We start from the raw sequence: 230,686 nt of genomic DNA, 5'->3' as shown, positions 1-230,686 counted from the left end.
AATAAAGTCGTACGTAATGCACGTACCAGCATCAATAACCAGCCTGTTTTGCTGCGGAAATTGCAATACTGCCCCTGCCGAAAGCACCATCCTATCTATACCCAACGTTTTTGGAGTTTTATAACAATTTGTAAACGGAAAATCTGAATTACGATTAATAATCGTTAAACTGCCTTGGGTTTGTAACCATAACAACAGTTGAGCATCCTCTTCCCCTACTGATGAGAGTACTATTTTAGAAATTTCGGCGTATTGCGTAAAAAGTTTTTGAATTTCGTGCTTTATATCGCCCTTGTTAAAACTTAGCTTATTAACTAAGGTATCTGCATCAAAAACAGCTACTTTAATTTTAGTATTGCCAATATCTATTGCTAAAAGCATCTTTTTTTTATTAGTTGAACAAAGATACAAATTGATTTTTTGCTAAGTCAATACCACTAAAAGGCGATAGCAGCTATGCTGTAGCATACAAAAACTATTTAAAGGGGACTTCTACAATTGATGATAGGCAGAATAAAATATTTTAAATAGGTTTAAACTAGCCAAAAAATTAGGGTATAACCGTTTGTACTTTTATGGTACGTTAACAAATGTTGTGTGGCAGTTACGCCAATTTTTTATTGATTCTCCTGATTATGAATACATAGAGCCAAACGATTATTTGATTAAGTAAAATTGCACTGCTGGACAAGGCTAAAATTAATATTTGAACTTGAAAAAATGAATTTATATTTTTTTAGTTTTTATTTTGGATAGTACAAAAATACCCCTATATTTGCACCCGCAATAACAGCAATAACGGTACCTTAGCTCAGTTGGTAGAGCAATGGACTGAAAATCCATGTGTCCCTGGTTCGATTCCTGGAGGTACCACAAAAAGCCCACTCAATGAGTGGGCTTTTTTAGTTATAATACATTTTTTATCTATATTCGGGGTTATCGAATCCCCAGCGTTTACCATTATCCCAATCTTTTCTGGAATTACCGTAAACAGGGTAGCCATCATTTGCTTTTAGCATTAGCATCTTCATCTAAAATAATTTGGTTCAGGTTCCACCTCTCCTATTCAACCAGAATCGACCTGCGGTGGTATGGTGTGGCAGTTAGGTATTCAGGATAATCATTAAGTAAAAAGGCAAGCCTATTGTAATATTTACGGGGAAGGTTACCGCAAGTGCCATGGGCAAAAATATACCTGGGTTGGCTTTAGGTACGGCTATTTTCATGGCAGCTGGTACGGCAATGTATGATGCGCTTGCTGCAAGTACAGCAAATATAAAGCGGTTACCAGGGTCTTGCGTAATAAGCGCACTGGCTATTGCAACTACACAACCATTTACTAGCGGCATGCATATTGCAAAAAAGGCACTAAACCAACCACTTTTAAAAAAGTCGTTCAATTTTCGTCCGCTTACAATACCCATATCAAGTAAAAAAATGGCAAGGAATCCTTTAAAAATATCAGTAGTAAAAGGTTTAATACCCAGTGCTTGCTCCTCGCTTGCTAAAAAACCAATTAATAAACTACCTAATATAAGTAGTACACTACCGTTGGTTAACGAGTGGTGTATAACCGTTTTCATGCTAGAGGGTTGTGCATTACCACTCTTTTTAGTGTATAATCGTATTAAAATCACACCTACAATAATTGCAGGAGCTTCCATAAGCGCCATTACAGCCACCATATGCCCACTAAAGGTATAGCCCTGAATTTCTAAAAAGGATACTGCGGTTACAAAGGTAACGGCACTCACCGAGCCGTATGCCGCTGCAATAGCACCAGCATTATCTATAGTATATCGTTTTTTAAGTAAGAAGAAGCTGTACAATGGAATGAAAACAGCTATAAAAATTCCGAAAACTACCGACCAAACTATCTCTAACGAAAAATTACTGTGTGCTAACTCCTGCCCTCCTTTAAAGCCAATGCTAAAAAGCAGGTATAACGAAATAAATTTTGATGAATTAGACGGAATTTCAAGATCACTTTTAAATCGTACGGCTATAATACCCAGTAAAAAAAATAAAAGTGCAGGGTTGGTAAGGTTATCCAGCAGTAAATTTAAATCCATGCAGTACTTTTCTTTTTATTAGTTTCTTCATCTGCTGCAATATTCCTGTTGGCGGTCATAACAGCATATCCACTAAATAAAAAACCACTACCTAATACGGCTTGGTACGGCAAACTTTCTGCCTCTACAAAGGTTAGTCCTAAACCTAGCATTAACCAAAGTAATGCTGCGATAAGTAATGAACGGTTTGATTTGATAGAATTTCTAGGCATAATTTGTTGATTGTTACAGGTGCAAATTTCAAAAAACAAATCCATTAATTTTTATTTATATAATTAATACAACCCATAAACAATAATTATAGGTTGTATTGTATAGTAAACACGTTGCTTTGCAAGCATATAGGTACTGAATGAGCATATAAACATTTTTTTCGAATTGGGTTTTAAGTAACTTTACCTTCCAAAATTTGATACTATGAATGAACTACATAAAGAAACGAGCCCTTACCTATTACAGCACGCCAACAACCCCATATACTGGAAGGCATGGAACCAAGAAGCATTGAAAAAAGCAAAAGAAGAGAATAAATTAATTGTAGTAAGCGTAGGCTACTCCGCATGCCATTGGTGCCATGTAATGGAGCACGAAAGTTTTGAAGATGAGGAGGTAGCCACGGTTATGAACAAACACTACATATCGATAAAAGTAGATAGAGAAGAACGCCCTGATGTAGATGCCGTATACATGAAAGCGGTACAATTAATGACACGGCAAGGCGGATGGCCTATGAATGTGGTTTTACTACCCGATGGCAAGCCTGTTTGGGGTGGCACTTATTTTAAAAAGGAAAATTGGATATCGGCATTGAAGCAACTACAAGACATGTATACCAATGAGCCTGAAAAAATGATAGACTACGCTGAAAAATTGTACAATGGCGTAGCAGGCATGAACTTGGCAGGTGGAGCAACTAACGAAGCACTGCCACCACCTGAAAACATAAAGCCTATTGTAGATAAATGGACTGACAGTTTTGATAACGAATATGGTGGTTACGCACGTGCTCCGAAATTTATGATGCCGAATAATTACTTGTTTTTACAACGATATGGCCATCAAACCAATAATACCGAATTACTACATTTTGTTGATTTAACACTAACCCGTATGGCATGGGGTGGGCTTTTTGACACTGTTGGTGGCGGATTTTCGCGCTATTCTGTAGATATGAAATGGCATGTGCCCCACTTTGAGAAAATGCTTTACGATAATGGGCAGCTTATGAGTTTGTATGCCGAAGCCTATAAACGCACCAAAAATAAATTGTATAAAGAGGTATTGGAAAAAACCCATCGGTTTATTAAAGAAGTACTCACAGCAGAAAATGGTGCTTTTTACAGTGCGCTTGACGCTGATAGCTTGGACGAAAAGGGACGTTTAGAAGAAGGTGCTTTTTATGTTTGGACAAAAAACGAACTACAAGATATACTAGGCAACGATTTTGATTTATTTGCAACAGTATTTAATAGTAACGATTTTGGTTACTGGGAAGAGGACAATTATGTACTAATACAAAACCAACCAATAGATGCATTGGCAGAAGCTGCTGGCATTGCTCCCGAAACCTTACATCAAAAAAAGAAACATTGGGAAGGTTTGCTTTACGCAGCAAGGGAAAAAAGAGCAAAACCACGATTGGACGACAAAATACTAACCTCTTGGAATGCCCTGATGCTTAAAGGCTATATTGATTGTTACCAAGCACTAGGCGATGAACATTATTTAGATATTGCCCTTAAAAATGCCGAATTTATAGCCAATACTATGTGGCACGAAAACGGGTATTTATGGCGCACCTATAAAAATGGAACAGCCAAAATACAAGGATTTCTTGAAGATTATGCCCATACATCCAATGCGTTTATAGCCCTACACCAAGCTACTATGGACGAAAAATGGTTGTTGTATGCCAAGCAATTAGCCGACTATTGTTTGGATAATTTTTATAATGAAAAACAGCAGTTTTTCAGCTTTAACGCTGCCAATAGCGAACAACTAATAGCACCTCATTTTGAAACTGAAGATAATGTAATACCCGCATCCAACTCTGTAATGGGTAACGTACTGTACACATTAAGCCTATTCTTTCATAATAACTATTATGAAAAAGTGGCTTTGCAAATGCTATACAACATTATACCAAGTTTAGATTATCCTTCGGCGTTTTCCAACTGGCTTAATTTATGGCTAACGTTAGGGCACGAAAATAAAGAACTCGCAATATGCGGTAAAAATGCTAACGAGGCAGCAAAAGCCATACACAGTGAGTACTTACCACACATAATAACAGTAGGTTGCACATCAAAATCTCAAGTACCTATACTAGCCAATCGTTTTGTTAAAGATAGTGTAATGTTTTATGTTTGTAAGAATAATACTTGTAATTTGCCAACAAATTCAATAATCGAAGTAACAAAACAATTAAAAATTTAAAAATGGATAATTTGGACAATGTCATTGAAAAGCTAAGTGAAAGTCTGCTAGATTTTTTACCGAACGCAATTAAAGCGGTAACCATTTTGGTTATCGGTATCATTGTTATTAGATTTTTACGGTGGTTTTTAAAGCGTATGATGAATCGTCATCCCGATTCAGACCCTACATTGATAAAATTTGCCATGAATATTTTAACGTGGGGACTACGTGTAGTACTTATTGTAATGGTGGTTGGTGCACTGGGTATCGAAACATCGGCATTTGTAGCCGTGTTGGGTGCTGCTGGTTTAGCAATAGGTTTATCATTACAAGGCTCACTATCTAACTTTGCAGGTGGTGTACTTATTATATTGTTTAAACCTTTTAGATTAGGTGATTTTATAGATGCGCAAGGCGAAGGCGGTACAGTAACCGAGATACAAATATTGTATACCAAATTACTAACCCCTACCAACCAAGTAATATACATTCCTAACGGAGCACTATCTAACGGAAATATAACCAACTTTTCTAAAGAGCCCATACGTAAGGCGGACCTTACTATAGGTGTAGGGTACGATAGCGATATAAAACAAACAAAAGAGGTTTTAAAACGTGTTATTGATATGGATAAAAACATACTAAAAGATCCAGAACCTGTTATACGTATTAGAGAGTTGGCTGATAGCTCTGTAAACTTCCAGATATTTGTGTGGGCTAAAAATGAAGATTACTGGCAAATGCTTTCTGACTTTAAAGAGAACAGTAAAATAGAGCTTGATAAAGAGGGTATTGAAATACCATTTCCGCAAACAGATCTTCATGTAAGAAATTTACCCCCTAAAAATTCATAATAGTTTTTACCGATTTAACTGGCATACTGTTTGTTAAATATTGATAGAAATAGTAGCACACAAAATATTATTTATATTTTTGAGCTTCTTAAAAAAACTATACCATGAAAATTAAAGGATTATTAGCTTTTACTGCACTATTAGCTACTGCAACATTTACGAATGCGCAACAAACGTATGTTGATCTTGACTCTGGAGGAGTTGATTTTATATATACGAAAAAAGCACCTAGCGAAGCAGCACAGGGTACTCAATATTACATAGAGAATTTTAACGCTGCAAAAATAAACGACTCTAAGGAGATTGTACTTGCCAGATACAATGCATACAGTGATGAGATGGAAGTAAAAGTACACGACGAAATTATGGTGCTTGACCCTAAAGAGGATATGGTTGTTGCATTAACCAACAAAAGTGCCACGTATGTATTTACACAGTATAAAAATGAAGATGGGGAAATGGGACAAAATTATCTTGTTCTTGTTAGTGATAACCCTAACCTAAAAATTTTCAGAAGCGAACGTATTTTCTTACAACCAGAAAAACACCCAGATACTGGTTACCAAAAATACAAAGCCCCAATGTATAAAAAGCGTGATGCTAAGTACTACATCCAGATGAATAATGGTGAAATTGTACACATGTCTGATAGAAGAAAAGACATAATGGCGTTAATTCCTGGTAAAGAAAAAGACATTAAAACGTTTATGAAGAAAAACAAGATTAAAGTAAGCGAGGATAACGATTTAAAATTACTGGGTAATTATTTAAATACTTTACTATAATCGTTACCGATTCATAACAAAATCTTTCAAATAAAAAGGTTCAAAATAAGCGACATCAACGGTGTCGCTTTTTTGATGCTTATTATACGATAATGCTGCCATTTCTGCAGATGAGGGATATACAACATCATTATGGTATATAAAATTATTACCTAATAGTATTTCTTTGCATTTTTGGGCACCATCGCCTATAAGATGACAGGGCTGGCTACGATACTCCAAAAAAGAATCTGCGGTAATAATTTCTGCCTGTATGGGTACTATTTTGTCGTATTCTTTATCAAAAATAGCACTATACACTTCCATTCGCCTTGCATCTATCATAGGTATTATAACGCCTTCGGATATTGTTATTTGGCGTGCCAATACTGCTAGCGTATCTATAGCCAAAAGTGGTATACCTAATGCGTAACATAACCCTTTTGCTGCCGAAACACCTATACGAAGCCCCGTGTAGGAGCCTGGACCCATACTAACAGCAACGGCATCAAGTGCCTCAAACGTAGTTTGTGCTTCTTTAAGTACTTCTTCTATAAAAATATGTAGTTTCTCTGCATGGCTGTAGCCTTCGCCTGCAAATTCTCGGAGCGCAACAACATTACCCTGTTGCGCTAACGCTACCGAACAATTTTTGGTAGCGGTTTCAATATTAAGTATAAAGCCCATAGGTTAGCGTTTACTTATCGTCGTTATCACTATCGTCTTTCTTTACCCGTATTTTATCGTTTGGCGATAGTTCTTTGGTAACAGTAGTGTAAGGTCCTGTAATAACTTCTTCGCCTTTTTTAAGCCCTGTTTTAACTTCTATATTGGTATCATCTTGTATTCCTGTAGTAATAGGGCGCAATACTGCTTTATCGCCTTTCTTTACAAAAACACACTCAAACTTTTCATCTTTACTTGTTTCTCCTTTATTCTTTCTCTCTTCTTCTTCAAGTTGTTTTATAATATCCTGTTTTACCGCTGTAGTATCCGATTTTACTACTACGGCACTAATAGGTACTGCAATAATATTGTCTTTACTTTCAGTAATAATATCTACAGTAGCAGTCATACCCGGTCTAAATGGTGAGTAGTTCGCTGGTTTACCTTCGGTCATATCTGCGTACGACTCTTTATTGATACGTACTTTAACTTTAAAGTTGGTAACTTGGTCGGCTGTTAAATCGCTACTTGCCGAATTAGATATGCTGGTAACTTCTCCTTTAAACTTCTTTTTTAGGTAGGCGTCTACTTCAATATCAGCTTTATCCCCTATTTGTATCTTAACAATATCATTCTCATTTACATCTACTTCTACCTCCATGTTGTTTAGGTTGGCTACACGTAGTATCTCGGTACCTGCCATTTGTTGTGTTCCCACAACGCGCTCGCCTAGCTCAGCATCAAGTTTGGATATTGTACCATCTACAGGCGAGTAAATTGTAGTTCGGTTCAGGTTATCCTTAGCTTCGGTAACGTTAGCACCTGCACTTTGCACACTAAAGTAGGCTGATTGTTTTGATGCTTGTGCTACTTCGTAGGCCGAGATAATACCATCCCACTCGGAGCGCGAAATTACGCCTTTGTCAAAAAGTGTTTTATTACGGTCGTAATTGGCTTTTGCCTCTTTAAGTTGTGCTTCTGCTTGGCTAAGTCCTGCTTTTGCTGTAGATAAGGACGCTGCTGTACGGCTAAGTCCAGACTCATATAAATCGGGATTGATGCGAATTAAAAGTTGTCCTTTTTTAATGGCTTGCCCTTCTTTTATGGGTAGCTCAATGATTTCTCCCGAAACTTCCGAAGATATTTTCACTTCTACTTCGGGCTGTATTTTACCTGTAGCCGATACTGTTTCTGTTAACGATGTAGCTTGTACTATAGCCGTTTCAACTTCTTTACTATTATCCTTATTTCCTAAAGCACCTGTTTTGCTTAATACTATGGCTATTACAATTATTACTACCGTAATTCCTAAAATATAGAATAGTGTTTTTTTTGACATGATTGTTGCTACTTATGGTTGTTGAATGATTGGTATCCCAAAATAAAACTCTAAAATTTTAACCCTAAAAATATAGTCGTACTTAGTACGCAATACTTCCGATTGTGCGTTAACTGCAAGTGTTTGTGCTTGGTTAAAATCGAGTACATTTATGAGTCCTACGTCGTATCGTTCTGTTGCGTATTCTAATGATTGTTGTCTGGCTTCAGATGCAGATAATGCTGCCTCGTAGGCTTTTAGTGCTCCTTTAGCATCTGTATAGGCTGTGTATACATTACGCTCAAGGTCTACTTTTTGTTGCTCTAATTGTAATTCAGCACGTTCACGTTCCACTTTTGAGCGTTGTACGTTATTGCGGACTGAAAAACCGTTGAGTATAGGTATGGTTAAGGCCAAACCAAACGAGTGTCCCTTGTTTCTGTCAAACTGATCCAGTATGGCATCAGGACCTCCTAATATACTTCTAAAATTAGGTTGGAGTACTGGCAAATCAGAATCGCCATTTAAAAACCCTACTACCGACGAAGGGTTGTTGGGATCGGGCTCAAATCCTATAATTTGGTCGGCGTAAGATGCACGGGTATCAAAACTGTAAAAACCTTGTAATGATGGTTGGTAAGCACCTCTTGCTATTTTAATGTCTTTTTCGGCTACAGCCAAATTGGCTTCGGCTATTTTTATTTCCGTGCGTTCGTTTATGGCTTTATTATATATGGCATCTGGCGATTGTAGCATTACACTACTTTCGGTAACTTCGTAATCCGATTCGGCAATATCAAAATCTTGAAAATCTTCTAACTGCAATAATTGTGCAAGGCTTAGCTTGGATATTAACAGTGTATTCTCGGCTGTAATAATATTTTGCTTATCAGCAGCTACTGTAGCCTCAATATCCAATAAATCGCCTCGTGGTACAACGCCACCTTCAACAAGGTCGGCAATTCGCTCTTTTTGCTTTTCGTCTAGCTTTAATTGCTCTTGTTGTACTTTTAAATTCTCTTTGTTAAAAAGCACTTGCAGGTATGCATTAGCAATATTTAATGCTACGTCCTCCTGCATTTTGGTTACTTGGTACTGGGCTGCTATTATAGCAAGGTTTGCCCTACGTACACGATTTTGGTTTTGTAAACCGTTGTAAATATCAATTCCTACATCTACACCAAACGATGTAAACTGTGTGGTTTGATTTTCAAGCAAACCTGTTGTTATGTTTTGGTTTAAACCGATAGTCCATGAGTGACTCCCTCGTGAAGTAGCTGTTGGTAAGAAAGCTGCAAGTGCATCAGACCGATTTATATCAGCTAATTTCTCGTCCAACTCACTTTGCTGTATTGATATGTTATGCTCCATCGCATAAGCTACGCACTCGTTAAGTGTCCATTTTTTTTCTTGTGCATTAGTTAGTATACTAAAAAACGTGAAAAATAGTAAGAGTATTACCGTTTTTTTGCTGCTCATAATTGTAAGCTGATGGTTTTTACAAAGGTATTTAAATTATCTAAAGTAAGTAATTTATTATATATTCATTAGACTTACTACGACAGCTTTTGTTACAAAGACTACCTTTAAATTTATAGTTGTTGTACGATTGCTAGTATCTGGTAAAAATTAAACACTGCCAGCAATGGTAGTAACGGTAAAAAAGGGAGTGTATTACAGTGCAAAACGCTAAAATTACTCTGTTAGCGCTGCCTTTGGCTTTTTAGTACGCAACTTATACACAGCATAGCCTATTAGGGCTACTATTAGGTAAGGAAATATCATTAGGTACACAATACCATCGTTAACCGCTTCGGGTTTTATACCACTATCGTTACTCTCTAATGCGGCACGGCACATAGCACATTGCGCATTACTGCTAATGGCGGTAAGTATAAAAGTTATTGTAAAAAGTATCTTTTTCATTCTTTCATCATTTATAGCATTACTAATGTACATAGTAAGGCGATATCATTAAATAGACTATAACTCCTGTAACAGCTACGTATAGCCATAGCGGATACGTAATACGGGCTATTTTTTTATGCCTTTCGAACGATTTTGTAATAGCTCTAACATAAGTAATTAACACAAAAGGAATAATTACTACCGAGAGGATTATATGGGTTATAAGTATAAAGTAGTACACATATTTTATAGCCCCCTCGCCACCAAATTTAGTAGAATCGGACGTCATGTGGTACGCTACATACATTGCCAAAAATGCTACTGATAGTGTTATGGCAAACTTCATGAGGTTTTCGTGCAGTTTTTGCTTGCCGTTTTTTATAGCCATAACTGCTACTACTAGTACTATTGCTGTTAACCCGTTTACGGTAGCATATATTGGTGGTAAAAATGATAATGGCTGAACATTGTAGCCTAACTTTTTTAAGTTTACACCAAACAGAGCGGCTACTACTAGCGGTATAGCCACGGATAGCACTACTATCCATTTGTTATATTTACTTTCGGCATTTTTGCCGTTTATTTGGTTTTCCATTACTCGTCCAATAGTTTTTTAATATCCTCTTTTATAGCTGTTATACCTTCTTCCTCCAACCCGTCGTAATACAATATTGGGTTACCGTGTTCATCTTTTCGGCATCTTATTTTACCTTCTTTATCTACTAGTGCAAATAAGCCCGAATGCTCAAAGCCTCCTGCTGCGGTTTTGTTTTCGCCTGCATACAGATTAAATCCTTTTTTAGCTAGGTTAAAAATATAATCTTGGTCGCCTGTTAAAAAGTGCCAATTGTAGTGTTTTACACCCAATTCCTCAGCATGGGCTTTTAATACTTTCGGTGTATCGTATTCTGGATTAATGGTTATTGATGCAATACCAAATTCAGGGTTACCGTAAAACTCTTTTTGCAGCTTTAGCATGTTTTGGTTCATGATAGGGCATATTGTAGGGCAGGTAGAGAAAAAGAATTCTACTACGCATACTTTACCCAAATAATCCTTATCTGTAATTGTTTTTTCGTTTTGGTCGGTAAGTTTAAACGATGGTACTGGTCCTATCTCTACTAAATCTGATTTTTGAAATTTGGCTACAATTTTTGGCACTGCCCATATCCCGAATATGAGTACAATAAAAGATATACCTATGTATGATTTATTTTTCATTGATGTTTAAATTTTTCTTTTGTTATTCTTTTTTAAAGCCAAACGGTATTCTGCAAGAATAATTTTTACATCATCAGCCATATCATTATGCAAATCGGCAGCAGATATTGTATTGTACCCTTCCTTATATTCATCCTCACCCTTTAGGTTTTGTCCTTTTCTACCTCTAAGGTTTAAATCTTTATCTATAATATACACGTTAGATGTACCGTACTTATCGTCTAGCTGTCCCATAAGCTCTAAACCATCGTAATATTTTTGTATTTCTTCTGGTTTGGCAAATACAAAGTGCCAACCTGCCATATCGGTAATCCTACCTAGTTCTGATAGTAGTTGCTTGGCTTTATCCTCTGTACCCAAAGGCGCAATCATTATCATCTGGAAATCTTTAAAATCTTTATTCTTGTTGTATATTTTTTGATTTAAATTAAAGGCATTACCCTTATTGTATAAAATAGCTTCGCCAGGGAACCCTAGTATGGTTATTTTATCTTTTAATTTTACTTCTTCGCCATTTAAGGATTTCCATGCTGGAATCTCCTTAATATCTGGTGTTACTGTAGGTAGTTTGGCAAATTTATTAACGCCCGAAGCAAAAAAAAGGTAGGCTAAAAGTGGTAGGGCAAACAAAACAAAAAGCACAAAAGTCTTTTTCATAATCATCGTCTTTACGTGTAGTACAAAAATAAAAAAAGGCGGTTTAATAAACCGCCTTTTTTATAATAATCTGTCTCTTAGAAAAGCCATTTGTAGTGGGATTCATGAAACACTTCGTAAACATAATTACCTTCAACAAGTAAGATGAACACTAAATAGATAATTAAGAATACTAAAGGTGCTACTATGGACCACCTTAAACTTCCTTTTTCTCCTTCAAGGTGCATAAACGCCCACATAATATAGTACGCTTTTACAATAGTAAGGATGATAAACAACCAGTTTAGCAGGTTAAGGCTAAAAAGCTCTGTTCTGTATAATGAGTCTGGCTTTATAATACCAAATATAACTTCTACTATAGTTACAACTGATAGTATCGCAAAAACTATCCAGATTCTTTTAGTATTTGATTCGTGCGAATGTGCCATTGTTTCTTTATTTTATATTTTATTAAACTAGGTAGAAGAATGTAAATACAAATACCCAAACTAAATCTACAAAGTGCCAGTATAAACCAACTTTTTCAACCATCTCGTAACTCTTTCTCTTCTCGTATGTACCTAATATTACATTAAAGAAAATAAGAATATTGATTAGTACTCCAGAGAATACGTGGAATCCGTGGAATCCTGTAATAAAGAAGAAGAAATCGGCAAACAATTTATGTCCATATTCGTTTCTAATAAGGTTTGCGCCTCGTACTACTATAGTAGCATCCTGCAATTTTGTTATTGATTCTTCTCTAGATAGTATTGTTTTTTGCTTATCAGCATTTATAACTTCTGTTCGTACTAATAAATCAGGATTTGCTTTAAAACCTGCTACTACTTCGGCTACTGTGTACTCGCCAAGTGTAGGACCATCTTCAAACCAGATACCATTACTTTTGGTAGATTGTTCTCTGTCTGTAGGTAGTGTTGCAGCAAAGTCATCAAGGCTTACGCGCTCGCCATCAGTATTAACAAATTGTAGTATAGAGCCTCCTGTAGTTTCTACAGCACCGTACTCTCCTTTAATAAAGTTTTTCCACTCCCAAGCCTGCGAACCTAGGAATATAAAACCACCTACAATGGTAAGTAGCATGTATACTGCAACCTTATTTTTTTTCATTTGGTGTCCTGCATCAACAGCAAGTACCATGGTTACAGACGAAAATATAAGGATAAATGTCATTAACGCAACATAGTACATGGGTGCATCCACACCATGTAAAAATGGAAAGTGGTTAAATACCTCATCGGCTATAGGCCATGTTTCGAGGAATTTAAATCGAGAAAAACCGTACGATGCAAGAAATCCAGAAAAAGTTAGGGCATCTGATACGATAAAAAACCACATCATCATTTTACCGTAACTTGCTCCCATAGGCTCGTTTCCTCCGCCCCATGTCTTACCTGTAGTAGTAGCTGTTGTTGTAACTGTCGCTGCCATATAGTGTTAAGTGTTAAAAAGTTTTCAAATTTACATTTTTTTTTATTAATAGAAATAGAAAAATAAAAACAAGTAAAGCCATAAAATATCCAGAAAATGCCAGAACATTGCACCTAACTCTATTCCAAGGGTTTGAGCAGCATTGTATTTTTGTTTAAAATGATTATAAATTACAACCAGCAATACTATAATTCCTGCAAAAAGGTGCGCTAGGTGCACCACCGTAACTATATATAAAAATGAGGTTGTAATTGTGCTTTCCGCACCTGTAAAATAATACCCTTCTGCTATAACTTGAGAAAACCCATAAAACTGTGCTACCACAAAGCTAATACCTAGTGCAAGCGTAGCTAATAATAGTGTAGTTGTTTTGCTTCTGTCGCCCTTTTGCATAGCTTTTTTTGCCATATGGAAAGTACCACTACTTAATAGTATAACAACTGTACTTATTATAAAAGCATTGGGCAATACAAAATCGTTTAACCAATCGGGGCGCGATGTACTTACTACATATGCACTTGTTAAGCCTGCAAACATCATAAACATACTTGCCATACCAAACCACAGCAGCATTTTGTATGATTTTGCTTTTCTATCATTATGTTCCTGTAACGACATTTTTATCTCCATAACTTATCGTATAAATTTATCTATAATATATATTACTTGTAATAACGATATGTAGGATACACTTACTATCATTAATTTACGGGCTGCTTTAGCATCCATATCTTTATACAGTTTTACTGCATACACTAACATCCATAATCCTAAAAGTAACACTACTCCTGCCGATACATAGCTTAGTTGCAATTGCCCCGTAAAACCTGTAACGGGTAGTAATGACGCTATTATGAGCCAAACGGTATACAGTATGGTTTGTAGGGCTGTTTTTTTATCTCTTTTGCCTGTAGGCAACATAAAAAAGCCTGCTTTTTTATAATCGTCATACAAAAACCAACCAATTGCCCAAAAATGGGGAAATTGCCAAAAGAATTGTATTAGGAATAACGTTCCTGCCTCTATACCAAAATTGTTTGTGGCAGCAACCCAGCCTAGCATAAAGGGTATTGCGCCTGGAAACGCCCCTACAAATACCGATAATGGTGTTATTTTTTTTAGTGGGGTGTATACACTAGTATATAAAAATATTGATATTGCCCCAAACATGGCTGTTTTAGGGTTAATTACATACAGTATGCCTAAACCTAAAATCGTTAATGCAACCCCTAATGCAAAGGCATTACGTACTGATATTTTGCCTGAGGGTAACGGACGCGATTTTGTCCTGTCCATTAAGGCATCAAGGTCTTTTTCTATAATCTGATTAAAAACGTTTGATGCACCTACCATACAGTAACCTCCAATGGTAAGTAGTATTAGTGTTACCCAACTGAATGGATAGGTTTCTGAAAACCCTATTAAATAACCTGCTACAGAAGAAAATACTACACTAATAGCCAGTCTGGCTTTTGTTATTGCAACAAAATCTGAATAAATAGACTTTAGGGAAGTTGTATTTTCTGTGGTACTCAATGTAACTTTCATGGGTATTAAAAACTCCGGCAAAGATACTTCAAAAAATGTATTTCATCAACAGGAATACTCTTAAAATGACCGCTACAGCATATATAGTAATAAAAAATACTTATTGGTACGCAACCTTTTTACAACTTATGCATCTTATAAATATAATAACCCTTTTGGGGTTGTTGTAAGAGAGAAAATTTGGGAATAATTGCTATGAGAGATGGAACCTTCTTGTTTTTTACAAGGAGGTTCTTTTGTATTTATACTTTAACTAATCTGTTTAATAATCGCTACTTGCCGTGCCATCGTTGGCTATGGCTAATGCCGAGGACGTGCCTATTCTTTTTACGCCAAGTGTAATTATTGTCATCGCTTCTTTATAGGTACGTACGCCACCTGCTGCTTTAACGGGTAACGGAAATGCATTTTCGAGCATTAGTGTAATGGTGGGTATGGTAGCTCCGTTGGGTTTACCATCGGTAGTGATATAAAATCCTGTAGACGATTTTACAAATACGTGCTGATACTGTTCTTCTTTAAAGTTAGATAGTACTACGTTTTTTATGAGTGCGGTTAGCCGCACTATTTCTTGGTTGGTTAGTGCTGCTACCTCAATAATCCATTTTACTACTTTCTCGTGTTGTAGCCCTAACTGGGTACATGCCAAAACTTCGTTTTTAACGGTTGTAGTTTCTCCGAGTTTAAATGCGGTATAGTTTACAACAAAATCGAGCTCATCTGCACTATTATTAATAGCAGTGGTTGCTTCCTCCAATTTTTCTTGGATGGTACCTTTACCTTCAGGAAAGTTAATAACTGTACCCACTAAAACATTACTACTAGCTGCTGTTACCATACTTTTTGCTGTGGTTACCATTTCGGGTCTAACCATAACCAGTTTAAAACCTTCGTGTATTGCTTCGCGCACTACTTTTTTAACAACTTCAAGATTTTCAGTTTCGCTAATTGCAGCTTGCTCGGCTGTTTTTAAATAGGTCGAATCGAGGTATTGGTGTAATTTCATAACTGTACTAAAATAAACATCCCCCCGTGGTAACGGAGGGATATACCATTATTTATTTTTCCTGATGAACAACAAAAAGCCTATTGCTAGTATGCTACCGAGTGTATTAAAAACAACGTCCATAACATCGGCTTGTCTGGCTTCTGTAAACAAGCCCTGTAGTATTTCTACAATCGTACCGTATGCAAAAGCAAATAGTAAGGCTAGTATTTGTGCTCGCTTAATTTTTATTTTTCGGCATCTAAAATAAACGTACCATAATATAGTGAATACGAAATAGAAGGTTAAATGTCCGAATTTATCTTTGTTAGGGAAGTTAAAACTATTTACTGCCCCTAAACTTTCCATACTAACTAAGCAAAGTACGGTTACAAATACCGTCCATGCTATAGCAGCCCAGAAATAAATATTACGCACCTATAAGCTCCTTATATTGTTCGTCGCTTAATAAATTGGCTACTTCATCGTTGCTTGATAATTTAATTTTTACCATCCAGCCTTTACCATAAGGGTCTGTATTTACATCCTCTGGCGCAGACTCTAGCTCTTCATTAAATTCAATGATTTCTCCGCTCAATGGCAAGAAAAGATCCGATACTGTTTTTACTGCTTCTACTGTTCCAAATACTTCATCTTTATCAAGTGTTTGGTCAAGCGTATCTACTTCTACGTATACAATATCACCGAGTTCGCTCTGCGCAAAGTCGGTAATACCAACTGTTGCAACATCGCCATCAATTTTAACCCACTCGTGGTCTTTTGTGTACTTTAATTCTGCAGGTATATTCATGTTGTTTTGTTTTTAGCAAATGTATGTTTTATAGCATAATTATAAAATAATATGCACCAAATTAATTTCCGAAATTATACCTCAGCGTAAAACCAGTTCGTATATTGGTTAATGGGAATGAGGTAGAGATTACTGGCTTGGAGAACGAATGGTCGTAATAAAATATTGCTGTTAGGTTTTTGCTGAAAGAATAATCTGCTGTAAACTTAACCGACCATATATTCTGACCGCCTCCAAGCTGGTTGTTATCATAATCTAAATAACGTACTATCGTTTCGTTTTTACGTAAAGAGAAATCAGCCCTTAGGTTAATATCACTTTTAATGGTATTGGTAGGATTATCTGCAAGACTGGAGTTTATAGTAACATCTTTTATACGATAGCCTAAACCTACTATATATTCGTTTCCTTTTACTTCGGTAAGCAGGTTATTATCAAAACTCATGTTTAATGTTCTGTCTTTTCGTACCTCTGCCAATACCTTAATTGAGTTTTTCATCTCAAAATCTATTCGTATAAGCGGGTTAAACTGCTCGGTAAGGTTAATGTTCGAAATAAAATATTCTGAATAGAAATTACCTACCCCATCGTTATCCTGCCCTGTTGGATTAGCATCGTATTCAAAGTTAGATTGGTAGGCATTAATGTTATACGAAGCCCTGTAACCGTGTTGTATAGAGAAACGTCTGAACTTATCTTTAAAGAACTTATAGCGCATAAGCCCCGTATATTTTATTAACCAGTTGGGTAGTGGTGTATCGCGGAATGGGCTTGTTGATACTTTGCCTGCATCTTGCCCTGAGTAGGCTGCCAAGAAAGCAGGTAATAATACTCTTTGGCTGTTTCTACCAAATCCAACAGGATACCCTGCGTTGGCATTGGCAAACTCGCCCGTAGGCTGACCAGGGTCGCCATAACGCGGAAAATCTGTAGTGCCGTAAAAACCTTGCGCAAGCCTATCGGCTATTATTAATCTGTTATCACGCATTTGGTCAAAAGCGTCCGAACCGTTTACATCGCTTCTGCTAAATGCCGTTTTAATAAGTATGGTTGATATTTGGAAGTTACCATAGTTGTATGGCGACCTCGGGTTGTATACACCATTGGTAACATCATACTGCTCAGAATAATTATCTGACGTTGATTTATCGGCAGTAAGATCTATTTTAAAATCAGGAAATAAATCTACTGATGCTGTTATGTTGAGTAACTCTGTTCTTACTTGCGTAAAGTTTTGGTTGTACTCTGGGAAATCTGTTAAGTAGCCGTTTCTGGCAGCTTCGTATCGTACATCGGCATCTTGGCTACCCAAAATAAAGCCTAACGACGGTTTTGTTGTACCCAAGAAACCAACACCTGGTAAAAATCCTGGTAGTACTGTTCCGTTCGTTTCGGTATAGTTAATCTGGATATCTTTTACACTCGTAACTACTCCTATTAAGCCGTTTAGTAAAACATTACCATCTGCTGATGAAGTTTGTTTGGTTGCTATTTTTTGTCCTGGTTTTGGTGGTCCTTTTGATGATTTATTTTGTGCCTTTTTCTTTTTAGCCACAAGTCCTATATATTTATAAAACACATCCATACTAAGCCTAGTATTTAGCTTGTGCGAGTTGGAGTTTTGTATGGTATTTCCTAAAAAGTAGGTAACATTATTTTCGTCGGTAACCTGTGCTAATGCATCAGAAGAACGTTGCCAGTTGTATGTACCTTGGTAGGTATACGTAGATTTTATAAATTTAAGTGGTGGCAGCTTATCAATCGGTAAATCGTAATTTAAAACATATTGCTGTGTATGTGTGTTTGCCTCCCCTGTGTTCCAGAAATCCTGCCATACATTATACTCATCTATCGGCACACCATCTTCGTCAAGGTAATTTCTAACAAGGTTGCTGGTAGCTACATTGTAGTTTAACTTAAGTGCTTTGGTAATATTGTAATTGAAACCGTACTGATAATTAAAGAAATAATTTCTGCGGTAAAGCGGATTAATGGGTATCCCCTCTACATCTACATTTCTGTACTGCTGTTTGCTATATTCCCTTACAATGTTAGAACTAAAGGATATGTTAGATGGTAGGTAATTAAAGTTAAAATCACGAAGCATTTTCCAGTAATCACTCTTCTTCATAAAGCCAACATCTTTTAGTGGCTCTACAGGTTTGTTTTTAAACGAGTACGTATAATCAGCACCTACACGAACGTCTTGCTCCAATAAGTTTTCAATCTCATAATCGTGGTGATCTACCTGATTGTACGAGTACGATAACGTAACGTTTTCTGGGTCGTAAACACGCTTCTTTTGGTCGGGAGCGCGCTCTTTTTTAACCCCTATAAAGTTAATACTCCTACGTTTGGTATAATCTATAGCTCTATTGCGGAGGTTTTCTTTTTCATCTTCATCTTCCGTTTCACTTATAAGCTGGTCCAATCGAATATCCTGATAGAAAGGGTCGTATTCTGGCGTAATTATTTCTTCACCTACACTATAATTAAACGGAATAGTGATACCCCATTTGTTTGGTAGTAGTTTACCAAGGTTAATATTGGTAACTACATCATACTGTCTGGAATCTTCTCTACTTCTTTCATTAGGTGCCTGGTCTACGCTACCAAAACCTATAGTACTTACGCCTGCTGTTGCAGATATTGTAGCAAAATCGGCAAAGTTAGCATCCAAGTTACCTATGGCTGCCATACCGCCTTCGTTATCCATATCCGAAAGACGGAGTTCGTTAAACCATACTTCTCCTCGTAATGGTCTTGCCCCTATCTCGGTAGGTTGGTAGCCGTTTTTAACTCCTAGCATTAGGGTACGTACAAAACCAATGTTTGGGTTACCTTTTATACCAATACGTATTCTGTTGTCAGGGTCAGCCCCCGGACTAATATCATTAAGGTTGGCATATACTATACCCAACTCGTCCGGCTCGGATGCTATGTTATTTAACACATCTATTTTAAGGCTTGTAAGTGCATCCAGCGGCAGTAATATTTCGTTATCCGTAGGCCATATTTGCTCGGCTGTTCTTTCGTTTTGCCCTGTTACTTTAAGGCGTACTTCTACTTGATAGAAGTTATCAATAAAGTCGTTACCAAATCGTAAAAAGGCTTTCATTTCGTCGTCCAAAAGTGGGCTTGTATCATCTGGTAATGCCTCGGCGTGCAAAAACATACGTAGTTTTTTAAACTGGCGCATGTCTACGTTTACGTTTTTAAATACCGCACGCGAATCGTCTGGCTCCAAACCGCCATCGGCAGCACCATCGGCAGAGTATACTCGTAATGATAACGATTGCTCATTTTGGTTAATAATAGCATTGTTATTAAACAACTGCTCTCGTTGTACGCCTGGTGGCGATACGTAAGGGATTGGCGAACGGTCGCCGTTTTCTTGTATGTTAAGCGATACAACATCAAAACCTGTATTGTCTAAGGCATCTTGCTCGTTATCCTCTAGTGGGTCTAAGGTATTTGTGTAACGTCGCCACTCGCCACGTACCAAATCTAACGCGCCAAAACGTAGTGTTATATCATTTCGGAATCCTGTAAGAAACATTCGCATAAAGCGGATGGAACGAATATTACTAATACCCCCTACTGCTTCGCGCTCTGGATTTTCGATAGGAATTTTATATTGTAACCATCTACCGCTAGCACTCTGACCGTTTGCTAGCTCAACATTGGTAAACGGACGTTCATCTACTACAAAGCCCTGACCAAGTACGGCATTAGGACCAATAGGAATTTGGTATCTGTAATATGCATCAATAGTGTTCATGGTATTATCCCTGTTTACATCCTCTGTATCGGGTAATGTTGTTGAACCTCTATCGTTATCACCAATATCTACTGGCGAGTTACCATCTACACCGTTATAATTTTTGTACCTGTCCAGTACATTACCATCGGTAGCCAAATAAAACTGATAATTATCTGCTGAGGGGTCTTCTGGATTAAATCCTGGGAATTTAGCCGCCTCATCAGCATCATTAAGCCCGTCAAAACCAACATCTTGTACTGCACGGTTACCAGTATCGGTATCAAAAGCATAAATTAACGATTGCGATACGGGTACATCTCCCCATACAGTACTAAACACGGGCTGTGTGCCGCCTACACCCGGTAAACCGTTTTCGTATTGCTTACGGTTATCGCGTAGTATATCTTCTGATATTTCTCCTAAGTTAATTTCGAGCACACCCGTATTATTAGGGTCGGTACTTCCTGGGTTACCATCGTATGGGTCTAACAACCAAAACTGTATGTACTCTACATTGGTTTGTTCAAAATTGGTAGAGTTTATGGCACGCATAATACCTGCCCAGTTGGTTTCGGCTTCAGCTTCGGTAAATGTATCGGTAGCTTGTGCTAATGGGTTGTAGTTATAGGGTCCGCGTTCTTGCGGGTAGTAGCTAAGGTCTAATGTGTTTACTACGGTAGTTTGCCCTATGGCTACATCGGTAACAGGGAAAAGTTCATCAAAATAAATACGTCGTGTTCTGTTAGACGATAAATCTTCTGGGCTAACACCGCCTGGACGTTGGCTGGTATAAAAAATAGGGTCTATACTATACCATGCTAATTTTGCTCTTTTATAACCGTACTCAAGTGTGTTGGCTGGCACTATATTATCCTCAAAAACTGTAACTGGAGCACTTGATAGTGTCCAGCCCTGTGCCGAACGCATATCGATATTGGTTTGCGAGCCCTCAAAATCGTCTACATACGTAGTTGCTTCGCCATTAAACTGGTCTGCTTTAGATGCTCCTGGTTTTAAATAGGCTATTTCACCTCTAAACGATAGGTTAGACGGAACATCGGTATCTAAATTCGGGAGTTTATTTACCAATCGGGTAAACAATGGTACTTCTGTAGAATAGGTTGTATTTAAACCAAAAATAGTATTGTTTACCGATTCTTGCCCATAGTTTGTTTTTTGGGTAAAAGGTCGTTCGGACATGTTAATTAACGTACCGCCTACTAAGAATTTATCTGAGAATTTGTGCTCTATGTTAAAACCTGCAAAACGTCTTGTTTGTTGCCCAAACGTTGCATTGTTTTCTACCGAAACTTCTATTGGGGTGTTCGAGGCTTGTAACGATGGGTCTAGTATTTGTACACGCCCCAATTGGTAATTCACGGTATAATCCACCCCTTCTATAAGGGTACGACCACCTGCGGTTACTACAACGGAGCCTTGCGGAACATTGAATGCTCCTAACGAGATACCACTACCTCCTGTAGATTTAAAGCGTCCTTTTAATTGGAATTTATTTTTTTGGCTATCCTGTAAAGCGTCTGCTTGCGTACTTTTATACAGACTACGGTATACGTAGCGTTTTTGGTTGGCGTTAAAGGTAGTTTCGTCCTCATCATCATCATAATTTTCCGTTGGATCGTCTGTAGATAATTTATCGAATAAGAATTCTCCAAAAGGTTCTGCCGTAGTAAATATTACGCGTCCCCCTTGGGTATCTACAGTAATACCAGGCACAAAGTCAAAAAATCCATCACCACCAACCTGTGGGTCGTTTGTATAATTTAATTTATCCAAATTAAACACGCGCATCAACGGTGTATCGGCAACATCCTCTGGTAATGGTATTGCTGGTTCTGTTGGTGTGGCGGGTGCTGGCGTTATGTAATTTAACGGAGAAGGGTCGGTATATAGGATATTGAACCTAAAATCTTCTTGCGATAATTGGTATGCCCCAGGTATCTGATAAATATTCTTCATCATAATATCCCAAACAGGCTCCTCAACATTTACCAAGTTACTTTTTAGCATTTTTAAGATAAGATTCTGCGTAGATATTGTTGCTTGCTCATCAGGGTTTGTAGTATCATCTACTACAGTAGCATCAACACCATCGGTACCAAACTCACCTACTTGGTACACCTCACCACCAATGGTATACTGGTAAGCTACTGCCAACACCTCGTCGTTATTTAAACGCTGATTAAGGGATAGGTATCCCAATTGTGGATGATAGGTATATTCGCTAGGCGATAGTTTTCGTGCATTTTCTAATTTCGAATAATCTCTACCTTCACTAGCATCAAGCCCGTTAGTAAAACTAGAGTTGGTTATGGTAACTATTTCGCGCACACTAGGGTCTAACCAACTACCTCCCGACGCTATGGTTAATGGGTTTAATTTATTGTTGGCATTATCTGGTGGGCTATTGGGCTGTACGTTAAAGAAACCTGAACCTGCAAAATCGGAAAAACCAACTGCCTCATCAGTAATATCGATATTGGTATTACCATTTATAGTAAATTTAGTGAGTTGCGATTCTCCTAAATCCTGAATGGCAATAATATTCCTAGCATTGTTTTGGGTAGCATTAATTCTGTTTTGCCTGTTGGTTACCCATACTTCCATACGGGTAATTTGCACCCTACTGCTTATAAACGGGTAAGTACGCATAGAGAAATCGTACAGATTTCGGAAGTATTGTGACAGGAAGAAGTGCCTGTCGGCATCATAATCCAGTGCAAAAAGTTCAAAATCCTGTACGGTACCCCCACCTTCGGCTGTTACCGTTTTGGTTTGTGAGTTTTGCTCGGAAAATATTCCTGTAAATGTTGTTTTACCAAACTGGAGTTGCATTTTAACACCAAAAAGGCTTTGCGCCCCTCGTACTAATGAGTTTGATAATGGAAAGTTAACGTTACCTACCTCTATCTTCTGGATAATATCATCCTCTGTAGGTGTATATTCTAATTTTATTAAGTTTTGAAAGGCAAAAGTCGACTCGGTATCGTAATTAGCTGTTACATTTAGTTTTGTACCTACCTTACCCTGAAGGCTCATACTGATACGTTGATCAAAATCAAACGTAAAGGTGCTTCGATTTCGGGGTGATAACGACGGATTGTCTTGTTTTGTATACCGAATACCTAAATCCATCTCTACCGAACCTTGCGGTTTTACGTCAATAGTATTACCGCCAAAAATAGTTTCGAAGAAACTAGAGTTTACATAATAACGAGGCAATAGATTTTTCTGTTCCTCCTCTGTACCCTTACCATCTATTGCTTTGGATTTTTCCTGATAATATTCGCGCATGGACTCTCGGAGTACCAACTCGTCATATTGCTCGGGGGTAAGTATAATGGGGTAGGTTATATTAAAACCGTCAAACGAACTGGTGTAAATATAACGATTCGTTACAGGATCGTAGGTATAAGCATCTACTATGCTCCTTGGGTTGGCAAGTTCTACTTTTCCTTTATCGTAACCTTTTATAGTATCTCTAGCCGCTTCTTCCTCTTCATCAGTAATTTGTGCCTGCGCTACCAAACTAAACAATATCAGTAATGTAGTAAGCGTATATTGTAAGCTATTATAAAAATTTTTGGAGTATGCTGTTTTCAACGATTATAAATTTTTTAATGCTTGTTTTATTATTGTCTCCACATTAGCTTCTGGCGTTTCCTTAACAATTTTATCTATAGCTTTTTCTGCTAATTTTTTGTTAAAACCTAACACCTCTAAGGCAGATAACGCTTCATCCTTATTTGTATTGTAACCTGCAACAGAAACTTCCTCTAAATCGTATAGTTTTAACACTTTATCTTTTAAATCGAGTATGATGCGCTGAGCGGTTTTGGTACCTATTCCTTTTATGGATTGTATTGTGGCAACATCGGCCGTGCCTATAGCGTTAATGATTTGCTTCGGGTCTAACGACGATAACATGGTGCGTGCTGTACTGGCACCTACCCCAGATACTGACAATAGTAGCTTGAAAAGCTCGCGCTCAGCTTTTTCTACAAAACCAAAAAGGGTATGAGAGTCTTCTTTTACCTGTAGGAATATAAAGAGTTTTATATGCTCGGAGTTTGGCAGTAGAGAAAAAGTATGTAGTGATATATTAACATGATACCCTACGCCATTACAATCTATTACTACTTCTGTAGGCAGTTTTTCTACCAGCCTTCCCTGAAGATGTGCTATCATAGTTACTTGTTAAACTTTTCCAAAAATACTAAAATTCTTTAATTCAGTAGTATTATCTCGATTTACTTAGCTTTAGTCGCCTTTCTTTTTCCTGAGCATCCACAACAGCAACGGCTGACATGTTTACCATTTCGTCTACGCTAGCTCCCAACTGGAATATGTGTACGGGCTTATCTAGCCCCAACATTATAGGACCTATAGACACTATTTGGTTCAATTCTTTTAAGAGTTTATACGTAATGTTTGCCGACTCCAGATTTGGAAATATTAATGTATTTACTTTTTTACCTGCCAGTTTAGAGAATGGAAATTTATCTTTAAACATATCCTGATTTAAGGCAAAATCGGCTTGTACTTCGCCATCAACAATAAGATCTGGATGGTTTTTGTGTAAAAAGGCTACCGCTTCTCTTACTTTATTGGCTCCTTTATCTGACGACGAACCAAAATTGGAGAATGATACCATAGCCAATACAGGCTCCATACCAAACATTTTTACGGTACGCGCCGTCATTAAAGCAATTTTTGCCAAATCTTCGGCAGTTGGGTCTGGGTTTATAGCTGTATCCGATAGAAATATCGGACCACGCTTGGTCATCATTAAATTGGTAGTAGCAATTTTAGATACGCCGTTTGCTTTACCAATAAGCTGCATAACGGGTTTTACTACCGATGGGTAACTTCGGGAATAGCCTGTAACCATGGCATCGGCTTCGCCTTCGTTTACCATCATGGCTGCAAAATAGTTGCGCTCGCGCATCCATTTTTGGGCATCTAATTTGGTTAATCCCCTGCGTTGTCTCGATACCCAATAGGCTTCGGCATAACGCTCGCGTCGTTCTTTTTCCTCTGGCATTTTAGGGTCAATAATAGTCACGCCATTATCACTAGCATCAAAATCAATTTCTGCCATTAATTCCTCAATAATTTCTTTATTTCCTAAAAGTATAGGGCTACCAATTTGCTCTTCGTGTACTATTTGTGCTGCTTTTAGTACATCCAAATGGTCTGCTTCGGCAAAAACAATACGCTTAGGGTCGGTTTTAGCCCTATTGGTTAGCAAACGTATCATTTTATTATCATTACCCAAGCGTTCTAAAAGCTCATCGGTATACTTCGTCCAATCAGTAATAGGATTTTTAGCCACGCCACTATCCATAGCTGCTTTGGCTACAGCGGGCGGCACTACGCCAATCAGTCGGGGGTCAAAAGGTTTGGGTATAATATAATCTCTACCAAAATTTAATTTGGTTTCGCCATAGGCAATATTTACCTGCTCGGGTACGGGCTCTTTGGCTAATTCGGCTAGGGCTACTACAGCAGCCATTTTCATTTCCTCGTTAATTTTAGAGGCTCTTACATCGAGCGCACCACGAAATATATAGGGGAATCCTAATACGTTATTTACCTGATTGGGATAGTCTGACCGCCCTGTTGCCATAATAATATCATCGCGTGTGGCTACAGCAAGGTTATATTCAATTTCGGGTACTGGGTTTGCCATAGCAAACACAATAGGGTCGCTATTCATACTCAGTAACATTTCGGGCGTAAGTATATTCCCTACCGATAATCCTAAAAACACATCTGAATTTTTTATTGCTTCTTGTAGCAATAGTGCCTCACCTTTTTTAGCATATCGTTGCTGCGTATCAGAAAGGTCGGTACGGCTTGTTACTAGCATGCCATCTTTATCAAACATTGTTATATTGCTTGCTTGCACACCAAGTAGTGTATACAAGTTTACACATGCCATTGCTGCCGAACCTGCACCAGACACTACTATTTTAACGTCTTCTATTTTTTTATTAGCGAGTTCCACAGCGTTAAGTAATGCTGCCGATGATATAATGGCGGTACCATGTTGGTCGTCGTGCATTACGGGGATGTTAAGCTCTTCAACCAACCTTCTTTCTATTTCAAAAGATTCGGGGGCTTTTATATCTTCTAAATTAATCCCTCCAAACGTAGGGGCTATATTTTTTACGGTTTCAATAAACGCATCAATATCTTTGGTACCTACCTCAATATCAAAAACATCAATATCAGCAAATATTTTAAAGAGTAGCCCCTTTCCCTCCATTACGGGTTTGGATGCTTCGGGACCAATATCGCCAAGACCCAGCACGGCTGTACCGTTGGATATTACTGCTACCAAGTTGCCTTTTGCGGTGTATTTATAAACATTATCAACCTCTTTGGCTATTTCCAAACAAGGCTCTGCAACGCCTGGAGAATAGGCTAACGACAAATCGCGCTGTGTAGCATATTTTTTTGTGGGTACTACCTGTATTTTACCAGGCTGGGGTTTTGCATGGTATAATAATGCTTCCCTACGCTTACTATATGGGTTCATGATTATTGTTTTTTACACGACTTACAAAGGTAACTTTATGGGCGAACTTTAGAAATTTTTAACACTATTCTTTCAGGAAGTTTATGTTACGTTGTAACCCTTGAAACTTGGTTCGTTTTACTGCCGATTTTTTAAAAACCGCTGCAAAAGTTTCGGCTGTAATTTCTTCCCAATCTTGCTTAGTCATGGTTAATAAATCAGGGTGTGGGTTAAACAATGGTTCGTTATGGTGTTCAGAAAATCGGTTCCACGGGCACACATCTTGGCAAACGTCACAGCCAAAAGCCCAATCGTCAAACTTACCTTTCATTTCGTTGGGTAGATTTTCTTTCAATTCAATGGTAAAATAGGATATACACTTACTACCATCTACTACATAAGGCGCAACAATTGCCGCTGTGGGGCAGGCATCTATGCAGGCGGTACAACTACCGCAATGGTCGGTAACGGGTGTATCGTATTCCAACTCAATATCTACAATAAGTTCTGCAATAAAAAAGAAAGAGCCTACTTGCTTACTAAGCAAATTACTATGCTTGCCTACCCAGCCCAAACCGCTTTTGGCTGCCCAAGCTTTATCGAGCACGGGTGCCGAATCTACAAAGGCTCTCCCTCCTACTTCACCAATGGTTTCCTGTATGCTGTAGAGTAGTTCTTTGAGTTTGTGTTTTATTACAAAATGATAGTCCTGCCCATAGGCATATTTTGATATTTTGTAGGTATCATCAACTTGGGTAGTTTCGGGGTAATAATTGAGTAGTAACGATATTACACTTTTGGCACCATCTACTAGCAATGTTGGGTTAAGCCGTTTATCGAGGTGGTTTTCCATATACTGCATTTGCCCGTGCTTGTTCTCGTTAAGCCATTGTTCCAATCGGGGTGCTTCTTCCTCCAAAAAACCTGCTTTGGCTATACCACAGGATAAAAAGCCGAGGCGTTTGGCTTCTGACTTTATGAACTCAGTATATTTTAGCTTGTGGTTTATCATATCAGTTGCGTCATTGCGAGGTACGAAGCAATCCTCTTTATAGTACTTTTATTAGGTTTTATGTTTAGATTGCTTCGTACCTCGCAATGATAGTTAGCCTCCTATCATAATTATATTAATCAAAAAGGCTTTGTCCGCCTAGTTTAATTTTACCCAAGTGCTTATACGCTTTCTCGGTTACTTCTCTACCACGGGGGGTACGCATAATAAAACCTTCTTGTATTAAAAAGGGTTCATACACTTCTTCTATAGTTTCGCCACTTTCGGATACTGCTGTTGCCAATGTAGATAGCCCTACAGGACCACCCTTAAATTTATCTATAATGGTGGTTAGTATTTTATTGTCCATCTCATCAAGTCCATGTGCATCTACATGCAGCGCCTTTAATGAATAACGTGCTATTTCAATATCAATTTTGCCATTGCCTTTTATTTGTGCAAAATCGCGTACCCTACGCAATAGTGCATTGGCAATACGGGGTGTACCACGGCTGCGCCCTGCAATTTCTATAGCTGCCTCCATAGTAATGGGCATATTAAGTATTGCCGAACTACGTTGCACAATGGTTGTAAGCAATTCTGTGGTGTAATATTGTAATCGGCTAGCAATGCCAAAACGGGCACGCATGGGGGCGGTAAGCAAGCCCGAGCGTGTGGTAGCACCTACTAGCGTAAAAGGGTTTAAGTTTATTTGTACGGAGCGGGCGTTAGGCCCCGATTCTATCATAATATCAATACGAAAATCCTCCATTGCTGAATATAGGTACTCTTCTACTATTGGGCTTAGGCGGTGTATTTCGTCTATAAATAATATATCTCTATCATCAAGATTGGTTAACAGTCCCGCTAAATCGCCTGGTTTATCCAACACAGGTCCTGAGGTTATTTTAATCCCTACACCCAGCTCATTCGCTAAAATATTGGCCAAGGTTGTTTTACCCAAACCTGGAGGACCATGAAAAAGGGTATGGTCTAATGCCTCCTCTCTTAAATTAGCTGCCTTTACAAATATTTGTAGGTTTTCGAGGACTTGATCCTGACCCGTAAAATCATTAAACGAGAGCGGGCGGAGCTTTTTTTCTAGGTCTAGCTCTTCCGCGTTGTAATTATTGGTTGTAGGGTCTAAATTTTCGTTCATACTGCAAATATACTTGAAAATGGGTAATTACATTTGGTATCCGTCGGGGAGTATGGCATACCATTCGGGATGTTTGTTAATATAATTAAAAACATAGGTACATAATGGTACTACAATTAGGTTATTATCCTTAGCATATTGTAATGATTGCTTTACTAACTGGCTAGCAACCCCTGTACCTTGCAACACTACTGGAGCTTCGGTATATGTAAGGAAAATTTTGTTTTCCTCTCTGTAATACTCTAAAAAAGCGGTAGCATCTTCCACAGTGAACTCAAACTGATTCTCAGATTCGTTTACGCTAAAAATACCTTTTACGTTATTGTACATAATTACTAATATTTAGCATTAAAGATACTGTTTTAACAGAAAACAAAAAGCCTCTCCAGTTGGAGAGGCTTAATTATATATAAAGGTTCATCTTAATGATGCAACTCTTTTTCGCCATCTTTCATAGGTATATTTTGTGGTACAAAATCCTCATCATGACCTGGCTTACTGTAATCGTATGGCCATCTGTATACTTCTGGTATTTCACCTGGCCAGTTACCATGCATATGCTCTACTGGAGCAGTCCACTCAAGTGTGTTCGATTTCCATGGGTTCATGCTAGCTTTTTTACCTCTAAAGATACTGTAGAAGAAGTTCCAAAGGAATACTAACTGGAACGCACCACCTACAAGTGCAAATATGGTAATAATCACGTTAACGTCTTGTAAGTCGTCAAACAATGGGAATGCTGTATTTGTATAGTAACGTCGTGGTAAACCTGCCATACCAATAAAGTGCATTGGGAAGAAAACACCGTAGGCACATATTGCTGTTACCCAGAAGTGAATGTAACCTAAATTCTTGTTCATCATTCTTCCGAACATTCTTGGAAACCAGTGGTACACCCCTGCGAATAAACCGTAAAGTGCCGAGATACCCATTACTAAGTGGAAGTGGGCTACTACAAAGTACGTATCGTGAACGTTAATATCTAGTGTACTATCTCCAAGTATAATACCTGTAAGACCACCTGTTATAAACGTTGATACAAGACCTATAGAGAATAGCATTGCAGGGTTAAACTGCAAGTTACCACGCCATAGCGTTGTTATGTAGTTAAATGCTTTTACAGCCGATGGGATAGCAATAAGTAATGTTGTAAAGGTAAATACGGAACCTAAGAAAGGATTCATACCTGAAATAAACATGTGGTGCCCCCAAACGATTGTTGATAGGAATGCAATTGCTAATATTGAGGCAATCATGGCACGGTAACCAAAAATAGGCTTACGTGCATTGGTTGCTATAATCTCTGAAGTAATACCCAATGCTGGTAGTAATACAATGTATACCTCTGGGTGACCTAGGAACCAGAATAAGTGTTCGAATAATACTGGCGAACCTCCTTGGTAGTGTAATACTTCTCCAGCAATAAATATATCGGAAAGGAAGAACGATGTACCGAAACTTCTATCGAATATAAGTAACAATGCTGCTGATAATAGTACAGGGAATGATAGGATACCTATTACTGCTGTAATAAAGAATGCCCATATTGTAAGGGGTAGTCTTGTCATAGACATACCTTTTGTTCTTAAATTGATAACGGTAACCACATAGTTAAGTGAACCCATTAACGACGATGCAATGAATATTGCCATAGATACTAACCAAAGCGTCATACCTGCACCAGAACCACCAATTGCCTGTGGTAGTGCACTTAATGGAGGATATATTGTCCAACCTGCAGATGCTGGACCAGCTTCTACAAACAATGATAATATCATAATTACTGACGATAAGAAAAACAACCAGTATGAAATCATATTCATAAAACCAGATGCCATATCGCGCGCACCAATTTGTAATGGTATAAGCAAGTTACTAAATGTACCACTTAAACCTGCCGTTAGTACAAAAAATACCATTATGGTACCGTGTATAGTAACCAGTGCCAAATAAATATCGTTACGCATTACACCATTGGGTGCAAAATCATCGCCTAAAAGTACTTTAAATATTGTGAATGACTCCTCAGGCCATGCAAGCTGCATACGGAATAGCAATGACATTGCAATACCGATAATACCCATAATAATACCAGTAATAAGGTACTGTTTGGCAATCATTTTATGATCAATACTAAAGATGTACTTTGTTATAAAGGTATCTTTATGGTGGTGGTGATCATGAGCATCATGATTGTCGTGTTCTCCTCGTATTTCGTGTCCTACTGCTGACATATTTTTTTAATTTGAAATATATTAAAAAAGTTTTTTCTTATTTGTTTTTTACTGCTGTTGAATCTGCTATGGTAGTCATAGTACTATCCAATTCTACAGTGTGAGCCAGATCATCCATTGGCACTTCCTCTTCTGCTGGCATTTCTTCTTGGGCACTTTCTTGCAATTCTTTAATTGCAGTACCCAATGCTTTTTGCTCGCTTAACCACTTATTAAAATCTTCTTCAGTATCTACAATTACTTTCATCTGCATGTTGTAGTGCGATGAACCACATATTTTGTTACATAATAATAGATAATCAAACGTGTAAGGATCTAGAGCCGCTTCGCCATTTGCTACAAGCTCTACGCTTTTCTTAGATCTTATTTTATTGATGTTAGCTACTTTTTGCTCAATTCCAGGATCCAGACGCATTTCGTCTGTAGTAAGCACTGGCGTAAAACCAAACTGAGTAACCATACCCGGAACAACATTCATCTGTGCTCTAAAGTGAGGGAAATATGCCGAGTGCAGTACATCCTGAGAACGGAATTTGAATATTACTTTTCTACCTTTTGGCAAGTGTAATACTGTAGATGGTATATCGTCTTGCGCATTAGGGTCAGACATATCTACACCCATGGTATTAATACCCTCTATGTATCTGATGTTTGATTTACCTAATACACCATCTTCTCCAGCATAGCGTGCCTCCCAACCAAACTGTTTGGCGTACACTTCTACGTACAATGCTTCTTCTTTCTCATCATCAATAAACATAATGTTAGTCCAAGCATATAGTCCGTAAAGGATAAGACCAGCTAATACAATAACGGGTATAATAGTCCATATAAACTCTAGCTTATCATTATCTGCATAGTAGTAAGCAACTCTAGTTTTTTTACCTCTGTATTTAAACGAGAAGTAATGTAGCAAAAACTGTGTTATGGTTTGTACGGTAAAAATAAGCCACATTGAAATAGCCATAAGGTTATCGTAATCAGAACCATGCTCTGAAGCTGGTGTACCTAATACTAGGTGACCCCACTTAACCAAAGAGTAAATTGTAAAGATGTAGATGAAGCCAACAAAGGCAAACATTAGGTAACCATTAACACTATTATCCTTATCGGTAGCAATTTCACTACTATCGCTGTTAGCTGCCGATCCTACTTGAGTAAGGTGGAATATTTTAGTTAATTGCCATATTGCAATGCCTAATAAAACTAAAACTGCAATTATCAATAAACTTGTCATTTGTTTATTTCTTTAAATATTATTAATAATGAAAATGCTTACTCTCTTCTATTAACGGATTACGTTTTGCTAAAAGAGGTGCTTTGGTTAATGCTGTAAATACTACTAGTATAAATAATCCTAGGAATAATAGTACAGACCCTATCTCTGCCATACCTATGTACCAACGGTCGCCCACTGTTGCTGGCATAATCATATTGAAGAAATCAATATAGTGACCACAAAGTATTACGATACCCGCCATAACTATTATCCAAGAAAGTCGTTTAAAGTCGGTATTTATAAGTATTAACACTGGGAATAGGAAGTTCATGGCTACCATACCAAAGAAAGGTAGGTTATAATCCTCTATACGTGTAATAAAATACGTTACCTCCTCAGGTATGTTGGCGTACCATATTAGCATGAACTGAGAGAACCAAAGGTACGTCCAGAAAATACTGATACCGAACATAAATTTAGCTAAATCGTGTATATGGCTTGTATTTACATACTCTAAGTATCCTTTTGATTTTAGGTAAAGTGTTATTAAAGCAATGACTGTAATACCACTTACAAAGAAACTTGCAAATACATACCACCCAAATAGTGTACTAAACCAGTGTGGATCTACAGACATTATCCAGTCCCAAGACATTATAGATTCTGTAACAATAAAGAATACTAAGAATGCCGCTGATGCTTTAAAGTTCTTTTTATAGTAAAGATTATCTGTAGCCTCGTCTTGCTTCAATGAATTTTTTCTGGCGTATTGGCGGTATAATATCCAACCCCCCATAAATATAGCAGCTCTTATTAAGAAGAAAGGACCATTAAGGTAACCTGCTTTTCCTTGTAATAAATGGTCGTTGGCTACAACACTTTCATCCATCCAGATAAATATATGATGCCAGTCCATTACGCCTGCTACTAATATTAAAAACACTATAATAGCACCAGGCAGCAAGTAACTTGATATACCCTCCATAACTCTGAATAGTACTGGAGACCATCCTGCTTGTGCTGCGTTTTGTATTGCGTAGAACGCTAAAGCACCAAGTGATATTAACATGAAAAATAATGCTCCTACATATAGTGCCGACCAAGGTTTGTTTTGTAATTGATGTAGCACGTGCTCTAAATGCTCGTGGTGCTCATCGTGTTCAGCATGAGCATCATGCCCTGCTGCTTGATGACCGTCGCCACGACCTGTATGAGAGGTTGAAACTTCTTTATGAATATCGTGCTTATCAGCGTGATGACCATGAGCATCTTCGCCGTGTGGATTGGCTGCCTCGTGATGTGCGTCGCCATGGTCGCCATGACCATGTGCTTCTTCAGCCGCCAAAATTTTCTCTACGTCTTCAATGGTTTTTGGTGCAGTAAAAAAACTATAGCCCACTCCAAGAACACCCAAGGCAATCAGGACAAAGGAAAAAGTTTTTAATTTACTTGAAAATGTGTACATATTATATGCTTTCAGTGTTCTACAATTATAATTCACTCTTTAACTTCAACACGTAGTGTGCAACTTGCCAACGCTCTTCTTGAGAGAGCTGATTAGCATGCGATCCCATTGAGTTTAACCCGTACGTTACTACATGAAAAACGCTTCCTTCTGTAATCTCTCTGTCTTTATAGCTAGGTACACCAAGGAATTTTTCTTTTTGCACTAAGCCTCCCTTACCGTCTCCTTTGTCTCCGTGGCAAATGGCACAGTAAATTGTATACAATTGGGTAGCTCTAGGAATATCTATCGCTGTTGAATCAAGAGCCGATTTTAGCTCTGCTTTTGCAAGCTCGTAGCCCTCGTTAGTATTTTCATACTCGTATGGAGTGAAACCTCTTGGTATAGAACCTTCTGCAGGAAGTTGTCCTTCTTTTCCGTTTTTGAATGCAGTAGACTCGCCATACGTTTCGTATGGTATTGGCTCATACATATTAGGGAAGTATTGGTAATTTGGTGCAGACTTGTCAAAGCATGCCGTGAATAACGATGCTACAACTACCAATAATGCTGTTTTATATAACGCTCTCATAATGTGTTAATGCTTTTCTTCAATTACTTTTACTTCTACAGCTCCCGTGTTTTGGAAAAATGAAACCATTTGGTCTACATCACCATGAGCAGCAACTTCCATCAAAAAGTGGTCGTCTGTTGTTCTTACATCAGGATTTTCTGCCTCTTTAAAAGGCCATAATTTACTTCTCATGTAAAAGGTGATTACCATTAAGTGAGCCGCAAAAAATACTGTCATCTCAAACATTACCGGTACAAAAGCCGGCATATTTTGTATATAACTAAAACTTGGTTTACCACCTATATCCTGAGGCCAATCTACAATCATCATGTAGTTCATCATCGTGATAGCAACGCTCAATCCTACCAACCCGTATAAAAATGAAGCAATGGCTATTCTGGTAGGTGCAAGCCCCATGGCTTTATCCAAACCGTGTACTGGAAATGGCGTATAAACCTCTTCGATATGATGATGTGCAGCACGCGTTTGCTTTACTGCATCCATCAGGATGTCATCATCATTGTATAAAACATGTATAACTTTATTACTCATGGCTGCTTAATGATTTTCTGGGTGTGAATGAGTATCGTGTGCGATTCCGTCTCTGATTCGTTTGTGCGTTTCGCTAGATGATTTCATTATCGATTTAACTTCTGCTTGTGCTATTACTGGGAAACTTCTTGAGTATAATAGGAATAGTACAAAGAAGAAACCAATAGTACCTATAAAGAATCCTGCATCTATAAACGTAGGCTGGAACATTGTCCATGATGATGGAAGGTAATCTCTGTGTAGCGATGTAACAATAATTACAAAACGCTCAAACCACATTCCGATGTTTACAACAAGTGATATTATAAATGAAGCTATAATACTTGTTCTAATTTTTTTGAACCACATTACCTGTGGAGAAACCACGTTACACGTCATCATTAGTAGGTACGACCACCAGTAAGGTCCTGTTGCTCTGTTAAGGAAAGCATACTGCTCATACTCTACGCCCGAATACCATGCAATAAATAACTCTGTAATATAAGCAATACCTACTATGGAACCCGTAATCATGATTACGATATTCATTAACTCGATATGTTGTATTGTAATGTATGCCTCTAGGTTAGATACTTTTCTCATGATGATAAGCAGGGTGTTTACCATTGCAAATCCTGAGAATATAGCTCCTGCAACAAAGTATGGCGGAAGTATAGTGGTGTGCCATCCTGGTATTACCGATGTAGCAAAGTCAAACGATACAATGGTGTGTACCGAAAGTACAAGCGGTGTTGCAAGTCCGGCAAGTACAAGAGAAACCTCTTCAAAACGTTGCCAGTCTTTTGCTCTACCACTCCAACCGAAACTTAGTGTAGAATAAACTCTTTTTGTAAAAGGTGTTATGGCTCTATCACGTAACATTGCAAAGTCAGGAAGTAAACCTGTCCACCAGAATACTAACGATACTGATAGGTAAGTAGAAATTGCAAATACGTCCCAAAGTAGTGGTGAGTTAAAGTTAACCCATAACGACCCAAATTGGTTGGGGATTGGCATAACCCAGTAGGCTAACCACGGACGCCCCATGTGGAATACTGGGAACATTGCTGCCTGTATTACCGAGAAAATTGTCATTGCCTCTGCAGAACGGTTAATTGCCATTCTCCATTTTTGGCGGAATAATAATAGTACTGCCGAAATTAGGGTTCCGGCGTGACCGATACCTACCCACCAAACGAAGTTGGTAATATCCCAAGCCCAGCCTATAGTTTTGTTTGATCCCCAAGTTCCGATACCTGTACCTACTGTATAAGCAACACAACCAATACCCCAAAGAAAAGCAGCAAGTGCAATAGAGAATGCTATCCACCATTGCTTGTTGGCTCTGCCTTCCACAGGACGTGCAACATCAACTGTTACATCATGATAATTTTTGTCACCTATAATTAAAGGTTTTCTAATGGGTGCTTCGTAATGAGACGACATATCCTTTATCTTGTTTCTTAATTAATATTAATTTTTAGGTATTCCTTACTTTTACCTGATAGAATACGTTAGGCTTAGTACCCACATGCTCTAATAGGTGATACATTCTGTCATCCTCTTTAAGTTCAACAATTGTATCTTCTTCATTGTTAATATCTCCGAATACCATAGCCCCAGATCCACATGCCTCAGTACAAGCGGTGTAGAATTCATCCTTATTAACCGGACGTCCTTCACGTTTTGCTTTAAGTATTGTAGCTTGTGTCATTTGGATACATAGTGAACATTTCTCCATAACACCTCTCGAACGTACATTAACATCAGGGTTAAGTACCATACGTCCAAGATCATCATTCATATGATAATCAAATTCATCGTTTTTGTTGTACAGGAACCAGTTGAATCGACGTACTTTGTATGGGCAGTTGTTAGCACAGTAACGTGTACCTACACAACGGTTATACGCCATATGGTTTTGTCCTTGGCGGCTGTGCGATGTTGCAGCAACTGGACAAACAGTTTCACATGGTGCGTGATTACAGTGCTGGCAAAATACAGGTTGGAATGCTACTTGCGGGTTATCTGCAGGATCTTCCATTTCGCCAAATGTTTCAATAGAATCCATTAAGCCTGATATTCCTGCTTTTGTTTCTACATCGCCTGCAAACGTATCTTCAGATGAGTAATATCTGTCAATACGCAACCAGTGCATATCGCGGCTTCGTCTAATTTCCGATTTACCAACTACTGGTACGTTGTTTTCTGCATGACATGCTATTACACATGCCCCACAACCTGTACAAGCATTAAGGTCGATAGAAAGGTTAAAATGATGCCCTGTTGTTCTGTCGAAAGATTCCCATAAATCTACTGAGCTAGCAGGAACTTCTTTATGGTCTAATGACACAACTGGAATTATATTCCACTCTGAAGCATCTTTTTGGTTAAACTCCTTAAGTGTGGTTTCTTTAATAATATCACCACGACCCATTAAGGTTTTCTGTAACTGTACACAAGCAAACTCATGGTCGCCTGCTGCTTTAGTAAGTTTTACAGGTTGTAATGCATTGAAGTTGTTGTAAACCGTATAAGCGTTTACACCCGTCATCATATCCTTTTTCATGGCAGCTTTACGACCGTAACCTAATGATAGACCTACAGTACCTTTTGCTTGCCCTGGCTGGATAATAACAGGAACATTTTCTATTTTTTTACCACTTACCTCTAGTGTAACAGTACTACCGTTTAAACCACCGTTGGCAACGTTATAATTTTCAAGTTCTAGCCTTTCAGCATCTGCTTTAGAAACCGTTACGTAGTTATCCCAAGAAACTCTTGTAATAGGGTCTGGGAATTCTTGTAACCATGGGTTATTGGCTTGCTGACCGTCTCCCATACCTGTTTTGGTGTAAAGCACTAACTCTAAACCTGCAATTGCTTTTGCTTTAGCTAATTTAGAAGCTGCATTACCAAAACCAGTACCGTCAGCCGTTAACGGCATTACTTCGGAAGCATGTACACCATCGTGTACTAACTGATTCCATGATTTACCCATACCTACAACATCAAAAGATGATTTTAGGTAATCGTAATATGTATCTGAACTACCCGACCATTTTAATAATGAATCTTGTAATTGTCTTGTTTTAAATAACGGGCGTATAGTAGGCTGTGTTATACTGTACGTACCTTTTGTAATACTTACATCGCCCCACGACTCTAAGTAGTGTGGTGCAGCAGCTGCTATGGTAGTTAAAGATGCCGTTTCGTCCTCTTTCATAGAAAAGGCAACCGACAATTTCACTTTCTTAAGCCCATCAATAAAGTCGTTACTATTAGGCAATGTATATACTGGGTTAACACCACTCATAATAAGTGTATCAACCGAGCCTGCTTTCATATCGCGCACCAATTGCGCTACTGCTTTTGCATTACCTTGGCGTATTAAACGTGCTCCGTTAGGATTAAATGCTTCAGACTGTAATGTGTTATTAATAGCTAACACTAACATTTGCGCATTTACATCGTCGATACCAGAAACTAAAACACCTTTGGAACCTGCAGCCCTTAACTCTTTTGCAACTTTAGCAATAGTTGCTTTACCAGCAAACGAAGGTACACTTGCCGAAGCTCCTGTAACCTCATTATACAATGCTACAAGTGCATATTTTTGTTCTGTAACCGTCATTGGGATACGCTTATCAGCGTTAGAGCCCGATAACGACATATTAGCTTCTATCTGTACATGCCTAGACATTTTACCATTTTTAGGTATACGTCCTTTTGCATATCCTGTATCGCATCCGCCACCTTGCCAGTCGCCCAAGAAATCGGCACCAACAGAAACAATAACGTCTGCTTTAGAAAAATCGTAATCTGCTAAGGCACGCTCACCGTATACAGCTTCAAAAGCATCCAATGCTTCCGATTGCGATACAGCATCGTATACAACATGTTTAAAGTTGCTGTAACGTGCACCAAACTCAGCTATCATTTTATCTGTAGAAGGGCTTGCCATAGTATTGGTTAACAATACTACTTGACCTCCTGATGATGATGCTTTAGCTAAACCTGCTTTTACTTTAGCATCAACCTCTTCCCAAGATGCAGGCTTACCTGACACCATTGGTTCTTTTAAGCGCATACTATCGTACAACGAAAGTACAGAAGCATACACTCTTGCATTGGCTTTAATTTTAGAACCTGGTAGATTGTTATTCTCTACTTTAATAGGTCGTCCCTCACGGGTTTTAACCAATATATTTGCAAAGTCGAAACCATCTGCAATAGTTGTTGCGTAGTAATCTGCAACACCTGGAATGATTTCTTCTGGTTGAACTACATAAGGAATAGACTTAATAACTGGACCCTCACAAGCTGCAAGTGATGCAGCAGCAGTACTGAATCCAACATATTTCAAAAAGTCACGACGGCTTGTTGATGAAGACGATAAAGCCTCTTTATCACCAAGAAATTCATCAGTCGGAATTTCTTCAACAAACTCATTGTTTCTTAGCGTCTCAACAATAGAGCTGTCTTCTTTCAGCTCCTCAACACTTTGCCAGTATTTTTTGTTTGATGCCATGTTATATATAGATATTAGCTTCTTTAAGAAAATTTATTAATAGTGACATTTACCACACTCTGTACCACCCATATTGGCAGCTGTAAGCTTAGCTACACCATATTTCTTGGCAAGCTCATCGTGGATTTTTTCGTAGTACTCATTACCTTCAACCTTAACGTTGGTTTCGCGGTGACAGTTAATACACCATCCCATGGTTAAAGGAGAGAACTGCTTCATTACTTCGTACGTTTCTACAGGACCGTGACATTTCTGACACTCAATTCCTGCAACCGAAACGTGCTGTGAGTGGTTAAAGTAAACAAAATCGGGAAGGTTATGGATTCGTACCCACTTTACTGGTTTTTGCTTACCTGTATAAGCTTGTGCCGATTTATCCCAACCTACAGCATCGTATAGTTTTTGTATCTCGGCAGTATAGAATTCTTTAGAGTAATCAACATAAACAGAGTCTTTAGCTCCTTCGAATTCTGAAATATTTTTATGACAGTTCATACATACATTAAGCGATGGTATACCTGAGTGCTTACTTACTCTTGCAGAAGAGTGGCAGTATTTACAATCTACACCATTTTCGCCAGCATGTATTTTATGAGAGAAGTGTATTGGCTGTATTGGCTCGTAACCCTGATCGACACCTATTTGCATTAAGTAGCCATACATGAAGTACGACGCTGATAGCAATAGTAATATTGCTGTCACCAAAACTAAGAATTGGTTTTGAGCGTATGCTTTCCAAACTGAAACTGATTTTTCTTGGCTCTCAACAACAACACCGTTTGCCTCTGCAACTTTACGCAATGTTTTATTTACAAGCACTAACATTACTATAAGCACTAGCAACACTAAAACAAGCGCACCCAACAGCAATGTACTATTTACACCATTATCAGAACCGCCCGAACCTCCTCCAACTGTAGCAGGAGTAGTAGTTATAACTGGCTTTGGTGCCGAAGTATAAGCAAGAATATCATCTATATCCTTATTAGATAATTGCGGGAATGCCGTCATTACAGACTTGTTGTTTTCCTCAAATACTTTTACAGCAAGAGCATCGCCCGATTTTATAAGATCACTACTGTTTTTAACCCATCTATGAAGCCAATCACGATCGTACTTATCAGCTACATTACGTAGCGCGGGACCGGTTGCTTTAGCATCTAACTTGTGACAAGCAGCACATAATGAGTTAAAAAGTTCTTTACCTTTTACCGGATCGCCAGCTGAGGCATCTGGAGCAGCCGCTTCCTCAGCGGGAGCTTCGGCAGCAGCATCAGCAGTTTCCTGCGCAAATGACGTTAAGGAAAAAGACAGCGAGAACGCTAGGCAGAACAATAAAATTCTTGAAAACGAAGTATGGTTACCCACTTTTTTCATATTAAAAATGATTATCGACTAGTTTTGGTACAGTTTTTAAAGTATCACTAACAAAAGGTTGTAATTTTCTTAAAAAACTCCCACAAAAATACGACTTATGTATTATTCTCAAACCTTAAATAAATCCTAACGTACAATTTATAACAATTCTAAATAAATTCGAAAGGTAAGTGTAAAATAATATATCGTATTTTTGCGGTAAACAATGTTCATAATGAGAATTTTAAAAACAAGACAGGCTTTATTTATACTATTTTTCGTTACGCTATTTTCGGGAAAATCATTTGCACAAAACGCAACAGTAACTATTGAACAGGATGAGAAATTTATGCAGCTTTTGAATGAAAAGCGCAGAATAAACTCATCCATAACCGTTAACGACCACTATAAGATACAAGTGTTTTACGGCGATAATAAGGAAGCCCGAAAAACGTTAGCAATATTTAAAAGAGAGTTTCCTGATATGGACACTACTATAGTATTTGAAAGCCCTACTTACAAGGTTTGGGCGGGCAGTTATGATAACCGTATTGCTGCCGAAAGAATGCTAGAAGCTATTAAACAGAAGTATCCTTACGCTTTACTTATAAAGCCAAATAAGTAGGCTTTAATCAAAATAAGCACAGCAACAACTGTTAAAGCACTCTTAAAAAATGATGCTTTTTTTATGTTAACGATTAGCAAAAACATTAGTATCCAAAAAAGCCTCATTGTTTTACAATGAGGCTTTTTTATTATGTAATCTTATTTATTATTTAAGCTTCTTTTTTACTTCTACCTCTTGGTAGGCTTCAATAACATCTAATTGTTGTAAGTCGTTATAGTTTTTAATTTGCATACCACAATCGTACCCTTTAGCTACTTCTTTAACGTCATCTTTAAATCGTTTAAGTGCAGCCAGTTCGCCTGTATAAATTACTACACCTTCACGGATAAGTCTGATTTTAGAGCTTCTGTATATCTTACCATCGGTAACCATACATCCTGCAATAGTACCCACTTTAGATATTTTGAACAATTCTCTAACCTCAGCTGTACCTGTAATCTCTTCTTTAAGCTCTGGAGATAACATACCTTCCATTGCATCTTTAAGATCATCAATAGCATCGTAAATGATAGAGTAGTTTCTGATATCGATTTCTTCCTTGTCTGCCAACTGTCTTGCCGATACGGACGGACGAACGTTAAACCCAATAATAATGGCATCGGACGCTGAAGCTAGTAGTACATCAGATTCGGTAATTGCACCTACTGCTTTGTGTATAATGTTGATTTGAATTTCTTCGGTAGATAGTTTTGAGAACGAATCTGATAGTGCTTCAACCGAACCATCCACATCACCTTTAAGGATAATGTTAAGTTCTTTAAACTGCCCTAATGCAATTCGTCTTCCTATCTCATCAAGTGTTATATGGCGTTGTGTTCTTACCGATTGTTCACGTATTAACTGTGTACGTTTTGCAGCAATTTGTTTTGCTTCTTTCTCGTCTTCAAACACGGTAAACTTATCCCCTGCGGTTGGTGCTCCATCAAGCCCTAATATAGATATTGGTGTAGATGGTCCTGCGGTTTTAATGTTTTTACCACGCTCATCGTGCATGGCTTTTACTTTACCGTGGTGTTTACCTGCCAGTACATAATCGCCAAGGCGTAATGTACCGCCTTGTACTAGTACAGTAGCTACGTAACCACGCCCTTTATCCAGAAATGCCTCTACGGTAGTACCTACAGCAGCTTTATTTGGGTTGGCTTTAAGATCCAGTATTTCTGCTTCAAGCAATACTTTCTCTAAAAGTTCTTTTACACCCAAACCTGTTTTTGCAGAAATATCGTGCGATTGTATTTTACCGCCCCAATCTTCTACTAGCAGGTTCATGGCAGCTAGTTTCTCTTTTATCTTATCTGGATTTGCCGTGGGCTTATCCACTTTATTTATAGCAAATATAATAGGTACACCTGCAGCTTGTGCGTGGTTTATTGCCTCTTTGGTTTGTGGCATTATATCGTCGTCCGCAGCAATTACAATAATCGCTATATCGGTTACCTGAGCACCACGTGCACGCATTGCGGTAAAGGCCTCGTGACCTGGTGTATCTAAAAATGCAATTTTTTGTCCGTTGTCCAATTGTACACCGTAGGCACCAATGTGCTGTGTTATACCTCCAGATTCTCCTGCAATTACGTTTTCTTTACGAACGTAATCCAGTAACGATGTTTTACCATGATCTACGTGTCCCATTACGGTAACAATAGGTGCTCTTGGCTCTAAATCTTCTTCTTTATCTTCTACAACTTCCATCGATTCCTCAATGTCTGTTGTTATAAATTCTACTTCGTAACCAAACTCATCGGCAACAATAGTAAGCGTTTCCGCATCTAGTCTTTGGTTCATGGTTACCATAATACCAAGCGACATACATACTGATATTACTTTGGTAATTGGCACATCCATCATGGTAGCAATTTCTCCTACAGTAACAAACTCTGTTACTTTAATAGTCTTGCTTCCTTCTGTAAGTTCGCGTTGTTCGTCGTCCGATTTCTGGCGGTGACTATCACGCTTATCACGTCTGTATTTTGCAGCTTTAGATTTGCTTCCTTTACCCTGAAGTTTTTCGAGCGTTTCTCTAATCTGGTTTTTAACTTCTTCTTCGGTAGGCTCTACCTTAGCTACAATAGCTGGGCGCTTACCAGGAGTTGTTCTGCCTCTACCACCACCTCCAGGTCGGTTATTACCACCTTGCCTGTTAGCTCCTTGCCCTTGAGGTTTAGGTGTAATTCTTTTTCTCTTGTTTTTATTTGCTGCTCCACCTTGGTTAGGTTTGCCAGCGTTACCTTTAGGTTCTTCTTTTTTCTTTTTCGGTTTATTAAACTGAGAAAGATCTATTGTTTTCCCTGTAAACTTAGTACCTGAAAGTTTTTGGTACTGTGTTTCTATTTTTTCGTCTTCTTGAGGTTGTTCTGGCTTTTCTTCCGTTTGTTTTGCTTCTGGCTTTGGTTCCTCAGGAGCGGATGCCCTTACAATTTTAGGTTGCTTTGGCTTTTGCTCTGCTTGTTTTGCGGCAGGCTTAGCTGTTTCGGCTTTAACCTCTTTTTTAGGAGTTTCTGCCGCTGGCACTTCAGTTTTTGATTCAGCTTCTTTTGGCTGTTCAGTTTTGGGCTCTTTAGCAACTGGTGCTTCTGCCTTTGGTGCTTTTTTAGGCTCAGGAGCGTCTGAAGATGTTTCTTCCTGAGTTTGTTTCGCATTAAGGTCTATTTTACCAACTGCAACTGGACCCGACAATGAGGCTTTGGCTTTTATAACCTCTTGTTTTTGTCTTTCCTCCTCCTGCTTTTTCTTTTCTTCTATTTCGCGCTCTCGCTCTATACGCAATGCTTCCTTCTCCTTTCTTTTTTCCTCGCTTACTTCAAGGGAAGCCTCTTTCTTGCCTTTATCAGCAGAAAATTGATTGTATAGGGCATTGCGTTCTTCACCAGATATCTTAGCATTCGGGCTTGCCTCTATGGCGTAACCCTTATCTTTAAGATACTCCACAGCACGATCTAGCGAAATATTTAATTCCCTTAATACTTTGTTTATTCTTATTGCTCTTTCTTCAGACATATAATCTTTTTAATATTATCTTCTTTGTTGCGATGTTTATACAGTAAACTACTCTTCAAATTCTTCTCTAAGTATTCTTACTACTTCAAGGACAGTTTCTTCTTCAAGATCTGTTCTTCGTACAAGATCTGCAACTTCTTGGTTTAATACGCTTTTAGCCGTATCCAATCCTATTTTAGAGAACTCATCGATAATCCAGCCATCAATTTCGTCAGAGAACTCCGTTAATTCAACATCTTCATCTTCTGCAGCCGTTCCTTCGCGTATTACATCAAGCTCATAACCTGTTAAAAAACCAGCTAATTTTATGTTGTGTCCGCCTCTACCTATCGCTTTAGATACTTCGTCTAACTTAAGGAATACGTCGGCTCTTTTATTTTCTTCATCTATTTTTATAGATGATATTTTTGCAGGGCTTAATGCTCTGGTTATGTAAAGCTGCGTATTGGCAGTGTAGTTAATAACATCTATATTCTCGTTACCTAACTCACGTACTATACCATGTATACGCGATCCTTTCATACCTACACATGCCCCTACAGGGTCTATCCTATCATCGTACGAATCTACTGCTACTTTTGCCTTTTCACCCGGTATTCTTACTACTTTTTTAACCGTAATAAGTCCGTCAAACACTTCTGGAATTTCCTGCTCAAATAATTTTTCGAGGAATTTCTCCGATGTTCTAGACATTATAATTTGTGGCTTGTTTCCTTTAAGCTCCACATTTTCTATAATACCGCGAACGTTGTCTCCTTTTCTGAAAAAATCAGATGGAATTTGTTTTTCTTTTGGCAACACAATTTCATTACCTTCATCATCGACCAAAATTACAGCTTTTGGTCGAACATGGTGCACTTCAGCCGTATAAATATCACCAATAATATCTTTAAACTGTTTGTATAGGTTTGTATTATCGTGTTCGTGTATTTTAGATATTAAGTTTTGACGTAATGCTAATATTGCTCTTCGTCCTAACTGTATTAATTTTACTTCTTCCGAAACTTCTTCTCCAACCTCAAAATCAGGTTCTATCTGTGTAGCTTCGCTAAGCGATATTTCTTGGTTAGGATCTTCAACTTCACCATCGGCAACTACTATCCTATTTCTCCATATCTCCATATCACCCTTATCAGGGTTGATAATTATATCAAAATTATCGTCAGAACCATATTTCTTCTTTAAGGCATTTCTAAAAACATCCTCTAGTATCGCCATTAGGGTAACACGATCTATCAGCTTATCATCCTTAAACTCCGAAAACGATTCAATTAATGCGATATTCTCCATACCAATTATCTATTTTTTAAAATTTTATTACAACAACTGCTTCTTTTATTTCTCCATAAGGTATTTCAGCCTTTTTTTGTACTGTTTCTTTACCTTTTCCTATTTTTTTGGGCTGGCGTGCTTTCCATTCCAAAACAATATGCTCGTCATTTGCTTCTGTAAGCGTTGCCTCAACCTCCTCTGTTTGGGTTACCACCTTTAGCGTTCTGCCAAGGTTTTTAGGGTACTGCCTTTTATTGGTTAAAGGGGTTGTTGCGCCAGCAGAAGTAACCTCCAAAGAAAAATCAATTTCTTCTCTATCCAAATTATGCTCTATGGCACGGCTTACATCAATACAATCCTGCAGGTTCACTCCATTATCACCATCAAGTGTTACCATGATTTTATTGGCATCTGTAATCTCTAGGTCAATAAGAAAGAGTGAAGGGCGCTCCCCTAGGGCAGCTTCAAGCAAATTGCTCACTTTCTCTTTAAATGTCATATTTTCTATAAAAAGAGGGGACTACGGTCCCCTCATTATTTAATTTTCCAGTAAATAACGGCGCAAATATACTAAATTATTTTTATATATTGAAAATCATTGGATAGTGTAAAATTAATTGCTACTTTTATATTATTAAAACAACACATAAATTTTTGTTAACGTAACATCTATACCTAACTTATGAAAAAAATCCTAGTCCCTACAGACTTTTCAGAACATGCAGAATATGCACTTAAAGTAGCAGCACAAATTGCTCGTAAAAACAACAGCGAAATTTACTTATTACACTTGCTTGAGTTACCCAACCAAATAGCCAACGATGGTATTGGAGAGAGTAATGCAGTGGGTCTTAATTCAGAAATCCCTGAGGTAATGTTCTTTATGAACAAGGTACGCGAGCGTTTTGCCGATGTTAGAGACGCATCGTTTCTTGAGGGTATAACTGTTGTTGAAGCAATACAGTTTGGGAAAGCTTTTGATGGTATTATGAAGCACACGGAGAAGCATAACATAGATATGGTTATAATGGGTTCTCATGGTGCTAGTGGCTTTAAAGAAATGTTTATTGGCTCCAACACCGAGAAAGTGGTACGAACATCAAACGTTCCTGTTTTGGTTATCAAGCAAGAGCAAGGCGACTTTAATCCGCAAAAATTTGTTTTTGCTTCTGATTTTTCTAAAGAAATAAAAGCACCTTTTGAGAAGGTGGTAAAGTTTGCCAATACTTTTGGGATGGAACTAGACCTAGTGTATATTAACACACCAAATCATTTCCGTTCTACACAATCTGCAGAGAAACTAATGCAGGAATTTACTGCAGGTTTTAATATCGATAATCTTAAAACACACATTTACAATGATGTGAATGTAGAGAAAGGAATACTACATTTTGCGAACAGTATAAATGCCGATATTATTGGTATGTGTACGCATGGCAGACAAGGTCTTGCACACTTCTTTAATGGCAGTATAAGCGAGGATCTTGTTAACCACTCTATGCGTCCTGTGGTAACGTTTAAAATATAATCTACAACCCGTTATAAAGCAAAAAAACCTCTCAAAATTGAGAGGTTTTTTGTTGGCCTACTAGGACTCGAACCTAGAACGACTGAACCAAAATCAGCTGTGTTACCGATTACACCATAGGCCAATCTTCTTCATTGCGGGTGCAAATGTAGCACATAATTTTTTTATTGCAAATTTTTGATAAAAAAAATATTAAATATTTGGTTTTTGCGTTGTGTAGTTTACACGCATAATTATTGAGGAAAATTACAAGTAACTATAAATCAGCCTATGGAGTATTTTAACTTTAAAAAGTGGAATTTAATTGTTGGATGGACATTATTTTTTATTGCCCTTGTTGTTTATACTATAACAGTAGCACCTACTGTTAGTTTTTGGGATAGCGGGGAATATATAGCTACCTCGGCAAAGTTACAGGTAGCGCATCCGCCAGGAGCACCACTATTTCAAATTGTAGGAGCTTTCTTTGCCATGTTTGCTACCAGTAAAACCAATGTTGCCTTTATGGTAAATATGGTTTCGGCTGTTTCTAGCGCATTTACTATACTATTTATGTTTTGGGCAACTACTATACTACTAAAAAATATGGTGATCGGTCTTGGTACTCTTACCAAGCAAAAAGCCATTATGGTTTTAGGTAGTGCTTTTGTTGGCAGCCTTGCTTTTACCTTTTCGGATAGTTTTTGGTTTAATGCAACCGAAACCGAAGTGTATGCTATGGCATCGTTATTTATTGCATTATTGCTTTGGGCAGGATTACGGTGGGGCGAAGCCATGCACCAACCTAACGGCAACCGTTGGTTACTACTTGTATCGTTACTAGTTGGGTTATCGTTTGGGGTACATTTTTTAGCACTATTAACCATTCCATCCATAGGGCTTATTTACTACTTTAAAAACTACAAAACCACAACTATAAAAAACTTTATTATAGCAAATATTGTTATTGTAGGCATATTACTTTTTATTTTTATGTTTTTAATGCCGTATACGTTAGCCCTATTTTCCAAAACAGAAATTACAATGGTTAATACTTTTGGGCTGCCCTTTAACTCTGGTACAATACTTATGTTTTTGCTAATCGGTGCATTGTTTTATTTTGGGTTGCAATACACCCGTAAAAAGCAACTACCATTGTACAATACAGCATTGCTATGTTTAATGTTTATGTTTACAGGTTTTTCAAGTTGGATGTTACTCCCTATCCGAGCAAACGCCAATGTAGTAATTAACGAAAACGCACCTACAGACACCAACAAACTACTTGCCTATTACAACAGAGAACAATACGGTGAGCAAAAGTTATTTTATGGCGCTATGTATACCGAAATGTATGCAGGGTTAGACCCTGATACACCATACAAAGATGCCAAGCCCAATTACGAGCGCAACTATACTACTGGCAAGTACGTAATTGTAAACAATTACAAAAACGCATTGCAAAATTTTGATAAGAATCAGAGCGGGTTCCTGCCCCGAATGGGCAATAGCGAAAAAGCTGCTAATTATATGGCGTATACCGAACCCCCAAAGTTTAGGATAGACCCTAATTATAATTTTGAAAAGGATTTGGCTTATTTTGGTGTAGATACCTCGCAACTTAGTGAGGAAGATACAGCACAAGCTGCATTACAATTGAAAGACCAGCTAATTAATGTAATTGCTGAGTTTAAATCGGCATACCGAAACGGCGAACTGGATAACGAGAGTTACGATGCTTTTTTAAAAAGCTATAAACAATACCTTATTATAGAAAAACCGAGCCTAGCACAAAACCTAAGCTTTATGCTAAACTACCAGTTTGGGTACATGTACTGGCGCTACTTTATGTGGAATTTTGCTGGACGCCAAAACGATGTACAAGGAAAAGATACTGTTTTAAATGGCAACTGGATTAGCGGTATAAAAGCGGTGGATGAAGTACGGCTAGGAGCGCAAGAACATCTTACAAGCGATATGTTGGGTAATAAAGGGCGCAACACCTACTATTTTATACCACTATTGCTAGGCATACTGGGGCTAATATACCACGCTAAAAAAGACGCAAAAAGTTTTTACATACTACTAACATTATTTTTATTTACCAGTTTTGCTATAAAAATATTTTTAAACGAAAGCCCTTTTGAGGTGCGCGAACGCGATTATGTACTAGTGGGTTCATTTTATGTATTTGCCATCTGGATTGGTTTTGGCGTATATGCTTTATACAGCATCATCCACAAATATATTCCGTCCAAAATAATAGCTCCAGCCGTACTTACTATAACGTTATTAACAGCCCCTGTTTTAATGGCTACTGAAAACTGGGACGATCACGACAGGTCTGGTCGTTATACTGCACTAGCCATGGCAAAGGCCTACCTGAGTTCTTGCGAGCCTAATGCAATATTATTTACCATAGGCGATAACGATACTTTTCCGCTATGGTATGCGCAAGAAATAGAGGGCTACCGTACCGATGTTCGGATTGCATGCAGTACTTACTTACCTACCGATTGGTATATTGACCAAATGAAACGACAAGCCTACGACTCGACACCTTTACCCATCTCGTTTACGCGAGAACAGTATCGTGACGGAACGCGCGACTATATGCTGTTTAATCCTAAAACAGAAAAACGAATGGATATAAAGGATTTTATTGCATTCCTATCACTTGATGACGAACGAGCGAAAGTTGAATTGAATAACGGACAACGAGTAAGCTACTACCCTACCAATAAAATCAGAATTCCTGTAGATAAGGAGCAAGTAATAAAAAACAACGTAGTAGCGCCCGAGTTTTACGATGCTATTGTACCTTACATTGATATTGATTTGCCCGATGTGTTGTACAAACACAATTTAATAATGCTAGACATAATTAGCAACACCAACTGGGAACGCCCCATTTATTTTTCTGGCGGAAGCCCTGATGACGAGGATTACGCATGGTTAAAAGATTATTTACAAATAGAGGGCATGACCTACCGATTTGTGCCCATAAAAACACCACAAACAGAGGAAAACCCTATAGATGTTGGTCGTGTTGATAGCCAACGCATGTACGATACGGTAATGAAATGGGATTGGGGTAACAGCAACAGCCCGCACATTTACCACGACCCGCAAACTTTACGAACGAGTATTCATTTTAAACAAAACTTAGCCCGACTTTCGGATACGCTAATTAAAGAAGGTAAAATTGAAAAAGCTGCGAATATAATTGACTTGGCTCTTGAGAAAATGCCTGTAGATTATTACAAGAATTATTTTTTAGATGAGCCTTTTGCTGATGGATACTATCGTATTGGTAAAAAAGAAAAGGCACGAAAATTATTATCGTACATCGCCACTAAATACAAAGAAAATCTTATTTATTATAGCTCATTAACTCCCTCAGTACAAAACAGCATTTACCTCCCTATAGTCAGGGATATAGAAAGCTACCGTGGCTTACTACTTGTAATGAAGGAAAATGATGACATGGTATTTTACGAGCAGTATAAAAAAGACTTTAATCGTTACAATGCTATGTTTGCCCGCTTTGGTAGAGAAAACGAATAGTGTAAAGCATTTTAAATGCGGTAATGTTTATATAACATTGCCGTTGCTTTTTTAATTGGTTAATGCAAAAAAAAGTTACGATATAATAACCTTAAATAAAAAAATAGTTTCTTTGCAATAACTAATAATTTGGACAACGTAATACTACATGATAACATTAAATTTTAAGAAGTGGAATACCCTGCTTGGCTGGGTTGTTTTTGCCATAGCAATGATTGTCTATTCGATGACGGTTGAGCGCACACTTAGCTTTTGGGATTGTGGCGAATACATAGCTACTGCTGCCAAACTCGAAGTAGGGCACCCACCTGGTGCACCACTCTACCAAATGATGGGAGCCTTTTTTGCTATGTTTGCAACAGGTCCCGATAAGGTGGCACTCATGGTAAATATGGTATCTGTAGTATCAAGTGCCTTTACAATATTATTTTTATTTTGGTCGGTTACCATCATTTTAAAAACCATAGTTTCCCGCCTTTCAGAGTTTAACAATTCCAATGCAATAGCCGTATTAGGTAGTGCATTTGTGGGTGCATTAGCCTTTACATTTTCAGATAGTTTTTGGTTTAACGCAACCGAGGCAGAGGTATATGCTATGGCATCGTTATTTATAGCTTTGCTACTTTGGCTGGGGCTACGTTGGGAGCAAGATATGCATACGCCACGTGGCAATAAGTGGTTACTCATTATATCGTTAGTTGTAGGGTTATCGTTTGGGGTACACTTTATGGCACTGCTTGCTATACCTGCTATTGGTTTTATTTACTTTTTTAAAAATTACGAAAAAGTAACGGTAAAAAACTTTATTATAGCCAATGTAATTATTGTAGCCATACTACTTTTCATCTTTAAATTGTTATTACCGTACACCATGGCACTCTTCGGGAAAACCGAAATATTTATGGTAAACAGCTTAGGCTTACCATTTAACTCGGGTACTATATTTATGGCGTTGGTAATTATAGCATTCTTTTACTTTGGGCTTAACTATACTCATAAAAAAGGGTTGCCATTATACAACACTATACTATTATCTACACTATTTATATTAATAGGTTTCTGTACATGGATGATGCTTCCTATTCGTGCCAACGCCAATGTGGTTATTAACGAAAATAAGCCTTCGGATGCTGCCGAAGTACTAGCTTATTACAACAGGGAACAGTACGGAGAGCAAAAGTTATTTTACGGTCCTATGTTCTCGGATGTTTATGCAGGCTTGGATAAAAATAATCCGTACGAAGATGAAAAACCCAATTACCAAAGGGATTACAAAACGGGCAAATACGTAATTGTAAACAATTATAAAAACGCAAAGCAAAATACCGACGATAACCACAAAGGCTTTATGCCCCGAATGTGGAGTACCGAGCACGCTGTAAATTACATGCGTTACACCAAACCATTGGATTTTAAACTAGACCCTGCTATAGACTACGAGCGTGAATTGCGCCAATATGGTGTAGACCCCGAGCAAATGACAGAGGAGGACTATGCCGACTATGTAAACCAAATACGAGGAGAGCTACAAAATACCGTAGGGCAGTTTAAGGCAGCATACCGATCGGGTGAATTGGATTTGGAAGATTACGACAACTTCTTGAGTTCGTACGGACAATACTTGGTAATCGAAAAACCATCCTTCTGGGATAACATGGACTACATGTTCAATTACCAGTTTAGTTATATGTACGGGAGGTATTTTATGTGGAATTTTGCGGGACGCCAAAACGACATACAAGGGCGCGGCGATAACCTAAACGGTAACTGGATAAGTGGTATTACACCGTTGGATGAAACTAGACTAGGACCACAAGATAATTTACCGTCCGACCAAAAAAATAATAAAGGACGTAACAAATACTACATGATTCCACTATTTTTAGGGCTTATCGGTGTAGTGTATCATGCCTTTAGAGATTTAAAAAGTTTTTATGTACTGTTGGTATTATTCCTCTTTACAGGGCTTGCACTAAAAGTATACCTTAACGAACGTCCGTTTGAGCCACGCGAAAGAGATTATGCCCTAGTAGGTTCTTTCTTTGTATTCGCTATATGGATAGGTCTTGGTGTATATGCCATATACGAAACGGTTAGGAGCTACATAAAACCCAAATTAGCTGCACCATTGGTTATAGCGGTAACATTACTCGCTGCGCCTGTACTAATGGGCTCGCAAAACTGGGACGACCACAACCGTGCAGGGCGTTACACGGCACTAGCAATGGCAAAAGCCTACCTATCGTCGTGCGAACCCAATGCAATATTATATACCATTGGCGATAACGATACTTTCCCGTTATGGTATGCACAAGAAGTAGAGGGCTATCGTACCGATGTGCGGATTGTAAATACAAGCTTGTTTATGACGGATTGGTATATTGATCAAATGAAGCGAAAAGCGTACGAAAGCGAGCCAATGCCAATAAGCCTTACGCACGATAAGTACGTACAAGGTACACGCGATTACATGCTACACATTCCTGAAACAAATGAACGTTGGAATATAAAACAATTCCTGAAATTTGTAACCTCAGAAGACCCGCGCACCAAAAAAGAGCTCAACAACGGGCACATGGTAAACTACTATCGTACCAACAAAATACGATTGCCTATAGACCGAGAGGCTATTATTAGAAACAAGGCAGTAAGCCCAGCACAGTACGACTCTATAGTACCGTATATTGATATTGACATTAAAGGCGACGCACTGTACAAAAACAGGCTGCTAATGCTAGATATACTAGCCAATAACAACTGGGAACGCCCGATATACTTTACAGGCGGTAGCTTTGGCGATGATGATTACCTTTGGATGAAAGATTACTTGCAGCTTGACGGTATGGTATTTAAGCTAGTACCATTCCAAACACCAATACCCGAAGATGGCAGCCCGCTGGATATGGGATACATTGACTCGGAAAAGATGTACGACATTGTAATGCGTTGGGATTGGGGTAATAGCGAAAGCCCAGACATATACCACGACCCCGAAACACGCAAAAATAGTATTACCTTCCGTACCAACCTAGCACGATTAATGGAAAAGTTAATTATGGAAGGTAAAGAAGATAAAGCCAAAAAAGTAATTGATTTGGCAATGGAAAAAATGCCCTTGGAATACTACGGTTATTACACGCTTTTAGAACCGTTTGCCACAGGATATTACAAAACGGGAAGCAAAGAGCAGGCAAGAAAATTACTTACCGACCTCATCCAGAAATATCAGGAAAACTTAACTTTTTATAAGGGGCTTAAAATAAGTCAGCAAGACATTCATCATGTAGATATTATTACAGATATAGAGCGTTACAGAAGCCTACTGTTAATAATGAAAGAAGAAGGCGATACGGAACTGTACGAGAAAGAGAAGCCCGCTTTTAACCGATTTAACCAAATGTTTAAACGCTACCAAAGAGATAACGAAGAGTAACTGACATATAAATTATGAAGGAAAGTGCATACAATAATAATTTAGTTGAGCAGATTTCTAAATTTCTACAAGATTACATGATAAAAAATAATGTTGAAAAGCTAAGTGCAGACCAATGTGCAGACTTACTTGCAGAAAGAAAAATCTTGGATAATAAAGTTGGTCCTAAGCCTGGTTACAACTTCAGGCAAGTATTAAGAGATGGAAGAGATGGTAAAATAAACATGGTAAAAGGTGTATTTCAAGAAAGACCAAAAACCAAATGGCATATCAATAGAGTTTAATATATATTCATAACTTTGAGAAGCAGTATTATTACAATACTGCTTCTGTTATTATAATGGGTTGGATATGAAAATGTATTGGGTAAAAACGGGATGGTTTATTAAAAAGCTGTTTTCGGGCTATGTATGGGATATGCCCAACAACCAAAAAACAGTGTACTTTACATTTGACGACGGACCTACACCCAAAATTACCGAATGGGTACTGGATATTTTACAGCAACACAATATAAAAGCTACCTTCTTTTGTATCGGGAATAATATAGTGCAGCATCCCGACATTTTTAAAAGAATTATAGCCGAAGGGCATGCCATAGGCAACCATACCTTTAACCACTACAACGGTTGGAGTACCAACAATAAAATCTATCTTGAAAATGTGGCTGCCGCCGAAAAAGTAATTTTAGAGCAAAACCCTAAATTTAAACAGGCAAAATTATTCCGCCCACCATATGGTAAAATGACACCATTACAGGCAAAACACGTACGTAATAAAGGATATAAAATAATTATGTGGGATGTGCTTAGTGCTGATTTTGATACAACTATAAGCCCCGAAAGATGCTTGAAAAATGTTATAGACAATACAATCGAAGGCAGTATTATTATTTTTCACGATAGTGTAAAAGCAGCTAAAAATATGCAATATGCATTACCACTGGCTATCGCCAATTTAAAAGAAAGAGGATTTACGTTTGATACGATGGCTTAAGCCTGCTCTTGCACTAAAGAGATTATAGTGTTGGCATCTAACTCGCCAGATTGTCTCCATACCATTTGCCCGTCTTTGTAAATCATAAGTGTAGGCAACCCTTTTATTCTAAGGGCATCCGCAAGCTCCTGATTTTTATCCACATCAATTTTTATCACTTTGGCCTTATCACCAAGTGCAGCAGCAACGTCACGCATAACAGGGTGCATAGCTACCGATGGTTCGTTCCATTCCGTATAAAAATCAATCAGTACTGGTACTTGGGAGTTAATAAGTTCTCCGAATTTTGACATAAATTAAAATTTAAACCGACCTAAAAGCTTTTTTATCCCGCTAAAATTTAGACAAATATAACAATTTTACTAACCTATGCTATTTTTTCGCCTCTTTTTAGTTCCAAAACCGTAATTTCTGGCCATATTCCTACCCTACCTGGGTAGGCGTGGAAACCAAAACCTCTGTTTACATAAATATAACGTCCTGCTTTTTCGTACAACCCTGCCCATTGCTTGTACACGTATTGTACGGGGCTCCACTTAATAAAACCAGGAATTTCAATACCAAACTGCAAACCATGTGTGTGCCCGCTAAGGGTAAGGTGGTAATTGTTCCTGTCGTTTTTAACCTCATATTCCCAGTGCGATGGGTCATGGCTCATTAATATTTTAAAATCTTCTGGCGTTAAGCCTTCCGATGCTTTGGGCAAGTCGCCTGCTTTTTTAAAATTGTGTCCCCAATTCTCTACCCCTACTAAAGCAATTTCTTGGTTGCCTTTTTTAATTTTCACATTCTCATTCAGCAACAGCTTAAAATCAATTTGTCGGTGTAAATCTTTTATCGCCTCAAAATTATCTTCTTTTTCTTTCTTCGTATCCCAAGCAATATATTCGCCATAATCATGATTTCCTAATACTGAATATTTACCCAACTCAGGGGTTTTAATGCGTTTAAACGTATCAATCCAAGGGTGCATTTCGGTAGCATGCGTATTTACAATATCACCTGTAAAAAGCAATATGTCCGACTCCTGCTCATTAATCAGGTCTATCGCATGGTTTATCTCATCGGCATCATCAAAACTACCGCTGTGTATATCGGATATTTGGGTAATGGTAAGTCCGTCAAAATTTTCAGGTAAGTCAGGGTAATAAATGGTTTTCTTTTTAACCCTAAAATTGTATTTCCCTTTGGTTACACCATACAATAACGATAAAAAAGGTATTGCGGCTGCACCTAATGCAATTTGGCTTACAAACTTTCGGCGCTCATTTAAAAACGATTCGTTATTGTTCCCTAAAAACTCTCTAATAATTCCTGATATTACCCTAAGTATATCTTCGCCAAACATAATAACACCCAGTACCATTTTGGGTATAAATGTAATAAGCAACAGCCCCATGGTAAATAAGGTCTGTTTGTTTTGCCCTACACTCCTATCAAACTGCGTAAACGAGTATGCAATGTAGGCTATAATTAAAAAGGAAATGGCTTGGTACGCCCACAACACCCAACGCACTTTGGTAAGTGTACGTACCGCCTGAAAAGCATAAATTTCTATTACGGCTACGAACACAAATAATAATATCCAACGAATCATCTATACAGCTAATTTAATATACAAAGTAACGAATTATGTGCGTAATTGTTACAGAATATATATGGTAGTGAATAAATTAAATTGCATACCCTGCGTAGTGCTTTATATTCTGCATCGGTTTGTTTATTTTTACAGACTAATACATTTTTCATGTCAGACCAAAAACGACTTTTCCTACTCGATGCTTACGCTTTAATATTTCGTGGTTATTATGCTTTTATAAAAAATCCCCGCATCAATTCCAAAGGGATGGATACATCCGCTATAATGGGTTTTATGAACTCGTTACTGGATGTAATAAAGCGGGAAAAGCCCGACCATCTTGCAGTAGCTTTTGATAAAGGAGGAAGCGTTATGCGCTCTGAAATGTTTGTAGAATACAAAGCCAACCGAGATGAAACACCCGAAGCAATAAAAATAGCCATACCCTACATACAGGACATTTTAAAGGCCATGCACATCCCTATTATTGAGATGGCAGGTTTTGAAGCCGATGACCTTATTGGCACTATAGCCAAACAAGCCGAAAAGGAAAACTATAAAGTATTTATGGTTACCCCCGATAAAGATTTTGCACAGCTAGTATCCGAAAATATATTTATGTACCGCCCTGCCCGTATGGGTAACGGTATAGAGATTTGGGGCGTACCCGAAGTGTTGGAACGTTTTGAAATTGAAAAACCTGAACAGGTAATTGACTATTTGGGGATGATGGGCGATGCTGTAGATAATATACCAGGCTTACCGGGTGTGGGCGATAAAACAGCCAAAAAATTCCTGAAACAATACGGCTCGTTAGAAAACCTTTTAGCCAACACGCACGAGCTAAAAGGGAAAATGAAGGAAAAGATAGAGGAGAATGCCGAGAAAGGAATTATGTCGAAAAAACTAGCTACTATTATTACCGATTGCGATGTAACTTTTGATGGTACCGATTACGAACTCTCTGAACCTGATGCAGAAAAAGTAGAAGCCCTTTTCCAAGAGTTGGAATTTAGGAGAATGACAGAGCAATTCCACAGATTATTTTTACAAAGAAATCAGGCAGATGGCGCAGCACCACAACCCATAGCGCCCTCTAAAAAAGTTACTAAACAAGATGATGATAATCAGCAATTTTCGCTATTTGGTGCACCTCAAACAACAGATGATGCCACAGCAACCGATGGTAACGATTTTTACAAAAAACTTAGCACTACCAACCACGTGTACCAAGCCATACAAGGCGATATAGGCATAAGGCTACTTCTGCGTGATTTAATGCAGCAAACTACCGTATGTTTTGATACCGAAACTACAGGCATTGATGCCCTTACGGCAGAGTTGGTAGGCATCTCATTTTCGTGGGAAGCAGGTAAAGGCTTTTACATACCGTTTCCTGAAGGTAGAACGGAAGCATTAGCGTTACTGGAAAAGTTTATACCATTTTTTGAAGATGAAACCATCGAAAAAGTAGGGCAAAACCTAAAGTACGATTTAAAAGTACTTGCTAACTATGGCATTACGGTAAAAGGTAAATTTTTTGACACCATGATTGCGCATTATCTTATTAACCCCGATATGCGGCATAATATGGACATCCTTGCCGAAACCTATTTGCAATATTCGCCCATGCCTATAGTAGAACTTATTGGTAAGAAAGGAAAAAACCAAAAAAGTATGCGCGATGTAGCCGTTGACCTTGTTACGGAATACGCTACTGAAGATGCGGATATTACACTACAGCTAAAAGCTATTTTTGAGCCACAACTAGAGGAAGCCGCTACCCGAAAACTGTTTGATGATATAGAGATACCGTTAGTACCTGTACTTGCAGCTATGGAGCGCGAAGGAATTAATTTGGATACCGATTACCTGAAAGAATTATCGGGAGTGCTGGGTAGTGACATTAAACGATTGGAGCAAGAGATATACGAAACCGCAGGCGAATCGTTTAACCTTGCCTCACCAAAACAATTGGGCGATATACTGTTTGATAAGCTAAAAATAGGCGGATCAAAGCCCAAAAAAACCAAAACGGGGCAGTATGCTACAGGCGAAGAAATACTATCGTACCTCGCAAAAGATAACCCAATAGTAGAAAATATACTCAACTGGAGGCAGTTGGTAAAACTGCAAAATACCTACGTAGATGCCTTACCCCAACAAGTTAACAAAGCCACTAAAAGAGTACATACCGATTATATGCAAACCGTTGCCGCTACAGGCAGGTTAAGCTCCAACAACCCTAACCTGCAAAACATACCCATACGTACCGAGCGCGGTAGGCAAGTGCGTGCTGCCTTTATAGCACGCGACGAAAACTACACGCTACTCTCTGCCGATTACTCGCAAATAGAACTTCGTATCATTGCAGCCCTTAGTGGCGACCCCGAAATGGTAAGTGCTTTCCAGCAAGGGCAAGATATTCATGCCGCTACAGCAGCAAAAGTATTTAATGTACCACTAAAAGATGTAACACGCGAACAACGTAGCCATGCCAAAACGGTAAACTTTGGTATTGTGTATGGTGTGTCGGCATTTGGGTTAAGCAATCAAACCTCGTTAAGTCGTTCGGAATCTAAAGAGCTTATTGATGCTTATTATAAAACCTACCCTACCTTAAAGCAATACATACAAAACCAAATAGAAATGGCGCGTGAGCAAGGGTATGTGCAAACGGTATTGGGCAGAAGGCGTTACCTAAAAGATATTGACTCGCAAAATGCCGTAGTACGTGGTGCAGCCGAGCGTAACGCCGTAAACGCCCCTATACAGGGTAGTGCTGCCGACATTATTAAAATTGCCATGATTAACATACACAACAAACTCGTAAACGAAAACTGGAAAAGTAAAATGCTGTTACAGGTGCATGATGAACTTGTTTTTGATGTACACAATAGCGAGCTGGAGCGTATTAAACCCATGATTAAACACGAAATGGAAAATGCCTTTAAGCTTGATGTACCGTTGGATGTAGATATGGGTACGGGTAACAACTGGCTAGAAGCGCATTAATTGTAACAAAAACAACCGTTAATAGTCTTAATAAGAAAACACCTTCATTATGAGAAAATATATTTTTATTCTGTTTACACTAAGTTTTACAGTAGCCACCTACGCACAAAGCGAAGCCCGATTCCAGAAAATTGACAGTTTGCTGAGCTACCTTACCGCCAACGATAAATTTATGGGATCGGTAAGTATACGTGTAAAAGATAAAGTTGTTTTTGATGGGGCTTATGGTTACGCCAATGTTGCTACAAATACAAAAGCAGATACCGAAACCAAATATAAAATAGGGTCTATTACCAAAATGTTTACCTCTGCTATTATATTTCAGTTAATTGAAGATAAAAAGCTGAAAATGGATACAAAACTTTCAGAGTTTTTTCCAGATATAAAAAATGCCGAAAACATTACTATTAAAAACCTACTCAACCACACTAGTGGTATCTTTAATTATACTAACGATGAATCGTTTTTAGCCTACATGGAGGCGGCACAAACACGTGAGGCAATGGCAAAACGTATTGCCGATTTTGGTTCGTCGTTCACTACCAACGAAAAAGCCGATTACAGTAACAGTAACTACATCCTTTTAGGCTATATTATAGAGGATGTTACTAAAAAAACATACAAAGATGTTGTGGCACAACGTATTGTTAAAAAGCTGAAACTTAAAAACACCTACTATTACGGGAAGATAAACCCAAATAAAAACGAAGCTTACTCGTATGATTTTAATGGTAATACGTGGGAGCAACGCGGCGAGTGGCACGAATCGGTTGCATTTGCGGCTGGGGCATTGCAAAGTACACCTAACGATTTAACCCAATTTATACGTGCCCTATTTGAAGGTGATATTATTAAAGAAAGTTCGCTTGAGGAGATGAAAAAAATGGATTTTGGATATGGTAAAGGTATCTTCATCTTTCCGTTTGGCGAGCGTCGTTTTTATGGGCACACGGGCGGTATAGAAGGTTTTTCGTCAACATTAGGATACTATCCAAAAGATGAGCTTAGTGTTGCCATGACTATTAATGGAGAGAATTACGACTCCAACCAAATTTTAATTGGCATTTTAAGTATTTACTACAAAATACCCTATGCTTTCCCGAATTTAAAAACAGCTACAGTTGACCCTGAAATCCTTAAAAGTTACGAGGGCACATACGCATCGCCAACCATTCCGTTAAAAATTACCATACAATACAATGGTAGCCAACTAACGGCACAGGCTACAGGGCAGGGAGCTTTTCCACTAAACCCATTAAGCAATACAGAGTTTAATTTTGACCCTGCGGGTATTGTAATTACATTTAGAGAAAATGGTTTTGTTATAAAACAAGGCGGTACCACTAACAATTTTACTAAAGAGTAACGCTACAATTTACGCGTAGATTCGCGCTGGCGTAACTCGGTTTTAATAACCTTAGTAGTATACGTTGGTGCTTCTTCCCCTTTAGCTTCAAGCCTATCAATAAGCATTTCGGCAGCAGATGCTCCAATTTCAGGACCATGCTGACTTATGGTTGATAGGCTTGGCGTTAATCGCCTGGACCATACGCCGTCGGCAAAGCCAATAATGTTAAGTTCGTCAGGTATTTTTATGCCGTGTTTAATAGCATGCTTCATTGCCATTACCGATGCGTGTTCATCGAGCGCAAAAATAGCATCTACGTTGTTGGCAAAAATTGAAGGCAATGTAGCGTCAAATGTTTCAATACTATCGGTACATAAAATTAAATCTTCGTTTATTGCTATACTATTATCGCTAAGTGCTTTTTTATACCCATCGGCACGTAGTTCTCCTACACTTAAGTTATCTATTGTAGAGAGCAACGCTATATTTTTACAATTTAGTTTTATAAGGTGATTAACAGCGTGTACTGCCGAGTCGAAATCGTCTACAATTACCTTATCGCAATTTACATCATCCGATATTCTATCGAACATTACTATGGGCAAATCGTCCGATATGGCTTCTTTAAAATGCTTAAATTCTTGCTGTATCTGCGTTTCTTCGGATACCGATAGTATAAACCCATCTATGGTACCATTACTTAACATATCCATAGCATGCATTTCTTTTTCTAACGACTCGTTAGAGATACAGGTAATAACATTATAGCCTCTGGCATTAGCCGTCATCTCTATACCGCTAAATACCTTAGCAAAAAATGGGTTTAAAATATTGGGTATAATAACCCCTATGGTTTTAGAGCGCTGGCTTTTTAAGTTTACCGCTACATTATTGGGTTTATAGTTTTTGAGTTTGGCAAATTCCTGCACTCTAATTTTGGTAGGTTCGCTAATTTCGGGGCTATTACTCAGTGCTTTTGATACCGTAGAAACTGATACATTCAATTCTTTTGCAATTTGCTTTAATGTAGCCTTTTGTTTCATGTAGTTGGGGATTTAATTAAATGTAAAAAAACAAAAAAAATATGAGACCTAGAAATGTTATATTTACTTAAAAAGCAGAAATCAACTCATCAATCAGCTTATATTAAAACATTGTAAATTAACACAACACATACCTAAAGTAACGTTAAATTTAACTAATGTAAATCTTGATTCCCCTACATTCGTTACCGTAACAATCAAGCTATTATGACTATACAAGATAAACTAAAAGAGTTAGACCTTACATTACCTGAAGTTTCTACTCCAGGCGGGAGCTACACCTCGGTAAACATTCGTGATAAAATCGTTTATGTAGCTATTCAGTTCCCTATAGATAGTGGTACTTATTTATATCAAGGTCGACTAGGTGGCACTCTAAATACTGAAAATGGTTATAAAGCCATGCAACTTTGCGCACTAAATGTTTTAGCACAAATAGAAAATAAAGTAGGATTTGACAATATCCTTGGGTTAAATCATTTTGATGCATACTACCAAGCCGCTAATGGTTGGGATGATGCACCAACATCAGTAAATGGTGCTTCTGATTTATTTGTGAAAGTATTAGGTAATAAAGGCACACATTCTAGAGCAATTTTTGGAGTAGATACATTACCTCGTGATTTTTCTGTAGGAATTACTTGTACATTTACTCTGGTATAATAAAAAAAACCTCTGATTTATCAGAGGCTTCTAATTATTACGTCTTCTTTTTTTCTTCCAAGGTGCATTTTTTTGTACATCTCCTGCCATAATGCAACCATACGGTATTACCTCATCAATTACTTCACCCAATCCAAACTCTTCCATTTGACTCCTAACAGTAGCTGCATTTTTATAAGCACTTGGCAATTCTGTAATATCTATTTCATTAGAAAAAAATCGAACATCTAACCCTTGTGTTTCTTCTTCAAAAATTTCTTGAAATGTTCCTATTTTATTTTTTCTGTGTTGTGTTCTGCTAATATTCCTTCCTGCTCCGTGTGGCGCAAAACCAAGATTACTGTCGGTAGTTTCTCCTTCAACAATTAATACCGGTTCAGACATGTTTAAAGGAATTAATCGTGGCCCTGTAATATCTGGCATAAACTTTTTATCAAGTGGTGTTGCTCCTTTAGCATGATAAAACAAATCACCATCTTTAAACACAAAATTATGTTCGTTCCAGAATCTATTTTCTTTAACTACACCCAATTTCTCTAATGTCGCATCGTGAATACATTCATGATTCTTTTTTGTCCACTTACGTACAATCTGTAACGCTTCCCAATACTGTTGTCCTTCTTCAGTATCAAAAGGTATCCAAGCATTTTGCTTTAATGTTTCTGGTGATAATTGTTTTCTAAATCGTTCAGCTACTCTCATCCCTTTGGTATATAAGTTTGCACCAAAACCTCTGCTACCATGGTGTGTAACCATCATAGTGTTTCCTGTATTTTTAGAAGTACCTATAAATAAAAAGTGATTTCCATCGCCCTGAGTTCCTAAATGAGACCTCGCTGCTGAAATACATTTCTGGTCGTTTAAAAAATAGTTACTTTCAATCTCAGCAAGTAAATCCATCGGAAACTTAAATTGATTTTCTCTGGATCGCCCTCCAGGTCCAAAATGAGTTATACCATACGCCGCTTCCAAAACATCTTTCGGGTTAGTGTTTCCAAAATCAGTTAACATTACTGAACAACAAATATCTGCGCTATGCATCCCTGGATGAATTGCATTTTTTGCTACAGCTACCCCACCAACGGGTATTGTTCCTTCGGATCCTGTAGGGCAAGCATCTGGCATAATAGCTCCTTTTACCAATGTTGGAGTTTTCATCAATACCTCCATGGTTCCAACTACTTTCGCTACATTTTCGGTTTCTAACTCATTTTCAGCCTTAATATTAACTGAAAAAGGAATTGCTTGCTCATGCAAATTCATTGTAGGGGGTAACTTAAATTGCTCCAAATAGTTTTGTAAAGCAACTCCCTCTAATTGATTATCATTAATATAAACTAAGGCTTCTTGCATCCATTTGCCTGATGTAAAACCCATATCAATAATTTCGTTTCCTGTTATTTTCATTTCATTTTTCATATTTTTCCTTTTAGGGGAGCTCCGCCAACTCCTCGTTTGGCAGAGCACTACTGTTTAATCTAATAATAGATTGTTTTGATTCCGATACAAATATTTCAACATAACTACGCAATAGTTTTGCGTAGATTGAAAAATTAATTATTTTGGTAAAAATAATATGTATGGCTCTTAACAAAAACGCACTAATCCGCTATAAAACTATAGATAAGTGTTTGCAAAATATTTACCGTGAATGGACATTGGATGATTTAATTGAAGCCTGCTCGGATGCGTTATATGAATACGAAGGGAGAGAAATTAATGTTAGTAAACGTACCATACAGCTCGATATACAAATGATGCGGAGCAACAAACTAGGCTATAATGCACCTATTGTTGTTTACGATAAAAAGTTTTACAGGTACGAAAACCCCGATTATTCCATAACAAATATTCCGTTGAATGAAAATGACATGAACGTACTCTCTGAAACTGTAGAGATGCTAAAGCAGTTTAAAGATTTCTCGCTTTTTTCAGAATTAGGCGGAATTATCCAACGGCTAGAGGATAAAGTATATACTGAAAAGACAAAGCAAGCCCCTATAATACATCTTGATAAAAATGAAAATTTAAAAGGACTAGAACATCTTGATACGCTTTACCAAGCAATACTCAAAAAAATAGTATTACGAATTACTTATAAATCCTTTAAAGCACGAGCTGCTTCAAAAGTGGTTTTTCATCCCCTTATATTAAAAGAATATAACAACAGGTGGTTTTTAGTTGGTAAAGTTTCTGAAAAAAAACCTATCGCTACCTTTGCTTTAGATAGAATAATAGCTGTTGATTACGACACAGCTATACCCTATTTAGATATCGATTTTAATGGTGAGCAATATTATAAAAACACAATTGGGGTTACTGTATTAAGAGAAGAGGACGTACAAGAAATTCATTTAAAAATAGATAAGAGCAACGCTCCGTATGTAATTACGAAGCCTATACACCACACACAAGAAATTATAGAGAAATTAAATGATGGAGGGGTTACTATAAAAATCAATGTACACCTAAATTACGAACTAGAAAGGATAATTTTAGGTTTTGGTGAAAGTATGGAGGTTATTAAACCTAGATTACTTAGACGAAATATTAGAAGAAAGCTAGAGAATGCAGTAACCCTATACAAATAAAAAAGCCTCTGATTTTGCTGATGAGTATTAGAGGCTGAAGAAAATTAACCGTTATTGTACAGATTCAGCTTAGATAAGCTATATTAAAAATATTACTCAGGTTGGCATCCTTTCCAAGAAATAGACGAGCGTTTTATAAAAAAATTCAAAGTTATTATCTTTAAAATCTCTGAAAAAGTGGAAAAATCCTTTTGCAATATCTTAATGACAAATTGAATGTAAATGATTTCGTTTTTCCCGAAATGAAAAAAACAAATTTATCCGATACAAAGGATATTTATGGTAAAAAGAAGGTGGCGAACAGTAAGTTTAACGACCATCTGAAAAAGATTGCTAAAAGAGTAAGGATTAAGAAAATTCACGATGTACATTACCCGTCATCTCAGTAATATTACCGCAGATAATATTCAACTTTTAATACCTCAAAAGTATATTACTATACGGATTTTAAAATAACTATTAATTACCAAATTAATTTTATTCATAAATATTTTGGATAGCGTGGTTAATTTTTTAATACACTCCTACTTTGCACAATCTATGCATTATAAATTTTATTATCTTTGTATTCCAAATGAAGCATCATTTTCACAAAATAGCAGCCTTTTTAATGGTATTTGTAGTATTATTTTCTACAATGTCATTCACTATTGATATGCATTATTGTGGAAATTCTTTGGTAGAAACTGCTATTTTCCAAAAAGCAAAGGGTTGTGGTATGGAAATGGAAAAACCTTTTACTAACAGTTGTTCAATTATCAAGAAAAATTGCTGTTCTGATGAACAGTTGATAGTTGACGGTCAAGATGAATTAAACATATCTTTTTACAAGCTGTCTTTTGACCAACAATTATTTGTTGCTTCATTTGTTTACAGTTATACCAACCTTTTTGAGAGTTTAGATAAAAAGGTTATTTCGCACAAAAAATATAGCCCCCCTCTCTTTGTCAGGCAAATCTACAAGCTTGATGAAACATATTTAATTTGATTTTTAAATAATAGACTTTTTTATCCAGTGGATACTTTCCATTAGGATAATTTCTTGTGCCTAGTGTTTTTTTAACACTATTGTCTAACTGTTTAATTATCAAAACCATGCTAAATAAAAGCATTAAATTTTTAATAGAAAATAAACTCGTAGCAGTTCTGTTACTTGCTCTTTTCGTAGGATGGGGAACAGTAAATGCACCTTTTAATTGGGATACGGGATTTTTACCAGCCAATCCTGTAGCTGTAGATGCCATTCCAGATATAGGTGAAAACCAACAAATTGTATTTACTAAATGGGATGGTCGTTCGCCACAAGATATAGAGGATCAAATTACCTATCCATTAACCACATCCTTGTTAGGCATTCCTGGAGTAAAAACCATTCGTAGTTCCTCTATGTTTGGCTTTTCAAGTATCTATATCATTTTTGAAGAGGATGTAGAGTTTTACTGGAGTAGAAGTCGTATTCTTGAGAAACTAAACTCATTACCAAGTGGTTTATTACCAGAGGGTGTTAATCCTGCTTTAGGACCAGATGCAACAGGATTAGGACAAATATTTTGGTACACTCTTGAAGGTCGTGATGAAAACGGAAATGTTACTGGTGGTTGGGATTTACAAGAATTACGCAGTATTCAGGATTATTATGTTAAGTATGCGCTATCCTCTGCAAATGGAGTTTCTGAAGTAGCATCTATTGGTGGTTATGTTCAAGAGTACCAAGTGGATGTTAATCCTGAATTGATGCGTCAATATAATATCGGATTGCATCACGTTGTAAAAGCGGTTAAGGAAAGTAATAAGGACATTGGAGCACAAACTATTGAAATTAACAATGCAGAATATTTAGTGCGTGGTTTGGGTTATGTAAAATCCATTGGAGATATAGAAAATGCAGTAGTTACTTCTGAAGATTATACAGCAATACGAATTAAAGATATTGGAAAAGTTTCTTTAGGTCCTGCAACAAGGCGTGGCTTATTAGATAAAGAAGGGGCAGAAGTTGTAGGTGCTGTTGTTGTGGCACGTTATGGTGCCAACCCAATGGAAGTTATTAATAACGTAAAAGATAAAATTAACGAATTAAGTGCAGGCTTACCTTCAAAAGTGCTGTCAGACGGCAGAACATCACAAGTAACTATTGTGCCATTTTATGATAGAACAGTATTAATTCAGGAAACATTAGGAACACTTAACGAAGCGTTGACTTTAGAGATTCTGATTACCATTTTGGTTATTATCGTTATGGTGTTTAATCTCCGAGCTTCCATATTAATTTCCGGATTATTACCTGTTGCCGTATTAATGGTTTTTATAGCCATGAAGTTTTTTGGTGTAGATGCAAACATTGTAGCTTTATCTGGTATTGCCATTGCTATAGGTACAATGGTCGATGTAGGTGTCATACTTTCAGAAAACATTATAAGGCACTTGGATGAAGATGATGGAACACAATCCATTAACACAATAGTTTATAACGCCACAGCAGAAGTTTCTGGGGCAATTGTAACCGCAGTAATGACAACAATAATTAGTTTTATTCCTGTATTTACTATGATCGGTGCAGAAGGAAAATTATTTAGACCGTTAGCCTTTACAAAAACCTTTGCTTTAACAGCCTCTATTATTGTTGCCTTATTCTTAATACCCCCTTTTGCAGCATTTTTATTTAGAAATAAAAGTATTAAAACCAGTTTTAAATATGTTTTAAATGGTGTTTTGATAGCATTAGGTATTGCAGCAATAATTTACGGATACTGGTTAGGGTTAATACTAATTGGTTTTGGAATAGTTGCACTTATAAAACAAAAAGAAATACTATCAGAGAAACAAGCCAACCTTATCAATGTAATTATTTCTGTATTAGCTATCATATTCTTGTTAGCCGAATATTGGAGACCATTGGGTGTTGGTAAAAGTATCTTCTGGAATCTTATTTTTGTAAGTGTTATATGCTTTGGCTTATTAGGTATTTTTTCATTGTTTATAAAATACTATACACGTATTTTAAGATGGTGTTTGGATAATAAGTTATTGTTTTTATCTGTACCAACAGCTATTGTAGTAGCAGGTTTTTTTATTATGAAAAACACAGATAAAGAGTTTATGCCATCTTTAAATGAAGGCTCATTTTTACTAATGCCAACCTCAATGCCCCATTCTGGTGTAGAAGAAAATAAAAGGGTTTTACAGCAATTGGATATGGCGGTAGCCAGTATTCCAGAGATTGAAACGATAGTTGGCAAAGCAGGTAGAACAGAATCTGCTTTAGACCCTGCACCACTATCAATGTACGAGAATATAATTCAGTATAAACCAGAATATATGCTGAACGATAACGGAGAACGCCAACGTTATAAAGTAAATGAGGATGGTTTATTTGAATTAAAAAACGGTCTTTTCATTTCTAACCCTAATAATTCCGAAAATGTTACCTACAGTGCAGTCAACAGATCCCAACTAATCAAAGATGAGGATGGTGAATACTATCGTAATTGGAGACCAAAAATTGAATCGCCAGACGATATTTGGAATGAAATTGTAAGAGTAACCAAATTACCAGGCGTAACCTCAGCACCAAAACTACAACCCATTGAAACAAGGTTGGTAATGCTTCAGACAGGAATGCGGGCACCTATGGGAATTAAAGTAAAAGGTCAGGACTTAAAACAAATTGAAGCGTTTGGGGTGCAACTGGAAAATATCATAAAAGAAGCCGAAGGTGTAAAGAAAGAAGCTGTTTTTGCAGACCGTATTGTTGGTAAACCCTATTTGTTAATTGACATTGATAGAGAGGAAATAGCACGTTATGGTATTTCTATACAAGATGTTCAGGATGTATTAAAAGTTGCAGTTGGTGGTATGGTATTAACACAAACAGTTGAAGGTCGTGAACGATATGGTGTTCGTGTCCGATACCCAAGAGAACTAAGGGCAAACCCAACCGACTTACAGCAGATTTATGTACCAGTTGAAAATGGAAGCCCTGTTCCATTAAGCGAATTAGCAACCATTCGTTACGAACAAGGACCACAGGTTATTAAAAGTGAAGACACCTTTTTAGTAGGGTATGTGCTGTTTGATAAATTAGATGGTTTTGCAGAAGTAAGCGTTGTTGAAAATGCACAAGCTCTCATTCAGGAAAAGATAGATTCTGGGGAGCTAATTGTACCAAAAGGTATCAACTATGCATTTACAGGAACGTATGAAAACCAGTTACGAGCAGAAAAAACGCTATCTGTTGTTGTGCCATTAGCATTGGCAATAATCTTTTTAATACTGTATTTCCAATTCCGTTCTGTGGCTACCTCATTAATGGTGTTTACAGGTATTGCAGTAGCCTTTGCAGGCGGATTTATAATGATATGGCTCTATGGTCAGGATTGGTTTTTAAACTTCAACCTTTTTGGAGAAAATGTACGGGACTTATTCCAGATACATACAATTAATTTAAGCGTAGCGGTTTGGGTTGGGTTTATTGCACTCTTTGGTATTGCAACTGATGATGGTGTAGTAATGGCAACTTATTTAACGCAAACTTTTAATAGAAACACACCAGAGAATAAAAAGGAAATTAGAGCATCCATAGTAGAAGCAGGCGAAAAGCGTATTCGTCCTTGCCTGATGACTACTGCAACTACAATTTTAGCATTGTTACCAGTATTGACATCTACAGGGCGTGGGAGTGATATTATGATACCAATGGCAATACCCAGTTTTGGCGGAATGCTTATAGCCTTAATAACCCTATTTGTGGTTCCAGTACTATACAGCTGGAAATCTGAACTTCAACTTAAAAGAGCAACAAAATGAACTACATAAAAATCAATAAAAAAACGGTCTTTATTCTTTTTGCTTCATTCTTTATGCTTTCAGCACACAGTCAAGAGTTACAAACGCTTATTGATGTAGCACTAAATAACAATCCAGAAATTCAAAAATTTGAGTTGCAATATAAAAGAGCTTCCGAAAAAGTAAACGAGGTTAATACCTTTCCCAATACGGAGTTTGGTATAGGCTACTTTGTAAGCGAACCAGAAACACGAACAGGAGCGCAACGCTTTAAAGTATCGGCTAAACAAATGTTACCATGGTTCGGAACCATTACAACGAGAGAAAATTATGTGAGTTTGTTAGCTGATGCAAAATATGAAGATATTGTTATTGCAAAGCGAAAACTGATGGCTTCTGTATCACAATCCTATTATAATTTGTACGCCAATAAAGCAAAACAAAAGGTGTTAACCAAAAACATTAAATTATTAGAAACTTATGAAACATTAGCCCTAACATCAGTAGAAGTTGGTAAAGCTTCGGCAGTAGATGTGTTACGATTACAAATGCGTCAAAATGAAATGCAACAACTAAAAGAGGTGTTGCAGCAACAATTTTTGGCAGAACAGGCCAATTTAAATAATCTTTTAAATAAGGAAAATGATGCTGCCGTTACTGTGGTAGATAGCTTAATAATACCTTCAGAAGATTTTGAAATGACGACTGGAAATTTAACATTACACCCCGAATTGTTGAAGTATGATAAACTATATCAATCCATAAAACAATCCGAATTACTAAATCAAAAAGAAAACAGTCCGATGATTGGTTTTGGATTAGACTATGTCAATGTTTCCGAAAGACCAAATATGGATTTTGGCGATAACGGAAAAGATATTATAATGCCTATGGTTTCGGTATCCATACCCATTTTTAATAAAAAATACAAATCGCAAACCAAGCAAAATGAGTTGGAACAGCAAGAAATTACCGCTTTAAAACAGGAACGGTTAAACGCTTTGGAAACGCTTTTAAGTAAAGCGATTAACGAACGCATTTCTGCAAGAATAAGTTATGCAACCCAAGCTAAAAATTTGAAACAAGCCAAAGATGCAGAAAACATTTTAATAAAAAACTACGAAACGGGCACGATAGATTTTAATGATGTTTTAGACATTCAGGAACTACAACTAAAATTTGAAATGAACCAAATAGAATCTATAAAGACCTACTATGTACAAAGCACCATAATTAATTATTTAATTCAGTAAACAATGAAACACACATATCACATGCACGGAATGACCTGCAACGGTTGTCGCAATCACGTAGAAGAAACACTTTCTAAAGTAGAAGGTGTTTCAAAAGCAATAGTCAATTTAGAAAAGGCAGAAGCCACAATCGAAATGGCATCGCATATTCCTATAGAAACCTTTCAAGAAGCCTTAAAAAATGATGGTGGAAGATACAGTATTCATAAACAAGGTGAACACCATCAATATATAGAAGATAAAAAGGAAAACCAACCAAAAACAAAAGGTACAGGTACATTTTATTGTCCTATGCATTGCGAAGGCGATAAAACCTACGATAAAGCAGGAGATTGTCCTGTTTGCGGAATGGATTTGGTTGAAGAGCAAAATCTATCATCAGCTACAACAGAACAGTGGACGTGTCCAATGCACCCAGAAGTTATAAAAGAAGAAGCAGGTTCATGTCCCATTTGCGGTATGGATTTAGTACCAATGCAAGCAGATGTTTCAGCAGAAGAAAAAACCTACAAAAAGCTATTGAAGAAGTTTTGGATAGCAACTGCATTTACATTGCCCATATTTTTAATTGCTATGAGCGAAATGCTCGATAATAATTCATTATACAATATAATGGAACAAAAATACTGGAATTGGATTCAGTTGGCATTGTCCATTCCCGTAGTATTTTATGCCACATGGATGTTCTTTGAACGTGCTTACAGAAGTATAAAAACATGGAATCTTAATATGTTTACACTTATTGGGATTGGTGCAGGTGTGGCGTGGTTATTTAGCGTTTTTGGTATGTTATTTCCAGATGTTTTTCCTGTACAGTTTAAAACAGAATCAGGCGCAGTACACGTGTATTTTGAAGCAGCAACGGTTATTTTAACCTTAGTACTTTTAGGACAGTTGTTAGAAGCGCGTGCACACAGTAAAACCAATTCGGCAGTAAAAGAATTATTAAAATTAGCACCTAACAAAGCCATAAAAATAGTAAATGGCGAAGAACTTGAAGTTAGTATAGATAAGATAGAATTAAATGATATTCTGAAAGTAAAACCAGGCGATAAAATTCCTGTAGATGGTGTTATCACTGAAGGCGAAACTACTATTGATGAATCGATGATTACAGGAGAACCCATTCCTGTAAACAAATCTCAAGATGATAAAATAAGTAGCGGAACTATTAATGGAAATCAATCTTTTTTGATGAAAGCAGAAAAGGTAGGAAGTGATACGCTCTTATCTCAAATCATTCATATGGTAAATGATGCGAGTAGAAGCCGCGCACCCATTCAAAATTTAGCCGATAAAGTTTCAGGCTATTTTGTACCAGTTGTAGTTCTCATTTCCATCATCACATTTATTGCATGGTCCATTTGGGGACCAGAACCCGTTTACGTGTATGCGTTTGTTAATGCAATTGCAGTTCTAATCATAGCATGCCCTTGTGCATTAGGTTTAGCAACACCAATGTCTGTAATGGTTGGTGTGGGCAAAGGTGCCCAAAACGGTGTGCTGATTAAAAATGCCGAAGCTCTGGAAAAAATGAATAAGGTAAATACACTTATTGTTGATAAAACAGGAACAATTACAGAAGGGAAACCAACAGTAGAAACAGTAGGTACTTTTAGCGATACTTTAACCAAAAAAGAGCTACTGGAATACATTGTATCACTAAACACCAATAGTGAACACCCATTAGCCGAAGCAACTGTTAAATACGGAAAAGAACACAACACCCAACTATTAAAGTCCGAAAATTTTAGTGCAGTAACAGGAAAAGGAGTTGAAGCTATAATAGGAGATAAAAAAGTAGCATTGGGAAATCCTAAAATGATGGAATATGCCAAAGCAGACATTACAGCTAAAATGAAAGACGAAGCTAAAACGTACCAAAAACAAGGTAAAACAGTTTCTTACTTATCCATAAACAAAAACGTTGTTGGGTACATAGTTATAGGCGATAAAATAAAAACAACAAGTGCCAAGGCAATTAAAGCACTTCAGGATAAAGGTATTGATGTTATAATGCTTACAGGAGATAATTATGATACGGCACAAGCAGTAGCATCAGAGCTTAATCTGGCAGATTTTAAAGCCAGTATGCTGCCCGAAGACAAGCTTAAAGAAGTAGAGAAACTGCAAGAAAAAGGCAAAGTGGTTGCTATGGCAGGTGATGGTATTAATGATGCACCAGCACTGGCAAAAAGTGATGTAGGTATTGCAATGGGTACAGGAACAGATGTAGCCATAGAGAGTGCAATGATTACATTAGTAAAAGGCGATTTACACGGAATTGTAAAAGCCAGCAATTTAAGCAATTCCGTAATGAAGAATATTAAGCAGAATTTATTTTTTGCATTGATTTATAACACATCAGGAGTGCCTATTGCAGCAGGTGTATTATTTCCATTCTTTGGTATTTTACTATCGCCAATGATAGCAGCATTAGCAATGAGTTTTAGCTCTGTTTCGGTAATTGCAAATGCTTTAAGGTTAAGAACAACTAAAATTTAACTATAAAATTAAAATAGTATGAAAAATTCACAAGAACACTCAAGCAAAGGAAATTATAAGACTTTCTTTACAATGTTAGCTTGCTCATTTGCAGCAATGTACATTACAATGTATTTAAACACTTATTCAATAAACCACGTTTGGTTTAGCCTAACACGATTTTATATGACGTGTTTAGGAATTTCAACAATGGCAGTTATAATGTGGTTTTTTATGCGAAAAATGTATAATAACAAAAAAAAGAATATTGCCATACTTGCAGGTAGCTTTATCCTGTTTGTAGGTGCATTAGGGTTGGTAAGAACACAAGCACCAATTATTGGTGATGTGCTTTGGATGAAAGCAATGATACCACACCATTCCATAGCAATTTTAACAAGTGAAAGGGCAGATATTCAAGACCCAGAAGTTAAAAAATTAGCCGAAGACATTATTAAAGCACAACGTAAAGAAATTGAAGAAATGAAAGCAATGATAAAACGATTAGAAAATGAAAAACAATAAAATAGTTATATACATAGGCTTACTCATAGTAGGTGTATTGTTAGGATGGTTGCTTTTTGGTGGTTCATTAAAAAAAGAAACAAAGCATAATCAAGATGAGGTTTCAGAAACCAATCAACTCTGGACGTGTTCCATGCATCCACAAATTATGCAACCAGAGTCAGGCGATTGCCCCATTTGCGGTATGGATTTAATTCCTGCCGAAAGTGGTGCAGATGGATTATTGGTACACCAATTCAAACTCACAGAAAATGCAATGGCATTGGCTAATATTCAAACCACCGTTATTGGCAAAGGAAATGTTGATGGAAACGCTATTAAATTATCTGGTAAAATTGCTGCAAATGAAGAGGCTAATGCAGTACAGGTAAGTTACTTTTCAGGAAGAATAGAACGCCTAAATGTTAGTTTTACAGGCGAAGAAGTTAGTAAAGGGCAATTATTGGCAACTATTTATTCGCCAGAATTGTATGCCGCACAACAAGAATTAATTACAGCTTCGTCACTAAAAGAATCGCAACCTGAATTGTACAAAGCCGTTCGTAATAAATTAAAATTGTGGAAGCTCTCTGACAATCAAATTAATCAGATTGAAAAAACAGGGAAAGTAAAAGAAAACTTTCCAGTATATGCTACCGTTTCAGGCACAGTTACCGAAAAACTTGTAGAACAGGGCGATTACATCAAACAAGGTCAACCATTATTAAAAATTGCAAACCTAAACACCGTTTGGGGAAACTTTGATGTGTATGAAAGCCAGATTGACCGTTTTAAAAAAGGACAAGAGGTTATAATAACAACCACTGCCTATGCTAATAGAGAGTTTAAAGGTAAAGTAGATTTTATTGACCCAGTTTTAAATACCAAAACAAGAACAGTAACCTTGCGTGTGGTTTTAAATAACAAGGATGATGTATTTAAGCCCGGAATGTTTGTTACAGCAACTATTGAGGGTATGAAAAATGAAAATAAAGAAGTATTAACCATACCAGCTTCTGCGGTGCTTTGGACAGGTGAACGTTCTGTTGTTTATTTAAAAACCAATCCCAATCAAACCGTTTTTGAAATGCAAGAAGTTGTTTTGGGTAACCAAGCAGGTAATGAATATGAAGTTTTAGAAGGATTGGCTGTTGGAGATGAAATAGTAACCAACGGAACATTTACAGTAGATGCAGCAGCACAATTACAGGGTAAAAAATCTATGATGAATAAAGATGGCGGTAAAACAATGACGGGTCACGAAGGACATTTGGGAATGGATGGTAATGCATTAAAAAAAGAAAATGACCATAGTACTATGAACGAACGACTGGCAGTATCAGAAAAATTTCAGGAACAATTAAAAGATGTTTTCCATGATTATATCAGTTTAAAAGATGCTTTAGTTAAAGAAGACTCAAAAAGCACTTTAGTTAATGCATCGGGTTTATTAAACAATTTAAATAAAGTAGATATGAAATTATTATCAAACAATAACGCCCACACACATTGGATGTCGTTAGTAAAAGAGATAAAATCTTCTGCAACATCTATTTCTAAAACCTCTGATATAAAAGTGCAAAGAAATCATTTCAAACATTTATCATCACACCTAATCAATGCGGTTCAATTATTTGGTGTTAATGAAAAAGTATATGTAGAATTTTGTCCAATGGCAAATAATAATAAAGGCGCATATTGGTTGAGCAAAGAAGAAAAAGTAATCAATCCGTATTTTGGTGAAGCAATGCTAACCTGTGGAGAAGTAAAACAAGTAATAGAATAATAAATAAAAACAATTAAATTTAAAAACAATGAAAAAAGTAATTTTAAGTATCGCTGTAATAACAGCGTTTGGTTTTACAAGCTGTAAAAACGAAACCAAAACGGAAACAGAAACAACAACAACTGAAGTGGCTAAGGAAATGGCCATAACAGAGCTATCATTTGGAGTAAGAGGCAATTGTGGAATGTGTAAAAATACCATTGAGAAATCAGTAAATAGTGTAAAAGGTGTAACAAAAGCCAACTGGGATGTCGAAAAAAAGAAAATTGATGTTGCTTTTGATGAAACTAAAACAAACGCAATGGCAATTCATAAGGCAATAGCGGCATCAGGTTATGATACCGAAAAGGTAGCGGGTAATGAAGAAGCCTATAAAGATTTACCTGGTTGTTGTCAATACGACCATGATATGGAAATGAATCAGTAGATTATTTATTTTCAGCCTAGTGTTTTATAAACTTGAGAGCTTTTTAATAAGTTTCAGGTAGAATAAAAGGTTTTAAGTAGTATAATTCCAGTTTCTTTCGTTTGGAAACTGGAAATCCTACTACTTAAAAACCAAAAAACCACTATCTGAACAGTATAATTTTTCATCTTTACCAAGAATTTCTTTCTTCCCTAATACTGTTAAACCATTAGTATTTTAAAGAAAATTAACCCATGCCTTTGTAAGTTAAATGATAAAGAATTGCGAATAATTACCAACAATATCCGTACTTATAAATTTTATAATCGTTAAAAACTTTCTCTCTTGCCTAATTAAAATATTTGCACAAGCTGTGCATTGTTAATTTCGTATTTTTGTATCGTGAAAATAGTAACACTCATATTATCATTTTATATTTTAGCACTTAATGCCTTGCCATGTAGTGATACTGAAGTATCCGTAAATAATTCTCAAATAGAATTTGTTATGGATGTAGATATGGATGATTCGCATAATGATGTTACAGATTTTTGCTCGCCGTTTTGCACCTGTCACTGCTGCCACGTGCATACTGTACATTTTGAGATTCCAGATTTTGAGCCATTAATAACTGAGGTTTCTTTGGAATCCTGTATCCATTTTGATAACGTAAGTAAAGAGTTCATCCACTCTTTATTACAACCACCGCAAGTTTAATTCAGTTTTTAGGATAGTTATATCCTTTTTAGACCTATCCCGATAGGTCAACATTTTCATTTCGTTGATTTTGCTATATGCAGTTTCCATCGAAAAGTTTAACTGAATTAAATTTTTTCATAATGATCAATAAAATCATTGCATTCTCCATTAATAATAAATTTATTATCGGACTCCTTACATTGGCTCTTATCATAACTGGTATTTGGTCCATGTACACCGTAAATCTGGGGTCGGTGCCAGATATCACCAACAATCAGGTACAAGTAATTACAGTATCTGAAAACCTAGCTACCGAAGATATTGAACAATTCGTTACCTATCCTGTAGAATTGGCAATGGGCAACTTACCAAATGTAACCGAAATCCGTTCCGTTTCCCGTTTTGGACTCTCTGTAGTAACCATTGTTTTTGATGATGATATGGGGATTTACAAACCCCGACAATTGGTACAGGAGAAACTGAACGAGGTTAGGGAAAGCATCCCAGAAAAATTCGGGAGCCCTTCTATGGGGCCCATTACCACTGGATTAGGGGAAATATACCAATATACCATAAACCCAAAAGAGGGCTTTGAAAATAAATACTCCCCTACCGACCTACGCACCATACAGGATTGGATTGTAAAACGCCAAATGACTCTGTTGGATGGCGTTGTGGAAGTCAACTCTTTTGGAGGCAACATAAAACAATACGAAATAGCCATAAACCCAGAAAAGCTTAATGCCATAGGCGTTTCCATATCCGAGGTATTTGATGCTTTAGAAAGGAACAATGTTAATACAGGAGGTGCTTATATCGAAAAAAACAAAATGGCAAACTTCATTAGAGGCGAAGGACTAATACGGTCTTTGGAAGATATTAAAGCCATCTCTATCAAGAATGAAAATGGACTACCAATTACCATTGCCGATGTAACTGAAAAAGTCCAATTCGGGAGCCAAGTCCGTTACGGAGCTTTTACACAAGATGGTCGTGAGGCCGTTGGCGGCATGGTGTTGATGATGAAAGGAGCAAATCCTAACAAAGTCATTACCAATGTTCAAGAAAGAATGCAAAACGTTGAAAAATCTTTGCCTGAAGGATTAGAAATTAAGCCATTTTTAGATAGAAGTAATCTAATAGAAAGAACCACCAGCACTGTAACCCAAAACCTTTTAGAAGGTGCCCTTATCGTCATTTTTGCATTAGTCTTTTTATTAGGAAGTTTAAGAGGAGGATTAATAACCGCTACAACCATACCCCTATCGTTGCTATTTGCCTTTATCCTGATGAAACAATTTGGTGTGTGGGCCAACCTAATGAGCTTAGGAGCCATTGATTTTGGAATTATTATAGATGGTGCAGTAATTATTATTGAAGGTATAGTTTATGAAATTCAAAAACGGATACGTTCTGGCAAGCTCAAATTCAATCAGGATGTTATGGATAAAGTGGCTTACGATGCAGGAAGTACAATGATGAGCTCTGCCTTTTTCGGGCAAATCATTATTCTTATTGTTTTTGCTCCTATCCTTTTTTTAACAGGAGTTGAAGGAAAGATGTTCCGCCCAATGGCATTTACATTCGGGTTTGCAATGATTGGAGCTATTTTCCTGTGCCTAACCTATGTTCCTATGATGTCCGCTTTATTTATGAAACCCGTTAAGAACAAAAATAATTGGTTCGGAAAATTTGAAAGATGGCTGGAAAACATCAGCGATAAAATTATAGGAAGCATTCAAAAAGTCTATTTACCCCTTTTAAAAGGTGCGTTAAAAGCAAAAACTTTAGTTGTTGGGGCTGCGGTGGCTTTATTACTGGTTTCAGGGTTTATATTCTCAAGAATGGGAGCCGAATTTGTTCCTCAGTTGGATGAAGGCGACCTTGCCATGCAAGCCTTGGTACGACCAGGAACAGGATTAACGGAGGCGATAAACGTATCAAACAAAATAGAAAGTATCCTTATCAATAATTTCCCAGAAGTTAAAACAGCCGTAGCGAGAATAGGTGTTGCCGATATTCCTACAGACCCTATGCCAATGGATATTGCCGATATGTTTATCATCTTGGAAAAAGATATGGGCAAATGGACGTCTGCAAGTTCAAAAGAAGAACTAATCGATAAAATCAAGGATAAACTGGACAGTGAACTTACAGGCGTAAACCTTGTGTTTAGCCAACCTGTAGAATTGCGTTTCAACGAATTGCTAACAGGAGTACGAGAAGATGTTGCAGTAAAACTGTATGGTGACGATTTAGGGGTGCTTTCCCAAAAGGCAGAGGAAATGGCAGCCATTATCCAAACCGTTCCAGGTGTTGGTGATGTTAACCCAGAACGAACATCTGGACTGCCACAGATGACCGTAAAGTTTAACCGAAAAAAGATGGCACAATATGGGCTGGATATAGAAAAAGTAAACGATTACATAAGTGCCGCATTCGCTGGAGGTAACGCAGGTGTTATTTTTGAAGGGGAAAAACGATTTGATATGGTTATCCGATTTGATGAGGAACATCGTAAAAGTATCGAAGATTTACGCTCTTTGTATGTTGATTTACCCAATGGTACTCAAGTCCCCATTAAAGAAGTAGCAGATATAAGCTATGTACCAGGACCCATGCAGATATCCCGTGACAATACATTTCGTAGGACTTATGTAGGAATAAATACAAGAGGGCGTGATGTAGAATCTGTGGTAACTGATGTTCAACAGAAATTGGATGCCGAGCTGGAGCTGCCTCCAGGTTATTATATTACCTACGGAGGAGAGTTTGAAAATTTGGTACGTGCTAAAAACCGACTGACCATTGTTGTGCCAATAGCGCTATTTTTAATCTTTGTACTCTTATACTTTGCCCTAAAATCTTTTTCACAATCCATTATGATATATATCGCTATCCCATTGGCGGCCATTGGTGGCATATTTGCCCTGTGGCTACGGGATATGCCGTTTAGTATTTCGGCAGGTGTTGGTTTTATAGTGCTCTTTGGAGTTGCCGTACTGAACGGATTAGTGCTTATAAACCGATTTAATTCCTTAAAAGAAGAAGGTGTAACAAGTATACGAGAAAGAATAATAACAGGAACCAAAGAAAGAATACGACCAATTATGTTAACAGCAACTACAGATATTTTAGGTTTTATGCCTATGGCATTTTCATCATCGGCTGGTGCCGAAGTACAACAACCACTGGCAACCGTGGTTATTGGAGGTATGCTAACAGCAACTTTACTAACATTAATTGTACTTCCCATTTTATATACACTGATTGAAAAGAGAGGAGAAAACAAACGAAAAAACAGGCTTTCGGCATTAAACCCAAGTACTATAACTACCGTTGTAATAATAGGATGTGTATTGAGTTTTTCCATTCCAGCTTCTGCGCAAAAAAGTACATCGGAAAGTAAAGCGATTTTACAAGATACTTTACCAACTATAAGTTTGGAAAAAGCCAAGCAAATGGCCATTACCAATTACCCAAGTTTAAAAGCCGCAAAACTTGGAATTGAAGGAGAGAAAGCGATGCGAAAAACAGCCTTTGATTTTGGAAATACCCAAATATTTACGGGAAAAGAAGAGGTGGGTAATGGAAATAGCGGTATATCTAACACCATTGGCATACAGCAACAAGACATTAATGTGTTTGGTATTGCTCCCAAATTAAAGTTGCAAAAGGAACGTATCAATTTAGCAGAAAACCTTGTAAACCTAACCGCCTTAGAAGTGGAACGAGCGGTAAGCAGAGCTTGGGCAAATGTGTACACAAAAAGAAAAACGTATCTGGTTTACAAACAAATGGATTCCGTTTTTCAGGATATTGAAAGAGCAGCCAGAATAAGGTATGAAACCGAAGCGTCATCCAATTTGGAATATTTGGCAACATCCAACCAAGCAAACGAGGTCAAAATTCAAAAAGAACAAGCGTTTAGGGAGTACAATAAAGCTTTACAACTGTTAAATCAATGGTTTGCCAGTGATATTTTATACAATGTGCCCGATGTACCAATGGCTTCGTTGGATATCCCTCTCGATTATACAGTGACCTCGTTAGAAAACCATCCGCTACTTCAAGTATCCAAACAGCAAATAAATGTTGCCAACGCGCTTTCCAAGGTGCAAAAATCTGAGTTCTTGCCAAAATTTCAGGCACAATACGGTAGGCAACAAATCAACGGACAATCAGGATTTTATCAATATCAAGTAGGAATACAAATTCCGTTGTTTTTTGGACCAGAATTAGGAAGAACCCAAAAGACCAAAATTGATAGAAGAATAGCCCAAGAGAATTTTTATACCGAAAAATTAAAAGTAAAAACGGCATACGAAAACATGCGTGAAGATTTTATGAAGTGGCAAAACTCCTGGAACTATTATAGGGATAAAGCACTTCCGTTGGCTAAAGAACAGCAAAGAGGCTCCATATTGGCCTTTAAGGAAGGGGCAATAGACTATGTAGCTTTCTTGCAGAATATCCGAGATGTTATTCGTATCGAAGTAAGTGCCTGGGAAGCCTTCAATAGTTACTTAAACAGTCGTTACCAACTCGAATATTACCTAAAAAATTCTAAATAAAACTTAAGACAAACAATACAATGAAAACGCAAATAATAAAGATTTTAATGTTGCCACTAATGCTTGTCATTTTTATGGGTTGCCAAAAAAAAGCAACGCAAAACGAAGACCAAAAGTTTTCCGATACAGAAGAAACCCATGCCCATAACGAAGGAGAGGAACGTGGAGAAAGCGAAGAAAGTTCTGAAGAAGTTAAAGCAGTACATTTATCCGAGTTGAAATTCAATAGCTTGGGAATTAAAGTAGGTGCTTTACCAACAAAATCACTTTCTGGTGTGGTAAAAGCCAACGGACAATTGGAGGTACCGCCTCAGTATGAAGCTACAGTAACCGCAATTTTGGGCGGTAACGTAAGTAGCATCAAAGTCATAGAAAGTGAAAAGGTTCGGAAAGGGCAGACTCTGGCTTACCTTTCCCATCCCGACCTTTCCCAAATCCAGACTAATTATATCAAAACCTTTAGCAGAATGCAGTTTTTGGAAAAAGAATACGAACGCCAAAAACGATTGTATGAGGAAAAAGTCGGCTCGGGGAGGACGTTTCAGCAAACAGAAGCGGATTATCAATCGATTAAAGCAGAGGTAAAAGGTTATGAATCGCAGTTACGACAATTGAACATAAATACCTCAAAAATAAGAAGCGGCACAATTTACGAATATGTTCCAGTAATAAGTCCTATCGATGGCTATATAGAAAAGGTAACTATTCAAATGGGGCAATATGTAGCATCCCAAACCCCTATGTTCACTATTGTGGACAACGAATATATACATGCCGATTTGATGGTTTTTGAAAAAGATATCCATAAAGTTAAAAAAGGACAAAAAATTTCTTTTACATTAGAATCGGTACCAAGGATTAATCTTACTGGAGCAATCTATTCTGTAGGAAAACAATTTGAACAGAATCCAAAAGCGGTACACGTTCACGCCAAAATAGATAATAAAGAAGAGTTCCTGATTCCAAGAATGTACATCAATGGAAAAATCAGGACAAGTGAAACACAAATAACTGCATTGCCAGAAGATGCCATTATAGAAGAAGGTGGAAAACCTTTCATTTTTACCGCCCAAAAACACTTGGAAGATGGAGAAGTTGAATGGGAGTTAAAGCCGCTTGAAGTCCGCACGGGCATTACGGAAGATGGTTGGGTAGAAATAAAGCTACTGGAGCCACTTCTGGAAAACACACAGGTAGTATTTAACAATGCATACTACCTAATATCGGAAATGCAAAAAAGTGAAACGTCACATAGTCATTAATACATATAAAATTTGATTTTGGTTGGTTGGTTGGTTAGCCTCTGTTCAGTGTAATTCCAAAAAAGGAGATAAAGCAACAAGCCCATTCAAAAAGCAGTTCTATAAAATACGTAAAATGGTAGACATAGTAAAAATACTTGAAAACAAAAGAGTTCGCCCTACTGCAATGCGATTATTGGTATATAAATTATTAGCAAATAGAGAAAATGCCATAAGCTTGGGCGAACTGGAAAAAGATTTTAAAACCTCTGAGCGAAGTACGCTTTATCGTACCATAAAAACATTTGAAGAAAGAGGATTGGTACACGCTATAGAAGATGGTACTGGCATTATAAAATATGCTATTTGTGAAAATCAATTTACCACTAAGGGAAATAACGATTTGCACTTACATTTTAGATGCAATACATGCCAAGAAACGGTTTGCTTGACAGATTATAAAATCCCACAAATCAATCTTCCAAAAGGTTATGAGGCAGAAAACATGAACCTTATTATAAGGGGTATTTGTGAAAAATGTAACGTGGATTAAAACATTGAAATATGATATAAAAAAAAGCCTCTGATTTCTCAGAGGCTTTTGTGCGGGTGAAAGGACTCGAACCTTCACACCTTGCGGCACCAGATCCTAAGTCTGGCGTGTCTACCAATTTCACCACACCCGCAGGTAATAACAAACAAAAAGCATGTTTAATTATTGTGGGTGCAAATATACGTATACTTTAAAACAAAGCAAGCAAAAAATGAAAAAAAATAATAAATATTTTTCCGTAATTTTGGCAGTAAACCTATATCATTAATACTAAAATGGATAACATAAAAAGCTACGTACAGGAGCATAAAGAACGCTTTATTGATGAACTTAAAGAATTACTAAAAATACCATCGGTAAGTGCTGATAGCGCTTACTCGCAAGATGTAATAAATACTGCCGAAGCTGTAAAAGAAAGTCTTGAAAAAGCAGGCTGCGATACCGTGGAGATTTGCGAAACACCCGGCTACCCAATTGTATATGCCGAAAAAACTATAGACCCTAACCTACCTACTGTTTTAGTGTACGGACATTACGATGTACAACCTGCTGACCCTGTTGATTTATGGAAATCGCCACCATTTGAGCCTGTTGTAAAAGCTACCGAAATTCACCCAGAAGGTGCCATTTTTGCACGCGGAGCTTGCGATGATAAGGGGCAAATGTATATGCACGTTAAAGCTATGGAATACATGGTTAAAAACAACGTATTGCCTTGTAACGTAAAGTTTATGATTGAAGGTGAAGAAGAGGTCGGCTCGCCAAGTTTAGGTTGGTTTGTAGAGCGTAACCAAAAGAAATTAAAAAATGACGTAATATTAATCTCTGATACAGGGATGATATCCAACACCCAACCCTCTATAACCACTGGTTTAAGAGGACTTAGTTATGTAGAAGTTGAAGTTACAGGACCCAACCGCGACCTGCACTCTGGTTTATATGGTGGTGCAGTAGCCAACCCACTAAACATACTCGCTAAAATGATAGCGCAATTACACGACGATAACAACCACATTACCATACCTGGTTTTTATGATAAAGTAGAAGAGCTGTCTCGTGAAGAGCGCGACGAAATGGCTAAAGCCCCATTCTCGTTAGAAGATTATAAAAACGCTTTGGATATAGATGATGTTTATGGCGAAGCTACTTATAGTACTAATGAACGAAACTCGATACGACCTACGCTTGACGTAAACGGTATGTGGGGTGGTTATACTGGCGAAGGCGCAAAAACCGTAATTGCAAGTAAAGCCTATGCAAAAATATCCATGCGTTTGGTACCTGACCAAGATTGGGAAGAAATAACCGAGTTATTTACAAAGCATTTTGAAAGCATTGCTCCAAAAGGTGTAAAAGTAAAAGTAACACCACACCACGGCGGGCAAGCCTATGTTACGCCAATAGATAGCATTGGGTACAGGGCTGCTGCAAGTGCTTATAACGAAAGTTTTGGCATTAAACCCATACCTGTACGCTCGGGAGGTAGTATACCTATTGTAGCACTTTTTGAGAAAGAACTAAAAAGTAAAACAGTAATGATGGGCTTTGGGCTGGATAGCGATGCGATACACTCGCCCAACGAACATTTTGGCATATTTAATTACCTAAAAGGTATTGAAACCATTCCTTTATTCTACAAATATTTTACAGAAATGAGTAAATAATCTTATCCGATTTTATCATCATGATAACTAAAAACATACTTAGCAGTTTGTTTATACTTAGTATAACAATGCTGTCTGTAACAGTAATTGCCCAAGAAAAAACCAAGGACACAGTTATTATAGAGCAGCAAAGAAGCTATAATGTTTCTGAACTTACAGAAAAGCCCGAATATATTGATGGAGGTATGGAAGGTTTCTATTCCTATATCTACAAACATTTTAAAATACCGAGGATTAGTAAAGTTATGACTGCCAGAATATACCTATCTTTTGTAATTGAAAAAGATGGTTCTATGTCTGAAATTAAACTATTAAGAGACCCTGGGTATGGTTTAGGTCGTGAGGCAATTAGAGTGCTTAAAAAAGTGAATCGAAATAAAAAGTGGATTCCTGGTAAATTAAATGGCAAAACAATCCGTGCTAGATATAATCTACCGATAACCGTAAATGTAGATGATAAAAAATAAACACATTTTTTCATAATCATCAAAAACCACCCAATTGGGTGGTTTTTCTATTTAAAGCCAAACATATCAACTACTTAAAACATTTTAACAGAAAACACGTTATATTTGTAATCATCATCAATCAAAATCAATCATTATGTTAAAACGTTTTTTTATCATCTGCTCGGGTGCAGATAAAACCATTATTTACAGTTGTTCCGATGGCGAACAAAACAAATATGCAGGTATCGGTGCAACCGTTTTCTTTACGGCATTACTAGCTTGGGTAGCTGCTGGCTACGCCCTATATACCGTGTTTGACAATGCTTATTTGGCTGTTTTTTTCGGCTTTATTTGGGGATTACTCATTTTTAATCTCGATAGGTTTATTGTTTCTACCATTCGCAAGCGCGATAGTTTCAGGCAGGAACTACTACAGGCATCACCACGTATTATACTTGCTATTATTATCGCCATTGTAATATCAAAACCTTTAGAGATAAAAATCTTTGAAAAAGAAATTGATACCGTTTTACTCAAAGAAAAAAACGATATGGCACTCGCCAACAAAAAACAAGCTGCCAATTATTATGCTACCGACCTGAACAGCAACAAAGCTGCTATTGATAGCTTAAAAGCTGAAATAACTACAAAAGAGAAAGAGGTTAACGCACTTTATACTACTTACATTACCGAAGCCGAAGGCACTAGCGGTACTAAAAAATTAGGCAAAGGACCTGTGTATAAGGAGAAGCGCGAAAAACATGATGCTGCGTTAGCAGAGCTTGCTACCCTAAAAGCAAAAAACAATGCAAAAATTGAGGCGAAAGAAGCGGAAGCCATAGCATTACAAACAAATTTAGATAAAAAGATAAGCGAAACACAACCTATTATAGATAAGTTTGATGGGCTTATGGCTCGGATTAAGGCTCTGAATAAATTACCCTTATTACCCTCCTTATTTATTATGTTATTGTTTTTGGCTATAGAAACATCGCCCATTATTGCCAAGCTGCTATCGCCTAAAGGAGAATATGATTTTAAATTGGAGGACAACGAAATGGCTACTAGGGTTAATCTGTCGCAAAACAATTACCAACGCGAACGGATGCAAAATACCGATGCTGAAATTTACGACGATGTATATGCCGAAATTAGAAGTGACAAGGAGCTGTACAACTACAAAAAGAAGAAGGCTATTGAGCTACTTGAGATGCAAGCGGACAGTTTTTCTGAAAAACAGAAAAATGTTATGTAATATGTAAAGCCTCGTTAACTACGGGGCTTTTTTTATTCGCTTGCTAAAACTTCTGCCTGTAATTTTTTAGTAAGGCTTTTAAAAATTAACTCATACGAGTGGTCTATAAGCTCTTTCAATAACGATAACGGAACGTCGCTATGTACAGATACAGTATTCCAATGCTGTTTGCTCATATGGTAACCTGGTTGTACACCTTCGTATTCGGCGCGGAGTTCAAGCGCCCTCTCAGGGTCGCATTTAAGGTTTATAGCCGCTTCCTCCTTTTCCCAACTCTTTACAGAAGATAATGCAAACATTTTATTACCAACTTTAAACACCAACACATCATCATCAAACGGAAAATGCTCAGTAACCCCTTTTTTGGCAAGGCAATATTCGTAAAATTGCTGAATGTTCATAATTATTCTAGTTTATATAATACAGGTTTACTTGGCGAGGCATCGTTTACAAACGATGCTATTTGTAGGTTAAGCAAGTAACTCCCATCCAGTATGGTATCGGCAACAAAAATTAATTCAGTTATGGTAGCATCGTGGCGCGCATCATCATTCAAATTATTTACATCTTTTACATTCCAAAATGCTTTGTGCGATAGGAGTTTACCATCGTCTTTCTCTTTATCTACGCTCGGTAAATCAATTAATACGTGTTTTATACCGCATTCGCGCATGTAGGTTGCAGCAGCTTCCTCAAGGTAGGGCGGATTGGTATTGCTGTAGTTTTTAGATTGTTTTGCAACATCATTAGGTAATGTTCTAATTACTATTGCTTCAGGGGTTTTTCCGCTTAAAGCCGCTGCTATTTGGCTTTGGGTTATTACTAAATCTTCGCCTTGTGCTTCGGGTGTAACTGAAATTAATTCGGCTACAAAAAAGAATTGCTTTAGCGCATCGTTAATACTATAAAAATCTTTGGTAATATGCCCCAAACACTCGGTATGTGTACCATGACCGTGCGGATTAAAGAGGATAGTATTAAAATTAGTCGATGCACCTCTGCTCACTTTTCCAACCCAATCGCCCATGGTTACGGGCGTAATAACAGGCTTATCAATATACCACGCTATAGGGTTTTTGGTACTATCGGCTAAGGGTAACGATATATCCAACGGTTTAGTAAGGTCGGCAACAGCATCGTTAAAGTGTACTAACATGATACAATTTTTTTACAAAATAAACGATTTGATTGACTTATACATGAAAAAGACTGTATTATTGTGATTAAATTTTTACGAATGAAAGGTTCTTCAGAAGGTATTAATTACCCCATCGAGTTTATGCGCGTTGCAGGTGTAATACTTATTACGTTTACACACATACGGCACGATTTTACCGAGGGGGTTACCTACCAAATACTCGAAGTACTGCCTACCTACGGTACCTTGTTGCTCTCGGTAGTATCGGGCTATTTGTTTTGCATGAACCCGCAGCGTGGTAATTTGCTCAAAAAGAAAATTCGTAGCCTGCTTATTCCCTATCTTATTGCCAATATTGTGGTGCTGTTACCTGTGCTCATAATAAACGCATTGGGGTACAATTACCTCAATCGTTTGCAATACGATTATACGCTTATTACCGAAGGGTTACTCTCGTTACACTCGCCACCAATAAACCCTCCTACCTATTTTATTCGCGATTTGTTTGTTATATTTTGCTTACTAGCATTACTGCGCAAAAACTACTGGAGTTTACTGTTTATAATACCCCTATTGGTATTTGGGCAGTTATTACTCCGTTGGGATATTGCTATACTGTTTGTGAGTGGTTTTATAATCCGAAAATACGCTTTGGAAACACAAAACAAATGGGTTATAAATGCTATTGGGTTAGCAGCATTAGCCGCTAGTTTTTATTTTTTTAATGAAGAGGTATACCATAAACACATAATTGCGCTGCTATTATTTATAAACATTGTAAACCTTAAGTTCAAGTTTGTATTAACAGGCGGGTATACCTATTTACTGCATTTGTACCACACCCCTGTTATAGTGTTTGTATTCCCTATATTGTATGCATTGTACCCACAACCTTACTTTTTAGCCATTACACAAATACTTTTAAGCGCATTGTGTTGCTACATACTATATTTGATAATGAAACGCTTTAGGCTCGGCTTTATAGCGGGTAACCGTTATTAATTAGCGTAAAAAGAATAAATCGCTAGCAATACCATCCGATAAAAATTTTCCCTTGCGGGTGGTTGTTATAATACCATCTTTAAAAGAGAGTAAGCCATTATCTAAAAACGGTTGTAGTTGTGCAATAAGGTAATCGTAATACAACTGCCCAAAATCCTGTTGCACGCGCGCTACAGCAACGCCCCAAATGGTACGTAGCCCCGTCATGATATATTCGTTGTAACGGTCGGACAAGGTTAGCGTTTCTTGTTCGGAGGGCAGTTTACCCTCCTGAATACTTTTAAGATACAACATATTGTTGGCTACATTCCAACTCCTAGTGGTTCCGTTGTAGCTGTGTGCCGAAGGACCTATGCCCAAATATTTTTTACCCAACCAATACGCGGTATTGTTTTGTGAAAAATAACCTTGCTTGCCAAAATTAGAAAGCTCGTAATGTATAAAACCATTTGCTTCGAGTTCATCTACCAAAAGCAAAAATTGTTCTTGGGCAGCCTCATCACTAGGTGCTGTAATAATGCCTTTTTTCACAAAGGTGTATAGTGCTGTTTTAGGTTCTACCGTAAGGGCATAGCTCGAAATATGGGGTACACCAAACTGCAATGCTTTTGCTACGTTTTGCAGCCAACGCTGGTTACTCATGTTAGGAATGCCGTATATTAAATCGATAGAAATATTATCGAAATGCTTTACGGCTGCTGCAATGCAATCCTCAGCTTCTTTTGCATTATGGGCACGATTCATCAGTTTTAAATCTTCTTCGAAAAACGATTGTATGCCAATACTCAATCGGTTAATGGGCGTATTGGATAATGCGGCTATACGCTTGTTCGATAAATCGTCGGGATTTGCTTCTAAAGTAATTTCAGGGTTATCAATTACCGTAAAATTGTTATACACCGCTGTTATAATGTGCTGTATTTCTTGGTTTGATAAAACTGATGGGGTGCCACCGCCAAAGTAAATAGTTTGTATTACCTGCCCTTCAAGCTCATTTTTTCGCATACCTATCTCGGTAATAATAGCCGCTATCATTTCATCTTTCTTTTTTAATGAGGTAGAAAAATGAAAATCGCAGTAATGGCATGCTTGTTTGCAAAATGGTATATGGATGTAAATACCTGCCCCTTTGGCATCAATAGTGGTTAAGTTATTTATATTTTGGAGTCGACTATGCGCCATTTTTTGGTGTTCCTGTTTTGGTTACCCTGCTTTCGTTTTGTTTTACAAAGGCATCCCAACCCGTATAGCTTTTACCCACAACGGTTTTACCTGTATTAAAAAAATGGCAAACTGCTGCTGCCAAGCCATCGGTACTATCTAGGTTTTTAGGCAATTCGCCAATATCCAGCAACTGTTGTAGCATTTTGGCAACTTGTTCCTTACTGGCATTACCATTACCTGTAATTGCCATTTTTATTTTTTTAGGCTCGTATTCTGTAATAGGAATTTGGCGCGATAATCCTGCTGCCATAGCTACTCCCTGTGCCCTACCTAATTTAAGCATGGCTTGTACATTTTTACCAAAAAACGGGGCTTCAATCGCAATTTCGTCGGGGTGATGGGTTTCTATAAGCTCAATAGTACGCTCAAAAATAATACGGAGTTTTACGTAATGGTCGTCGTACTTTTTAAGCTGTAATTCGTTAAGTTGCAAAAATTGCATCTTTTTGTTTACCACTTTTATAATCCCAAAGCCCATTATGGTTGTACCAGGGTCTATACCTAATATAATACGTTCGTGTGCCAATTTAATTTCTTTATTTTGTAGCCCTACTCTACGTTAAGTATTACAGGGAGTACAAATTGTGTAGTAACGGGTATTCCTTCCTTTTGTGCTGGTGCTATTTCGGGAAAGTTTACCAACCGATTTTTTAAAATGCTATCTATTGCAACTTTATTGTAACGAACACTATCCTGATTAAATTTGGGCTCAAATTCCAGTTGAGCATCTGCATGTATGGTAACCACTACATTTATAGTATCTAACTCAGGGTATAATACGGCAATAGTATCAGCATCTAGTTTTTCCTGAATTAGTTTTACCATCAACTCAAAAAAGCATTGTTTTTGGGCTTGTTTATCTGTTATAGCATCACATCCCGTTATAGATGGGTAACTGCTTACCTCATTCCAATTAATGTCCTCTAAACGCTCTTTTACCAGCTCTTGCTTATCTGGAACTTTTTGATCGAACCATTGGCAAGCACTTAAAAGAAAGAGTGCTACTAAAACAAGTATTTTTTTCATTAGAGTGAGGAAACCTATACAATTACAGGTCAAAAATAAGGAAAATTAATTATAACGGTCCTTTCAGGAATTATATCTATCAATTGTATAAAAAGAGGAATTATTAAAAGTTACTGTAGCATCTATTTACAAACAAATATAAGTTTTAAGTTTGTTATACCTATTTTGCAACACCAATAAGAAGATTATACTAATAACTTCTTATTGGTGCCTTTTAAATGTAAGAAATAGTACGGGAAACTAATATCGATTTTATAAACTTGTAATAGCAATTACTATTAAAGTAAATACAAATAAAATTAATGCATAGTAATTATCTTTCTTCATTTTTGTAAAATTTTTGGTGATTATTGAGTCTTTAAGCAAAATCAAAAAATAAAATTTAACTATTACAAAAATAAAATATCGATACTTCAAAAAAATCCCCAATAAAGAGTATTTTTTAGTATTGCGTAAATATTGAGGGGTATAAAAATCAAAAAAGCCCTCCAAACTAATGGAAAGCTTTTCATTGGTCTAACTACTAAACCTACCGCTCTCGCGGCATAAACAACACAACTAATCTTAAATATTTTCGGCGAAAAAGCCTTTCGGGAAAAGACGAAAGGCTTTTTACACTTTTATTTTTTTATTACAAATAGAGCTTTATTAAACGCTCTTAATATTAACATATTTCAAACATCGCTTTAAACAAAAAGACTAATAACCCTCTACCTTTATTTTTAAAGCGGAAGCAAATTTACACATAAATTTAAACGAGCCAAACTAATACACTACTTTTTTTGTTTTTATTTTTAAAGGAGGTTATTTGTACCTGATATTCTCTGAATTGATAAAACTATTTGCATCAGCTATAGGAGCTTCACTATCTTTACCTAGCCAGAGTAAATGACCCCATTTGTTATTATACACTTTTAAAATTGAGTTATTAATATTTGTATTAGCATGATGCGCCATAGCAATAGCAACTGATTTGTCGTTTTTACTATGTAAAATTAAAGTAGGGCATTTTATTTTAGTAATTGCATCATTGCTAATATCATGATCTAAATCGGCAACAAAGCCTTTTTTTGAGCGTTGCACTGAAACCATTTTTTTTACTTCGCAAATCTCATTCTCGGTTATTGTAGTATTGGTTATACTGGAAACTTGCTTGAACAGAACTTTAGTCATTGTTTTAGGCAAGAGCGAAAACAACAACCTGTATACACTCCAAGTAAATCGTTCTACCATAGGCGAAAATACAATTTTACCCATTTTATAAAGTGTGTCCTCAGGTGATAGCCATTTTTGAGTAATTGCTGAAATAAGTAGTAGTTTTTCAACTCGATTGGGATAAGTGGCTGCCATTTGGATGGCTGTTAACCCACCTGCCGAAATACCAACTACAACACATTTTTTAATCTGTAAAACATCTAAAAGAGCAATAATTAGTTGTGCGGCATCCTTATGTGTTGTTTTATTAGAAATAGGTGTTTTACCATAACCTGGTCTTGAAGGAACTATTAGCTTGAAGCAATTTTTATTGTAACCTTTTAAAAATAACTTTTCTTGGCTGTTAGAATGACCTCCATGTAAAAAGACAATAGGCTTTCCGTTGCCATATACATTATATTCAATTTTTCCTGCTATTGTTTCTACAATACAATTCACTTTTACCCTTTTTGATAATTATAGTGGTAAAAATACGAACTTACAGTATACTACTTGTATTAAGGAACTTTATAGTTTACTACTGTAAAGGGGATAACGTGATAAACCATTATATAAAAAGCAAAAAAAGAGAAGCGTAGTACTTCTCTTTTTTGCTTTGGCGGTCTGGACGGGACTCGAACCCGCGACCCCATGCGTGACAGGCATGTATTCTAACCAACTGAACTACCAGACCAGTGCTTTATTGCGGTTGCAAATATACAACAGATTTCCACTCTTGCAAATATTTATAACTAAAAAAACAAAAAAACTTTATCTCGTTTATCCAAACTTTTGTTTCTCAATAAGGTAAGTAGTTAATATTTTTTCGAAATCTTCATCAACAGATACAGGTACGTATTTAATCCTATATTGCATACACGTTTCAGCAACTTTACTAAAATAGGATTCTACTTGTTTTTCGTAGGTTTCTTTTACGTTTTCTGCAAACAAATTTACTTCTTCACCCGTTTCAACGTCAATGAATTTTCTAGGTGTATTATCGAAATCAAATTCGAGCTCTGTTTTTTTATCTACTACATGAAATAAAACTACCTTATGCTTATTGTGTTTTAAATGTCGTAAGGCATCAAACAACGCTGTATTATCGCCCAACTGAAACATATCAGTAAATAGTATAATCATAGATCGGCGATGCATTTTTTGCGCTATTTGATGCAAGAATGTAGTCGTATCTGTGTTCTTGGATGTCGTAGTTGCACTCAAAACTCTGTCTAACATATCCAGTAACATTCTATGATGCCTGTCACTGCCTTTTTCTGGTGCGTAAAACTCATAGTTATCAGAGTATATACTAAGCCCAACAGCATCACGCTGTTTTTTTAGCAATTCCATTAAAACAGCCGATGCAAGTACCGAGAAACCTATTTTACTTTTATAAAACTCTTGTTCATCTTTTAGCTTAGGGTAGTGCATAGATGATGAGTTGTCTAGTATTATATGGCAACGCATGTTGGTTTCTTCCTCAAATCGTTTAGTATACAGTCTGTCGGTCTTTGCATATAGCTTCCAGTCTATGTGTCGAGTACTTTCTCCCTGATTGTACAATCTATGCTCCGCAAACTCTGCAGAAAAGCCATGAAACGGACTCTTGTGCATACCTGATATAAAACCTTCTACAATTTGATTGGCTAGTAGCTCTAAATGCGAGAACGCTGATATTTTTTCTAACTGATGTTCTATCTTCATACTTTCAAATGTAGGGAAATGTAATTACAAATAAAAAGGTCTAACAATTACTGTTAGACCTTTTTATATTGAGATGTTTACTTATTATTATAGTAATGCATCGATAGCGTCAGCATACGTTTGCTTTTGCGCAACTCCTACCTGTCTGCCTACAACTTCTCCATTTTGGAATACCAGTACTGTAGGTATATTTCTAATACCGTATTTAGCTGCAAATTCTTGGTTGGCATCTACATCTACTTTACCTACCACTGCTCTACCCTCGTATTCACTACTTATGTCTTCAATAATAGGTCCTACCATACGACAAGGTCCGCACCATGCTGCCCAAAAATCTACTAATACTGGTTTATCTGATTTTAATACTACTTCTTCAAAAGTAGCGTCTGTTATTTCCTGTGCCATAATGTTATATTCTTTAAATTACTATAACAAATTTAGGGATTAAATTTTAACTGCAAAGCCAAATAGAGATTAGATTTTGTTATAGATAAATAAATAAAACTTATACTAATTTTAATTCAGTTTAAAATTGATTTGCAAACGCTCTAGCTCTTGTAACAATTCGTTTGATATTTTTATTTTAAGTTTTCGGCTAGGCATGGTTAACTTTGTTGTTACCTGAACATCCTCCACGTTGGTTATAACAGTACTCGACGCATTTTCTTGCTGCTCAGGGTTATCTCCGTATGGTTCAGTTGGTTCGTTTACCATATCAGCAGCTATTTCTACTTGCTTTGTTACCTTTTCTAGCTCCATTACCTGAAACGTTACTGAGTTATCCCCTTTATTAGTGTAGAGCAAATTTTGCAACCCTGTAATTACATCATCTTGTAAATCATTTACGCTAAACTGGATAACTAATTTTTTAGCAAAAGTATCAAGTACGTCTTGTAAGTATTGTATTGTTATGAATTGTATTCTTGGCTCTCCGCGCTTACCTTCGTGGTTTACCCAACCTTCACGAACCAAAACTTTAATATAAGTAAAGCTATTGGCTACTAAAAAATGCCTGAATTTTAGATATTCTTCGCCGTATATCCTAAACTCGTAGCTTTCATCATAGCCCTCTAAAATAAAAGAAGCCCAACCTTTACCATTTTTAGCGATTCTATGCTGCACGTCGATAATAATCCCACCAAAAGTTAAGTTTTTAGCTATGTGCTTATCCAATTCTTTTAATGCCTCTAGTTTTGAATTACAAAAGTATTTCATTTCAAATTTGTAATCGTTTAACGGATGACCTGATAAATATATACCTACCACTTCTTTCTCTTTGGCAAGTTTCTCCATGGTAGTCCACTCTTCGCAAGGTGGTACTACGGGCTCAGGTATCTGTACGTCACTGGCTTCGCCAAAAAGACTAACCTGCGACGAATTTTCGTTTTCCTGAAACTTAGCCCCGTAACGTATTGCTTTCTCTAGAAAAGTACTGGTTTCATCCTCATTATGAAAATACTGCGCCCTGTGTGTGTCATCAAAACCATCAAAACCTCCTGCTAAGGCAAGGTTCTCAAAAGCTTTTTTATTGGCTGCTCTAAGGTCTATTCGTTTGGCCAAATCAAATATAGATTTGTACCTCCCTGTTTTCCTTCCTTCTACAATTGTTTTTACTGCTCCAGATCCTACTCCTTTTATTGCTCCCATACCAAAACGAACTGCATTTTGACTATTAACTGTAAATTTGTAAAATGATTCATTTACATCTGGACCTAACACTTCTAGCCCCATACGTTTACACTCTTCCATAAAAAAGGTTACTTGCTTTATATCGTTCATATTATTGGATAATACGGCAGCCATATATTCGGCAGGATAATGTGCTTTTAAATAGGCTGTTTGATAGGCTATCCAAGCATAACACGTAGAGTGTGATTTATTAAAAGCGTAACTAGCAAATGCTTCCCAATCTTTCCATATTTTTTCAAGCGTATCAGGCTCATGCCCTTTTTCTGCAGCTTGCGATATAAACTTCGGCTTCATTTTATCTAGTACAGCCTTTTGTTTTTTACCCATTGCTTTACGCAAAACGTCTGCCTCGCCCTTGGTGAAGTTTGCTAATTTTTGAGACAGTAACATTACCTGCTCTTGATAGACGGTAATACCATACGTTTCTTTGAGGTATTCTTCGCAAGCATCAAGGTCGTACTTTATTTCTTCTTCTCCGTTTTTTCGTCGAATAAAACTCGGTATATACTCTAAGGGCCCTGGTCTGTATAACGCATTCATAGCAATAAGATCCGCGAAAACAGTAGGCTTCAAATCCTTCATATACTTTTGCATACCTGGCGACTCATATTGAAATATTCCTACTGTTTCACCTCGTTGAAAAAGTTCATATGTTTTAACATCATCTATGGGAAAATTGTCTGGATCTAAGTCAACACCTCTCTTATATTTTACCAGTTTTACAGTGTCCTTTATAAGTGTTAGTGTTTTGAGTCCCAAAAAATCCATTTTGAGTAATCCTGCGCTTTCCACTACAGAATTATCAAACTGTGTAACATACAAATCAGAATCCTTGGCTACAGCCACTGGAACAAAGTTGGTTATATCATCAGGGGTAATAATTACCCCACAAGCATGTATACCTGTATTTCTTAACGAACCTTCTAATACTTTCGCTTGTTGTATGGTCTCACCACCTAAGTCTTCACTTTCAGACATACTTAACAACTCTTGGACTCTTTCGAATTCTTCAGAGCGAAGTGCTCCTCTTAATGTCTTATCGTCCATGTCGAATATCTTAGCAAGTTTCATATTAGGTATGAGTTTAGCTATTTTATCAGCTTCAAACAATGGGAGGTCAAGCACCCTAGCAGTATCTCGTATGGAAGACTTTGCTGCCATAGTACCATAAGTAATAATTTGTGCTACTTGGTTAGCGCCATATTTATTTATAACATAGTCCATAACACGCCCACGACCTTCGTCATCAAAATCAATATCAATATCAGGCATAGATATACGATCAGGGTTTAAGAAACGCTCAAAAAGTAAATCGTAAGCAATAGGATCTATATTGGTTATTCCTAAGCAATAAGCTACTGCAGAACCTGCTGCAGAACCTCTACCAGGCCCTACAGAAACATCTAAATTTCTTGCCTCAGCAATGAAGTCTTGTACAATTAGGAAGTATCCTGGGTAGCCTGTATTTTCAATAGTTTTCAATTCAAAATCAAGGCGCTCTTTTATTTCATCTGTTATTTCATCATAACGTTTTTTAGCACCTTCATAAGTTAAATATCTTAAGTATTTATTTTCCCCCCGTTTCCCTGCATCTGTATCATCTTCAGCAACTAAAAATTCTTCGGGTATATCAAACTTAGGTAATAAAACATCACGGTATAGTGAATATATCTCTACTTTATCTACTATTTCTTGTATATTGATAATTGCTTCAGGGATATCCTTAAAAAGGTTTTTTATTTCATCTCCAGACTTGAAATAATACTCTTCGTTGGGCAATCCGTAACGAAAACCACGACCTCTACCTACAGGGGTAGATAATTTTTCTCCATCTTTTACACATAATAGTATATCATGAGCATGAGAGTTTTCTTTATCTAAATAATATGTATTATTTGTAGCTATGAGTTTTACATCGTGTTTTCTAGCTAGTGTAATTAACGACTGATTAACCCTGTCCTCATCTTCCTGCCCATGACGCATCAATTCAATATAGAAATCTTTACCAAAAGTTTCTTTCCACCACAACAAAGCTTCCTCAGCTTGATTTTCACCTATATTGAGTATTTTGTTTGGTATCTCTCCATATAGGTTACCTGATAGCACTATAATATCATCCTGATACTGCTCTACGACCTTTTTGTCTATCCTCGGAACGTAATAAAAACCATCAGTATAAGCGATTGAAGACATTTTTGCAAGATTGTGATATCCGTTTTTGTTCTTTGCCAAAAAAACAACTTGGTATCCATTGTCTTTCCTAGATTTGTCTTTGTGATTTTCGCAAACAAAAAACTCACATCCAACAATCGGTTTTATAATCGTCTCTTCAGGTATCTCTCCATTCTCAAGGGCTTCTTTATTTTTTGCTTCAGCAGCTTTATTGTGATTGAGTACATTACTAACAAAATGAAAAGCCCCCATCATATTAGCATGATCTGTCATGGCAACCGCAGGCATTTTATTTTTTGCTGTTGCCTTAACCAAAGCCGGCACCGATATAGTTGATTGTAGTACTGAAAATTGTGTATGGTTATGAAGATGTACAAAATTAGCATCTTTCAATGCCTCTTGCCCTTCTATTGATGTTACTGTAGGCTGCTGTTCGGCTTTAAGTTTATTTAAGCGTTCGCGAACAGCATCTGAAGCTGCTTTTAGATTAATGTGCTTAAGTCCTATTAGCTGTATCGTCTGGGGATTATTTTTTCTAAAGTCGTAAAAGTAGGTCGGTGGAACATCTAATTGCTCATATGTATATACTTCACGTTTTACTAACTCTAAAAAACAACGTGTTGTAGCCTCTACATCTGCAGTAGCATTGTGTGCCTCTGCAAAAGGTTCGTCAAACAAGTACTCATGTAATTCTGTAAGTGTAGGCAGTTTAAATTTGCCGCCACGACCTCCGGGTAGCTGCAACATTTCTGCAGTTACTTCCGTACAAGTATCCAAAACTTTCATGTTTGATAAAGAAGTATTTATACCATAACGATAAAATTCAGAACCCATTATATTAATATCGAACCCTACGTTTTGACCTACTATAAATTTAGATTTTGAAAGTGCTGCGTTAAACTTTTCTAAAGCATCCTTTATGGCAATACCTTTTTCAACAGCGAGCTCGGTAGATATACCATGTATACGCTCAGCATCATAAGGTATATTGAAACCATCAGGATTAATGATGTAATCCTGATGTTCTATTAAATTGCCCATTTCGTCGTGGAGCTGCCATGCAATTTGCACGCATCTAGGCCAGTTATCTGTATCGGTAATGGGGGCATCCCAACGTTTGGGTAATCCAGTTGTTTCGGTATCAAATATCAAGTACATAACAAACTTAGGATTTGGAATTTAAAAAAGGATAAATAATAAATGTGAATCTCTCAAAAGTACAACATTTTTTATTTTTTTATTACAATCGTTTATCAACAAAAAAACCACCCGAAGGTGGTTTTTACAATTCGTATTAGTATAAATTAATAGCTGCTGTGGTTGTTTCCACCACGGTAACCTCCGCCACCTCTATTATTATCTCTACCAAAATTACGGTTTCCACCTTTTCTTTCGCCTTGTGGCTTTGGCTCAGATTTATTTACAACAATTGTTCTTCCTTCAACAGTTGCACCATTCAGCTCATCAATAGCTTTTTGAGCCTCTTCGTCGTTTGGCATTTCTACAAAACCAAAACCTTTACTTCTACCAGTAAATCTATCCGTTATAATTTTAACAGAATCAACTGGTCCATAAGCCTCAAAAGACTCTCTTAAATCTGCTTCCTCAATACTGAATGGAAGGCTTCCAACAAATATGTTCATATAAAAAGTTTGATTGCAATTAACATTGCATTGATAATACTGCAAATGTAGCTTTAATTAATTACAAAAAAGTATTTGAAAAATAATTAATGTAATAGTAATACTAAATAAAAAGCCCTGATTATGCAGGGCTACGTATTTATTAAATTATCTTTTAGGTTTTAAGGTAGTGCTTGTATAGGTACTCTATAAAAAAATCCATTTTGAAAATTAACTAATTCATCCGAATCATCTGCAGCATTAAAACGAAAAGTGCCTGAGATATAGCCCTCAGATATATTTGTTTCTCTAGGGTCATCGCTAATCTCTATAAGCCCATTTCCTATACCTGTACCAGTTTGATATTCTGAAGATACACCATCGGCACTTAATGAATATGTAGCTTTATTGGTCTCATTTATACCTAATTCAAAAGATGTTCCTGGTGTAGCACTTACTGTTCTTAAAACTACTGTTTCAAAACCATTAGTAGCTTCTATAGTGAGTGAACTACCAACAATTGAAGCACTATATTCTGTTGCTTTCCATAACTCATTATCTTTTAATGCCTGAACTGCAGGAGTGTTAAATTGCACATCTTCCTCACACGAGCAAACAACCAACAACAACACTATAAGTGATAAAAAATTTTTCATTATTATATAGTTAGAAAAAGGTAAACCAAATTTTTATAACGACAAAAATAGTTTTTTATGGAATATATCCTAACATAAATAGTAGAAATCATACTAAAATTTAATAATATCGAATATTCAAAACATAAAAAATATTAAATTCTTTCATTTAAAACGTAAGTATAATAAACTTTCTTATATTTGCCCTCTTAATTAACAGAGGTCGTGTACCTCAAAATTTAATCTAAAGATTATGCCTGTAAAAATCAGACTACAGAGACACGGTAAAAAAGGTAAACCTTTTTACTGGATGGTAGCGGCTGACAGCCGTTCCAAAAGAGATGGTAAATTCCTAGAGAAAATAGGAACTTACAACCCAAACACTAACCCTGCAACTATTGAGCTAAATCTTGAGAGTGCTGTAGCGTGGTTGCATAAAGGTGCACAACCTACAGATACTGCAAGAGCTATCCTTTCTTACAGAGGTGTAATGCTAAAACACCATCTAGATGGTGGCGTACGTAAAGGTGCCCTTACACAAGAGCAAGCAGATGAAAAATTTGCAAAATGGTTAGAAGAAAAAGAAGCTAAAATCAATGCTAAGAAAGAAGGTCTTAGCAATGAAGAAGCGGAAGCTAGAGCTAAAGCACTTGCTGCCGAGAAGAAAGTTAATGAAGATCGTATTGCTGCTGCTAAACAGGCAGAAGCAGACGCCGTTGCTGAAGCATCTGCCACTGAAGAAGGTGAAGAAAGTGGTGCTGAAGAGGCCACAGAAGAAAACAACGAGGAAACTCAGGCTTAATTTAAATTGGCGATGTATGCGTAAAGAAGATTGCTTCTATTTAGGTAAAATCGCTAAAAAATTCAGCTACAAGGGCGAAGTCTTAATCTATTTGGATACTGACGAACCCGAATTGTATGAAAATTTGGAATCAGTGTTTGTTGAAATAGACAAACATCTGGTTCCTTTTTTTATTGTAAGCAGTTCGTTGCATAAAAACGATTTTTTACGCACACGATTTGAAGATATTAACAGCGAAGAAGACGCTGATAGAATAATGGGAGCCGAAATATACCTACCATTATCACAGTTGCCACAACTAGAAGGCAATAAGTTTTATTATCACGAAATAATTGGTTTTACAGCAGAAGATGAGCGTTTGGGTAACGTTGGTGTTATAACAGGTGTAAACGATAACTCTGCACAACCACTTTTTGAAATTAAAAAAGGTACGATAGAAATACTAGTACCGATGATAGATGACTTTATCGTAGAGGTAAATCGTGAAAACAAAAAAATAATTCTGAATACTCCAGCAGGATTAATCGATTTATACCTTAACGAGTAACACCAAACAACCGCATATCAAGTAAGCAATATCGATAGTTAAGTGTAAAACCAATGCCACCATTCAAATTCAAGCAATTTAGTATAGCGCAAGATAAATGTGCTATGAAAATAGGTACAGACGGTGTTTTACTAGGCGCTTGGGCTACTATTGATAATAATCCAAATAGTATTTTAGATATTGGTACTGGCACAGGTATTATAGCTCTTATGCTAGCACAACGAAGCAATGCTGAGCAAATAGATGCTTTGGAGATTGATGATGATGCATATGAACAGGCAGTAGATAATTTTGAAAACAGCCCTTGGGGTGACCGGCTATTTTGTTATCATGCAGGTTTAGATGAATTTGTGGAAGAAATGCAAGGTGAAGAAGTATACGATATTATCGTATCCAATCCTCCTTTTTATAGTGAAGATTATACTACGGGAAATATACAGCGCGACACGGCGCGTTTTACAACATCGATGCCGTTTGAGGAGTTGGCAGAAGCAGCCTCACTCCTACTTAATCCTAACAGAGGTATCTTTTCGGTAATATTACCTTATAAAGAGGAAGAAAACTTTATAACTATTGCTAAAGCGTTTAATTTACATCCGAATAAAATAACCCGCGTAAAAGGAACACCCGAAACAGCAGTAATACGAAGCCTGATGGCTTTTACAAAACAGGCAACAAAAAATCCTGTTACAGATGAGTTGATTATTGAAACAGCACGCCATCAATACACTCCAGCATATATTACGCTCACTAAAGATTTTTATATCAAAATGTAATTTTACAATTGCATTATACATTATTACCAAAAAACGCAACAATTTTTTATGGATTTGTTAAGTTTCTTCTTTACTTTTGTTACTCCTAAAAATTAACAAAAAAATGAAACCAGATCTTTTTCAGGCACCAGACTATTACAATGTAGATGAGTTGCTAACTGATGAGCACAAAATGGTGCGTGATGCTGCCCGCGAATGGGTTAAGCGCGAAGTTTCTCCAATTATAGAAGATTATGCCCAAAAGGCAGAATTCCCAAAGCAAATTATTAAAGGACTTGCCGATATTGGTGCTTTTGGCCCTTATATTCCTGAAGAATATGGCGGAGCAGGACTCGATCAAATTTCGTATGGTCTTATCATGCAAGAAATAGAAAGAGGCGATAGTGGCGTACGTTCTACGGCATCAGTACAATCATCTTTAGTAATGTATCCCATCTGGAAATATGGTAATGAGGAGCAGCGCAAAAAATACTTGCCAAAATTAGCTTCGGGCGAGTTTATAGGCTGCTTTGGTCTTACTGAGCCTGACTACGGTTCTAACCCAGGAGGCATGGTTACCAATTATAAAGATATGGGCGACCATTATTTACTTAATGGTGCTAAAATGTGGATAAGTAACTCACCATTTGCTGATATTGCTGTTGTTTGGGCCAAAAATGAAGAAGGAAGAATACACGGGCTTATTGTAGAGCGCGGTATGGAAGGTTTTACAACACCCGAAACACATAACAAATGGTCGCTCAGGGCTTCGGCTACAGGCGAATTAATATTTGATAACGTAAAAGTCCCTAAAGAGAATTTGCTACCTAACAAATCAGGTCTTGGGGCACCACTAGGCTGCCTAGACTCTGCACGTTATGGCATTGCATGGGGTGCTATTGGTGCAGCTATGGATTGTTATGATACTGCTTTACGCTACGCAAAAGAGCGTGTACAGTTTGATAAGCCTATTGCAGCTACACAGCTACAGCAAAAAAAACTTGCTGAAATGATTACCGAGATTACCAAGGCACAATTACTTACATGGAGGCTTGGTGTACTTAGAAATGAAGATAAGGCTACTACAGCACAAATATCTATGGCAAAAAGAAACAACGTAGATATGGCTATAAACATAGCACGCGAGGCACGCCAAATGTTAGGTGGTATGGGTATTACAGGAGAATACTCTATAATGCGCCACATGATGAACTTAGAAAGTGTTATTACGTACGAAGGAACGCACGACATTCACTTACTAATAACAGGTATGGATGTTACAGGGCATGCTGCTTTTAAATAATAACTATATACTATACTACTAAATATAAAAATCCCGTTGTTAATAAAACAGCGGGATTTTTGTGTAAACAATACAGCAATACATAAATTTAATGAGCTGTTTTTACATTTATTAACTATACACATGGTACAACAAAAATTGCAAGTATAAACAGAATAGGCATTATTGTTGTAATAACTAAAGTAATACTAAAGTATGCGAATTACAGTAACGCTTTCTTTAATTTTGTAAAAATCAAATGCTATGAATACAGAAACTATTAATAAGAACATACTCCCTCAGAGAGAACTCTTACTTAAGCACTCGCTTTACAGCAATGTAAAAACGGTAGCCGATTTAAAGTGTTTTCTGGAAGGGCATGTATACGCCGTATGGGATTTTATGTCCCTACTAAAAGCATTGCAAACAAAACTTACTTGTACTACTACACCTTGGATGCCTACAGGCAACCCCGAAACACGCTATTTAATAAACGAAATTGTACTTGCTGAAGAAACTGATGTTGATGCTGCTGGTAACAGGATGAGTCATTTTGAGATGTACATTGATGCTATGAAAGCGTGTAAAGCTGATACAACAGAAATTACTGCTTTTCTGGATAATATAGTAAGTACACAAAATATTTTTGTGTCTATAAACCAGAGCGATTTGCACGATGGTATTAAGGATTTCTTGAGTTTTACTTTTAGAGTTATTGAGCATGGTAAACCACACGAAATAGCAGCAGCCTTTACCTTTGGTCGGGAAGACCTTATTCCAGATATGTTTACCGAGATTATAAAAAACTTTCAAGAGAGTTTTCCTGAAACCAATCTTGATAAATTGATTTACTATTTTGAACGACATATAGAGCTTGATGGTAATGAGCATGGACCAATGGCAATGCAAATGATTGAAGAACTTTGTGGTAACGATAGCCAAAAATGGCAAGAAGTAGAGGAAGTATCGAAACTCGCACTCGAAAAGCGATTAGGGCTCTGGAATGCCGTAGAGGACCACATACTACACCTTGATATGGCTCCTATATAACATTTAAACAAATTTTAGCTAAAAAAAAATCCTCTAGAAATAATTGAGAGCCAATTATTGGCAATATTTTTGGTAAGCGTAAAGCAATTATTTTTAGACACTAACTCAATTAAACAAACATTCATGAAAAGAATATTACCTCAAACACTATTGGTACTGCTATGCTTTGCTTTTAGTATTGGCGCTAATGCACAAAAAAAGCAACAGCCCAAGCAAGCCCGTTTATTTGGCAAAAACATAACAAACGAAGTACAGCAGTGTGGAACTACTGAGTACGAAGCTTTTTTACAACAAAAATACCCTAAGCGTGCTACAACTCAAAAGTTTGAGCAATGGCTTGCTCCAAAAGTAAACGCTGTAAAAGCGCAACGATTAGCTAGTACAGCAACACCACAAGCTACTAACGTGGTAGTTACCATACCTGTTGTAGTACATGTTATACATAACGGAGACCCTGTAGGAACTAACGAGAACATAACGGCAGCACAAATAGCATCGCAAATTACAGTATTAAATCAGGATTTCAGAAAAATGATTGATACACCAGGATATAACACTAATCCTGTAGGTGCAGATATGGAAATTGAATTTTGTTTGGCACAACGCGATCCCAATGGTGTTGCCTCTACAGGTATAGTACGCTATAATCTTGGTGGCGACGAAGGATGGGATATGGAAGATATAGAGAGCACCCTAAAACCCCAAACACAGTGGGATCCTGAACAATACTTAAATATTTGGGTTGTAGATTATGTTTATACTTTTATAGGCGAACTGGCAGGTTATGCACAATTTCCTACCGATTCGGGACTTGAAGGTTTGGACGGACTTGGAGAAGCAGAAGGAGCAGAAACAGATGGTGTGGTAGTAGGACATTTGTACTTTGGGTCTAGTGATATTTATCCTGAAGGAGAGTACGACATTGATAGAGATAAAGGACGTACAGCATCGCACGAGGTAGGTCACTTTTTTGGACTCAGACACATTTGGGGTGATGGCGATTGTAGTCAGGATGATTTTTGCGCCGATACACCCGATGCTTCGATGCCCAACCAAGGCTGCCCTGTAAGTGCCGATTCGTGCCCTGACGCTGAGGGGAATGATATGATTGAAAATTACATGGATTATACCAATGGTTCTTGTCAAAACGTCTTTACCATGGATCAGAAAGATAGAATGACAGCCGTATTACTTAACTCACCCAGAAGAGTTTCGCTAACCACATCATTAGGTTGCGAGCCTGGTATTGTTTATAATCTTGACGGTTCACTTAACATAAACAGTGTTAGCGACGGAGTTTGTTCTAATGTAATTTCACCATCTGTAATTTTGAAGAATGATGGTAATAATGTAATGACTTCGGCTACGATAAGCTACTATGTTGACGGAGGAGAAACTAGTGAGTACAACTGGACAGGAAACCTTGCTAATGGCGAGGAAACAATTATTAATTTACCTGAATTTACATTACCCACAGGAGAACACACGTTTAACACCGAAATAGTAACAGTAAATGGTAGCGTTGATGATTTAACCACTAATAATAGTGCCTCGAGCAGTTTTACAATAGCGGGTAGTTTTAATACCACTCAGATAATTGTTACGGTAATGACCGATAATTATGGCAACGAAACGATATGGGCATTACTAGACAGTAATGATGAGCCTATTATAGGCAATATAGATTTTAACAATCCCAATCCTGCTGATTTCTATGGTAACAATCAATTATATACGCAAACTATTGATGTTGAAGACAACCAATGTTATACATTTGGTATAATAGACTTTGGACAGGATGGTATATGTTGTGATTTTGGAAACGGTTATTATAACGTAAAAACTACTGATGGCACTGTTATAGCCGAAGGTGGTAGTTTTGGGCAGCAAGAAAGAACGCCTTTTGGAATAAACACAATTCTATCGGCTACTAACCCCACAAGCTTAGCTAACAGTATAAAATTATACCCAAACCCTGCTAACACAATAATAAACATTAGTACAAACGATGCTTCGTTACCCGACAGCTATGCTATATACAATAGCCTTGGGCAACTTGTAGGTAAGGGTAAGGTAACATCCAACAGCACAAGTGTAGACATTGCTACGTATGCTAACGGCATGTATTTTATGACGATTGTAAGAGGAAATACATCCGAAACACTACGCTTTGTAAAACAATAATAGATTCAATAATACAAACTAAAAAGCCCCTGCGTTTGCAAGGGCTTTTTTTATGATACTAAAATTGAAATGTGCTGGAAAATTACGATTCTGGTGCAAGTTCAATTTCCAAGCCATCCAAATCTTCAGTTATATGAATTTGGCAACCCAATCGGCTATTCGGTTTTACATAAAACGCTTCCGATAGCATAGCTTCTTCATCAGGTTCCATTTCTGGCAATTCCACATCGTTAAGCACATAGCACTGGCAAGAGGCACACATTGCCATACCACCACACACACCTATAGTACCTTCGGGAGCCAACTCGTACGAGCGGCAGAGTTCCATAACGTTCATTGCCATATCGGTAGGTGCCTGCACCTCGTGTACCTGCCCTTCCCTATCGGTTATTTTTATAGTTATATCTTGTGCCATAGCTATTCAATTGCTTTTACCACTTGTTTTTCGGCTTCTTTACGCGTGCCATCAAAACCATTTACACCGCTCACGGTAGTATATTTTAATACATACTTTTTACCAGGATTCATTCTGTTGTAAACACTTTGGCACATAAGCGTAGCTTCGTGAAAACCACACAAAATAAGTTTTAGCTTACCCGGATACGTATTCACATCGCCAATGGCATAAATACCTTCAATATTGGTTTGATAATCGAGTGCGTTGTTTACTTTAATGGCATTTTTTTCTATCTCTAGCCCCCAATTAGCAATGGGTCCTAGTTTGGGTGTAAGCCCAAACAAGGGTATAAAATAATCGGTAGTTATATTTTCGCTTTCGCCCTCTTTGGTTATGGTTAAACCTTCTACACGTTCCTCGCCAATAATTGCTGTTACCTCAGCAGGTGTAATAAGGTTTATTTTTCCTAGCTTTTTTAGCTCTTGTACTTTTTCTACAGAGTCAAGCGCACCTCTAAATTCATTACGTCGGTGTATCAACGTTACTTCAGAGGCTACATCGGAAAGGAAAATACTCCAGTCTAAAGCTGAGTCGCCACCTCCTGCAATTACAATCCGCTTATCGCGGAAAAGCTCAGGGTCACGTACAAAGTACTCTACGCCTTTATCTTCGTAAAAACTAATATTATCAATAAGGGGTTTACGAGGCTCAAAACTACCCAAACCACCTGCTATGGCTACTGCATTAGCGTGGTGTTTTGTTCCTTTGTTTGTTGTAACTATAAAGGTACCATCTTCTTGTTTGTCTATCGTCTCAGCACGTTCGTTAAGGGTAAAACCTGGCTGAAACTGTTTTATTTGTTCCATCAGGTTGTCTACAAGTTCCCCTGCCATTACTGATGGAAATCCAGGTATATCGAATATTGGTTTTTTAGGATACAGTTCGGCAAGTTGTCCGCCTGGTTGTGGCAGGGCGTCTATAATATGGCATTTTAGTTTTAACAAGCCTGCTTCAAAAACGGTAAAAAGCCCTGTAGGACCTGCACCGATTATAAGTATATCTGTTGTAATCATGTTTTGTAGTATGTTAAAAAACAGTTTCAAGGACAAATTTCCTCAAAACTGTTCTTTATTTTTATGATAATTGTCAGTAAATAGTACTTACTAATAATACTAGCAACGTAGGCAGTATAAAACTAGGCTACGTTTACCACAGTTTCTATTTGCGGAGCATACTTTTTAATGGTAGTTTCTACCCCTGCCTTTAGTGTCATTTGGTTTACACTACAGCCTACACAAGCACCCTCTAGGCGCACTTTTACGTGTTTATCTTCCTCTATGGTTAATAGTGAAATGTTACCTCCATCCGATTCAAGAAAAGGACGAATTTCATCAAGTGCCTTTTCTACATTTAATCTTATTTCTTCTGTTGTCATCTTACTTCTTTTTAACTGCTGAGCAGCCAGCCATTGTTGTTATTTTTATTGCTTCGGTAGGTGGTAGGTTATCGTTTCTGTTTACTGTTTCTTGTACTACAGCGCGTGCTAGCTCTTCAAAAGCACTCTCTAGTGGCGTTGCAGTTTGCATTGCTGCTGGGCGTCCGTAGTCGCCTGCCTCACGTATGCTTTGTACCAATGGCACTTCGCCTAAAAACGGTACATCAAGGTCTTCTGCCAAATTTTTTGCACCTTCTTTTCCAAAAATATAGTATTTGTTATCAGGTAATTCTTCTGGTGTAAAATAGGACATATTTTCTATAATACCTAATACGGGTACATTTATGGTTTCCTGACGGAACATGGCTACACCTTTTTTGGCATCGGCAAGTGCAACGGCTTGTGGCGTACTTACTACTACGGCTCCTGTTACGGGTAATGATTGCATTATGGATAAGTGAATATCACCCGTTCCTGGTGGTAAGTCAATAAGCATAAAATCCAAATCGCCCCAATCAGCATCAAATATCATTTGGTTTAATGCTTTGGATGCCATTGGTCCTCTCCATATAACAGCTTGCTCAGGGCTGGTAAAAAAGCCTATGGAAAGTATTTGTACACCATAGTTTTCTATTGGTTTCATTTTAGATTTGCCTTCTACCTGTACCGATATTGGACGCTCTCTTTCTACATCAAACATAATCGGCATCGAAGGTCCGTAAATATCAGCATCTAAAACACCTACTTTAAAGCCCATTTTGGATAGGGTTACGGCTAAGTTTGCTGTAATAGTAGATTTCCCTACTCCTCCTTTACCCGATGATACTGCAATTACATTACTAACTCCCGGTATACCTTTACCTTTTATCTCTGGCTTTTCAGGCGTTTCTAGCTTAATGTTTACTTTAACTTTGGCTTCTTTCGCCACCTTATCTTGTATGGTTTTTATAATATCTGCTTCGGCACGCTTCCTAATATGCATGGCAGGGTTGTGCATTACCAACTCTACTACAACCTCATCGCCAAAGGTTAGCACATTGCGTACTGCGCCACTCTCTACCATATTTTTGCCTTCTCCAGCTAATGCAATGGTTTCGAGTGCTTTTAAAATCTCTTTTCTATCTAGTTTCATATGTATTATAGCTTTGTAACACAGCCTGTTAAATAAGACTGCTTTTAAATTACAAAGATACTATGAAAAGCTGATATCTGAAAGGCTTGCTTTTCCTAAAATAAACTTAACGTTTTAGTTCCTCGTTTGGGTCCCAGTAGTGTTTTTTAAAATTGGTAATTTTATTATCGGTAACCATTACTCCCTCACTTTCCAATAGTTGTTGCATTAAGTTTGTACCCTGAAAATGATGTTTTCCTGTAAGTAACCCTAATCGGTTTACTACTCTATGGGCAGGTACATCATCCATGGTATGGCTAGCGTTCATGGCCCAACCTACCATTCGGGCAGAACGTGCAGCACCAATATATTTAGCAATAGCCCCATACGATGTTACTCTGCCGTAAGGCACTTGCCTTACCACTTGGTAAACACGCTCAAAAAAGTTATCGTCTAATGCCATGCCTAAAAGGTTTTATTAACTTCGCATCATACGGATAAGGGTAATTAATGCTACTATACCTGTTATGCTACCCATAAAATAATTGATGTTTTTTAGGAAGAAGGTTGCCTTGTGCTCAAATCGTTTAAAGGATATGATGTAAAGGTAAAATATGGTAAATGAGCCTATTACTGCGCCCATAACGAACAGGAATATAAATAGTGGTGTAAAAAAGAAATAATGATTTCTGGAGAGTGTTACACTCATAAAAACGTAATACGGTATTGGGAAAAAGTTTAATGCTGAGAGCAATACCCCCAAAAAGAATTTACTTTTTTTGCTCCTTACATCTGCCGTTATACCATCTGTTTTAGGCTTTGGCTTTTTGGCTATAAACAAAAAGTAAACGGTTAATACTGCAAATATACCTAAGCCCATTTCTTGCAACAAGTATATTATATCGGGGCGGCTGTTTATAAACTTTGCAAACGATACGGCAATGTACGTTTGTATAAAAATAATACTTGTAGCCCCTAATGCAAATATAACTGCCCTTTGCCTACCCTCGTTAAGGCTAATTTTTGCGGCGGTAATGTTTAAAAGCCCTGGTAACGAAATACCAGCGGCTGCCAAAACAAAACCTAACACAATGGGCAGGACAAAATCCATATTATTTTATTTTAAACTGTATATAGGTAATTGGTTTACCTTTTTGGAGGTATTGTTGCTCGTAAAATGTTTGTATCTCGGTAACAATGGCTGGCGAACCTTCGTTACGGTACACATGGTGGTTAGCGTACATTATTTCGTGCCCCTCGCCATGGAGTAAGCCTAACGTGTAACCATGCATAAACTCGCTATCGGTTTTTAGGTTTACAATCCCATTTGGTACAAGTATTTTTTTATAACGCTGTAAAAACTCCGAGTTTGTAAGGCGGTGCTTGGTTCGCTTGTATTTTATTTGGGGGTCGGGAAAGGTTATCCAAATTTCGGCAATTTCATTCTCGGCAAAAAAGTATTCAATCAACTCTATTTGCGTTCGTAAAAAAGCAACATTGGCAATACCCTCATCAATTGCCGTTTTAGCCCCACGCCAAAAACGTGCCCCCTTTATATCAATACCTATAAAGTTGGTGTTGGGGTCGCGTTTAGCCATGCCTATGGTATACTCGCCTTTACCACAACCTAGCTCTAATACAATGGGATTTTCATTTTTAAAAAACGTTTTTCCCCAATTCCCTTTAAGCGAAAAATTGTTTAACACTTCGGCTTCTCTACTCGGCTGAATAACGTTATTAAATGTTTCGTTCTCCTTAAATCGCTTCAATTTATTCTTACTGCCCACAACTAAACTTAAAATTTTGGTAAAATTAGGGAAATATACGAAACCTGAAATAGTTTTAGATTGCACTTATTAAATAGTTATCAAAAAACTACATTTTGCAACACAGGAAAAGAATTTTGGTGGCTCCGCTAAATTGGGGTTTGGGTCATGCTACACGCTGTATTCCCGTTATTGAAGCATTAGAAAACCATGGTTTTGAGCCTGTAATTGCATCCGACGGTGTTGCGCTTGCATTACTTAAAAAAGAGTTTCCGCACCTTACTGCGCTAGAGCTACCACCCTACCAAATTGAGTATGCTAAAAACGGGGCTTTTTTCAAGCTAAAACTCATTACGCAAATACCCAACATGATTGCTGCTGTGAGGCGGGAAAACCAAATGGTGCAAAAACTTATTGAGGAGCATAATATATCGGGTATTATATCTGATAATCGATTGGGTGTTTTCTCTAAAAAGAAACCATCGGTATTTATTACCCATCAGCTTAATGTGCTTACTGGCAATACTACTTGGTTTACCTCCAAAATACACCAATTATTTATACGAAAATACCAGGAGTGTTGGGTGCCCGATGTACAAACATCGCCTAACTTATCTGGTAAATTGGGGCATATAGAGAATAGCGGACTTAAAGTAAAGTATATTGGACCGTTGAGCCGATTGCACCGAAAGCCTTTACAGAAGAAGTATGATTTGATGGCAATACTATCGGGACCAGAGCCACAGCGTACCCTACTGGAAGAGAAACTAAGTACCGAGCTTACCCGATTTAAGGGTAATGTTATATTTGTAAAGGGTGTTGTAGAGAAAGAGGAGAAAGTAACCGTAAAGGATAATATTACTTTTTACAATTTTATGAATACCGAAGCATTGGAGCAGGCTTTTAACGAAAGTGACCAAGTATTATGCCGATCGGGCTATACTACTATTATGGATTTGGCACAACTAGGTAAAAAAGCCTTTTTTATACCTACACCTGGGCAGTATGAGCAGGAATATTTAGCACACAAACTAAAGAAAACAGGCTTGGTGCCTTACGCACGCCAACATACGTTTAAGGTAGAGGATTTAGAGACAATAGCGATGTATAAAGGGCTTAAAAACTTGGGTAGCGATATGCGATGGAAAGATTTATTTGGTCTTTTCGAGGGTAAATGAAAATTCTGACCCTTCGCCAAATTTACTTTCTACATACATTTTTTCGTCGTGCCCCTCTATAATGTGCTTTACAATAGCAAGCCCAAGCCCCGAGCCTCCTTCGGAGCGTGCACCACTTTTATCTACTCTGTAAAAACGTTCAAATAAACGAGGTATATGTTGTTGCTCTATACCTTCGCCATTATCTTTTACACGGATAATTATTTTGTTATTTACAAGGTCTTCTATGCTTACCTCTGTAGTACCATTTTCTTTACCGTATTTGATGGAGTTTACTACTAGGTTGGTTACCACTTGTTGCACCTTATCTCTATCGGCATATACCATTATCGGTTTTAGGTACTTCATATCAAACATCAGCATAATTCCTTTTTTGTCTGCTCGCATCTCAAGCATATCAAAAACATTCTGAATTACCTCTATGATATTGAATTTAGTATAGTTTAAATTAAGATCGCCTAACTCAAATTTAGAAATCATATCTAAATCCTGAACAATGTATATAAGGCGCTCTACTCCTTTCTCGGCACGGTTTAGGTATTTTTTGCGTAACGATTTATCGTTCATTGCACCATCTAGCAACGTTAATAAATAGCCTTGTACGGTAAATAAGGGTGTTTTTAATTCGTGCGAAACGTTACCCATAAATTCACGGCGGTATTCTTCACGAACCTTAAGGGTTTCAATTTCAATTTTCTTATCTCTGGCAAACTTTTGTACCTCTCGGGTAAGCGTTGCCATATCGGTAGTAATGGGTTTGTTTCGTAATGACGCCGATTCGAGTAACGATACATCATCGTAAATCTTCTTTACACGCCTGTATATAAAATGCTCTACTCTGTACTGTAGTACAAAGAAGGAGAATACAAATAATAATACTGAAAAAACAAAAATAAACAGTAGGTTTATTTCGGCAAAAAAGTAAAGCAAGATGGTTAATAGTACAGCAGAGAATGTTGTAACGTATGATGCTGACTTTATAGCAAAGCGATATGATTTTTTAAAATTAATACCCACTAAACTTCTAACTTATAACCTACGCCTTTTATTGTTTTAAAAAGTTCGTCGCCTATTTTTTCACGTAATTTTCTAATGTGTACATCTATTGTTCTGCCGCCTACTACTACTTCGTTACCCCAAACTTTATCTAGTATTTCCTCTCTCTTAAATACTTTTCCTGGCTTGGATGCTAATAGGTAAAACAGTTCAAACTCTTTTCTTGGTAGTACAATTTCGCTATCCTCCATTACTATTTTATACTCCTCACGGTTAATTTCTATATTGCCCACGCGTAGTATATCACCTTTAGACTCGTCGTCTTTCAGTCGTCTAAGTAACGCTTTTACTTTACTTACAAGTAATTTCGGTTTAATTGGTTTTGCAATGTAATCGTCTGCTCCAGCATCAAAGCCTGCAACCTGAGAGTAGTCTTCACTACGAGCCGTAAGAAATGTTATTATCACATTACTCAGTTCTGGTATCTTCCTAATACTTTCGCAAGCTTCCATACCATCCATTTCTGGCATCATTACATCCATAATAATAAGGTGTGGCAGCTCTTTTCTAGCTTTTGTTATCGCATCTTTACCGTTACTTGCTGTAATTACATTGTAACCTTCCTGACTTAGGTTGTACCCTACAATTTCTAAAATGTCTTGTTCGTCGTCAACCAGTAAAATTTTAATGTCTTTTTTCTTCATAATGACACTTGCATATTGTTTAGCGGCGTAAAGGTAAAGATAATACAAAACCAGCAAAGGCATTAACCATTATTTAATCTGTTAACTATTTTGTAACATAAACCAAATTCAAAGGTAACCTTTTCGTAACATAGCATTTGAAAGGTTAAAGTTTCTTTGCATGAAAAATAAACACAACACAATGAAACTCAAATTTGCTCTTATCACCCTGTTTTTCTTTACGTTAGGTTTTTCGCAAAACAACGCGACTATTACAGGAACCATAACCGATAAGGATTTAAACAACGAGACGTTACCCTTTGCCAGTATTGCTCTTAAAGGAACAAATATTGGAACCAACAGTGAAATGGATGGAACGTATACCCTAAAAATACCTGCAGGAACACATACTGTAGTTTTTGGTTTTTTAGGTTACGAAACTATTGAAGTACCTATTACCATTGCTGCTGGAGAAACCAAAACCATAAACCAAGCCATGTCCTCTACTAGCGTACAGCTTAATGATGTGGTTATTGAAAAAACGATTAGCCGCGAAAAAGAATCGGCGCTATTGCTAGCACAAAAAAAGGCGGTTGAAATTAAGCAGAGTATTGGTGCACAGGAAATGGCACGAAAAGGAGTTAGTGATGTAGCAACCGCAGTATCTAAAACCACAGGTATATCCAAACAAGAAGGTTCGGGTAGTGTATACGTACGTGGGCTTGGCGACCGTTATAACCTTTCTACAATGAACGGACTCCCATTACCTTCCAACAATCCTTCTAAGAAAAATATTCAGTTAGAAATATTCTCATCAGATATTGTACAATATATAGGTATTGATAAAACGTACACTCCTAAAAACTATGGTGACTTTGCTGGTGCAAACATCGACATCGCATCTAAAGACTATAAGGGAAATGGTTTTTTTGAAATTAGCATTGGTACGGGTTTTAATAGTAATGCTTTAGAACAAGATAATTTTTACCTGCAAGACGGGCCTAATTTTACAGGTTTTACAAAACAAGAACAACCTGCTACAGGTTTAGCTAGTTATGGCTTTGAGACCAGCTGGAGCAGAGAAAAAATTGCTACACCACTTAATACAAGCATTTCTGTTAAAGGTGGCGATTCTTACGATGTAAGCGAAGAAGGTAGAATGAGCTTTTTTGCAACAGGTTCTTTTGATAGCCAATACGGTTTTAGAGAAGGTCCTGCACGTGGTGGTGTAAGCTCGCAAGGTATTGCACGTAAAGATCTTGACTTTTTTTCGTACGATTATAATACCAATACTACGTTAATGGGTAACCTTAGCTACAGAATTGATACTAATAATAAACTTCAGTTCAACTCACTATACATTAACTCCACCAAACAAAATCATGAAGAGTATTATGGTATAATTGATATTTTTGATAACGCACCTAATGGTGGGGGTGTTGTACGACGCTCTACCTTTGAGAGAACAGGTTTGTATGTAAACCAGCTTTTGGGTACAAATAAATTTGATGAGCGTTTTGATATTGAGTGGGGTGTATCGTACAACCACGTAAACAACTCTATGCCAGACAGGATGCAAAATACACTTCGTCCTGTTGATGATAATGGCGACCTTAGCGTAACGCAACTAAACGACCTATCTAATGCTGACAACCATAGGTATTTTCAGGATTTAAAAGAAAATGAAGTAGCTGCTAACATATTTACAAATTACAAGTTTAGCAAAAACGATGAGGATAACTACAGGGGTAAACTTACGGTTGGTTATAGTGGTCGTATAAAAACAGTAGATTTTGAAGCTACTCAGTACAACTTCCAGCTTGCTCCAAATAATGTTACACAACCAGTAGTAACACTTGAAACACTTGACGATTACTTTGTTCAGGAAAATCTTATTACTCCAGAAAACCCCGATGGCTTATTCAGAATTGTAACTTTTAGAGGTAACGCTGGGTTTGCTGGTGCTTTGCGCCCACAAACATACAACGGAGACCAAAGTATACATGCTGGATTTGTTTCTGCAGAGTATAAATTATCACCAAAACTTACCATGATTGCAGGTGTTAGAGCTGAGGTAATAAGCCAGAGTATTGAATTTGACACCTCTATTATACAAGGGGAAAACGAGCTTAACACAACAGAGATATTACCTAGCTTAACGTTTAAATACGAATTAAACGAGAAGCAAAACTTAAAGTTTGCAGCTAGTAAAACATATACACTACCACAGTTTAAAGAGCGTGCACCTTTCCTTTACGAGGAGGTTATACAAACCTATATTGGTAATGAAGATTTATATGCATCAACAAACTACAACTTTGATTTTAAATGGGAAATGTTCCCGAAATCTACAGAGATAATCTCATTTACAGCATTTGGTAAATACATTGAAAACCCTATTAACGAAGTAGTAATTGCATCAGCAACCAACGATGTATCGTGGGTGAATAGTGGCGAAAAAGCTATTGTTATAGGTGGTGAGTTTGAAGCACGAAAAGATTTATTTGATTTTAAGCATGGTGAGGACAGTATGTTTAGTAACGCCCTTTCGGTAGGTGCTAACGTTACCTACATGTACCATAACCAAGATTTTGATGCAGAGAAAGTAGCACGTGAAAATAACCTGAGCGTAGGCTTTACAAACGACGAAGGCGGACTAACGGGAGCATCTGATTTATTGGTAAATGGTGATGTAAGCTATAATTACGATTTTGATAACGACAGAAACCTTATGGCTACTGTAGCGTACAACTATTTTTCTGATAGGCTGTATGCAATTGGTACAAACAACAGAGGTGATTTAGTTGATAAGGGTGTTGGTATGCTGGACTTTATATTTAAATCCAGTATTACTAAAAACCTTAGTCTAGGCCTCTCCTTACGAAACTTATTAGACCCTACTGTAGAACGCGTACAAGAGGTGGATACTAGCGTTGGTACAATTGGCAGTGATGAGGTTGAAGTAATATCGTATAAAAAAGGAATCTTTGGCAAGTTATCAGTAACCTACAGTTTCTAACATAACACTATATTAACAAACAAAACTACCGAGTGCGATTTATTTAATAATCGCTTAATGTTTACATAAACAGTGATTAATCCATTAGAGATAGTTTTGCCACAATAATTTAATACTTAACTTAAAAACACAACAGATGAAAAAATTGCTTTTATCAATGCTTGCAATATCAGCATTAGCAGTTACATCATGCAGCAGCGATGATGACAACAATGATAACAATACTGTTATCGATCCTACAAATTTCCAAGGAACTTTAAATGATGGTGATGTAGCTACACTTGATGCTAGCCAAACTTACACACTTACAGGTTCTTTCGTAATTAGAGATGGTGCTACACTTACTATTCCTGCAGGTACAAGAATAGAAGCACAAGGTGGTACAAGTGCATACATTGCAGTAGCACAAGGTGGTAAAATAAACATTAATGGTACAGCCAATAGCCCTGTAGTAATGACATCTGGTTCTTCAACTCCTGCAGAAGGTGATTGGGGTGGTTTAGTAATTTGTGGTCGTGCAAATACAAACAAAGGTGGTTCTACAGGTCAAACTGCAACTTCAGAAGTTGGTAACCTTACTTACGGTGGAACAACTAATAACGATTCTTCAGGAAGCATCCGTTACCTAAGAGTTGAGTACACTGGTGCTACTTTTAATGGTGAAAAAGAATTTAACGGAGTATCACTTTTCGGAGTAGGTTCTGGAACAACTTTCGAGTATGTACAGTCTTACAGAGGTGGTGATGATGGTATCGAGTTCTTTGGTGGTGCTGTAAACGGTAAATACCTTGTAGCTGTAGAAAGTGGTGATGATTCTATCGACTTTGCTGATGGATGGAGTGGTACTGGAGAGTACTGGTACATTGTTGACGGTGCAAGAGCTGGTATAGAAGGTTCTAACAACAGTGACGATGCTAATGCTATGCCTAAAACAACAGCTACACTTAGAAATATCTCTGTAGTAGGTGGCGGTACAGAAGGTGGTATCTTCATTAAAGAAGGTGGTGGTATCTGGACTGTAGATAACTTCTACATTAAAGATTTTGACCTAGGTATCAACATTAAAGATGCAGATAGCGATCCAGTTGCTAACGCTCACATTGTTGCAGGTGATATTACATTCACAAACGTACAGTTTGATGGTGTAACTACAAACAGTGCATACATAGGCGATGAAATGTTCTTTACTACAACAGACAATGCAACAGGTGCAGGTAGTGGTGCTGAAACACCAGCATGGGCTGCAGGTTGGACAAGATTCTAATAAAAAGAATTACAAATATTCTTAAATATTACAATACCCTCTCAATATATTGAGAGGGTATATTTTTGGTACACTATTTGAAATATATTTTATATATTTACCAAATCAATCAAAATCATGGCAAAAAAATATTTATATATCGCTGCCTTACTACTATCATTACTTACTTTCAGTGCAAATGCACAAGAAAATAATGGTGCAATTACTAATGGTGCCAACCAAACCATAGAAGGATTAAATATATACCCTAACCCTGTAAACAATACCGATAGGATTTATATTACCTCTAAAAATATGCAGAGTAAAGAAATACAAGTGTATGACGTGCTCGGAAAAAAAATACTACAAACTATAATTAGCGGTAAAGAGTTAAGCATATCAGCACTAACTCCAGGAGTTTACATTATAAAAATTAAAGAAGGGGACGCTACATCCACAAGAAAACTAATTGTTAAGTAGTTAGCGTACCATATTATACACTTAAAAGCTGCTTAATTTTATCGTATTTTTTCATTCAAATCATTTTTGTTGTTATATTTGTTATATAAAATAACTAAAACGTTCATAATATGAAAAAACTTTACACACTAACTCTATTAATGGCAGCAAGCTTTTCGTTTGCACAGACACCTATAATTACGGGTATTCTTGATGGAGATTGCCCAGGAGGACATCCAAAAGCCATTGAAATTTACGCAAACGGTACTGTAGATTTTTCTAACTACTCACTAGAAAATCAAGCAAACGCAAATACTACTTGGGGCAACACCTTAAGCCTTTCAACTTTTGGCACAGTAACAGATGATTTTATTTACGTTGTAAATGCAGATACCAATGATGCTTTTTCAAGTGAGTTTGCAGACATACCATCATCAAAAATATTCGTTACTGGTACAGAACAAGAGGACCCTAAGCCATTAAGTGTTAATGGTGATGACAGATTAAGAATTGTTGATGCAGCAATGACCGTAATAGACCAATTTGGTGAGGATGGTGTTGACGGTACAGATACTGACTGGGAATACAAAGACTCATGGGCCAGAAGAATGGATAATACAGGACCTGATGGTGCAGCATTCAATACTAATAATTGGACATTTGGGGGCGTAGGTACGCTAGATGGACTTGGAGCGTGCCAAGGTGGCGATGCTTTTTCAACCATAGTACCGTTTGGAGATTACAATGCAACAGCTAATGTTGAGCAAAATAAGCTTGAAAGCTTGAAAATGTACCCTAACCCACTTACAGGAAATATTCTTAATATAACTTCTAATGCTAATACTACTAAAACAATAGCTATTTACGATGTGTTAGGAAAACAAGTTATAAATACCGTTACTGAAAACGGAATGGTTAACGTTTCTGACTTAACTGCTGGCGTTTACATTGTTAAAATTACCGAACAAGGCAAAACAGCTACCCGAAAACTAGTAGTTAGATAATTTTACACCCAATAAATATACTAAGCACCTCAATAGAGGTGCTTTTTTATTAAATAACAATTTAGAAACATACAGTATATCACGGTTTGATACATTTGCAGAAAACATTTTAAAAACACATGAAAATGAAAAAATTTTACTTTTTAGCACTAATTCTGTTTTCTGCTACTGCATTTGCACAAAATAGTGTTGTAATTACTAGAGTTATAGATGGTACACTACCACATGGCGGATGTAATGAAGCAGATGGCAACTTTAGCCCTAGAATTGTTGAAATGTATGTTACAGGAACAATTGATTTTAACAATTATAGACTTCAGGCAGAATCTAACGGTGCAGCCAACCAAGATGCCATTAACTGGAGCAACGGTCACTTCTTATTTGGTTTAGGCGAAGTTACTGATGCTTTCGTATACTCTGTTAACATCCCAGAAGATTTTGATACAGGCAATCCATTTTACGAAGAAGGTGTACTACCAATTTTTACCGAAATGTATCCTGACATTCCAGAAAACAGAATGCTTATCAGTAAATTTGGTATAAGTATGAATGGAAATGATGCTATACGATTAGCCATTTACAATGGTGATAACTTGGTAGAAGTTGTTGACCAGTTTGGTAACCCTTTTGATGTTACTGATGGAAGCGACTTTTCAGCTGCTTGGGCATACCGAGATAGTTACGCTTCCCGAAACAATGGTTTAGCTGCTAACGGTGGTAACTTTGATGCTAGTACCTTTAACTATGGCGGTAATGACGATTTAGATAATGCTACATGTGCCGAATTTATAGATGCTGTAGGTTTAGGAACTTTCAGTACATTATCTACCACTAGTTTTGATGCCATTGCAGGGCTTACAATGTACCCAAACCCATTATCAGGAAACATCCTTAACATAACATCGGCTACTAATGCAACCAAAGCTGTAGCAATATACGATGTATTGGGCAAACAAGTTATAAACACAACCGTTGCAAACCAAACAGTAAACGTTGCCAATCTTACAACTGGTGTTTACATAGTAAAAATTACTGAAGAAGGTAAAACGGCTACCCGAAAATTGGTAGTAAAATAATCGTATTTTAAATATTCTTTAAAAAGCATCCCACAACGGGGTGCTTTTTTATTTTATACCTTTGCCACAAAATAAATTGTGTTGATTACTGCTCAGGATATATTTAGCATCGCCTCGAAAAAAGAATTCGAAAAAATTACATTAAAAGTTTTTCGGCATCAGTACGATAACAATACGGTATACCAAAACTTTTGTAATTTACTGGATAAAAGCAAACAGAACGTAAAGAGTATTAAAGATATCCCTTTTTTGCCCATACAATTTTTTAAAAACAATAGGGTTGTAAGCAATCTGGAACCTATAGAGATAACGTTTACCAGCAGTGGCACAACAGGCAGCAGCACGAGTAACCATTACGTAACCGATTTAAATTACTACAAGCAAAGCTTTCGGCAAACATTCTCACAATTTTATGGCAATATTGAGGATTATACCGTATTAGCACTACTACCCTCTTATTTAGAACGCGAAGGAAGCTCACTCATATATATGGTTAGCGATTTAATAGAAAGCGCTAACAACCCAAATAGTGGCTTTTATTTGCATAACTATAATGAACTTATTACTAAGTTAACTACGTTAGATAAAGAAGGAGAAAACGTACTGCTTATAGGAGTAACCTATGCCCTACTCGACCTCATCGAAATACAACCATTTCAACTTAATAATACTATTATTATGGAAACGGGTGGCATGAAAGGGAAACGCAGAGAAATGATACGCGAAGAGCTACACGAATTACTGTGTAATGGTTTTGGAGTAAGTAAAATCCACTCCGAGTATGGTATGACAGAGCTTTTATCGCAAGCCTATTCGTTGGGTGATGGTATTTTTGAATGCCCGCCTTGGATGGATATTTTTATTAGAGATACCGAGGATGCACTTAGCTATGTAGATTACAACAAAACAGGCGGCATAAATGTTATTGATTTGGCAAATATTAATTCCTGCTCGTTTATTGCCACGCAAGATTTAGGTAAAAAATACACCAACCAAACTTTTGAGGTATTGGGTCGATTCGATAATTCGGATATTAGAGGGTGTAATCTTATGGTATTATAAAATCAAAAAGTTCTTATAACAAAACAGTGGGGTAATTACCCCACTGTTTTGTTATTGTACGTTTAGTATGTAATAATTCTTTTTCCCTTTTTGCAGGAGTACGAACTGATTATTTATCAAATCATCATTAGTAATAATATAATCCTCTTTAACCTTAGCCCTATTTACCGAAATGGAGTTTTCTTTTAAAGCCCGTCTGGCTTCTCCATTCGATTTTAAAAAGTCCGATTTAGCAACAAAGGCATCTACAATAGTTACACCCGCCTCTATATCGTCCATGTTTATTGCTGCTTGTGGTACACCATCAAATACTTCTAAAAATGTAGTACTATCTAAGGCTTTTAAATCGTCCGCACTCGATTTACCAAATAGTACATTAGAAGCCTGTATTGCTTTATTAAGCTCTTCTTCGGAGTGTACAAACACGGTTACCTCTTCAGCCAATTTCTTTTGTAATATTCTAGCATGGGGTGCTTCTTTATGTTCGGCAATTAACTGCTCTATTACATCTTTTGGTAAGAAAGTGAATATTTTAATGTATTTTTCAGCATCTTCATCAGTAGTATTTATCCAAAACTGATAAAATTTGTATACTGATGTTTTATCGGCATCAAGCCATACGTTACCACCTTCTGATTTCCCGAATTTAGAGCCATCAGCTTTTGTAATTAACGGACACGTCATGGCGTACGCTTTATTAGCACCTTCTTCGTTCATACGGCGTACCAGCTCCGTACCTGTGGTAATATTCCCCCACTGGTCACTACCACCAAGCTGCAGCATACAGTTATGGTGTTTGTGCAAATGGTAAAAATCGTAACCTTGTATTAATTGGTAAGTAAATTCTGTAAAGGACATACCAGAACCTGCTTCGCCTGTAAGGCGTTTTTTAACCGAGTCTTTCGCCATCATGTAGTTTACGGTAATACGCTTACCTACATCGCGCGCAAAGTCAATAAACGAGAATTCCTTCATCCAATCGTAATTATTAACCAAAACAGGAGCATTAGCATCGGTACTGTCAAAATCTAAAAAGCGAGAAAGCACACTTTTTATCCCTGCAACATTTTTTTCGAGTGCAGCTTCATTTAGCAAATTTCTTTCGTCCGATTTACCCGATGGATCACCAATCATACCTGTTGCACCACCTACAAGTGCAATAGGTTTATGGCCGCATTTTTGCAGATGAACTAATATAATAATGGGCACAAGACTACCAATATGCAACGAGTCAGAAGTAGGATCGAAGCCAATATAAGCGGTCGTCATTTCCTTATTCAATTGCTCTTCTGTTCCTGGCATCATATCGTGCACCATGCCCCTCCATTGTAATTCTTCTACAAAATTTTTCATGCTTTTCGTTTATTGAGCTGCAAAAATACAAACTTGCGTTAACATGAGTCAAAAAAAGTAATCATCTGGCGGTTTTTATACTGTAAAAAGTATTTTTGTAGTATGATATTAGTAACGGGCGGAACAGGTTTGGTAGGAGCACACCTATTGCTCCAATTGGCAGCGGGCAAAAAAGCAGTGCGCGCGCTATACCGTAGCGAGGCTAGTAAAGCCAAAACAAAATTACTTTTTGAGCATTATAATAAGAGTATTTTGTTTGAAAAGATAGTATGGGCAAAAGGCGATATTACCGATATACCAGCGTTAGAGGAAGCTTTTGCCAATGTAACACATGTGTACCATTGCGCCGCCTACATCTCGTTTGACCCTAGTGATGAGGAGTTACTCCGAAAGGTAAATATAGAGGGTACTGCTAATATTGTAAATTGTGCGCTGGCTTTTGGGGTACGAAAGCTATGCCACGTTAGCTCGATAGCTGCATTGGGCGACCCCAAAGAGAATGAACCTACTATTACCGAAAAAACCGAATGGAATCCCGAAATGCGCCATAGCGATTATGCCATAACAAAACATGGTGCCGAGATGGAAGTGTGGCGGGGCGGGCAGGAAGGGCTTGAAGTTGTAGTTGTAAACCCTGGGCTTATATTTGGTTATGGTTTTTGGACACAGGGTACAGGCAGGATGTTTAAAGCAGTTTGCAAGGGGCAATACTTTTACACTAAAGGGAGTTGTGGTGTGGTAGCTGTAGAGGATGTTGTTGGGATTATGCAACTACTTATGCGTGCTGATGTTACTGGAGAACGATACACACTTGTAGCAGGACAATTATCGTACAGGGAAATATTATTTGCTATTGCTGATGGTTTGGGTAAAAAACGACCTACAATATATGCATCGCGTGCACTAACATCTGTAGCGTGGCGCTTGGATTGGCTACTTGCCAAAATAGCACAACGCAAACGACTTATGACGCACGCTATGGCAAAAGCATCGCACAATCATGAAAACTATGATAATAGCAAGATTATAGCTGTATTGGATTATAAGTTTACCGAAGTAAAACAGTACATAAAGCAACTAGCAAGCACTGCTTCAAGTTCCAAACATTTATAAGAGTCTGCTTAATTTTTGAGATCTTGAGCTTCTACCTTAATGCTATTTTTAAGCGTATCTATCTCGGTAATTTTATTTTTAGCTTTATCAATAGAATCCTGTTTTGCTTTAGCCAGTACCGCTTCTTCAATAGGCTCTTTTTCCTTTTTTATCCTTTCTGTTACACGTTTATGAATACGATCGTAAACATCCAGTTGTGTAGCGTAATAATTATGGTTTTGCACAAAAGTAGTACTATCAATATCATACTTAGCATACACATAGTTACCTGTGGTAATATTATTATCATTTAAGGTTTGTGGTTTAAACGACCGCATGGATTGCAGCAATGTAATATCGTACAGTATATCAACCATCTCATCTTCTGTGAGTAGTTTTTCAGGTTTTTCTGGAGTAACACTATGGTCGTTGCAAGCAACAACCATAAGTGCTAGTAGTATACCAAGTGCTATTTTCTTCATAATAGTATTACCTGTTAAAAAGCAAACGCTCGCCGCATTGTATGTTTTTAACTTTAAAGTTATTGTACACCAATTGCCCGTTTACAAACGTATGCGTTATTCTGGATTTAAAGTTAGCCCCCTCAAATGGAGACCATCCGCATTTATATAAAATGTTCTCTTTCTTTACATTCCAAGGTAAACCTGGGTTTACTAAAACCAAATCGGCATAGTACCCCTCGCGTATAAAACCACGTTTTTCTACTCTAAATAATTTGGCAGGGTTATGCGCCATTTTTTCTACAATACGCTCTACTGATATTTTATTTTGATGATGCGCCTCAAACATAGCCACTACAGCGTGTTGTACTAATGGTCCTCCTGATGGTGCATTGGTGTACGGGTTTTGCTTTTCCTCTAAAGTATGCGGAGCATGGTCGGTAGCAATAACGTCGATTCTATCATCCAATAATGCTTTCCAAAGCCCTTCTCTGTCTCCTGCAGTTTTAACCGCAGGATTCCATTTTATTAATGAGCCTTTTTTGTCGTAGTCCTCATCTGTAAACCATAAATGGTGTATGCACACCTCTGCAGTAATTTTCTTTTCTTCTAGCGGAATTTTATTGGTAAACAGTTCCGTTTCTTTAGCCGTAGATAAATGGAACACGTGTAGCCTTGCTCCTGTTTTTTTAGCCAATGCCACAGCTCTTGATGATGATATATAACATGCCTCCTCACTACGTATTAGTGGGTGGTATTTCATCGGGATATCATCGCCGTACTGTGCTTTGTATTTTTCTAGGTTTTCGCGTACCGTAGTTTCATCTTCGCAATGGGTTGCGATGAGCATATCCGTATTCGAGAATATTTTTTCTAAAACCGCCTCATCATCCACCAACATGTTCCCTGTAGATGAACCTAAGAAGAGCTTAATACCCGCTACGTTTTTAGAGTTAGTTTTCATTAACTCCTCTAGGTTATCGTTTGTACCGCCCATCATAAAGGAGTAGTTGGCATACGATACTTCGGCAGCCCTTTGGTATTTTTGTTCCAGCAATTCTTGGGTTACCGCGTTGGGTACGGTGTTGGGTTGCTCTATAAACGAGGTTATACCTCCTGCTACAGCAGCACGCGACTCGGTTTCTATATTCCCTTTGTGGGTAAGTCCTGGCTCCCTAAAGTGTACTTGGTCGTCTATTGCTCCTGGTATAAGGTAATTGCCTTCGGCATCAATAATTTGTATGTCTGATGTTTTAGGACTTATACTGGAGCCTATTTCTTTTATAAATTTATCTTCAATTAAAAGGTCACCTTCAACAATTGTCCCCTCATTTACAATTCTGGCATTCTTTATTAAAATCCTCTTCATGTTTGTATTTATAGCTTATTTAGCATTTTTTTTATTCGTAGTGCTATAACGCCTAATATAGCTTCTTTAATAATGGCATTACTCATTTTAGACTCGCCTTTGGTGCGGTCGGTAAATATTATGGGTACTTCTACCTGTACAAATCCTTTGGCAAAAGCGCGGTATTTCATTTCTATCTGGAAAGCGTAGCCCACAAATTTTATTTTGTTAAGGTTTATACTCTCTAATACTTTTCGTTTGTAACAAATAAATCCTGCAGTAGCATCGTGTATTTGCATGCCCGTTATAATTTTAACGTAAACCGATGCGTAATAGGATAGCAACACTCGGCTTAGCGGCCAATTTACAACATTTACACCTGTACTGTAGCGCGAACCAATTGCCATATCGGCACCATTGCAGCAGGCTTTGTATAATCGTTCAATATCTTTAGGATTATGCGAAAAATCGGCATCCATCTCAAAAATATATTCGTACTCCCTAGCTATAGCCCATTTAAAACCATGTACGTAGGCAGTACCTAAGCCCGATTTGCCTGCCCTTACCTCTAGGTGTAACCGCCCTGTAAATTCGCCTTGCAGTTGTTTTACTGTGTTTGCTGTACCGTCGGGCGAGTTATCATCTACTACCAATACATCAAAGTGTGTACTTAGTGCAAATACTGCTCTTAGTATGGCTTCGATATTTTCAATTTCATTATACGTAGGAATTATAACAACGCCATCGCTCATGGGTAACAATCTATTTTGGTACAAAAATAATGCATTTCTAACGTCAGTTACACATTTAATGTATAATAAAAGTTTTCAACACAAAAATTAGTAATTTTACGCCCTATGATATCTTTGATTTTTAACGAGCGTACTCTGATTGGTAAGGACTGGGCAACTTTTATTTTTATTGCCTGTTTTGTGCTAATTGCCGTAACTAAAACTACGTGGGGAACTCGTTTTTCTGACTTTATGCGTCTTGCCTATTCCGACAAATATATGAAGATATACAAGGACAGTAGTAATGTATTGAGCGGTTTTACAGTAACGCTATTTGTAATACAAATTATATCGTTGAGTTTTATTGTTCAGTTTGTACTGAGCTATTATGAGCTTACCACAAAAACCAACTGGGTAACGTTTATACAATTATTTACCTTTATTAGTGTTTTTATATTAGCTAAATACCTTATAGAAAAGATAATAGCTACTTCTTTTAATATAGAAACCTTTAGCGAAACCCTAAATTTATACAAAGTTAGCTACCGTACCTATATAACACTATTGCTACTACCTGTTACCATTATTTTATTTTATAATACTGACCCTAAACCTTTTATAGTATATAGTATAATTGGGTTATTGGTTATTGCCAATATAATATCCTACCTTGTTTCGATAAGATTGTATCAAAGTCTGATACTTAGCAAATTGTTCTATTTTATTTTATATCTTTGCACTCTTGAAATAGCACCCTATTATTTCATGTATTATTGGTTTACGAACAGCAAATAAAAGACATATAATAATATGAAAGTGAAAACAATTTTGGTTTCACAACCGGAACCTAAAGTAGAAAATTCACCATACTTCGAATTGCAGCAAAAACTGAAAGTGAAAGTCGATTTTAGACCGTTTATTCATGTTGAGGGTGTAAGCGCGAAAGATGTAAGACAGCAGAAAATTGACCTTAACGATTATACTGCTATTATTCTTACGAGTAAAAATGCTATAGACCATTTTTTCCGTGTAGCAGAGGAGATGCGCTACAAAGTACCAGAAACCATGAAGTATTTCTGCCAGAGCGAAGCGGTAGCGTTTTACCTCCAGAAATATGTAGTGTACCGTAAGAGAAAAATTTATGTGGGGCAAAAAGGTTTTGCCGATATGGCTCCGCTTATTAAAAAATATAAAGACGAGAAGTTTTTACTTCCTGCATCGGACCAATTGAATGATGATGTACCATTAACATTAGATAAATTAAAGGTTAACTGGACACAAGGTATGTTTTACCGCACGGTAATGAGCGACCTATCTGATTTGAAAGATGTATACTATGATATATTGGTGTTTTTTAGCCCTACAGGTATAAAATCGTTGTTTAAAAACTTTCCTGATTTTAAACAGAATAATACGCGTATAGCTGTTTTTGGAAGCACTACACAAAAGGAGGCATTAGATAATAACCTACGCATAGATATTATGGCACCTGCGCCACAAACTCCATCTATGACTATGGCATTAGAGAAATATATAGTAGAGGTTAATAAAAAATAACCTACACTCATTACAATACAGAAAAAGCTACCCTAGGGTAGCTTTTTTTATATCCAATATAATGTAATAACTAATGAGAATAATATAAAATAAAAAAACCGCCCCATCACAGGCGGTTTTTCGCATCTATTCTAAAATCACACTTATGCCAATGGGGCACCTGCCAAAATTTCTTCGTTAGCAAATTCCTCAAACTTGGCAAAATTCTTCTTAAATGCTTCAGCAAGTTCTTGCGCTTTAGCATCGTATGCTTCTTTATCTTTCCACGTATTACGCGGATTAAGTATCTCTGCTGGTACGTTAGGGCACGTTTGTGGTTTTGCTAAACCAAATACTTGGTGTACCTCAAAACCTACATTATCAAGTTCTCCGTTAAGAGCAGCAGTAATCATAGCCCTAGTGTATTTAAGTTTCATTCGGCTACCTGTACCATAAGCACCGCCTGTCCAACCTGTATTTACAAGCCATACATTAACGCCAGATTCTTTCATCTTAGCACTAAGCATTTCTGCATATTTAGTTGGGTGTAATGGCATAAACGGTGCACCAAAACAAGCCGAGAAGTTAGGTTGTGGCTCGTTTACTCCTGCCTCTGTACCTGCAACTTTAGCGGTGTAACCCGATATAAAGTGGTAGGCTGCCTGACCTGGTGTTAGCTTAGATATTGGAGGCAATACACCAAAGGCATCTGCTGTAAGGAAAAATATATTTTTAGGATTTTTCCCGATAGAGCCTGGTTGTATATTATCTATATGGTATATTGGGTAACTTACCCTTGTGTTTTGTGTTATCGAAGTATCTTCAAAATCTACCTCGTTGGTACCTTCTTTAAAAATAACGTTTTCCAGAATTGCACCGCGCTTAATAGCTCTAAAAATATCAGGTTCGTTTTCCTCTGTAAGGTTAATTACTTTTGCGTAGCAACCACCCTCAAAGTTAAATACGGTATTCTCGTTTGTCCAACCGTGCTCATCGTCACCAATTAGTTTACGATCTGGGTCGGCAGAAAGTGTTGTTTTTCCTGTACCTGACAAACCGAAGAAGATTGCTGTGTCGCCATCTTCACCCACATTTGCACTACAGTGCATTGGCAGGGTATTTTTATCTACTGGTAAAATAAAGTTTAAGGCAGAGAATATACCTTTTTTCATTTCACCGGTATAACCTGTACCACCTATAAGTGCTATTTTACGTGTAAAGTTTAGTATTGCAAAGTTGTGCTGGCGCGTACCATCCTCCTCTGGGTTGGCCATAAAGCTGGGTACACATACTACATGCCAATCGGCAGCAAAGTTTTCTAGTTCGGACTCTTCTGGTCTCAGGAACATGTTGTGGCAAAATAAATTCGACCAAGGAAATTCGGTAACCACACGTACATTAAGCCTGTAGTTAGGGTCTGCACATACATAGCTATCACGCACATATACCTCTTTGCCCGATAAATATTCTGTTACCTTATTGTAAAGTGCATCAAACTTATCGCTATCAAAAGGTAGGTTTATGTTGCCCCACCATACTTTATCTTCGGTAATACTATCTTTAACTATAAATCTATCCTGAGGCGAACGCCCAGTAAACTCGCCAGTATTAATAGCAAGAGCCCCAGCAGCACTCTCTACACCATATCCTTTTTCGATAGATATATCATGTAACTGGTCTGGAGTTAACTGATATTTAACATCCGCGTTCTTAATTCCCATGCTGTCTAACGAAATCGATTTCGTGAAAAGACCGTAATTCTCCATAACTTTATGATTAAGTTGCATTGTTTCAAAGGGCAAATGTAAAAATAATTTTTTAGATAGTGTAAAATTAGAATTATTTTATCCCTTTCGTTTCATTATGTTTAATAGTAATACCAACCAAGCTACAATTAATAACAATCCTCCAATAGGAGTAACAATACCTAATTTTTTAAAGTCGAAAGAAAACAGCTCATTACAAGCTAAAAAGTAGATGGAAACCGAAAAAAACAGCACTCCAATTACCGTTAATATAAAGGTAATTTTTTTTGCTTTTTCCGAAGCTAATGGCGTTGTACCAACAAACAATAAAAAAAGCGCATGGTACATTTGGTAGCGTACACCCGTTTCAAAAGTCATAAGCATTTCAGGTTCAATACGTTTTTTGAGCCCGTGAGCACCAAAAGCACCCAGTGCTATTGCAACGATACCCAACACCAAAGCGGTAACTAAAATTTTTCTGTTCATTTTATGATAATTTATAAGGTAAAATTAAAAAGTTTATAGAAATTTACACCCTAAATATTTTTATAAATATAACAAATCACTACATTCGTGTTATAAATAAATGAGCTATGAGGCATATTTTAATTATTGGGGCAGGGCGTTCAGCTACATCGTTGATTGAATACCTGTTGCAAAAATCGGAAGCCGAAAACTTGCACATCACTATTGCCGATCTTTCGGTAGCATTAGCAGAAAAGAAAACTAACGGACACCCAAGAGCTACCCCTATTGCCTTTGATATTTTTAACGAGGAGCAGCGTAACACACATATAGGTAATGCCGATATTATAATATCTATGCTACCCGCGCACCTGCACTATGAGGTGGCTAAGGATTGTGTTAAGCATAAAAAGAATATGGTTACGGCATCGTACATAAGCCCTGCCATGCGGGAACTTGATGCTGAAGTGAAAGCCAACGACCTTATTTTTATGAATGAGATTGGGCTTGACCCTGGCGTAGACCACATGAGTGCTATGAAGATTTTGGATGAAATTAGAGCAAAAGGTGGTAAAGTACTGTTATTCGAATCGTTTTGTGGAGGGCTTGTAGCACCAGAGTCGGATAATAACTTATGGAATTATAAGTTTACTTGGAATCCGCGTAATGTTGTACTAGCCGGGCAAGGTGGCGCTGCAAAGTTTATACAAGAGGGTAAGTACAAATACATACCCTACAATAAACTATTTAGGCGTACAGAATTTATGGAGGTAGAGGGCTTTGGTCGTTTTGAGGGCTATGCCAACCGCGACTCTTTAAAATACCGTAGTGCGTACGGGCTAGATGATGTACTAACCCTTTACAGAGGTACACTGCGTAGAGTGGGATACTCTAAAGCGTGGAATATGTTTGTGCAATTGGGTATGACGGATGACACGTATATTATTGAAGATTCGGAAAACATGAGTTACCGCGAATTTGTAAATGCATTTTTGCCTTATCATCCTACCGATTCGATAGAGCTGAAGTTACGCCACATTTTAAAAATTGACCAAGACGATATACAGTGGGAAAAGCTGCTAGAACTTGATATTTTTAATGATGATAAGACAATAGGTATTAAAGATGCTACTCCTGCAAAAGCGTTGGAAAAAATATTGTCGGAAAAATGGACGCTCAGCCCAGAGGATAAGGATATGATAGTGATGTACCATAAATTTGGGTACGAGCTTAACGGAAAAAAGAAACAAATAGATGCTAGCATGGTGTGCATTGGCGAAGACCAAACCCATACTGCAATGGCAAAAACGGTAGGACTACCCGTAGCCATGGCAGCATTACAAATACTAAATGGTAATATTACGCTAAAAGGGGTACAATTACCTATACACAAACAAGTATACGAGCCTATACTTAAAGAACTCGAAGAATTTGGGGTTATTTTTCACGAAAAAGAAGTTCCTTACATGGGGTATAACCCCGATAATGTAGCGAGCTAACCCTAATTAACTAACTCAAACTTTTTTTAACCTCCCTGAATGTAAATTTCGGGGAGGTTTTTTTTATATACGGGTAATTGTACGCGTATTAAAAACCCGTATTGTTGCGTATATAAAAAATAACTATTATCTGTAATTTTGGAATGTAGCAGAAAAACAACGTAATACAAATTCTTGTTGTGATAGGAATTACTAGATTGTAACAAACTCTTTAAATTTTAAGGAGCAAGACTAATTTACCAATTGCAAAAGCCACCTAGTTATAGGTGGCTTTTATTTTGTAGTGTAAAATTTAACTGTACTTAATCTCTACCGCCAAATACTAAAAAAGCCCAATATAACAATGATGCCAAAGCACCAAGCGCTGCCACTACATAAGTACGTGCTGCCCACTTAAGCGAATCGGCTGCACCTGCATACTCTTGTTGTGTAAGCATGTTTTTAGTTTTTAGCCATTTTAAGGCCTTGTTACTCGCATCGTACTCTACAGGTAGGGTAATAAAACTAAATAATGTAGCAATACCCATTAGTATAACCCCTGCCACAGCAATGTAATACCCAAAACTAAATTGTGTACCGAAACCAAGCACTAAACCAATTAAAATTAATGGACCCGATAATCGTGATGCTACATTAACCGCAGGTACTAAATTAGACCGTAGCTTTAACATGGTATAGGCATTGGCATGCTGCACGGCATGCCCTACCTCGTGCGCTGCTACGGCTGCCGCGGCTGCGTTGCGCTGGTTATAAACAGCTTCGCTTAAATTTACCGTTTTGTCGGTAGGGTTATAATGGTCGGTAAGCCTACCTGACGTCGAGATTACCTTAACATCGTAAATACCATTATCGTTTAACATTTGCTGCGCAATTTCGGCACCACTCATACCATTACGAAGGTGTACTTTGGAGTAATGCGCAAATTTTGATTTTAGGCGGGCACTTACCAAATAGCTGGCTAATGCAATTGCGCCCAGTAATATATAATATCCTAACATTGTTGTTGTTTTTATTTGTTTACACGGAAATATACCGCAAATTTAAAGCCAATCTGTACAGATTGGCTTTAAAAATATTTCTGTCATGTTTTTTAACATTGTTGCTAAAAAAGCAGTGCAAGCTTGGCATAAAAACGCCCCTGTACGTCCTCCCTAAAGTCATTAGCTACATTGGCAAAATCTGAACGCCATTTGCCATTTATAGCGGAGAATTCGTACCCTACGTTTAATCGTATTGGAAATGAGCTTTTTTGAAATGCTCCAAATGCTATTGACGGACCTACGTAAAACTGCTCGTTATATAAGCTAATATGCCCTGTATGAGTACTGGGGTTTAAATCATTCAAATCAATTACATTGCCCCTACTGTATAAATTGAACCTGTTATTGAGGTACGAAAGATCGACACCTCCCGATAGGAAAAAGTTTTCTGTGCTATAGGGTATGTAATGCCCCCTAAGTTTAAAGCCAAAAGCTACTGACTGTATCCTGTCGGTACTAGTTCTTTCATCCATAAAAGCAGTATTAATTTCAAAGTCCATTAATAACTTTGTACCCTTTACCATATATCCGAAAGTAATTTCGGGCATAACATTGTTCAGTTCTGGCATACCTGCAGCAGCAAGGTTTTCGTTTATTTTATAATCGTTGGTTACGGCAACACCTGCGGCGAAATACCAATTTAAGACCTTATCGTCATCGTTGGTGTCTGAGTAAGTGGTTTCTTGCGCTAAAGACATAAATGGAATGCCTATTACACACACTACAACAAATAATAGAGTTTTTTTCATAATAGTATAGGTTTTACGTATTGATTAAATTTGACTAACCAAACCACGTGCCAAAACCTGCTTTATTTAATACTAAACGAGCATAGCTACTAAAATTTTCTGAAAAATTATCCCACAATATTGATGATTTTGCCAGGTACTATAATTACCTTTTTAGGCTCGCGTCCGCCGAGTTGTTGTTGTGTACGCTCATCAGCAAGTATGGTTTTTTCTATTTCGTCTATTGGCATATCCAAGGGTAATTCTATTTTAAAACGCATTTTACCGTTAAACGATACAGGGTATTCTTTACTGCTTTCTACCAAATGTTGTGGGTTAAACTCTGGGAATGGCACTTTGGCAATGCTACCCGTATTGCCCAATTGGCTCCATAACTCCTCTGCAATGTGGGGTGCATAAGGCGATATTAATATTGCTAATGGCTCCAGTATGGCGCGTTCGTGGCATTTAATAGCGGTTAACTCGTTAACGGCTATCATAAACGAACTTACTGAGGTATTAAACGAGAAATTCTCGATATCTTCCTGTACTTTTTTAATGGTACGGTGCAGTATTTTGTAAGCCTCTTTGCTTGGCTCGTTATTGGTAACAATAAGCCCGTTATCGTTACAATACAACTTCCATAATTTTTTAAGAAAACCTGAAACACCTGTAATACCTGCGGTATTCCAAGGCTTGGCTTGCTCAAGTGGACCAAGGAACATTTCGTACATACGCAGGGTATCAGCACCATACTGCTCGCAAATATCATCGGGGTTTACTACGTTAAACCAACGTTTTGACATTTTCTCAACTTCTCTACCTACAATATATTTGCCATCTTCAAGAATAAATTCAGCACCCTTAAACTGAGGCATCCAATCTCTAAGTCTATCTATATCTATTTCATCAGAAGCGTTTACAATGTTTACATCAACACGCAACTCTTCCACCTCGTAATCTTTCTTAAGATTCTTAGAAACATACTTATCAGTTCCAGAAACTCTATAAACAATGGCGCTAGTACCCAATATCATTCCTTGGTTAATCAGTTTTTTAAAAGGCTCATCTTGTAGTACAAAACCTCTGTCTTTTAAAAACTTATTCCAAAAACGGCTGTATAGTAAGTGCCCTGTAGCATGCTCGCTACCGCCTATGTATAAATCTACATTTTGCCAATAGCTTTGGCTTTCTTCGCTTACAAATTCGTTTTCGTTATGGGCATCCATATAGCGCAACCAGTACCACGAGCTACCAGCCCAACCTGGCATAGTGTTTAGCTCTAGCGGGAAAATAGTTTGGTTATCTATAAGGTCGTTATCTACTACTTTATTTTGGGTAGTACTCCACGCCCATGTTGTTGCGTTACCTAATGGTGGTTGCCCATCTTCGGTAGGTAAGTATTTTTCTACTTCGGGTAAACGTATGGGTAAATGCTCGGTAGCTATCATTTGCGGCATACCGTTTACATAATATACTGGAAAGGGTTCTCCCCAATAACGTTGGCGGCTAAATACAGCATCGCGCAGGCGGTAATTGGTTTTACCCATACCCTGCCCTATTTCTTCTAGAGCTGCAATAGCTTTTTTAGTAGCTGCTTTATAATCTAATCCATTAAGGAAATCAGATTTTTGTAGCGTTACATTATCCTTACTTGCGTAAGCTTCTTCGCTACTATCTACTCCTGCAAAGATGTCTTTTATCTCGATGCCGAAATGTTTAGCAAAGTCATAATCGCGTTGGTCGCCACAAGGTACTGCCATTACAGCCCCCGTGCCATAGCCTGCCAGTACATAATCGCCTATCCATATCGGTACAGGTTCTTTGGTAAACGGATGCTCAGCATACGCTCCCGTAAACACACCCGATATGGTTTTTACATCTGCCATACGGTCGCGCTCGCTACGTTTTGCCGTTGCTTCTATATATTGCGCTACAGCTTCTTTTTGCTGGGGTGTTGTAATTTCGGTTACCAATTCGTGCTCGGGTGCAAGCGTCATAAAACTAACGCCAAAAATAGTATCAGGGCGTGTTGTAAATACTTCTATTTGCCTCACCCCCGACCCCTCTCCATCGGAGAGGGGAGCACGGCTATTTTCGTAGGATGCTCTTTCGTTTAATACTGTTTTAATTGAATTGATTACTTGTTCTGAACTGTTAATAACCTCATCGTTAGTAAACCGAATTACCTTAAAGTTATGCTTTTGCTCCAGTTCTAGCGTGCGTGCTTCATCCAGTTCTACTTGTTCTATAGTACTGTGATAACCACCATCAACTTCAATTATAAGTCGCTTTTCAAGACAAACAAAATCTGCTATAAAAACTCCAATAGGATGCTGCCTTCTTATTTTATAGCCCAATTTTTTATTCCGAACAGCTTCCCAAAGCAATGCTTCGGCAGGTGTCGGCTCTTTTCGGTTACTACGAGCATTAGCTACAAGTTGTTTAGCCATACTGCTATCAGCCGTCATATAACCCTGATTAGCCTTTTCCGTTACCCTCTTCGCTGGAGAGGGGCTAGGGGTGAGGACATTAAAAGTTACCGCTGCCCCTACCGATTTCCCTATCCAATTGCGTTGGCTTTCCTTTAACGATTCCGTCCAGTCAATTGTATTTAACCCTTCTAGTAAACGCTCGGCATACGCCGATATACGCATACTCCACTGGGTCATTTTTTTACGGACAACAGGATGCCCTCCCCTTTCCGATACGCCATTTACAATCTCATCGTTGGCTAAAACTGTACCTAGTGCAGGGCACCAATTTACTTCAGTCTCGGCAAGGTAGGTAAGCCTATATTGTAGTAATATTTTTTCTTGTCGCTCTTTACTATAACCATTCCAGTCGTTTGCTGTAAATGGCTCAATATTATCATCACAAACCGCGTTAATACCCTCGTTACCGTTGGATTCAAACTTTGCTATTAGTGTGCAAATGCTTTCTGCTTTATTGGTATCGTTATTATACCATGAGTTAAACAGTTGAATAAATATCCATTGTGTCCACTTATAATATTCAGGGTTGGAGGTGCGTACCTCTCTATCCCAATCGAATGAAAAACCAATTTTGTCTAACTGCTCGCGGTAACGCTTAATATTTGTTTCGGTAGTAATAGCGGGGTGTTGCCCTGTTTGTATGGCATACTGCTCGGCAGGAAGCCCAAAACTATCGTACCCCTGCGGGTGCAATACATTAAAACCTTGGTGGCGTTTGTAGCGCGCATAAATATCAGACGCAATATACCCTAGCGGATGCCCTACGTGTAGCCCCGCCCCCGATGGGTAAGGAAACATATCGAGCACGTAATATTTTGGTTTATCCGTAGCATCTTCTGCCTTAAAAGTCTTGTTATCTGCCCAGTATTTTTGCCACTTGGCTTCTATTGCGTTTGGGTTGTATTTCATTTTGTTTTAGTCGCTTATGTTCTTAGCTTATAAGGTATAAAAAACCTCAATTCTGTATGGAGGGCAAATTTACGTTTATTGTACGAAAGTGGAAACTTTGCCCGTTATAAATTATGTTTACCAAATTTCTTTATTATTTTTACCGCTAAAATATAGTTTATGGCATCATCCTTTGAAAAATTCCAGAAAAGACGGCTTATTTCTTCGTATTTTTCGGTGGTACTTAGTATTTTTATTGTACTAACTTTACTTGGGGCGCTGGGGCTTTTTGTGATTAATACCGAGAAAATATCGAGCTATGTGAAAGAAAACATCCCGATGACGGTATTTTTTAAGAAAGATGCTACTGACGATGCCATGCAGGCGTTTGGCAACAACTTAAAGGAGGCGACCTATATAAAGGATTTTGTATATGTTTCTAAAGAAGAGGCAGCGCAAAACAACAAGGATATTATGGGCGATTATGAATCGCTTTTGGATAGTAACCCGCTGCTGAATTCGTACGATATTCACCTAAAAGGAAACTACGTACAAACCGATAGTATTAAGGATATTGAAGTTGCCATAAGAGCCAACCCCATAGTTGCCGATGTAAGTTATGACCTTGTACTGGTAGAAATGGCAAACGATAATATAAAAACCATAACACTTTGGATACTTATAATTAGTGGTATACTAGCATTTGTTGCCATGCTACTAATTAATAGTGCCCTCCGATTATCCATATACAACCACCGTTTTACCATAAAAACCATGCAAATGGTAGGTGCTACCAAATCGTTTATCCGTAAGCCGTTTGTATGGCGTGGTATCAAACTGGGGCTAATAGGCTCGTTGCTGGCTATTGGTGCATTGCTATGGTTTGTATATTACCTAGACGCCGCATTACCCGTACTTAATATTTGGGAAGATTGGATGCCTACTGCCATTGTATTTGGTGGTGTACTTGCCTTTGGTATTATTATAACGGCAATAAGTACTTTTTTTGCAACACAACGTTTCTTGAATTTAAGAACTGACGACTTATATTAAGGCAATAGCCATAAGGCAATAATAAAAACATGACACAAAACGGATGAAAAATAATAACGAAATAAAAACGCATTTTTTGTTTGAGAAGCTGAATTATAAAATACTCCTAATGGGTTTGGGTGTAATTGCATTGGGCTTTTTATTAATGGCAGGTGGCGGTAGCGACGACCCTAAAGTGTTTAGCGATGCTATTTTTAGCTTCCGCAGAATACGCCTTGCACCTACCGTAGTAATTATTGGGTTTGGTATTACTATATATGCCATACTTAAAAACCCCAATAATGATAACACTACCGTTACGGAAAGCGAAACAACTTTTCCGAAAGACCAGCCCATTAAAAACTTTAAAATCAAAAAGAAATAATGGATTTTTATCAGGCTATTATTATTGCCATTATTGAAGGACTTACAGAGTACCTGCCCGTTTCATCTACCGCACACATGATTTTTGCCAGCTCGTACTACGGCATTCAGGAAGACGATTATGTAAAACTATTTCAGGTATCCATACAGTTTGGGGCAATATTAGCCGTAGTAGCGTTATACTGGAAAAAGTTTTTCGATTTCACCAAATTCAATTTTTATATTAAACTTGCAGCAGCCGTTGTACCTGCCTTAGTACTCGGATTATTGTTTGACGACCTTATAGAAGAAGCCTTGGGCGACCCTGTACCTATTGCTATAGTACTTATAGTAGGTGGTGTTATACTTTTATTTATTGAAAACTTTTTTAAAAATCAAACCGTAAAAACCGAAGAGACTATTACCATAAAAAAAGGGGTAGCCATTGGTTTTTGGCAATGCCTTGCCATGATGCCTGGTACAAGCCGTTCGGCAGCCTCTATAATTGGAGGTATGCAACAAGGGTTAACGCGCGAAACCGCAGCAGAATTTTCGTTCTTCCTTGCCGTACCCACTATGGCAGCCGTAACCATTTACTCTATTTTTCTTAAAAGTTACGAGCAAACAGGGCTTAAAGGGTACGAGTTACTCACACAATCGGCAGAGAACCTTACCATGTTCCTTATGGGTAATGTAATTGCTTTTATTGTAGCCATTATAGCTATTAAGGGTTTTATAGGTTTTATTAAAAAGTACGGTTTTAAACCTTGGGGATGGTACCGTATAATAGCAGGCGCACTACTGTTAGCCTACTTTACAATATATAAATAATTGAGTTTGGCAACACCCGAAGATTTTACCAACGGAAAAATTCTACTTATAGATAAACCGCTAACATGGAGCTCCTTTCAGGCAGTAAATAAAATAAAGTGGAGCTTAAAAAAGCACCTTGGGCTTAAAAAAATAAAGGTAGGGCACGCAGGCACGCTAGACCCTTTGGCTACAGGTTTACTTATAATTTGTACGGGTAAATTTACCAAACAAATTACCGAGTTACAGGGCATGGAAAAAGAGTACACGGGTACCTTTTACATTGGCGCTACAACACCATCGTACGATTTGGAAACCGAAATAGATGCCACTTTTGCTACAGATCATATTGATGAAAACCTCATCCAAAACACCATTCCACAATTCTTGGGTGAAATAGACCAAAAACCACCTATTTTTTCTGCCATAAAAAAAGATGGGAAACGCCTGTACGAGCATGCGCGTAAAGGTGAAGAAGTCGAAATTGCATCACGTAAAACCACCATACACGAGTTTGAAATTACGCGTATTGCACTACCCGAAGTTGATTTTAGGGTAGTTTGCAGTAAGGGCACTTACATTCGGTCGTTAGCGTACGATTATGGTAAAGCACTACAATCGGGTGCGCACCTTACGGCATTACGCCGTACTAAAATAGGTAACTTCTCTGTTACTGATGCAATAGCACCTGAAACCTTTGAAAATGAAGTTGAAAATTAAACTATTATACGTATTTATAGCACTAACTATGCTTCCTGCTTTTGCTCAAAATGTAGATTTGCAGGATGGCGACCTTATTTTCCAGGATATGGATTGTGGTCCTTTATGCGATGCCATAGAGGCCGTTACCGAAGGATATAATGGTAACAATTTTAGCCACATGGGTATGGTATACCACAAAAACGATACTATATATGTAATAGAAGCTGCTGGCAATGCAGTACGCCTTACTACGCTAAAAGAATTCTCTAAAAACACAACCAAACCCATGTACGTGGGGAGGCTTAAAAAACAATACCGTTACATTATTCCTTTAGCAACAAACTTCTCCTTACAGCAAATAGGAGTGCCGTATGATGATGAATACATATATGGTAACGACAGTTATTATTGCTCGGAACTTATTTACGATGCATTTATGTTTGCTTATTCGGGTACACCTTTTTTTAAACTATACCCCATGACGTACAAGCAACCCAATACCAACGAATTTTTTCCTGCTTGGGTAACCTACTATAAAAACATTGGTAAGCCAATACCCGAAGGATTACCTGGCTGTAACCCTGGAGGCATATCAACTTCTGATAAAATAGATATTATTGGTACAGTACAATAAACTACTGTTTTTCTGCGCTCTCAAGTAAATCTGTTATCTCCTCCATAGTACTAATACCTTTATCCTTTAAGTACCATTTTTGTAACTCGGTTTTAGTTTCTTGCGTTACTACACCATCCTTTGCTTTTGCATCTTTAACCAGTTTTGTAGCTCCAGCAGGTCGGGGTCCCCAATTGCCCATAACCGTGTTATCTTCAGCAGCAACTAAAATTAACTTCGGTATTGCTCTACCACCGTTGGTTAAAAAACCATCCATTAACTCGCTATTTTCATCTCTAAGTACAATGCGCAACTCCAGCTTATCGGTTGCACTTGCCATTTTTTCCATAACAGGTAATAGTTGTGCAGCGTCGCCACACCAGCCTTCGGATAGTACTAAAAAAACATATTTGCGCTGTATTGCATTTAAACGCTCAATAACTTCAGGGGTTAGTTGTATCGTTTTATCCAAGCGGTTCATACGTACTTCGTTCAACGAGCTGTAATTTGTTAACTCTTCCGATTGCGTATCGCCAGTAGATAAGCCATCGAGTAATAAATGTGTAACGTGATTTCTGTATTCCGTGTACGAATAACTTTGCTCTAAACTATTCGTAATAAGTGCATTTTGCATGTTGTTTCCATTTTACTACAAATTTACATCAAGTTTTACAGAAACAAAAAAAATGGAATTAAGAAAAAAGTGTAATTTAGTACTACAATTTATAACCATGAAGTTTAAAGATAGTACTATTGGCATTACACTTTCGGGCGGGGGTACCAAAGGTATTGCACATGCTGGAGCACTCAAGTTTTTTGAAGAAGAAAACATTGTTCCGCACCACCTTGCCGGTACAAGTTCGGGAGCTATTGTAGCAGCCTTATATGCCTGGGGTAAAAAACCAGAGGAAATTTTAGACTTCTTTCGTTCCATATACTTTTTTCACTGGAAACACTTTACATTTCGTAAAGCTGGTTTTATAGATGCCGATGCTTTTAAAAACTATTTTAAACCCGTTTTTAAAGATGCTACTATTGGCGATTCTCCTTTCCGATTGCACATTACTGCAACAAACATTGTATCGGGTAAATTACACGTATTCCCACCCGAAGTAAAAATACTCGATGCCATATTGGCTTCGGCAGCATTCCCTGGTATTATAGCCCCTTACGAGATAAATGGCAAACTGTATAGCGATGGCGGTATACTAAACCACTTCCCTACCGATATATTACAAGGCAGATGCGAAACGCTTATAGGAGTATATTTAGGACCCATGCAAAAAGTAGAAGCATCTGATTTAAAAAATATAAAATCGGTTGTTGCACGCGCCTACGATTTGCTCTCTGCCAACAGTAATATGCACAAGTCTATGTTGTGCGACTGGGTTATAAGCCCTAATAATTTAGCCCCCTACAATACGTTTGAAACAAACAAAGTTAAAATGGGGGAAATTTTTGACATTGGTTATGAGGCTGCTAAAAAATCGTACGCCGAGCTTATAATATAACCATCATACCCTTAACAAAACACTTTTTACAAAAGCATTTATTACTATATTTGCATCAGTCAAGAAAATCCTTATGAAATACAAAAGAATTCTGTTAAAACTAAGTGGCGAAGCCTTAATGGGTGACCGCCAATATGGTATAGACCCACAAAGGCTTGCCGAGTACGCACAGGAAATTAAACAAATACACGATAAAGGTGTACAAATTGCCGTTGTTATAGGCGGTGGTAACATCTTTAGGGGTGTGGCTGGTGCCAGTAACGGTATGGATAGGGTTCAGGGCGACTACATGGGCATGCTTGCAACTGTTATTAACGGCATGGCATTACAAGGTGCTTTAGAGGATGCTGGTATGCAAACACGCCTGCAAACCGCACTAAAAATAGAAGCTATTGCAGAACCATATATTAAAAGGAGAGCCGTACGCCACCTAGAAAAAGGACGTATTGTAATTTTTGGCGCAGGTACAGGTAACCCCTACTTTACTACCGATACTGCTGCCGTACTTAGAGGTGTAGAGGTAAATGCCGATGTAATATTAAAAGGTACGCGTGTAGATGGTATTTACACTGCCGACCCAGAGAAAGACACCAATGCAAAAAAATACAACACCCTTACTTTTGAGGACGTATTAACCAAAGGACTTAATGTAATGGATACTACTGCATTTACGCTAAGCCAAGAAAACGAGTTACCTATTATTGTATTTGATATGAATAAAGCAGGAAACCTTGTAAAAGTTTGCGAAGGCGAAGCAGTAGGAACTACAGTAAATGTTTAATTTTTAATTGTATAAGAATTAATTAATACCATGGAAGAAATTGATTTTATATTAGATAGCACAAAGGAGTCTATGGATGGCTCTGTTGCCCACCTTGAAAAAGAATTTTTAAATATCCGTGCAGGTAAAGCAAGTCCTGCTATGTTAGGCAGCGTAATGGTAGATTACTATGGTTCGCAAACGCCATTAACACAGGTAGCCAATGTTAACACACCCGATGCGCGTACTATAACCATACAGCCTTGGGAAAAAGCAATGCTACAACCTATAGAAAAAGCCATAATGATAGCCAACCTAGGTTTTAACCCCATGAACAATGGCGACAACATAATTATAAATGTACCACCATTAACCGAGGAACGCCGAAAAGACTTAGTAAAACAAGCTAAAGGCGAGGCAGAAGATGCTAAAATAAGCATTAGAAACGCCCGAAAAGATGCTAATACCGAGATAAAGAAATTAGAGAAAGAAGGCGCATCTGAAGATATGCGAAAAGATGCTGAGGATAGCGTACAAGAGCTAACCGATAGTTTTATTAAAAAAGTTGATGAGTTATTTACACATAAAGAAGTCGAAATAATGAAGGTATAATTAAAATCCGCTTTATTAGCGGATTTTTTATTTATACTATCTTTGCCGAAACAAATTGCAGTTTCTTTCGTTTAGCATAAAAAGGTACATGAAAATCCTTACGCTGTTACTCCTACTTATAAGCCTGCCCATTCAGGCACAATTTACTGTTACAGGTAATGTAAGGGAGAGTGCGCACAATAATCCGCTACCCTTTGCTACTATTACTACCGATAAAGGCAAAACCCTAGTTGCCGATATTGATGGTAAATTTTCAACTACGGCAACCCAATGGTTTACCATTAACTATATTGGCTACCAACAGCAAAAAGTTACCGTAATACCAGGTAAAAAAAATTACAGTATTGTACTCCAACCATCATCTGAAGAACTTGATGAATTGGTACTGGAGCGTAACAATAACGCTAATACATTAATACGCAAAATACTCTACAAAAAACCAGAAAACGACCCAAGGCAAAGGCTCGGTAGCTTTGTATACAAATCGTACAATAGGCTCGTGGTTACTGCCAACCCCGATTCGATAACTGGGCGACTCGACTCTATATACGGTTATGAGAATGCTGTAAAAGTGTTTGAAAAAATAGATTCTACCGATTTTAAATTTAAAAAACTGATAGAGCAACAACACATCTACCAAACCGAAAAAGTATCGGAGTTTAAATTCAATAAAAAACAAGGGTTAAAAGAAAACGTACTCGCCACCCGAATGGCAGGCTTTAAACAACCACTGTACGAAGTAATAGGGCTAACATTACAATCCTATTCCGTTTACGCAAACACTATAGAACTTGTTGAAACCAACTATGCTGGACCTTTAAGTAGTAATGCACTTAAAAATTACCACTATAAAATACTCGACACTGTTGCTATAGATAATCGAAGCGTTTATGTGGTATTTTTTACCCCAAAAAGAAAACGAAAAAGCCGAAAACTAGAGGGGCTACTATATGTTGACAAAGAAAATTACGGTATTGCCAAAGCTGTTTTTAGGGTTAGTAATGTGCTGGATATTACTTCTACCCATATATTTAAATATGATGAAGGGTTGAATTTGTGGTTTCCTAGCGAGAAGAAACTCAAAATAGTAAAAGGCGATAATAAAGAGGACATAAAAATATTGGGGGAAACTATTACGTTTGATGGCTCTAATAAAGATAATGATAAACGCGAAAAAGATGCCTCCGATTATGTGTACTTGTTATCCGAATCCGTCAATTTTGAATACGAATATAATATACCCGTTAAAATAAAAAATCAGAGTGTAGGTATTGAGATTAAAGAGGAAGCAATAAACCGCCCTGAAGCGTATTGGAACAGCTACAGGATAGATACTATGGATAATAGGAGTATGAAAACCTATATTGCCCTAGATAGTATTGTGGCAAAAGAGAAATTGGAGAAAAAAATAATTTTAGGCAAAAAAATAATTAACGGTTACCTGCCTGTAGGTTCTGTTGATATTGACTTGAGAGAAATTGTTAAATATAACGATTACGAAGGATTCCGCTTGGGCATTGGTGGCGTAACCAACGATAAAATTTCGGAATACTTTAGGCTGGACGGTTACGGCGCCTATGGTACTAAAGATGGTGTTTTTAAATACAGCGGAGGGGGCTCCGTTAGGCTAGACAATTATTCGTCGTCATGGCTCGGCGTATCCTATACGGATGATATACTGGAAATTGCAAGTACATCGTTTGTTACTGATAATAAAGTGTTTAAAATTTACGACCCCCGCCCTATTAATATCTCAACATTCTACGAGCACATTACATGGAGAACCTATGTAAAGTCAAAATTAATACCTAAATCGGATACCCATTTCGAGATGAATCACGATAGGATTTATCCCAAATTCAATTATACCTTTCTGCCCAATGGCAGTTCCTATCAGCGATTCGACCTTGTTACTGCATTAGCCGCTGTACAATGGAGTCCGTTTAGCGATTTTATGCAAACACCACAAGGCAGGATAGAAGTTAATAAACGCTATCCTAAATTTACATTTCAATATACCCAATCCGTTTCAGATATTTTGGGTAGCGACCTCACTTTTGGTAAATTCGACTTTAAGATGGAAGCGGAAAAAAGGTATTTGAGTGGGCAAAAAACATCGGGACTAATACAAACAGGTATTGCCTTAGGCAACACACCCCTAACCCATTTATACAATACATCGCCCAACAACCTCAATAAAGATACTATACTACAGCGTATAACCTTTGCAGGAAAAAACAGTTTCGAAACCATGTATTTCAACGAGTTTTTCTCCAGTAGGTATGCTATGGCACAGTTAAAACACGGTTTTAGCCGTTTTGCAATTTTTAACGCCGTTAAACTAGCACCTGTACTCGTAACACGTGTTGCATGGGGTAACATGGAAAACCCCGAAAGGCACGAGGGTATTGAATACGATACCCTCGAAAAAGGATACTACGAAAGTGGTTTGGAACTTAACGAAATATTTAAAGGATTCGGTTTTTCTGCTTTTTACAGGTACGGTCCGTATCATTTATCAGGCTTCGATAAAAATATCTCAGTCAAAATATCATTTATGCTTAGCCTATTTTAAAACACTTACTATCAATACAATAAAGCCCCAATATATAAATTGGATTGTATTACTGTAAAGTTTTTTAAATAGTAAGAGTTAAAATTTAAGATTTTTGCGGTTTTTAGTACATTTGCAGGCATTTACCTGCGCACTACCCTATAACAGTAAACAGGTAACTATACTAAACACATTAAATTATAAAGAATGAAACATACAAAAGTTAAAGACCTACTAAACAGCACAAAGCCTGTTGATGATGTATTGATAAAAGGCTGGGTTAGAACTTTTAGAAGCAATCGATTTTTAGCTATTAACGATGGCTCGGTTATACATAATATACAGTGTGTGATAGATTTTGAAAACACATCCGAAGAAACCTTAAAAAGGCTAACTACTGGTGCTGCCGTAGCCATACAAGGTAATTTGGTAGAAAGCTCGGGTTCGGGACAACAATTTGAAATACAGGTAACCAACCTTGAAATACTAGGCGATAGCGATGCGGAAAAATACCCAATGCAGCCTAAAAAACATACGCTTGAATTTTTAAGAGAAAATGCCCACCTAAGGGTGCGTACCAACCTGTTTGGCGCAGTTATGCGCGTACGCTCGGTACTATCATTTGCTGTACACCATTATTTTCAGGACAGAGGATTTGCCTATGTAAATACCCCTATAATTACAGGAAGTGATGCCGAAGGTGCTGGAGAAATTTTCCAAGTTACCTCATTACCCTTAAACAACATACCTAAAACCGAAGAGGGTGATGTAGATTACAAACAAGACTTTTTTGGTAAAGAAACAAACCTAACCGTATCGGGGCAGTTGGAGGCAGAAACCTTTGCCATGGCATTAGGGCAAGTATATACCTTTGGTCCTACATTTCGTGCCGAAAACAGTAACACCTCGCGCCACCTAGCAGAATTTTGGATGATAGAGCCAGAGGTTGCTTTTAACGACCTTGATGCTAACATGGATTTGGCAGAAGATTTTATTAAATACGTAATTCGTTATGTACTAGAAAACTGCCCAGAAGACCTCACCTTTTTAAACCAACGTTTAAAACAAGAGGAAAGCCAGAAAAAGGCAGCAGACCGTAGCCCAATGACATTGTTAGAGAAACTACGCTTTGTACTGGAAAATAACTTTAAACGTGTAAGTTATACTGAAGCTATAGATATACTAAAAAACTCCAAACCCAACCGAAACAAAAAATTCAATTATATTATTGAAGAATGGGGCGCCGACTTACAGAGTGAGCACGAACGCTATTTGGTAGAAAAACACTTTAAATCGCCCGTAATATTGTTTGATTACCCTGCCGATATTAAAGCCTTTTACATGAGGCTGAACGACGATGGTAAAACAGTACGCGCCATGGATATATTATTCCCTGGTATTGGCGAAATTGTAGGCGGCTCGCAACGTGAAGAACGCCTTGACGTACTACAGCAAAAAATTAAAGAGCTTGATATTGACGAGAAAGAACTATGGTGGTATTTGGATACCCGCCGTTACGGTAGCGCACCGCATAGTGGTTTTGGGCTTGGTTTCGAGCGTCTTGTGCAATTTGTAACAGGCATGAGCAATATTCGCGATGTAATCCCTTTCCCGAGAACACCGCAAAACGCAGAATTCTAAAAATATTCTTACATACCTAAAAACAGGCATTATACCGCTTACGTCATAATTTTATCTAAAAAGCGTAGGGTTGTAATGCCTGTTTTTTGTATTTTTATACTAGAAAACCACCTAGATTACATATGCTAAAGCAGAATTTACAATTAAAATTATCGCAAAAGTTATCGCCGCAGCAAATTCAGCTCATGAAGCTGATACAACTGCCTACGCAAGCTTTTGAGCAACGCCTGAAAGAGGAAATGGTGGAGAATCCTGCGCTTGAGGGTGGTAAGGAAGATGAGTACGAAGCCGATGAGTTTAGCAGCGACGATTACGATGAGTATGACGAATATGATAATGATAGAATTGAAGCTGACGATATAAATATTGACGAGTACCTTAGCGACGACGAAATACCGAACTACAAACTACAAGCCAACAACTATAGCGACGACGATGAGGATAAAACCATGCCGTTTGCTGCCAATGTAAGTTTTCATCAAAACTTAATAGAACAGCTTAATACGTTTATACTTAGCGAAAACGAGCGCGATATTGCCGAGTTTTTAGTAGGCAGTATTGATGATATGGGCTACATACGACGTAGTATAACGGATATTGTAGATGATATGGCGTTTACACAAGGTATTTATACCGACGAGAAAACGGTTGAAAACATACTGCACGTTATCCACCAGCTAGAGCCTGCGGGGGTTGGCGCACGCAATTTGCAGGAATGCCTTTTATTGCAGTTAAGGCATAAAACACCTACTGAATCTGTAGACTTGGCGATAGACATCCTTGAAAATCAGTTTGATGCTTTTACTAAAAAACATTACGATAAGTTACTTCAAAAATACAATATCAGCGAAGACCAGCTTCGTAATGCTATAGATCAAATAGAGCATCTTAACCCAAAACCAGGTGGTGCTTACGACAATAGCAATAAGGCTGTAGAGCACGTTGTGCCCGACTTTGCCATAAAAATACGCGATGGCGAATTGGAGCTTACACTAAATGGCAGAAATGCCCCAGAGTTGCACGTATCTAAAGATTATCAGGAGATGCTACAGAGCTACAAGCATTCTCGCGATAAATCAACTGCACAAAAAGATGCCGTACAATTCATCAAACAAAAACTGGACTCCGCTAAATGGTTTATTGATGCGATACGCCAACGGCAGGAAACCCTGTTTGTAACCATGAATGCTATAATGCATTACCAAAAAGAGTATTTTTTGGATGGCGACGAAGCTAAACTAAAACCGATGATATTAAAAGATATTGCCGATTTGGTTGGTTTGGATATCTCTACCGTATCGCGCGTAGCCAATAGCAAGTATGTAGATACGCCTTATGGTACAAAATTGATAAAAGAGTTTTTTTCTGAAGCCATGAAAAACGATCAGGGCGAGGATGTATCGACCATCGAAATTAAAAAAATACTACAAACTGTTATTAACGAGGAGGACAAGAAAAAACCATTTCCCGACGATAAACTAGCTGAACTTCTTAAAAACAAAGGGTATCCTATTGCGCGTAGAACTATTGCCAAATACCGCGAACAACTGGATATACCTGTAGCACGAATGCGGAAGAAAATATAATGCATGAAAAAGCTGTTACTTGTTTTTTCGTACTTATACAATCCGTTATTAATATCGGTATACGCTACGCTGTTTTTCTTTTTTGTAACCATGAATTACTACCATATGCACGAAGTGTATTTGGTGTTTATACAGGTACTAATTCTTACCATGTTACTACCCATATCGTTGTTTTATTTGCTGCGTTCGTTGGGTTTACTACGTACCAAAATGCTGGTAGATAAAAGAGAACGCCGATTACCGCTAGCTTTTTACGCCATATTGCTTGTAATATTGCTACGCTATAGCTTTGCTACATTTGTAGTTACCGAGTTATACTATTACTTTTTAGGGATGCTAATTAGTATTTTGCTTGCGTTAACTTTGGTATTGGTTAACAAAAAAATCAGTTTGCATGTAATGGGCGTATCTTCGTTAACTTTATTTGTAATAAGTATATCCGCCTATTATCATACACCCTTTTTATACCTCATTGCATTTTTAATACTATCGTGTGGGCTTGTTGCCTCTTCCCGATTGCAGGAGCAAGAGCATTCGCTTAGTGGTGTTTTTTGGGGTAGTATTATTGGTATTGTACCACAAATACTACTGTGGTTTGCGTGGCTTATTCCTGCTTTTTAGTTACAGTATGTAAAATATAAGCCCCAAGCTAACGGTGTTTAGCTGTATGGCATCGTTACCCTCGTTAATGCGTGCTTCATCTTTATAAAGTGGTGTTATACCATAGTAGGCATATAAATTCCAGGTGTTCCACCCTACCGATAAGTACGCGCCATAAAACAGGTTATTCAAATCGTCGTTCCCCTTTACTTTAGTGCTGCCACCCGAAGTTGGATAGTACTGTGCTTTATCGGCAAAAAGATAACTTATTTTAAAGCCCGTGTATATACGCCAAAATTTATGCGAGCTTGGCGTAGAATTTCGCCAACGCAGCTCTATAGGCAATTCTAAAAAGTGTAGTACTTGCTTGTTACGGTCAAAATCGCCCTCACTAGCAATTTGGTAAGAGGTTGTACCTACATTTTCAATTACCTGTAAGTTGTGCTTAATATTATAGTAAGCATACCCCAAACCTGCTGCTATGGCATAAGTCCGTTTTTCATTTATAGGCATATCGCGTAAAAACCCCATAGTAAGCCCTGTAGAGAACGATTTTTGCGAATATCCATCGGGTTTATTTTGCATCAATATATACGATATTGATGCATAAAACTGATCTTCTCTGTACAAGGGATCGGGTTCAAAAGTTACACTATCTTTTGCTGTTTCTTTTAACTCGTTTGTATCTTGTGCAAACGAGGTACCAACAATACAACTGAGTATCCCTATAAATAATAACCGCATAGTAGTAGATAAGTGTTAATACTACAAAGATGCAAAAGTTTGCTTATACTTTATTACTGCCTATTCATCTTTTTCGTTTGCACTAACTCGCTTTGTGTTTTGTTCTTGGTTTTGGTCGGTTTCATCATTAGGCTCATCAGTATTTTTATCTACTAACGATATGCGTGTTCTTGGCAAACTATCAGGGTAATTTTTTTGTAAATAGGCTATTAGTTTTTCTCGAATATAAACCCGTAAATCCCATGATATAGAAGAATCTTTAGAGCTCATTAAAGCACGTATTTCCATAACATCCTGTTTAGCGTCTGTAACTTGCAACTTATTTACTTCGCCATCCCATAAATCAGTACCTTTTAGCAAACGCGTAAGCTCTTTACGAAGTTCATCTACAGGTACGCGGAAATCGGTATAAATGTATACCGTGCCCAATATATCACCACTTTTTCGCGTCCAGTTCTCAAACGGCTTTTCAATAAAATAGGTAGTAGGTACTACCAACATACGCTTATCCCAAATGGCTACTACCACATATGTAAGGGTAATTTCTTCAATATGCCCCCATTCGCCTTCTACAATTACAACATCGTCCAAACGTATGGGTTGCGTTATGGCAATTTGTATTCCTGCCAATAATGTTCCGAGTGCTTTTTGTGCCGAAAAACCAAGTATAATACCTGCAATTCCTGCCGATGCCAAAACACTTGCCCCTATGGAGCGGATACTGTCAAAACTCATTAGTGCTATTCCTATTGCCAAAATAATGAGTACAAAAACAATTACACGCTCTAATACGCTAAATTGAGTATATACGCGCCTTGCTCTAAAATTATCAGATGTATCGGTATTGTACTTACTAATAACGCTGATTTTAATGATGCGTATTATTATGATTAAAAACCACGTAATGCTTATAATTAGAAGGATTAAGCCTATGCGTTTTAAAACGCTATCGTAAGGCTTTTCAAAAAAGTCGTTAGATGCCACTATGCGCATGGCTATAGCTGCAAAAAATAATAAAAGAGGGATTTTAACGCGATGGGCAAAATTGGGCGGAAATATGTTATTGGGATTCTTGCCTATTTTGTTGATGATAAAAAATAGTACTAAAAATGCAATTATTAATCCTACAGTACCAAAAATGATGTATTTGAGTAGTGTGGAATTTATAATCATAAAAATCATATACGTTATTGCTTTACAGGTTAAAGTGCAAAGTTAAAATTCCAAGTGCTGCATCACAATAATTAAAGATTACATTAACATATTACAACAGCGTCCAAAACACTTTTATAATAAATACTTAATGTTACGTTAAGTATGATTAATATCACACAGCGCATAATTTTTTGTTACTATATTTGTGTATATAACTTAATTAATAAAACTATGTTAGTACAAATTAATACAGACAACAACATTGAAGGTCACCAAAGACTGGAGGAATATTTTACGGAACAATTACAAACTGCTTTAAAGAAATACGAAGATAAAGTTACACGCCTAGAAGTACACTTGGGCGATGAGAATAGTACTAAAGGTGGCGAAAACGACAAACGTTGCAGCATAGAAGCCCGTATAGCAGGTTTAAAACCGATTGGGGTAGTAGACCATGCTAATACGATAGAAAGAGCGGTAAGTGGCGCAACAAACAAAATAAAAAGTGCTTTAGAGCGTACCTTTGGTAAGCTAAGCGCACACCACTAAAATAATTGGGCTATAGCGTACCCAAAATTTTATTTAATACCCACGAGGTATGAGCACCCGTTACACCTGTTGACGGGTGTTTTTTATTGCCCAGCAAGTGCTCTCGCATATTTTGTGCGTGGTACAACTGGATATGTTCGGGATTATCAATATATACTTCCTGCCTGCCTTGGCTATTGGTAAGAACAAGCGGTTCTTCCAAGAAAACGGAAAAATCAATTTTTCCTTCACTACCGTGTATGGTAACAGTATCCTCTCGGGTATTGCTACCAAAATTCCATGTAGCCGAGCCTGTTACTCCTGTATTGTGTAACCAACAACCTACAATGGCATCTTTAGCAGTATACAACCCTTGTTGGTTTAGGGTTATGCCTTTCGCACTTGTTATGTTGCCTAACAACTGAATAAACAAATCCAAGCCATGGCTTGCTAAATCATCAAAATACCCTCCTTCGGCAATTTTGGCATCAGTACGCCAATTGTAATTATCTGATACATCTATGGGCGAGGGTGTTCTGGTTAGCAACCAATTTATATGGCGGGGTTGCCCAATACTACCATTAGCAATCCAATGGTGTACTTGCTTAAATCGGGGTAACGACCTACGGTAATACGCTACAAATAGGGGTAAATTTTTAGCCTCAAAAGCATTGCAAATAGCAACGCAATCGCTGTACTTGGATGCCATAGGTTTTTCTATACAGCAGGGTTTGCCTGCTTGGGCTACTTTTAGGGCATAGTAAGCATGGGTATCGGGTGGTGTGGCTATGTATATCGCATCTACCGCTGGGTCGTTTATTAACGCATCGGCATCGTTATAATAGGTAGGTACGTTATGGCGTGCAGCATAATCGGCTGCTTTCTCTAAATTACGTCGCATTACGGCTTGTAGTTTAAAACCAGACGTTTTGGCGTAGGCAGGACCACTTTTACGCTCGGTAACGCTACCACAGCCAATTATACCCCACTTAATAACTGTATCCATTTGCTTTTACTTTTGGAAATAAAAATATATGTTTTTTACGAAAAAGTACACGTTATAAACAGTAATAAATAACAAAGCCCCCAATGCTTAAAAGCAAAGAGGGCTTATTATTGGTGAATGGTTAGTTCCTGTTTTTAAAATGCTGTGCTTAATGTTAGTGTAAACCCTGTACTCTCTGGTACAAAACGGCATACACCACCAACACAAACAAGTCCGCCACGCTGCCTACCATAGTTTAGGGCTAAACGTGTTGCGCCATGGCGGTATGCACCTCCAAAGTTATAATAATGGGTTTGGTCTTCGCTATTATCATTACCATAGTTATATATATCCCAAAAATAGAATGAGTATTTATCGTTAAGGTTTAGCTCTACTGTAGCACCTGCCCAGTTTTTCATATCGGCATCTGCCCACATGTGTTCTCCTTCTACACGTACGGATTTAGTGGTATCAAAATTATATACTACTTCTCCTGTTACAATGTTGGAATTTACAGCTTCGCCACCTTGCAACCATAATGTGTTATAGTATTGGTTAACGTAATAGAAGTTTGCTAACCATGTTTCTGAAAGTCGTTTTTTAATTTCGATATTATAATCCGAAAAATACTTTTCTCCTACACCAAAAAAGTCAGTTTCATACTCTGCAGGTGTAAATCGGTAACTTCCTGGCAGGTTGTACCAGCTAGAGGCATTTAGTGCTACTTTGGTACCATATTTACCGCCAAAGGTACTTTCTTTAGGAAATTCGTAAAAAATATCAATCTGTCCACCCGTTTCACCAGCTTTCATTATCGAAAGGTCAATAAAATCTACCTTACCTTGTGCTTGAAAAACGTAAATATTAGCAAGGTTAGAGTGGTGCTGTTTGGTTAGTGCAGGTACAAAGTTAAGCACCTTATCGTTAAAGTTAAGGCTGGAAGACGTTGCATCTACAAACGTAGGCTCTCTTTCCGAAAGGAAACTCATGTTTTCCATTCTTCTAAACGTTGCATCTATACCCAAACCAATATCGGTATAACCAAAATTAAGCAGTATTGCATTACCTGGTTTTACAAAATCGTTATTAATACGGTTTTGCACATCTAGTACGGCATCTTCTTGCTTGTAGTTATATTCTCCCGAAAAGTAAAACGAGTCGTATATAAAGTTAATACGTCCTGCAAAGGCATTGGTAAGTTCATCAAAATTCGGGTCAGGAATTGTTACTTTTTCGTATCGCCCTACATAACTAAAACCAAGCGATAGGTCGGATTGCTCAAACTTGAATAGATTTGTTAGATTAATATCCGAATTGAACCCGTATATTCTTCCGTTAGCAACATCAAAACCTGTACGCTGCTGCCCAAATAGCGCAGTAAGCCTTACATCGTCAGTTGGTCTAAAAAGTACTCTACCACCACGTAATGCTGTATTTATACCCAAAGCACGGTCTTCCCATGCGCGCAGTAGTAAACCGCTACCAAATTGTTCGTAAAAATACCCCGCAGTAACATCTAGCTTTTCATTTGCATAGTTAAGGTAGTATGTACCCACACCTCCGCCTTTAAAGCCAGGGTTGTAATTTAGTAGTGCATTATCTTCATAGGCTTCAATTTGGAAACCTGCAGTGAAATTACTGTACTGGTAGTTTATTAAAAAGTAGTTGTTAGATCGTATAGGAGTAACAGGTTGCTCTATTCCCCTACCACTATCGTTTAAATACCATTGTATATTCGATTCAAAACCACCATACACTCTTACCTCCTCTTTCTCTTCTTCTTGGGCATAGAGGGATACTGTAGCCAATGGCAACAGTAAAAAAAGTAATTTTTTCATCATCTATAGTTCCTTCAGTTTATTATATAGTTCTTTTTCTGCACCTTGGCTATAGCCATTGTGTATATAAACTACTTTTTTGTTTTTAACTACTATTGTGTAAGGAACGTTTACAATAGATAGTGCTCTTTTAAGATCCTGATTGGTATCTAATAATATAGTGTAAGGCCAGTTTTTACCATTAAGTAATGGTTTTACTCTTTTTTGTGTACGGGTATCGTCTATAGAAACTGCTACAACTTCCATATCAATTTCTTCAGACCATTCTGAATAATGCTCTTTTATAGCATCCAATTCGTTTATACAAGGGGCGCACCAAGTAGCCCAAAATGCAAAGACGTATATTTTGTCTTTCTTATTAAAGTCGTTTTTTACGTTGTACCTTTTATTGTTTACCGATTTAAGTGATACACTCGGCATGGCTTTTTGTGCGCTTGCAGAAAAAGTAACTAATAAAAATAGTAAGAATAAATTTTTCATCTTGTTAAATTATATTATGAGTTGTTTCCATCGCAAATATTAAAAATTTTTTTGACAGTATCCGTTAATTTTTTTAAATAGAATAAAAAAGAAATAATTTATAACCGTTATAACACGCATATATTGTAGTAAAATGGGATTTTTGTTAAGGAAATGAAAATTTTAGCATAAAAAAATTCGCAATATGTTTTGGACATATACTTTTTTTATATACTTTCGGATAAAATTTTCAATTACTCTTTTTTTTTGTTAAAAAACAACAGGAAAAGAGAATTATTGTTATAATAAAAATAGAACTAATTTTTTAAAAGGGAACGACATGAAAAAAAGATTACTTTTAGGAATACTTGCACTTGCAGGTTTTTCGGCTAACGCACAGCTAGCTTCAGGAAGCCAAGCTCCTGATTTTACAGCTACAGACATTAACGGTGTTGAGCACCATTTACAGACTTATCTTGACCAAGGTAAAACGGTAATTATGGATGTATCTGCTACATGGTGTGGACCGTGTTGGGGTTTTCATTCCAAACATGTACTTGATGATTTACACAAAGCGTATGGACCAGCAGGTTCTGACGAAATTGTAGTACTATTTGTTGAAGGTGATGGTAGTACAGGAATGGCAGATCTTAATGGAGAAACTGATTCTAGTCAAGGAGACTGGGTTACAGGAACTTCATATCCTATTATTGATAGTGCAACTATATCAAACCAATATAGTATTGCATACTTTCCAACATTATACAGAATTTGCCCTAATGGTTTAGTATATGAAATGAGTATACTTAATACTACCACAGCAGCTACATTAATGGCAGACATTAACCAATGTAGTCCTGTTAATGGTTTGGATAAGCACGCAGAAATAAAAGAAAGTACTGTGGGTATTTGTGATGTTGTAAGTACAAGTAACTTTGATGTTGAAGTTAAAAACTACGGTAATGAAACTATTACAAATGCTGAAGTTTCGCTTAACTATGATGGTAATGTAGTTGCTACAGAAACTTTTAACATAAACCTTGCTACTTTTGCATCGGCAAATTTATCATTCGAAGGTGTAGAGCTTGATTCTAATAAAGAGTACACTGTAGAGCTTAATCAAATTAACGGTAGTACTCCAAGTGTAGCAGAGCTTGCAGTAAATAACCTAAGTGTTGTGGCAGCTCCACCTACAGATAATAACTTTGGTATACACGTATATACTGATAACTACCCAGCTGAGATAACATGGGATGTAAAAGACAGTAATGGTGATATTGTTGCTAGTGGCGGACCTTACCAAGCAGGACCTGGTACTGCTGGTGCTGGTGGACCTGATGCAAATACAGTAAAAATGTATACTGTTAATGTTCCAGAAGGAACTTCAGACTGTTACGAAATTAATATGTACGATTCTTATGGAGATGGATGGAGTTTAAGTACCAACCAAAATGGTATCGAAATTGTTTCTGGTGGAGAAGTAGTGGCTAGCTACCTTGTAAGGAATTTTGGAACTGAAGTTAAATTTGGAGCTGCATTTACTACTAATGGTGTATTATCTACTCCAGCTATCGAAACTTCAAGATTTTCAGTATATCCAAATCCATCAAACGGTATATTCAACTTCGAAACGCAAGAAACAATTGCAGTTACTGTTATGGATTTAACGGGTAAGGTTGTATACAGTGCTAAAGAAATTAATAACGGTGACGTTATGAACCTTAGCAACCTACAATCAGGCATGTACATTGCTAAAATAGTAGGTGCTACTGCAGAAAGAACAGAAAAACTAGTTATCAAATAATTTAGATTTATTAGTTTTACAGCATACAAAAAAGCTATCGGGGATAACCAAAATTATTCTCGATAGCCTTTTTACTTAAATACTATTAACAACGTAACAAAAAAATTATGAAAAAAATTATATTAATCGCAGGGTTATTACTTTGCGGACTAACACAAGCACAAACAGTTACAGTAACAGGTAATGGCGAAACTATTGCTAATAACGATACTGTTACATTTAACCAGCTTAGTACGGCAGAAGACTCTTCGCTTGGTAATTTGGATTTGGTAGTTACCAATACATCTACAGAAAATATTACTATGCGAATGAAAGCTGTAGCGATTACTAATAATGATACACCAAACAATAACCTACAGTTTTGTGTACAGCCACAATGTTTTAATATAATAAGTGAAGGTACTACAATACCTACTAACTTACCTGATGGCGGAATATTACTTGCACCGGGCGCAAGCACGGAAGGTGACAACCACTTTAGAAACTCTTATGCTGGAGATGACGATAGTATGCCTGTAAGCTACGTAATAGCAGTAATAACTGTTGATGGTGACGGAAATGAAACAGGCGAATTAATGCGATTTACATACGTGTACGATTCAACGGCTGCAAGTGTTACTGATTTTGAATCACTTAAAAACGCAGGTATAACACTTAACAGTACTATTATTAAAGACAATATGCAGGTTGATGCTCTACAAAATGCTACAGTAGCATTTTATAACACTAGTGGGCAATTAATCAAAAATGCAGCAATAACATCAGGCACGCAACTAATCGATTTATCATCACTTGCTACTGCTGTATACATTGCTCGATTTACTACAGAAGACAATAAAACATCTCAAATTAGAGTTGTAAAACAATAATAATGCTATTTGGAAGCATAAAAAAGAAGATACAATGAAAAAGAATTTATTATTATTTTTTGCTTTCGTAAGTATATTACTATCATCGTGTACATCAGAATACGAAATACTCAAGTCTTTCGACTCAGTTATTCTTAGCTCTGATGGCTCAATAAGGATTATTGATGAAACTGTTACTTTTACAGTAAAGGACAATGATGGTAATGACCTAACGGCCGATGCTACCATACTTGTTGATGGTAATGAAATAGATGGTAATACCTTTACCTCTGCAACAGTTGGAGAGTTTGAAGTAACGGCTAAGTACTTTGGTACGACGTCAGACCCTATTTCGATACGTTTTCATGATGGCTCAGAAATTAACTTTAACAAACGAGTACTTATCGAAGATTATACGGGTACATGGTGTGGTTACTGCCCACGCGTATCGTATGGCATCGATTTACTAAAAAACCAAACAGACAATGTGGTTGCTGTAGCAATACACCGAGCGAGTTTAAACCCTAACGATGCTAGTTATGATCCGTTTACGTTTGACTCTACCGAACTAGAAAACTTTATTAATATACCTGGATATCCTAAAGGATTAATAAACCGCTTAACACAATGGTTTTATCCAGAGCCAAACAACCTTGACCAAGTTATTGGACTTACGCAAGGTGAAAATCCTAAATTAGGATTGGCTATTTCATCTACTAAAGATGGTAACAACTTAGCAATAGATGTAAATGTTATGTTTGGTAAAGATTTTAATAGCGACTTAAATCTGGTAGTATACGTATTAGAGAATGGTCTTATTTACGACCAATACAACTATACAACCTACTACAACGGTCCTAACACATTGTATGATTACGAGCATAACCACGTATTGAGAGCGGCACTTACCCCATTAATGGGTGAAGCTATACCAAGAGGTGAAACTACAACACTTAATACGTACACTAAAACATTTAATATTAGTGTTCCTGAGATTGTAGATAATGCTAACAATATTGAGTTTGTTGCATTTGTTACAGATGCTGATGGCCATGCACTCAATGTGAGAAGTGCTCATCCAGACGAAAATCAAGAGTTTGAACAACTATAAGAAAATATACTTTTTAGTTATTTGTAAAAGCTGCCATATGGCAGCTTTTATTTTTTTATACAATAATCACTAAGCATAAATCGTAACACTATGCAACAAGTTGCAATTGTAGTAAAATAAAAAATCAGTTCTGTTCCGAAATTGGAACAGAACTGATTTTATTAAGCAGAGAGGAAGGGATTCGAACCCTCGATGCCCTTTTGGAGCATACACACTTTCCAGGCGTGCGCCTTCGACCACTCGGCCACCTCTCTAAAATATTGTGGATGCAAAAGTAATATTTAAAAACGGATTGAGAAAACTATTAAGACAATTCGCCAAATAACGATTGCTCAAATAATGCCTTAAATTCGTAATCAGCTACACCCTGCCCTAATAAATACATTAATTTGGTTATAGCCGCCTCTGTAGTAATATCTTTACCCGATATTACTCCTATTTCCTTTAATAGCGTACTGGTTTCGTACTGTCCCATATTCACGCTTCCGCTAGAGCATTGGGTTACGTTTACAATATGTAGTCCCCTTTCTATAGCGCGTTGCAGTATGGATACAAAATAAATGTCAGTGGGCGCATTACCTGCACCATAGGTTCGTAAAACAACCCCTTTAAGGCTAGGTATGTTTAGTATAGCATTAAGCACTTCCTCGCTAATACCAGGAAATATACTTATAAGCACAACATTGGTATTAAACTCTTTTACTACATTAAACGGTTTACTAGTATCCTTTTTTAATAATGCATCTTTATTGATGCGTAAATTAACGCCCGATTCTGCTAAAGCAGGATAATTGGGTGATGTAAAGGCATTAAAGTGCTCAGCACTAATTTTTACCGCACGATTGCCTCGGTATAACTTATATTCAAAGTACAAACATACCTCTTGTATTACTGCTTTTCCGTTATGTATGAGTGATGCTATTTGTATAGCTGTAATAAGATTTTCTTTAGCATCAGTTCGTAAATCGCCTATTGGGAGCTGCGAACCTGTAAATACAACAGGTTTATCGAGGTTTTGGAGCATAAAACTTAATGCTGATGCAGAGTATGCCATAGTATCGGAACCGTGCAAAATTACAAAACCATCAAAATCGTTATAACGTTCCTCTATAACCGAAGCTATTTTGCACCATTCTGCTGTTGTAACATTGGATGAGTCGATAGGTTCATCAAACGATTCGGTGGTTATAGTACAATCAAGTTGTTTTAATTCGGGTATGTTTTGCAGTAATTTATCAAAATTGAACACTTTTAATGCTCCAGATTCGAAATCTTTAACCATACCAATAGTACCGCCTGTATATAAAAGTAAAATGGTAGGGTTATTCTGCATTTTGGTATTTCATTTTATTTACCACAGGGTTGGCATACATGGCTAAAAATCCGTTATGTAACGTTTTATTATCGGCATCAATACGCATTTCTAATCTACGCTCAAAAAGAGATTTTTCTCTCTCGGTATATTTATCTTTAAAACGGGTTGTTTTATTTAATAAATCGTATGCAATATAATTGGTAGGCCATAGCCTGTAGGTGCTTAGTATGGCATCATCTAACACCTGTGCTAATGCTTGTATCTGCCTGTTCTGATTATCAAACTCGTTGGCTATAACATCTAGCTCATTACTAAGTACATCGCAAACATGAATGTGTATGCGCTTTTTTTGCCCCATAATACCACTTAACAAGGTATTAAAGTCCTCATTTTTTTCTTTTACATACACCTCATCGTTGGCTTGTGCCATTAGCATTGGCATTTTTAGTGCATCCGTAGGATCGTATTCGTACGATATGGAAACAGGTACAATTTTAATTTTCTTAAAATACTGCATCAGGTTATCCTCATCGGCAGCCATTGCCAACATTTTTAAAACGCCCTGGTGTGTAGCGTCGTTACCATCTTTGGTACGCCCCTCGCGTTGTGCTATCCATACCGAACGATTCTCACGTAATACAAGTTGCGATACGTATTCCGACATAAGTCGTGAACTTTGTAGCAACTCTCTTGGCGGAAGCCCGCGCTGTACCAAAAAGTTGCGGTTTAAGCGCGATAACGTATGTAAAAAAGGTTTTTGTACAAGATTATCGCCTATGGCAGAAGCCGTCATTATTTGTCCGTGGTCGTGTAACGAAACATTTAATAATGATGTATCCAGTATAATATCCCTATGATTGGATATAAATAGGTATGGTGTGTGTACGTCTAACTTTTCAAAACCCGATGTAGTAAGCCCTTCAGAGCTTTTTTGCAATACTTTTTGTACTGCAGGGTAAATAAAGTTGATCTGAAAATCGCGCTTTGAATGCGTTTTTTTTAGCTGTTTTTCCCAAGTTTCAGCATCAACATCTGGAAATGCAAAACTCATAAGTGCTTTCATCATGGGGTGATGTACAGCACCACATATAGCCTCATTTACTTCACTATCATAAAAAGGGCGAATATGATCGAATTTTGACATGTAGTTAGTATCGTTAAAACAATGCCACAAATGAACAAAAATTTTATGAATTTAAGGGTCATTCTGTGTTAAAAACCAAAAATAGCTTTGGAGTTTTTAGTAGTTACTGCAGCAATATCAGCTACACTTACACCATATATACTAGCCAACTTTTCGGCAACCAAAACGGTGTAACTACTTTCGTTTCGTTTCCCTCTGTACGGAACGGGTGCTAAGTAAGGCGAATCGGTCTCTAACACAATATGTTTAAGGTCTATTTCATTCAAAAACTGGTCTATTTTACCATTCTTAAAAGTAGCAACACCACCAATACCCAACTTCATCCCGTAGGAGATTGCTTTTTGGGCTTGTTCAAAATTACCTGTAAAGCAGTGGAAGATGCCGTACAGCCCCTCTCCTTTTTCTGATTCCAAAACTTCAAAAATCTCATCAAACGCATCCCTACAATGTATATTAATTGGCAACTCATACTTTTTTGCCAATTGTATTTGATGCCTAAAGGCATATTGTTGCTCTTTAAGGTGTGTTTTATCCCAATACAAATCAATACCTATTTCGCCCACCGCAGCAAATTTTCGTTTGGCTAGTTGCTCTTCAACATGTGCTAACTCCTCTTGGTAATTGTCCTTTACATAGGTTGGGTGCAGCCCCATCATTAAAAATACATTATCGGGGTATTTTGCTTCTAAGGCGTACATTTTCTGGGTATAGCTGGCATCTATAGATGGAACAAACAATCGGTTTACCCCTGCTTGTATAGCGCGCTGTATAGCAGCATCGCTATCGTGCTGAAATTCTTCGCTATACAAATGGGTATGGGTATCTGTAAGTATCATGATAATTTTTTGAGATGCAAACTTACAAAGTTGAAAATGGTTTTAAAGTGTTTATACAATATTTTAAAGTATTTTTGAGAATAGAACCAATACTACAGAATGGAAAACTTATATGATATCCTGAAAGAGCAACAATACAAACGAATACGTTTTAAACTATCTAAAACACAGCACTTATTAATTAAAGCAAAAATAAATGGCAAAGAGGGCAATTTTATATTGGATACAGGAGCCTCTAACAGTTGTGTTGGGCTTGATAGTATTGAATATTTTGAACTTTTGGCATCACACTCCGATACCAAAGCAGCAGGTGCTGGTGGTGTTGGTATGGCTACACAAACATCGTTAGATAATGTATTAAAGCTGGGACGTTGGACTAATAAAGATTTTGGGCTTATTATTTTTGATATGTCGCACGTAAACGAAGCGTTACGCCAATACAAAGCAAAACCCGTACACGGTATAATTGGTGCCGATGTACTCTTAATGGGTAAAGCTATTATAGATTACCATAATAACTGCTTTTATCTGAAACAGTTGTAGTAAACTCTTATTACTATACCCTTTTCAATTAACAGTAGTTTTTATAAGTAGAAGCTGTTATGGATTACTATATTAAATAGATACATAAAACATACTACAGAATATTGATAGATATTCTACACCGCTTAAATTACACACAATTAGATTGTTATGTTTTTTATCGAAAAAGCAATGCACTTAGTCGAAAAAGAATCTTTTTAAAAACTTAACGGTTAATTGATTAGTATTTTGTACGATAATTAGTAATTAAAGTGCTTTAACAACTTTTATTACCTGTGTGTGTTTTCTATAAAATAAGGTATATTAAACAATACATCCAATTCTTTCATTTATTCCGTTGAGAGAAAACACCCACTCTTTTACGAGTGGGTGTTATCATTTTATACAATAGTTAGTCTGCCTTTACTAAGAGATTTATTAGTAAATCCTTTAACAGCCTTACCTGCATTTTAAGATAAAGATATTGTTTAGTAGTATAAAAAAGTCCCACTTATTTAGTGGGACTTTTTTATACTACTATTTTTATTGTTTATTAAAGCTCTAACGCTTTTTTAGGATTGTTATCCATAAGTAGCTCCGTAGGGTTTTCTAGTGCTTCTTTAACTGCTACAAGGAAACCTACTGACTCACGACCATCTATAATTCTGTGGTCGTACGAAAGTGCTACATACATCATTGGGTGAATTTCCACTTTACCATCTACAGCTATTGGGCGCTCTATAATATTGTGCATGCCCAATATACCCGATTGTGGTGGATTAATGATTGGTGTAGATAGCATGCTACCAAATACACCACCGTTAGATATGGTAAATGTACCACCCGTCATATCATCAACAGTAATTTGCCCATCACGAGCACGAATAGCCAAACGTTTTATTTCTGCCTCAACACCTCTAAAGGTTAAGTTTTCGGCATTACGTACTACAGGTACCATTAAACCTTTAGGTCCTGATACTGCTACTGAGATATCAACAAAATCGTATGTTATTTTATAGTCCCCATCTATCATAGAGTTAACATCTGGGTATAACTGTAATGCTCTAACAACTGCTTTGGTAAAGAACGACATAAAGCCTAAGCTTGTACCGCCGTGTTTTGCTTTAAACGCTTCTTTATACTCAGCTCTTATTTTGTTAATAGGCGTCATATTAACCTCGTTAAAGGTAGTAAGCATTGCCGTTTCGTTTTTAGCCGAAACCAAGCGCTCTGCTACTTTTCTGCGAAGCATCGAAAGCTTTTTACGCTCCGAGCCTCTGTTACCACCTGTTGGTGTACCCATAGCTGGTTTTGCGTTAAGGGCATCATCCTTAGTTATTCTGCCCCCTTTACCCGTACCTGTTACATTAGCAGGGTCTATATCTTTCTCATCTAGTATTTTGCGTGCTGCGGGCGATGGGGCGCCTGTAGCGTATGTTTTTTCTTCTTGTTTTGGAGCTTCTTTTTTCTCCTCTGCTTTAGGTGCTTCTTCTTTTTTCTCCTCTTTTGCAGGAGCAGCATCATCACCTTCTGGTTTGGCAGCACTTGTATCTATATGGCATACCACTTGCCCAACAGCTACGGCATCACCTTCTTCTGCTTTTAGTGTAATAATACCCGCAGCTTCAGCGGGCAACTCTAGGGTAGCTTTATCTGAATCTACTTCGGCAATGGCTTGGTCTTTCTCTACATAGTCGCCATCTTGTACTAGCCATGTTGCGATTTCAACTTCGGTAATCGATTCCCCGGGAGAGGGAACTTTCATTTCTAAAATCATCTCAGTATAATTTTATTGGTGTTGTTAACTTCTATTGTTAAATCAAAAATACGATATTAATTAAATAAATCTTTATCAAAAACCATTGCAATAGCGGCGGCATGACGCTTTTTAGCACGCGATGCGCTACCTGCTGCTGGTACGTTTGATGGTTTGAGTGATGCTACACGTAATTTTACTTCGTTAAAGTTCATTAACATGTAACTGTATGCACCCATATTTTTAGGTTCTTCCTGTGCCCAAACGTAATCGTCGGCATTTTTATATTTTGCTATAGCTTCTTTAAGCTGTGCTACAGGGAGCGGGAATAATTGCTCTAATCGTACAAAAGCAACATCATCTCTACCCAATTTCTCACGTTCTGCTACTAAATCGTAATAAAATTTACCCGTACAGAATACTAACGATTTTACCTTATCTGGATTTGCTGCTGGATCGTCCAATACTTCTTGGAAAGTACCACTTGCTAATTCTTCTTTGGTTGATATTACTGATGGATGACGTAACAAACTTTTTGGTGTAAACACAATAAGTGGTTTACGGAAGTTTGTTTTCATCTGCCTACGCAATAAGTGGAAAAAGTTGGCTGGCGTAGTACAATCGGCAACATACATATTGTGGTTGGCACACATTTGTAAGTAACGCTCCATACGTGCCGATGAGTGCTCTGCACCTTGCCCCTCGTAACCGTGTGGTAATAGCATTACCAAACCGTTTTGGTTGTTCCATTTATCTTCGGCAGCAGTAATGTATTGGTCTATCATAATTTGGGCACCATTAGAGAAATCTCCAAACTGTGCTTCCCAAATGGTTAGCGTTTTGGGGCTTGCTAATGCATAACCGTAATCGAAACCTACAACACCGTACTCTGATAGTAGGGAGTTGAATATATTAAATTTACCTTTTTGGTTGTTTAACCTGTTGAGTAATACTACTTCCTCTTCAGAATCTTCTACTTTTATTACAGCATGACGGTGCGAGAATGTACCACGCTCTACATCTTGCCCAGAAATACGAACATCAAAACCTTCCGTAAGCAATGTACCATAAGCTAATAGTTCCCCCATAGCCCAATCGAGCTTATCGGTTTCGTACATGCGCTTTCTGTCATCTGTTAGTTTCTGTATTTTTCGGATGAATTTTTTATCCGATGGTAATTGCGTAATTACTCCTGCAATATCATCAAGGTTTTCCCGAGAAAATGTAGTATCTACTTTTTTAAGCATCTCTTCCTCGTCAGCTCTTTCTATATAACCTTGCCATTCATTTTGCATAAATGGCGTTATAACTGTTAAGTCCTTTTTACGAGAAGCCTCTAAACTTTGCTCTAATTGCTCTTTATATCCTTTTTCTAACGCAGCAACGTACCCTTCCTCTATAACACCCGAAGCTAATAGCTTTTCGGCATAAATATCTCTTGGGTTTTTGTGCTTTGCTATTATTTTGTAAAGTTTAGGCTGGGTAAAGCGGGGCTCGTCGCCTTCGTTATGCCCATACTTTCTGTACCCTAATAAATCAATAAATACATCGCTTCCAAACTCCATTCGGTAATCCAGTGCAAAAAGCATAGCGTGTACTACAGCCTCTACATCATCTGCATTTACGTGCAGTACTGGCGATAGTGTTACTTTTGCAACATCGGTACAGTAGGTAGACGAGCGACCATCCAGATAGTTGGTTGTAAAGCCTACCTGGTTGTTAATAACTACGTGTATGGTACCGCCTGTTTTATACCCATCTAAATTAGCCATTTGTACAATTTCGTACACTATTCCCTGCCCTGCAATAGCAGCATCGCCATGCAGTGCTATTGGTAGTACTTTAGCGTTATCTTCTGGGAAGTATTTGTCTTGTTTTGCTCTAGCAATACCCTCTATAACCGCTCCTACTGTTTCTAGGTGCGATGGGTTGGGTGCTAGGTTTATGTTTATATTTTTACCACGTCTGGTTTTTCTGTCCGATGTTAACCCTAAGTGGTATTTAACATCACCATCAAACATGGCATCTTCATCGTAATCTTTACCGTCAAATTCACTAAATATATCGGCTGTAGATTTACCAAATACATTAGCAAGCATATTTAAACGCCCACGGTGTGCCATACCCATTACAAATTGCTCTACGCCTTTCTCGGCTGCTGCCTCAATAAGGGCATCTATAGCTGGTATTAACGATTCGCCACCTTCTAACGAGAAACGTTTTTGACCTACATATTTGGTATGTAAAAAGTTTTCGAAAGAAACTGCTTCGTTTAACTTTTCTAATATTTGTTTTTGCTGCTCTGCATCAATTTTTGGTTGATTTTCGTTAGCCGAAAGCCTATTTTGTATCCATTTCCTAACTTTAGGGTTACGGATGTACATGTACTCAATACCTGTGTGAGTACGGTATACGTTTTTAAGGTAGTTTAGTATTTGCTCTAATGTAGCCTGCTCAAGCCCTACTTCTTTACCTGCTTCAAATACGGTAGTAAGATCACTTTTTGATAATCCGAAATCCTCCAGCTCTATCGTTGGCGAATAGTTTCGGCGTTCGCGTACGGGGTTGGTCTCTGTAAAGAGATGCCCACGCGTTCTGTAGCCTTCAATAAGATTTAGTACTCTAAATTCTTTCTGTAATCGATCAGGAAGGTCAGAAATTGTTTGTTGCGCTGCCGCTTGGTTTGATGTAGTGGTTGCTATATCGTTTTCGGAGCCATACTCGTTTGCAAAATCAAAACCTTGAAAAAAGCTTCTCCAGCTTGGCTCTACACTATCGGGATTTTCTATGTATTGTTCGTATAAATCTGCGAAAAAAGCAGTATGTGCTGCGTTTAAAAAGGAAAACCTGTCCATACTTATGTCTTTATGACCTTTTGGTTGAAAAATTTTAGACAAAAGTACAACAATTGTAATTAATCTTTACTTCTTTTTAATATATTTATGATTAGTAATTATGCACTAAACAATTGATATGAAAATAGGCTTTTTCAATTTTTTAACAAAATGTACCCTAATAGTATCAACTATATTGTGTTGTACAACTACGAATGCGCAACAGGATAGTGACTTTTGGAGCAGGGTACGTTTTGGTGGCACAGCAGGGGTAGCATTTGGCAGGGATTATACCGATATTTTGATTGCCCCTAGTGCGCTATACCAAGTTAATGCGTATGTGGGTGTGGGTGTTGGGCTGCAAGGTAGTTATGTTAATTTTGACGATTTTTACGAGTCGTACATCTACGGCATGTCTGTTATAGGAATATTTAGCCCCATACCCGAAGTACAATTATCTGCCGAAGTAGAGCAACTCCGTGTTAACCTCAATTACGACGATAATGTGTTTGATGATAATAATACACTGCTTCGTGACCGTGATTTTTGGAATACCGCCTTATTTTTAGGTGCAGGATACAATACAGGTAACGTTACCATTGGTATTCGGTATAACGTTTTGTTTCGAGAACGAGATAGGGTATATAGCGATGCTTTTATGCCTTTTATACGCGTGTTTTTTTGACAATTATTAGCCCCCGTCATTGCGAGGAAGCATGACGAAGCAATCTGTAAAACCAGTTCAAAGATTCCTTCCTTCGTCGGAATGACAACAGCGAGTATAAGTCCAACTGTCTGTTAATACCTATTCCTAAACCAAACCTTTTGCCATTCCCGTTTTAATATTAAAAACGCTACTTGCTCGCTAAGCTCCATTATATCTCCGCCACTTAGTGCTTTTATTTCGCGCTCAGGTACATCTATAATGTAAAGGAGGTTTAAATACTCGGCAAACTTATGTTGTATTAGCGTATATATCTTTTCGCGAAGCCCAAGCTTCAATTCTATAGGAGTTATATCGGTTTTAAAATCCAATAGCTCATTCGCCAAAGTAAAATCTTTATTAAGCTGTTCTATAAGTTTACTATACAACTGCTCTTTTTGCGCTTGGCTCAGTAATAAATCGGTATTTGCAAGTGGTATATACATCACACTTTTCGTTGCATAAGCACTTGTCCAAACTGCTCTAGCATCAGTTTTTTATCGGGGTCAATATCCAGTTTTTCTAGTGTAGCAAAAGCCCTTTGCGTATAATCTGCTATAGCCGCTTTAGTAGCAGTATCGGCTCCTGTAGCCTTAAACAAATCTTTAACATCAGCTACTTTTTCCGCAGTATCTTCAGGCTGTACAGCAAACCATTGTAGTAAACGTTCTTTTTGGTATGCGTTACAATGTTGCAGGGCTTTAAGGTACAAGTACGTTTTCTTATTCTCTATAATGTCCCCTCCTACCTGCTTACCAAACGTTTCGGGGTCGCCAAAGGCATCCAGGTAATCGTCTTGCAATTGGAATGCTAAACCGAGGTTAAACCCAAAATCGTATATCAAATCGCAATTTTCTGGGGTTGTTTGGGCCACAATGCCCCCCATTTTCATAGATGCGCCTACCAGTACGGCTGTTTTGTTGCCTATCATCTTAATATATTCGGGTAGGGTTACATCGTGCCGACTTTCAAAATCAACATCCCATTGCTGCCCCTCGCAAACTTCTAAAGCCGTTTTGCTAAATAGTTTTGCCAAATCTCTAAATATTGCAGGTTCATAGCCTTCAAAATACTGGTATGCCAAAATTAGCATCGCATCGCCCGACAGTATTGCTGTATTTACATCCCACTTTTCGTGTACCGTTTTATTACCCCTACGCAGCGGCGCATCGTCCATAATATCGTCGTGTACTAACGAAAAGTTATGAAACATCTCTACTGCTACAGCAGCGGGTAGTGCTTTTTTACAATCGGTATTAAAAACCTCTGTAGCCATAAGGGTAAGCACAGGTCGCATACGCTTTCCACCAATAGATAATATGTATTGTATGGGCTTGTATAAATTTATGGGCTCTTGCTGTAATGATAGGTTGGTAAAATACTCTTGTATTATTTGCTGGTAGTGCGCTATGGCATGCATCGGCTATTTTTTTTGCTAAAATAAACCTTTCCGCTTGCAAAAGCAATATGCAAAAGCATAGAAAATTGAATAAAAAACTTTGGAAACTTTTTTGGTATTAAAAGTTTCCATCCTATATTTGTACCGAAGTAAGACTGTTTTTATGAGAGAATTGATTATTGAAAAGGCAACAGAGATGTTTATGACGCTTGGTTTTAAAAGCGTAACAATGGATGACATTGCTAATGAGTTGGGAATTTCTAAAAAGACGATATACCAGCATTTTTCTAACAAACATGAATTAGTAGAAGCAACAACCATGAATGTATTTGACACTATTTCGTGTGGTATTGATGCCATAAGACAAACGAGTAAAAACTCCATAGAAGAGGTTTTTACAATCCGAAATTTTATAATGGAGCATCTTAATAACGAAACCTCATCGCCACATTACCAATTGCAAAAGTTTTTTCCAAAAATTTACTCGTCGCTACGGGGAAAGCAATTTGAAAAGATGAAAAATTGTATGCAAGAAAATTTACAAAAAGGTATTACTAACGGCTTATTCCGCGAGGATATTAACATCGAATTCATATCACGCATTTATTTTACGGGGCTTACAGGCGTTAAGGACGAGGATATATTCCCGAAAACAATGTTTAGTATGAGCGAGCTTACCCGCCAGTTTTTGGAGTACCATATTAGAGGGATTGCAACTCCAAAGGGCTTAACGGTACTTGAGGAAAGTATTAAAAACCATAACAAAACATTAACATAGTACTATATAACAAGTATACTAAAAAATGAATTACATTTGCATTGACAAAAATGTCAAACAAAATAGTTAAACAATAATGTCAGATAAAAAAGATATAGATACTGAGCAATTAATAAAGAACACCGCCAAAAGAATGTTTTTTGGCGAAGGACTTTACAATGCTACTACTCAAGAGATTGCCGATAAAGCAGGTGTAAACAGAACACTTATAAATTATTATTTCCGTTCCAGAGACAACCTGTTCCAGATTATTTTCGATGAAGCGCGAGAGGAAGAAGTAGCTTTTACAGACAACATCATGTCGTTGGATATTCCTTTTAAAGAAAAAATATCGGGGTACTTGGATATGTATTTCGAGCAATCGGAAAAGTACCCTTACCTAGAAATTTATATGGTTACCCAAATGAACCAAAATTGCCATTACTCTAAAGACCCTGAGGTTATGGAGCGTGTACTGGATAAGTTTTATTTGGAAATAGCATTAGAGATGGAAAAAGGCAATATAATGAAGATGCGCCCCGAGCAATTCCTATTAAACATGATATCGTTAACATGCTTTCCAATTTCCATGCGACCATTAATTGAGCAATCCTTAGGATGCACCACGGCGCAATATTCGGCTTTACTGGCAGAGCGTAAAGAAATTATAATGAATACCCTTTTTAAACAATAAATCAATCAAATTTAATTAATAACAACTTCTATGAATCAAAACCAAAGTCCATTTGTAGGTAACTTTTTAAAAGGACTAAGTTTGCTACTGGTTTGTTTGTTTGCCCCCCAAATGCAAGCGCAAGAACAACCAAACAGCTATAGTTATAGCCTACAGGAAGCCGTGCAACACGCTATGGAGTACAATTACACAATAATTAACTCTGAGCGCGATGTACAGGCATCGTACAAAAAGAAATGGGAAACCATTGCAGTAGGGCTACCACAAATAAGTGCTAGCGGTAACTACCAAAATAATTTTACCATACAACAATCTGTAATCCCATCAGAAATATTTGGTGGTACTCCAGGAGAGTTTACAGCTATAGCCTTTTCTACAAGACACACAGCAACAGCAAGTGCCAAGTTGGATCAGCTAATTTTTGACGGTAGCTATATAGTAGGTGTAAAAGCAGCAAAAACATTCTTGGATTTTTATAAGATATCAAAGGAAAAAACAGATATCGAAATAACCGAACAGGTAATTAATGCTTACGGTAATGTGTTGCTTACACAAGAGAACATTAGTATACTGGAGAAAAACAAGGCTACACTAGAGAAAAACAAGTTTGAAACCAACGAAAGTTTTAAAAGTGGTTTTGCCGAAGAGGAAGATGTAGAGCAAATATCCATAACCTTAGCCTCTACCGTTAGCTCGTTAAACAATGCAAAAAGGTTGGAAAAAATTACCCTGAACATGCTAAAATTAGTATTGGGTATTAATTTGGACGATGATTTAGTGGTTACCGATAAACTAGAGGACTTAACTAGAGAAAATCTTGACCTTGCTATTACTGGTACAGAGTTCAATGTAAAATCGAATGTTGATTACCGAATGGGCATGAACAACCAAGAGCAAAGAAGGCTGGAGGTAATGAACGAAAAGAGTAAAGCGTTACCTACCCTATCTACCAGTTTGGCATTTGGGTATAATGGTTTTAATAACGATTTCGACTTTTTTAACAGCCAACAACAATGGTTGGATTACTCGTACTTATCAGTAAACCTTAACATTCCAATTTTTAGCAGTTTTGCACGTAGTGCCCGTACACAACAAGCTAAAATTAAACTGGAACAAGCTAAAACAGAGCTTACAGAGCTAGAGCAAAACCTAAAACTACAATACGAACAAGCCAAAAGCGAATACGAGTATAGTGTAGAGGAATATACAACCTCTAAAAACAACATGCGCCTTGCAGAACGTATTGAGAATAAACAACAAATAAAGTTCCGCGAAGGGCTTTCGTCAAGTTTCGAGCTATCCGAAGCCCAAAGGCAGTTGTATGCATCGCAACAAAATTACCTGCAAGCTATGGTAAACGTAATAAATACAAAAGCAGCCTTACAAAAACTAACCGCACAATAATTATTAAATACAATACAAATGAAAAACATAGTATATATAACTGCCCTTTCGCTCCTTTTAATTTCATGTGGCGGTAACGAAAAAGTTAACGTTGATGAGGCAATAGAATCTAAAGACCTCGAAAAAATGAAAGAGTCGCGCAAAATTGTGCATACGGAATACGAAAAGCTAGCAGCCGACCTTGCACGTCTTGATGAAGCTATTGAAGAAATAGACCCTAATAAAAAATTACTACTAGTAGAGTCGATGATTGTAAAGGATACCGCTTTTACACACTACATCGAGATACAAGGTAATATCGATACTAAACAGAACATCATTATATACCCAGAAATGTCGGGGATATTAAACCAGCTTAATGTAAAAGCAGGACAAAAAGTAACTAAAGGACAAGTTTTAGCTACTATAGATGACGGAGGGCTTAGCTCGCAAGTAGCACAAGCACAAGCACAACTTTCGTTAGCGCAAACCACATTCGACAGACAAAAACGCCTTTGGGATCAAAAAATAGGTTCCGAAATACAGTACCTAGAGGCAGAAACCAACTTAGCAAGCCAACAAAAAGTAGTAGCACAACTGCAATCGCAATTAGCTAAAACAACAGTACGCGCACCGTTTTCTGGAACTATAGATGAGGTAATGACTGAAAGAGGAAAAGTAGTAGGCCTAGGGGAAGACCTATTCCGTATTGTAAGCCTTAACGATATGTATGTTAGTGCCAACATCCCAGAGTCGTACACCGAGCAGGTAAAGCTAGGTGCCAGCGTAGAGGTATTTATAAGCTCGTTAGGCAAAACCTACAACGGTAAAGTACGCCAAATAAGCAACTTTATAAACCCAAGCAACAGGAGCTTTGGTATAGAGGTAGCCGTACCTAACCCAGAAAAATTACTACGCCCTAACCAAGTAGCCATACTTAAAATAGAAGACTATACGAGCGAAGATGCTTTACTAGTACCCGAAAATATAATTCAGCAAAGAAGTAACGGACGCCTTGTAGTATACACTGTTGCAGGCAGTAAAGACGAGGTTATAGCAAAAGAAAACGAAGTAAAAACAGGATATACCTCTGGGGCTTACGTAGAAATTAAATCGGGGCTTAAAAAAGGAGACAAGGTAATAACTGGAGGTGCAAACGCTGTAGAGGATGGTACCGAGATTAAAGTTATTAAATAAAATAACTCATAAAAAGTACATATAATGAGTAAGAAAATAGAAAAGAATTTCGCTATATCCACATGGGCGATTAACAATAAAATGACGGTATATGTTATTACCGCCATACTACTGCTGGGTGGATTACTGTCCTACTATTCGATGCCGCGGGAAAACTTCCCCGAAATTATCGAAACCAAAATATACGTAAGCTCTATAAACCCTGGTAACTCGGCAGAAGATGTTGAAAAACTGATTACAAAACCACTAGAGGAAGAATTTAACAACATATCGGGTGTTATGGAAATAACATCAAACACGTTAGAGGACTACTCTATGATTTTAGTAGAGTTTGATGAAGATATTACAGTACAAGATGCAAAGCAAAAAGTAAAAGATGAGGTTGATAAAGTAAAGGCAGATACCGAATGGCCTACGCTAGACGGTGGTGCAAAGGTAGAACCTAATATTTTTGACCTTAACATTGCTGAGGAAACCCCTATACTTAATATTAACCTTACGGGCGATTTTACATCGGAGCAATTAAAAGAGTTTGCCGAATACCTAGAAGACCGTATTGAACGCTTGCCACAAATTAAAGAAGCTGCCATTCGTGGTGCAGAAGATAAAGAAGTAGAAGTTGCTGTAGATATGTACAAAATGTCATCAGCAATGGTAAGCTTTAGCGATATTATTAATGCCATCAAATTCGAAAACAAAACCGTATCAGGTGGTAGCGTTACAGGTAATGGCGTTAAAAAGAACATTCGTGTAATTGGTGAGATAGACGACCCTGCACAATTAGAAAATATTATTGTAAAGAAGGACAACGGTAACGTTTACCTTAAAGATATTGCAACCATAACCTTTAAAGAAAAGGAAAGAACCACGTATGCCAGAGACTACGGGCAACCTGTAGTAATGCTCGATATTAAAAAGCGTAGTGGTAAAAACATGGTAGAGGCCGTAGATGGTACAAGAGCCATTGTAGAAGAGGCACGAGCAAATTATTTCCCGAAAGGGCTTAAAATTAGCTTTGCCAACGACCAATCGGCACGTACCATTGGGCAGGTAGACGATTTAGTAAACAACATCATCTTTGGTGTATTACTGGTAGTTATAGTACTTATGTTCTTCCTTGGTTTGCGTAACGCCATGTTTGTAGGTGTAGCTATACCGCTATCCATGTTTATGTCGTACATGATACTGGCAACACTAGGCATAACCCTTAACACTATGGTATTATTTGCACTGGTTATGGGGCTGGGTATGCTGGTAGATAATGGTATTGTGGTAGTAGAAAACGTATACTCGCTCATGAGCCAAGGCATGTCCCGAAAACAAGCCGCTATAGAGGGTATTGGCGAAATTGCATGGCCCATTATAGCCTCTACAGCTACTACACTTGCAGCCTTTTTTCCATTAGGATTATGGCCTGGAACAATGGGTAAATTCATGATTTATTTCCCCATGACGCTTTCTATAGTATTAGGTTCATCACTATTTGTAGCTTTAGTAATTAACGCCATGTTTACCTCTGACTTTATGAAAATAAAAGAAGAGGGTATGACACGTAAAAAAATGATACGTATTAGCCTAATCCTTGGTATTATAGGGGCACTTACGCTTATAGCTGGTTTTGGTACAGGCGCAGGCGCATTAAAAGGTATTGGTAACCTAATGCTATTCTTTGTTATTATGCTATGGTTATACAGGTATGTACTTGTAAAACGCATGGAGCGTTTCCAGAATAATAGCCTAGTGTGGTTGGAAAACAAATACAAAAACTTCTTGGAGTTTGCATTAAAAGGAGTACGCCCAAGGTTGTTCTTTTTAGGTACTTTTGCTTTGCTCATCCTATCCTTTTTTGCTATAGCTGTTTTACAACCTAAAACACTCTTCTTCCCAGAAAATGAGCCCAACCAAATTATGGTTTATATCGAATTTCCAGAAGGTACTGATATTGAGAAAACCAATGAGTTTACCAAAGAGGTAGAAAAGAAAGTATATGCAGTAGCCAACAAATACCTTGACGACGAGCGAAATTACATGATAGAGAGTGCCGTGGCACAGGTAGGGCAAGGTGCAGGTAACCCGCAAACCGACAGCGGATCGGAGAACGATATGCCCCATCGTGGTAAAATAACCCTTACCATGCGCGAATTTAAATACCGTAAGGGTGTTAAGAGTTCGGACGTTATGGAAGAGGTACGTGAGGCCGTTAAAGGGTATGCAGGAGTATCGGTAATTGTAGAAAAAGATGCCGCAGGACCTCCAGCAGGATATCCTATAAATATTGAGGTTGTAGGTGAAGATTATGATGAAATGCTGGTACAAGCAGAGCAGCTTCGTGACTTTATTAACGAAAAAAATATTGCGGGTATAGAGGAGCTTAAAATTGATGTAAACAAGCAAAAACCAGGTATTGATGTTACTGTAGATATTGACAAAGCAGGAGAACTCGGTATTACATCGGGGCAAGTAGGAGAAACACTACGCCAAGCCATATACGGTGAAAAGGCATCGACCTTTAAAGAGGAAGATGATGATTACGAAATAAATGTACGACTAGAGGAAGAACAGCGCGATAATAAGAATATAATTTACAACCAGCCTGTTACCTTCCGCGACCAAGCCACAGGGCAATTGGTACAAGTACCTATTTCTGCCATAACAAGTAGTAAAAATACAGTTACCTACAATACAATTAAGAGAAAGAATCTTAAAAGGGTAATTACAGTATACTCTAACGTATTGGGCGATTATAATGGTAACGAAATTGTAGCACAAATAAAAGGAGAACTTACCAATTACAAAATGCCCAAGGATATTACCTACTCGTTTACAGGAGAGCAAGAAGAGCAATCTAAAAACATGAGTTTCTTAGTAAAAGCATTACTAATTGCATTGGGTGGTATTGTATTAATACTTGTAGCACAATTTAACTCCATATCCAAGCCTGTAATTATTATGGTGTCGGTACTGTTTAGTTTTGGTGGGGTATTTTGGGGTATGATTATATCGGGCGATGATTTTGTAATTATCATGACCATGATGGGTATTATATCGTTAGCAGGTATTGTGGTAAATAATGCCATTGTGCTGATTGATTATACACAGTTACTAATTGATCGTAAAATGTCCGAAAAAGGACTTGATGAGGATGAAATGCTTACTAAGGAGGAATACCTAGCAGTTGTTGTAGAAGGAGGACGCTCGCGTTTACGCCCTGTATTGCTTACCGCTATAACAACTATACTGGGGCTTATACCGCTTGCTATTGGATTAAACATTGATTTCTTTAACCTGTTTATTGATTACGACCCCAAAATTTACTTGGGTGGAGATAACGTAATATTCTGGGGGCCTTTGGCTAAAACAGTAATTTACGGACTTATTTTTGCAACATTCCTAACGCTAGTAATTGTACCAGTAATGTTCTTTATGTTACAGAAATTAAAACTGCGATTAAAAAAGCAACCCGAAAACAAAATTTCTGACATTGGTACTGATGCTGATGCATAAGTACTATAAAAATCTGTATAAAAAAGCCCCGATTGTTTAATACAATCGGGGCTTTTTACTTTTAAGATAATAAAAAAAGGGCTGTAAAAAATTTACAGCCCTTTTCAACAAATAATAAATAACGCTTTATTTGTTTACTACAACAGCCTCTCTGGACCACTTTTTAATATCAGCAATCCTACTGTCGTTATAGTCTACTTCACTAAGAAGAGTATCGTTCCAAAAAAACCATTTACCTGTTTTTGTTCCATTTTCGTACTCTCCCAAAGCTTGTTTTGTTCCGTCTTCATTATAAGCTACCCACTTGCCGTGGAGCTTGCCGTCTTTGTAAAAACCTTGTTGTTTTATAGCACCATTATCATGATAATACGTGGCTTTAACCATTTTATTTGTTATCTCGTATTTTGGTTCTATTTCCTGTGCTGATAGTACACCAGCCGACAGCATTAGTGCTGCAATAATCATCTTTCTCATATCCGTTTCTTGTTTAAATTTCAAATAACCTAAACAAATATACAATAATATTTACATAAAAAAAACAATTTGGTAACAATTTAATAACATTGGGGTTTATTTAAGATTTTTAATTAAGCAATTTATCCAGTAATTGTGTTAATGCTGCCTCCGACGGGCGGGGTGCATTAGCGTTTAAAACCTCGCCTTTTGGCGAGATAAGTATAAATCGAGGAATGGATTGTATATGGTATGAAGTAATAAAATCAGACTTCCAATCTTTATCTGCAATAAGCTGTACACCATCCAAACCTTCTTTTTCTACTACCAATTTCCACTTTGCCAAGTCTTTTTGCTTATCTACAGAGATGCTTACAAAAACAATATTCTTGTCGTGGTATTGTTCCTCTATTGCTTTTAAATTTGGTATTTCTTTACGGCAAGGACCACACCACGTAGCCCAAACATCAATATATACATACTTCCCTTTAAATTCCGATAAGCTTGTAGTACCTCCTTTATAGTTTTCATACGTAAACGTTGGCGACTGACTGCCTTCTAGTTCAGCCATCTTAGCATCACCAAGTAATTCTTGCACCAAGTACTTGCCTTTTAATTGCCCAAATTGAGAATTCATTATTGATTTGAACATAAAATTGTAACGCTCTTTTTTCAACTGTTGTTTCCAATTTGCAATCATATCATCTGCCAATTGCTCCAACTCCTCTTCGCCTACACCTTTATCAAAACTTTGTTTTATCTTGGCTTTGTCAAGCTCCATATTAGCAATAAACCTATTCTCCTTTACTCCCTTACCCTCAAACTGTAGTGTATTGGTTATATCGTTGGCATTAAAATTTATAGTAATATCAGTATCGTTAGCTAAAAACAACCCTAGTTCATCATCAAGGTAATAAAGGGTAAATAAGCCAAGCCCTTGCTGTAGCCTGCCTGCAAAACTGCCGTTGGCATTAAGTGCATACCCTTTACGCCAAGTACCCATCATGTTTTCAACAAAAACAGAGTCGGCAACATTATTTTTAATTTTTCCTTTAAAATTTCGGATTTCCGATTGCGCAAATGCACTAGTACACATTATAAGAAAAAGCAATACTATTCTGTTCATTATAAGTTGGTTTTAGTTTAATAATTCGTCAAATATCATTTTCAATGCAGGGTCTGATGGTCGTGGGGCATCCGTATTTACTATATTACCCTCAGTATCTAACAATATAAAGCGTGGAATACTCCGAATATTATAATATTTTACAAAAGTGGAACTCCAATCTTTGTCAGCAATAAGCTGAATTCCCCCTAAAGCTTCTTTCTTTACAAATCTTTTCCATTTGCTATGGTTTTTCTGATTGTCTACAGATATGCTTACAAAAGCAATGTTTTTATTATGATACTCGGCTTCTATTGCTTTTAAATACGGTATTTCTTTACGACAAGGACCACACCACGTAGCCCAAACATCTATATAAACGTACTTTCCCTTAAGGTCGGACAAGCTTGTGGTACCGCCATTAAAATTCTCGTAAGTAAAAGGTGCCGAGGGCTTACCTTTCATTTTTTTGGCTTCTTGTTTCTTTTTTGCAAAAGTAATAAGCTGTTTTTGCTCTTGCGCAAGCGATGCTATCATTCTGCTTTTAAAACCCTCATCAATACTAGGCTTCTCCAAATCCGACCGCAACTCCCTAACCATGGCACCAACCATTTTCTGGTATGTACTGGCAGTTGTCGGTACCTTGTCTAGCCCCGTTATAAAAGCATTGTAAATTTTAGCCTTTTTATTCAAAAAATTGTTTTCGGCAGCAGCATCGCCTGTAAAGGCTATAGTTTCTACTATCTTGCCCGATGTAGCTTTAAAACTAAGATTATCCCCAGTACTAACATATAAAAACCCAACTTCTTTACCATGTAGTAATCTGTAAAAACCACCTGGTACATCAAGCACCCCCTTAAAATATCCTTTTTGTGTAGCTTTAAGAGCTGTTTGGTTATTTTTAGAGTATACAATAAGTGAATCTGCTTCGGAATTTTCTATAGTTGCCGAAAGTTTAATTGCATCGGTTTGTGCGTAAGTAAAAGTGGTTAATAGTAGTAATAACAGTAGTTTTTTCATGCCATACGTTTAATACTTATAAAAATAGTCTTTTTGCGCATGTACAGGCTGCGCTTACTGTTAAAAAAGCATTGTAAATTTTAAAAGTTGGTGTGCTGTTTAATAAATCATATTTAGTTTATTTGTAGCAGCACAACCGTAATAAGCTATTAAGCATTATGAAGAACTTTATTTTAATTACGCTTTTCGTTACTTTGTTGTTAACATCGTGTAGTGATACTGATTACGAAACCCGAACTGTAAGAGTTAAGGGTAAATATAGTATTGATATACCTAAAATGCTCTCTAAAGCAACCGACCTTAATGAGGATGCCTCGTTACAATACCAAAATACGTTCCGCGAGCTGTACGTAATTGTAATAGACGAAAGCAAACGCGAGTATGAAAATGTAATTGTAGATAGTTACCTTGAAGAAGCATACGGTAATAACCTTAACGGTTATAGTAAATTGGTTGTTGAAGGAATAGAAAGAGAAATAGTTTTGGATAGTTTACCGAAACTAAAGGATATTACTATAAACGGAATGAAAGCTAAAACGTTTGCTACCACAGGCGAAGTGGATGCTGTTAGAGGATATTGGAACATTACATTTATAGAAGGACGTAATAATTATTACCAAGTAATGTCCTGGACGCTGCCTGATAATATAGAAAAGTACGAGGACATTATAAACGATATGCGAAACTCATTTAAAGATACCGACAAAAGCAAAAAATAAACTTTACTATATATTTGAATGATTAGGAGTAAGCATAATTGGTAATAGTTACTAAATTTGCACTTTAAAATTCAATATAATGTACAGAAGCCATAATTGCGGCGAGCTTACGGCAGCCAATATTAATCAAGAAGTAACTTTAGCAGGATGGATACAAAAAACGCGTAACAAGGGTTTCCTTATATGGGGCGACCTAAGAGACCGTTATGGTGTTACCCAACTTATTTTTGACGAAGAGCGCACCGATGCTACCGTTTTTAAACGTGCCGAAACACTTGGTAGAGAGTTTGTAGTACAAGTAAAAGGTACTGTTATAGAGCGCGAGTCTAAAAACCCAAAAATGCCAACAGGCGATATAGAGATACTTGTACATGCGCTTACTATACTAAATGAGGCAACTACGCCTCCGTTTACTATTGAAGATGAAACCGATGGTGGCGAAGATATCCGTATGAAATACCGTTACCTTGATATCCGTCGTAACCCCGTAAAAAACAGTTTACTCTTCCGTCATAAAGTAGCTATGGAAGTACGCAACTACCTCTCTAAAGAAGGCTTTATAGAAGTAGAAACCCCAGTACTAATAAAAAGCACCCCAGAGGGTGCCCGCGATTTTGTTGTACCAAGCCGTATGAACGAGGGGCAGTTTTATGCCCTACCCCAATCGCCACAAACATTTAAGCAATTGCTTATGGTAGGCGGTATGGATAAATACTTCCAGATTGTAAAATGCTTTAGAGATGAAGATTTACGTGCCGATCGCCAGCCTGAGTTTACCCAAATAGACTGCGAAATGGCTTTTGTAGAACAAGAAGACATTATACAGACGTTTGAAGGGCTTACAAGCCACTTATTAAAAGAATTAAAAGGCGTAGAGACTGATAAGTTCCCACGAATTACCTACGATGAGGCAATGCGAAAATACGGTAACGATAAGCCCGACATCCGTTTTGGTATGGAGTTTGGCGCGCTAAATACCGTAGCACAACACAAGGAATTTAGTGTATTTAATAGTGCCGAGCTAGTAGTAGGTATTGCTGTACCAAACTGCGCAAGCTATACCCGTAAAGAAATAGATAAACTTATTGATTGGGTAAAACGCCCACAAGTAGGTGCAAGCGGTATGGTATACGTAAAATATAACGAAGATGGTAACCTAAAATCATCTGTAGATAAATTTTATGATGCAGACGACCTTAAAAAATGGGCAGATGCTACAGGCGCAAAACCAGGCGACCTTATATTAGTACTGAGTGGCGATACCGATAAAACCCGTGCTAGCATGAGTGCATTACGTATGGAAATGGCAGAACGTTTAGGGTTGAGAAAACCCGATGAATTTGCACCCCTTTGGGTAATGGACTTCCCGCTACTGGAATGGGATGAGGAAACCGAACGCTTCCATGCCATGCACCACCCCTTTACATCGCCAAAGCCAGAAGATATGCCCTTGCTAGAAACCGACCCCGCAAAAGTGCGCGCCAATGCTTACGATTTAGTATTAAATGGTAACGAAATAGGTGGAGGCTCTATCAGGATACACGATGCAGCAACGCAACAATTAATGTTTAAATACTTAGGCTTTACAGAAGCGGAGGCAAAAGCACAGTTTGGATTCCTTATGGATGCCTTCCAATACGGTGCACCACCACACGGTGGGCTTGCTTTTGGTTTTGATAGACTTGTTGCACTACTAAGCGGACAAGAAACCATTAGAGATTTTATAGCTTTCCCTAAAAACAATTCAGGTAGAGATGTAATGATTGATGCACCCTCTAAAATAGACGAAGCACAACTTAACGAACTGAATATCAAACTAAACCTTTAAAAGGTATTTTTGGTAGCAGCATCATTAAATATTAAGTATAAAATAAAAAATAGTTAATATATAATTATATTTTCAGAAAAAATTTAGAAAATAAGGCAAACTATCTGTAAATCAATCTATATTTTAGCAAATTTTTTAATAATTGCTTTGCTGTGTCATAATAAAGTTTACCTTTGACCCATTATTAATTATTTTTTTATTACAGAATGCGAACAGGCAAAGTTAAATTTTTCAATGAGTCTAAAGGTTATGGATTCATAACAGACGATGAAACAGGTAAAGACATTTTCGTACACGCTACAGGAGTGAAAACGGAGGATCTTCGTGAAGGCGACAAAGTAAGTTACGAAGAAGAAGAAGGAAGAAAAGGTAAAGTAGCTGCTCAGGTAGTAGCTATCTAATACAATATATATAGTATTATTATCTACCTATTGAGATTTAAAACCACCCTATTGGGTGGTTTTTTTGTTTAAGGAAGTAAAAATAATGCAAAACAAAGCCAACATCGTATATTTGTAAAGTCAATACCAAAATCAATTGAGGGAGTGAAATTTATGAAAAAGAATAATTCATATTGTATTTATTTTTATTCATTCTAAATAAAAATTGATGTAAATAAAGCCACACAAAAGCAAACCTTGATTTAGTTTAAAAATTGACGTGTATATTTGTAAATTATAATTAAAATTTAAGCCGTTATGCAAACTACCCAGGCAGATTATTTCCCAATTATTATGCAGCTATTGCTTGCAGTTGGTTTTGTTGCTGGTACAATTTTCATTTCAAATTTTTTAGGCCCTAAAAGAAGTTCAGCCAACAAGGATAAAAACTTTGAGTGTGGTGTAGAGTCTATAGGTAACGCACGTATCCCATTCTCAGTAAAATATTTCCTAGTAGCCATATTATTTGTTTTGTTTGATGTAGAGGTAATATTTATGTACCCTTGGGCAGTAAACTTCAGAGCTATGGGCTTTGAGGGCTTGCTTAAGATGGGCATATTTATGTTCCTACTTATTGTAGGTTTCTTTTACGTAATGAAGAAAAAAGGACTGGAGTGGGAATAAGCGGTTAACGGTAATTAGGCATATTTTTTGAGCCATTTTTACCTAAATAACCATAATAATTAAGAACAATGAGCAATACACCAGATATAAAAGTATCCAACACTCCAGAAGGAGTAGAAGGAAATGGATTTTTTGCTACAAAGCTAGACTCTGTAGTGGGGCTTGCACGTGCTAATTCGTTATGGCCATTACCCTTTGCAACATCATGTTGTGGTATCGAGTTTATGGCTACTATGGGTTCTCATTATGATGTAGCCCGTTTTGGTTCGGAGCGTATGAGTTTTTCACCCCGACAGGCAGATATGCTTTTAGTAATGGGTACCATTGCTAAAAAAATGGCACCTATACTGCGCCAAGTTTACGAACAAATGAGTGAGCCACGATGGGTTATAGCCGTTGGAGCCTGCGCATCATCAGGAGGTGTTTTTGATACCTACTCTGTACTACAAGGTATAGATAAGGTGATACCTGTAGATGTTTACGTACCAGGATGCCCACCACGACCCGAACAAATATTAGATGGTATTATGGAACTTCAGGAACTGGTAAAATCAGAATCTGTACGCAGAAGAAGCTCTCCAGAATATCAAGAATTATTGGCATCTTATAATATCTCATAAAGACAACATGGCTTTAGAAACATCTGTTATACAAGACAAGCTTACAAATAAATTCGGCGACAACGTTACTAGCTTTTCGCAGATAAAAGATATACTTACATTTGAAGTTGCAGCAAACAGCACTAACGATGTAATGCGTTTTTTAAAAGAAGACGAAACATTACGTTTTAACTTCCTTACCGACCTTTGCGGTGTGCACTACCCCGATAATGAGAAAGACAGACAGTTTGCAGTAGTATACCACATGCACAACTGGGTAGATAACGTTCGTGTTCGGTTTAAAACATTTTTAAATGCCGATAATCCAGAAGTAGCTACCGTTACCAACTTATTTTTAAGTGCCAATTGGCAAGAACGCGAAACGTACGACTTTTACGGAATCATCTTTAAAGGGCATCCACAATTAAAGCGTATTTTAAATATGGACGAAATGGTATCGTTCCCATTACGCAAAGAATTTCCATTAGAAGATAGCGGACGAACGGATAAAGACGACCGCTTTTTTGGAAGAACAACAACGAATAGCTAATAATGAACCTGAAATAATTGTACTATAAATGTCAGACCTATTATTACCTCCAGAGCAGCGCTATGCAGAGATGATTGCCAAAAGGCAAAATGAAGACGGAAGCGAGCTTTCTGTACTAAACCTTGGTCCTACCCACCCCGCTACACACGGTATATTCCAGAATATACTGCTAATGGATGGCGAGCGCATATTGGATGGCGAAGGTACAGTAGGGTACATACACCGTGCGTTTGAAAAAATTGCAGAAAACAGACCTTTTTACCAAATAACACCCCTTACCGATAGGTTAAACTACTGCTCCTCTCCTATTAACAACATGGGATGGTGGATGACATTGGAGAAAACACTCGATATAAAAATACCCAAACGTGTAGAATACCTTAGGGTTATTATTATGGAGCTAGCTCGTATAGCCGACCACATAATATGCAACTCGGTACTAGGTGTAGATACAGGCGCACTTACAGGATTTTTATACGTTTTTCAGTACAGAGAAAAAATATACGAAATATACGAAGAGATTTGCGGAGCACGCCTTACAACCAATATGGGGCGTATAGGTGGTTTTGAAAGAGATTGGAGCCCAACCGCATTTAAAAAAATAGACGAGTTTTTAGCAGAATTCCCGGATATCTGGAAGAATTTTGAAAACTTGCTTACGCGTAACAGGATTTTTATGGACAGAACCATAAACGTAGGCGCAATATCGGCAGAAAAAGCAATGAGCTATGGTTTTACAGGACCAAACCTCCGTGCAGCAGGTATTGATTACGATGTGCGTGTAATGCAACCCTATAGCTCGTATGAGGACTTCGATTTTGAAGTACCTGTAGGAGAATCAGGCGATACATACGACAGATTTTGCGTGCGTAATGCCGAAGTTTGGGAAAGTTTAAAAATTATCCGTCAGGCACTGGATAATTTACCCGAAGGACCTTTCCATGCTGATGTTCCTGATTATTACTTACCACCAAAAGAAGACGTTTACAATAATATGGAAGCACTTATTTATCACTTTAAAATAGTGATGGGCGAAGTGCCAGTACCTGTAACCGAAGTATACCATGCCGTAGAAGGCGGTAATGGCGAACTTGGTTTTTATTTAGAGACTGACGGAAGCCGAACGCCGTATAGGCTACACTTCCGTAGGCCATGTTTTATATATTACCAAGCCTTTAACGATATGATAAAAGGCGAAATGCTTTCGGATGCGATTGCAACATTATCAAGCCTTAACGTAATTGCAGGCGAACTGGATGCTTAATAAAGAGAATTATGAATGATAAATTTTAAATTTTAAATTTCCACAACGTGAATATTCAAAATTTATAATTCAAAATTTAAAATAAAAAAATGCAAATAACGCATATAAAACAGGAAATAAACTTTACCGATGCCTTAATGGCTCGGATAAACGAATTACTAAGCCACTACCCTGCCGACAAGAAAAAATCGGCACTGTTGCCCGTACTGCATGAAGTACAGGATGCACACGATAACTGGCTGAGTATAGCGTTACAAGATAAAGTAGCCGAAATACTGGAAATTAAACCTGTAGAGGTGTACGAGGTAGTTACATTTTACACTATGTACAACCAAAAACCTATAGGTAAGTATATGTTTGAATTTTGCCGAACATCCTGCTGTGCTATTCGCGGTGCAGAAGACCTTATGGAATACACCTGCGAAAAGCTAGGTATTAAGGAAGGCGAAACAACGCCCGATGGTATGTTTACCGTAGTAGGCGTAGAGTGTTTAGGTGCTTGTGGTTATGCCCCTATGCTACAAATAGGCGATTATTACAGGGAGCATCTTACCAAAGAGAAAATGGATGAGCTGATTGAAGAATGCAAAGCAGGTAAGATAGATTTACACAACCAAGACCATTATACAGAGTAACAATGGGAAGAAAAATATTATTAGAGCACGCAAACGTACCAGGCATAAAAACCTACGAAGTATACCGCAAAATGGGCGGTTATGCCTCTGTAGAGAAAGCCCTTAAGGGCATGACGCCTGATGAAGTGGTAGAGGAAGTAAAAACATCGGGGCTTAGAGGTCGTGGTGGAGCAGGTTTTCCAACAGGATTAAAATGGAGTTTTCTCGATAAAAAATCAGGTAACCCATCCCACCTAGTTTGTAATGCCGATGAGTCGGAGCCAGGAACGTTTAAAGACCGTTACTTAATGGAGTACATTCCTCACCTATTAATAGAAGGAATGATAACGTCAAGCTACGCACTAGATGCACACCTATCGTACATTTATATTCGTGGCGAATACATGTGGGTATACCGCATATTAGAAAATGCAATTAAAGAAGCCTATGCTGCAGGTTGGCTAGGTAAAAATATATTAGGTACGGGTTACGACCTCGACCTTCACGTACACTGTGGTGCAGGTGCTTACATTTGTGGTGAGGAAACAGCACTAATCGAATCGTTAGAAGGTAAAAGAGGTAACCCAAGAATAAAACCACCTTTCCCTGCGGTTAAAGGATTGTGGCAAGAGCCTACTGTGGTAAACAACGTAGAATCTATTGCAGCAGTGCCGTGGATTATAAACAACAGTGGCGAAGAGTATGCTAAAATAGGTATAGGTCGTTCTACAGGAACAAAACTAATATCAGCATCAGGGCATATTAAAAACCCAGGCGTATACGAAATAGAATTAGGGCTTAGCGTAGATGAGTTTATGAACTCAGACGAATATCTTGGCGGTATGATGGACGACAGACCTTTAAAGGCATTAGTGCCAGGAGGATCGTCAGTACCTATTTTACCAGCCCATTTAATTTATAAAAATGCGGAAGGCGCCGACCGTTTAATGTCATACGAATCGCTTAGCGAAGGCGGATTCGAGTCAGGTTCAATGTTAGGTTCTGGAGGTTTCATCGTATATAACGATACTTCTTGTATTGTACGTAATACATGGAACTTTAGTCGTTTTTACCATCACGAAAGTTGTGGGCAATGTTCGCCATGCCGTGAGGGTACAGGCTGGTTAGAAGGTGTGCTACATCGTATAGAAACAGGAAAAGGCAGAGAAGAAGATATTGATTTGCTTTGGGACATCCAGAGCAAAATAGAAGGGAACACCATTTGCCCGCTAGGCGATGCAGCAGCATGGCCAGTAGCAGCAGCCATACGCCACTTCCGTGAGGAATTTGAGTATCACATCCGTTTCCCTGAAAGAATTAAAAATCGCGACCACTTTGTTGCCGAACCTTTCGAGAAGGTAAGACACTTAGTAGCAAAACAAACAGTATAAAGTAATAAGGTTGAATGTTATAAAACTCCCCAAACAGGAAAATATAACTTTCATATAAATAAAGAAAAAGGTAGTAATGTTTTACGTTTCCGAACTTTAAAACATTTAAACTTTAAACTTTCAAACATTTACGAAATGAAAGTAACAATAGACGGTCAGAGTATAGAGGTAGAGCCAGGGACAACCATCCTACAGGCAGCCCGTATGATAGGTGGTGAGTCTGTTCCGCCAGCAATGTGCTATTATTCTAAACTAGAAGGAAGCGGTGGCAAATGCCGTTGTTGTCTTGTAGAAGTATCTAAAGGTAGTGAGCGCGACCCAAGACCCATGCCTAAACTTATGGCATCGTGCGTAACAGGTGTTATGGACGGCATGGAGGTAAAAAGCATCTCTTCAGATAGGGTATTGGATGCCAGAAAATCGGTTACTGAATTTTTGCTTATCAACCACCCGTTAGATTGCCCCGTGTGCGACCAAGCAGGCGAATGCGACCTGCAAAACCTAAGTTTTAAACACGGTGCGGGTGCAACACGTTTTATTGAAGAAAAAAGAACTTTTGAGCCTGAAAATATAGGTCCGAACATACAATTACACATGAACCGTTGCATACTGTGCTACCGTTGTGTAATGGTTGCCGACCAACTTACAGATGATAGAGTACACGGTGTAATGAACCGTGGCGACCATGCACAAATATCTACATGCATCTCGAAAGCAATTGATAATGAGTTTTCTGGAAACATGATTGATGTTTGCCCTGTAGGTGCACTTACCGATAAAACATTCCGCTTTAAGCAACGTGTTTGGTTTAATAAGCCTTTTAATGCGCATAGAGATTGCGATAAATGTTGCGGAAAAACAACGCTTTGGATGTTTGGCAACGAAATTCAGCGTGTTACAGGGCGTAAAGATATTTACCATGAGGTAGAAGAGTTTATTTGCAACGAATGCCGTTTTGAGAAGAAAGACACTAAAGATTGGGTTATTGAAGGACCTAAGAAGTTTGAGAAAGGCTCTGTTATCAATCAAAACAACTATACTCAAAAATTAGAGAAGGTTACCATTAAAACGGAAGACCATATACTTTTAGGGCGCGAACAGGACAGAAAGAAAATAAGTATGCCTGATGTACCCTTAAAAGGCGACCAGAAAAAACAACTTAAAGAAGGCAACGTATAGAGATATGGAACAAGCTATAATTATAGAAAAAAGCGTTATTATAATTGCTGTTTTTGCCCTTACTATGCTAATGGCAATGTACTCTACACTTGCTGAAAGAAAAATAGCGGCTTGGCTACAGGATCGTATAGGACCTAACCGTGCAGGTAAAGGAGGTATATTACAACCCCTTGCCGATGGTTTAAAGCTTTTTGCTAAAGAAGAGTTTATACCCAACACTCCTAACAAGTTTTTGTTTTTTGTAGGTCCTGCCGTATCCATGAGTGCTGCGTTAATGACGAGTGCTGTTATACCATGGGGCGATAAACTGCACCTTTTTGGCAGAGATATTATACTACAGGCTACAGATATTGATGTAGCACTTTTATACATATTCGGCGTATTATCCGTAGGTATATATGGTGTAATGATAGGCGGATGGGCATCAAATAATAAGTTTTCACTTATGAGTGCTATGCGTGCAGCATCGCAAATGATATCGTACGAGGTGGCTATGGGATTATCCATCATCGCACTAATTATGATGACGGGTACTTTGAGCCTTCGTGAAATTGCTGCTGGGCAGGAAGGAATGCATTGGAATGTATTCTACCAGCCATTAGGTTTCCTGATATTCCTAGTATGTTCGTTTGCCGAAACCAACCGTACACCGTTTGACCTTGCTGAGTGTGAGGCAGAGCTTATTGGTGGTTACCATACCGAATATTCATCCATGAAAATGGGCTTTTACCTGTTTGCAGAGTATGCAAGTATGTTTATATCGTCTACTATTTTAGCAGTACTTTATTTTGGAGCATACAACTATCCTGGTATGAACTGGATGGAAGAAAATGTTGGTATTAACATTGCTAACATCATAGGTATTATAGTACTGTTTTTAAAACTATGTTTCTTCATATTCTTTTATATGTGGGTACGTTGGACGGTGCCAAGATTCCGTTACGACCAATTAATGCGTCTTGGTTGGAAAATATTAATACCATTATCTATAGCTAACATTATTATAACAGGAATTGTTATTTTATTAGTAGAATAAAAAAGATTTGAATTGCAACTGCCTGTAGCAAAAACAGGTTAATAATTATAACCATGGCAATAGAAACCATATCATTATCGGGAAGAAAAAAGGAGGTTTCCAACAAAAAGATGACTTTTTGGGAAAGCCTTTACCTTGTTGCGATATTTAAGGGGTTAATGATTACAATAAAGCACTTGTTTACCCGCAAAGTGACTATTAAATATCCAGAGCAAACAAGAGAACTTAGCCCAGTATACAGAGGGCAACACATGCTAATGCGTGATGACCAAGGTAGAGAACGTTGTACAGCATGCGGACTTTGTGCATTATCGTGCCCAGCAGAGGCAATTACGATGAAAGCGGAGGAAAGAAAACCAGACGAAATGCATTTATACAGAGAAGAAAAATATGCTTCGATATACGAGATAAACATGCTTCGTTGTATTTTTTGTGGGCTTTGCGAAGAAGCTTGCCCAAAAGAAGCTATTTACCTAACAAAATCCAGAGTTATGGTAAAATCGGCTACTAACAGAGAAGATTTTATTTACGGAAAAGATAAATTAGTTATGCCTTTAGATATGGCTATTAAAAACACTCCTAACACCGCAGCTAACTAATATGATAACAACATTATTCTATATCTTATCGGCGGTTACCTTAGCTACTGCGTTTTTAACGATATTTAGTAAAAACCCCATACACAGTGCCATTTACCTTGTACTCTGCTTTTTCTCTATAGCGGGGCACTACCTTATGTTTAATGCACAGTTTTTGGCAATAGTACATATTATAGTATATTCGGGGGCAATTATGATATTAATGCTCTTTACTATAATGCTCATGAATCTCAATAAGGAAAACGAGTTTAATAAATCGTTGCTCACCCGTATTGCTGCTGCCACCTCGTTTGGTTTGGTAGCATTGGTATTATTAGCATCGTTTGTTAAAGCACAGCCTGCCATTATTGAGTATAAAACAACAGGTAAGGACTATCAGTCTATTAAAGTACTGGGCGACGTATTGCTTAACGATTATATGGTGCCATTTGAGTTTGCCTCTATACTGCTTTTAGTCTCTATGATTGGTGCGGTATTATTATCTAAAAAAGAACACATCAATAACTAATATGGACAATATTTTACAACAAATAGGTATAGAGAATTACATTTACCTTACTACATTATTATTTTGTATCGGTGTGTTTGGCGTACTGTACAGAAGAAATGCTATTGTAATGTTCATGTCTATCGAGATTATGCTTAACGCAGTAAACCTGCTTTTAGTAGCATTTTCTGCCTACCATCAGGATGCATCGGCACAAATATTCGTATTCTTCTCTATGGCGGTAGCTGCAGCAGAGGTAGCTGTTGGGCTTGCCATACTGGTAGCCGTGTACAGAAACATTGGTAACATTGATATAGATAATTTAAAGAAATTAAAAGGATAACGCCTAATGGAGACTAATTTGGCTTTACTATTATTACTTGCTCCTTTAGCAGGTTTTTTACTTAACATTTTTGCAGGAAAAAAATTAAGCAAAGGCTTATCGGGTACATTAGGTACGGTAGCCGTTGCGGTATCGTTTGCTGTTACTGTATTCTTTTTTATGCAGGTTAGCGATACAAAAGAGGCCGTAATGGTTAACCTCTTTAAGTGGATGACCCTTGCCAACTTTGATGTTAATTTTGCTTTTCAACTCGATCAACTTTCATTACTGTGGTTGCTGTTTGTTACAGGTATTGGTACGCTAATACACGTATACTCTATTAGCTATATGCACGATGACGAAAACCTACACAAATACTTTGCTTACCTAAACCTATTCATCTTTTTTATGATTACGTTGGTAATAGGTAGCAACTTACTAATTATGTTTATTGGTTGGGAAGGCGTTGGGCTTTGCTCGTACCTACTCATCGGATTCTGGTATAAAAATCAAGATTTTAACGATGCAGCCAAAAAGGCTTTCATCATGAACCGTATTGGCGACCTTGGTTTCCTAATCGGTATATTCATTATAGGATATCTTTTCCATAGTGTAGATTATGTAGATATCCAAAACAGCATTGCAGCAGGCACATCAGGATTGGATATGACCTGGTTGGGCATTGCTACACTATGCCTGTTTATAGGTGCGTGTGGTAAAAGTGCACAAATACCATTGTACACTTGGTTACCCGATGCCATGGCAGGACCAACACCAGTTTCGGCACTTATACACGCTGCTACCATGGTAACGGCAGGTATATTTATGATTACGAGAATGAATTTTGTTTTTGACCTTACGCCCGATGTACAAAACATTATTGCCATTGTAGGTGCAATAACATCGTTAGTAGCGGCGGCTATAGGTTTAGTACAAAACGATATTAAAAAAGTACTCGCCTACTCTACCGTATCGCAGTTGGGTTTAATGTTCCTTGCATTAGGTTTAGGTGCTTACGAAATTGCGGTATTCCATGTAATAACCCACGCTTTCTTTAAAGCATGTTTATTCTTAGGTTCAGGTTCGGTTATCCATGCTATGGGTGGCGAACAGGATATGCGCAACATGGGAGGACTTCGTAAAGTAATGAAGGTTACTTTTATTACCTTCCTTATTGCAACATTAGCCATTTCGGGCTTACCACCATTTTCAGGCTTCTTCTCTAAAGACGAAATACTATTAACGGCATTCCACCACAACAAAGCCCTTTGGGTAATTGGGTCGGTAGCCTCTGTAATGACGGCGTTTTATATGTTCCGTTTGCTTTACCTTACTTTCTTTAAAAGTTTTAGAGGAACAGAGGAGCAAAAAAGTCACTTACACGAATCGCCATCGCTTATAACATTACCACTTATTGTACTAGCAGTACTTGCTATGGTAGGAGGCGCAATAAGTTTCCCTGGTAGTAGCTGGTTAAACGAGTATTTATCGCCTATTATTAGCCATCCCGCAGCGCACCATGCACTAGGTACTACAGAGTATATTCTTATGGGTGTTGCCATTGTAGGAGCACTAGTAGGTATTGGTCTGGCATATGCTAAATACATTAAAAAAGCAGCAGTACCAGCACCCGATAGCGAAATTACAGGCTTTAACAAAGTACTGTATAACAAGTTTTATGTAGATGAGATTTACATGGCAGTTATTGTAAAACCAATATACGCGCTAGGCGCATTCTTTAAAAACGTTACCGAAGTGGCTTTGTCGGGCTTAGTATTTGGGCTGGGTAAAGTTGCCAATTTAATAGGTGCTCAAGGAAAAACAATCCAAAACGGAAGCATCGGACTATACTTGTTTGTATTTGTAGCGGGCGCATGCTCGATTATAGCTTATATCTTTTTAAAATAATTTACACCTGATGGACGTATCATTTATACTCATTATTCTATTATTCGGCACGGTTGCTACTTACTTTGTGGGCGATAAATGGGCTTCTAAAGCCGCATTATTATTTAGCGCTGCCGCATTTGCAGCCACCCTTTATGTGATGTATCGCTACAATATGGGCATTACGGTAGATTATGTGCAAGCTTGGATAAGCAAGCCACGCGTAGTACTAAACTTTAAAGCAGACGGCATATCGCTTGCTATGGTAGCACTAACCACAGCACTAACGCCAATAATTGTACTAACCTCTTTTGGGAACATGTTCCCAAAAACAAAATCGTTTTACGCACTAATCCTATTTATGGCATTTGCTATGGTAGGTACATTTTTAAGTGCCGATGGTTTAGTGTACTATATCTTCTGGGAATTATCATTAATACCAATATACTTTATAGCTCTTATTTGGGGTAGTGGCGATACAGAGAGCAGAAAGAAAGCCGTAGTTAAATTCTTTATCTACACCTTTGCAGGCTCGCTATTCATGCTAATTTCGTTTATATATTTATATACAAAAACCAATAGTTTCCTTATAACAAACCTGTACAATGCAGAACTTTCGGAAACAGAGCAGTTTTGGATATTCTTAGGCTTCTTTTTAGCCTATGCTATAAAAATACCCATTATACCTTTCCATACGTGGCAGGCAAACGTATACCAAAAAGCACCCGCAGCAGGTACCATGCTACTATCGGGTATTATGCTAAAAATGGCACTGTACAGTATTATTAGATGGCAATTGCCCATAACACCACAAGCAGCAGCAGAATATAAATACATTGTTATTGCATTTTGTATTGCTGGGGTTATATACGGCTCTATACTAGCACTGAAACAAACTGATTTAAAAAAATTATTAGCCTACTCCTCATTAGCGCACGTTGGGCTAATAGCAGCAGGTACGTATACGCTGACCATAGACGGACTTCGTGGTGCATTTTTGCAAATGATAGCACACGGTTTTGTAGTGGTAGGACTTTTTTATGCTGCCGAAGTTATTGAACGCCGCTACCACACAACTACCATAAGCGAAATGGGAGGCATCCGAACGCAAGCACCAAAATTTGCATCGATGTTTATGATATTGGTTATGGCATCGGTAGCATTACCTTTAACGTTTAACTTTATAGGAGAATTTGAAGTATTGTACAGCTTGGCACAGACTAATATATGGTTTGGTGTTTTAGGAGGTACTACTATTATACTAGGTGCATTTTATATGTTACGAATGTTCCAGCACGTTATGCTTGGTGATAAGGGTACAAAGGTATTTGCCGATATTACAACGGGCGAAACGTTTACTTTTGTACTTATTGTTGGTGTACTCCTATTTTTTGGAGTGTACCCACGACCAATTACCGACTTTATTACACCAGCCCTACAAGAGGCGTTATTACACATTAACCAGATTTAATTAAGCTCGTATAAAAAATGAATACATTAATAGCTATTGCAGGATTAGGGATTATATGCCTTATAGCTGAGATTTTCAATTTAAGGAAAGCCATTGTTCCTGTAGCCATTATTGGGCTACTGGCAGTACTTGGGCTTAACGTAGCTGATTATATGGAGTTTGGGCTAAACATAACCACTACCCAGCACACCGAAGGCTTATACAACAACATGATTGTAGAGAACAGTTATGGTAAAGCATTTTCGACATTATTTATAGTGCTTACAATATTTTTGGTAGCCATGACGCCTGAGTTTCATAAAGACCACAAAGCAAAACTATCTGATTTTGTTGCCATAAAATTATTTTTACTTACAGGAGCCATAGCCATGGTATCTTTCGGGAATTTAGCCATGTTCTTTTTGGGTATCGAGGTACTCTCTATAGCACTATACGTATTGGCTGCTAGCGAGCCAAGAAGTTTAAAAAGCAACGAGGCAGGTATGAAATACTTCCTTATGGGAGCTTTTGCATCGGGTATATTACTATTTGGTATTGCCCTAGTATACGGTGCAACAGGTACTTTTGATAATGCTGGTATTTACGATGCTGTATTGGCTGGCAATTTACCCGATTGGTTTTTTATGGGTATTGTAATGCTAACCATAGGCTTACTGTTTAAAATAGCAGCAGCGCCCTTCCATATGTGGGCACCCGATGTGTACGAAGGTTCGCCTGCATTAAACACCGCCACCATGAGTACGCTGGCAAAAGTAGCCGCCGTAGCCGCCTTTTTTAAACTAATGCGTAACCTAAACCTAGAGGTACCAGGTACGTATATAGCTATAATTACAACCGTATCCATACTATCCATGTCGGTAGGTAACCTAATGGCATTGCGCCAAACCAGTGTTAAACGTATGCTTGCCTTTTCGGGTATATCGCACGCTGGGTTTATGCTAATGGTATTTTTAAACCCTCCAGTAATGTCGGGAGTACTCTTTTACTATGCAGCAGCTTACGCCTTAGCAGGTATTGCAGCCTTTGCCGTAATACTATATGTTACTGCTAGTAAAGAAAACGAAGAAATACACAACTTTAACGGGCTGGGCAAAACCAACCCTACTATGGCAGCGGTATTAACCTGTGCCCTACTCTCTATGGCAGGTATACCGATATTTTCAGGATTTTTTGGTAAGTTTTTCCTATTTAGCGAAGTACTAAATTCAGGGCATATAACCATTGTGGTTATAGCTGTAATTAACTCTATAATAAGTGTTGGGTATTACTTTAAGCTAATACTAGCCATGTACACTAAGGAAGCTACCGAAACCACTACCAAAGTACCTGCCGTGTACAGCATAGTAGCTGTAATAGCAATACTGCTTACTATTGGTATAGGGGTTTACCCCGATGCTGTATTGGGTTTAATACAATAAAACTATTTTATTTCCGAATTACGATAGGTAATCTTATATAGCATTTTTTATCGTTTTTATACTGCTTCTACTATAGCAATTTCATCGGGGGTTAAGCCGTATAGGGCATACACCATTTGGTCTATTTCGGCATCCGTAGTGCCTATTTGGGTTTTAAGGGCAACGGCTTTTTGTTGTTCGGCAGTAAAATAATCCTCCCACTCGGCTTCTTGGCGCAACGAAAGTTTTATTTTCTTTTTGCGCAACTCCTTTACAAAATCGGTATAAGTAAGCTCGTACCAATCCTGTAACTTTTTAGGTAGTTTTTCAAGTTCAAACTTACGTTGCAAACTCCGCTGAAACTTACCACTTACCTCCTGTAGTTCTTTATTTAATGTAAGCATTTGGTCAGCTTTTTCGATAAAGGGTTGTTGATCTATTACTGAAATTTTCTTAATTGGAAATTTTCTTAAATCATTTAAAATGATTTTTGGAAACAGTTTCCTAACCGATTTCGCAGTATTTTTTAGAAAATAGTATGATATTAATTTACTATTTAATATACTTAAAATATATTTCAACGAAATATTTGTATCAGGCTTTTCTAAAATTGCAATATTACTCATATTATACAAATAAAAATCTTCTGTATATGTTGAAATAATACATTTTGGGAAATTTCCTGTAATCTCTCTTACTATAATTTTTTTGCCGTCAAATAAATTTATAGCTCTTGGGGCTGCTAAGTGTTTTCCATACCTTAAATATGAACCCGTCCAATTTGTAAAATATCTGCTCACATTTTTTCCATCTAGATATTTGTGAGTGTTTTCATCGAATTTATACTCATAATCATAAACCCTATTTTTTACATCTTCAGCGCTTTGCTTTGGATCCCCTTTTGATTTTTCATAAGCTTTTAAACCAGCTTTTATATCGACTAAGTAATCAAGTAAAAGTGTTTTCCTCCCCAACTTTAAGTTTATATTATCACTCTCATCATCTAAAAAAACTTTGAATTCAAACCCTTCGTTATTTTTAAATTCCAATTGATTTTTTGTATGAGATAAATAGAATTCTGTTCCATCATTTAGATAGACATCTAATGAATTAGGATTTGTAATTGTTTGATTTTCTGCAAGCAAAATTACTGTTTCTACATTAGCACTTTCAAAAGAATAACCTTTTAAATTAATAATTTGATTTAATTTACAATTATCCAATAAATACTTCCTCAATCCTTCACCACTATAAACCATTAACCAAGCATTTGGGATGATTAAGCCATATACACCCCTACTTTTTAGGATTTTTACCGATTTTTCAATAAATAAAAGATAAGTATTTATCTGATATTTTGCGGAAACATATTCTTTTACACAAAAATCTTTTTCTTCTTGTTTAAAATTATCTCTTGCAAAAACATAAGGCGGATTTCCAATTACCACATCAAAACCGCCTCGTTTAAAAATATGAGGAAATTCGTGTTGCCAGTTAAAGGCTTTATCGCCCGCTACTTCGGGGTCGTCTATCAGGCTATTGCCGCATTTTATGTTGTTGCTTAGGTTGTTTAACTTTCGTTTGGGGCGTGCGGTACGCAACCATAACGATAATTTGGCAATCTCTACACTTTCCTCGTTAATATCTACCCCAAACAAATTATTTTCCAGTATGCTGTTTTCTACATCGCTTAGTACAAAGGTATCTTTATTGTAGCGCGCCGAGAGTTCGTCGATATAGCGGTGCTCGCCAATTAAAAAATCGAGGGCTTGGTTCAAAAAAGCACCACTACCACAGGCAGGGTCGCAAATAGTAAGTTGCAACAGCCATTCCCTGTACTCCTGTAGGGCAGTAAGGCGTTTTCGGCTACGCTGCTTGGCGGGTTGGTAGGTGGCATCGCTTATATCGAGTGCTACCTTTTTTTCGGTACACAGTTTGCCAACCGTATTATCTACTATGTACTTGGTTATGTATTTTGGGGTATAAAAAACGCCGTCTTTTTTGCGTTTGGTTTTAGTGCGGTCTATAACTTCGCCTTCCAGTTGGGCTTTAACCTCTTCCAGCTCATTTAACGAGTTTTCGAATATATGCCCCAGTATGTTAACATCTATCTCGCTAGCAAAATCGTAGCCTGCCAATTTTAGGGTGTGTTCGTACAGCAGGTCGTCATCTATAACTATGGCATCCAGTACGGCATCGGGTTTAAACAATCCGCCGTTGTAGGCATAAATATCGTGTTGTTTGCCCTTAAAACCTGTATTAAGGTAGCCAAAGTATTTTTTAAAACGGCTGTACAGCGGGGCATAGGCATCCAGCTCTTGCAGTTGTTGCCATTGGTTGAGTATAAGGCGTACGGAGTTGGGCGGGAGGAGTTGCCTATCTTCGGCAAAAAACAGGAATAAAAACCTATCCAACAGCTTCTGCGATTTTTTAAAGAGCTCCAACGGGGTGTATTGCGGGTTGCAGGCTACCAAATTGTGGTGCAGTTTTGTTTTAAAAACCGAATAGTCTTTGTACAGCTCTTTGGTAATTTTATCCTCCTCCGCTACCGATTCGCTTTTTATTTGCTTGGGCAGTCCTTTGCTTAGGTTTTCGTAAGCAAGGCACAAATACAACAGTTTAAACTCCTGCTCGGTTAGGGCAAACAGGTTAAACTCAATATGTTCTACCGCATTATCAATATAAAAACGTAACTTCTCAAAATTAGCCGTTATTACATACACACAGTCGGGTTGGTTGTTTTTGTAACCAAAGGCTTGGGTTTCTACCTTGCCCAAATCTATCGTATCGGTGCCTTTAAGCTCTATAACCGCAGTAACTTTATTGTTTATTAGTATGGCGCCGTCGGCTTTTTTGCTGTCTTTTACGTTTTTGTATTCGGTAGTAAGGTTAAAATCGGGCTGCGGATTTTTGGTATAGCCCAGTATTTTAACAAACAAGTCTATTAAAAACTCGCCTTGGTATTGTTCTTCCTTACTGTTTTTTATATTTTGCTGTATAACAGGGCTAAAAAAGTGCTTTTGGTAGCGCGCCCACTGGGTAGCAATAGTGGCTTTGTTTTGGGTATTTTTGTACTTGGTTAGTACAGCATTTTGAAATAACGGCATCCGAGTAATTTTCAGTTGGATAAATGTACTAAAAAATTTCAAGGTGTAGTAACTTACCAAACCCTACAGCCCCCGAAAACGTTTTCTTTTACCTATATTTACACCTCCAATACAAATCAATTTTAACATGAGTGATGCCTACAAACTCACAGTAAACGGCAGTACAACTTTTGATGTTACCGAAACACAGCTTGCTGAACTGGACATTATTAGTACAGGTACTGCTAACTTTCATATTTTAAAAGCCAACAAACCTTTTAAAGCCGCCGTTACCCATACCGATTTTCTTAAAAAAGAATATACGGTTACCGTAAACAACAACACCTACACCGTAAACATTGCCAACCAGCTTGACCAACTTATTAAAGAAATGGGCTTTGAGATTGGTACAGCAAAACAGGTTAACGAAATTAAAGCACCTATACCGGGGCTTATACTGGAAATTAATGTTACCGTTGGGCAAGAGGTACAGGAGGGCGATAACCTACTAATACTGGAAGCCATGAAAATGGAAAACACTTTCCAATCGCCAAGAGCAGGCGTTATAAAAGCCATTGCCGTAACCAAAGGCGATGCGGTAGATAAGGGGCAATTATTAATAGAATTTGAATAGCATGAAAAAGATACTTGTAGCCAACAGGGGCGAAATTGCCATACGGGTAATGGAAACCGCCAAGAAAATGGGCATTAAGACGGTTGCTGTATTTTCGACCGTTGACCGAAATGCACCCCATGTAAAATTTGCCGATGAAGCGGTTTGCATTGGCGAAGCACCATCCAACCAATCGTACCTATTGGGCGATAAAATAATAGACGTTGCCAAAGCACTTAACGTAGATGGGATTCACCCTGGATATGGTTTTTTAAGTGAGAATGCTGGTTTTGCCGAAGCCGTAGAGGATAACGGGATTACGTTTATCGGACCCCGATCCAAAGCCATAAAAATAATGGGAAGTAAACTTGCTGCCAAAGATGCGGTAAAGGATTACGACATACCGATGGTACCTGGTTTGGATAAAGCCATTACCGATGTAGACGCAGCTAAAAAAGCAGCCGTTGAGATAGGTTTTCCTATCCTCATAAAAGCCTCTGCTGGTGGTGGTGGTAAAGGGATGCGCGTAGTAGAAAAAGAAGCCGATTTTGTACCGCAAATGCAGCGCGCCATTAGTGAGGCAACCTCAGCCTTTGGCGATGGTTCTGTTTTCATCGAAAAGTATGTAGGTTCGCCACGCCACATCGAAATACAAGTAATGGCAGATAGCCATGGCAACATACTTCATTTATTTGAAAGAGAGTGTAGCGTGCAACGCCGTCATCAAAAAGTGGTGGAAGAAGCACCAAGTGCCGTACTTACACCCGAAATTAGAAAAGCAATGGGCGAAGCAGCCGTTAAAGTGGCTAAAGCCTGCGATTATTTAGGTGCTGGTACTGTAGAATTTTTGTTAGACGAAAATAAAAACTTCTATTTCTTGGAGATGAACACCCGTTTGCAAGTGGAGCACCCTGTTACCGAAATGATTACAGGGCTTGACCTTGTGGAGCTACAAATAAGAGTAGCACGTGGCGAAGCACTCAATATTAAGCAAGAAGATTTGCAAATTAACGGTCATGCATTAGAACTTCGTGTATATGCTGAGGATTCATTAAATGATTTCGCGCCAAGCGTGGGGCATTTGGATGTATATGAGCTCCCTAAAGGGAAAGGCATACGCGTAGATAATGGTTTTGAGCAAGGTATGGAAGTACCCATTTATTACGACCCAATGCTGGCAAAGCTAATTACTTATGGTAAAACCCGCGAAGAAGCTATTGAATTAATGATAGACGCTATTGCCAACTACAAAGTAGAGGGCATTAGTACTACCCTACCCTTTGGTACCTTTGTGTGCGAGCATGAAGCGTTCCGTTCGGGCAACTTCGACACGCATTTTGTAAAGAAATATTACGATGCCGAAAAGCTACAATCGAAATTGGATAACGAAGCAGAAATTGCAGCGTATGTTGCCTTAAAACACTATTTGGAAGACCAGAAAATTTTACGACTGCCAATACAGTAAACTCATGGAAGACAAAATAAAAATATTAAACGATAAAATTGCTCAGGCACATTTAGGCGGAGGCAAAAAACGAATAGAAAAACAACACGCCAAAAAGAAACTTACCGCACGCGAGCGTGTGGAGTACTTAATGGACGAAGGTTCTTTTGAAGAAATGGGTATGCTGGTTACCCACCGTACTACCGATTTTGGCATGGAAAAAGAGCAGTACTATGGCGACGGTGTTATTACAGGCTATGGTACCATTAATGGCAGATTGGTGTATGTTTTTGCCCAAGATTTTACAGTATTTGGAGGTGCATTATCCGAAACGCATGCCGAAAAAATTTGTAAAGTAATGGATATGGCTGTCCGTAATGGTGCGCCTATGATAGGACTTAACGATTCGGGTGGTGCACGTATTCAGGAAGGTGTACGCTCATTGGGCGGTTATGCTGATATTTTTTACCGTAACGTACAGAGCAGTGGCGTAATACCACAAATCTCGGCTATTATGGGTCCTTGTGCAGGTGGCGCAGTATACTCGCCTGCCATGACGGATTTTACCATGATGGTAGAGAACACGAGTTATATGTTTGTTACAGGACCTAACGTAGTTAAAACCGTAACCAACGAAACCGTAACTAGTGAGGAGCTAGGAGGTGCAAGTACGCACGCTACAAAATCGGGGGTGGCACATACTACCTCAGCTAACGATGTAGCATGTTTGGAGGATATTAAAACCCTATTAAGTTACTTACCACAAAACAATAAAGAAACCGCTCCTAAATTGGGCTTCGAATTTAAAGATGAAATTAGAGAATCGTTATCTAACATTATACCTGATAGCGCTAACAAGCCTTACGATATGCACGAGGTTATTAGTGGTATTATTGACGAAGATTCTTTTTACGAAATACATAAAGATTTTGCCGAAAATATTATTGTAGGTTTCTCCCGCATTGGTGGCAGAAGCGTAGGTATTGTAGCCAACCAGCCGATGTATTTAGCAGGAGTACTGGATGTAAACAGCTCGACAAAAGCAGCACGTTTTACACGTTTTTGCGATGCGTTTAATATACCACTATTAGTATTGGTAGATGTACCTGGCTTTTTACCAGGAACCAACCAAGAGTGGAACGGTATTATAACACACGGCGCAAAACTACTATATGCATTGAGCGAGGCTACCGTGCCAAGAGTTACCGTTATTACCCGTAAAGCCTATGGCGGTGCGTACGATGTAATGAACTCAAAACACATTGGTGCCGATATGAATTTTGCATGGCCTACTGCCGAAATTGCCGTAATGGGAGCTAAGGGTGCCAGTGAAATCATCTTTAAGCGTGAAATTTCGGAAGCAGAAGACTCGGAAGCGAAACTATTAGAAAAAGAAGCGGAGTATGCCGATAAATTCGCGAATCCGTATCGCGCTGCACAACGTGGTTTTGTAGATGAAGTTATACTACCAAAAGATACCCGCAAAAAACTAATAAAAGCGTTTAGCATGCTGGAGCATAAAGCCGTTGTACGACCCGACCGTAAACACGGTAATATTCCATTATAAGGTTTATCTAAATTTACTTATATATAACTTAAAACCGCCCCAATGGGGCGGTTTTTTATTGAATAGAAAACTCTGCTATGTATTTTATTATATTTTAGTCAAATCCTGTATGTTACCCAATGTATCTTTTATAATCAGTTTGGCATTGTCTTTATCATCAACGTACAACTTTATACGCTCGCGCCCTTTGGAATCATATAAAAACAGCCCCACGTTTTCAGTTTCTTCACGCCCTAAAAACATTCGGTATACATTAATTTCTTCATCCAGTTTTCTACGCATTTCCGTATAGGCCTTTTCCTTTTCTTCTTCAGTAAAGTTTTCTGTTTCTTTATAAAAGTTCTTAAAAACCTGGGTCTGTGTAATCGAGTCTGTACGTTCTCTCAAATACATACCATACCAACGTTTCCAATTATTACCCTCTTTATATTCGCTTTTCATTATTGCCATTACTTGGTCGTTTTTCTGCTGGTCAAACGTAATACCTTGATCGCTTATCGTATCATTGCCATCATAAAATATACCTCCTACCTCGTCGCCCACACGATTAAAAAACATAATTCCTGACAAATCGCGTTTGGTATTCGGAAAAAGTGTATCGCCCCCCATTGTAGCAAGTGCCTGCCTTTCGGGGTTACTAATTGCCATGTATAGGTTTTTATCTTTGCCAATAACATTAAGGCGCTCTACAGATAATTCAGGAATAAACTGTTTGTCAGTTTCAGTTTCAACATCAAAATGCTGGTAAGTTAAATAGGCTATTATACCAAATAGTAATAAGGTGTTAATAAGGCTTAGTTTTTTCATGGTTGGGTACTTAATTTAGTTGATTTTTTTATACGCTAAGTTACAATAGTGCAAGGCAATTATTATAAAACATTACTTTTTGCTAATTCAAAATTATTCGTTTTAATCCAATAAACTAAATTTTAATAGTGTTTTTAGGGTGCAAATTTGTTATCCTCAATTTTGCAACTATTTATGCATATAGCACTCCGCCAAAAAGCCTCAAGAAATAGCAATTCCCTCCATCTAAACATGGGTTATAGTATATTGTTATCGCTAATAAAAATTTTATACCCCTTAAGCTTTATTAAGCACAATACTATATTTATTTGGATAAAAAACTGTGGATTGAGCAAACGCTACAGTTGTTAAGTTATTAGTACCTTTAAAAACAAAAAAAGACCAACAAAATTGTTAGTCTTTTTTATCACGTTAATGTACGTTAGTAGTACCTGAAGTGGGAATCGAACCCACACACCAAAGGTACACGAGTTTGAGTCGTGCGCGTCTACCAGTTCCGCCATTCAGGCATACAGTAAATTTGTGGGTGCAAATGTAAAACTTTTTATTTAAACAACAGAAAAATACCTGACAATTTACTTCTGTACTCAAATTAAATTCCTAAATTTGCACCTCGTTACACAACACAACACTAACTAACTACAAAACAACTATTTAAAAATGTCATACGTAGAGCCTGAAGCAAAGATATTTGCATGTTCTCAAAGTGTGTACCTAGCCGAAAAAATGGCGGAGAGCTATGGTGTTGAGCTAGGTAAAATTACGTTCTCTACTTACAGCGATGGCGAGTTTCAGCCTTCATTTGAAGAATCAATCAGAGGGTTACGCGTATTTTTAGTATGCTCAACCTTTCCGAATTCGGATAATTTAATGGAGCTGTTATTAATGATAGACGCTGCTAAAAGAGCTTCGGCAAGACACATAACGGCTGTTATACCTTACTTTGGTTGGGCACGACAGGACAGAAAAGATAAACCAAGAGTTCCGATAGGGGCTAAATTAGTGGCTAAGCTACTGGAATCGGCAGGTGCAACTCGAATTATGACAATGGATTTGCATGCTGACCAAATACAAGGATTCTTTGAAAAACCAGTAGACCACTTGTTTGCGTCAACAATATTCCTACCGCATGTTAGGAGTTTAAATTTGGAGAACTTAACCATTGCTTCTCCAGACATGGGTGGTTCTAAAAGAGCATACGCGTACTCTAAGTTTTTAAGTAGTGATGTAGTAATTTGCTACAAGCACCGTAAAGCTGCCAACGTTGTAGAGAAAATGGAGCTTATTGGCGAAGTTAAAGGGCGCAACGTAATATTGGTAGACGATATGATTGACACAGGAGGTACGCTAACTAAAGCTGCCGACTTAATGATAGAAAAGGGAGCACTTAGTGTTAGAGCTATATGTACGCACGCCATATTATCGGGCGATGCTTACGAGAAAATAGAGAAATCGAAACTATCGGAACTTATTGTCACCGATACTATACCGTTAAAGAAACAGAGTGGCAAAATACGCGTAATAACATGCGCTGATTTGTTTGCCGAGGTAATGCACAAAGTACACCTTAACAACTCTATAAGCGGTAAATTTTTAATGTAATTTATTATTTATTAACTATATTTTATTTCAATGAAATCAATTACGATCAACGGATCTGAAAGAGAAAGCGTAGGTAAGGCGGCAACGCGTACCGCACGTAATGCTGGAATGGTTCCTTGCGTGTTATACGGAGGAGAACAGCCAGTACATTTTACTGCAGAAGAAAAGGCTTTTAAAAACCTTGTTTACACCCCAGAAGCACACACTGTAGTAATTGACCTTGCAGGGAAAACCTACAATGCTGTTATGCAAGATGTACAGTTTCATCCTGTAACAGACAGAATACTTCACATGGATTTTTATCAGCTACATGATGATAAAGAAATTACTATGGAAGTACCTGTAAAAGTAACAGGAACATCTCCTGGTGTACTTGGTGGTGGTGTACTTCGTCTAAACCAACGTAAACTTAAAGTGAGAGCATTACCTGCTAACCTACCTGATTTTGTAGAGGCTAACATCTCTGAACTTGAAATGGGTAACAAGTTATATGTAACTAAAATAGATACAAATAACTTTAAGTTACTTCATCCAGATAATACTGTGGTAGCACAAGTAAGAATATCTCGTGCTGCAATGAAAGCTGCGCAAGAGGCTGCAAAAGCAGAAAAAGCAGCAGGAAAGAAATAATAATTTCTTTATGCAAAATAAGCAAAGCGTTCCTTACGAGGGACGCTTTTTTTATGGACTCTATACCGAAATAGCTAAAATAAGTATCTTTGCCGTTATGAAATGGCTTACCAATCTTTTTACTACACAGAAAGACTTAAAAGAACCTACAGACCCGATGAAGAAATTTCTTATAGCAGGACTTGGCAATATAGGTGCCGAATATGTAAACACGCGCCATAATATAGGCTTTAAGGTACTGGATAAATTAGCGCAGCAGGAAAGCATCGATTTTACCACAGCTAAACTAGGTGCTGTTGCAGAATGCAAAATTAAGGGGCGAACATTAATTTTACTAAAGCCTAATACCTACATGAACCTTAGTGGCAAAGCTGTAAAGTACTGGTTAGAAAAAGAGAAGATTCCGCTAGAAAATTTATTAGTGGTAACCGACGACCTCAACATAGCGTTTGGCACAATACGCATTAAGGCTAAAGGGAGTGATGGTGGACATAACGGACTAAAAAGCATACAACAGGTACTAAATACAGCTACGTATCCGCGTTTTCGTTTTGGGATAAGCGATGAGTTTAAGAAAGGCAGTCAGGTTGATTACGTTTTGGGTGAATGGGATGAAGATGAAAAAGCAAAATTACCCGAGCGTTTAGAAACAGCTGCAGAAGCTATAAAATCATTCGCGTTGGCAGGGCTTGCCAATACTATGAACGGGTTTAACGGCAAATAGTTTTCTATTAACCACTAATATAGATTTTATAATATCAAATCATTAAAAATAACTAATGATAAAAACTAAAAAAGAGGCTTTCGCCTCTTTTTTAAATTATTGTACTACTATTTTTTTGGTTAATCGGTTATTGCCTTCTTGTACGGTTACCAAATATACGCCTGCTTCGGCAGTACCTAAAGACAGGTTTTGTTCTAATAAGCCCGTATTGGAGTAGGTAGTATTAAATATTTGCCTGCCTCGTATATCGTAAACCATTACATTTACATTGTTACCTGTATTGGGAGTATAACGAATGGTAAAATCGCCATTATTAGGGTTAGGATACAAAGTAAAATTGTTAATTGTAGCAGTAGCTACGCTACCTACAGGGGCAGGTGTTGTGCTACATATTGTAATGCTCCAGTTATTAATAACGCCTCCATCTTGAGCTACGGCATCCGAAACCTCTAACGTCCATATCCCTTCTGGAGATTCGCCATTAAATGCTGATAAAAGTTGGGTTGGTGCTATTGTACCTGTAATAGCAGGGTTACCGCTACATACTAATTCTGTACCCGAATCGTCAAATATTGCATCTACATTTATCTGATTTTCACATACCTGATCAAATAATTGTACCTGTGTACCCTCTGGGCTTATTAGCACAGCGGTAAGGTCGCCAACCCAGCCATGCCCTATATTCATTGCTAGGGTTAGTTTCTGGATAGGGTCGTCATCTGCCACAATAATAGTGCTGGTTACTGTAGCTACTGCATTACCTGGTATTACTACTGGTACATCCGTAGAATTGTAATCTTCGCAATCTGTAAGTCCCGTTCTAAACTCATTTGGTTCGTTATAAGTTCCCGAACATGCATCGTTAAACGGGCGTACACGCCAAAAATAGGTTGTTGCTTCTTCCAATAAGGCAGTATAAGTGCTTTCTTCTACCGTAGTGGCTATAAGTATATCTTCAAACTCAGCATCGGTAGCAATTTCTATTTCGTAGCCTACTGCGCCATTAGCATCAGTCCAGTCAAAACTTGTTTGGTCAAACACTGCATCCTCTTCATTTAGTGGCGTAACTATGTTTAACGTCCCGAAGTTGGCATCTATAAGATCCAGATATACATTAATTGTTTTTGTAACACCTCCAGCATTTGCTAATACGGTTATGGTGTAAAAATCTGGGGTAGTGTCTGGTGTGGTTGTAACCGTCATGGTAACACTACCGCTATTGGTAATATCATTAGGAGTAAACAGTACTACGGCATTATCGGGTACACCCGTAGTGGTAAAAGTAGTTTCGGCATCAAAACCCTCGTAGGCATCATACGTTAGGGTATAGTTTATTTCGTTTCCTACACAATCAGTAATATTTTGGTCGCCTTCTACAGCAATAGCCATTGTGGCTTGTGGTGCTGTAATTGTAAAATTACTGTTAGAGAGGTCGTAAAAAATATGGTTATACCCTTTTACCATTATTCGGTTGTTGTTTCCAGGCACATTGGGTATTGCTACCACTTCGCTACCATCGTTGGGTACTTTTGCTGCTAGTGTTATGGGGTACGTAAACCCGCCATCGGTAGATAAGTATATATCTACATATTCGGCATCTACATCGTTTTCTGTTGTACCTGCTACATTCCACGATACGCTGTGGTTTGTTCCTACTTGCCATGATACATTTGTATTGGGAGAGGTTACTATAAACGGACCTGCAACACCTGATACATCTACCTGCATGGCTTCGGTTATTACCTGCCCGCCAAGCAAATTGTTATCTCGTACTGTAAAGATGAAATTAAATTCACGCTCTACATCCGAAATTACTTCCCATGTTGGTGTAAGGTTGTTGTTTAAAACATCTACAATATCAGGCATAAAACGTTGGGGTACATCTTTACTTGGTATCGAACGAAAATTAGGTCCTTCGGTAGCAGTTGGTACAGGTGGTTGTTCGGATATTTCGTTATCCAGTTGCTCCCAATTGTACGTCATGGCATCATTGTTAGCATCGGTAGCTGTACCCGATAGTATAAAGGGTGTACCAAAAGGTATCGTATAATCTTCTCCTGCATCTACAACAGGAGGTACATTACCCGTAACTTCGTTATCGCCACAATCGCCACCATTTATTATAAAGAAGGACATTTCTGCGATACTAAAACCATGAAAATGGGCATCGGAATTGCTTTGTACATTAGGCGGACAAATGCCCGCGTATGCCATAATAGTGCTACCACTGCCTGGCTCGAAGGCTGTGCTTTGGTTTCGGTTGCCGTTACAGGAATTATTATAACTGTGGTTACCGCCGAATTGGTGCCCCATTTCGTGCGAAACATAATCAACGTCAAAAGGGTCGCCTACTGGCGATGGTAACCCTGTTATACCCCTTGCCTTACTGGGTGAGCATGGCGAGAATAACTGGGCTATTCCGCCCCCACCTGTGCTTACTGTATGCCCAATATCATAATTGTCAGCACCTATAATATCGTCTATTACTACTTGGCTTTCGTTTAATAAGGCGTTGCCTTCATTATCGTTCGTAAAATCATCCGAATCAATAAAAATAATTTCATCATTATTTGGGATTAGTTCCATGGTTATCGAGAGGTCACGCTCGTATATACCATTAACACGTGCCATGGTTACATTCATGGCAGCAAGTACGGCTTCTTTTTTTTCTTCCAACGTACCATCATTAAGCCCTGCTTCGTTTACATGAAAAGCGGCATACTCTATAGTACATGCCATTGCAAGACGGTAGGTACGCAAAATACCATCGCTAGTGGTTACGCTAAGTGGTTGGTTTGCTGCACTTTTTTGATGCGGAGTACTGTTATTGTCTGCCACACCACAATAAAAAGAGCGGCTGGTGGTAATTCCTTCTCGTTTGTATACAATGTAATTTTGTAGGTTTTTGGTATATGGGTCGGTATACGATGTCCCTTCAACCGACTGTGTCATATTATGTAATCCAAACTGTGTAACACTAAAGCGTATTGTTGTGGCTGCATTATTTACAGCACGCCCTACATACGATTTGATACTGGGGTACTTTGTCGTTAGTTCAGGACTCATTACATCCGCCCTGTAAATATAATAGTGCTTCATATTGCCACTACCATCAGGAAATGGCAATATAAGGTTAGATGCTGCTGCCTGGCGTTGGGGTGCTTGTGCTAATTGTTGTTTTAAGTTGCCTAGGTTAAGGCTGTATAACTGAAAGGTTACTGGTTGCGATGTTCTTGTGAGCTTTTCCTGCCCCTCAACGTCTTTATCGGTAATCCGATTCCATAATACGCTTTGTGCATAGCCCGAAAAAGTAAGCATCAGGATAAAAATTCCGTAAATAATTCTTTTATTCATAAGTGTAGTTAGTTAGTTTTGCGAATATAGTAATTTATAATATAAATAATTTAAATATTGCTATATAACGCATTCAAAACCCTATATACAAACGGGGTTTGGCGTTAAATTTGTACCTTAGTATTTATAACAACATAAAACCCTATAATGAAGAAATTTATCTTGCTGCCTATGGTAGCCTTACTGTTTGGATGCAACGCTACTAAAAGCCTGAACGAAGCATCGGGTAAGGGCTATACTGCAACAACCTGCCCTGAGGTAGGACAATGTAGTTTTGAAGTTTTAAAGAATAAAAGCCTCGTTATTAAAAAAGATGGTACTGGTAAAGTGTATTATAGCATGAAGGAGAATAGTACTACAACGGTTATAAAGTATAGGTACGCTAAAGATACCGACCCTACTTTACAGGATGCTGGGTATACTGAAGAGGTTGTTTTTGAAATAGCATCTGATGCTACTGATTTGGATTATGATAGCACTACTATACAAGAAACTAAAATGCTATTTGGTGTTATGTGCTTTTGTAAAGGAAAAGCTGGTTTTTATAAGGTGGAAAAGGGAACGCTAACCTATAAAAACAACACGTTATACATTACATTACCTAATATAGTAGAAGACCAAGTACTACACGATATACAAGTTACTATACAATAAAAAAAGGGACGCTTTAGCGTCCCTTTTTTGTGAATAATCAATACTTAATTACTCTATAATAATCTTCTTAACTTCTTTTTTGTTTCCGTTACTTACAGTTACTAGGTACATACCTGCCTGTATGCGCTGCAAATTAACATCGGTAGTAAATACACCTGTATTTTTGTACTGGTTGTTGTATACTTCTCTTCCTCTAATATCGTGTACTGCTATAGTAACATCGTCTGTAGAGTCTGAGTTAAACCTTACTGAAAACGAACCGTTGTTTGGGTTAGGGTATAATGCAAATGCACGTAAACCAAAATCGTCTGTAGCAGCTACTGGTTGTATCGCAAAAGCATTATCATTTACAGCGTAAAAAATGTTACCTACGGCTCTTACCATTATTCTACACGATGCAGCACCAACATTAGGTACTGTTATGTTCTCTGCACCGTCGTTTGGTGTATTCTCTGCAAGTAGCGTATCAAAATTCAATCCGCCATCGGTAGATAGGAATATGTTTACATTAGCAGTATTAACACCGTTGGCAGTAGTACCTGCAACATCCCACGTAATAGTTTCAGTTTCATTACCAATCCAGGTAATGCCATTATTACTTTGAGACGTTACTCCAAAAGGTCCTGCACCATTTACTACATTCACAAAAATATTTTCTCGTGCCGTTTGCCCGCCATTAGGCATCTGGTTATCGCGAACTGTTATTGCAAAATTAAAGGTACGTGCAACTGATGATGTAACTTCCCAAATTGGGGTAAGGTTACCTGCTAATACATTGGGCAACGAAGGAAAATAGCGCTCGGGAGATGCTGTTGGAGCAAGAGACCTAAAGTTAGGTCCTGTAGTACTAAATGGCGACGGAGTTTCATCTATAGTAGATTCTGCTCCATTAGCATTAACTTGTTCCCAGCAATACGTTAAAGCTGCACCAGCATCAGCGTCATTAGCTTCTGCTGTTAAAACAAACGCAGTACCCCTTGGTATCATGTAATCTGCAGGAAACAAAATAACAGGTGCATTATTTCCATTAGGAGCTTCGGTGGCACATGTACCCCCTAAACCATCTACAAAATCAACCATTTGTGATATGCTTACGGTATGAAAATAATCATCAGAATTACTTTGTACATTAGGCGGAAGTATTCCTGCATATGCCATAATAGTGCTGCCACTACCAGGTTCTACAGCAGTATCATCACTACGCTGAAAATTGTTATTAAAAGTATGTTCTGCACCAAATTGGTGTCCCATTTCGTGAGCTACATAATCAACATCAAAAGGGTCGCCTACAGGAGCTGGAGTACCTGTAACGCCTTCTGCCTTAACATTGCTACAAACACTCCCTAATGCAGCAACGCCACCGTCGCTGGTGCTTACAACATGCCCTATATCATAGCTATTACTACCTATGGCACCGTTAATAACTGCTTGTATTTGGTTTATAAGTGTTGCAGGATCATTGTTATCTAAATTATCTGCATCTACAAAAATAATATCCTCATTCTCGGGTATTATCTGCATTGTTATTGCCATGTCGCGCTCGTAAATTCCGTTTACACGCGTCATGGTAACATTCATTGCTGCCAGCACAGCCTCTTTTTTCTGTGGTGTAGGAGCTGTGTTTAATAGCGCAGCATTTACATGAAAAGCCGCATACTCAACAGTACACGCCATAGCAAGGCGGTAAGTGCGCAAAACACCATCGCTAGCCGCAACCGAAAGGGGCTTATCTAACGCTAACGAAGATTCTTGGAATTGTGCTTCGCCCGAAACCCCACAGAAAAAATGACGTGGATTTTTTACGTCGGCTCTTTTATACACCAAATAATTTTGCAAATCCTTAGTATAGGGGTCAACGTACGATGTCCCTTCTGGAGAAAGCATCATAACATGCAAACCAAAAATGGTAGTACTAAAACGTACCGACGATGCTGGGTTCTCTATCCCCTGCCCAACGTAGCTTTTTATATTAGGGTGCTTTGCACCAAGGTCTGGGTGCAGTACTGCAGCCTCGTATATCCTAAAATGCTCTATTTCGCCATTGCCATTAGGAAAAGGCATAATTAATGTTGATGGAGTAGTATAATTTTCGCGAGATGGTGCAGCCTGTAATGCAGCTTTCATAGCATTAAGGTCAAGGCTAAATGTTTGACTTTTTGAGGGTATCGCTGCCCGATCTGTTTTCTCTAAGTGTGCCAAACGAGCTTCTGGTACACTGTTCCAAAGTTGTTGTGCGTTACCTGTACCAAAAATAAAAGTAGCCGCAAGCAACAGTAAAATTCTTTTCATAGTTTTTAAATTAATTGTGGGTTGTAGTTAAATAGGTTACTAATATAGTACCTGAAGAGTAAGTTTTGTTATTTAATTGATATTTTTTTGTTAAAAATCATCAATTTTAACATTTTGCAATTAAAAATACAATTTTTGGTACATTTATATTATCTAGGTCATTCAAAAAGCTATTTAATAGCAAAGTAGGTTAAAATCTTTAAAAAGAAACATATTACTATTCTTTTTAAAAACAGATAATTAAATTTGCTATTTTAATACTCTATTTTTTTGAAAATATACAATTCCATACAAGAGTTTGACACCAAAGCAAAAACAATAGTTACGCTAGGAACTTTTGACGGCGTACATAAAGGACATGCAAGCATTCTTGATAAAGTTATAAAAAGTAGTGCGGCAACAGGATGTGAAAGTGTTGTACTCACATTTTTTCCACATCCGCGTATGGTATTGCAGCAAAATACCGATATAAAGCTGCTTAACACCATGAACGAAAAAGCGTATTTGTTGGATAAACTTGGTATTAATAACCTTATTGTACATCCTTTTGACCGCAATTTTTCGCGGCTTACTGCCGAAGAGTTTGTAAAAAATATATTGGTTGACAGTTTAAACATTAGCAAAATAATTATTGGGTACGACCACCGTTTTGGGCGCAACCGTACCGCTACTATAAACGACCTTATTCAGTACGGAGAAACCTACAATTTTGAGGTAGAGCAAATATCGGCACTTGAGGTAGACGAGGTTTCGGTGAGTTCTACCAAAATACGAAATGCGCTAGATGATGGCGCAATTACCAAAGCCAACGAGTTTTTAGGGTATAATTATTTCCTATCGGGTAAAGTAGTAGAAGGCAAAAAACTGGGGCGCACCATTGGTTTCCCTACCGCCAATATTGCCATAGATGAAGATTATAAATTAATCCCTGCAAAAGGAGCCTACATTGTTAGCAGCATTATAAACGGCAAAGCTGTTGCGGGTATGATGAATATAGGCAGCAACCCAACGGTTGGTGGTACAGCACAAACAATAGAAGTACATTTTTTAGATTTTGAAGGCGACTTGTACGGCAAGGCGTTAAAAATAAATTTGCACGAAAGGCTACGCAACGAAACGAAGTTTGCATCGGTAGATGCATTAAAAATGCAGCTCGAAGAAGATAAATCCGCAACTATACATTACTTTAATACTACGGGCAATGAAAAATTACCTCTATAAAGAAATTGACAATGCTCCACTTATAATCTTCAGGATATTTTTCGGATTTCTGTTAGCCTGCGAAACATGGGGTGCCATCCTTACAGGCTGGGTTAAAGCAAACTTTATAGATGTACAATTTACCTACTCGCATATTGGTATGGACTGGCTACAGCCCTTACCTGGCTATGGTATGTATTTTTATTTTGCTGTTATGGGCATTATGGGCATTATGGTAATGCTGGGCTACAAATACCGCTGGAGCATGGGGCTGTTTACTATTATGTGGAGTGGCGTGTATTTTATGCAAAAAACATCGTACAACAACCATTATTACCTGTTGGTGTTAATATGCCTTGTAATGTTTTTGCTACCTGCCAATCGTTATGCCGCTATAGATGCAAAACAAAACCCAAGCATTAAAAAACTTACCATGCCCGCATGGTGTTCGTTAGTAATGGTAGCGCAGGTAGCAATAGTGTACTTTTATGCCACCGTAGCTAAATTTTATCCCGATTGGCTCGATGGTACCTTTACACGCAACCTGCTTAACAGGAGTACAAGCGGTGCTTTTCATGACTTTGCTATGCAAGAGTGGTTTTACTTGTTTATAGCCTATGCCGGTATTGCTTTTGATATGCTTATTATACCCCTACTACTCTATAAACGAACGCGTACTATAGCATTAGTAGCCTCATTAATATTCCATTTATTCAATTCCATAACGTTAGAGATAGGTATCTTTCCCTTCTTTGCGCTAACCTTTGTAGTATTTTTCTATCCGCCAGAGCGTATGAGACGGTTATTCTTTAAAAATAAACCACAGGTAACCGATTACGGTACAACTACAGAAAAACGAAGCACATTACTTTACTTTTTTATCCCTTACATAATTATACAACTACTATTGCCCATTAGACATCACTTTATTAAAGGCGATGTTTTATGGACTGAGGAAGGACATCGGCTTAGTTGGCGAATGATGTTGCGTAGTCGTGGCGGTTACACCTACTTTAAAGTAGTAAACAAAGCCAACAACCAAATAATACCGTACCACATGCGCGATAAAGCTACGCCCAAACAAATAGCCTCCATGCGCACCAAACCCGATATGATATGGCAAACAGCACAGCGCATTAAAAAAGAATTTGCAGCCACAGGGCTAAACGTAGCGGTTTATGCAGACACCCGTGTAAGCATAAACGGTGCGCCACTAAAAAAGTTAATAGATGAAGATACTGATTTGGCAGCAGCGGAGTGGGATTACTTTTTTCATAACGACTGGATAATACTATACGACGACGAGGGCAAACGTATTGATTAACTCAAAATGCTAATTTTAAATCTAAACACCCATTAAAATTTTATTGTTACATAATTTACATTCTATGTAATAGTTGACTTTATAAGAAAAACGGAGCCTTTTAAGCCCGAAAAGACAACAATTCAGCAGTTTTGGAGCATTAAAAGTGTTGTTTGTATAAGGTTTAGCAGCATCGGTAATTGTATTATGCATACTAATGCAATCGTAGAAAAAAAAGTAGCAACAAGTAATGAGGTGGACGACATCGCGCATAATCCGTATTAATTTTATAAGCACTTCGGTACATTAACGGAAATTGTTACTTTTGGGGCAATAATAAATGCATTACCAAATGACTAAGAGGCACGATTGGACTAAGGAGGAGATTATAGCCCTATACAACAAACCATTAATGGAGCTGCTATACGAAGCAGCAACAATACACAGGCAACACCATGACCCTAATGTAGTACAAGTATCTACACTACTATCTATAAAAACAGGAGGTTGCCCCGAAGATTGTGGGTATTGTCCGCAAGCAGCCCGTTACCATACCGATATTGAGGGCAACGACCTCATGACGGTACAGCAGGTAAAAGCGCAAGCATTACGTGCCAAATCAGGAGGCTCATCGCGTGTTTGTATGGGTGCTGCATGGCGAAATGTTAAGGACGGACCAGAGTTTGACCAAGTGTTAGAGATGGTACGTACCATTAACAAACTAGATATGGAGGTATGTTGTACATTAGGTATGATTACCGAAAACCAAGCAAAACGCCTTGCCGAAGCTGGTTTGTACGCCTATAATCATAATTTAGATACATCGGAAGAATATTATAAGGAAGTAATTTCTACACGAGGTTATGAGGATCGCCTAGCAACTATAGATAATGTACGTAAAACAAACGTTACCGTATGTAGTGGTGGTATTATAGGTATGGGCGAAAGTACCGAGGACAGGGTAGGAATGCTTGTTGCCTTAGCATCGTTAAACCCACAGCCCGAATCGGTACCTATTAATGCGTTAGTAGCGGTAGAGGGTACACCCATGGAGGAAGAAAAACCTGTTGAAATTTGGGACATGATACGCATGGTAGCTACTACACGTATTGTAATGCCCGAAACACAAGTACGCCTATCGGCAGGAAGAACGCAAATGACACGCGAAGGGCAGGCAATGTGCTTTTTTGCGGGGGCTAACTCCATATTTGCTGGAGATAAGTTGCTAACAACACCCAACCCTGACGTGAATGAGGACATGAAGATGTTTGAAACACTAGGTATGATACCGCAAAAACCATTTACCAAAGTTTCGCAACCCAAAACGGTAGAAGCTGCGGATTCTGAATACCAATCGTTAGGCGAAAAACCACGATGGACACGACCAGTACACACTATTGAGCGTAACCTCGAAGCTTCGGGCAAAAAAGTATAAACAGAGTTCACAATATAAAAAGCCTCTTACTACTAGTAGTAAGAGGCTTTTTTGCGCCTATACATTATTAAATTATCACATATTAAGTGAATTTTATGAAAACTTTAAACAGAATATACTGAATAGTACAAAAATAATTATCTTTAGCCATTGCAAAACCTAGCATCTTACCAAATTAGTTGCTAAGTGCATATCCGTTTGCCCTCAACATAAACGTTATACACACATGAAAAAAATTTACTTAGCCGCCTTAGTAGCCCTTTGGGGCATAGGCGAAGCCACGGCGCAGCAAGACCCGCACTACACACAGTACATGTACAACATGAACGTGATTAACCCAGCCTATGCGGGTTCTAAAGAAAATCTTGCCTTCGGACTTTTATATCGTGCCCAGTGGGTGGATGTAGATGGTGCTCCTAATACGGGTACTTTCTCGGGCCACACACCTGTGGGTAAAAATGTAGGACTGGGTCTATCGGCTATTGTTGATGAGATTGGTCCGGTTCAGGAAACTAATGTTTATGCTGACTTTTCGTATACGCTAAAACTAGGGGGTGAACACCGCTTGGCTTTTGGGGTAAAGGCAGGGGCTACCTTCCACGATGTGGGGCTCTTTAGTGAAATTGGTAATGGTTTTGTACCTGCACCGGATGATCCTGCTTTTAGCGAGAACGTAAACGAAACGTATTTTAATGTTGGGGCAGGGTTCTTTTACTACACGGATAATTACTATGTAGCTTTATCGGTTCCGAACATGCTTGAGGCCAAACACCTTGATGTAACGGATAATGGTACGGCCTATGAGTTTGGTTCGGAAACCCAGCACTACTTCTTAACGGGGGGGTATGTATTCCAGCTTTCTCCTAATACCAAGATGAAGCCTTCGTTTATGTTGAAGTCGTCTTTTGATGTGGCGCCTTCGATTGATGGTTCGTTGAACTTCTTGTTCTTTGAGAAGTTTGAGATTGGGGCTACTTACCGACTGGATGATAGTTTTGGGGGGATGGTGAATTATGCTATTACTCCGAATTTACGTATTGGATATGCTTATGATCATATTATATCGGATTTGGATGTTACTACGCCATCTTCGCATGAGATTATGCTGCTATTTGATGTAAACTTCCCTAAAAAAGTATCCCGTTCACCGCGTTATTTCTAAATCAATCGTATATAAAAACAGCAACATGAAAAAATTGTGTTTTACACTAAGCCTGCTATTAACCGTTATAACGATTAATGCACAAAATAAAGATACTAAAGCTGCCGATGAGCTTTTTGGTAGGTTTGAGTATGTAGACGCCGCCGAAGCCTACCTAAAACTTACCAAAAAAGGTAAAGACCCTTATGTGTATAAGCAACTTGCCGATAGTTATTACAATATTTTTAATACTACCGAGGCAGCAAAATGGTATGCCAAAGCAACAGAAACCGAACAAGATGCCGAAACCTACTACCGTTATGCACAAATGCTAAAGGCAGAAGGCAACTATGAGGAAGCCAACAAGCAAATGCAAAAATTTGCCAAAAAAGCACCAAAAGACCAACGGGCTATTATTTTTAATAAAGACCCTAATTACCTACCAAAATTAAGAAACCAAACAAAACTGTTTGATGAGAAGTTATTGGATATTAACGATAAAAAAAGTGCTGATTTTGGAGCAGTACTAGCCAACGATGGTATACTCTATTTTACCAGTGCACGTAACACCGCACGCAGAAAATACGGACGTAACGAAGAGCCCTATCTAGATATTTATACCGCAACCTATGATGATAAAACGGGTAAAATAAGTGAGCCTGAAGAGCTAAGTGATATTAACACCAAATGGCACGATGGCCCAGTAGCAGTTACTGCCGACGGTAATACTATGTATTTTGCTAGTGAAAGTTTTATGAAGGGCGAATTTGATAAAGAGAGTTCGGCAAAACAACGTACAGGGCTTATTTATTTATTTGTTGCTAAAAAAATAGATGGCAAATGGGGCAACGTTAAGCCTGTAACGTTTAACAGCAATAGCTGGAGTACAGGTAACCCAGCTATTAGCAGAGATGGTAAAACATTGTACTTTACCTCTAACCGAAAAGGCTCTATAGGTAATACCGATATTTGGAAAGTAGCCGTAAAAGGCTTTAATAGCTTTGGCGAACCTGAAAACTTAGGCAAACAGGTAAATACAGAGGGTAAAGAAACATTCCCGTACATTACTGATGATGATAAACTCTACTTCTCATCGGACGGGCATAAAGGCTTTGGAGGGCTCGATATTTTTATGATAGATCTTGCCAACGGTGGCGAAACTACTAATGTGGGCGCACCTGTAAACTCACCACAAGACGATTTTTCGTTTAGTTACAATAACGAGAGATATATCGGTTTCTTCTCAAGCAATCGTAAAGGAAAAGATAATATGTACATGGCAATCCCAGTATGTGGCGTAGAGGCTGTGGTACAGGTAAAAGATGCCAATACTGGCAACCCATTAGCATTGGCTAAAGTGGCAATACTAGATGATAAGCAAAATGTTATCGAAACGCGTACTACAGATAAAAATGGTAAACTCGTATATAATGTAGATTGTGAAAGAACATATTCCTTAATGGCATCGGCAGTAGGGTACGAAGCTAGTATGCTACGTATTGAGAAAACACGTAACCCAAAAGTGGATATTGTAGCGAACCTAAAACCAATTGGTAGTCTTATTGTAGACGGTAAAGTGGCATTAAGCGATATTTATTTTGAGTACAATAAAAGTAACATGACGCCTGAGGCTGCTTTTGAGCTAGACAAACTTGTTGAAGCCATGAAAGGAGACCCTAACATGGTAATTATGGTAAAAGCACATACCGATAATCGTGGTAGTGATGTATATAACATGAATCTATCCAACCAACGTGCAAAAGCTACAGTACAATATGTAATATCCAGAGGGATTAGCAAAGACCGTATATCAGGCAAAGGCTATGGCGAAAGTGAGTTAAAAATAGATTGTGGTGATGATTGCACTGAAGAGCAACACGCCGTTAACCGCCGTACCGAATTTATTATAGTACAATAATTTTTTTGTAATACTGTTAAAAAAGCAGCCCATATGGGCTGCTTTTTTATTTTTGTTATTAGTACCTATTTTAATGTTGACACTAAACAAGTACAATAAATGGGCTGCCTGTAAAAAATGGAATCTTAATTATATTAAAGAAATTGCAGGAAACAATATTGTTCCGTTGTATGATGACAAACCCGTATCGTACAAAGATGGCTTTAATGATGCGCACACCAAGATGAAGCTAGGGAACTATGTTAATTACTATAACAAGAACTTACCAATTACAACGTATTTTTATATAACTTAATAAAAAACTAAACCTACCTTTATAGTATTTTATAATAACGTTAATCCAAAAACAGGACTATTGTACAAATCATACACCGTAGCCGAAGCACAAAAAAAACTAGAACAATACTGTGCCTACCAAGAGCGTTGCCATGAGGAAGTGATGCAAAAGCTAAGAAGCTTAAACATGATACCCGAAGCTATTGATGTTATTATAGGGCATTTAATTACAAATAATTACCTAAATGAAGAACGTTTTGCACGCAGTTTTGCACGTGGTAGGTTTCGGATAAAACACTGGGGGAAAATACGTATTGTTAGAGAGTTAAAGGCAAGGCACATATCTGCCTACAACATTAAGGCAGCATTACAGGAAATTGATGATGATGAATACCTCACTGCTTTTAACGACCTTGCCGAAAAGCAATGGAACTCTATTAGAGAGAGTAATCTCTTGAAGAAGAAGAAAAAACTGCATGACTTTTTGATGCGAAAGGGTTTCGAAAATCAGCTCATATATGATAAAATAGCAGCGTTAACCAACAATTAATCCATATTGTTGGCACGTTTTACCTTTTTCGTTCATATTTTTGCTAAATTGCTATACTACATGGTTTATAAAATAGATTTTACTTTGCTATGGTTAAACTACTCCTCCCCCTACTATTACTCACCACTGTTAGTGGTTTTTCTCAAAAACAAGATTACGATTTTGAAGTTGCAGAGAGAGACGCACGCAAAATTATATACACCTCGCCTAGTAGTGCACTTGCAATTGTAAAGCAAACACTCGCACAAAAAAACATTCCACACGATACCATTTGGGGCAATACCTATAATCTATACGGGATGTACTATGGGATGACGGGGAAATCCGATTCTTGTATATACTACGTTAAAAAATCATTGCCCTATCTGGAAAAGTATCCCAAAAACCGCATGCGTAGTTTAATGAACTTATGCATTGGTTACAGGCATAAGGGAGAGTACAATAAATCGTTATACCACCTAAAAGAAGCGCTTGAACTTAGTAAAAAGCTAAACGATAAAGTTTCGTTAGCAAAAGTGTATGGCGAAATGGCTTCCAACTACAACTATAGGTTGGAGTATGATAAATCGGTAAACTATTTATTAAAAGGTATCGAGGCATTAAAAACAGAAGATAGCCCATCAAACCTAGTTGCCATTAAACAAAAACTTGCCAATACTTATTTGGCAATGGAAAATTATGAGTTTGCTGCCGATTTGTATAAGGAAACCATTAAAGGCTTTAAGGAAGCAGGTATGGATAAAAACTATTACCTGACTTATGTAAACCTCTCCGAAGCCTATATACGGCTAAAGCGATACAGCGAAGCTAAAGAAGCAATACAAAAAGCCATTCCAGGACTGGAAAAATTTGGAGACATGGGGTTAATAGGTATTGCTTACAGCAAACTAGCCATGATTGAGTATAAAGAGGGAAATAACGAAAAATCGATACAAGCCTATCAAAAAGCATTCGATAAACTTATTGAGAGCAAATCGACACGGATTTTGAGAATTGGGGGCGAATACATTAATGTACTTAATGAAGAAAAGCAATACAGTAAAGCACTTAAGGTAATAGCACGTGCAGAGCCTTACAGAGAAACAGTATACGCTAACATTCAGGACAGGATGGTGTATGTAGAGGCAATAGCCGATACCTACAGCCAAACAGGTAATACACAAAAAGCTTTTACAGAGTATAGAAATACGATTGCCATAAAAGATTCTATTTCCGATATTACTACAGAGGCTGCTGTTAAAGAAATACAAGCCAAATTCCAGACCGAACTACAGCGTGAGAAAAATATAGCATTAGAAACTAAAAACGAAGCATTAGAGCGGGATTTCGAAAATAACAGAACCATAATGCTATTATACTTTTTTGTAAGTATAGGAGCTATAATAATGATTTTGGCTTTTTTAAGAAGCTACTGGCTTAAAACAAAGCTGCAGAAAGAACAATTAAAAAGTGTTGAAACCGAAAATGAGTTGATAAAGCAGCAGCATAAATACGAGCAAGAGTTTACCAACGCACAGAAAGAAATAATAAACGAAAAGCAACGAGAACTTACTGCTGCAACATTACAAATGGCTAATTATCAGGATAGCATAAAAACAATTCTTGACAAATGTAAGACGGAGAATATAACAACGTCTGAGCTTAAAAAAGAGTTACAACAACTATTAAAGCAGAAAGATTACTGGAAACAGTTTGAAACACGATTTAATAGTTTGCACCCAGAATTTGAGAAAACCTTGAGTGATAAATTTCCGAAACTTACCAAAAATGATGTTGAATTCTGTTCGCTACTAAAATTAAATCTTACCAATAAGGAAATTGCTTCACTACTTCAAATATCGCACGAAAGTACGATAACGAAGAAGTATCGTATTAAAAAGAAAATGGAGATTAAAGACGATACGGAATTTGAAAAATTACTTTTAGAAATTTAATTTCACGAATTAAGCCACAAAGCAAAAAACCAAGTTTATAATCTTCTTTTTACCGTTAAAATGCACCTATTACCGTTAAAATGCACCTATTACCGTTAAACGGCAAAAAATTACCGTTGAACGACACATAAATAGTAATTATCGAAAACCAAAACCAAAACCACTATTGCTACGTAAATTTGACCTGTAGATGAGTTATAAAATACGTTTTGTCTATAGTTTGTCTATAATATGTTTGATATTATTTAACCAAGTGTTCGTTTACTTTGTAAAGTGAAAATTAGAGATTGAATAAGAGGGATAAGAAAAATCTATATCACTATATAACAATAGTATCAGAAATTAAAAAACAATAATATAAAGCGGTATACATTTGCAGTGTATTTGAAACCAAGCACAATAAATTAAATGGATTTTAAGAAGGATTTAACAACCATAAACATGTTGCTTTTTCCAAATATATTAACAAAGGTTTCAGAACAAAATTAAAACATCATTAAAAAAACAACAAATATTACATAAATAATTAAATATTAGCTTTTTAAGAAGCATAAAATAAACAAAATAACATTTAAAAATAAAGCAAATTTTAACATTTAAAATTTTTAACATTCAAATTAAATGTCATACTTTTGCAAACGCAACCAAAAAATAGTTATGCCCCCCATAACTACCTAAATTTAAATTAATTACTAGAATGAAAAAGTCACTACTTTTACTCATGCTATTGCCTATTATTGGCTTTGCACAAAACGCTTCAGAACTACTTGTAAGATGGGAAGGAACCCGAATTAACTGGAGTAATCCTTCAACTCAACCGATGTATTACAACTCATCGTCAGGATCATTAACCTCCAATGGAGATATTACAGCTGGAAACGCTTCAGGTTCAGGAATATCTTTTAACTCTGGCGAATATTACACTGGATTCAGAGGAACAGGATGGGATCATTCAAATAATCCTAACTACAATAAGTACTTTGAATTTACTCTAACAGCAAATAGTGGAAAACAGATCGAAGTAAAAAATCTAGAATTCGACTATAAGGGCTACTGCAAACATTTTAAAGTTGTTTACCAAAAGTCTTCTACAGGAACACCTTCAGACAATAGTTTTTATACTGCTTCTGTATTAACTACCGTTACTAATGCTAATAGTAACAATATCCAAAAAAATGTAAGCCTTACATTTCCTAGCAATTATCAAGTATTGGCTGGAGAAACTTTATACATTAGAATTTATGGCTACAAAGTTAAACAGAACAATAACAAATGGTTTTTAGTACATAACAACCAACAAAACAATGTAGCCAATGCTAACAGTGTAGGGCCAGCTATATATGGTGTTATCTCTAATTATAGTAGCACATTAACAGCTGTAGATGATAGCTACTCTGTTAATATAAATAATAGTGGTGTATTTGATGTTTTAAATAACGACATAGCTGGTAATAGTGCTATTAATTACATCACACTAGCAAGCCCTGCTTCAAACGGTACTGCGCAAGTTAACGGAGACAACACTATTACTTATACTCCATCATCTGGATATGCTGGTAACGATTCTTTCACTTATACCATTGGTAATGGTACTGATCCGAACGATACAGCTACTGTAACTGTAGCAGTACAAGGAACTACACCAGTAGGTCCATTAAACGGAACATATTACGTAGGTAATAACGGGCACTTCTCTACTATAACATCAGCAGTAGAGCACCTTAATGCTAACGGCGTATCGGGTCCAGTAACTTTTTTACTTAACGATGCACTTTACAATAACGATTCAGGAGAAGTATTCCCTATAACAATAAACAGCTATTCAGGAAGCTCTGCCGTAAACACTGTCACATTTAAGCCAAATACTGGTGTAAATGCTAGCGTAGAATCAAATAATATTAATGGTTACACAGGAGTACCTGCAGTTTTTAAACTTAATGGTGCTGACAATATCATCTTTGATGGAAGCAACCAAACAAACGGAACTACCCGAAATCTTACTATAAATAACAAAGATGACGTTGATTATGTAGATAGAGCTGTTATTTGGATTGCTTCGAATGGATCGAATGGTGCAAAAAACAACGTAATCAAATATTGCAACATAAGACAAGCAAATAAGAATAGTTCTGGTCGCTTCACTTTTGGTGTATATTCAGGAGGAAATTCAATTAATTCTAGTAATGGAATTGATATTGATAGCAATACTCCTACGAATGCTGCAGCAACGGCTAACAATGCTAATATAAACGTTACTAACAACGATTTTACAAATGTAAAACAAGGTGTTTACATTAATGGAGGTAGTAGCCCAAGAACAACAGGAGTAGTAATTCACCAAAACGATTTAGGTGTTGAAAATAATACTGAAACAATAATTCAGCCTACATATTTATCAAATGTAAATGGATTTGAATTTACTGAAAACTTTATATACAACCTATATCGTGACAACAACTCTGGCAATTTAATATCATCAGGAATCTACGTTGAAAATAACACAACAAATGGATTTATCCTTAAAAATGATATGAAAGACTTTACGAAGTTAACAACAGATGCTAACAGTTTTGCAGGTATCATTTTAGCCTCTACAAACAATAACAGCAATATATTAGTTGCTAACAACTTTGTACTAAACGTGGCAGGAAACAATAACGGTGGGCTTACGGGTAATGGTTATGGTATCTCTGTATTAGATGGCGGAGATTATAAAATATACCACAATACTGTAGTGTTAAATACTGCTCAAAGTGGTAATGGACAAGGATACTCTGCAGCACTTCGTGTATCATCAGGAGTTAACTTAGATGTTAGAAACAATATTTTTGTAAACAACCAAACCAACACAAATACACGTAGATGTAGTATTTTGGTTGACGGTGATATGTCGATGTTCTCTTACCTAGATTATAACAATTTATTTTCAGCAGACAAGATAGGCTATACAGGTAATAACCCAACGTTTGCTAACGATTCTGGATACCAGACTACATTATCAGGATGGCAATCAGCATCAGGAAAAGACACTAATTCAATAAACGAGTCACCAGTATTTGTATCAGCTTCAGACCTACACTTAGACCCATCAAACAATGATAGCTTTAATAACTTAGGTACGCCTTTAGCAGATGTAGTTAAAGATATCGACGGGCAGTTAAGAAATACTACTACCCCAGATATGGGTGCTGATGAGTTTGGACCTATTGTGGCACCAGAACCCGAAACAGGAGAAGGTATATACTGCGATAGTAGTGTTACTTGGAATGGTACAGCATGGGTTGGTGGTAGTCCAACAGCTGATACGGATGTAATTTTCTCAGGAGATTACACCCAAAATGGAAGTACACTATATGCTTGTTCTATATTTGTAATAGATGGTGCTAACGTAGTTTTCGAAAATAATTCAGATGCAATTGTTACAAATATTGTTAGCGTAGAAGAAGGTTCGTCACTTACATTTGAAAGCAGCTGTAACTTAATACAAATAGAAAACGTACAAAACGACGGTACTGTTACGATAAAGAGAAACAGTTCTAAGATTAAAAGACTTGACTACACTATATGGTCATCACCAGTAGCAGGTACTCAAACATTATTAGACTTTTCACCACAAACAATAACAAACCGTTTTTACAGCTTTGCTACTGCAGATAATTTATTCTTCTCAATAACTGACCCTGCAAGTACAACTTTTGATAAAGGTAAAGGATACTTAATACGTGTAGCTAACAATCATTCTGATACTGTACCAACAGTATACAACGGAGAATTTGAAGGCACGCCTAACAACGGAAACGTTAGAGTAGCTATGGAACACAGCAACGGAGACCAAAGCTATAACATAGTAGGTAACCCATACCCATCACCAATAAACATAACTAAATTTATTGATGGAAATATTGATACTATTGACGGTACGATATGGGTTTGGAGAAAAACAAACGATGCAACAAAAACAACATACTGTGTAATGAACAAGTTAGGTTATGTTGCTAACGATGCACCAGGTGGTGGCGGTGTAAACGGAGATGGCGGAAACGATTTGATAGCTGACCCATTTAGTATTATAGAAGAAGGAGTGCTAAATACTGGACAAGGATTTTTTGTAAGAGCATTAAATGATAACGACCTTGTATTTAGAAACAACATGCGTGAGGACACTAACTATGACAACTTCTTCCGTTCACAGCAAGAAACTACAGCTCAGGTAACAACTACTAACTCAACAAGCCGTTACTGGATTAATGTAGTAACAGAAGATGAGTCTACATTCTCTCAAATGCTTGTAGCACACTCTAGCCTAACTACAGATGGGTATGATAACGGATATGATGGTAGATCGTTCCTTGATGGTGGTGTTAGCTTATACACAATACTAGAAGGTGCTACCGAAGAAGAGAATATAAACCTTGCAATCCAGTCGAGAAAAGCATTCGACGCTAACGCAAGTGTAAGAGTAGGGTTTGAAACAGAAATAGCTGGTAGTTTTAAGATTACGATAGACCACATGGATGGTATATTTGAAGAAGGACAATCCATATACCTTATTGATAGAGTAACTAATACTACACACGAACTTACAAGTAGCGATTATACTTTTGACTCTGAAATAGGTACATTCGACAACAGATTTGAGATTGTTTACACTACCGAAGTACTTAGTACAGAAGTACCACAACTTACTAAGGATGATGTTGTAGTATTCCAAAACAATAAACAATTATCTGTAAACGCTACACAAAACATGGAGTCTGTAGTAATATATGACCTACTTGGTAAAGTAATATACCAAAACACTAAAGTAGATAGTACTGAGTTTACTACAACACTAAACATACAACAACAAGTAGCTATAGTTATGATAACACTTGAAAACAACCAAGTTGTTTCTAAAAAAATTATGGTAAACTAATTGTAAACCAATAAAAGTTCCGCTGATAAAACAGCGGAACTTTAAAAAATATTCCTGTAAATAGCTTTTTCTCTTAGCTCATTAAAGTTAAAGCTTACACGATAATTATAATGATTCAGGTCATTATAAGTTTTAGTAATTTTTTAGTTGGATGTAAGGTCTCCCAGTGGTTATACTATTGGGAGATTTTACGTTATTATAATCCAGCGGGGTTATTTAGCAGCAGAATACTATTTTGATTAACAATAGTATAAAAATAAATACGTTATTTTTATTGACTAGTGCACTTTTTTAAAAAAGTAGTAGTATATTTGCTACACAATAACGAACATTTTGCAATATGTGATAGATTTAAATTATGATTTATCAATTATTAATGTTCTGTTGTAAAAATTGAAGTCTAGCGTTCTATATATAGTAACAACAGGTAATTATCTTAAAGCTATAAATAGCTTTAAATAATTTCGAAGAAAATTATGGTGGATTAGTCTATCGTAATTGTTTAGTAATTTTTTAGTTGGATGGATCCCCGGTGCAAACCGGGGTTCTTACTTTATAGGAATATCTGCAAACTAAATACTACCCCTCCCTAAACTTCATTTAAATTTTGCTGTAGCAATTCAAAAAATTGCCCAACATGGTAGCCATCCATAAGCGCATGGTGTGCATTTACCGATACTGGCATTGTTTTATATCTATTAGATTCTGTTATTTTACCTACAGATATTTTAGGACAACTATCGGGAAAAGTAAAACTACGCGCATGAGAAAGCGAGGTAAAATTAACCCATGGCAGTGCTGAAAAATGGATAATATTATCGGTATTAAAAGACCTCGTAAATAAGCCTGGTGTGTTTTGGACTCTAATTATTTCTTCTTTAGCTTTTTCTTGAAATATTTTAAAATTAGGATGAAAAGTGAACAGTGAGAATCCGAAAGTGTTATCATCGCGCATTACAGTAGGTGATGCATCTATACTATCGTAAATGAGTACCTCATCGTTAGAGATTCGGTACCGAAATGCCTCGATTTCGTTAACGGTAGTTATAATCTTATGCAAATAGTAAAGATAGAACGAAAAGTTATACTCCTTAGCATTTGCATAGGCATGGGTAACATCTATATTAGCAACCGTTCCGAAAAAGGGTTCTTCAAACTTTTTAAAAAACTCAAAATGTTCACGGCGTGCCCATTCATCTATATTAAGTTTAGTATACATATTTTAAATTAATTATGGTATAAAAAATTACCACTACAAATGGGCTAATTATAGCACAGCAACATGGCTGCTACTAATACGCTCACTTGTAATGGCAAAGTTTACAATGGTTATTATTGTATTGTTGTTTAGCTTATCATTTCGCCATTAGCTACGCCATCAGTATCAGGGTTTACAAATACTAGTTTTCCTTGTTTATCCTCTGTCATTAATATCATCCCTTGGCTTTCTACACCGCGTAATTTACGTGGAGCCAAGTTAACCAATACGGTAACACGTTTTCCTATTATAGCCTCGGGTTTAAAATGTGCTGCAATACCGCTTACTATAGTTCGAACATCAATACCCGTATCTACTTTAAGTATTAATAATTTATTGGCTTTGGGCATTTTTTCTGCCTCCAATATGGTACCTGTTCGGATATCCATTTTAGCGAAATCCTCAAAAGTGATTAGTTCTTTTTGTGGTTCAGCTTTCTTGTTTTCGGCAGCATTAGCCGTTTTTGTAGCCTCTAATTTATCTATTTGCTTTTGTATTTCCTCATCTTCAATTTTTGCAAAAAGCAACTCCGCTGCGCCTATATGATGCCCCGACGGGATTAAATCGGTAGTGGTAC

At 37.5% G+C, this 230,686-nt stretch carries 189 protein-coding genes, 6 tRNA genes and 1 pseudogene (2 of these 196 only partly in view); 102 read left to right on the top strand and 94 right to left on the bottom strand.

Translation table 11 applies throughout. The annotated features are described in order from the left end of the window. Positions 1-381, bottom strand: the 5' portion of a protein-coding gene (locus tag K1I41_RS05815; protein ID WP_220641738.1) for a type III pantothenate kinase. 360 nt of this gene lie to the left of the window's left edge; the window shows 381 of its 741 coding nt (coding positions 1-381); its start codon is at positions 379-381; the stop codon falls past the left edge of the window. A gap of 419 nt (positions 382-800) precedes the next feature. Here K1I41_RS05815 and K1I41_RS05810 point away from each other — a divergent pair. Continuing rightward, positions 801-873 (top strand) — tRNA-Phe (locus tag K1I41_RS05810). Between the two features lie 230 nt (positions 874-1,103). Here K1I41_RS05810 and K1I41_RS05805 read toward each other — a convergent pair. Both K1I41_RS05805 and K1I41_RS05800 read right to left on the bottom strand, forming a co-directional pair. Continuing rightward, positions 1,104-2,072: a sodium-dependent bicarbonate transport family permease gene (locus K1I41_RS05805; RefSeq protein WP_220641737.1), complete on the bottom strand. Its 969-nt coding sequence runs from the start codon at positions 2,070-2,072 to the stop codon at positions 1,104-1,106. Further along, positions 2,063-2,284, bottom strand: coding sequence for a hypothetical protein (locus K1I41_RS05800; protein ID WP_220641736.1), 222 nt, complete (start codon positions 2,282-2,284; stop codon positions 2,063-2,065). Before K1I41_RS05800 ends, K1I41_RS05805 begins: the two co-directional genes overlap by 10 nt. Positions 2,285-2,489: 205 nt before the next feature. Between K1I41_RS05800 and K1I41_RS05795 the strand changes: the two genes are divergently transcribed. The 3 genes from K1I41_RS05795 (at position 2,490) to K1I41_RS05785 (ending at position 6,129) form a co-directional block, all read left to right on the top strand. Beyond that, positions 2,490-4,508, top strand: a complete 2,019-nt coding sequence (locus K1I41_RS05795; protein ID WP_220641735.1) for a thioredoxin domain-containing protein — start codon at positions 2,490-2,492, stop codon at positions 4,506-4,508. Positions 4,509-4,510: 2 nt separating this feature from the next. Continuing rightward, the gene (locus K1I41_RS05790; protein WP_220641734.1) at positions 4,511-5,344 is read left to right on the top strand and encodes a mechanosensitive ion channel family protein; all 834 of its coding nucleotides are present in this window, start codon (positions 4,511-4,513) and stop codon (positions 5,342-5,344) included. 104 nt (positions 5,345-5,448) lie between these two features. Further along, positions 5,449-6,129 carry a hypothetical protein gene (locus K1I41_RS05785; RefSeq protein ID WP_220641733.1) on the top strand — a complete coding sequence of 227 codons (681 nt, stop codon included), beginning with the start codon at positions 5,449-5,451 and terminating at the stop codon, positions 6,127-6,129. 3 nt (positions 6,130-6,132) lie between these two features. Here the strand turns inward: K1I41_RS05785 and tsaB are convergent, their stop codons facing one another. The 28 genes from tsaB to K1I41_RS05645 all read right to left on the bottom strand — a co-directional run bounded on the left by tsaB (position 6,133) and on the right by K1I41_RS05645 (position 41,017). Continuing rightward, a complete protein-coding gene (tsaB, locus tag K1I41_RS05780; protein WP_220641732.1) occupies positions 6,133-6,795 on the bottom strand; it encodes a tRNA (adenosine(37)-N6)-threonylcarbamoyltransferase complex dimerization subunit type 1 TsaB in 663 nt (220 codons plus the stop codon). A gap of 10 nt (positions 6,796-6,805) precedes the next feature. Beyond that, positions 6,806-8,113, bottom strand: coding sequence for an efflux RND transporter periplasmic adaptor subunit (locus K1I41_RS05775; RefSeq protein ID WP_220641731.1), 1,308 nt, complete (start codon positions 8,111-8,113; stop codon positions 6,806-6,808). Between the two features lie 12 nt (positions 8,114-8,125). After that, positions 8,126-9,571, bottom strand: coding sequence for a TolC family protein (locus K1I41_RS05770; RefSeq protein ID WP_220641730.1), 1,446 nt, complete (start codon positions 9,569-9,571; stop codon positions 8,126-8,128). Between the two features lie 216 nt (positions 9,572-9,787). Continuing rightward, on the bottom strand, positions 9,788-10,018 hold the full coding sequence (locus tag K1I41_RS05765) for a CAMCR motif-containing small membrane protein (protein WP_220641729.1): 231 nt from the start codon (positions 10,016-10,018) through the stop codon (positions 9,788-9,790). A gap of 22 nt (positions 10,019-10,040) precedes the next feature. After that, a complete protein-coding gene (locus K1I41_RS05760) occupies positions 10,041-10,595 on the bottom strand; it encodes a DUF420 domain-containing protein (protein WP_220641728.1) in 555 nt (184 codons plus the stop codon). Beyond that, positions 10,595-11,221, bottom strand: coding sequence for an SCO family protein (locus tag K1I41_RS05755; RefSeq protein WP_220641727.1), 627 nt, complete (start codon positions 11,219-11,221; stop codon positions 10,595-10,597). Before K1I41_RS05755 ends, K1I41_RS05760 begins: the two co-directional genes overlap by 1 nt. 6 nt (positions 11,222-11,227) lie before the next feature. Continuing rightward, on the bottom strand, positions 11,228-11,878 hold the full coding sequence (locus K1I41_RS05750; RefSeq protein WP_220641726.1) for a hypothetical protein: 651 nt from the start codon (positions 11,876-11,878) through the stop codon (positions 11,228-11,230). Between the two features lie 77 nt (positions 11,879-11,955). After that, positions 11,956-12,306, bottom strand: a complete 351-nt coding sequence (locus K1I41_RS05745; RefSeq protein WP_220641725.1) for a cytochrome C oxidase subunit IV family protein — start codon at positions 12,304-12,306, stop codon at positions 11,956-11,958. Between the two features lie 22 nt (positions 12,307-12,328). Further along, positions 12,329-13,309, bottom strand: a complete 981-nt coding sequence (locus K1I41_RS05740; RefSeq protein WP_220641724.1) for a cytochrome c oxidase subunit 3 — start codon at positions 13,307-13,309, stop codon at positions 12,329-12,331. A gap of 45 nt (positions 13,310-13,354) precedes the next feature. After that, the gene (locus tag K1I41_RS05735; RefSeq protein WP_220641723.1) at positions 13,355-13,939 is read right to left on the bottom strand and encodes a cytochrome c oxidase subunit 3; all 585 of its coding nucleotides are present in this window, start codon (positions 13,937-13,939) and stop codon (positions 13,355-13,357) included. Between the two features lie 3 nt (positions 13,940-13,942). Continuing rightward, positions 13,943-14,857, bottom strand: coding sequence for a heme o synthase (cyoE, locus tag K1I41_RS05730; RefSeq protein WP_374106913.1), 915 nt, complete (start codon positions 14,855-14,857; stop codon positions 13,943-13,945). A gap of 262 nt (positions 14,858-15,119) precedes the next feature. Then, a complete protein-coding gene (gene deoC, locus K1I41_RS05725) occupies positions 15,120-15,863 on the bottom strand; it encodes a deoxyribose-phosphate aldolase (RefSeq protein WP_220641722.1) in 744 nt (247 codons plus the stop codon). 48 nt (positions 15,864-15,911) lie between these two features. Continuing rightward, positions 15,912-16,280, bottom strand: coding sequence for a VanZ family protein (locus K1I41_RS05720; protein WP_220641721.1), 369 nt, complete (start codon positions 16,278-16,280; stop codon positions 15,912-15,914). Then, the gene (gcvH, locus tag K1I41_RS05715; protein ID WP_220641720.1) at positions 16,273-16,653 is read right to left on the bottom strand and encodes a glycine cleavage system protein GcvH; all 381 of its coding nucleotides are present in this window, start codon (positions 16,651-16,653) and stop codon (positions 16,273-16,275) included. The genes K1I41_RS05720 and gcvH overlap by 8 nt, the downstream gene beginning before the upstream one ends. Before the next feature lie 61 nt (positions 16,654-16,714). Further along, positions 16,715-24,037: a T9SS outer membrane translocon Sov/SprA gene (gene sov / locus K1I41_RS05710; protein WP_220641719.1), complete on the bottom strand. Its 7,323-nt coding sequence runs from the start codon at positions 24,035-24,037 to the stop codon at positions 16,715-16,717. Between the two features lie 3 nt (positions 24,038-24,040). Then, complete coding sequence (gene ruvA / locus K1I41_RS05705; protein WP_220641718.1) at positions 24,041-24,622, bottom strand: Holliday junction branch migration protein RuvA; 582 nt, start codon at positions 24,620-24,622, stop codon at positions 24,041-24,043. 52 nt (positions 24,623-24,674) lie between these two features. Beyond that, the gene (locus K1I41_RS05700) at positions 24,675-26,978 is read right to left on the bottom strand and encodes an NADP-dependent malic enzyme (protein ID WP_220641717.1); all 2,304 of its coding nucleotides are present in this window, start codon (positions 26,976-26,978) and stop codon (positions 24,675-24,677) included. Between the two features lie 64 nt (positions 26,979-27,042). After that, positions 27,043-27,969 (bottom strand): tRNA epoxyqueuosine(34) reductase QueG, encoded by a 927-nt coding sequence (gene queG / locus K1I41_RS05695; RefSeq protein WP_220641716.1) that lies wholly within the window; start codon positions 27,967-27,969, stop codon positions 27,043-27,045. A gap of 115 nt (positions 27,970-28,084) precedes the next feature. Further along, entirely contained in the window at positions 28,085-29,107 is a 1,023-nt protein-coding gene (gene ruvB / locus K1I41_RS05690; RefSeq protein ID WP_220641715.1) for a Holliday junction branch migration DNA helicase RuvB, read from the bottom strand. A 27-nt stretch (positions 29,108-29,134) separates the two neighbouring features. Beyond that, a complete protein-coding gene (locus tag K1I41_RS05685) occupies positions 29,135-29,437 on the bottom strand; it encodes a GNAT family N-acetyltransferase (protein ID WP_220641714.1) in 303 nt (100 codons plus the stop codon). Between the two features lie 92 nt (positions 29,438-29,529). Then, positions 29,530-31,341 (bottom strand): cytochrome c oxidase subunit I, encoded by a 1,812-nt coding sequence (locus tag K1I41_RS05680; RefSeq protein ID WP_220641713.1) that lies wholly within the window; start codon positions 31,339-31,341, stop codon positions 29,530-29,532. A gap of 37 nt (positions 31,342-31,378) precedes the next feature. Beyond that, positions 31,379-32,578 carry a cytochrome c oxidase subunit II gene (locus tag K1I41_RS05675; RefSeq protein ID WP_220641712.1) on the bottom strand — a complete coding sequence of 400 codons (1,200 nt, stop codon included), beginning with the start codon at positions 32,576-32,578 and terminating at the stop codon, positions 31,379-31,381. Between the two features lie 22 nt (positions 32,579-32,600). Further along, complete coding sequence (locus K1I41_RS05670) at positions 32,601-34,025, bottom strand: quinol:cytochrome C oxidoreductase (RefSeq protein ID WP_220641711.1); 1,425 nt, start codon at positions 34,023-34,025, stop codon at positions 32,601-32,603. 25 nt (positions 34,026-34,050) lie between these two features. After that, positions 34,051-34,596: a c-type cytochrome gene (locus K1I41_RS05665; RefSeq protein ID WP_220641710.1), complete on the bottom strand. Its 546-nt coding sequence runs from the start codon at positions 34,594-34,596 to the stop codon at positions 34,051-34,053. A gap of 6 nt (positions 34,597-34,602) precedes the next feature. Then, positions 34,603-35,130 carry a DUF3341 domain-containing protein gene (locus K1I41_RS05660; RefSeq protein WP_220641709.1) on the bottom strand — a complete coding sequence of 176 codons (528 nt, stop codon included), beginning with the start codon at positions 35,128-35,130 and terminating at the stop codon, positions 34,603-34,605. A gap of 6 nt (positions 35,131-35,136) precedes the next feature. Further along, positions 35,137-36,555 (bottom strand): NrfD/PsrC family molybdoenzyme membrane anchor subunit, encoded by a 1,419-nt coding sequence (nrfD, locus tag K1I41_RS05655; RefSeq protein WP_220641708.1) that lies wholly within the window; start codon positions 36,553-36,555, stop codon positions 35,137-35,139. A gap of 34 nt (positions 36,556-36,589) precedes the next feature. Beyond that, on the bottom strand, positions 36,590-39,640 hold the full coding sequence (locus tag K1I41_RS05650; protein WP_220641707.1) for a TAT-variant-translocated molybdopterin oxidoreductase: 3,051 nt from the start codon (positions 39,638-39,640) through the stop codon (positions 36,590-36,592). A 36-nt stretch (positions 39,641-39,676) separates the two neighbouring features. Next, positions 39,677-41,017 (bottom strand): c-type cytochrome, encoded by a 1,341-nt coding sequence (locus tag K1I41_RS05645; RefSeq protein ID WP_220641706.1) that lies wholly within the window; start codon positions 41,015-41,017, stop codon positions 39,677-39,679. A gap of 214 nt (positions 41,018-41,231) precedes the next feature. On the opposite strand from K1I41_RS05645, the gene K1I41_RS05640 reads away from it, so the two are divergent. Then, positions 41,232-41,621 carry an SPOR domain-containing protein gene (locus K1I41_RS05640; RefSeq protein WP_220641705.1) on the top strand — a complete coding sequence of 130 codons (390 nt, stop codon included), beginning with the start codon at positions 41,232-41,234 and terminating at the stop codon, positions 41,619-41,621. A gap of 147 nt (positions 41,622-41,768) precedes the next feature. On the opposite strand, the gene infB is transcribed toward K1I41_RS05640, so the two are convergent. The 3 genes from infB to rimP are packed head-to-tail and all read right to left on the bottom strand — an operon-like array spanning position 41,769 to position 46,392. Then, positions 41,769-44,621 (bottom strand): translation initiation factor IF-2, encoded by a 2,853-nt coding sequence (gene infB / locus K1I41_RS05635; RefSeq protein WP_220641704.1) that lies wholly within the window; start codon positions 44,619-44,621, stop codon positions 41,769-41,771. 48 nt (positions 44,622-44,669) lie between these two features. Beyond that, positions 44,670-45,911 (bottom strand): transcription termination factor NusA, encoded by a 1,242-nt coding sequence (gene nusA / locus K1I41_RS05630; protein ID WP_220641703.1) that lies wholly within the window; start codon positions 45,909-45,911, stop codon positions 44,670-44,672. A 16-nt stretch (positions 45,912-45,927) separates the two neighbouring features. Beyond that, positions 45,928-46,392 (bottom strand): ribosome assembly cofactor RimP, encoded by a 465-nt coding sequence (rimP, locus tag K1I41_RS05625; protein ID WP_220641702.1) that lies wholly within the window; start codon positions 46,390-46,392, stop codon positions 45,928-45,930. A gap of 183 nt (positions 46,393-46,575) precedes the next feature. Here rimP and K1I41_RS05620 point away from each other — a divergent pair, with 183 nt between their 5' ends. After that, positions 46,576-47,421, top strand: a complete 846-nt coding sequence (locus K1I41_RS05620; RefSeq protein ID WP_220641701.1) for a universal stress protein — start codon at positions 46,576-46,578, stop codon at positions 47,419-47,421. A gap of 52 nt (positions 47,422-47,473) precedes the next feature. On the opposite strand, the gene K1I41_RS05615 is transcribed toward K1I41_RS05620, so the two are convergent. Further along, a tRNA-Gln gene (locus K1I41_RS05615) sits at positions 47,474-47,545 on the bottom strand. 146 nt (positions 47,546-47,691) lie between these two features. Here K1I41_RS05615 and K1I41_RS05610 point away from each other — a divergent pair. The 4 genes from K1I41_RS05610 (at position 47,692) to K1I41_RS05595 (ending at position 55,396) form a co-directional block, all read left to right on the top strand. After that, entirely contained in the window at positions 47,692-50,967 is a 3,276-nt protein-coding gene (locus K1I41_RS05610) for a glycosyltransferase family 117 protein (protein ID WP_220641700.1), read from the top strand. Positions 50,968-51,115: 148 nt separating this feature from the next. Continuing rightward, positions 51,116-54,400, top strand: coding sequence for a glycosyltransferase family 117 protein (locus K1I41_RS05605; protein ID WP_220641699.1), 3,285 nt, complete (start codon positions 51,116-51,118; stop codon positions 54,398-54,400). A 14-nt stretch (positions 54,401-54,414) separates the two neighbouring features. Continuing rightward, positions 54,415-54,684, top strand: coding sequence for a hypothetical protein (locus K1I41_RS05600; protein WP_220641698.1), 270 nt, complete (start codon positions 54,415-54,417; stop codon positions 54,682-54,684). 67 nt (positions 54,685-54,751) lie between these two features. Continuing rightward, positions 54,752-55,396: a polysaccharide deacetylase family protein gene (locus tag K1I41_RS05595; protein WP_220641697.1), complete on the top strand. Its 645-nt coding sequence runs from the start codon at positions 54,752-54,754 to the stop codon at positions 55,394-55,396. Here K1I41_RS05595 and K1I41_RS05590 read toward each other — a convergent pair. Further along, positions 55,393-55,689, bottom strand: coding sequence for a thioredoxin family protein (locus tag K1I41_RS05590; protein ID WP_220641696.1), 297 nt, complete (start codon positions 55,687-55,689; stop codon positions 55,393-55,395). The genes K1I41_RS05595 and K1I41_RS05590 overlap by 4 nt on opposite strands. Before the next feature lie 74 nt (positions 55,690-55,763). After that, positions 55,764-56,993, bottom strand: a complete 1,230-nt coding sequence (locus K1I41_RS05585) for a metallophosphoesterase (protein WP_220641695.1) — start codon at positions 56,991-56,993, stop codon at positions 55,764-55,766. 150 nt (positions 56,994-57,143) lie between these two features. Here K1I41_RS05585 and polA point away from each other — a divergent pair, with 150 nt between their 5' ends. After that, entirely contained in the window at positions 57,144-59,990 is a 2,847-nt protein-coding gene (polA, locus tag K1I41_RS05580; protein WP_220641694.1) for a DNA polymerase I, read from the top strand. Between the two features lie 49 nt (positions 59,991-60,039). Then, positions 60,040-61,356 (top strand): serine hydrolase domain-containing protein, encoded by a 1,317-nt coding sequence (locus tag K1I41_RS05575; protein WP_220641693.1) that lies wholly within the window; start codon positions 60,040-60,042, stop codon positions 61,354-61,356. A gap of 2 nt (positions 61,357-61,358) precedes the next feature. Here the strand turns inward: K1I41_RS05575 and K1I41_RS05570 are convergent, their stop codons facing one another. After that, positions 61,359-62,381 (bottom strand): LacI family DNA-binding transcriptional regulator, encoded by a 1,023-nt coding sequence (locus tag K1I41_RS05570; protein ID WP_220641692.1) that lies wholly within the window; start codon positions 62,379-62,381, stop codon positions 61,359-61,361. Between the two features lie 207 nt (positions 62,382-62,588). Between K1I41_RS05570 and K1I41_RS05565 the strand changes: the two genes are divergently transcribed. After that, positions 62,589-63,044 (top strand): RidA family protein, encoded by a 456-nt coding sequence (locus K1I41_RS05565; protein WP_220641691.1) that lies wholly within the window; start codon positions 62,589-62,591, stop codon positions 63,042-63,044. A 30-nt stretch (positions 63,045-63,074) separates the two neighbouring features. On the opposite strand, the gene K1I41_RS05560 is transcribed toward K1I41_RS05565, so the two are convergent. Further along, positions 63,075-64,451, bottom strand: a complete 1,377-nt coding sequence (locus K1I41_RS05560; protein WP_220641819.1) for an RtcB family protein — start codon at positions 64,449-64,451, stop codon at positions 63,075-63,077. 173 nt (positions 64,452-64,624) lie between these two features. On the opposite strand from K1I41_RS05560, the gene K1I41_RS05555 reads away from it, so the two are divergent. The 12 genes from K1I41_RS05555 (at position 64,625) to K1I41_RS05500 (ending at position 83,917) form a co-directional block, all read left to right on the top strand. Continuing rightward, the gene (locus K1I41_RS05555) at positions 64,625-65,635 is read left to right on the top strand and encodes a helix-turn-helix transcriptional regulator (RefSeq protein ID WP_220641690.1); all 1,011 of its coding nucleotides are present in this window, start codon (positions 64,625-64,627) and stop codon (positions 65,633-65,635) included. Between the two features lie 574 nt (positions 65,636-66,209). Beyond that, on the top strand, positions 66,210-66,623 hold the full coding sequence (locus tag K1I41_RS05550; RefSeq protein WP_220641689.1) for an HYC_CC_PP family protein: 414 nt from the start codon (positions 66,210-66,212) through the stop codon (positions 66,621-66,623). A gap of 107 nt (positions 66,624-66,730) precedes the next feature. After that, positions 66,731-70,438 carry an efflux RND transporter permease subunit gene (locus K1I41_RS05545; protein ID WP_220641688.1) on the top strand — a complete coding sequence of 1,236 codons (3,708 nt, stop codon included), beginning with the start codon at positions 66,731-66,733 and terminating at the stop codon, positions 70,436-70,438. Beyond that, positions 70,435-71,670 (top strand): TolC family protein, encoded by a 1,236-nt coding sequence (locus K1I41_RS05540; protein ID WP_220641687.1) that lies wholly within the window; start codon positions 70,435-70,437, stop codon positions 71,668-71,670. Before K1I41_RS05545 ends, K1I41_RS05540 begins: the two co-directional genes overlap by 4 nt. 3 nt (positions 71,671-71,673) lie before the next feature. After that, positions 71,674-74,175 (top strand): heavy metal translocating P-type ATPase, encoded by a 2,502-nt coding sequence (locus tag K1I41_RS05535; RefSeq protein ID WP_220641686.1) that lies wholly within the window; start codon positions 71,674-71,676, stop codon positions 74,173-74,175. An 18-nt stretch (positions 74,176-74,193) separates the two neighbouring features. Next, the gene (locus K1I41_RS05530; protein ID WP_220641685.1) at positions 74,194-74,679 is read left to right on the top strand and encodes a DUF305 domain-containing protein; all 486 of its coding nucleotides are present in this window, start codon (positions 74,194-74,196) and stop codon (positions 74,677-74,679) included. Continuing rightward, complete coding sequence (locus K1I41_RS05525; RefSeq protein ID WP_220641684.1) at positions 74,666-76,444, top strand: efflux RND transporter periplasmic adaptor subunit; 1,779 nt, start codon at positions 74,666-74,668, stop codon at positions 76,442-76,444. Before K1I41_RS05530 ends, K1I41_RS05525 begins: the two co-directional genes overlap by 14 nt. Before the next feature lie 28 nt (positions 76,445-76,472). Beyond that, positions 76,473-76,871, top strand: coding sequence for a heavy-metal-associated domain-containing protein (locus K1I41_RS05520; protein ID WP_220641683.1), 399 nt, complete (start codon positions 76,473-76,475; stop codon positions 76,869-76,871). Between the two features lie 381 nt (positions 76,872-77,252). Next, positions 77,253-77,567: a DUF6660 family protein gene (locus K1I41_RS05515; RefSeq protein ID WP_220641682.1), complete on the top strand. Its 315-nt coding sequence runs from the start codon at positions 77,253-77,255 to the stop codon at positions 77,565-77,567. Positions 77,568-77,689: 122 nt separating this feature from the next. Continuing rightward, positions 77,690-82,123 carry a CusA/CzcA family heavy metal efflux RND transporter gene (locus tag K1I41_RS05510; protein WP_220641681.1) on the top strand — a complete coding sequence of 1,478 codons (4,434 nt, stop codon included), beginning with the start codon at positions 77,690-77,692 and terminating at the stop codon, positions 82,121-82,123. A 20-nt stretch (positions 82,124-82,143) separates the two neighbouring features. Continuing rightward, the gene (locus K1I41_RS05505) at positions 82,144-83,385 is read left to right on the top strand and encodes an efflux RND transporter periplasmic adaptor subunit (RefSeq protein ID WP_255566970.1); all 1,242 of its coding nucleotides are present in this window, start codon (positions 82,144-82,146) and stop codon (positions 83,383-83,385) included. 115 nt (positions 83,386-83,500) lie between these two features. Then, positions 83,501-83,917, top strand: coding sequence for a Fur family transcriptional regulator (locus K1I41_RS05500; protein ID WP_220641680.1), 417 nt, complete (start codon positions 83,501-83,503; stop codon positions 83,915-83,917). A 51-nt stretch (positions 83,918-83,968) separates the two neighbouring features. On the opposite strand, the gene K1I41_RS05495 is transcribed toward K1I41_RS05500, so the two are convergent. Continuing rightward, positions 83,969-84,050: transfer RNA gene (locus K1I41_RS05495), tRNA-Leu, on the bottom strand. A 142-nt stretch (positions 84,051-84,192) separates the two neighbouring features. Between K1I41_RS05495 and K1I41_RS05490 the strand changes: the two genes are divergently transcribed. The 3 genes from K1I41_RS05490 to K1I41_RS05480 all read left to right on the top strand — a co-directional run bounded on the left by K1I41_RS05490 (position 84,193) and on the right by K1I41_RS05480 (position 87,285). After that, a complete protein-coding gene (locus tag K1I41_RS05490; RefSeq protein ID WP_220641679.1) occupies positions 84,193-85,581 on the top strand; it encodes a dipeptidase in 1,389 nt (462 codons plus the stop codon). Positions 85,582-85,649: 68 nt separating this feature from the next. Next, positions 85,650-86,048: an energy transducer TonB gene (locus K1I41_RS05485; RefSeq protein WP_220641678.1), complete on the top strand. Its 399-nt coding sequence runs from the start codon at positions 85,650-85,652 to the stop codon at positions 86,046-86,048. A 136-nt stretch (positions 86,049-86,184) separates the two neighbouring features. Then, positions 86,185-87,285: a DUF4407 domain-containing protein gene (locus K1I41_RS05480; RefSeq protein ID WP_220641677.1), complete on the top strand. Its 1,101-nt coding sequence runs from the start codon at positions 86,185-86,187 to the stop codon at positions 87,283-87,285. A 32-nt stretch (positions 87,286-87,317) separates the two neighbouring features. Here K1I41_RS05480 and K1I41_RS05475 read toward each other — a convergent pair whose 3' ends face one another. Continuing rightward, positions 87,318-87,686, bottom strand: a complete 369-nt coding sequence (locus K1I41_RS05475) for an MmcQ/YjbR family DNA-binding protein (protein WP_220641676.1) — start codon at positions 87,684-87,686, stop codon at positions 87,318-87,320. A gap of 2 nt (positions 87,687-87,688) precedes the next feature. Next, positions 87,689-88,441 carry a cyclase family protein gene (locus K1I41_RS05470; protein ID WP_220641675.1) on the bottom strand — a complete coding sequence of 251 codons (753 nt, stop codon included), beginning with the start codon at positions 88,439-88,441 and terminating at the stop codon, positions 87,689-87,691. Between the two features lie 81 nt (positions 88,442-88,522). Here K1I41_RS05470 and K1I41_RS05465 point away from each other — a divergent pair, with 81 nt between their 5' ends. Next, positions 88,523-89,425: an acyltransferase family protein gene (locus K1I41_RS05465; RefSeq protein WP_220641674.1), complete on the top strand. Its 903-nt coding sequence runs from the start codon at positions 88,523-88,525 to the stop codon at positions 89,423-89,425. Here K1I41_RS05465 and hemW read toward each other — a convergent pair whose 3' ends face one another. The 10 genes from hemW to K1I41_RS05415 form a co-directional block, all read right to left on the bottom strand. Beyond that, positions 89,426-90,607, bottom strand: coding sequence for a radical SAM family heme chaperone HemW (gene hemW / locus K1I41_RS05460; RefSeq protein ID WP_220641673.1), 1,182 nt, complete (start codon positions 90,605-90,607; stop codon positions 89,426-89,428). Beyond that, positions 90,597-91,175: a crossover junction endodeoxyribonuclease RuvC gene (gene ruvC / locus K1I41_RS05455; RefSeq protein ID WP_220641672.1), complete on the bottom strand. Its 579-nt coding sequence runs from the start codon at positions 91,173-91,175 to the stop codon at positions 90,597-90,599. Before ruvC ends, hemW begins: the two co-directional genes overlap by 11 nt. Before the next feature lie 23 nt (positions 91,176-91,198). Further along, positions 91,199-91,675 (bottom strand): hypothetical protein, encoded by a 477-nt coding sequence (locus tag K1I41_RS05450; protein WP_220641671.1) that lies wholly within the window; start codon positions 91,673-91,675, stop codon positions 91,199-91,201. Positions 91,676-92,479: 804 nt separating this feature from the next. Further along, positions 92,480-93,328, bottom strand: coding sequence for an alpha/beta fold hydrolase (locus K1I41_RS05445; protein WP_220641670.1), 849 nt, complete (start codon positions 93,326-93,328; stop codon positions 92,480-92,482). A gap of 158 nt (positions 93,329-93,486) precedes the next feature. Continuing rightward, positions 93,487-93,563: transfer RNA gene (locus K1I41_RS05440), tRNA-Asp, on the bottom strand. Positions 93,564-93,649: 86 nt separating this feature from the next. After that, a complete protein-coding gene (locus K1I41_RS05435) occupies positions 93,650-94,576 on the bottom strand; it encodes a DUF58 domain-containing protein (protein WP_220641669.1) in 927 nt (308 codons plus the stop codon). Positions 94,577-94,663: 87 nt separating this feature from the next. Continuing rightward, complete coding sequence (gene trxA / locus K1I41_RS05430; protein ID WP_220641668.1) at positions 94,664-94,981, bottom strand: thioredoxin; 318 nt, start codon at positions 94,979-94,981, stop codon at positions 94,664-94,666. 111 nt (positions 94,982-95,092) lie between these two features. Continuing rightward, positions 95,093-99,595: a DNA polymerase III subunit alpha gene (gene dnaE / locus K1I41_RS05425; RefSeq protein ID WP_220641667.1), complete on the bottom strand. Its 4,503-nt coding sequence runs from the start codon at positions 99,593-99,595 to the stop codon at positions 95,093-95,095. Between the two features lie 146 nt (positions 99,596-99,741). Then, positions 99,742-100,080, bottom strand: a complete 339-nt coding sequence (gene rbp / locus K1I41_RS05420; RefSeq protein ID WP_220641666.1) for an RNA-binding regulator — start codon at positions 100,078-100,080, stop codon at positions 99,742-99,744. Between the two features lie 161 nt (positions 100,081-100,241). Beyond that, the gene (locus tag K1I41_RS05415; protein WP_220641665.1) at positions 100,242-100,715 is read right to left on the bottom strand and encodes a DUF6252 domain-containing protein; all 474 of its coding nucleotides are present in this window, start codon (positions 100,713-100,715) and stop codon (positions 100,242-100,244) included. A 232-nt stretch (positions 100,716-100,947) separates the two neighbouring features. On the opposite strand from K1I41_RS05415, the gene K1I41_RS05410 reads away from it, so the two are divergent. The 6 genes from K1I41_RS05410 to K1I41_RS05385 all read left to right on the top strand — a co-directional run bounded on the left by K1I41_RS05410 (position 100,948) and on the right by K1I41_RS05385 (position 107,314). Continuing rightward, positions 100,948-101,496 carry a 30S ribosomal protein S16 gene (locus K1I41_RS05410; protein ID WP_220641664.1) on the top strand — a complete coding sequence of 183 codons (549 nt, stop codon included), beginning with the start codon at positions 100,948-100,950 and terminating at the stop codon, positions 101,494-101,496. Positions 101,497-101,512: 16 nt separating this feature from the next. Further along, the gene (gene rimM, locus K1I41_RS05405; RefSeq protein ID WP_220641663.1) at positions 101,513-102,043 is read left to right on the top strand and encodes a ribosome maturation factor RimM; all 531 of its coding nucleotides are present in this window, start codon (positions 101,513-101,515) and stop codon (positions 102,041-102,043) included. A gap of 53 nt (positions 102,044-102,096) precedes the next feature. Further along, positions 102,097-102,819: a tRNA1(Val) (adenine(37)-N6)-methyltransferase gene (locus K1I41_RS05400; RefSeq protein WP_220641662.1), complete on the top strand. Its 723-nt coding sequence runs from the start codon at positions 102,097-102,099 to the stop codon at positions 102,817-102,819. A gap of 103 nt (positions 102,820-102,922) precedes the next feature. After that, the gene (locus tag K1I41_RS05395) at positions 102,923-104,101 is read left to right on the top strand and encodes an acyl-CoA dehydrogenase family protein (protein ID WP_220641661.1); all 1,179 of its coding nucleotides are present in this window, start codon (positions 102,923-102,925) and stop codon (positions 104,099-104,101) included. Between the two features lie 243 nt (positions 104,102-104,344). Beyond that, positions 104,345-105,130, top strand: a complete 786-nt coding sequence (locus tag K1I41_RS05390; RefSeq protein WP_220641660.1) for a DUF3050 domain-containing protein — start codon at positions 104,345-104,347, stop codon at positions 105,128-105,130. A 123-nt stretch (positions 105,131-105,253) separates the two neighbouring features. Next, a complete protein-coding gene (locus tag K1I41_RS05385) occupies positions 105,254-107,314 on the top strand; it encodes a T9SS type A sorting domain-containing protein (RefSeq protein WP_220641659.1) in 2,061 nt (686 codons plus the stop codon). A gap of 82 nt (positions 107,315-107,396) precedes the next feature. On the opposite strand, the gene K1I41_RS05380 is transcribed toward K1I41_RS05385, so the two are convergent. The 7 genes from K1I41_RS05380 to trmB form a co-directional block, all read right to left on the bottom strand. Continuing rightward, positions 107,397-107,729, bottom strand: coding sequence for a 2Fe-2S iron-sulfur cluster-binding family protein (locus K1I41_RS05380; protein ID WP_220641658.1), 333 nt, complete (start codon positions 107,727-107,729; stop codon positions 107,397-107,399). 2 nt (positions 107,730-107,731) lie between these two features. After that, a complete protein-coding gene (locus K1I41_RS05375) occupies positions 107,732-108,784 on the bottom strand; it encodes an NAD(P)/FAD-dependent oxidoreductase (RefSeq protein WP_220641657.1) in 1,053 nt (350 codons plus the stop codon). Positions 108,785-108,906: 122 nt separating this feature from the next. Beyond that, a complete protein-coding gene (locus tag K1I41_RS05370; RefSeq protein WP_220641656.1) occupies positions 108,907-109,146 on the bottom strand; it encodes a NifU family protein in 240 nt (79 codons plus the stop codon). Position 109,147: 1 nt separating this feature from the next. Continuing rightward, the gene (locus K1I41_RS05365) at positions 109,148-110,278 is read right to left on the bottom strand and encodes an Mrp/NBP35 family ATP-binding protein (protein WP_220641655.1); all 1,131 of its coding nucleotides are present in this window, start codon (positions 110,276-110,278) and stop codon (positions 109,148-109,150) included. 106 nt (positions 110,279-110,384) lie between these two features. Further along, the gene (locus K1I41_RS05360; protein WP_220641654.1) at positions 110,385-110,720 is read right to left on the bottom strand and encodes an MGMT family protein; all 336 of its coding nucleotides are present in this window, start codon (positions 110,718-110,720) and stop codon (positions 110,385-110,387) included. A 15-nt stretch (positions 110,721-110,735) separates the two neighbouring features. After that, positions 110,736-111,368, bottom strand: coding sequence for a LysE family transporter (locus K1I41_RS05355; RefSeq protein WP_220641653.1), 633 nt, complete (start codon positions 111,366-111,368; stop codon positions 110,736-110,738). 1 nt (position 111,369) lies between these two features. After that, on the bottom strand, positions 111,370-112,044 hold the full coding sequence (gene trmB, locus K1I41_RS05350; RefSeq protein ID WP_220641652.1) for a tRNA (guanosine(46)-N7)-methyltransferase TrmB: 675 nt from the start codon (positions 112,042-112,044) through the stop codon (positions 111,370-111,372). 95 nt (positions 112,045-112,139) lie between these two features. On the opposite strand from trmB, the gene K1I41_RS05345 reads away from it, so the two are divergent. Beyond that, positions 112,140-113,201 (top strand): glycosyltransferase, encoded by a 1,062-nt coding sequence (locus tag K1I41_RS05345; protein ID WP_220641651.1) that lies wholly within the window; start codon positions 112,140-112,142, stop codon positions 113,199-113,201. On the opposite strand, the gene K1I41_RS05340 is transcribed toward K1I41_RS05345, so the two are convergent. Both K1I41_RS05340 and K1I41_RS05335 read right to left on the bottom strand, forming a co-directional pair. After that, positions 113,175-114,218, bottom strand: a complete 1,044-nt coding sequence (locus tag K1I41_RS05340; RefSeq protein ID WP_220641650.1) for a sensor histidine kinase — start codon at positions 114,216-114,218, stop codon at positions 113,175-113,177. The two genes, K1I41_RS05345 and K1I41_RS05340, sit on opposite strands and share 27 nt — an antisense overlap. After that, entirely contained in the window at positions 114,218-114,901 is a 684-nt protein-coding gene (locus K1I41_RS05335) for a response regulator transcription factor (protein WP_220641649.1), read from the bottom strand. Before K1I41_RS05335 ends, K1I41_RS05340 begins: the two co-directional genes overlap by 1 nt. Before the next feature lie 181 nt (positions 114,902-115,082). On the opposite strand from K1I41_RS05335, the gene K1I41_RS05330 reads away from it, so the two are divergent. From K1I41_RS05330 to K1I41_RS05305, 6 genes are all read left to right on the top strand, one after another. Continuing rightward, positions 115,083-117,899 carry a TonB-dependent receptor gene (locus tag K1I41_RS05330; RefSeq protein ID WP_220641648.1) on the top strand — a complete coding sequence of 939 codons (2,817 nt, stop codon included), beginning with the start codon at positions 115,083-115,085 and terminating at the stop codon, positions 117,897-117,899. A gap of 136 nt (positions 117,900-118,035) precedes the next feature. Then, entirely contained in the window at positions 118,036-119,163 is a 1,128-nt protein-coding gene (locus K1I41_RS05325; RefSeq protein ID WP_220641647.1) for a beta-helix domain-containing protein, read from the top strand. 117 nt (positions 119,164-119,280) lie between these two features. Continuing rightward, a complete protein-coding gene (locus K1I41_RS05320) occupies positions 119,281-119,622 on the top strand; it encodes a T9SS type A sorting domain-containing protein (protein ID WP_220641646.1) in 342 nt (113 codons plus the stop codon). 110 nt (positions 119,623-119,732) lie between these two features. Beyond that, a complete protein-coding gene (locus K1I41_RS05315; protein WP_220641645.1) occupies positions 119,733-120,605 on the top strand; it encodes a T9SS type A sorting domain-containing protein in 873 nt (290 codons plus the stop codon). A 125-nt stretch (positions 120,606-120,730) separates the two neighbouring features. After that, the gene (locus K1I41_RS05310) at positions 120,731-121,681 is read left to right on the top strand and encodes a T9SS type A sorting domain-containing protein (RefSeq protein ID WP_220641644.1); all 951 of its coding nucleotides are present in this window, start codon (positions 120,731-120,733) and stop codon (positions 121,679-121,681) included. Positions 121,682-121,762: 81 nt separating this feature from the next. Beyond that, positions 121,763-122,743, top strand: a complete 981-nt coding sequence (locus K1I41_RS05305; protein WP_220641643.1) for a LuxE/PaaK family acyltransferase — start codon at positions 121,763-121,765, stop codon at positions 122,741-122,743. Between the two features lie 51 nt (positions 122,744-122,794). Here the strand turns inward: K1I41_RS05305 and tyrS are convergent, their stop codons facing one another. Next, complete coding sequence (gene tyrS / locus K1I41_RS05300) at positions 122,795-124,096, bottom strand: tyrosine--tRNA ligase (RefSeq protein WP_220641642.1); 1,302 nt, start codon at positions 124,094-124,096, stop codon at positions 122,795-122,797. A 102-nt stretch (positions 124,097-124,198) separates the two neighbouring features. On the opposite strand from tyrS, the gene K1I41_RS05295 reads away from it, so the two are divergent. Continuing rightward, the gene (locus tag K1I41_RS05295; RefSeq protein ID WP_220641641.1) at positions 124,199-125,209 is read left to right on the top strand and encodes an NAD-dependent epimerase/dehydratase family protein; all 1,011 of its coding nucleotides are present in this window, start codon (positions 124,199-124,201) and stop codon (positions 125,207-125,209) included. 8 nt (positions 125,210-125,217) lie between these two features. On the opposite strand, the gene K1I41_RS05290 is transcribed toward K1I41_RS05295, so the two are convergent. From K1I41_RS05290 to K1I41_RS05280, 3 genes are read right to left on the bottom strand one after another with little or no spacing between them, the layout of a single operon-like run. Next, complete coding sequence (locus tag K1I41_RS05290) at positions 125,218-125,670, bottom strand: DUF4296 domain-containing protein (RefSeq protein WP_220641640.1); 453 nt, start codon at positions 125,668-125,670, stop codon at positions 125,218-125,220. A gap of 7 nt (positions 125,671-125,677) precedes the next feature. After that, positions 125,678-127,018 (bottom strand): dihydroorotase, encoded by a 1,341-nt coding sequence (locus K1I41_RS05285; RefSeq protein ID WP_220641639.1) that lies wholly within the window; start codon positions 127,016-127,018, stop codon positions 125,678-125,680. A gap of 8 nt (positions 127,019-127,026) precedes the next feature. Continuing rightward, positions 127,027-127,749, bottom strand: coding sequence for a polyprenol monophosphomannose synthase (locus tag K1I41_RS05280; RefSeq protein WP_220641638.1), 723 nt, complete (start codon positions 127,747-127,749; stop codon positions 127,027-127,029). A 105-nt stretch (positions 127,750-127,854) separates the two neighbouring features. Here K1I41_RS05280 and K1I41_RS05275 point away from each other — a divergent pair, with 105 nt between their 5' ends. Both K1I41_RS05275 and K1I41_RS05270 read left to right on the top strand, forming a co-directional pair. Next, a complete protein-coding gene (locus K1I41_RS05275; protein WP_220641637.1) occupies positions 127,855-128,523 on the top strand; it encodes a DUF4271 domain-containing protein in 669 nt (222 codons plus the stop codon). 15 nt (positions 128,524-128,538) lie between these two features. Continuing rightward, positions 128,539-129,285: a uroporphyrinogen-III synthase gene (locus K1I41_RS05270; RefSeq protein WP_220641636.1), complete on the top strand. Its 747-nt coding sequence runs from the start codon at positions 128,539-128,541 to the stop codon at positions 129,283-129,285. 143 nt (positions 129,286-129,428) lie between these two features. Here the strand turns inward: K1I41_RS05270 and pckA are convergent, their stop codons facing one another. Continuing rightward, positions 129,429-131,030 carry a phosphoenolpyruvate carboxykinase (ATP) gene (pckA, locus tag K1I41_RS05265; RefSeq protein WP_220641635.1) on the bottom strand — a complete coding sequence of 534 codons (1,602 nt, stop codon included), beginning with the start codon at positions 131,028-131,030 and terminating at the stop codon, positions 129,429-129,431. 78 nt (positions 131,031-131,108) lie between these two features. Then, positions 131,109-131,495: a DUF423 domain-containing protein gene (locus K1I41_RS05260; RefSeq protein WP_220641634.1), complete on the bottom strand. Its 387-nt coding sequence runs from the start codon at positions 131,493-131,495 to the stop codon at positions 131,109-131,111. Positions 131,496-131,602: 107 nt separating this feature from the next. Here K1I41_RS05260 and K1I41_RS05255 point away from each other — a divergent pair, with 107 nt between their 5' ends. Continuing rightward, positions 131,603-132,973 carry a saccharopine dehydrogenase family protein gene (locus tag K1I41_RS05255; protein ID WP_220641633.1) on the top strand — a complete coding sequence of 457 codons (1,371 nt, stop codon included), beginning with the start codon at positions 131,603-131,605 and terminating at the stop codon, positions 132,971-132,973. A 302-nt stretch (positions 132,974-133,275) separates the two neighbouring features. Here the strand turns inward: K1I41_RS05255 and K1I41_RS05250 are convergent, their stop codons facing one another. From K1I41_RS05250 to leuS, 3 genes are all read right to left on the bottom strand, one after another. Next, entirely contained in the window at positions 133,276-133,971 is a 696-nt protein-coding gene (locus K1I41_RS05250) for a zinc metallopeptidase (RefSeq protein ID WP_220641632.1), read from the bottom strand. 104 nt (positions 133,972-134,075) lie between these two features. Further along, positions 134,076-134,762 (bottom strand): hypothetical protein, encoded by a 687-nt coding sequence (locus K1I41_RS05245; RefSeq protein WP_220641631.1) that lies wholly within the window; start codon positions 134,760-134,762, stop codon positions 134,076-134,078. Positions 134,763-134,869: 107 nt separating this feature from the next. Then, positions 134,870-138,145 carry a leucine--tRNA ligase gene (leuS, locus tag K1I41_RS05240; protein WP_220641630.1) on the bottom strand — a complete coding sequence of 1,092 codons (3,276 nt, stop codon included), beginning with the start codon at positions 138,143-138,145 and terminating at the stop codon, positions 134,870-134,872. A 159-nt stretch (positions 138,146-138,304) separates the two neighbouring features. Here leuS and K1I41_RS05235 point away from each other — a divergent pair, with 159 nt between their 5' ends. The 5 genes and pseudogenes from K1I41_RS05235 to K1I41_RS05215 all read left to right on the top strand — a co-directional run bounded on the left by K1I41_RS05235 (position 138,305) and on the right by K1I41_RS05215 (position 141,665). After that, positions 138,305-139,177: a cell division protein FtsX gene (locus K1I41_RS05235; RefSeq protein ID WP_220641629.1), complete on the top strand. Its 873-nt coding sequence runs from the start codon at positions 138,305-138,307 to the stop codon at positions 139,175-139,177. Between the two features lie 43 nt (positions 139,178-139,220). Further along, positions 139,221-139,454 (top strand): annotated as a pseudogene (locus K1I41_RS05230) (DUF3098 domain-containing protein); the annotation flags it as partial. A gap of 86 nt (positions 139,455-139,540) precedes the next feature. Then, positions 139,541-140,350 (top strand): undecaprenyl-diphosphate phosphatase, encoded by an 810-nt coding sequence (locus K1I41_RS05225; protein ID WP_220641627.1) that lies wholly within the window; start codon positions 139,541-139,543, stop codon positions 140,348-140,350. Positions 140,351-140,356: 6 nt separating this feature from the next. Further along, positions 140,357-141,049 carry a tRNA pseudouridine(55) synthase TruB gene (gene truB, locus K1I41_RS05220; RefSeq protein ID WP_220641626.1) on the top strand — a complete coding sequence of 231 codons (693 nt, stop codon included), beginning with the start codon at positions 140,357-140,359 and terminating at the stop codon, positions 141,047-141,049. After that, positions 141,033-141,665, top strand: a complete 633-nt coding sequence (locus K1I41_RS05215; protein WP_220641625.1) for a YiiX/YebB-like N1pC/P60 family cysteine hydrolase — start codon at positions 141,033-141,035, stop codon at positions 141,663-141,665. The genes truB and K1I41_RS05215 overlap by 17 nt, the downstream gene beginning before the upstream one ends. 1 nt (position 141,666) lies before the next feature. On the opposite strand, the gene K1I41_RS05210 is transcribed toward K1I41_RS05215, so the two are convergent. Further along, positions 141,667-142,278 carry a thioredoxin family protein gene (locus K1I41_RS05210; protein ID WP_220641624.1) on the bottom strand — a complete coding sequence of 204 codons (612 nt, stop codon included), beginning with the start codon at positions 142,276-142,278 and terminating at the stop codon, positions 141,667-141,669. Between the two features lie 97 nt (positions 142,279-142,375). Here K1I41_RS05210 and K1I41_RS05205 point away from each other — a divergent pair, with 97 nt between their 5' ends. The 7 genes from K1I41_RS05205 to K1I41_RS05175 all read left to right on the top strand — a co-directional run bounded on the left by K1I41_RS05205 (position 142,376) and on the right by K1I41_RS05175 (position 150,929). Continuing rightward, positions 142,376-143,155, top strand: coding sequence for a patatin-like phospholipase family protein (locus K1I41_RS05205; RefSeq protein WP_220641817.1), 780 nt, complete (start codon positions 142,376-142,378; stop codon positions 143,153-143,155). 73 nt (positions 143,156-143,228) lie between these two features. Further along, positions 143,229-143,936 carry a UMP kinase gene (pyrH, locus tag K1I41_RS05200; protein ID WP_220641623.1) on the top strand — a complete coding sequence of 236 codons (708 nt, stop codon included), beginning with the start codon at positions 143,229-143,231 and terminating at the stop codon, positions 143,934-143,936. A 30-nt stretch (positions 143,937-143,966) separates the two neighbouring features. Further along, positions 143,967-144,527, top strand: a complete 561-nt coding sequence (gene frr / locus K1I41_RS05195) for a ribosome recycling factor (protein ID WP_220641622.1) — start codon at positions 143,967-143,969, stop codon at positions 144,525-144,527. 88 nt (positions 144,528-144,615) lie between these two features. After that, on the top strand, positions 144,616-147,102 hold the full coding sequence (locus K1I41_RS05190; RefSeq protein ID WP_220641621.1) for a DUF5686 family protein: 2,487 nt from the start codon (positions 144,616-144,618) through the stop codon (positions 147,100-147,102). A gap of 186 nt (positions 147,103-147,288) precedes the next feature. Next, complete coding sequence (gene asnS, locus K1I41_RS05185) at positions 147,289-148,722, top strand: asparagine--tRNA ligase (RefSeq protein ID WP_220641620.1); 1,434 nt, start codon at positions 147,289-147,291, stop codon at positions 148,720-148,722. A gap of 122 nt (positions 148,723-148,844) precedes the next feature. Then, positions 148,845-150,308, top strand: a complete 1,464-nt coding sequence (gene rpoN / locus K1I41_RS05180) for an RNA polymerase factor sigma-54 (protein ID WP_220641619.1) — start codon at positions 148,845-148,847, stop codon at positions 150,306-150,308. A gap of 3 nt (positions 150,309-150,311) precedes the next feature. Beyond that, positions 150,312-150,929, top strand: a complete 618-nt coding sequence (locus K1I41_RS05175; protein WP_220641618.1) for a hypothetical protein — start codon at positions 150,312-150,314, stop codon at positions 150,927-150,929. Here K1I41_RS05175 and K1I41_RS05170 read toward each other — a convergent pair whose 3' ends face one another. Together K1I41_RS05170 and K1I41_RS05165 are read right to left on the bottom strand one after the other, a co-directional pair. Then, complete coding sequence (locus tag K1I41_RS05170) at positions 150,930-151,652, bottom strand: porin family protein (RefSeq protein WP_220641617.1); 723 nt, start codon at positions 151,650-151,652, stop codon at positions 150,930-150,932. Between the two features lie 60 nt (positions 151,653-151,712). After that, complete coding sequence (locus K1I41_RS05165; protein ID WP_220641616.1) at positions 151,713-152,825, bottom strand: mechanosensitive ion channel family protein; 1,113 nt, start codon at positions 152,823-152,825, stop codon at positions 151,713-151,715. Between the two features lie 213 nt (positions 152,826-153,038). On the opposite strand from K1I41_RS05165, the gene K1I41_RS05160 reads away from it, so the two are divergent. Next, on the top strand, positions 153,039-153,356 hold the full coding sequence (locus K1I41_RS05160) for an HPF/RaiA family ribosome-associated protein (protein WP_220641615.1): 318 nt from the start codon (positions 153,039-153,041) through the stop codon (positions 153,354-153,356). A gap of 10 nt (positions 153,357-153,366) precedes the next feature. On the opposite strand, the gene K1I41_RS05155 is transcribed toward K1I41_RS05160, so the two are convergent. The 3 genes from K1I41_RS05155 to K1I41_RS05145 form a co-directional block, all read right to left on the bottom strand. After that, complete coding sequence (locus K1I41_RS05155; RefSeq protein ID WP_220641614.1) at positions 153,367-154,341, bottom strand: Gfo/Idh/MocA family protein; 975 nt, start codon at positions 154,339-154,341, stop codon at positions 153,367-153,369. 134 nt (positions 154,342-154,475) lie between these two features. Then, the gene (locus K1I41_RS05150; RefSeq protein ID WP_255566969.1) at positions 154,476-156,161 is read right to left on the bottom strand and encodes a DUF6029 family protein; all 1,686 of its coding nucleotides are present in this window, start codon (positions 156,159-156,161) and stop codon (positions 154,476-154,478) included. Beyond that, positions 156,162-156,638, bottom strand: a complete 477-nt coding sequence (locus K1I41_RS05145; RefSeq protein WP_220641613.1) for a TlpA family protein disulfide reductase — start codon at positions 156,636-156,638, stop codon at positions 156,162-156,164. A gap of 319 nt (positions 156,639-156,957) precedes the next feature. Between K1I41_RS05145 and K1I41_RS05140 the strand changes: the two genes are divergently transcribed. From K1I41_RS05140 to K1I41_RS05130, 3 genes are all read left to right on the top strand, one after another. Next, entirely contained in the window at positions 156,958-158,421 is a 1,464-nt protein-coding gene (locus K1I41_RS05140; protein WP_220641612.1) for a TlpA family protein disulfide reductase, read from the top strand. Between the two features lie 107 nt (positions 158,422-158,528). Further along, on the top strand, positions 158,529-159,290 hold the full coding sequence (locus K1I41_RS05135) for a T9SS type A sorting domain-containing protein (protein WP_220641611.1): 762 nt from the start codon (positions 158,529-158,531) through the stop codon (positions 159,288-159,290). A 34-nt stretch (positions 159,291-159,324) separates the two neighbouring features. After that, positions 159,325-160,380 carry an Omp28-related outer membrane protein gene (locus tag K1I41_RS05130; RefSeq protein ID WP_220641610.1) on the top strand — a complete coding sequence of 352 codons (1,056 nt, stop codon included), beginning with the start codon at positions 159,325-159,327 and terminating at the stop codon, positions 160,378-160,380. Between the two features lie 166 nt (positions 160,381-160,546). Here the strand turns inward: K1I41_RS05130 and K1I41_RS05125 are convergent. From K1I41_RS05125 to K1I41_RS05110, 4 genes are all read right to left on the bottom strand, one after another. Continuing rightward, a tRNA-Ser gene (locus K1I41_RS05125) sits at positions 160,547-160,634 on the bottom strand. A 50-nt stretch (positions 160,635-160,684) separates the two neighbouring features. Continuing rightward, a complete protein-coding gene (locus K1I41_RS05120; protein ID WP_220641609.1) occupies positions 160,685-161,713 on the bottom strand; it encodes an asparaginase in 1,029 nt (342 codons plus the stop codon). Continuing rightward, on the bottom strand, positions 161,703-162,839 hold the full coding sequence (locus K1I41_RS05115) for a 1-acyl-sn-glycerol-3-phosphate acyltransferase (protein WP_220641608.1): 1,137 nt from the start codon (positions 162,837-162,839) through the stop codon (positions 161,703-161,705). Before K1I41_RS05115 ends, K1I41_RS05120 begins: the two co-directional genes overlap by 11 nt. A gap of 68 nt (positions 162,840-162,907) precedes the next feature. Further along, complete coding sequence (locus K1I41_RS05110) at positions 162,908-163,675, bottom strand: TatD family hydrolase (RefSeq protein WP_220641607.1); 768 nt, start codon at positions 163,673-163,675, stop codon at positions 162,908-162,910. Between the two features lie 99 nt (positions 163,676-163,774). Here K1I41_RS05110 and K1I41_RS05105 point away from each other — a divergent pair, with 99 nt between their 5' ends. Next, positions 163,775-164,218 carry a retropepsin-like aspartic protease gene (locus K1I41_RS05105; RefSeq protein ID WP_220641606.1) on the top strand — a complete coding sequence of 148 codons (444 nt, stop codon included), beginning with the start codon at positions 163,775-163,777 and terminating at the stop codon, positions 164,216-164,218. A gap of 532 nt (positions 164,219-164,750) precedes the next feature. Here K1I41_RS05105 and odhB read toward each other — a convergent pair. Both odhB and K1I41_RS05095 read right to left on the bottom strand, forming a co-directional pair. Beyond that, positions 164,751-165,974 carry a 2-oxoglutarate dehydrogenase complex dihydrolipoyllysine-residue succinyltransferase gene (gene odhB, locus K1I41_RS05100; RefSeq protein WP_220641605.1) on the bottom strand — a complete coding sequence of 408 codons (1,224 nt, stop codon included), beginning with the start codon at positions 165,972-165,974 and terminating at the stop codon, positions 164,751-164,753. Between the two features lie 56 nt (positions 165,975-166,030). After that, positions 166,031-168,808 (bottom strand): 2-oxoglutarate dehydrogenase E1 component, encoded by a 2,778-nt coding sequence (locus tag K1I41_RS05095; RefSeq protein ID WP_220641604.1) that lies wholly within the window; start codon positions 168,806-168,808, stop codon positions 166,031-166,033. A 118-nt stretch (positions 168,809-168,926) separates the two neighbouring features. On the opposite strand from K1I41_RS05095, the gene K1I41_RS05090 reads away from it, so the two are divergent. Then, positions 168,927-169,472, top strand: coding sequence for a hypothetical protein (locus K1I41_RS05090; protein WP_220641603.1), 546 nt, complete (start codon positions 168,927-168,929; stop codon positions 169,470-169,472). Between the two features lie 113 nt (positions 169,473-169,585). Here K1I41_RS05090 and K1I41_RS05085 read toward each other — a convergent pair whose 3' ends face one another. Further along, positions 169,586-169,936, bottom strand: coding sequence for a hypothetical protein (locus K1I41_RS05085; RefSeq protein WP_220641602.1), 351 nt, complete (start codon positions 169,934-169,936; stop codon positions 169,586-169,588). Further along, positions 169,936-170,910, bottom strand: a complete 975-nt coding sequence (locus tag K1I41_RS05080) for a polyprenyl synthetase family protein (protein WP_220641601.1) — start codon at positions 170,908-170,910, stop codon at positions 169,936-169,938. The genes K1I41_RS05085 and K1I41_RS05080 overlap by 1 nt, the downstream gene beginning before the upstream one ends. Before the next feature lie 142 nt (positions 170,911-171,052). Between K1I41_RS05080 and K1I41_RS05075 the strand changes: the two genes are divergently transcribed. From K1I41_RS05075 to K1I41_RS05055, 5 genes are all read left to right on the top strand, one after another. Further along, on the top strand, positions 171,053-171,667 hold the full coding sequence (locus K1I41_RS05075; RefSeq protein ID WP_220641600.1) for a TetR/AcrR family transcriptional regulator: 615 nt from the start codon (positions 171,053-171,055) through the stop codon (positions 171,665-171,667). 76 nt (positions 171,668-171,743) lie between these two features. Further along, positions 171,744-172,340, top strand: coding sequence for a TetR/AcrR family transcriptional regulator (locus K1I41_RS05070; protein WP_220641599.1), 597 nt, complete (start codon positions 171,744-171,746; stop codon positions 172,338-172,340). 30 nt (positions 172,341-172,370) lie between these two features. Next, positions 172,371-173,744 carry a TolC family protein gene (locus tag K1I41_RS05065; RefSeq protein WP_220641598.1) on the top strand — a complete coding sequence of 458 codons (1,374 nt, stop codon included), beginning with the start codon at positions 172,371-172,373 and terminating at the stop codon, positions 173,742-173,744. Positions 173,745-173,762: 18 nt separating this feature from the next. Beyond that, complete coding sequence (locus K1I41_RS05060) at positions 173,763-174,920, top strand: efflux RND transporter periplasmic adaptor subunit (RefSeq protein ID WP_220641597.1); 1,158 nt, start codon at positions 173,763-173,765, stop codon at positions 174,918-174,920. A 24-nt stretch (positions 174,921-174,944) separates the two neighbouring features. Then, positions 174,945-178,424: an efflux RND transporter permease subunit gene (locus tag K1I41_RS05055; RefSeq protein ID WP_220641596.1), complete on the top strand. Its 3,480-nt coding sequence runs from the start codon at positions 174,945-174,947 to the stop codon at positions 178,422-178,424. Between the two features lie 126 nt (positions 178,425-178,550). Here the strand turns inward: K1I41_RS05055 and K1I41_RS05050 are convergent, their stop codons facing one another. The 3 genes from K1I41_RS05050 to K1I41_RS05040 form a co-directional block, all read right to left on the bottom strand. Next, on the bottom strand, positions 178,551-178,898 hold the full coding sequence (locus K1I41_RS05050) for a toxin-antitoxin system YwqK family antitoxin (protein WP_220641595.1): 348 nt from the start codon (positions 178,896-178,898) through the stop codon (positions 178,551-178,553). 109 nt (positions 178,899-179,007) lie between these two features. After that, positions 179,008-180,003 carry a redoxin domain-containing protein gene (locus K1I41_RS05045; RefSeq protein WP_220641594.1) on the bottom strand — a complete coding sequence of 332 codons (996 nt, stop codon included), beginning with the start codon at positions 180,001-180,003 and terminating at the stop codon, positions 179,008-179,010. A gap of 12 nt (positions 180,004-180,015) precedes the next feature. Further along, the gene (locus K1I41_RS05040) at positions 180,016-181,002 is read right to left on the bottom strand and encodes a TlpA family protein disulfide reductase (RefSeq protein ID WP_220641593.1); all 987 of its coding nucleotides are present in this window, start codon (positions 181,000-181,002) and stop codon (positions 180,016-180,018) included. 158 nt (positions 181,003-181,160) lie between these two features. Here K1I41_RS05040 and K1I41_RS05035 point away from each other — a divergent pair, with 158 nt between their 5' ends. The 17 genes from K1I41_RS05035 (at position 181,161) to K1I41_RS04955 (ending at position 197,430) form a co-directional block, all read left to right on the top strand. Beyond that, positions 181,161-181,721 (top strand): hypothetical protein, encoded by a 561-nt coding sequence (locus K1I41_RS05035; protein ID WP_220641592.1) that lies wholly within the window; start codon positions 181,161-181,163, stop codon positions 181,719-181,721. 79 nt (positions 181,722-181,800) lie between these two features. Further along, complete coding sequence (aspS, locus tag K1I41_RS05030; protein ID WP_220641591.1) at positions 181,801-183,549, top strand: aspartate--tRNA ligase; 1,749 nt, start codon at positions 181,801-181,803, stop codon at positions 183,547-183,549. 206 nt (positions 183,550-183,755) lie between these two features. Beyond that, complete coding sequence (locus tag K1I41_RS05025; protein WP_220641590.1) at positions 183,756-183,950, top strand: cold-shock protein; 195 nt, start codon at positions 183,756-183,758, stop codon at positions 183,948-183,950. 297 nt (positions 183,951-184,247) lie between these two features. After that, positions 184,248-184,613, top strand: coding sequence for an NADH-quinone oxidoreductase subunit A (locus K1I41_RS05020; protein ID WP_220641589.1), 366 nt, complete (start codon positions 184,248-184,250; stop codon positions 184,611-184,613). Between the two features lie 68 nt (positions 184,614-184,681). Then, complete coding sequence (locus tag K1I41_RS05015) at positions 184,682-185,233, top strand: NADH-quinone oxidoreductase subunit B (protein ID WP_220641588.1); 552 nt, start codon at positions 184,682-184,684, stop codon at positions 185,231-185,233. Between the two features lie 7 nt (positions 185,234-185,240). Continuing rightward, on the top strand, positions 185,241-185,762 hold the full coding sequence (locus tag K1I41_RS05010; protein ID WP_220641587.1) for an NADH-quinone oxidoreductase subunit C: 522 nt from the start codon (positions 185,241-185,243) through the stop codon (positions 185,760-185,762). A 28-nt stretch (positions 185,763-185,790) separates the two neighbouring features. After that, positions 185,791-187,026: an NADH-quinone oxidoreductase subunit D gene (locus K1I41_RS05005; protein WP_220641586.1), complete on the top strand. Its 1,236-nt coding sequence runs from the start codon at positions 185,791-185,793 to the stop codon at positions 187,024-187,026. 89 nt (positions 187,027-187,115) lie between these two features. Continuing rightward, positions 187,116-187,661: an NADH-quinone oxidoreductase subunit NuoE family protein gene (locus K1I41_RS05000; RefSeq protein WP_220641585.1), complete on the top strand. Its 546-nt coding sequence runs from the start codon at positions 187,116-187,118 to the stop codon at positions 187,659-187,661. A gap of 2 nt (positions 187,662-187,663) precedes the next feature. Next, on the top strand, positions 187,664-189,031 hold the full coding sequence (gene nuoF / locus K1I41_RS04995; RefSeq protein ID WP_220641584.1) for an NADH-quinone oxidoreductase subunit NuoF: 1,368 nt from the start codon (positions 187,664-187,666) through the stop codon (positions 189,029-189,031). A 135-nt stretch (positions 189,032-189,166) separates the two neighbouring features. Next, positions 189,167-190,210, top strand: coding sequence for an NADH-quinone oxidoreductase subunit G (locus K1I41_RS04990; protein WP_220641583.1), 1,044 nt, complete (start codon positions 189,167-189,169; stop codon positions 190,208-190,210). 4 nt (positions 190,211-190,214) lie between these two features. After that, positions 190,215-191,246: an NADH-quinone oxidoreductase subunit NuoH gene (gene nuoH, locus K1I41_RS04985; RefSeq protein ID WP_220641582.1), complete on the top strand. Its 1,032-nt coding sequence runs from the start codon at positions 190,215-190,217 to the stop codon at positions 191,244-191,246. Positions 191,247-191,299: 53 nt separating this feature from the next. Then, positions 191,300-191,845, top strand: a complete 546-nt coding sequence (locus K1I41_RS04980; protein WP_220641581.1) for a NuoI/complex I 23 kDa subunit family protein — start codon at positions 191,300-191,302, stop codon at positions 191,843-191,845. A 1-nt stretch (position 191,846) separates the two neighbouring features. Continuing rightward, positions 191,847-192,353: an NADH-quinone oxidoreductase subunit J family protein gene (locus K1I41_RS04975; RefSeq protein ID WP_220641580.1), complete on the top strand. Its 507-nt coding sequence runs from the start codon at positions 191,847-191,849 to the stop codon at positions 192,351-192,353. Position 192,354: 1 nt separating this feature from the next. Beyond that, positions 192,355-192,675: an NADH-quinone oxidoreductase subunit NuoK gene (gene nuoK / locus K1I41_RS04970; RefSeq protein WP_220641579.1), complete on the top strand. Its 321-nt coding sequence runs from the start codon at positions 192,355-192,357 to the stop codon at positions 192,673-192,675. 6 nt (positions 192,676-192,681) lie between these two features. Beyond that, a complete protein-coding gene (gene nuoL / locus K1I41_RS04965; RefSeq protein WP_220641578.1) occupies positions 192,682-194,562 on the top strand; it encodes an NADH-quinone oxidoreductase subunit L in 1,881 nt (626 codons plus the stop codon). 10 nt (positions 194,563-194,572) lie between these two features. Beyond that, a complete protein-coding gene (locus K1I41_RS04960; protein WP_220641577.1) occupies positions 194,573-196,012 on the top strand; it encodes a complex I subunit 4 family protein in 1,440 nt (479 codons plus the stop codon). Between the two features lie 17 nt (positions 196,013-196,029). Next, positions 196,030-197,430 carry an NADH-quinone oxidoreductase subunit N gene (locus K1I41_RS04955; protein ID WP_220641576.1) on the top strand — a complete coding sequence of 467 codons (1,401 nt, stop codon included), beginning with the start codon at positions 196,030-196,032 and terminating at the stop codon, positions 197,428-197,430. A gap of 56 nt (positions 197,431-197,486) precedes the next feature. Here the strand turns inward: K1I41_RS04955 and K1I41_RS04950 are convergent, their stop codons facing one another. Beyond that, positions 197,487-200,516 carry an Eco57I restriction-modification methylase domain-containing protein gene (locus tag K1I41_RS04950; protein WP_220641575.1) on the bottom strand — a complete coding sequence of 1,010 codons (3,030 nt, stop codon included), beginning with the start codon at positions 200,514-200,516 and terminating at the stop codon, positions 197,487-197,489. A gap of 127 nt (positions 200,517-200,643) precedes the next feature. On the opposite strand from K1I41_RS04950, the gene K1I41_RS04945 reads away from it, so the two are divergent. Genes K1I41_RS04945 through K1I41_RS04935 form a run of 3 tightly spaced genes read left to right on the top strand, consistent with a single transcriptional unit; the run spans position 200,644 to position 204,119 of the window. Beyond that, entirely contained in the window at positions 200,644-201,129 is a 486-nt protein-coding gene (locus tag K1I41_RS04945) for an acyl-CoA carboxylase biotin carboxyl carrier protein subunit (RefSeq protein WP_220641574.1), read from the top strand. Between the two features lies 1 nt (position 201,130). Next, the gene (gene accC / locus K1I41_RS04940) at positions 201,131-202,573 is read left to right on the top strand and encodes an acetyl-CoA carboxylase biotin carboxylase subunit (RefSeq protein ID WP_220641573.1); all 1,443 of its coding nucleotides are present in this window, start codon (positions 201,131-201,133) and stop codon (positions 202,571-202,573) included. Positions 202,574-202,577: 4 nt separating this feature from the next. After that, positions 202,578-204,119 carry an acyl-CoA carboxylase subunit beta gene (locus K1I41_RS04935; RefSeq protein ID WP_220641572.1) on the top strand — a complete coding sequence of 514 codons (1,542 nt, stop codon included), beginning with the start codon at positions 202,578-202,580 and terminating at the stop codon, positions 204,117-204,119. Positions 204,120-204,206: 87 nt separating this feature from the next. Here K1I41_RS04935 and K1I41_RS04930 read toward each other — a convergent pair whose 3' ends face one another. Together K1I41_RS04930 and K1I41_RS04925 are read right to left on the bottom strand one after the other, a co-directional pair. Then, the gene (locus K1I41_RS04930; RefSeq protein WP_220641571.1) at positions 204,207-204,926 is read right to left on the bottom strand and encodes a hypothetical protein; all 720 of its coding nucleotides are present in this window, start codon (positions 204,924-204,926) and stop codon (positions 204,207-204,209) included. A 428-nt stretch (positions 204,927-205,354) separates the two neighbouring features. Beyond that, positions 205,355-205,435 (bottom strand) — tRNA-Leu (locus K1I41_RS04925). A 151-nt stretch (positions 205,436-205,586) separates the two neighbouring features. On the opposite strand from K1I41_RS04925, the gene K1I41_RS04920 reads away from it, so the two are divergent. The 3 genes from K1I41_RS04920 (at position 205,587) to pth (ending at position 207,882) form a co-directional block, all read left to right on the top strand. After that, positions 205,587-206,528, top strand: a complete 942-nt coding sequence (locus K1I41_RS04920) for a ribose-phosphate pyrophosphokinase (protein WP_220641570.1) — start codon at positions 205,587-205,589, stop codon at positions 206,526-206,528. A 30-nt stretch (positions 206,529-206,558) separates the two neighbouring features. Continuing rightward, the gene (locus K1I41_RS04915; RefSeq protein WP_220641569.1) at positions 206,559-207,158 is read left to right on the top strand and encodes a 50S ribosomal protein L25/general stress protein Ctc; all 600 of its coding nucleotides are present in this window, start codon (positions 206,559-206,561) and stop codon (positions 207,156-207,158) included. A gap of 157 nt (positions 207,159-207,315) precedes the next feature. Next, complete coding sequence (pth, locus tag K1I41_RS04910) at positions 207,316-207,882, top strand: aminoacyl-tRNA hydrolase (protein ID WP_220641815.1); 567 nt, start codon at positions 207,316-207,318, stop codon at positions 207,880-207,882. 96 nt (positions 207,883-207,978) lie between these two features. Here pth and K1I41_RS04905 read toward each other — a convergent pair whose 3' ends face one another. Beyond that, a complete protein-coding gene (locus K1I41_RS04905; RefSeq protein WP_220641568.1) occupies positions 207,979-211,236 on the bottom strand; it encodes a zinc-dependent metalloprotease in 3,258 nt (1,085 codons plus the stop codon). 147 nt (positions 211,237-211,383) lie between these two features. On the opposite strand from K1I41_RS04905, the gene K1I41_RS04900 reads away from it, so the two are divergent. Continuing rightward, positions 211,384-211,890, top strand: a complete 507-nt coding sequence (locus K1I41_RS04900) for a hypothetical protein (RefSeq protein ID WP_220641567.1) — start codon at positions 211,384-211,386, stop codon at positions 211,888-211,890. A 48-nt stretch (positions 211,891-211,938) separates the two neighbouring features. Here K1I41_RS04900 and K1I41_RS04895 read toward each other — a convergent pair whose 3' ends face one another. Then, positions 211,939-214,179 (bottom strand): zinc-dependent metalloprotease, encoded by a 2,241-nt coding sequence (locus tag K1I41_RS04895; RefSeq protein WP_220641566.1) that lies wholly within the window; start codon positions 214,177-214,179, stop codon positions 211,939-211,941. A 270-nt stretch (positions 214,180-214,449) separates the two neighbouring features. On the opposite strand from K1I41_RS04895, the gene K1I41_RS04890 reads away from it, so the two are divergent. The 9 genes from K1I41_RS04890 (at position 214,450) to K1I41_RS04850 (ending at position 228,851) form a co-directional block, all read left to right on the top strand. Further along, positions 214,450-215,400: a bifunctional riboflavin kinase/FAD synthetase gene (locus tag K1I41_RS04890; RefSeq protein WP_220641565.1), complete on the top strand. Its 951-nt coding sequence runs from the start codon at positions 214,450-214,452 to the stop codon at positions 215,398-215,400. Beyond that, on the top strand, positions 215,381-216,703 hold the full coding sequence (locus tag K1I41_RS04885) for an HTTM domain-containing protein (RefSeq protein ID WP_220641564.1): 1,323 nt from the start codon (positions 215,381-215,383) through the stop codon (positions 216,701-216,703). Before K1I41_RS04890 ends, K1I41_RS04885 begins: the two co-directional genes overlap by 20 nt. 331 nt (positions 216,704-217,034) lie before the next feature. After that, a complete protein-coding gene (gene bioB, locus K1I41_RS04880; protein ID WP_220641563.1) occupies positions 217,035-218,117 on the top strand; it encodes a biotin synthase BioB in 1,083 nt (360 codons plus the stop codon). A 226-nt stretch (positions 218,118-218,343) separates the two neighbouring features. Further along, on the top strand, positions 218,344-219,279 hold the full coding sequence (locus tag K1I41_RS04875) for a PorP/SprF family type IX secretion system membrane protein (RefSeq protein ID WP_220641562.1): 936 nt from the start codon (positions 218,344-218,346) through the stop codon (positions 219,277-219,279). A gap of 25 nt (positions 219,280-219,304) precedes the next feature. Next, positions 219,305-221,176 carry an OmpA family protein gene (locus K1I41_RS04870; RefSeq protein ID WP_220641561.1) on the top strand — a complete coding sequence of 624 codons (1,872 nt, stop codon included), beginning with the start codon at positions 219,305-219,307 and terminating at the stop codon, positions 221,174-221,176. Positions 221,177-221,249: 73 nt separating this feature from the next. After that, a complete protein-coding gene (locus K1I41_RS04865) occupies positions 221,250-221,471 on the top strand; it encodes a hypothetical protein (RefSeq protein WP_220641560.1) in 222 nt (73 codons plus the stop codon). Between the two features lie 60 nt (positions 221,472-221,531). Then, entirely contained in the window at positions 221,532-222,002 is a 471-nt protein-coding gene (locus K1I41_RS04860; protein ID WP_255566967.1) for a regulatory protein RecX, read from the top strand. A gap of 89 nt (positions 222,003-222,091) precedes the next feature. Next, the gene (locus K1I41_RS04855) at positions 222,092-223,936 is read left to right on the top strand and encodes a tetratricopeptide repeat protein (RefSeq protein ID WP_220641559.1); all 1,845 of its coding nucleotides are present in this window, start codon (positions 222,092-222,094) and stop codon (positions 223,934-223,936) included. Positions 223,937-224,633: 697 nt separating this feature from the next. After that, a complete protein-coding gene (locus tag K1I41_RS04850; RefSeq protein WP_220641558.1) occupies positions 224,634-228,851 on the top strand; it encodes a RemA C-terminal-like gliding motility protein in 4,218 nt (1,405 codons plus the stop codon). 589 nt (positions 228,852-229,440) lie between these two features. On the opposite strand, the gene K1I41_RS04845 is transcribed toward K1I41_RS04850, so the two are convergent. Both K1I41_RS04845 and metG read right to left on the bottom strand, forming a co-directional pair. Continuing rightward, positions 229,441-230,070 carry a CatA-like O-acetyltransferase gene (locus tag K1I41_RS04845; RefSeq protein ID WP_220641557.1) on the bottom strand — a complete coding sequence of 210 codons (630 nt, stop codon included), beginning with the start codon at positions 230,068-230,070 and terminating at the stop codon, positions 229,441-229,443. A 128-nt stretch (positions 230,071-230,198) separates the two neighbouring features. Then, positions 230,199-230,686, bottom strand: partial view of a methionine--tRNA ligase gene (gene metG, locus K1I41_RS04840; protein ID WP_220641556.1) — the final stretch only. Its footprint extends 1,645 nt past the window's final position; only the last 488 of its 2,133 coding nucleotides appear in the window; the start codon falls outside the window, past its right edge — the gene reads right to left on this strand; the stop codon is at positions 230,199-230,201.

Origin of the sequence: Flavobacterium litorale, from assembly GCF_019613795.1 — a bacterium.
GTDB classification, from domain to species: Bacteria; Bacteroidota; Bacteroidia; order Flavobacteriales; family Flavobacteriaceae; genus Flavobacterium; species Flavobacterium litorale.
Note: the sequence above shows the minus strand (reverse complement) of the source record. Positions and strands in the feature narration are given on the sequence as shown.

Bases quoted from the DNA above. Each gene is read 5' to 3' on its own strand.
- K1I41_RS05805 (WP_220641737.1), bottom strand. From the start codon at position 2,072: ATGGATTTAAATTTACTGCTGGATAACCTTACCAACCCTGCACTTTTA.
- K1I41_RS05800 (WP_220641736.1), bottom strand. From the start codon at position 2,284: ATGCCTAGAAATTCTATCAAATCAAACCGTTCATTACTTATCGCAGCA.
- K1I41_RS05795 (WP_220641735.1), top strand. From the start codon at position 2,490: ATGAATGAACTACATAAAGAAACGAGCCCTTACCTATTACAGCACGCC.
- K1I41_RS05790 (WP_220641734.1), top strand. From the start codon at position 4,511: ATGGATAATTTGGACAATGTCATTGAAAAGCTAAGTGAAAGTCTGCTA.
- K1I41_RS05785 (WP_220641733.1), top strand. From the start codon at position 5,449: ATGAAAATTAAAGGATTATTAGCTTTTACTGCACTATTAGCTACTGCA.
- tsaB (WP_220641732.1), bottom strand. From the start codon at position 6,795: ATGGGCTTTATACTTAATATTGAAACCGCTACCAAAAATTGTTCGGTA.
- K1I41_RS05775 (WP_220641731.1), bottom strand. From the start codon at position 8,113: ATGTCAAAAAAAACACTATTCTATATTTTAGGAATTACGGTAGTAATA.
- K1I41_RS05770 (WP_220641730.1), bottom strand. From the start codon at position 9,571: ATGAGCAGCAAAAAAACGGTAATACTCTTACTATTTTTCACGTTTTTT.
- K1I41_RS05765 (WP_220641729.1), bottom strand. From the start codon at position 10,018: ATGAAAAAGATACTTTTTACAATAACTTTTATACTTACCGCCATTAGC.
- K1I41_RS05760 (WP_220641728.1), bottom strand. From the start codon at position 10,595: ATGGAAAACCAAATAAACGGCAAAAATGCCGAAAGTAAATATAACAAA.
- K1I41_RS05755 (WP_220641727.1), bottom strand. From the start codon at position 11,221: ATGAAAAATAAATCATACATAGGTATATCTTTTATTGTACTCATATTC.
- K1I41_RS05750 (WP_220641726.1), bottom strand. From the start codon at position 11,878: ATGAAAAAGACTTTTGTGCTTTTTGTTTTGTTTGCCCTACCACTTTTA.
- K1I41_RS05745 (WP_220641725.1), bottom strand. From the start codon at position 12,306: ATGGCACATTCGCACGAATCAAATACTAAAAGAATCTGGATAGTTTTT.
- K1I41_RS05740 (WP_220641724.1), bottom strand. From the start codon at position 13,309: ATGGCAGCGACAGTTACAACAACAGCTACTACTACAGGTAAGACATGG.
- K1I41_RS05735 (WP_220641723.1), bottom strand. From the start codon at position 13,939: ATGGAGATAAAAATGTCGTTACAGGAACATAATGATAGAAAAGCAAAA.
- cyoE (WP_374106913.1), bottom strand. From the start codon at position 14,857: ATGAAAGTTACATTGAGTACCACAGAAAATACAACTTCCCTAAAGTCT.
- deoC (WP_220641722.1), bottom strand. From the start codon at position 15,863: ATGAAATTACACCAATACCTCGATTCGACCTATTTAAAAACAGCCGAG.
- gcvH (WP_220641720.1), bottom strand. From the start codon at position 16,653: ATGAATATACCTGCAGAATTAAAGTACACAAAAGACCACGAGTGGGTT.
- ruvA (WP_220641718.1), bottom strand. From the start codon at position 24,622: ATGATAGCACATCTTCAGGGAAGGCTGGTAGAAAAACTGCCTACAGAA.
- K1I41_RS05700 (WP_220641717.1), bottom strand. From the start codon at position 26,978: ATGAACCCATATAGTAAGCGTAGGGAAGCATTATTATACCATGCAAAA.
- queG (WP_220641716.1), bottom strand. From the start codon at position 27,969: ATGATAAACCACAAGCTAAAATATACTGAGTTCATAAAGTCAGAAGCC.
- ruvB (WP_220641715.1), bottom strand. From the start codon at position 29,107: ATGAACGAAAATTTAGACCCTACAACCAATAATTACAACGCGGAAGAG.
- K1I41_RS05685 (WP_220641714.1), bottom strand. From the start codon at position 29,437: ATGTACAATAACGTAAAAGGTATTTTTAGCGTAAACGAATCTGAGAAT.
- K1I41_RS05680 (WP_220641713.1), bottom strand. From the start codon at position 31,341: ATGTCAGCAGTAGGACACGAAATACGAGGAGAACACGACAATCATGAT.
- K1I41_RS05675 (WP_220641712.1), bottom strand. From the start codon at position 32,578: ATGACAAGTTTATTGATAATTGCAGTTTTAGTTTTATTAGGCATTGCA.
- K1I41_RS05670 (WP_220641711.1), bottom strand. From the start codon at position 34,025: ATGTACACATTTTCAAGTAAATTAAAAACTTTTTCCTTTGTCCTGATT.
- K1I41_RS05665 (WP_220641710.1), bottom strand. From the start codon at position 34,596: ATGAGAGCGTTATATAAAACAGCATTATTGGTAGTTGTAGCATCGTTA.
- K1I41_RS05660 (WP_220641709.1), bottom strand. From the start codon at position 35,130: ATGAGTAATAAAGTTATACATGTTTTATACAATGATGATGACATCCTG.
- nrfD (WP_220641708.1), bottom strand. From the start codon at position 36,555: ATGTCGTCTCATTACGAAGCACCCATTAGAAAACCTTTAATTATAGGT.
- K1I41_RS05650 (WP_220641707.1), bottom strand. From the start codon at position 39,640: ATGGCATCAAACAAAAAATACTGGCAAAGTGTTGAGGAGCTGAAAGAA.
- K1I41_RS05645 (WP_220641706.1), bottom strand. From the start codon at position 41,017: ATGAAAAAAGTGGGTAACCATACTTCGTTTTCAAGAATTTTATTGTTC.
- K1I41_RS05640 (WP_220641705.1), top strand. From the start codon at position 41,232: ATGAGAATTTTAAAAACAAGACAGGCTTTATTTATACTATTTTTCGTT.
- infB (WP_220641704.1), bottom strand. From the start codon at position 44,621: ATGTCTGAAGAAAGAGCAATAAGAATAAACAAAGTATTAAGGGAATTA.
- nusA (WP_220641703.1), bottom strand. From the start codon at position 45,911: ATGGAGAATATCGCATTAATTGAATCGTTTTCGGAGTTTAAGGATGAT.
- rimP (WP_220641702.1), bottom strand. From the start codon at position 46,392: ATGACATTTAAAGAGAAAGTGAGCAATTTGCTTGAAGCTGCCCTAGGG.
- K1I41_RS05620 (WP_220641701.1), top strand. From the start codon at position 46,576: ATGAAAAAAATCCTAGTCCCTACAGACTTTTCAGAACATGCAGAATAT.
- K1I41_RS05610 (WP_220641700.1), top strand. From the start codon at position 47,692: ATGGAGTATTTTAACTTTAAAAAGTGGAATTTAATTGTTGGATGGACA.
- K1I41_RS05605 (WP_220641699.1), top strand. From the start codon at position 51,116: ATGATAACATTAAATTTTAAGAAGTGGAATACCCTGCTTGGCTGGGTT.
- K1I41_RS05600 (WP_220641698.1), top strand. From the start codon at position 54,415: ATGAAGGAAAGTGCATACAATAATAATTTAGTTGAGCAGATTTCTAAA.
- K1I41_RS05595 (WP_220641697.1), top strand. From the start codon at position 54,752: ATGAAAATGTATTGGGTAAAAACGGGATGGTTTATTAAAAAGCTGTTT.
- K1I41_RS05590 (WP_220641696.1), bottom strand. From the start codon at position 55,689: ATGTCAAAATTCGGAGAACTTATTAACTCCCAAGTACCAGTACTGATT.
- K1I41_RS05585 (WP_220641695.1), bottom strand. From the start codon at position 56,993: ATGATTCGTTGGATATTATTATTTGTGTTCGTAGCCGTAATAGAAATT.
- polA (WP_220641694.1), top strand. From the start codon at position 57,144: ATGTCAGACCAAAAACGACTTTTCCTACTCGATGCTTACGCTTTAATA.
- K1I41_RS05575 (WP_220641693.1), top strand. From the start codon at position 60,040: ATGAGAAAATATATTTTTATTCTGTTTACACTAAGTTTTACAGTAGCC.
- K1I41_RS05570 (WP_220641692.1), bottom strand. From the start codon at position 62,381: ATGAAACAAAAGGCTACATTAAAGCAAATTGCAAAAGAATTGAATGTA.
- K1I41_RS05565 (WP_220641691.1), top strand. From the start codon at position 62,589: ATGACTATACAAGATAAACTAAAAGAGTTAGACCTTACATTACCTGAA.
- K1I41_RS05560 (WP_220641819.1), bottom strand. From the start codon at position 64,451: ATGAAAATAACAGGAAACGAAATTATTGATATGGGTTTTACATCAGGC.
- K1I41_RS05555 (WP_220641690.1), top strand. From the start codon at position 64,625: ATGGCTCTTAACAAAAACGCACTAATCCGCTATAAAACTATAGATAAG.
- K1I41_RS05550 (WP_220641689.1), top strand. From the start codon at position 66,210: ATGAAGCATCATTTTCACAAAATAGCAGCCTTTTTAATGGTATTTGTA.
- K1I41_RS05545 (WP_220641688.1), top strand. From the start codon at position 66,731: ATGCTAAATAAAAGCATTAAATTTTTAATAGAAAATAAACTCGTAGCA.
- K1I41_RS05540 (WP_220641687.1), top strand. From the start codon at position 70,435: ATGAACTACATAAAAATCAATAAAAAAACGGTCTTTATTCTTTTTGCT.
- K1I41_RS05535 (WP_220641686.1), top strand. From the start codon at position 71,674: ATGAAACACACATATCACATGCACGGAATGACCTGCAACGGTTGTCGC.
- K1I41_RS05530 (WP_220641685.1), top strand. From the start codon at position 74,194: ATGAAAAATTCACAAGAACACTCAAGCAAAGGAAATTATAAGACTTTC.
- K1I41_RS05525 (WP_220641684.1), top strand. From the start codon at position 74,666: ATGAAAAACAATAAAATAGTTATATACATAGGCTTACTCATAGTAGGT.
- K1I41_RS05520 (WP_220641683.1), top strand. From the start codon at position 76,473: ATGAAAAAAGTAATTTTAAGTATCGCTGTAATAACAGCGTTTGGTTTT.
- K1I41_RS05510 (WP_220641681.1), top strand. From the start codon at position 77,690: ATGATCAATAAAATCATTGCATTCTCCATTAATAATAAATTTATTATC.
- K1I41_RS05505 (WP_255566970.1), top strand. From the start codon at position 82,144: ATGAAAACGCAAATAATAAAGATTTTAATGTTGCCACTAATGCTTGTC.
- K1I41_RS05500 (WP_220641680.1), top strand. From the start codon at position 83,501: ATGGTAGACATAGTAAAAATACTTGAAAACAAAAGAGTTCGCCCTACT.
- K1I41_RS05490 (WP_220641679.1), top strand. From the start codon at position 84,193: ATGGATAACATAAAAAGCTACGTACAGGAGCATAAAGAACGCTTTATT.
- K1I41_RS05485 (WP_220641678.1), top strand. From the start codon at position 85,650: ATGCTGTCTGTAACAGTAATTGCCCAAGAAAAAACCAAGGACACAGTT.
- K1I41_RS05480 (WP_220641677.1), top strand. From the start codon at position 86,185: ATGTTAAAACGTTTTTTTATCATCTGCTCGGGTGCAGATAAAACCATT.
- K1I41_RS05475 (WP_220641676.1), bottom strand. From the start codon at position 87,686: ATGAACATTCAGCAATTTTACGAATATTGCCTTGCCAAAAAAGGGGTT.
- K1I41_RS05470 (WP_220641675.1), bottom strand. From the start codon at position 88,441: ATGTTAGTACACTTTAACGATGCTGTTGCCGACCTTACTAAACCGTTG.
- K1I41_RS05465 (WP_220641674.1), top strand. From the start codon at position 88,523: ATGAAAGGTTCTTCAGAAGGTATTAATTACCCCATCGAGTTTATGCGC.
- hemW (WP_220641673.1), bottom strand. From the start codon at position 90,607: ATGGCGCATAGTCGACTCCAAAATATAAATAACTTAACCACTATTGAT.
- K1I41_RS05450 (WP_220641671.1), bottom strand. From the start codon at position 91,675: ATGAAAAAAATACTTGTTTTAGTAGCACTCTTTCTTTTAAGTGCTTGC.
- K1I41_RS05435 (WP_220641669.1), bottom strand. From the start codon at position 94,576: ATGAAGATAGAACATCAGTTAGAAAAAATATCAGCGTTCTCGCATTTA.
- trxA (WP_220641668.1), bottom strand. From the start codon at position 94,981: ATGGCACAGGAAATAACAGACGCTACTTTTGAAGAAGTAGTATTAAAA.
- dnaE (WP_220641667.1), bottom strand. From the start codon at position 99,595: ATGTACTTGATATTTGATACCGAAACAACTGGATTACCCAAACGTTGG.
- rbp (WP_220641666.1), bottom strand. From the start codon at position 100,080: ATGAACATATTTGTTGGAAGCCTTCCATTCAGTATTGAGGAAGCAGAT.
- K1I41_RS05415 (WP_220641665.1), bottom strand. From the start codon at position 100,715: ATGAAAAATTTTTTATCACTTATAGTGTTGTTGTTGGTTGTTTGCTCG.
- K1I41_RS05410 (WP_220641664.1), top strand. From the start codon at position 100,948: ATGCCTGTAAAAATCAGACTACAGAGACACGGTAAAAAAGGTAAACCT.
- rimM (WP_220641663.1), top strand. From the start codon at position 101,513: ATGCGTAAAGAAGATTGCTTCTATTTAGGTAAAATCGCTAAAAAATTC.
- K1I41_RS05400 (WP_220641662.1), top strand. From the start codon at position 102,097: ATGCCACCATTCAAATTCAAGCAATTTAGTATAGCGCAAGATAAATGT.
- K1I41_RS05395 (WP_220641661.1), top strand. From the start codon at position 102,923: ATGAAACCAGATCTTTTTCAGGCACCAGACTATTACAATGTAGATGAG.
- K1I41_RS05390 (WP_220641660.1), top strand. From the start codon at position 104,345: ATGAATACAGAAACTATTAATAAGAACATACTCCCTCAGAGAGAACTC.
- K1I41_RS05385 (WP_220641659.1), top strand. From the start codon at position 105,254: ATGAAAAGAATATTACCTCAAACACTATTGGTACTGCTATGCTTTGCT.
- K1I41_RS05380 (WP_220641658.1), bottom strand. From the start codon at position 107,729: ATGGCACAAGATATAACTATAAAAATAACCGATAGGGAAGGGCAGGTA.
- K1I41_RS05375 (WP_220641657.1), bottom strand. From the start codon at position 108,784: ATGATTACAACAGATATACTTATAATCGGTGCAGGTCCTACAGGGCTT.
- K1I41_RS05370 (WP_220641656.1), bottom strand. From the start codon at position 109,146: ATGACAACAGAAGAAATAAGATTAAATGTAGAAAAGGCACTTGATGAA.
- K1I41_RS05365 (WP_220641655.1), bottom strand. From the start codon at position 110,278: ATGAAACTAGATAGAAAAGAGATTTTAAAAGCACTCGAAACCATTGCA.
- K1I41_RS05360 (WP_220641654.1), bottom strand. From the start codon at position 110,720: ATGGCATTAGACGATAACTTTTTTGAGCGTGTTTACCAAGTGGTAAGG.
- K1I41_RS05355 (WP_220641653.1), bottom strand. From the start codon at position 111,368: ATGGATTTTGTCCTGCCCATTGTGTTAGGTTTTGTTTTGGCAGCCGCT.
- K1I41_RS05335 (WP_220641649.1), bottom strand. From the start codon at position 114,901: ATGAAGAAAAAAGACATTAAAATTTTACTGGTTGACGACGAACAAGAC.
- K1I41_RS05330 (WP_220641648.1), top strand. From the start codon at position 115,083: ATGAAACTCAAATTTGCTCTTATCACCCTGTTTTTCTTTACGTTAGGT.
- K1I41_RS05325 (WP_220641647.1), top strand. From the start codon at position 118,036: ATGAAAAAATTGCTTTTATCAATGCTTGCAATATCAGCATTAGCAGTT.
- K1I41_RS05320 (WP_220641646.1), top strand. From the start codon at position 119,281: ATGGCAAAAAAATATTTATATATCGCTGCCTTACTACTATCATTACTT.
- K1I41_RS05315 (WP_220641645.1), top strand. From the start codon at position 119,733: ATGAAAAAACTTTACACACTAACTCTATTAATGGCAGCAAGCTTTTCG.
- K1I41_RS05310 (WP_220641644.1), top strand. From the start codon at position 120,731: ATGAAAAAATTTTACTTTTTAGCACTAATTCTGTTTTCTGCTACTGCA.
- tyrS (WP_220641642.1), bottom strand. From the start codon at position 124,096: ATGAAAAATTTTGTAGAAGAATTACAATGGAGGGGCATGGTGCACGAT.
- K1I41_RS05295 (WP_220641641.1), top strand. From the start codon at position 124,199: ATGATATTAGTAACGGGCGGAACAGGTTTGGTAGGAGCACACCTATTG.
- K1I41_RS05290 (WP_220641640.1), bottom strand. From the start codon at position 125,670: ATGAAGAAAATAGCACTTGGTATACTACTAGCACTTATGGTTGTTGCT.
- K1I41_RS05285 (WP_220641639.1), bottom strand. From the start codon at position 127,018: ATGAAGAGGATTTTAATAAAGAATGCCAGAATTGTAAATGAGGGGACA.
- K1I41_RS05280 (WP_220641638.1), bottom strand. From the start codon at position 127,749: ATGAGCGATGGCGTTGTTATAATTCCTACGTATAATGAAATTGAAAAT.
- K1I41_RS05275 (WP_220641637.1), top strand. From the start codon at position 127,855: ATGATATCTTTGATTTTTAACGAGCGTACTCTGATTGGTAAGGACTGG.
- K1I41_RS05270 (WP_220641636.1), top strand. From the start codon at position 128,539: ATGAAAGTGAAAACAATTTTGGTTTCACAACCGGAACCTAAAGTAGAA.
- pckA (WP_220641635.1), bottom strand. From the start codon at position 131,030: ATGGAGAATTACGGTCTTTTCACGAAATCGATTTCGTTAGACAGCATG.
- K1I41_RS05260 (WP_220641634.1), bottom strand. From the start codon at position 131,495: ATGAACAGAAAAATTTTAGTTACCGCTTTGGTGTTGGGTATCGTTGCA.
- K1I41_RS05255 (WP_220641633.1), top strand. From the start codon at position 131,603: ATGAGGCATATTTTAATTATTGGGGCAGGGCGTTCAGCTACATCGTTG.
- K1I41_RS05250 (WP_220641632.1), bottom strand. From the start codon at position 133,971: ATGTTAGGATATTATATATTACTGGGCGCAATTGCATTAGCCAGCTAT.
- K1I41_RS05245 (WP_220641631.1), bottom strand. From the start codon at position 134,762: ATGAAAAAAACTCTATTATTTGTTGTAGTGTGTGTAATAGGCATTCCA.
- leuS (WP_220641630.1), bottom strand. From the start codon at position 138,145: ATGAAATACAACCCAAACGCAATAGAAGCCAAGTGGCAAAAATACTGG.
- K1I41_RS05235 (WP_220641629.1), top strand. From the start codon at position 138,305: ATGGCATCATCCTTTGAAAAATTCCAGAAAAGACGGCTTATTTCTTCG.
- K1I41_RS05225 (WP_220641627.1), top strand. From the start codon at position 139,541: ATGGATTTTTATCAGGCTATTATTATTGCCATTATTGAAGGACTTACA.
- K1I41_RS05215 (WP_220641625.1), top strand. From the start codon at position 141,033: ATGAAGTTGAAAATTAAACTATTATACGTATTTATAGCACTAACTATG.
- K1I41_RS05210 (WP_220641624.1), bottom strand. From the start codon at position 142,278: ATGCAAAATGCACTTATTACGAATAGTTTAGAGCAAAGTTATTCGTAC.
- K1I41_RS05205 (WP_220641817.1), top strand. From the start codon at position 142,376: ATGAAGTTTAAAGATAGTACTATTGGCATTACACTTTCGGGCGGGGGT.
- pyrH (WP_220641623.1), top strand. From the start codon at position 143,229: ATGAAATACAAAAGAATTCTGTTAAAACTAAGTGGCGAAGCCTTAATG.
- frr (WP_220641622.1), top strand. From the start codon at position 143,967: ATGGAAGAAATTGATTTTATATTAGATAGCACAAAGGAGTCTATGGAT.
- K1I41_RS05190 (WP_220641621.1), top strand. From the start codon at position 144,616: ATGAAAATCCTTACGCTGTTACTCCTACTTATAAGCCTGCCCATTCAG.
- asnS (WP_220641620.1), top strand. From the start codon at position 147,289: ATGAAACATACAAAAGTTAAAGACCTACTAAACAGCACAAAGCCTGTT.
- rpoN (WP_220641619.1), top strand. From the start codon at position 148,845: ATGCTAAAGCAGAATTTACAATTAAAATTATCGCAAAAGTTATCGCCG.
- K1I41_RS05175 (WP_220641618.1), top strand. From the start codon at position 150,312: ATGAAAAAGCTGTTACTTGTTTTTTCGTACTTATACAATCCGTTATTA.
- K1I41_RS05170 (WP_220641617.1), bottom strand. From the start codon at position 151,652: ATGCGGTTATTATTTATAGGGATACTCAGTTGTATTGTTGGTACCTCG.
- K1I41_RS05165 (WP_220641616.1), bottom strand. From the start codon at position 152,825: ATGATTATAAATTCCACACTACTCAAATACATCATTTTTGGTACTGTA.
- K1I41_RS05160 (WP_220641615.1), top strand. From the start codon at position 153,039: ATGTTAGTACAAATTAATACAGACAACAACATTGAAGGTCACCAAAGA.
- K1I41_RS05155 (WP_220641614.1), bottom strand. From the start codon at position 154,341: ATGGATACAGTTATTAAGTGGGGTATAATTGGCTGTGGTAGCGTTACC.
- K1I41_RS05150 (WP_255566969.1), bottom strand. From the start codon at position 156,161: ATGATGAAAAAATTACTTTTTTTACTGTTGCCATTGGCTACAGTATCC.
- K1I41_RS05145 (WP_220641613.1), bottom strand. From the start codon at position 156,638: ATGAAAAATTTATTCTTACTATTTTTATTAGTTACTTTTTCTGCAAGC.
- K1I41_RS05140 (WP_220641612.1), top strand. From the start codon at position 156,958: ATGAAAAAAAGATTACTTTTAGGAATACTTGCACTTGCAGGTTTTTCG.
- K1I41_RS05135 (WP_220641611.1), top strand. From the start codon at position 158,529: ATGAAAAAAATTATATTAATCGCAGGGTTATTACTTTGCGGACTAACA.
- K1I41_RS05130 (WP_220641610.1), top strand. From the start codon at position 159,325: ATGAAAAAGAATTTATTATTATTTTTTGCTTTCGTAAGTATATTACTA.
- K1I41_RS05120 (WP_220641609.1), bottom strand. From the start codon at position 161,713: ATGCAGAATAACCCTACCATTTTACTTTTATATACAGGCGGTACTATT.
- K1I41_RS05115 (WP_220641608.1), bottom strand. From the start codon at position 162,839: ATGTCAAAATTCGATCATATTCGCCCTTTTTATGATAGTGAAGTAAAT.
- K1I41_RS05110 (WP_220641607.1), bottom strand. From the start codon at position 163,675: ATGATACTTACAGATACCCATACCCATTTGTATAGCGAAGAATTTCAG.
- K1I41_RS05105 (WP_220641606.1), top strand. From the start codon at position 163,775: ATGGAAAACTTATATGATATCCTGAAAGAGCAACAATACAAACGAATA.
- odhB (WP_220641605.1), bottom strand. From the start codon at position 165,974: ATGATTTTAGAAATGAAAGTTCCCTCTCCCGGGGAATCGATTACCGAA.
- K1I41_RS05095 (WP_220641604.1), bottom strand. From the start codon at position 168,808: ATGGACAGGTTTTCCTTTTTAAACGCAGCACATACTGCTTTTTTCGCA.
- K1I41_RS05090 (WP_220641603.1), top strand. From the start codon at position 168,927: ATGAAAATAGGCTTTTTCAATTTTTTAACAAAATGTACCCTAATAGTA.
- K1I41_RS05085 (WP_220641602.1), bottom strand. From the start codon at position 169,936: ATGTATATACCACTTGCAAATACCGATTTATTACTGAGCCAAGCGCAA.
- K1I41_RS05080 (WP_220641601.1), bottom strand. From the start codon at position 170,910: ATGCATGCCATAGCGCACTACCAGCAAATAATACAAGAGTATTTTACC.
- K1I41_RS05075 (WP_220641600.1), top strand. From the start codon at position 171,053: ATGAGAGAATTGATTATTGAAAAGGCAACAGAGATGTTTATGACGCTT.
- K1I41_RS05070 (WP_220641599.1), top strand. From the start codon at position 171,744: ATGTCAGATAAAAAAGATATAGATACTGAGCAATTAATAAAGAACACC.
- K1I41_RS05065 (WP_220641598.1), top strand. From the start codon at position 172,371: ATGAATCAAAACCAAAGTCCATTTGTAGGTAACTTTTTAAAAGGACTA.
- K1I41_RS05060 (WP_220641597.1), top strand. From the start codon at position 173,763: ATGAAAAACATAGTATATATAACTGCCCTTTCGCTCCTTTTAATTTCA.
- K1I41_RS05055 (WP_220641596.1), top strand. From the start codon at position 174,945: ATGAGTAAGAAAATAGAAAAGAATTTCGCTATATCCACATGGGCGATT.
- K1I41_RS05050 (WP_220641595.1), bottom strand. From the start codon at position 178,898: ATGAGAAAGATGATTATTGCAGCACTAATGCTGTCGGCTGGTGTACTA.
- K1I41_RS05045 (WP_220641594.1), bottom strand. From the start codon at position 180,003: ATGAACAGAATAGTATTGCTTTTTCTTATAATGTGTACTAGTGCATTT.
- K1I41_RS05040 (WP_220641593.1), bottom strand. From the start codon at position 181,002: ATGAAAAAACTACTGTTATTACTACTATTAACCACTTTTACTTACGCA.
- K1I41_RS05035 (WP_220641592.1), top strand. From the start codon at position 181,161: ATGAAGAACTTTATTTTAATTACGCTTTTCGTTACTTTGTTGTTAACA.
- aspS (WP_220641591.1), top strand. From the start codon at position 181,801: ATGTACAGAAGCCATAATTGCGGCGAGCTTACGGCAGCCAATATTAAT.
- K1I41_RS05025 (WP_220641590.1), top strand. From the start codon at position 183,756: ATGCGAACAGGCAAAGTTAAATTTTTCAATGAGTCTAAAGGTTATGGA.
- K1I41_RS05020 (WP_220641589.1), top strand. From the start codon at position 184,248: ATGCAAACTACCCAGGCAGATTATTTCCCAATTATTATGCAGCTATTG.
- K1I41_RS05015 (WP_220641588.1), top strand. From the start codon at position 184,682: ATGAGCAATACACCAGATATAAAAGTATCCAACACTCCAGAAGGAGTA.
- K1I41_RS05010 (WP_220641587.1), top strand. From the start codon at position 185,241: ATGGCTTTAGAAACATCTGTTATACAAGACAAGCTTACAAATAAATTC.
- K1I41_RS05005 (WP_220641586.1), top strand. From the start codon at position 185,791: ATGTCAGACCTATTATTACCTCCAGAGCAGCGCTATGCAGAGATGATT.
- K1I41_RS05000 (WP_220641585.1), top strand. From the start codon at position 187,116: ATGCAAATAACGCATATAAAACAGGAAATAAACTTTACCGATGCCTTA.
- nuoF (WP_220641584.1), top strand. From the start codon at position 187,664: ATGGGAAGAAAAATATTATTAGAGCACGCAAACGTACCAGGCATAAAA.
- K1I41_RS04990 (WP_220641583.1), top strand. From the start codon at position 189,167: ATGAAAGTAACAATAGACGGTCAGAGTATAGAGGTAGAGCCAGGGACA.
- nuoH (WP_220641582.1), top strand. From the start codon at position 190,215: ATGGAACAAGCTATAATTATAGAAAAAAGCGTTATTATAATTGCTGTT.
- K1I41_RS04980 (WP_220641581.1), top strand. From the start codon at position 191,300: ATGGCAATAGAAACCATATCATTATCGGGAAGAAAAAAGGAGGTTTCC.
- K1I41_RS04975 (WP_220641580.1), top strand. From the start codon at position 191,847: ATGATAACAACATTATTCTATATCTTATCGGCGGTTACCTTAGCTACT.
- nuoK (WP_220641579.1), top strand. From the start codon at position 192,355: ATGGACAATATTTTACAACAAATAGGTATAGAGAATTACATTTACCTT.
- nuoL (WP_220641578.1), top strand. From the start codon at position 192,682: ATGGAGACTAATTTGGCTTTACTATTATTACTTGCTCCTTTAGCAGGT.
- K1I41_RS04960 (WP_220641577.1), top strand. From the start codon at position 194,573: ATGGACGTATCATTTATACTCATTATTCTATTATTCGGCACGGTTGCT.
- K1I41_RS04955 (WP_220641576.1), top strand. From the start codon at position 196,030: ATGAATACATTAATAGCTATTGCAGGATTAGGGATTATATGCCTTATA.
- K1I41_RS04950 (WP_220641575.1), bottom strand. From the start codon at position 200,516: ATGCCGTTATTTCAAAATGCTGTACTAACCAAGTACAAAAATACCCAA.
- K1I41_RS04945 (WP_220641574.1), top strand. From the start codon at position 200,644: ATGAGTGATGCCTACAAACTCACAGTAAACGGCAGTACAACTTTTGAT.
- accC (WP_220641573.1), top strand. From the start codon at position 201,131: ATGAAAAAGATACTTGTAGCCAACAGGGGCGAAATTGCCATACGGGTA.
- K1I41_RS04935 (WP_220641572.1), top strand. From the start codon at position 202,578: ATGGAAGACAAAATAAAAATATTAAACGATAAAATTGCTCAGGCACAT.
- K1I41_RS04930 (WP_220641571.1), bottom strand. From the start codon at position 204,926: ATGAAAAAACTAAGCCTTATTAACACCTTATTACTATTTGGTATAATA.
- K1I41_RS04920 (WP_220641570.1), top strand. From the start codon at position 205,587: ATGTCATACGTAGAGCCTGAAGCAAAGATATTTGCATGTTCTCAAAGT.
- K1I41_RS04915 (WP_220641569.1), top strand. From the start codon at position 206,559: ATGAAATCAATTACGATCAACGGATCTGAAAGAGAAAGCGTAGGTAAG.
- pth (WP_220641815.1), top strand. From the start codon at position 207,316: ATGAAGAAATTTCTTATAGCAGGACTTGGCAATATAGGTGCCGAATAT.
- K1I41_RS04905 (WP_220641568.1), bottom strand. From the start codon at position 211,236: ATGAATAAAAGAATTATTTACGGAATTTTTATCCTGATGCTTACTTTT.
- K1I41_RS04900 (WP_220641567.1), top strand. From the start codon at position 211,384: ATGAAGAAATTTATCTTGCTGCCTATGGTAGCCTTACTGTTTGGATGC.
- K1I41_RS04895 (WP_220641566.1), bottom strand. From the start codon at position 214,179: ATGAAAAGAATTTTACTGTTGCTTGCGGCTACTTTTATTTTTGGTACA.
- K1I41_RS04885 (WP_220641564.1), top strand. From the start codon at position 215,381: ATGAAAAATTACCTCTATAAAGAAATTGACAATGCTCCACTTATAATC.
- bioB (WP_220641563.1), top strand. From the start codon at position 217,035: ATGACTAAGAGGCACGATTGGACTAAGGAGGAGATTATAGCCCTATAC.
- K1I41_RS04875 (WP_220641562.1), top strand. From the start codon at position 218,344: ATGAAAAAAATTTACTTAGCCGCCTTAGTAGCCCTTTGGGGCATAGGC.
- K1I41_RS04870 (WP_220641561.1), top strand. From the start codon at position 219,305: ATGAAAAAATTGTGTTTTACACTAAGCCTGCTATTAACCGTTATAACG.
- K1I41_RS04865 (WP_220641560.1), top strand. From the start codon at position 221,250: ATGTTGACACTAAACAAGTACAATAAATGGGCTGCCTGTAAAAAATGG.
- K1I41_RS04855 (WP_220641559.1), top strand. From the start codon at position 222,092: ATGGTTAAACTACTCCTCCCCCTACTATTACTCACCACTGTTAGTGGT.
- K1I41_RS04850 (WP_220641558.1), top strand. From the start codon at position 224,634: ATGAAAAAGTCACTACTTTTACTCATGCTATTGCCTATTATTGGCTTT.
- K1I41_RS04845 (WP_220641557.1), bottom strand. From the start codon at position 230,070: ATGTATACTAAACTTAATATAGATGAATGGGCACGCCGTGAACATTTT.